The organism is Salmonella sp. SJTUF14076 (assembly GCF_015534835.1).
In the GTDB taxonomy this organism is placed as follows: domain Bacteria; phylum Pseudomonadota; class Gammaproteobacteria; order Enterobacterales; family Enterobacteriaceae; genus Salmonella; species Salmonella enterica.
Genome location: NZ_CP064674.1, coordinates 3,510,013 through 3,740,698 on the forward strand (window position 1 = coordinate 3,510,013; position 230,686 = coordinate 3,740,698).

Annotated in this window: 198 protein-coding genes, 5 tRNA genes, 3 rRNA genes and 9 pseudogenes (1 of these 215 cut by a window edge); 64 read left to right on the forward strand and 151 right to left on the reverse strand. The window is 52.2% G+C overall.

What is annotated here, in order from left to right:
• Positions 1 to 103: 103 nt before the first annotated feature.
• Positions 104 to 913: a pyrroline-5-carboxylate reductase gene (proC, locus tag HU143_RS17125; RefSeq protein WP_000412193.1), complete on the forward strand. Its 810-nt coding sequence runs from the start codon at positions 104 to 106 to the stop codon at positions 911 to 913.
• Between the two features lie 14 nt (positions 914 to 927).
• Here the strand turns inward: proC and adrA are convergent, their stop codons facing one another.
• The 5 genes from adrA to HU143_RS17150 form a co-directional block, all read right to left on the reverse strand.
• On the reverse strand, positions 928 to 2,040 hold the full coding sequence (gene adrA / locus HU143_RS17130) for a diguanylate cyclase AdrA (protein WP_000484083.1): 1,113 nt from the start codon (positions 2,038 to 2,040) through the stop codon (positions 928 to 930).
• A 91-nt stretch (positions 2,041 to 2,131) separates the two neighbouring features.
• Complete coding sequence (gene psiF / locus HU143_RS17135; RefSeq protein WP_000705166.1) at positions 2,132 to 2,452, reverse strand: phosphate starvation-inducible protein PsiF; 321 nt, start codon at positions 2,450 to 2,452, stop codon at positions 2,132 to 2,134.
• Between the two features lie 348 nt (positions 2,453 to 2,800).
• Positions 2,801 to 3,061: an anti-adapter protein IraP gene (gene iraP, locus HU143_RS17140; protein ID WP_001518423.1), complete on the reverse strand. Its 261-nt coding sequence runs from the start codon at positions 3,059 to 3,061 to the stop codon at positions 2,801 to 2,803.
• 296 nt (positions 3,062 to 3,357) lie between these two features.
• Positions 3,358 to 4,569: a multidrug efflux MFS transporter gene (locus HU143_RS17145; RefSeq protein ID WP_000446772.1), complete on the reverse strand. Its 1,212-nt coding sequence runs from the start codon at positions 4,567 to 4,569 to the stop codon at positions 3,358 to 3,360.
• 168 nt (positions 4,570 to 4,737) lie between these two features.
• Positions 4,738 to 5,451, reverse strand: coding sequence for an extensin family protein (locus HU143_RS17150; RefSeq protein WP_000480794.1), 714 nt, complete (start codon positions 5,449 to 5,451; stop codon positions 4,738 to 4,740).
• A 77-nt stretch (positions 5,452 to 5,528) separates the two neighbouring features.
• Here HU143_RS17150 and ddlA point away from each other — a divergent pair, with 77 nt between their 5' ends.
• Positions 5,529 to 6,623: a D-alanine--D-alanine ligase gene (gene ddlA, locus HU143_RS17155; protein ID WP_023227294.1), complete on the forward strand. Its 1,095-nt coding sequence runs from the start codon at positions 5,529 to 5,531 to the stop codon at positions 6,621 to 6,623.
• A gap of 25 nt (positions 6,624 to 6,648) precedes the next feature.
• Here ddlA and HU143_RS17160 read toward each other — a convergent pair whose 3' ends face one another.
• Positions 6,649 to 6,864, reverse strand: coding sequence for a DUF2754 family protein (locus HU143_RS17160; RefSeq protein WP_001239240.1), 216 nt, complete (start codon positions 6,862 to 6,864; stop codon positions 6,649 to 6,651).
• 267 nt (positions 6,865 to 7,131) lie between these two features.
• Between HU143_RS17160 and HU143_RS17165 the strand changes: the two genes are divergently transcribed.
• Positions 7,132 to 7,440 (forward strand): YaiY family protein, encoded by a 309-nt coding sequence (locus HU143_RS17165; protein WP_023227295.1) that lies wholly within the window; start codon positions 7,132 to 7,134, stop codon positions 7,438 to 7,440.
• A gap of 37 nt (positions 7,441 to 7,477) precedes the next feature.
• On the opposite strand, the gene yaiW is transcribed toward HU143_RS17165, so the two are convergent.
• Positions 7,478 to 8,572 carry a surface-exposed outer membrane lipoprotein YaiW gene (gene yaiW / locus HU143_RS17170; RefSeq protein WP_023227296.1) on the reverse strand — a complete coding sequence of 365 codons (1,095 nt, stop codon included), beginning with the start codon at positions 8,570 to 8,572 and terminating at the stop codon, positions 7,478 to 7,480.
• Between the two features lie 14 nt (positions 8,573 to 8,586).
• Positions 8,587 to 9,807 (reverse strand): peptide antibiotic transporter SbmA, encoded by a 1,221-nt coding sequence (sbmA, locus tag HU143_RS17175; protein WP_000477024.1) that lies wholly within the window; start codon positions 9,805 to 9,807, stop codon positions 8,587 to 8,589.
• A gap of 346 nt (positions 9,808 to 10,153) precedes the next feature.
• Between sbmA and ampH the strand changes: the two genes are divergently transcribed.
• Positions 10,154 to 11,311: a D-alanyl-D-alanine-carboxypeptidase/endopeptidase AmpH gene (ampH, locus tag HU143_RS17180; RefSeq protein ID WP_000830777.1), complete on the forward strand. Its 1,158-nt coding sequence runs from the start codon at positions 10,154 to 10,156 to the stop codon at positions 11,309 to 11,311.
• Between the two features lie 44 nt (positions 11,312 to 11,355).
• Here the strand turns inward: ampH and iprA are convergent, their stop codons facing one another.
• From iprA to HU143_RS17200, 4 genes and pseudogenes are all read right to left on the reverse strand, one after another.
• Positions 11,356 to 11,979 carry a hydrogen peroxide resistance inhibitor IprA gene (iprA, locus tag HU143_RS17185; RefSeq protein ID WP_000950242.1) on the reverse strand — a complete coding sequence of 208 codons (624 nt, stop codon included), beginning with the start codon at positions 11,977 to 11,979 and terminating at the stop codon, positions 11,356 to 11,358.
• Positions 11,980 to 12,064: 85 nt separating this feature from the next.
• Positions 12,065 to 13,435 (reverse strand): annotated as a pseudogene (locus HU143_RS17190) (autotransporter outer membrane beta-barrel domain-containing protein); the annotation flags it as partial.
• A gap of 7 nt (positions 13,436 to 13,442) precedes the next feature.
• Positions 13,443 to 14,671, reverse strand: a protein-coding gene (locus HU143_RS17195; RefSeq protein ID WP_089541817.1) for an IS3 family transposase whose coding sequence is annotated in 2 segments (ribosomal slippage) — positions 13,443 to 14,356 and positions 14,356 to 14,671 — 1,230 coding nt in all. Because the reading frame shifts where the segments join, the coding sequence is not laid out codon by codon here.
• A gap of 91 nt (positions 14,672 to 14,762) precedes the next feature.
• A pseudogene (locus HU143_RS17200) lies at positions 14,763 to 16,313 on the reverse strand (autotransporter outer membrane beta-barrel domain-containing protein); the annotation flags it as partial.
• A 512-nt stretch (positions 16,314 to 16,825) separates the two neighbouring features.
• Here HU143_RS17200 and hemB point away from each other — a divergent pair.
• Entirely contained in the window at positions 16,826 to 17,800 is a 975-nt protein-coding gene (gene hemB, locus HU143_RS17205; protein WP_000130724.1) for a porphobilinogen synthase, read from the forward strand.
• A 106-nt stretch (positions 17,801 to 17,906) separates the two neighbouring features.
• Here hemB and prpE read toward each other — a convergent pair whose 3' ends face one another.
• From prpE to prpB, 4 genes are all read right to left on the reverse strand, one after another.
• Complete coding sequence (gene prpE, locus HU143_RS17210) at positions 17,907 to 19,793, reverse strand: propionate--CoA ligase (RefSeq protein WP_023227298.1); 1,887 nt, start codon at positions 19,791 to 19,793, stop codon at positions 17,907 to 17,909.
• A 40-nt stretch (positions 19,794 to 19,833) separates the two neighbouring features.
• The gene (locus HU143_RS17215; protein ID WP_023227299.1) at positions 19,834 to 21,285 is read right to left on the reverse strand and encodes a bifunctional 2-methylcitrate dehydratase/aconitate hydratase; all 1,452 of its coding nucleotides are present in this window, start codon (positions 21,283 to 21,285) and stop codon (positions 19,834 to 19,836) included.
• 39 nt (positions 21,286 to 21,324) lie between these two features.
• Positions 21,325 to 22,494 carry a bifunctional 2-methylcitrate synthase/citrate synthase gene (prpC, locus tag HU143_RS17220; RefSeq protein ID WP_023227300.1) on the reverse strand — a complete coding sequence of 390 codons (1,170 nt, stop codon included), beginning with the start codon at positions 22,492 to 22,494 and terminating at the stop codon, positions 21,325 to 21,327.
• 122 nt (positions 22,495 to 22,616) lie between these two features.
• Positions 22,617 to 23,504: a methylisocitrate lyase gene (gene prpB / locus HU143_RS17225; protein WP_000052221.1), complete on the reverse strand. Its 888-nt coding sequence runs from the start codon at positions 23,502 to 23,504 to the stop codon at positions 22,617 to 22,619.
• A 265-nt stretch (positions 23,505 to 23,769) separates the two neighbouring features.
• Here prpB and prpR point away from each other — a divergent pair, with 265 nt between their 5' ends.
• Positions 23,770 to 25,395 carry a propionate catabolism operon regulatory protein PrpR gene (gene prpR, locus HU143_RS17230; RefSeq protein ID WP_023227301.1) on the forward strand — a complete coding sequence of 542 codons (1,626 nt, stop codon included), beginning with the start codon at positions 23,770 to 23,772 and terminating at the stop codon, positions 25,393 to 25,395.
• A gap of 135 nt (positions 25,396 to 25,530) precedes the next feature.
• Here prpR and yahO read toward each other — a convergent pair whose 3' ends face one another.
• A complete protein-coding gene (yahO, locus tag HU143_RS17235) occupies positions 25,531 to 25,806 on the reverse strand; it encodes a DUF1471 family periplasmic protein YahO (protein WP_000848026.1) in 276 nt (91 codons plus the stop codon).
• Between the two features lie 231 nt (positions 25,807 to 26,037).
• Between yahO and HU143_RS17240 the strand changes: the two genes are divergently transcribed.
• Positions 26,038 to 26,670 (forward strand): LysE family transporter, encoded by a 633-nt coding sequence (locus HU143_RS17240; protein WP_023227302.1) that lies wholly within the window; start codon positions 26,038 to 26,040, stop codon positions 26,668 to 26,670.
• A 40-nt stretch (positions 26,671 to 26,710) separates the two neighbouring features.
• Here the strand turns inward: HU143_RS17240 and foxA are convergent, their stop codons facing one another.
• The 13 genes from foxA to golT all read right to left on the reverse strand — a co-directional run bounded on the left by foxA (position 26,711) and on the right by golT (position 42,922).
• A complete protein-coding gene (gene foxA, locus HU143_RS17245) occupies positions 26,711 to 28,819 on the reverse strand; it encodes a ferrioxamine B receptor FoxA (protein ID WP_103398335.1) in 2,109 nt (702 codons plus the stop codon).
• A gap of 145 nt (positions 28,820 to 28,964) precedes the next feature.
• Entirely contained in the window at positions 28,965 to 29,969 is a 1,005-nt protein-coding gene (gene foxR, locus HU143_RS17250) for a ferrioxamine uptake transcriptional regulator FoxR (protein ID WP_023227304.1), read from the reverse strand.
• Between the two features lie 95 nt (positions 29,970 to 30,064).
• Positions 30,065 to 30,256 (reverse strand): hypothetical protein, encoded by a 192-nt coding sequence (locus HU143_RS24615; RefSeq protein WP_229023857.1) that lies wholly within the window; start codon positions 30,254 to 30,256, stop codon positions 30,065 to 30,067.
• Positions 30,175 to 30,360: a DUF2474 domain-containing protein gene (locus tag HU143_RS24770; RefSeq protein ID WP_305954967.1), complete on the reverse strand. Its 186-nt coding sequence runs from the start codon at positions 30,358 to 30,360 to the stop codon at positions 30,175 to 30,177. The genes HU143_RS24615 and HU143_RS24770 overlap by 82 nt, the downstream gene beginning before the upstream one ends.
• Entirely contained in the window at positions 30,306 to 31,316 is a 1,011-nt protein-coding gene (gene cydB, locus HU143_RS17260) for a cytochrome d ubiquinol oxidase subunit II (RefSeq protein WP_000151049.1), read from the reverse strand. The genes HU143_RS24770 and cydB overlap by 55 nt, the downstream gene beginning before the upstream one ends.
• Positions 31,313 to 32,716, reverse strand: a complete 1,404-nt coding sequence (locus HU143_RS17265) for a cytochrome ubiquinol oxidase subunit I (RefSeq protein ID WP_000393711.1) — start codon at positions 32,714 to 32,716, stop codon at positions 31,313 to 31,315. The genes cydB and HU143_RS17265 overlap by 4 nt, the downstream gene beginning before the upstream one ends.
• Positions 32,717 to 32,832: 116 nt before the next feature.
• Complete coding sequence (ssaA, locus tag HU143_RS17270) at positions 32,833 to 32,934, reverse strand: small effector SsaA (RefSeq protein ID WP_000934834.1); 102 nt, start codon at positions 32,932 to 32,934, stop codon at positions 32,833 to 32,835.
• A 276-nt stretch (positions 32,935 to 33,210) separates the two neighbouring features.
• Complete coding sequence (locus HU143_RS17275) at positions 33,211 to 36,183, reverse strand: type III restriction-modification system endonuclease (protein ID WP_077944226.1); 2,973 nt, start codon at positions 36,181 to 36,183, stop codon at positions 33,211 to 33,213.
• A 9-nt stretch (positions 36,184 to 36,192) separates the two neighbouring features.
• On the reverse strand, positions 36,193 to 38,151 hold the full coding sequence (locus tag HU143_RS17280) for a site-specific DNA-methyltransferase (protein ID WP_023227306.1): 1,959 nt from the start codon (positions 38,149 to 38,151) through the stop codon (positions 36,193 to 36,195).
• Positions 38,152 to 38,339: 188 nt separating this feature from the next.
• Positions 38,340 to 39,593, reverse strand: a complete 1,254-nt coding sequence (locus HU143_RS17285; RefSeq protein WP_000288504.1) for an MFS transporter — start codon at positions 39,591 to 39,593, stop codon at positions 38,340 to 38,342.
• A 292-nt stretch (positions 39,594 to 39,885) separates the two neighbouring features.
• Positions 39,886 to 40,080, reverse strand: a complete 195-nt coding sequence (gene golB, locus HU143_RS17290; protein WP_023227307.1) for a gold resistance metallochaperone GolB — start codon at positions 40,078 to 40,080, stop codon at positions 39,886 to 39,888.
• Between the two features lie 77 nt (positions 40,081 to 40,157).
• Positions 40,158 to 40,622: an Au(I) sensor transcriptional regulator GolS gene (gene golS, locus HU143_RS17295; RefSeq protein WP_001020583.1), complete on the reverse strand. Its 465-nt coding sequence runs from the start codon at positions 40,620 to 40,622 to the stop codon at positions 40,158 to 40,160.
• A gap of 11 nt (positions 40,623 to 40,633) precedes the next feature.
• Positions 40,634 to 42,922 (reverse strand): gold/copper-translocating P-type ATPase GolT, encoded by a 2,289-nt coding sequence (gene golT, locus HU143_RS17300; RefSeq protein ID WP_023227308.1) that lies wholly within the window; start codon positions 42,920 to 42,922, stop codon positions 40,634 to 40,636.
• A gap of 276 nt (positions 42,923 to 43,198) precedes the next feature.
• On the opposite strand from golT, the gene mdsA reads away from it, so the two are divergent.
• From mdsA to mdsC, 3 genes are read left to right on the forward strand one after another with little or no spacing between them, the layout of a single operon-like run.
• Complete coding sequence (gene mdsA / locus HU143_RS17305; RefSeq protein ID WP_023193432.1) at positions 43,199 to 44,425, forward strand: multidrug efflux RND transporter periplasmic adaptor subunit MdsA; 1,227 nt, start codon at positions 43,199 to 43,201, stop codon at positions 44,423 to 44,425.
• Positions 44,422 to 47,589: a multidrug efflux RND transporter permease subunit MdsB gene (gene mdsB, locus HU143_RS17310; RefSeq protein ID WP_023227309.1), complete on the forward strand. Its 3,168-nt coding sequence runs from the start codon at positions 44,422 to 44,424 to the stop codon at positions 47,587 to 47,589. Before mdsA ends, mdsB begins: the two co-directional genes overlap by 4 nt.
• A 16-nt stretch (positions 47,590 to 47,605) precedes the next feature.
• Complete coding sequence (gene mdsC / locus HU143_RS17315; protein WP_001577316.1) at positions 47,606 to 49,063, forward strand: multidrug efflux transporter outer membrane subunit MdsC; 1,458 nt, start codon at positions 47,606 to 47,608, stop codon at positions 49,061 to 49,063.
• Positions 49,064 to 49,112: 49 nt separating this feature from the next.
• On the opposite strand, the gene HU143_RS17320 is transcribed toward mdsC, so the two are convergent.
• The 9 genes and pseudogenes from HU143_RS17320 to HU143_RS17360 form a co-directional block, all read right to left on the reverse strand.
• The gene (locus HU143_RS17320; RefSeq protein WP_000722978.1) at positions 49,113 to 49,472 is read right to left on the reverse strand and encodes a DUF4156 domain-containing protein; all 360 of its coding nucleotides are present in this window, start codon (positions 49,470 to 49,472) and stop codon (positions 49,113 to 49,115) included.
• 57 nt (positions 49,473 to 49,529) lie between these two features.
• Positions 49,530 to 49,754: a membrane protein gene (locus tag HU143_RS17325; RefSeq protein ID WP_000737124.1), complete on the reverse strand. Its 225-nt coding sequence runs from the start codon at positions 49,752 to 49,754 to the stop codon at positions 49,530 to 49,532.
• A 10-nt stretch (positions 49,755 to 49,764) separates the two neighbouring features.
• Positions 49,765 to 50,406 carry a helix-turn-helix transcriptional regulator gene (locus HU143_RS17330; protein WP_000610822.1) on the reverse strand — a complete coding sequence of 214 codons (642 nt, stop codon included), beginning with the start codon at positions 50,404 to 50,406 and terminating at the stop codon, positions 49,765 to 49,767.
• Between the two features lie 143 nt (positions 50,407 to 50,549).
• Positions 50,550 to 51,074: an Ail/Lom family outer membrane beta-barrel protein gene (locus tag HU143_RS17335; RefSeq protein WP_000830237.1), complete on the reverse strand. Its 525-nt coding sequence runs from the start codon at positions 51,072 to 51,074 to the stop codon at positions 50,550 to 50,552.
• A 401-nt stretch (positions 51,075 to 51,475) separates the two neighbouring features.
• Positions 51,476 to 51,964: a hypothetical protein gene (locus tag HU143_RS17340; protein WP_000545421.1), complete on the reverse strand. Its 489-nt coding sequence runs from the start codon at positions 51,962 to 51,964 to the stop codon at positions 51,476 to 51,478.
• Positions 51,937 to 52,680 (reverse strand): winged helix-turn-helix domain-containing protein, encoded by a 744-nt coding sequence (locus HU143_RS17345; RefSeq protein ID WP_023227310.1) that lies wholly within the window; start codon positions 52,678 to 52,680, stop codon positions 51,937 to 51,939. Before HU143_RS17345 ends, HU143_RS17340 begins: the two co-directional genes overlap by 28 nt.
• Before the next feature lie 99 nt (positions 52,681 to 52,779).
• Positions 52,780 to 54,354 carry an EAL domain-containing protein gene (locus HU143_RS17350; protein WP_072162162.1) on the reverse strand — a complete coding sequence of 525 codons (1,575 nt, stop codon included), beginning with the start codon at positions 54,352 to 54,354 and terminating at the stop codon, positions 52,780 to 52,782.
• A 511-nt stretch (positions 54,355 to 54,865) separates the two neighbouring features.
• Positions 54,866 to 55,166, reverse strand: a pseudogene (locus HU143_RS17355) (hypothetical protein).
• Positions 55,139 to 55,873, reverse strand: a complete 735-nt coding sequence (locus tag HU143_RS17360) for a winged helix-turn-helix domain-containing protein (protein ID WP_001005859.1) — start codon at positions 55,871 to 55,873, stop codon at positions 55,139 to 55,141. Before HU143_RS17360 ends, HU143_RS17355 begins: the two are co-directional and overlap by 28 nt.
• A gap of 663 nt (positions 55,874 to 56,536) precedes the next feature.
• Between HU143_RS17360 and HU143_RS17365 the strand changes: the two genes are divergently transcribed.
• The 5 genes from HU143_RS17365 (at position 56,537) to stbE (ending at position 62,495) form a co-directional block, all read left to right on the forward strand.
• Positions 56,537 to 57,073 (forward strand): fimbrial protein, encoded by a 537-nt coding sequence (locus tag HU143_RS17365; protein ID WP_000062033.1) that lies wholly within the window; start codon positions 56,537 to 56,539, stop codon positions 57,071 to 57,073.
• 61 nt (positions 57,074 to 57,134) lie between these two features.
• Positions 57,135 to 57,896, forward strand: coding sequence for a fimbrial biogenesis chaperone StbB (gene stbB / locus HU143_RS17370; RefSeq protein ID WP_000781485.1), 762 nt, complete (start codon positions 57,135 to 57,137; stop codon positions 57,894 to 57,896).
• Complete coding sequence (locus HU143_RS17375; protein ID WP_064441706.1) at positions 57,880 to 60,441, forward strand: fimbrial outer membrane usher protein; 2,562 nt, start codon at positions 57,880 to 57,882, stop codon at positions 60,439 to 60,441. Before stbB ends, HU143_RS17375 begins: the two co-directional genes overlap by 17 nt.
• Positions 60,442 to 60,445: 4 nt before the next feature.
• Positions 60,446 to 61,771, forward strand: a complete 1,326-nt coding sequence (stbD, locus tag HU143_RS17380) for a fimbrial usher protein StbD (RefSeq protein WP_000899098.1) — start codon at positions 60,446 to 60,448, stop codon at positions 61,769 to 61,771.
• Positions 61,737 to 62,495 (forward strand): fimbrial biogenesis chaperone StbE, encoded by a 759-nt coding sequence (stbE, locus tag HU143_RS17385; RefSeq protein WP_023227313.1) that lies wholly within the window; start codon positions 61,737 to 61,739, stop codon positions 62,493 to 62,495. The genes stbD and stbE overlap by 35 nt, the downstream gene beginning before the upstream one ends.
• Before the next feature lie 47 nt (positions 62,496 to 62,542).
• On the opposite strand, the pseudogene HU143_RS24620 reads toward stbE, so the two are convergent.
• From HU143_RS24620 to proB, 4 genes and pseudogenes are all read right to left on the reverse strand, one after another.
• Positions 62,543 to 62,941: pseudogene (locus tag HU143_RS24620) on the reverse strand (hypothetical protein).
• Between the two features lie 190 nt (positions 62,942 to 63,131).
• A tRNA-Thr gene (locus HU143_RS17395) sits at positions 63,132 to 63,207 on the reverse strand.
• Between the two features lie 115 nt (positions 63,208 to 63,322).
• Positions 63,323 to 64,573, reverse strand: coding sequence for a glutamate-5-semialdehyde dehydrogenase (proA, locus tag HU143_RS17400; protein ID WP_000893225.1), 1,251 nt, complete (start codon positions 64,571 to 64,573; stop codon positions 63,323 to 63,325).
• An 11-nt stretch (positions 64,574 to 64,584) separates the two neighbouring features.
• The gene (gene proB, locus HU143_RS17405) at positions 64,585 to 65,688 is read right to left on the reverse strand and encodes a glutamate 5-kinase (RefSeq protein WP_001285275.1); all 1,104 of its coding nucleotides are present in this window, start codon (positions 65,686 to 65,688) and stop codon (positions 64,585 to 64,587) included.
• A 282-nt stretch (positions 65,689 to 65,970) separates the two neighbouring features.
• Here proB and phoE point away from each other — a divergent pair, with 282 nt between their 5' ends.
• A complete protein-coding gene (gene phoE / locus HU143_RS17410; protein WP_001043667.1) occupies positions 65,971 to 67,023 on the forward strand; it encodes a phosphoporin PhoE in 1,053 nt (350 codons plus the stop codon).
• Positions 67,024 to 67,073: 50 nt separating this feature from the next.
• Here the strand turns inward: phoE and crl are convergent, their stop codons facing one another.
• From crl to gpt, 3 genes are all read right to left on the reverse strand, one after another.
• Positions 67,074 to 67,475 carry a sigma factor-binding protein Crl gene (crl, locus tag HU143_RS17415; RefSeq protein WP_000174693.1) on the reverse strand — a complete coding sequence of 134 codons (402 nt, stop codon included), beginning with the start codon at positions 67,473 to 67,475 and terminating at the stop codon, positions 67,074 to 67,076.
• A gap of 57 nt (positions 67,476 to 67,532) precedes the next feature.
• Positions 67,533 to 68,777: an esterase FrsA gene (frsA, locus tag HU143_RS17420; RefSeq protein ID WP_051129355.1), complete on the reverse strand. Its 1,245-nt coding sequence runs from the start codon at positions 68,775 to 68,777 to the stop codon at positions 67,533 to 67,535.
• An 88-nt stretch (positions 68,778 to 68,865) separates the two neighbouring features.
• The gene (gpt, locus tag HU143_RS17425; RefSeq protein WP_001292018.1) at positions 68,866 to 69,324 is read right to left on the reverse strand and encodes a xanthine phosphoribosyltransferase; all 459 of its coding nucleotides are present in this window, start codon (positions 69,322 to 69,324) and stop codon (positions 68,866 to 68,868) included.
• 248 nt (positions 69,325 to 69,572) lie between these two features.
• Here gpt and pepD point away from each other — a divergent pair, with 248 nt between their 5' ends.
• Positions 69,573 to 71,030, forward strand: a complete 1,458-nt coding sequence (gene pepD / locus HU143_RS17430; protein ID WP_023227321.1) for a cytosol nonspecific dipeptidase — start codon at positions 69,573 to 69,575, stop codon at positions 71,028 to 71,030.
• Between the two features lie 154 nt (positions 71,031 to 71,184).
• On the opposite strand, the gene prfH is transcribed toward pepD, so the two are convergent.
• The 3 genes from prfH to dinB form a co-directional block, all read right to left on the reverse strand.
• Positions 71,185 to 71,799, reverse strand: a complete 615-nt coding sequence (gene prfH, locus HU143_RS17435; RefSeq protein WP_000602086.1) for a peptide chain release factor H — start codon at positions 71,797 to 71,799, stop codon at positions 71,185 to 71,187.
• Entirely contained in the window at positions 71,796 to 72,935 is a 1,140-nt protein-coding gene (locus HU143_RS17440; protein WP_023227322.1) for an RNA ligase RtcB family protein, read from the reverse strand. The genes prfH and HU143_RS17440 overlap by 4 nt, the downstream gene beginning before the upstream one ends.
• A gap of 218 nt (positions 72,936 to 73,153) precedes the next feature.
• The gene (dinB, locus tag HU143_RS17445; RefSeq protein ID WP_001226204.1) at positions 73,154 to 74,209 is read right to left on the reverse strand and encodes a DNA polymerase IV; all 1,056 of its coding nucleotides are present in this window, start codon (positions 74,207 to 74,209) and stop codon (positions 73,154 to 73,156) included.
• 249 nt (positions 74,210 to 74,458) lie between these two features.
• Here dinB and dpaA point away from each other — a divergent pair, with 249 nt between their 5' ends.
• Positions 74,459 to 75,199, forward strand: coding sequence for a peptidoglycan meso-diaminopimelic acid protein amidase (gene dpaA / locus HU143_RS17450; protein WP_023227323.1), 741 nt, complete (start codon positions 74,459 to 74,461; stop codon positions 75,197 to 75,199).
• Here the strand turns inward: dpaA and HU143_RS17455 are convergent.
• The 3 genes from HU143_RS17455 to lpcA all read right to left on the reverse strand — a co-directional run bounded on the left by HU143_RS17455 (position 75,170) and on the right by lpcA (position 77,890).
• A complete protein-coding gene (locus HU143_RS17455) occupies positions 75,170 to 75,937 on the reverse strand; it encodes a class II glutamine amidotransferase (RefSeq protein WP_000333387.1) in 768 nt (255 codons plus the stop codon). The two genes, dpaA and HU143_RS17455, sit on opposite strands and share 30 nt — an antisense overlap.
• A 74-nt stretch (positions 75,938 to 76,011) precedes the next feature.
• Positions 76,012 to 76,998, reverse strand: coding sequence for an IS110 family transposase (locus tag HU143_RS17460; RefSeq protein WP_023226548.1), 987 nt, complete (start codon positions 76,996 to 76,998; stop codon positions 76,012 to 76,014).
• Between the two features lie 313 nt (positions 76,999 to 77,311).
• Positions 77,312 to 77,890 carry a D-sedoheptulose 7-phosphate isomerase gene (gene lpcA, locus HU143_RS17465; protein ID WP_000284051.1) on the reverse strand — a complete coding sequence of 193 codons (579 nt, stop codon included), beginning with the start codon at positions 77,888 to 77,890 and terminating at the stop codon, positions 77,312 to 77,314.
• A gap of 239 nt (positions 77,891 to 78,129) precedes the next feature.
• On the opposite strand from lpcA, the gene fadE reads away from it, so the two are divergent.
• The 4 genes from fadE (at position 78,130) to pagN (ending at position 83,278) form a co-directional block, all read left to right on the forward strand.
• Positions 78,130 to 80,574 carry an acyl-CoA dehydrogenase FadE gene (fadE, locus tag HU143_RS17470; RefSeq protein WP_000973041.1) on the forward strand — a complete coding sequence of 815 codons (2,445 nt, stop codon included), beginning with the start codon at positions 78,130 to 78,132 and terminating at the stop codon, positions 80,572 to 80,574.
• Between the two features lie 108 nt (positions 80,575 to 80,682).
• The gene (locus HU143_RS17475) at positions 80,683 to 81,450 is read left to right on the forward strand and encodes an amidohydrolase (RefSeq protein WP_023226791.1); all 768 of its coding nucleotides are present in this window, start codon (positions 80,683 to 80,685) and stop codon (positions 81,448 to 81,450) included.
• Between the two features lie 370 nt (positions 81,451 to 81,820).
• Complete coding sequence (locus HU143_RS17480) at positions 81,821 to 82,228, forward strand: Spy/CpxP family protein refolding chaperone (RefSeq protein ID WP_000788200.1); 408 nt, start codon at positions 81,821 to 81,823, stop codon at positions 82,226 to 82,228.
• 330 nt (positions 82,229 to 82,558) lie between these two features.
• The gene (gene pagN / locus HU143_RS17485; protein ID WP_023226792.1) at positions 82,559 to 83,278 is read left to right on the forward strand and encodes an adhesin/invasin protein PagN; all 720 of its coding nucleotides are present in this window, start codon (positions 82,559 to 82,561) and stop codon (positions 83,276 to 83,278) included.
• 3 nt (positions 83,279 to 83,281) lie between these two features.
• Here the strand turns inward: pagN and HU143_RS17490 are convergent, their stop codons facing one another.
• Positions 83,282 to 83,470 (reverse strand): hypothetical protein, encoded by a 189-nt coding sequence (locus HU143_RS17490; protein WP_031603649.1) that lies wholly within the window; start codon positions 83,468 to 83,470, stop codon positions 83,282 to 83,284.
• Positions 83,471 to 83,526: 56 nt separating this feature from the next.
• On the opposite strand from HU143_RS17490, the pseudogene HU143_RS17495 reads away from it, so the two are divergent.
• A pseudogene (locus tag HU143_RS17495) lies at positions 83,527 to 83,639 on the forward strand (hypothetical protein); the annotation flags it as partial.
• A gap of 601 nt (positions 83,640 to 84,240) precedes the next feature.
• On the opposite strand, the gene tioA reads toward HU143_RS17495, so the two are convergent.
• The 6 genes from tioA to tcfA form a co-directional block, all read right to left on the reverse strand.
• Positions 84,241 to 84,858: a protein TioA gene (tioA, locus tag HU143_RS17500; RefSeq protein ID WP_023226793.1), complete on the reverse strand. Its 618-nt coding sequence runs from the start codon at positions 84,856 to 84,858 to the stop codon at positions 84,241 to 84,243.
• 139 nt (positions 84,859 to 84,997) lie between these two features.
• A complete protein-coding gene (gene tinR / locus HU143_RS17505) occupies positions 84,998 to 85,453 on the reverse strand; it encodes an Lrp/AsnC family transcriptional regulator TinR (RefSeq protein WP_000141547.1) in 456 nt (151 codons plus the stop codon).
• A 132-nt stretch (positions 85,454 to 85,585) separates the two neighbouring features.
• The gene (locus HU143_RS17510) at positions 85,586 to 86,644 is read right to left on the reverse strand and encodes a CfaE/CblD family pilus tip adhesin (RefSeq protein ID WP_023226794.1); all 1,059 of its coding nucleotides are present in this window, start codon (positions 86,642 to 86,644) and stop codon (positions 85,586 to 85,588) included.
• Between the two features lie 22 nt (positions 86,645 to 86,666).
• Positions 86,667 to 89,354 (reverse strand): fimbrial outer membrane usher protein TcfC, encoded by a 2,688-nt coding sequence (tcfC, locus tag HU143_RS17515; protein WP_023226795.1) that lies wholly within the window; start codon positions 89,352 to 89,354, stop codon positions 86,667 to 86,669.
• A gap of 108 nt (positions 89,355 to 89,462) precedes the next feature.
• Positions 89,463 to 89,981 carry a fimbrial protein TcfB gene (gene tcfB, locus HU143_RS17520; RefSeq protein ID WP_001056552.1) on the reverse strand — a complete coding sequence of 173 codons (519 nt, stop codon included), beginning with the start codon at positions 89,979 to 89,981 and terminating at the stop codon, positions 89,463 to 89,465.
• Between the two features lie 107 nt (positions 89,982 to 90,088).
• The gene (tcfA, locus tag HU143_RS17525) at positions 90,089 to 90,799 is read right to left on the reverse strand and encodes a fimbrial chaperone TcfA (protein ID WP_001009507.1); all 711 of its coding nucleotides are present in this window, start codon (positions 90,797 to 90,799) and stop codon (positions 90,089 to 90,091) included.
• A 125-nt stretch (positions 90,800 to 90,924) separates the two neighbouring features.
• Here tcfA and HU143_RS17530 point away from each other — a divergent pair.
• A protein-coding gene (locus HU143_RS17530; protein WP_095033700.1) for an IS1-like element IS1B family transposase occupies positions 90,925 to 91,622 on the forward strand; the annotation gives its coding sequence in 2 pieces (ribosomal slippage) (positions 90,925 to 91,174 and positions 91,174 to 91,622; 699 coding nt in all).
• 416 nt (positions 91,623 to 92,038) lie between these two features.
• Here HU143_RS17530 and afaD read toward each other — a convergent pair.
• The 7 genes and pseudogenes from afaD to HU143_RS24850 all read right to left on the reverse strand — a co-directional run bounded on the left by afaD (position 92,039) and on the right by HU143_RS24850 (position 98,473).
• Positions 92,039 to 92,509 carry an AfaD family invasin gene (gene afaD, locus HU143_RS17535; RefSeq protein WP_000266939.1) on the reverse strand — a complete coding sequence of 157 codons (471 nt, stop codon included), beginning with the start codon at positions 92,507 to 92,509 and terminating at the stop codon, positions 92,039 to 92,041.
• A 21-nt stretch (positions 92,510 to 92,530) separates the two neighbouring features.
• On the reverse strand, positions 92,531 to 95,041 hold the full coding sequence (locus tag HU143_RS17540; protein WP_053505593.1) for a fimbrial biogenesis outer membrane usher protein: 2,511 nt from the start codon (positions 95,039 to 95,041) through the stop codon (positions 92,531 to 92,533).
• Between the two features lie 23 nt (positions 95,042 to 95,064).
• Positions 95,065 to 95,781, reverse strand: a complete 717-nt coding sequence (safB, locus tag HU143_RS17545) for a pili assembly chaperone SafB (protein ID WP_135370062.1) — start codon at positions 95,779 to 95,781, stop codon at positions 95,065 to 95,067.
• 98 nt (positions 95,782 to 95,879) lie between these two features.
• Positions 95,880 to 96,377, reverse strand: coding sequence for a Saf-pilin pilus formation protein SafA (locus HU143_RS17550; RefSeq protein WP_051129374.1), 498 nt, complete (start codon positions 96,375 to 96,377; stop codon positions 95,880 to 95,882).
• 132 nt (positions 96,378 to 96,509) lie between these two features.
• On the reverse strand, positions 96,510 to 97,004 hold the full coding sequence (locus HU143_RS17555) for a hypothetical protein (protein ID WP_051129373.1): 495 nt from the start codon (positions 97,002 to 97,004) through the stop codon (positions 96,510 to 96,512).
• Positions 97,005 to 97,771: 767 nt separating this feature from the next.
• Positions 97,772 to 98,342: pseudogene (locus tag HU143_RS17560) on the reverse strand (integrase core domain-containing protein); the annotation flags it as partial.
• A complete protein-coding gene (locus HU143_RS24850; protein WP_001224072.1) occupies positions 98,276 to 98,473 on the reverse strand; it encodes a transposase in 198 nt (65 codons plus the stop codon). The pseudogene HU143_RS17560 and the gene HU143_RS24850, both read right to left, overlap by 67 nt.
• A gap of 63 nt (positions 98,474 to 98,536) precedes the next feature.
• Here HU143_RS24850 and HU143_RS17565 point away from each other — a divergent pair, with 63 nt between their 5' ends.
• Complete coding sequence (locus HU143_RS17565; RefSeq protein ID WP_131166435.1) at positions 98,537 to 98,788, forward strand: SymE family type I addiction module toxin; 252 nt, start codon at positions 98,537 to 98,539, stop codon at positions 98,786 to 98,788.
• A gap of 45 nt (positions 98,789 to 98,833) precedes the next feature.
• On the opposite strand, the gene HU143_RS17570 is transcribed toward HU143_RS17565, so the two are convergent.
• On the reverse strand, positions 98,834 to 99,298 hold the full coding sequence (locus HU143_RS17570; protein ID WP_127201574.1) for a hypothetical protein: 465 nt from the start codon (positions 99,296 to 99,298) through the stop codon (positions 98,834 to 98,836).
• Between the two features lie 379 nt (positions 99,299 to 99,677).
• Positions 99,678 to 100,524: pseudogene (locus HU143_RS17575) on the reverse strand (RHS repeat-associated core domain-containing protein); the annotation flags it as partial.
• 19 nt (positions 100,525 to 100,543) lie between these two features.
• On the opposite strand from HU143_RS17575, the gene HU143_RS17580 reads away from it, so the two are divergent.
• Positions 100,544 to 100,681: a hypothetical protein gene (locus HU143_RS17580; RefSeq protein WP_023227287.1), complete on the forward strand. Its 138-nt coding sequence runs from the start codon at positions 100,544 to 100,546 to the stop codon at positions 100,679 to 100,681.
• A 142-nt stretch (positions 100,682 to 100,823) separates the two neighbouring features.
• Here the strand turns inward: HU143_RS17580 and HU143_RS17585 are convergent, their stop codons facing one another.
• From HU143_RS17585 to tssH, 26 genes and pseudogenes are all read right to left on the reverse strand, one after another.
• Positions 100,824 to 101,432: a hypothetical protein gene (locus tag HU143_RS17585; RefSeq protein ID WP_053505599.1), complete on the reverse strand. Its 609-nt coding sequence runs from the start codon at positions 101,430 to 101,432 to the stop codon at positions 100,824 to 100,826.
• Complete coding sequence (locus tag HU143_RS17590; RefSeq protein ID WP_023227779.1) at positions 101,433 to 105,557, reverse strand: RHS repeat-associated core domain-containing protein; 4,125 nt, start codon at positions 105,555 to 105,557, stop codon at positions 101,433 to 101,435.
• Between the two features lie 18 nt (positions 105,558 to 105,575).
• Positions 105,576 to 106,022 (reverse strand): DcrB-related protein, encoded by a 447-nt coding sequence (locus tag HU143_RS17595; RefSeq protein WP_000375832.1) that lies wholly within the window; start codon positions 106,020 to 106,022, stop codon positions 105,576 to 105,578.
• Between the two features lie 23 nt (positions 106,023 to 106,045).
• The gene (locus tag HU143_RS17600; RefSeq protein ID WP_023227778.1) at positions 106,046 to 108,235 is read right to left on the reverse strand and encodes a type VI secretion system Vgr family protein; all 2,190 of its coding nucleotides are present in this window, start codon (positions 108,233 to 108,235) and stop codon (positions 106,046 to 106,048) included.
• Between the two features lie 396 nt (positions 108,236 to 108,631).
• Positions 108,632 to 109,153 carry a DUF2778 domain-containing protein gene (locus HU143_RS17605; RefSeq protein ID WP_000968384.1) on the reverse strand — a complete coding sequence of 174 codons (522 nt, stop codon included), beginning with the start codon at positions 109,151 to 109,153 and terminating at the stop codon, positions 108,632 to 108,634.
• A 23-nt stretch (positions 109,154 to 109,176) separates the two neighbouring features.
• On the reverse strand, positions 109,177 to 109,593 hold the full coding sequence (locus tag HU143_RS17610; RefSeq protein WP_023227777.1) for a DUF2195 family protein: 417 nt from the start codon (positions 109,591 to 109,593) through the stop codon (positions 109,177 to 109,179).
• A pseudogene (locus HU143_RS17615) lies at positions 109,590 to 109,711 on the reverse strand (cytoplasmic protein); the annotation flags it as partial. The pseudogene HU143_RS17615 and the gene HU143_RS17610, both read right to left, overlap by 4 nt.
• An 8-nt stretch (positions 109,712 to 109,719) precedes the next feature.
• On the reverse strand, positions 109,720 to 110,181 hold the full coding sequence (locus tag HU143_RS17620; protein WP_001668725.1) for a hypothetical protein: 462 nt from the start codon (positions 110,179 to 110,181) through the stop codon (positions 109,720 to 109,722).
• Positions 110,166 to 110,636, reverse strand: a complete 471-nt coding sequence (locus tag HU143_RS17625) for a glucosaminidase domain-containing protein (RefSeq protein WP_023227776.1) — start codon at positions 110,634 to 110,636, stop codon at positions 110,166 to 110,168. Before HU143_RS17625 ends, HU143_RS17620 begins: the two co-directional genes overlap by 16 nt.
• Positions 110,637 to 110,678: 42 nt before the next feature.
• On the reverse strand, positions 110,679 to 111,446 hold the full coding sequence (locus HU143_RS17630) for a TagF domain-containing protein (protein WP_001254127.1): 768 nt from the start codon (positions 111,444 to 111,446) through the stop codon (positions 110,679 to 110,681).
• On the reverse strand, positions 111,446 to 115,315 hold the full coding sequence (gene icmF, locus HU143_RS17635; RefSeq protein WP_023227775.1) for a Type VI secretion protein IcmF: 3,870 nt from the start codon (positions 115,313 to 115,315) through the stop codon (positions 111,446 to 111,448). The genes HU143_RS17630 and icmF overlap by 1 nt, the downstream gene beginning before the upstream one ends.
• A gap of 33 nt (positions 115,316 to 115,348) precedes the next feature.
• Positions 115,349 to 115,780 carry a Shiga-like toxin A subunit SciR gene (gene sciR, locus HU143_RS17640; RefSeq protein ID WP_023166851.1) on the reverse strand — a complete coding sequence of 144 codons (432 nt, stop codon included), beginning with the start codon at positions 115,778 to 115,780 and terminating at the stop codon, positions 115,349 to 115,351.
• 201 nt (positions 115,781 to 115,981) lie between these two features.
• Entirely contained in the window at positions 115,982 to 116,755 is a 774-nt protein-coding gene (locus HU143_RS17645; RefSeq protein WP_023227774.1) for a Rap1a/Tai family immunity protein, read from the reverse strand.
• A gap of 4 nt (positions 116,756 to 116,759) precedes the next feature.
• Positions 116,760 to 118,064: a type VI secretion system protein TssL, long form gene (tssL, locus tag HU143_RS17650; RefSeq protein ID WP_000132483.1), complete on the reverse strand. Its 1,305-nt coding sequence runs from the start codon at positions 118,062 to 118,064 to the stop codon at positions 116,760 to 116,762.
• A complete protein-coding gene (gene tssK / locus HU143_RS17655; protein ID WP_023227773.1) occupies positions 118,061 to 119,404 on the reverse strand; it encodes a type VI secretion system baseplate subunit TssK in 1,344 nt (447 codons plus the stop codon). The genes tssL and tssK overlap by 4 nt, the downstream gene beginning before the upstream one ends.
• A 3-nt stretch (positions 119,405 to 119,407) precedes the next feature.
• A complete protein-coding gene (tssJ, locus tag HU143_RS17660) occupies positions 119,408 to 119,944 on the reverse strand; it encodes a type VI secretion system lipoprotein TssJ (RefSeq protein WP_023227772.1) in 537 nt (178 codons plus the stop codon).
• Between the two features lie 66 nt (positions 119,945 to 120,010).
• Positions 120,011 to 120,496: an Hcp family type VI secretion system effector gene (locus tag HU143_RS17665; protein WP_000119443.1), complete on the reverse strand. Its 486-nt coding sequence runs from the start codon at positions 120,494 to 120,496 to the stop codon at positions 120,011 to 120,013.
• A 142-nt stretch (positions 120,497 to 120,638) separates the two neighbouring features.
• Positions 120,639 to 121,022 (reverse strand): type VI secretion system amidase immunity protein Tai4, encoded by a 384-nt coding sequence (locus tag HU143_RS17670; protein WP_000379146.1) that lies wholly within the window; start codon positions 121,020 to 121,022, stop codon positions 120,639 to 120,641.
• Positions 121,007 to 121,492, reverse strand: coding sequence for a type VI secretion system amidase effector protein Tae4 (locus tag HU143_RS17675; protein WP_001081544.1), 486 nt, complete (start codon positions 121,490 to 121,492; stop codon positions 121,007 to 121,009). The genes HU143_RS17670 and HU143_RS17675 overlap by 16 nt, the downstream gene beginning before the upstream one ends.
• A gap of 42 nt (positions 121,493 to 121,534) precedes the next feature.
• Positions 121,535 to 121,729 (reverse strand): annotated as a pseudogene (locus HU143_RS24625) (type VI secretion system lipoprotein TssJ); the annotation flags it as partial.
• Positions 121,730 to 121,796: 67 nt separating this feature from the next.
• Complete coding sequence (locus HU143_RS17685) at positions 121,797 to 122,282, reverse strand: Hcp family type VI secretion system effector (RefSeq protein ID WP_000312802.1); 486 nt, start codon at positions 122,280 to 122,282, stop codon at positions 121,797 to 121,799.
• A gap of 255 nt (positions 122,283 to 122,537) precedes the next feature.
• Positions 122,538 to 122,984 carry an STY0301 family protein gene (locus HU143_RS17690; protein WP_024148232.1) on the reverse strand — a complete coding sequence of 149 codons (447 nt, stop codon included), beginning with the start codon at positions 122,982 to 122,984 and terminating at the stop codon, positions 122,538 to 122,540.
• Between the two features lie 12 nt (positions 122,985 to 122,996).
• Positions 122,997 to 123,155: a BPSL0067 family protein gene (locus HU143_RS17695; RefSeq protein ID WP_001584850.1), complete on the reverse strand. Its 159-nt coding sequence runs from the start codon at positions 123,153 to 123,155 to the stop codon at positions 122,997 to 122,999.
• Positions 123,156 to 123,169: 14 nt separating this feature from the next.
• Entirely contained in the window at positions 123,170 to 124,678 is a 1,509-nt protein-coding gene (gene tssC, locus HU143_RS17700; protein ID WP_000013884.1) for a type VI secretion system contractile sheath large subunit, read from the reverse strand.
• 23 nt (positions 124,679 to 124,701) lie between these two features.
• Entirely contained in the window at positions 124,702 to 125,247 is a 546-nt protein-coding gene (gene tssB / locus HU143_RS17705; protein ID WP_023227770.1) for a type VI secretion system contractile sheath small subunit, read from the reverse strand.
• Between the two features lie 99 nt (positions 125,248 to 125,346).
• The gene (gene tssH / locus HU143_RS17710; RefSeq protein ID WP_023227769.1) at positions 125,347 to 127,986 is read right to left on the reverse strand and encodes a type VI secretion system ATPase TssH; all 2,640 of its coding nucleotides are present in this window, start codon (positions 127,984 to 127,986) and stop codon (positions 125,347 to 125,349) included.
• Between the two features lie 367 nt (positions 127,987 to 128,353).
• Between tssH and tagK the strand changes: the two genes are divergently transcribed.
• From tagK to HU143_RS17740, 6 genes are read left to right on the forward strand one after another with little or no spacing between them, the layout of a single operon-like run.
• Complete coding sequence (gene tagK, locus HU143_RS17715; RefSeq protein ID WP_023227768.1) at positions 128,354 to 129,256, forward strand: type VI secretion system-associated protein TagK; 903 nt, start codon at positions 128,354 to 128,356, stop codon at positions 129,254 to 129,256.
• Entirely contained in the window at positions 129,243 to 130,067 is an 825-nt protein-coding gene (locus HU143_RS17720) for a type VI secretion system accessory protein TagJ (RefSeq protein ID WP_000750543.1), read from the forward strand. Before tagK ends, HU143_RS17720 begins: the two co-directional genes overlap by 14 nt.
• Complete coding sequence (gene tssE, locus HU143_RS17725) at positions 130,064 to 130,558, forward strand: type VI secretion system baseplate subunit TssE (RefSeq protein WP_000108007.1); 495 nt, start codon at positions 130,064 to 130,066, stop codon at positions 130,556 to 130,558. The genes HU143_RS17720 and tssE overlap by 4 nt, the downstream gene beginning before the upstream one ends.
• A gap of 15 nt (positions 130,559 to 130,573) precedes the next feature.
• Positions 130,574 to 132,457 carry a type VI secretion system baseplate subunit TssF gene (tssF, locus tag HU143_RS17730; protein ID WP_023227767.1) on the forward strand — a complete coding sequence of 628 codons (1,884 nt, stop codon included), beginning with the start codon at positions 130,574 to 130,576 and terminating at the stop codon, positions 132,455 to 132,457.
• Complete coding sequence (gene tssG, locus HU143_RS17735) at positions 132,454 to 133,449, forward strand: type VI secretion system baseplate subunit TssG (RefSeq protein WP_000145239.1); 996 nt, start codon at positions 132,454 to 132,456, stop codon at positions 133,447 to 133,449. Before tssF ends, tssG begins: the two co-directional genes overlap by 4 nt.
• Positions 133,450 to 133,459: 10 nt before the next feature.
• The gene (locus tag HU143_RS17740; RefSeq protein ID WP_000367614.1) at positions 133,460 to 134,515 is read left to right on the forward strand and encodes an ImpA family type VI secretion system protein; all 1,056 of its coding nucleotides are present in this window, start codon (positions 133,460 to 133,462) and stop codon (positions 134,513 to 134,515) included.
• 321 nt (positions 134,516 to 134,836) lie between these two features.
• On the opposite strand, the gene HU143_RS17745 is transcribed toward HU143_RS17740, so the two are convergent.
• Positions 134,837 to 134,913: transfer RNA gene (locus tag HU143_RS17745), tRNA-Asp, on the reverse strand.
• A 133-nt stretch (positions 134,914 to 135,046) separates the two neighbouring features.
• Positions 135,047 to 135,778: a DNA polymerase III subunit epsilon gene (gene dnaQ, locus HU143_RS17750; protein WP_001670675.1), complete on the reverse strand. Its 732-nt coding sequence runs from the start codon at positions 135,776 to 135,778 to the stop codon at positions 135,047 to 135,049.
• A gap of 63 nt (positions 135,779 to 135,841) precedes the next feature.
• Between dnaQ and rnhA the strand changes: the two genes are divergently transcribed.
• On the forward strand, positions 135,842 to 136,309 hold the full coding sequence (gene rnhA / locus HU143_RS17755; RefSeq protein ID WP_000917872.1) for a ribonuclease HI: 468 nt from the start codon (positions 135,842 to 135,844) through the stop codon (positions 136,307 to 136,309).
• On the opposite strand, the gene HU143_RS17760 is transcribed toward rnhA, so the two are convergent.
• A complete protein-coding gene (locus HU143_RS17760) occupies positions 136,306 to 137,028 on the reverse strand; it encodes a class I SAM-dependent methyltransferase (RefSeq protein ID WP_000801238.1) in 723 nt (240 codons plus the stop codon). The two genes, rnhA and HU143_RS17760, sit on opposite strands and share 4 nt — an antisense overlap.
• Before the next feature lie 34 nt (positions 137,029 to 137,062).
• On the opposite strand from HU143_RS17760, the gene gloB reads away from it, so the two are divergent.
• Both gloB and mltD read left to right on the forward strand, forming a co-directional pair.
• Positions 137,063 to 137,818 carry a hydroxyacylglutathione hydrolase gene (gloB, locus tag HU143_RS17765; RefSeq protein WP_001052780.1) on the forward strand — a complete coding sequence of 252 codons (756 nt, stop codon included), beginning with the start codon at positions 137,063 to 137,065 and terminating at the stop codon, positions 137,816 to 137,818.
• Between the two features lie 71 nt (positions 137,819 to 137,889).
• Entirely contained in the window at positions 137,890 to 139,257 is a 1,368-nt protein-coding gene (gene mltD, locus HU143_RS17770; protein ID WP_000644706.1) for a murein transglycosylase D, read from the forward strand.
• A 55-nt stretch (positions 139,258 to 139,312) separates the two neighbouring features.
• Here the strand turns inward: mltD and HU143_RS17775 are convergent, their stop codons facing one another.
• The 3 genes from HU143_RS17775 to HU143_RS17785 all read right to left on the reverse strand — a co-directional run bounded on the left by HU143_RS17775 (position 139,313) and on the right by HU143_RS17785 (position 142,268).
• A complete protein-coding gene (locus HU143_RS17775; protein ID WP_000207222.1) occupies positions 139,313 to 140,083 on the reverse strand; it encodes a class I SAM-dependent methyltransferase in 771 nt (256 codons plus the stop codon).
• Positions 140,084 to 140,160: 77 nt separating this feature from the next.
• The gene (locus HU143_RS17780; protein WP_001230970.1) at positions 140,161 to 140,961 is read right to left on the reverse strand and encodes an endonuclease/exonuclease/phosphatase family protein; all 801 of its coding nucleotides are present in this window, start codon (positions 140,959 to 140,961) and stop codon (positions 140,161 to 140,163) included.
• 131 nt (positions 140,962 to 141,092) lie between these two features.
• Positions 141,093 to 142,268, reverse strand: coding sequence for an MFS transporter (locus HU143_RS17785; RefSeq protein ID WP_001127535.1), 1,176 nt, complete (start codon positions 142,266 to 142,268; stop codon positions 141,093 to 141,095).
• Between the two features lie 104 nt (positions 142,269 to 142,372).
• Here HU143_RS17785 and yafC point away from each other — a divergent pair, with 104 nt between their 5' ends.
• Positions 142,373 to 143,287 (forward strand): DNA-binding transcriptional regulator YafC, encoded by a 915-nt coding sequence (gene yafC, locus HU143_RS17790; protein ID WP_000648534.1) that lies wholly within the window; start codon positions 142,373 to 142,375, stop codon positions 143,285 to 143,287.
• Positions 143,288 to 143,307: 20 nt separating this feature from the next.
• On the opposite strand, the gene dkgB is transcribed toward yafC, so the two are convergent.
• From dkgB to gmhB, 8 genes are all read right to left on the reverse strand, one after another.
• A complete protein-coding gene (dkgB, locus tag HU143_RS17795; RefSeq protein WP_023227766.1) occupies positions 143,308 to 144,111 on the reverse strand; it encodes a 2,5-didehydrogluconate reductase DkgB in 804 nt (267 codons plus the stop codon).
• A 164-nt stretch (positions 144,112 to 144,275) separates the two neighbouring features.
• Positions 144,276 to 144,352 (reverse strand) — tRNA-Asp (locus HU143_RS17800).
• 191 nt (positions 144,353 to 144,543) lie between these two features.
• A 5S ribosomal RNA gene (rrf, locus tag HU143_RS17805) occupies positions 144,544 to 144,659 on the reverse strand.
• 94 nt (positions 144,660 to 144,753) lie between these two features.
• Positions 144,754 to 147,659: ribosomal RNA gene (locus HU143_RS17810) — 23S ribosomal RNA — on the reverse strand.
• Positions 147,660 to 147,841: 182 nt separating this feature from the next.
• Positions 147,842 to 147,917: transfer RNA gene (locus HU143_RS17815), tRNA-Ala, on the reverse strand.
• 111 nt (positions 147,918 to 148,028) lie between these two features.
• Positions 148,029 to 148,105, reverse strand: a tRNA-Ile gene (locus HU143_RS17820).
• A gap of 69 nt (positions 148,106 to 148,174) precedes the next feature.
• A 16S ribosomal RNA gene (locus HU143_RS17825) occupies positions 148,175 to 149,716 on the reverse strand.
• Together the 16S, 23S and 5S rRNA genes with 3 tRNA genes alongside form the textbook arrangement of a ribosomal RNA operon.
• A 369-nt stretch (positions 149,717 to 150,085) precedes the next feature.
• Positions 150,086 to 150,652, reverse strand: a complete 567-nt coding sequence (gmhB, locus tag HU143_RS17830) for a D-glycero-beta-D-manno-heptose 1,7-bisphosphate 7-phosphatase (protein WP_001140158.1) — start codon at positions 150,650 to 150,652, stop codon at positions 150,086 to 150,088.
• Between the two features lie 189 nt (positions 150,653 to 150,841).
• On the opposite strand from gmhB, the gene metN reads away from it, so the two are divergent.
• From metN to proS, 6 genes are all read left to right on the forward strand, one after another.
• Positions 150,842 to 151,873, forward strand: coding sequence for a methionine ABC transporter ATP-binding protein MetN (metN, locus tag HU143_RS17835; protein WP_000594021.1), 1,032 nt, complete (start codon positions 150,842 to 150,844; stop codon positions 151,871 to 151,873).
• A complete protein-coding gene (locus tag HU143_RS17840) occupies positions 151,866 to 152,519 on the forward strand; it encodes a methionine ABC transporter permease MetI (protein ID WP_001287486.1) in 654 nt (217 codons plus the stop codon). Before metN ends, HU143_RS17840 begins: the two co-directional genes overlap by 8 nt.
• A 38-nt stretch (positions 152,520 to 152,557) precedes the next feature.
• Positions 152,558 to 153,373: a methionine ABC transporter substrate-binding lipoprotein MetQ gene (gene metQ, locus HU143_RS17845; RefSeq protein WP_000874215.1), complete on the forward strand. Its 816-nt coding sequence runs from the start codon at positions 152,558 to 152,560 to the stop codon at positions 153,371 to 153,373.
• A gap of 118 nt (positions 153,374 to 153,491) precedes the next feature.
• Positions 153,492 to 153,896: an Rcs stress response system protein RcsF gene (rcsF, locus tag HU143_RS17850; RefSeq protein ID WP_001202315.1), complete on the forward strand. Its 405-nt coding sequence runs from the start codon at positions 153,492 to 153,494 to the stop codon at positions 153,894 to 153,896.
• Entirely contained in the window at positions 153,893 to 154,600 is a 708-nt protein-coding gene (gene tsaA, locus HU143_RS17855) for a tRNA (N6-threonylcarbamoyladenosine(37)-N6)-methyltransferase TrmO (protein ID WP_000093991.1), read from the forward strand. The genes rcsF and tsaA overlap by 4 nt, the downstream gene beginning before the upstream one ends.
• 110 nt (positions 154,601 to 154,710) lie before the next feature.
• Positions 154,711 to 156,429, forward strand: coding sequence for a proline--tRNA ligase (gene proS / locus HU143_RS17860; RefSeq protein WP_001260683.1), 1,719 nt, complete (start codon positions 154,711 to 154,713; stop codon positions 156,427 to 156,429).
• A gap of 73 nt (positions 156,430 to 156,502) precedes the next feature.
• On the opposite strand, the gene nlpE is transcribed toward proS, so the two are convergent.
• From nlpE to HU143_RS17875, 3 genes are read right to left on the reverse strand one after another with little or no spacing between them, the layout of a single operon-like run.
• Positions 156,503 to 157,204, reverse strand: coding sequence for an envelope stress response activation lipoprotein NlpE (gene nlpE / locus HU143_RS17865; protein WP_000252575.1), 702 nt, complete (start codon positions 157,202 to 157,204; stop codon positions 156,503 to 156,505).
• Between the two features lie 31 nt (positions 157,205 to 157,235).
• A complete protein-coding gene (gene arfB / locus HU143_RS17870; RefSeq protein ID WP_000560527.1) occupies positions 157,236 to 157,658 on the reverse strand; it encodes an alternative ribosome rescue aminoacyl-tRNA hydrolase ArfB in 423 nt (140 codons plus the stop codon).
• Positions 157,655 to 158,200, reverse strand: a complete 546-nt coding sequence (locus HU143_RS17875) for a YaeQ family protein (RefSeq protein ID WP_001185318.1) — start codon at positions 158,198 to 158,200, stop codon at positions 157,655 to 157,657. The genes arfB and HU143_RS17875 overlap by 4 nt, the downstream gene beginning before the upstream one ends.
• Before the next feature lie 197 nt (positions 158,201 to 158,397).
• Between HU143_RS17875 and HU143_RS17880 the strand changes: the two genes are divergently transcribed.
• Together HU143_RS17880 and rof are read left to right on the forward strand one after the other, a co-directional pair.
• On the forward strand, positions 158,398 to 158,598 hold the full coding sequence (locus HU143_RS17880; protein WP_001518678.1) for a YaeP family protein: 201 nt from the start codon (positions 158,398 to 158,400) through the stop codon (positions 158,596 to 158,598).
• Positions 158,585 to 158,845, forward strand: coding sequence for a Rho-binding antiterminator (rof, locus tag HU143_RS17885; protein ID WP_023226781.1), 261 nt, complete (start codon positions 158,585 to 158,587; stop codon positions 158,843 to 158,845). Before HU143_RS17880 ends, rof begins: the two co-directional genes overlap by 14 nt.
• 83 nt (positions 158,846 to 158,928) lie before the next feature.
• On the opposite strand, the gene tilS is transcribed toward rof, so the two are convergent.
• The 21 genes from tilS to rpsB form a co-directional block, all read right to left on the reverse strand.
• Positions 158,929 to 160,221, reverse strand: a complete 1,293-nt coding sequence (tilS, locus tag HU143_RS17890) for a tRNA lysidine(34) synthetase TilS (RefSeq protein ID WP_023226780.1) — start codon at positions 160,219 to 160,221, stop codon at positions 158,929 to 158,931.
• A gap of 62 nt (positions 160,222 to 160,283) precedes the next feature.
• Positions 160,284 to 160,673: a VOC family protein gene (locus HU143_RS17895; protein ID WP_000901088.1), complete on the reverse strand. Its 390-nt coding sequence runs from the start codon at positions 160,671 to 160,673 to the stop codon at positions 160,284 to 160,286.
• Positions 160,674 to 160,728: 55 nt separating this feature from the next.
• Positions 160,729 to 162,870, reverse strand: a complete 2,142-nt coding sequence (ldcC, locus tag HU143_RS17900; protein ID WP_001021045.1) for a lysine decarboxylase LdcC — start codon at positions 162,868 to 162,870, stop codon at positions 160,729 to 160,731.
• A 75-nt stretch (positions 162,871 to 162,945) separates the two neighbouring features.
• Complete coding sequence (locus HU143_RS17905) at positions 162,946 to 164,709, reverse strand: chitinase (RefSeq protein WP_000524169.1); 1,764 nt, start codon at positions 164,707 to 164,709, stop codon at positions 162,946 to 162,948.
• Positions 164,710 to 164,889: 180 nt separating this feature from the next.
• On the reverse strand, positions 164,890 to 165,849 hold the full coding sequence (accA, locus tag HU143_RS17910) for an acetyl-CoA carboxylase carboxyl transferase subunit alpha (protein WP_000055753.1): 960 nt from the start codon (positions 165,847 to 165,849) through the stop codon (positions 164,890 to 164,892).
• Between the two features lie 12 nt (positions 165,850 to 165,861).
• A complete protein-coding gene (dnaE, locus tag HU143_RS17915) occupies positions 165,862 to 169,344 on the reverse strand; it encodes a DNA polymerase III subunit alpha (RefSeq protein WP_023226779.1) in 3,483 nt (1,160 codons plus the stop codon).
• 23 nt (positions 169,345 to 169,367) lie between these two features.
• On the reverse strand, positions 169,368 to 169,964 hold the full coding sequence (rnhB, locus tag HU143_RS17920) for a ribonuclease HII (protein ID WP_000569412.1): 597 nt from the start codon (positions 169,962 to 169,964) through the stop codon (positions 169,368 to 169,370).
• Positions 169,961 to 171,109: a lipid-A-disaccharide synthase gene (gene lpxB / locus HU143_RS17925; protein ID WP_023226778.1), complete on the reverse strand. Its 1,149-nt coding sequence runs from the start codon at positions 171,107 to 171,109 to the stop codon at positions 169,961 to 169,963. The genes rnhB and lpxB overlap by 4 nt, the downstream gene beginning before the upstream one ends.
• Entirely contained in the window at positions 171,109 to 171,897 is a 789-nt protein-coding gene (gene lpxA / locus HU143_RS17930) for an acyl-ACP--UDP-N-acetylglucosamine O-acyltransferase (protein WP_000565950.1), read from the reverse strand. Before lpxA ends, lpxB begins: the two co-directional genes overlap by 1 nt.
• A 3-nt stretch (positions 171,898 to 171,900) precedes the next feature.
• Positions 171,901 to 172,356, reverse strand: a complete 456-nt coding sequence (fabZ, locus tag HU143_RS17935; protein WP_000210741.1) for a 3-hydroxyacyl-ACP dehydratase FabZ — start codon at positions 172,354 to 172,356, stop codon at positions 171,901 to 171,903.
• 105 nt (positions 172,357 to 172,461) lie between these two features.
• Positions 172,462 to 173,487 carry a UDP-3-O-(3-hydroxymyristoyl)glucosamine N-acyltransferase gene (gene lpxD, locus HU143_RS17940; RefSeq protein ID WP_001139265.1) on the reverse strand — a complete coding sequence of 342 codons (1,026 nt, stop codon included), beginning with the start codon at positions 173,485 to 173,487 and terminating at the stop codon, positions 172,462 to 172,464.
• Between the two features lie 3 nt (positions 173,488 to 173,490).
• Positions 173,491 to 173,976 (reverse strand): molecular chaperone Skp, encoded by a 486-nt coding sequence (gene skp / locus HU143_RS17945; RefSeq protein WP_000758966.1) that lies wholly within the window; start codon positions 173,974 to 173,976, stop codon positions 173,491 to 173,493.
• Positions 173,977 to 174,098: 122 nt separating this feature from the next.
• Positions 174,099 to 176,510, reverse strand: a complete 2,412-nt coding sequence (gene bamA, locus HU143_RS17950) for an outer membrane protein assembly factor BamA (protein WP_023226777.1) — start codon at positions 176,508 to 176,510, stop codon at positions 174,099 to 174,101.
• A 31-nt stretch (positions 176,511 to 176,541) separates the two neighbouring features.
• The gene (rseP, locus tag HU143_RS17955) at positions 176,542 to 177,894 is read right to left on the reverse strand and encodes a sigma E protease regulator RseP (RefSeq protein WP_000949017.1); all 1,353 of its coding nucleotides are present in this window, start codon (positions 177,892 to 177,894) and stop codon (positions 176,542 to 176,544) included.
• An 11-nt stretch (positions 177,895 to 177,905) separates the two neighbouring features.
• Positions 177,906 to 178,763, reverse strand: coding sequence for a phosphatidate cytidylyltransferase (gene cdsA / locus HU143_RS17960; RefSeq protein WP_000922422.1), 858 nt, complete (start codon positions 178,761 to 178,763; stop codon positions 177,906 to 177,908).
• Positions 178,764 to 178,775: 12 nt separating this feature from the next.
• Complete coding sequence (gene ispU, locus HU143_RS17965) at positions 178,776 to 179,534, reverse strand: (2E,6E)-farnesyl-diphosphate-specific ditrans,polycis-undecaprenyl-diphosphate synthase (protein WP_000947413.1); 759 nt, start codon at positions 179,532 to 179,534, stop codon at positions 178,776 to 178,778.
• A 312-nt stretch (positions 179,535 to 179,846) separates the two neighbouring features.
• Positions 179,847 to 181,043, reverse strand: coding sequence for a 1-deoxy-D-xylulose-5-phosphate reductoisomerase (gene ispC / locus HU143_RS17970; protein WP_000811905.1), 1,197 nt, complete (start codon positions 181,041 to 181,043; stop codon positions 179,847 to 179,849).
• Between the two features lie 141 nt (positions 181,044 to 181,184).
• Positions 181,185 to 181,742 carry a ribosome recycling factor gene (gene frr / locus HU143_RS17975; RefSeq protein WP_000622423.1) on the reverse strand — a complete coding sequence of 186 codons (558 nt, stop codon included), beginning with the start codon at positions 181,740 to 181,742 and terminating at the stop codon, positions 181,185 to 181,187.
• Positions 181,743 to 181,888: 146 nt separating this feature from the next.
• Positions 181,889 to 182,614, reverse strand: a complete 726-nt coding sequence (gene pyrH / locus HU143_RS17980) for a UMP kinase (RefSeq protein WP_000224567.1) — start codon at positions 182,612 to 182,614, stop codon at positions 181,889 to 181,891.
• Positions 182,615 to 182,758: 144 nt separating this feature from the next.
• A complete protein-coding gene (gene tsf / locus HU143_RS17985) occupies positions 182,759 to 183,610 on the reverse strand; it encodes a translation elongation factor Ts (RefSeq protein ID WP_000808106.1) in 852 nt (283 codons plus the stop codon).
• Positions 183,611 to 183,867: 257 nt separating this feature from the next.
• Entirely contained in the window at positions 183,868 to 184,593 is a 726-nt protein-coding gene (rpsB, locus tag HU143_RS17990; protein ID WP_000246886.1) for a 30S ribosomal protein S2, read from the reverse strand.
• A 450-nt stretch (positions 184,594 to 185,043) separates the two neighbouring features.
• On the opposite strand from rpsB, the gene map reads away from it, so the two are divergent.
• The 3 genes from map (at position 185,044) to dapD (ending at position 189,602) form a co-directional block, all read left to right on the forward strand.
• Positions 185,044 to 185,838, forward strand: coding sequence for a type I methionyl aminopeptidase (gene map / locus HU143_RS17995; RefSeq protein WP_001018214.1), 795 nt, complete (start codon positions 185,044 to 185,046; stop codon positions 185,836 to 185,838).
• Between the two features lie 237 nt (positions 185,839 to 186,075).
• The gene (gene glnD / locus HU143_RS18000) at positions 186,076 to 188,748 is read left to right on the forward strand and encodes a bifunctional uridylyltransferase/uridylyl-removing protein GlnD (protein ID WP_001094519.1); all 2,673 of its coding nucleotides are present in this window, start codon (positions 186,076 to 186,078) and stop codon (positions 188,746 to 188,748) included.
• Positions 188,749 to 188,777: 29 nt separating this feature from the next.
• A complete protein-coding gene (dapD, locus tag HU143_RS18005) occupies positions 188,778 to 189,602 on the forward strand; it encodes a 2,3,4,5-tetrahydropyridine-2,6-dicarboxylate N-succinyltransferase (protein WP_001186670.1) in 825 nt (274 codons plus the stop codon).
• 36 nt (positions 189,603 to 189,638) lie between these two features.
• Here dapD and HU143_RS18010 read toward each other — a convergent pair whose 3' ends face one another.
• Positions 189,639 to 190,940: an MFS transporter gene (locus HU143_RS18010; protein WP_023219285.1), complete on the reverse strand. Its 1,302-nt coding sequence runs from the start codon at positions 190,938 to 190,940 to the stop codon at positions 189,639 to 189,641.
• A 246-nt stretch (positions 190,941 to 191,186) separates the two neighbouring features.
• Between HU143_RS18010 and HU143_RS18015 the strand changes: the two genes are divergently transcribed.
• Positions 191,187 to 191,573 carry a DUF3461 family protein gene (locus tag HU143_RS18015; protein WP_000272193.1) on the forward strand — a complete coding sequence of 129 codons (387 nt, stop codon included), beginning with the start codon at positions 191,187 to 191,189 and terminating at the stop codon, positions 191,571 to 191,573.
• Positions 191,574 to 191,661: 88 nt separating this feature from the next.
• Here the strand turns inward: HU143_RS18015 and cdaR are convergent, their stop codons facing one another.
• The 3 genes from cdaR to dgt form a co-directional block, all read right to left on the reverse strand.
• Entirely contained in the window at positions 191,662 to 192,819 is a 1,158-nt protein-coding gene (gene cdaR / locus HU143_RS18020) for a DNA-binding transcriptional regulator CdaR (protein ID WP_000929458.1), read from the reverse strand.
• Between the two features lie 152 nt (positions 192,820 to 192,971).
• Positions 192,972 to 194,399, reverse strand: a complete 1,428-nt coding sequence (gene degP / locus HU143_RS18025; RefSeq protein ID WP_000753959.1) for a serine endoprotease DegP — start codon at positions 194,397 to 194,399, stop codon at positions 192,972 to 192,974.
• A 129-nt stretch (positions 194,400 to 194,528) separates the two neighbouring features.
• A complete protein-coding gene (gene dgt / locus HU143_RS18030) occupies positions 194,529 to 196,046 on the reverse strand; it encodes a dGTPase (protein WP_000146450.1) in 1,518 nt (505 codons plus the stop codon).
• Between the two features lie 84 nt (positions 196,047 to 196,130).
• Between dgt and mtnN the strand changes: the two genes are divergently transcribed.
• The 3 genes from mtnN to HU143_RS18045 are packed head-to-tail and all read left to right on the forward strand — an operon-like array spanning position 196,131 to position 198,282.
• The gene (mtnN, locus tag HU143_RS18035; RefSeq protein WP_001523143.1) at positions 196,131 to 196,829 is read left to right on the forward strand and encodes a 5'-methylthioadenosine/S-adenosylhomocysteine nucleosidase; all 699 of its coding nucleotides are present in this window, start codon (positions 196,131 to 196,133) and stop codon (positions 196,827 to 196,829) included.
• On the forward strand, positions 196,822 to 197,622 hold the full coding sequence (btuF, locus tag HU143_RS18040; RefSeq protein ID WP_051129113.1) for a vitamin B12 ABC transporter substrate-binding protein BtuF: 801 nt from the start codon (positions 196,822 to 196,824) through the stop codon (positions 197,620 to 197,622). Before mtnN ends, btuF begins: the two co-directional genes overlap by 8 nt.
• Positions 197,623 to 197,658: 36 nt before the next feature.
• On the forward strand, positions 197,659 to 198,282 hold the full coding sequence (locus tag HU143_RS18045; RefSeq protein WP_000964234.1) for a TRIC cation channel family protein: 624 nt from the start codon (positions 197,659 to 197,661) through the stop codon (positions 198,280 to 198,282).
• Positions 198,283 to 198,382: 100 nt separating this feature from the next.
• Here HU143_RS18045 and erpA read toward each other — a convergent pair whose 3' ends face one another.
• Together erpA and clcA are read right to left on the reverse strand one after the other, a co-directional pair.
• A complete protein-coding gene (gene erpA / locus HU143_RS18050; protein WP_001278668.1) occupies positions 198,383 to 198,727 on the reverse strand; it encodes an iron-sulfur cluster insertion protein ErpA in 345 nt (114 codons plus the stop codon).
• An 81-nt stretch (positions 198,728 to 198,808) separates the two neighbouring features.
• Positions 198,809 to 200,230 (reverse strand): H(+)/Cl(-) exchange transporter ClcA, encoded by a 1,422-nt coding sequence (gene clcA / locus HU143_RS18055; protein ID WP_000845429.1) that lies wholly within the window; start codon positions 200,228 to 200,230, stop codon positions 198,809 to 198,811.
• Positions 200,231 to 200,399: 169 nt separating this feature from the next.
• On the opposite strand from clcA, the gene hemL reads away from it, so the two are divergent.
• Positions 200,400 to 201,680 (forward strand): glutamate-1-semialdehyde 2,1-aminomutase, encoded by a 1,281-nt coding sequence (gene hemL, locus HU143_RS18060; protein WP_023226775.1) that lies wholly within the window; start codon positions 200,400 to 200,402, stop codon positions 201,678 to 201,680.
• Between the two features lie 107 nt (positions 201,681 to 201,787).
• Here the strand turns inward: hemL and stfH are convergent, their stop codons facing one another.
• The 13 genes from stfH to hrpB all read right to left on the reverse strand — a co-directional run bounded on the left by stfH (position 201,788) and on the right by hrpB (position 220,542).
• The gene (gene stfH, locus HU143_RS18065; protein ID WP_023226774.1) at positions 201,788 to 202,633 is read right to left on the reverse strand and encodes a fimbrial adhesin StfH; all 846 of its coding nucleotides are present in this window, start codon (positions 202,631 to 202,633) and stop codon (positions 201,788 to 201,790) included.
• On the reverse strand, positions 202,633 to 203,163 hold the full coding sequence (locus HU143_RS18070; RefSeq protein WP_023226773.1) for a fimbrial protein: 531 nt from the start codon (positions 203,161 to 203,163) through the stop codon (positions 202,633 to 202,635). The genes stfH and HU143_RS18070 overlap by 1 nt, the downstream gene beginning before the upstream one ends.
• Positions 203,163 to 203,639 (reverse strand): fimbrial minor subunit StfF, encoded by a 477-nt coding sequence (stfF, locus tag HU143_RS18075; protein ID WP_023210542.1) that lies wholly within the window; start codon positions 203,637 to 203,639, stop codon positions 203,163 to 203,165. The genes HU143_RS18070 and stfF overlap by 1 nt, the downstream gene beginning before the upstream one ends.
• The gene (locus tag HU143_RS18080; protein WP_023226772.1) at positions 203,636 to 204,148 is read right to left on the reverse strand and encodes a fimbrial protein; all 513 of its coding nucleotides are present in this window, start codon (positions 204,146 to 204,148) and stop codon (positions 203,636 to 203,638) included. Before HU143_RS18080 ends, stfF begins: the two co-directional genes overlap by 4 nt.
• 18 nt (positions 204,149 to 204,166) lie before the next feature.
• A complete protein-coding gene (gene stfD, locus HU143_RS18085; RefSeq protein ID WP_185191062.1) occupies positions 204,167 to 204,919 on the reverse strand; it encodes a fimbrial chaperone StfD in 753 nt (250 codons plus the stop codon).
• 17 nt (positions 204,920 to 204,936) lie between these two features.
• On the reverse strand, positions 204,937 to 207,594 hold the full coding sequence (locus HU143_RS18090; protein WP_023226770.1) for a fimbrial biogenesis outer membrane usher protein: 2,658 nt from the start codon (positions 207,592 to 207,594) through the stop codon (positions 204,937 to 204,939).
• An 85-nt stretch (positions 207,595 to 207,679) separates the two neighbouring features.
• Positions 207,680 to 208,240, reverse strand: a complete 561-nt coding sequence (gene stfA, locus HU143_RS18095) for a fimbrial major subunit StfA (protein WP_001090554.1) — start codon at positions 208,238 to 208,240, stop codon at positions 207,680 to 207,682.
• A 938-nt stretch (positions 208,241 to 209,178) separates the two neighbouring features.
• Positions 209,179 to 211,218: a Fe(3+)-hydroxamate ABC transporter permease FhuB gene (gene fhuB / locus HU143_RS18100; protein ID WP_089541814.1), complete on the reverse strand. Its 2,040-nt coding sequence runs from the start codon at positions 211,216 to 211,218 to the stop codon at positions 209,179 to 209,181.
• 14 nt (positions 211,219 to 211,232) lie between these two features.
• The gene (gene fhuD, locus HU143_RS18105; RefSeq protein ID WP_023227152.1) at positions 211,233 to 212,123 is read right to left on the reverse strand and encodes a Fe(3+)-hydroxamate ABC transporter substrate-binding protein FhuD; all 891 of its coding nucleotides are present in this window, start codon (positions 212,121 to 212,123) and stop codon (positions 211,233 to 211,235) included.
• Positions 212,123 to 212,920 (reverse strand): Fe3+-hydroxamate ABC transporter ATP-binding protein FhuC, encoded by a 798-nt coding sequence (gene fhuC, locus HU143_RS18110; RefSeq protein WP_001157197.1) that lies wholly within the window; start codon positions 212,918 to 212,920, stop codon positions 212,123 to 212,125. Before fhuC ends, fhuD begins: the two co-directional genes overlap by 1 nt.
• Before the next feature lie 47 nt (positions 212,921 to 212,967).
• Positions 212,968 to 215,157 (reverse strand): ferrichrome porin FhuA, encoded by a 2,190-nt coding sequence (gene fhuA / locus HU143_RS18115; RefSeq protein ID WP_000113226.1) that lies wholly within the window; start codon positions 215,155 to 215,157, stop codon positions 212,968 to 212,970.
• A gap of 292 nt (positions 215,158 to 215,449) precedes the next feature.
• Positions 215,450 to 217,972, reverse strand: a complete 2,523-nt coding sequence (gene mrcB / locus HU143_RS18120) for a bifunctional glycosyl transferase/transpeptidase (RefSeq protein ID WP_000918127.1) — start codon at positions 217,970 to 217,972, stop codon at positions 215,450 to 215,452.
• A 140-nt stretch (positions 217,973 to 218,112) separates the two neighbouring features.
• Positions 218,113 to 220,542 (reverse strand): ATP-dependent helicase HrpB, encoded by a 2,430-nt coding sequence (gene hrpB / locus HU143_RS18125; protein WP_023227151.1) that lies wholly within the window; start codon positions 220,540 to 220,542, stop codon positions 218,113 to 218,115.
• A gap of 72 nt (positions 220,543 to 220,614) precedes the next feature.
• Between hrpB and thpR the strand changes: the two genes are divergently transcribed.
• From thpR to HU143_RS18185, 12 genes are all read left to right on the forward strand, one after another.
• The gene (gene thpR, locus HU143_RS18130) at positions 220,615 to 221,145 is read left to right on the forward strand and encodes an RNA 2',3'-cyclic phosphodiesterase (protein WP_001748937.1); all 531 of its coding nucleotides are present in this window, start codon (positions 220,615 to 220,617) and stop codon (positions 221,143 to 221,145) included.
• 16 nt (positions 221,146 to 221,161) lie between these two features.
• Positions 221,162 to 221,866, forward strand: coding sequence for a DNA/RNA nuclease SfsA (sfsA, locus tag HU143_RS18135; RefSeq protein ID WP_000899412.1), 705 nt, complete (start codon positions 221,162 to 221,164; stop codon positions 221,864 to 221,866).
• A 176-nt stretch (positions 221,867 to 222,042) separates the two neighbouring features.
• Positions 222,043 to 222,498 (forward strand): RNA polymerase-binding protein DksA, encoded by a 456-nt coding sequence (gene dksA / locus HU143_RS18140; RefSeq protein WP_001155232.1) that lies wholly within the window; start codon positions 222,043 to 222,045, stop codon positions 222,496 to 222,498.
• Positions 222,499 to 222,566: 68 nt separating this feature from the next.
• Positions 222,567 to 223,463 carry a tRNA glutamyl-Q(34) synthetase GluQRS gene (gene gluQRS / locus HU143_RS18145; RefSeq protein ID WP_023227150.1) on the forward strand — a complete coding sequence of 299 codons (897 nt, stop codon included), beginning with the start codon at positions 222,567 to 222,569 and terminating at the stop codon, positions 223,461 to 223,463.
• A gap of 161 nt (positions 223,464 to 223,624) precedes the next feature.
• A complete protein-coding gene (gene pcnB, locus HU143_RS18150) occupies positions 223,625 to 225,022 on the forward strand; it encodes a polynucleotide adenylyltransferase PcnB (RefSeq protein ID WP_125540466.1) in 1,398 nt (465 codons plus the stop codon).
• Entirely contained in the window at positions 225,019 to 225,498 is a 480-nt protein-coding gene (gene folK, locus HU143_RS18155; protein WP_000150777.1) for a 2-amino-4-hydroxy-6-hydroxymethyldihydropteridine diphosphokinase, read from the forward strand. Before pcnB ends, folK begins: the two co-directional genes overlap by 4 nt.
• A gap of 120 nt (positions 225,499 to 225,618) precedes the next feature.
• Positions 225,619 to 226,410 carry a 3-methyl-2-oxobutanoate hydroxymethyltransferase gene (gene panB / locus HU143_RS18160; RefSeq protein WP_000805487.1) on the forward strand — a complete coding sequence of 264 codons (792 nt, stop codon included), beginning with the start codon at positions 225,619 to 225,621 and terminating at the stop codon, positions 226,408 to 226,410.
• Between the two features lie 125 nt (positions 226,411 to 226,535).
• The gene (gene panC / locus HU143_RS18165; protein ID WP_023227149.1) at positions 226,536 to 227,390 is read left to right on the forward strand and encodes a pantoate--beta-alanine ligase; all 855 of its coding nucleotides are present in this window, start codon (positions 226,536 to 226,538) and stop codon (positions 227,388 to 227,390) included.
• 94 nt (positions 227,391 to 227,484) lie between these two features.
• Complete coding sequence (gene panD, locus HU143_RS18170; protein WP_000621526.1) at positions 227,485 to 227,865, forward strand: aspartate 1-decarboxylase; 381 nt, start codon at positions 227,485 to 227,487, stop codon at positions 227,863 to 227,865.
• Between the two features lie 277 nt (positions 227,866 to 228,142).
• A complete protein-coding gene (locus HU143_RS18175; protein ID WP_000466117.1) occupies positions 228,143 to 228,748 on the forward strand; it encodes a fimbrial protein in 606 nt (201 codons plus the stop codon).
• A gap of 86 nt (positions 228,749 to 228,834) precedes the next feature.
• A complete protein-coding gene (locus tag HU143_RS18180; protein ID WP_023210168.1) occupies positions 228,835 to 229,587 on the forward strand; it encodes a fimbrial chaperone in 753 nt (250 codons plus the stop codon).
• A 67-nt stretch (positions 229,588 to 229,654) separates the two neighbouring features.
• Positions 229,655 to 230,686, forward strand: the start of a protein-coding gene (locus tag HU143_RS18185; protein ID WP_017465641.1) for an outer membrane usher protein. It continues 1,566 nt past the right edge of the window; the window shows 1,032 of its 2,598 coding nt (coding positions 1-1,032); it begins with the start codon at positions 229,655 to 229,657; its stop codon lies off the right edge, out of view.

The following is a 230,686-nucleotide window of genomic DNA, read 5'->3' on the forward strand; positions in this document are numbered from 1 at the left end:
CGCGCTTTTGTCTTTCATCAAAGTGCTGTTTCTCCTTCTGCCCGTTTTCAATCCGCGTTAAGCTAACCATTCCCCATAACACACAAACATAGGGAGTGACGAGATGGAGAAGAAAATCGGTTTTATTGGCTGCGGTAATATGGGCAAGGCTATTCTTGGCGGACTGATTGCCAGCGGTCAGGTACTTCCCGGCCAGATCTGGGTCTACACCCCCTCCCCCGATAAAGTTGCCGCCCTGCATGATCAGTACGGCATTAATGCGGCGCAAAGCGCGCAGGAGGTCGCTCAGGTCGCGGATATCGTTTTCGGCGCGGTAAAACCGGGCATTATGGTGAAAGTGCTCAGTGAAATCTCCTCCAGCCTGAACAAAGACTCACTGGTGGTCTCTATCGCCGCAGGCGTAACGCTTGATCAGCTTGCGCGCGCGCTGGGACACGACCGTAAAATCATTCGCGCTATGCCGAATACGCCGTCGCTGGTCAACGCAGGAATGACCTCCGTCACGCCCAACGCGCTGGTCACACCGGAAGATACGGCTGATGTCCTGAATATTTTCCGCTGCTTTGGCGAGGCGGAGGTGATTGCTGAGCCGATGATCCATCCGGTGGTTGGCGTGAGCGGATCTTCGCCGGCCTATGTCTTTATGTTTATCGAGGCGATGGCGGACGCTGCCGTTCTGGGCGGTATGCCTCGCGCTCAGGCTTATAAATTCGCCGCGCAGGCCGTCATGGGATCGGCGAAAATGGTACTCGAAACCGGAAAGCATCCCGGCGAACTGAAAGATATGGTGTGCTCGCCTGGCGGAACGACGATTGAAGCCGTACGCGTTCTGGAAGAACGTGGCTTCCGCGCTGCGGTAATAGAAGCGATGACGAAGTGTATGGAAAAATCAGAGGCGCTCAGTAAATCCTGAAGCCCGGCTGGACGTCATGCCGCCACTTCGGTGCGGTTACGTCCGGCATTCTTTGCTTTATAAAGCGCCATATCCGCAGACTTTAGCCATTCCCGATAATGACCGATTTGTGGCGTTAACGGCGCCACGCCCACGCTGATACGTAACATGACCTGCGGCGCGCCCGGCAAGCGTAAGGTATTTAGCCGTTCATGCACTCGCGACATGGCGGTAATCGCGCTGTCTGCCGGCGTTCCGCACATAATCACCGCAAATTCGTCGCCGCCAAAGCGCCCGATAATATCACTCCCGCGTAGCGTTATCTGTAATTGACGCGTCAGGGCGATAATAGCCTCATCCCCAACATCATGTCCCCAGGTGTCGTTAATGCTCTTAAAATGATCGATGTCGATAATCAACAATGTCGCCTCCCGATGGTGGCGTCGGCTGTGATCGAATTCATTACGTAATAAAATTTCCCAGTGGCGTCGGTTATAGACGCCGGTCATGCCATCCCGCGAACTCATCGCCTGCAAGCGTCGCTTATGTTCCGCTAATTTAATGGCCGTTTGATAACTTACCCAGGCGAACAGAAGCGGATACAACATAATGACGGGCAAAGAGAGCGTGACTTCCAGCGACGAGCTTCGCATCGCGACGGGTAGCCCGGTAAGCTGCAACGTCACCAGACATGACGCCAGCAAAAGGCCCATTCCGACAGTGAATAGCCGCCGCCCGCCAGCGCCCATCAGATTCATGCTCATCATCATAAACAGCGCGGCGGCAGGCAACATATTGACGCCCATCAACGCGATCCACATGCCGGAGAGGATCGCATCCACTTTCAGGTTGTAAATTTCCTGGCGTAGCGGATCAAGGGCTTTCGCCGCCCACTGCCACGCCAGATGCGGCCAGACAAAAGACCAGCCGACCAGCAATAACCACCAGCCGCCAAAGACAGGTTGCGACACTAACACGGCGGCCACCGGTAAAAACATCCCCCCTAACCCCACCGCGCGCGGTAGCCTGATGCGCCGGGCGAAGCGCAACCCGGAGCGCTGACGATCATCAGGAGGGTCAGGCGGCGCTACCGCCTGTTCAACCGCTTTTCGGTAAAAATTTTCATCATTCATTATTTTTGGGAACATTTAGAAACAATTTTCCCAAATTATAGAAACAGAGCGCATGGAGGAAGTATGAAATTTCGGGTGAGTGTTTTTCAGGGCTCACCCGATAGCACTACGCCGCTTTTTTCAGGCAGGCGCTCATAAACTTACTACGGTCATCGCCTTTCAGGGATTGTTCCGTCGCCTGAACATTGCATTCACGCATTTTCTGCTGTTGCGGCGTCAGGCTTTTCTCGCCAGGGCCTGACTGGCTGTTTTTTAGACAGTCGCTAAGGTAAGTTTTACGCGCATCGCCTTTCAACGCTTGCGCTGTCGCCTGCTGATTACAGGTCGTCATGCGCTGCTGTTGCGGTGTTAACGGTTTTTCGGTTGCGCCGACGGCGGTTAAAAAGACCAGGCCAAAAAGTAAAGTCACCAGTAATGTTATTTTCATAGCACCATCCTTTTGTCAGTGTACGCATTACACGTTGTCCCTTTGGGAAATATCCCAGGGACTTTATATAAGTCTGGCTGTTACTGGCAAAAATACCACCCGGCAGTAAAAGTATTACTTACCGTTAGCAATAGATGTTTTATTGATTGACAAACCGTAGGCTAATGTGCAACTCGATTATCCACAGTCACGCAGGATGCAGAAGAACAACGCATAACGTTACACTGTTATTACCATAGCCGCTTCGTTTTTATTTTCTTCTGGTTAATACAGAGCAAAATAAAAACGAAGCGGCCAGGGCTATTTTATAAAAGTAACGTTATAACAACTGTGTTGTTTTAAATACGATTAGTGCCGGGGGTGTCTCAGCAACTTTTTTACATATTGGCGCAGCAATTCCGTATCGTGATCAGGAACGCTGGCATCCGGCTTTACGCCTTCAAGTGCCCCCTCTACCTGACGTATCAACATCTCCTGCTCGTTTTGCGCCATGTTACGTAACATTGCTGTGACGATAATCTCTAACGCTTCTACCTGAGCAACCAGTTCTTTCGACTCTTCTTCTTTTTGGGCTAGCTTAAGCAACAACTCTGCTATGAGATTTTTCATGACCATATTTCCTTATTAGTTCCAGGGTGACGTTATCACTATGAAGAACCACTGCCTAGAGGCTGAAAGTACTATTTTTATGATACAGGAAGAACTTTACACAAATAATTATCACTGTCGCCGCAGCGAAACGTTTCTCAGGCCGTAAACGAGACGATAATAAACCATCAAAAAACAATAATCACGCTATATCATAATTTAAGGTTATGCCATCTATAGAAAAACTTCACGGATAAAGAATATATCTTTTAATTTAAACCATATCGTAACGGCAGAAGCGCCGTTACGATGCACCGCTATTGGCCTTTCGCTTTTTGCGCGTTACGCCGACGACGTAACGCCAGGGTCAGTTGCCCGATATTGATCAACACGATCGCCGCCGTAGCGATAAAAACCCAGCGGAAACCGGCCATCGCCGATACCGTCGCGCCCATCAACGGCCCAACCACGTTGCCCAGATACATAAATGACTGGTTGTAGCCAAAAATACGTCCGGTAATTTGGTCGCTGGAGTATTTCACCAATAACGTTTGTACGGCGGGTAACATCGCGCCATCGGCAAAGCCCAACAAGAAACGCAACAGCCCCAACTGGAACGGCGTGGTGACCCAGGACATCGCGAAGAAAAGCAGCACTGCGCAGATAAGCGTGGCCATCAGAATTCTTTCCGTGCCGATTCTGTCGCCAAGTTTTCCCAGGCGAGGCGCGGAGATAAGCGCAGAGATACCGGGCACCGAGGCAATTAACCCGCTAAGAAAGGCGATGTTATTACTGTCCGGCATCATTGATTTGATAAACAGCGCCAGGATTGGACTGATGGAACCATTACAGAGTTGAATGACCATCGTGGTAAAAAACAAACTGATCACCAGCGCAGGATAAGGTAACGACGCAAAAACGGCTTTACCGCTCAGGCGTTCGCTTTTCCTGATGACCGGACGCACGCCTTCTTTAATTAAAAATAGCGTGACCAGAAAGCTCACCACCAACAGCATGGCGGTAATCAGAAATACCGCCCGCAGCCCGATATGATCCGCGACAAAGCCGCCCATTAACGGCCCGCCGATAACGCCGCTGATCTGCGCGGTAGAAAGCGTACTGAGCGCCCAGCCGCTACGTTCGCGCGGTACCTGAGAGGCTACCAGCGCCATGGCATTGGGGATATAGCCTGACGTTAACCCCATGATTCCGCGCAGCAGGAAAAGTTGCCAGACATGGGTCGCAAATGCCTGCAGTAGAATAGCTATCGCCATCCCGAGCGACGCGCGCAATAGCATCAGTTTACGCCCTTTACGATCGGCGAGACTGCCCCACATCGGCGACACAATGGCGGAAATAAGAAACGTGATGCTAAACGTTAACCCGGACCACATTGATAACGCTTCATGGGAAGAGACGCCAAGCTGGGAAATATAAAGGGGTAAGAATGGCAGGATTTGGCTGATTGCCAGCCCGGTAAAAAAACATCCAAACCAAACGGAAATTAGATTAACTTTCCAGGATTCCATAAGACTCGTAACGGTAAGTAGCTGAAAATACGCGCTAGCTTAGCAAATTCTCTTTTTCCTGGTGGTTCCAGAGGTGCGATACGTCACACTTTGCTATTTTGTCTCCCCGTTCATCATTTTTGTGAAACATGTCACATTATATAGCCGCGCAAGGCAGACGTTTATGCTTTAACGACACACGCCGTAGCCCCGCATTCCAAGATGAAAATGGTTAGCATGCGCAGCGTTATAGTCAGGCCCGAGCCCATTGCCATAATAATGGCAACTGGCGTTTAACATAGCGCGTAACCAGGGCCCCGTCTCCTGACGCCCCCAGCCGCGCAGAACAGTGATTTTTCGGCCATCTGATAGCTGAAACCCGCTGACATCCAGCGCTTCTGCGCTGGCATGTTCACTGCGACGCGCATCCGGGCGGTGATAAATATTACGGCAGGCATAGCTGCCCAGATGTTCGATGCGGGTCAGGCGGCGCTTCATCCACGTTTCTGTTAAAGGTTTTGCCTGCTGTTCGACAAACAGCGCGGAGCGCAGCGCCAGCGGGCAGGAGGCTAAAAAACTGCTGCTCAGTTTAACCTGGCCAAAATCTCTGACGCGCACAACATGGGACAAGGGACATTCACCAGCGCTATCCGCAACAGGTTGTGATGAAATTAATCCCTGTTGATTGGCCGCCGTCAAAAGCTCCCGGCACTGCGACGGCGTCAGGCGCTGTAGTTTGAAGGTAGTGATCCAGCCTGGCGGATCGGCAAGTTGTAGCGGAGCAAAAGGATTATAATAAGAGGGAAGATAACGATATCCCAGCCCGCCAATGCCGCCCAACAGCACAATAATCAGAAAACCCTTACCTCTCACGCGGCCTCCGTTCTCACATCCCATAAACATTATGGCAGAACCCCGCGAAACCCGCGTTTTGTCGTGGTAATGTATACGCTTTGCATTCGATGGAATGGGTTTTTAAGATGGCGAAATTGCGGGTAGGAATAGTATTTGGCGGTAAGTCGGCGGAACATGAAGTGTCTTTGCAATCAGCGAAAAATATCGTTGATGCGATCGATAAAACCCGCTTCGACGTGGTGCTGTTAGGGATAGATAAGGCGGGACAATGGCATGTTAACGATGCGGAAAATTATTTGCAGAATGCAGACGATCCGGCACATATCGCGCTACGTCCTTCGGCAATCAGTCTGGCCCAGGTGCCTGGCAAACATCAACACCAATTGATTAACGCCCAGAATGGGCAGCCGCTGCCGACGGTAGATGTTATTTTTCCTATCGTCCACGGTACGCTGGGCGAAGACGGCTCATTGCAGGGGATGCTGCGCGTCGCAAACTTACCGTTTGTCGGTTCAGACGTGCTGAGCTCCGCAGCCTGCATGGATAAAGACATCGCCAAGCGACTACTACGCGATGCAGGACTGAATATCGCCCCGTTTATTACACTCACCCGAACGAATCGTCACGCGTTTAGTTTTGCCGAGGTTGAATCCCGTCTGGGACTGCCGCTGTTCGTTAAGCCCGCCAATCAGGGCTCTTCGGTCGGCGTCAGTAAAGTCGCTAACGAAGCGCAATATCAGCAGGCGGTCGCGCTGGCTTTCGAATTCGATCATAAAGTGGTGGTGGAGCAAGGGATCAAAGGGCGCGAGATCGAATGCGCCGTATTAGGTAACGATAACCCACAGGCCAGCACCTGCGGCGAAATCGTACTGAATAGCGAATTTTACGCCTACGATACTAAGTATATTGATGATAACGGCGCACAAGTTGTCGTACCTGCGCAGCTCCCTTCCGGGGTGAATGACAAGATTCGCGCGATTGCGATCCAGGCTTATCAGACGCTGGGGTGCGCGGGTATGGCGCGTGTCGATGTCTTTTTAACGGCAGACAATGAGGTCGTGATTAACGAGATCAATACGCTGCCAGGTTTTACCAATATCAGTATGTATCCAAAACTCTGGCAGGCGAGCGGATTGGGCTATACCGATTTGATCAGCCGCCTGATTGAGCTGGCGCTGGAACGCCATGCGGCGAATAACGCCTTAAAAACCACGATGTAATACCGCACGCCCGATAGCGCAACGTTTATCGGGCGTCTTTTACCTCGTCATCTTCGCGCCGGCGAATGATGAACCCCGCCAGCCAGAAGCTAATAATCCACGTTACCAGCCCAACGCCATAGGTTTGCCATCCTTTCGCCTCAAAACCCAGCAATCCTACGACGCCATTCAAAATAAAGATAAGGCCAATAGAGAAGGCATAGTAGTGCCAGTCACGACGAATTTTTACGGGCAAACGCATAACGACTCCGACGTATTAACAGCAACAAAAACGTATTTTTGCATACTTCTGGCGAGCGAGTCTGTGGGGGATACGGAATTTCTTAAATGTTAATTGATTTTGATAAAAGTGATCGTTTTGTGACAACTAACAAAAATTTACGCGATGGATACATTCCGTATGTGAAATTACCATGATTCTGATATTGACAAACACAATGACCTGTCAGACTTCACAGTAAGCCGATGGCATAACGCCAGATCGTAGCCGATCATCCTGGAGGTCTTTATGGCTGATTTCACTCTCTCAAAATCGCTGTTCAGCGGGAAGCATCGAGAAACCTCCTCTACGCCCGGAAATATTGCTTACGCCATATTTGTACTGTTTTGCTTCTGGGCCGGAGCGCAACTCTTAAACCTGCTGGTTCATGCGCCGGGTATCTATGAGCATCTGATGCAGGTACAGGATACAGGTCGACCACGGGTAGAGATTGGGCTGGGCGTCGGGACGATTTTTGGCCTGGTGCCCTTCCTCACGGGCTGCCTCATTTTCGCCGTTATCGCCTCGTTTTTACGCTGGCGTCACCGTCACCAATAAACCTTAGCGCGCTGGAGAAAATATCCCAGCGCGAAATTTATCCCCCCATACACCGCGCCCGTCGCTCATCAACTCGTTTAGCAAACCAGGCGGTCGTCAGCTTACGCGTGATCTTCGGGCTTTCCAGTTGAATACCGGGCAACATTTCCCGCGCAAGCGTCTTGCCCGTTTTGGCCTCGGCCAGTTTATAGACTTTCTTGTAGAGCGCCGTTTTTTCAAACGCCAGGCTATCGCCTTTCTCCAGTTGGCTGCGAATTTCACGCTCACTCATTCCCAACTGCCCTGCCAGTTTGCGCACCGCTAACTCTGTTTTGCCCGGTTCTTTGCTGTTATAACGAATCAGATCGCCATCCAGCGCCAGTTTTACCCCACTGGCTTTACTGACGGCATTCTGGAACGCAGCGTTACGGCTGGCGTACCATCCCGCGTTGAAGTCGGCGAAGCGGAAAACAGGCGCGCTGTAGTTCGCCGGGTAATTCAGCAAATGGTAAGTTCCAAACCACAACCCGCCACGGCGCGTAAAGACCTCCTGACGTACCGTACCCGCCATCTTCCACGGATAACCTTTCGCGTGCTGTTCGGCAAAGGCAATGCTGACCTGCATCGGGCCGCCCGTATGCACCGGGTTATATGAGCCAAATAGCGTCTGCCCCATAGGAACCATATTGATAAAATCGTCAAAAATAGCGCTAAGCTGTTTTTCGGTTTTTACCGTGTCCAGCCGTTCGCTATAGCTCTTGCCGTTGGGGGAGTTAATTTTCAGCGCGGTGTGCACCAGAAACAGCGGAATGTGTAGTCGTTCAGCGCGGCGATCAATCTCCTGCCAGGCGATTTTACTTAGCCCCGGCACGACAGGATCCGCCTGATAACCGGACTCCTGCTGGGCGACAGCCAGCACCGAACAGATATTTTCTACCGTCGGCGCCAGCCCCTGGCTCTTAAACGTTGTCGCGATATCTTTCGCCCAGGCCTCTCTGTCTTTGACACTGGCTGGCATTTTCTGACGTACTACGCTTGCCACGTCGACAGGCTTCTCGCCCTTGCTCACCGGCTGCCCGGATTGACTACTACAGCCAGCCAATATGGCAACCGCCAGAAAAGGCAGAGGATAAAGACGGGACGCCGCCGACATAACGTTTCCTTCTGTTAGCTAAAAGAGTGGGTCACTTCCTGAACTGGCTGACCATCCAACTGGCGTTCAAAGCTACGTAAACGTTTATAAATAGACATCAGCTCCACCAGCGTCGTCCAGGAGTTAATCAAATACTGGAACGAACCGCGCACCTGGCCAAACACGTTGGTGATTTGCGTCATCAGCCCCAGCGTAATCGTACCGGCAACAATGGAAGGAAACAGCAGGAACAAACCGAAAACGTTATCGACCTGCAAATAGAGAATGCGCGCGATGTTGAAATACATATAGTGAAAGTAGAGACGAAAGTAGTTATGGCGCACCGCGCTAAACAGTTCACGGACGGTGGGCGGCGTGGCGCGGCTGGCGTCATCTTCACCGTAGACCAGCTCCTTACGATAAGCGGCTTCCACTCGCTGATTTTTAAATTCCAGCCCCGGCAATTTGATCCCGACGACCGCCAGCAGGCCCGTCCCCATTAATGACCAGACTATGGCGGCAATGACCAGGCCGTAAGGGATATGCCCTACGATGGGTAAATTCGGCACATGCGCTGACAGGGTGACTAACACCGGCAGAAAGGCGATGAGCGTCATGATGGCATTGATAAAACTCACGCCCATATTCTCCAGTGTAGAGGCAAAACGCATGGTATCTTCCTGCACACGCTGGGCGGCCCCTTCGATATGGCGTAGGTACTGCCAGTGCGCCATATAGTGCTCATTCATTGCGGTACGCCAGCGAAATACATAGTGGCTGACAAAGAAGTTGTTCAGCACGCCGATCACCACGGCGATAAGCGCAATACCGAGAAACACCCCCACTTCATGATAAAATTGACCAAGAGTGACCTTGTGCGGCGAGCTGAGCGCCGTTTGAATCAAATCATAGAACGGCGCGTACCAGGCGTTAACCGCGACGCCAACCTCCACCAAAAACCAGGTGACAAAAATAATGAGCGAGGTGCCAAGTATCGACCAGTACTGCCAGCGGTGCGGGCTATAGATGAACCAGAACGTTGCAAATAATCCCACGCAAATCAGGTAATAAGCATAAAAAATCAGATAGTCCAGCGACCAAAAGCGCGCTGCGCTGATAGGCACTTCATCGGATGCCCCTACAAGTCGCGCCACCCAATCTCCTCCTCCCGCCTGCCAGAAAATGACGGCGATCAGCGCCCAAACAAACGCCGACATGAAAAACGGCCCTGGCTTTGGGAAAAAAGATTTAAACATCATGCTCTCCTGCTAACTTCTTATCTTTATTACGGCTGCTGTGACGGCGGCAATAGCACGCCATGCCCACGCAAATGAAAGGGCTAAACCAGGCATTGTGACCTACGTTGTGACGCTTAGTTCGCATTTCTGCTCAACAGAATTGTTTCGACGAGTTTCATACACAGCAGGCACGCTGACGCTATCAGGTTATCACAAGCGCTCTATCACAAAAGTAAACATTCTCCATCACGAAAACCCGCCGTTACGTTTTTTCACCCACTTTTTTCTCTTTAACGTTTTGCAATGTGCCGCCGGGTAGTATAAATACGCATAACCACCGTTATTTCACTTATGGACATCACCGTTGAAACGTAGTCTGCTTTTTACTGCCATGCTGTTTGCGGCATCACTTACTTCTGTCCAGGCGGCTCAGCCGATTGCCGATCCGGTTTTTGCCTCTGATATCGTTGATCGTTATGCCGAGCATATCTTTTATGGTAGCGGCGCCACGGGCATGGCGCTGGTGGTGATCGACGGCAATCAACGCGTGTTTCGTAGTTTCGGTGACACCAGACCGGGCAATAATGTTCGTCCACAGCTTGATTCGGTCATTCGTATCGCTTCTCTCACCAAGCTCATGACCAGTGAAATGTTGGTAAAATTGCTCGATCAGGGAACGGTAAAATTAAACGATCCTCTCAGCAAATATGCGCCTCCCGGCGCGCATGTCCCGACGTATCAAGGCACGCCGATTACGTTGGTCAACTTAGCGACCCATACCAGCGCGCTTCCGCGAGAACAGCCCGGCGGCGCGGCGCATCGTCCGGTATTTGTCTGGCCAACCCGCGAACAACGCTGGAACTGGCTCTCCACAGCAACGTTAAAAGTCGCGCCCGGTTCACAGGCGGCCTATTCCAATCTGGCGTTCGACCTGTTAGCCGACGCGCTGGCGACCGCCTCCGGCAAACCTTATACGCAACTGTTTGAAGAAAAGATTACCCGCCCGCTGGGAATGAAAGACACCACGTTTACCCCTTCTCCCGATCAGTGTAAGCGTCTGATGGTGGCAGAGAAAGGCGCAAGCCCCTGTAATAATACGCTGGCTGCCATTGGCAGCGGTGGGGTCTATTCTACGCCAGGAGATATGATGCGCTGGATGCAACAGTATCTGTCGTCAGATTTCTATCACCGTAGCCAACAGGCCGATCGTATGCAAACGTTGATTTATCAGCGCACACAGTTAAAGAAAATCATCGGGATGGACGTACCGGGTAAAGCCGACGCGCTCGGTCTGGGTTGGGTCTATATGGCGCCAAAAGACGGACGTCCTGGCATTATCCAGAAAACAGGAGGCGGCGGCGGTTTTATTACCTATATGGCGATGATCCCGCAATATAATATTGGCGCTTTTGTGGTGGTAACCCGTTCCCCCCTCACTCGTTTTACCAATATGAGCGACGGGATTAACGATTTGGTTACTGAGCTAAGCGGCAATAAACCGATTGCTATTCCTGCATCCTGAGTCGTCGCGCCTCGCGCTATATCAGACGAGGCGCAACATTTTTGTTAATATTCGGAGGGCAAACGGTTAATACTGATCAGTTTGCCTTTATTCATTTCAATGTAATTACCCTTACGCAGGGCCGCGAGAACTTCCGCCACCACCGATCGCGATACGCGCGTTCGTTGATGAATATAATTCATAACACCAATACGTGAGCGAAGTTCTTCATCCCACTCAATCATTGTCATTAACGTCGCACGAATTTGGTCGTAAGAATTATTACCAATGAGCTGCTTGTCACGAAGTTCCAGTACCTGACTTTTCCATACTATCCAACAGAAGGCTTCACGCCACAGTTGGTTCTGCTCAATGATGGCGAGAGTTTGTGATGATGAGAGGCGATAACCGATGCAACCGCTCTCCGCAATTAATTTATATTGTGCCTCTTTTTTCGCCACGCCATCGGCTAAGCCAAAAATAAAAGGGGCCTGCACAATACCAATAAGAACTTTATCACCCCGAACTAACGAAACAACCCCCTCTAAAATAACAAAGGTATGGGTATTACTTTCATCAGGTGAACAGATAATCTCTTTATCGTTAACAAACTCGAAACGCGTACCATGCTTAGAAAGGCATTTATCGAGTCTGTAGAATTCCTGTAGTGGCTTGCTTAAAGATAACATATGCATTCCTTGCAATAATGCCCGTCAAGTCCTTGACGGGCATTTTTCAGTTTAAATTACCTTTATTTCTCCTGAGAGAAAATGATTACCAGGTATATTTAACACCAACGTTTGCAGACCAGTCTTGATCAACATCACCGCCGCCGAGGTAGTTAGCATCGGTGTAGGCGCTGAAGTTCTTCGTGAAGCTGAACTGAGTACCCAGACCAACACGTACCGCAGAACCTTCTACGCCGTTGTCGATAGAGTCGCCGTTTACGTCAGCATCGTTGTTGGAGTCGTCGTAAACGTAAGCCAGTTTGAAGTACGGGGTCAGCGCCTGATCTTCGCTGTAAGTGAAGGTATAACCTGCATCTACACCGAGTTCATAACGCATGCTGTCGTAAGACTGACCGTCAACTTTCATGTCATTGCTCAGCTGGTAGTCGTCGCCAGACTGGAACAGACCGGATACGCTACCGTAAGGCGTTACGTAGCCTGCATCACCCAGCTTCAGATCATAACCCAGTTTCAAGCCGAAGCCCCAGGCGTCAGAAGAGGTGTTGCCGTCAACGTAAGTACCGTCGCTCATGTTAGCAGACAAATCGTTGTTGAAGTGAGAGTAGCTCAAGTTACCGTCAACAAAGATGTTGTTTGCGAAACGAGCGGAAGAGTAGATGTAGGCAGACTGGCTGTCCTGATCCACCTGACCGGTACGATCGCTCAGGTCGCCTTTCGCGAAGCCTGCTGCCGCACCAACGATCCACTTAGCGTTGTTACCGTCAACTTTGGTATCAACACCGACCATGATGCCATTAACATCCTGATCGTAGTTAATGGTGCCGTTGTCGCCGTTGAAGTTACCGCCGAAGTAGCTTACCCATGCGCCGCCGTTATCCGCCAGGCCATGACGAGCGTTGGTCAGACGAGTACCAACGGTGTCTTGTTCCAGGTTCCAGATATTGGTGTTCGCAGAAGGAATGCTCAGCGCCATGTTAGCGTAGTCGGTCAGTTCCATCTGTTCCAGCACGACAGTGTTGCCTTCCTGCTTAGCCTGATAGGTGTAAGCACCCAAGTCAGCTTTGTTTGCTGCAGAGAAGGTTGCGTCGGTGTTTACGTCATTGACACGAATCAGCTCGTTGCCTTTGTAATCCGCAACAGAACCGGCGCCAGTAGCGTTGTCGATGCGCACTTTATAGTTACCAGTTGCGGCTACAACGTTGTCAGTGTAGCTATTATCCGCTTCACCGTTAGCACTGTAAGTAGTATCGGCAGTGTTATCACCGTTGTAATAATCACCATTACCATTCACGGTCAAATGACCGTCAGAAGTCATAGCGATGACACCGTAACCATAGGTAGCGTTTGATGTATCGGTTGTGTTGGTGTGGCCGTTAACCAAATCTGCATCCAGCACATAGTCGCTGTTGTTGATGTTAAATACACCAGCGTTGGTCAGTTCCAGAGTATCCGTGGATTTGCCCCTATATTTCCAGACACCTGTTATCACTTAACCCATTACTGGCCTGCTGCCGCAGATATTCCCGTGGCGAGCGATAACCCAGTGCACTATGCGGATGCCATTCGTTATAATGCTCGAACGCCTCTGCAAGGTTCTTTGCTGCCGTTAACCCGTCTGGTTTAGGCATGATACTGATGTAGTCACGCTTTATCGTTTTCACGAAGCTCTCTGCTATGCCGTTACTCTCCGGACTCCGCACCGCCGTGTTCTTCGGTTCAAGCCCCAACATCCGGGCAAACTGCCGTGTTTCATTAGCCCGGTAGCATGAACCATTATCCGTCAGCCACTCTACTGGAGACGCCGGAAGCTCGTTGCCGAAGCGGCGTTCCACCGCTCCCAGCATGACGTCCTGTACTGTTTCACTGTCGAAGCCGCCCGTAGTGACTGCCCAGTGCAGTGCCTCACGGTCACAGCAGTCCAGCGCGAACGTGACTCGCAGTTTTTCTCCGTTATCACAGCGGAACTCGAACCCGTCAGAGCACCATCGTTGATTGCTTTCTTTCACGGCCACTTTGCCAGTATGTGCCCGTTTCGATGGCGGTACAGCGGTTTTTCGCTCAAGCAACAGCGCATTCTGGCGCATGATCCGGTAAACACGTTTGGCATTGATCGCAGGCATACCATCAAGTTCGGCCTGTCTGCGAAGCAGCGCCCATACCCGACGATAACCATACGTGGGCAGCTCTCCGATAACATGGTGTATACGGAGAAGCACATCCGTATCATCTGAGTGACGGCTGCGGCGACCATCTTTCCAGTCATCGGTTCGTCTGAGAATTACGTGCAACTGCGCACGCGACACCCGGAGACAACGGCTGACTAAGCTTACTCCCCATCCCCGGGCAATAAGGGCGCGTGCGCTATCCACTTTTTTGCACGCCCGTATTCAACGGCTTCTTTAAGGAGTTCATTTTCCATCGTTTTTTTGCCGAGCAGGCGCTGGAGTTCTTTAATCTGCTTCATGGCAGCAGCAAGTTCAGAGGCAGGAACGACCTGCTCTCCTGCGGCCACAGCAGTAAGACTTCCCTCCTGGTATTGCTTGCGCCAGAGAAATAACTGGCTGGCTGCCACACCGTGTTGCCGGGCAACAAGGGAGACCGTCATTCCCGGTTCAAAACTCTGCTGAACAATAGCGATCTTTTCCTGTGTAGTACGCCGTCTGCGTTTCTCCGGTCCTAAGACATCAATCATCTGCTCTCCAATGACTAGTCTAAAAACTAGTATTAAGACTATCACTTATTTAAGTGATATTGGTTGTCTGGAGATTCAGGGGGCCAGTCTAATCCGTACCGAAAGAATCGGCATCAAATTCACCAGCACCGATGCTGAATTCACCGCCGTTTGATACGGTAATAGTGTTAGCATACAGATAAGCAGTTTCGTTTGTCAGATCAACTTTACTGTAACTATCAACCGTCAGGTGATCGGTATCAACTTCACCATAGGAACTGAGGTTCATCGTTGAACCATTGGTCAATGTGATGGTATCAGCAAGTAAATAAGACCCATCTGCTACATTTACCTGAGAACCATTATTAACGGTTAGGGTGTCGATGTTAGAACCGTTTACCGTATCCCATTCAGAACCGTTATCCAGCGCTACAGTGAAGATACCGCTCTGGAAGGTCTTGTCATCAACAACGTTGCCCCATTTATCCACAGTAGAACTTGGTTCTAAGCTGTTAGTACCATCTTCAAGATCGTACATCTCAGCCGGTGCGATATACTCATAGCTAAAGTATGCGTCACCTACCCACTTACTACCGTTATCGAGTTTGAGGTTCAGTTCATCAACGTTATCGTTGTCGTGACTCCAACCGCCATTCGTATCTTCTACACCATCGTTGTTGGTGTCATAACCGATTGGGCTGAAACCATCGCTGGCGTTGATAACACCATCACCATTGGAATCAGCGTTTGCATCAGCGCCATTGTTAAAGTGACTATCAAAAACAACATCGCCCATCAAGGTAGAACCGTTAGTAAATGTAACGTTGTTCTTCATTGAATAGTATGAGTTAGAATCGTCGGAGAATGACAGGGCAATATCATTTGCTGTACCGCCATTACCATAATCGCTTGGCTCTGAAGAGTTACCAAACCAACCGTTATCCTCAAGCGGAGTCACAGCCCCTGATGTAACAGTGGAATTGTCAACGACAATAGTGTTGTCCCAAGTATGAACATAAGCGCTATCACCACCAGTAGCATATGTTGCGTCGTAAGTATCACCCTGGCTCAGAGTAATACCTGCAACACGAGAGTTATTGGTGATATTAATATTACTTTCGACATCCAACGTTACAGCAGTGCCTAAAGAAGCTAATTCGGAAGTACGCCAATCTTCCGTAGTAACTTTTCCATCAGCATTATTATAATCATCGGTGAAGTAGAAATATTCATAATCATCATCGATAGTGGAGTTAGCGATATTGAGGGTAAATGTATCGCCATCATCCCAGTCATGATCAACATATGCTGTGTCATCCCACATATGCTGGGAAGTAATCATGCCATGGATGGTAGAATTGGTGATATTCAGTGTATTCGTAGAATCTGTGGTGTAGTCATTGTTCAGATAATACGTAGAAATAACACCATTTACAGTATCGTTGTTAAAGGATTGATCGAAATCGGTAGTTGCAGGATTGTAATAAACATAACCACCGTAAGTTACATAATCGGTGTCAGTATTGATCCCAGCGTACTGGGTAGTTGCGTCGTCATGATACCCAAAAGTGTTATAAGTAGTAGCATTCGCCTGAGAAGTGATTGCCAGAGTGCAAGCCAATGCTAATTGTGAGACTACAAGTTTCTTTTTCCAGGAGTGCATTTGTCATCCCTCCTCAGGGACGTAATATAGTTGATCCATCAATTATCAATGCATAAAAACATATAGATGTTTAGCAAGGAGGATTATGCGGCGTCATTGCTAAAAGGTTCAATTATTCTTTATCCTCAGTCCGGATTCGGACATGAATTAAAAGGACGTAATAAAAGGAAAATTTATAATTGAAAAGCATTCTTTTTCATGGCCTTACAAGAAAATAAAAAAACAAAACACATATAAGATAAATATGGATTAAAGAAAAACAAAATAAACATGAATAATGTTGAAACCCACATTTACTTAAATGACGATGAAATAAAACTAAAAACAACGTAAAACTAATTCTTATTTAAAATGATATAGTGCCTGAGGTATTAATCTTCGGTATATAAAAGAAGCGCCATGTTCTGCCGCCGCCGGGGCTGCGCCTGCTACGTTAAGGACCGTTTTCGTAAAACATCTGCCTGCAGATTCAGGTATACTGGGCCTTCGATTCCACAAACATCAGGCAGACCATGACAGACCTTATCCATCGCCCTCGCCGCCTGCGCAAATCCGCTGCGCTGCGCGCTATGTTTGAAGAGACAACACTTAGCCTGAACGACCTGGTGTTGCCGATCTTTGTTGAAGAAGAACTCGACGATTACAAAGCTATTGATGCCATGCCCGGCGTAATGCGTATCCCGGAAAAGCAGCTGGCGCGAGAGATTGAACGTATCGCAAATGCTGGTATTCGTTCCGTTATGACCTTCGGCATTTCTCACCATACTGATGACACCGGCAGCGACACCTGGAAAGAAGACGGCCTGGTGGCAAGAATGTCCCGCATCTGTAAGCAAACCGTGCCGGAGATGATCGTTATGTCCGACACCTGCTTCTGCGAATACACCTCGCACGGCCACTGCGGCGTATTGTGCGAACACGGTGTGGATAACGATGCGACGCTGGCCAACCTCGGCAAGCAGGCCGTTATCGCGGCGGCGGCTGGAGCAGATTTTATTGCGCCCTCCGCGGCCATGGATGGACAAGTCCAGGCTATCCGCCAGGCGCTGGATGCCGCCGGTTTTACCGATACGGCAATAATGTCCTACTCCACCAAGTTCGCCTCTTCTTTCTACGGCCCCTTCCGTGAAGCAGCGGGTACCGCGTTAAAAGGCGACCGCAAGACGTATCAAATGAATCCGATGAACCGCCGTGAAGCGATTCGCGAATCACTGCTCGACGAAGCCCAGGGCGCGGATTGCTTAATGGTGAAACCGGCCGGCGCGTATCTGGACGTGCTGCGTGAAATTCGCGAACGCACAGAGTTGCCGCTTGGCGCTTACCAGGTGAGCGGTGAATACGCCATGATTAAATTTGCTGCTATGGCTGGCGCCATCGATGAAGAAAAGGTCGTGCTGGAAAGTCTGGGCTCGATTAAACGCGCCGGCGCCGATTTGATTTTCAGCTACTTCGCACTGGATCTGGCTGAGAAAAATATTCTGCGTTAATTCTGTTACAGGGCGGCGCGCTGCCGCCGCCCTTTCCCGACTTTACACCCCACTATTCAGTCGCTGAGTCTAACCCGTTGCCGGACGCGGCTTATCCGGCTTACGGCTATTCCTCGATCGCCTGGCGAATTTGCTGCAACGACGCGGGATCGTCAATGGTTGTCAGATCGCCCGGATCACGGCCTTCGCAGATCGCCTGGATCGTGCGGCGAAGCATCTTTCCGGAACGCGTTTTGGGGAGCTGCGAAACAAACCAGACATGCGCCGGACGACCAAAGTGACCGATCTGGTTATCCACCAGCGCCATAATCGCTTTTTCCTCGTCGCGCGCCGCCTTGCGATCCGCCAGCGTATCGCTCTGCTTCGGAATGACAAACGCCACCGCTACCTGCCCTTTCAGAGCGTCCTTTATCCCCACTACCGCCACTTCCGCTACGTTCGGGTAGCTGGAGATACTTTCTTCTATTTCTCGCGTCCCCAGCCGATGACCCGCAATATTAATCACATCATCGGTACGGCCCAGAATAAAGTAATACCCCTCGGCGTCGCGGATTCCCCAGTCGAAGGTGGCATAAACCTGACGGTTAAACAGCGACCAGTAAGTCTTCACAAAACGCGCATCGTCGCCCCAAATAGTCTGAATACAGCCCGGCGGCAGCGGCCCTTCAATCACCAGCATTCCCTTTTCATTTATGCCGCAGGGCTCGCCGGTGACTTCATTGAGTAGCTGGACGTTATAACCGTACATCGGCACGCCGGGACTTCCCAGACGCGACGGCCTGTCGTCCAGCGCGCGGGCCAGCGCCATGATCGGCCAGCCGGACTCCGTCTGCCAATAATTGTCGATAACCGGCACACCCAGCGTCTCCGTTACCCAACTGGCCGTCGGCTCGTCCAGCGGCTCACCGGCCAGATAAAGCGCCTCCAGCGAGGAGAGATCGTGATTGCGGATTTGCGCCGTCGGGAATTTTTTCAGCACGCGAATCGCGGTCGGGGCGGAAAACATCCGGTTAACCTGGTATTTCTCGACAATTTTCCACCAGACCCCACAGTCCGGGTACGTCGGCAGTCCTTCGTAAACAATAGTCGCCATGCCTGCCAGCAGCGGCGCGTAAACGATATAGGAGTGGCCGACGACCCAGCCGATATCCGATGCGCAAAAGAATACGCCGCCCGCCTTGCCGCCAAAAATGGTGTCCATCGAGGTTGCCAGCGCCACCGCATAGCCGCCGACGTCGCGCTGGACGCCTTTCGGTTTGCCGGTAGTGCCGGAGGTGTAAAGAATGCACGAGGTTTCATTGGATTCCAGCCACGCCACCGGCACGCTCGCGCCGAGATGCTGCTGGCGCAACGTGGCAAAATCCAGATCGCGCCCATCCACCCACGCCATTTTCGCCAGCCCTCTGTCCACCAGCAGAACGTGTTTCGGCTGATGCTGCGCCTGCGCAATAGCGTCATCAAGCAGCTTTTTATACGGCAGGATTTTACCGCCCCGCGCTCCGGCATCCGCCGACACAATCAGCGCCGGTCTGGCATCGTCAATGCGCGCCGCCACGCTGTGCGAGGCAAAACCGCCAAAGACCACCGAATGGATCGCGCCAATGCGCGCGCAGGCCAGCAGGGTTATCTGCGCTTCGGCAATCATCGGCATATAGACCAATACGCGATCGCCACGCTGCACGCCCAGCGACAGCAACATGGCGGCCACAATGTTGACTTCATCATGCAACTGGCTGAAGGTAAATGTGCGCTCTTCATCGGTCTCTGATGAGACGGCAATCAGCGCCAGCGCCTCCGGCTGTTTATCCCGCCAGCGGTCGACGGCGTTATGACATAAGTTAGTGGTACCGTCGCAAAACCAGCGGGCAAACGGTGGGCGGCTATGATCCAGCGTCTGCGTAAACGGCTGTCGCCAGTCGATACGCCGGGCCTGCTCGGCCCAGAACGCCTCCGGTTCGTTAATGGAACGCTGATAAAATTCGCTAAAAGACATCACGCTCTCCTGTTGAACTTACGCCTTACTGCTGGCTGGCTCAGATGACATATAAATCGAGGTATTCGTTAACCGGCATCTGCTCCAGGCGGGCTCTGTCCAGGGAGACATCCAGAATGCGTTGCTGCTGGCGAGTCGGGAACTGACGCGCCAGGTTAATTTTAAATTTTTCGATAAGCTTCGGAATACCGTCGGCGCGGCGACGCGCATGACCAATCGGATACTCCACGACAACCTCGCCAAAGCGTGAGCCATCAGTAAACTCTACGGAGATCGCATTGCCGATAGCACGTTTTTCCGGGTCGTGATAGTCGGCGGTAAAAGCCGGGTCCTCATAACACACGATTTTCTCGCGCAGGGCGTCAATACGCTTGTCCTGCGCCACCTCGTCTTCATAATCCGCCGCGGTTAACCGTCCGAACAGCAACGGCACGGCGACCATATACTGGATACAGTGATCGCGGTCCGCCGGGTTATTGAGCGGGCCTTTTTTATCGATAATGCGAAGACAGGCTTCGTGGGTGCGGATAGTCACTTTCTCGATATCCGCTGCCGTTTTACCCGCGGCCTGCATCTGCTCATACAGCGTCATCGCCGCTTCGACGGCGGTTTGCGAGTGGAATTCTGCCGGGAAAGAAATTTTGAACAGCACGTTTTCCATCACGTAGGAGCCGTAAGGGCGCTGGAAACGGAACGTTTCACCTTTGAATGAAACGTCGTAGAAGCCCCAGGTTTTGGCGGTGAGCGCCGAGGGATAGCCCATCTCGCCGGTTTTCGCCATCAGCGCCAGACGTACCGCGCGCGAAGTCGCATCGCCCGCCGCCCAGGATTTGCGCGTACCGGTATTCGGCGCATGACGATAAGTGCGCAACGACTGCCCATCCACCCACGCCAGCGATACCGCGTTGAGGATCTCATCGCGCGTCAGCCCCAGCATTTCAGCGACCACCGCAGTCGAGGCCACTTTCACCAGCAACACATGGTCAAGTCCGACACGGTTGAAGGCGTTTTCCAGCGCGATGCAGCCCTGAATTTCATGGGCTTTGATCATCCCGCTCAATACCTGTTTCATGGTCAGCGGCGCTTTGCCGGCGGCGACGGCGTTGCGTGACAGCCAGTCAGCCGTCGCCAGAATACCGCCGAGGTTATCAGAAGGATGGCCCCACTCGGCGGCAAGCCAGGTATCGTTAAAATCGAGCCAGCGGATCATCGCGCCAATGTTAAAGGCTGCCTGTACCGGATCGAGCTGAAACTGGGTGCCCGGCACGCGTGCGCCGTTGGGCACCACCGTGCCTGGCACGATCGGCCCAAGCAATTTTTTACAGGCCGGGTATTCCAGCGCTTCCAGACCACAGCCGAGCGTGTCGAGCAGGCAATAATGCGCGGTGTCGTACGCCACCTTTGAGGTGATCTCGTAATTCATCACGTAATCAACGATATCGACGATTTCGCGGTCAAATTCCGGGCGGATGTTCAGTTCTTGGGTAGACATAGGGTACGTTTCCTGCGTTTTATTTTTAATAAGAGTGAGTTAGCAACGATCGTCTATCGAGACAAACTGGCGATCGTCCGGGCCGGTATAATTGGCGGAAGGACGAATAATTTTGTTGTCCTGACGCTGTTCAATAATGTGCGCCGCCCAGCCGGTAACGCGGGCGATGACAAACAGCGGGGTGAACATTTCGGTAGGGACGCCCATCATGTTGTAGGAGACCGCCGAAAACCAGTCGAGATTCGGGAACATCTTTTTGGTCTCCCACATCACCGTTTCCAGACGGTCGGCGATGTGGTACATCTTCAGCGAGCCGCCTTCTTCTGAAAGCTGTTTCGCCACCCGTTTGATCACCTGGTGGCGCGGGTCGGCGATGGTGTAAACCGGATGTCCAAAGCCAATCACCACCTCTTTGTTTTCCACGCGTTTACGGATATCCGCCTCTGCCTCGTCCGGCGTTTCATAACGCTGTTGAATTTCCAGCGACACCTCATTCGCCCCGCCGTGTTTCGGGCCGCGCAGCGCGCCAATCGCGCCGATAATCGCGGAGTAGACATCCGAGCCGGTTCCGGCAATCACCCGGCTGGTAAACGTCGAGGCGTTGAACTCATGCTCGGCATACAGCACCAGCGAAATATGCATCGCCTTTTCCCAGCTTTGGGTTGGCTTTTCACCGTGCAGCAGATGCAGGAAATGGCCGCCGATGGAATCATCGTCGGTTTCCGGCTGAATACGTTCGCCGTTGTGGCTGTAGTGATACCAGTAAAGAAGGATAGAGCTGAGCGAGGCCAACAGCTTATCGGCAATATCGCGCGCGCCGGAGACGGTATGTCCCTCTTTTTCCGGCAGGGTGCAGCCCAGCGCGGAAACGCCGGTACGCATCACGTCCATCGGGTGCGAAGCCGCCGGTAACGCTTCCAGAACGGTACGGACATTGGCGGGTAATCCGCGCAGCGCTTTTAACTTGCTTTTATACGCGTTCAGCTCGTCGCGGGTCGGTAATTTTCCGTGGATCAGTAAATGCGCGACTTCTTCAAATTCGCAGTGCTCCGCCAGATCGAGAATGTCGTAACCGCGATAGTGCAGATCGTTACCGCTTTTTCCCACGGTACACAGAGCGGTGTTCCCGGCAGGTACGCCGGAAAGCGCGACCGATTTTTTGGGCTTAATGACATGGTTATTATTTTGCAGGATCGTGGTGTCGCTCATAGTGTCCTCGTCATTTTTTTAATGTGTAGGGTATTGAGGCATGTAGGCCGTACCGTAGGCCGGATAAACGTAGTGCCATCCGGCATTGCCTGATGGCGGCTTCGCCTTATCAGGCCTACAGGCTACGATTTTTTATTCCTGTACAGCGCGTCCAGCTTCTCTTCGAACTGGTAGTAATTGATGCTTTCGTACAGCTCGTTGCGGGTCTGCATGATGTCGATCACGTTCTTTTGCGTCCCTTCCTGGCGCAGCACGGTATAGACTTTTTCTGCGGCGCGGTTCATGGCGCGAAACGCCGACAGCGGATAGAGCGCCATCGCCACGTGTGCGCTACGCAACTCGTCGGTCGTAAACAGCGGCGTCGCGCCAAACTCAGTGATGTTGGCGAGGATCGGCACCTGCGCCACGTCGGCGAACTGGCGGTACATCGACAGTTCGGTGATCGCCTCCGGGAACAGCATGTCTGCCCCCGCGTCCACGTAAGCCTGCGCGCGATCGAGAGCCGCCTCCAGCCCTTCCACCGCCAGCGCATCGGTACGCGCCATGATCACAAAGTTCGGATCGGTGCGCGCATCCACTGCCGCCCGAATTCGGTCTACCATCTCCTCTTTCGAGACGATCGCTTTGTTTGGACGGTGTCCACAGCGCTTAGCGCCAACCTGGTCTTCAATATGCAGCGCGGCGGCACCCGCTTTGGCTATGGACTTTACCGTCCGCGCGACATTAAAGGCGGAGGAGCCAAAGCCAATATCCGCATCTACCAACAGCGGCAGCGGACAAACATCCGTGATGCGCCGGATATCGGTTAACACATCATCCAGCGTAGAAATCCCCAGATCCGGCAGTCCGAGCGAGCCCGCCGCTACGCCGCCGCCAGAAAGATAGATAGCCTGATACCCGGCCCGTTGGGCCAACAGAGCATGGTTGGCATTAATAGCGCCGACAATTTGTAATGGATTCTCTTTAGCGAGCGCGGCGCGAAATGCCTGCCCCGGCGAATGTAAAGACATATCTCGTCCTCATGTTAGTAAATTGTTACTCAGAATGTATTCACCAAAGCAAAGGCTATGCCAGGCAAAGAGGCTGCGAGAAAATTAAATACAATGAGATTTAAAAACAGGTAATTACAGTCATTCCTGTTATGAATAAGCGCGATTAAGGGAAAAGAAAAACGTGTCAGCTAACGTTTCATGAAACGAATCGCCCCGTTTCATTGCAACATTTATGAAACACGTTTAAAACAAAAAATCGCCCCTTAAAGATGAACCTACTGCGATGACGACTGCTCACAGCGCTCCGCGCGATAATAGCGATAAACCGGTGATCTGGACGGTCTCCGTAACGCGTCTGTTCGAACTGTTTCGGGATATCAGCCTGGAATTCGATCATCTGGCGACCATCACGCCTATTCAACTCGGCTTTGAAAAGGCGGTGACCTACATTCGCAAAAAACTGGCGACCGAGCGCTGCGACGCGATTATCGCGGCGGGTTCGAATGGGGCCTATTTAAAAAGCCGCCTGTCAATACCGGTGATCCTCATCAAGCCCAGCGGATTCGATGTATTACAGGCGCTGGCGAAAGCGGGAAAGCTCACCTCGTCTATCGGTATCGTGACCTATCAGGAGACCATTCCGGCTTTACTTGCCTTTCAGAAAACGTTTCACCTCTGTCTTGAACAGCGAAGCTATGTCACCGAAGAGGACGCGCGCGGGCAAATTAACGAACTTAAGGCCAACGGTATTGAGGCCGTCGTCGGCGCGGGATTAATTACCGATCTGGCGGAAGAAGCGGGAATGACCGCCATCTTTATTTATTCCGCGGCGACCGTTCGTCAGGCTTTCCATGATGCGCTGGATATGACCCGTCTGACACGGCGCCAGCGCGTGGATTACCCATCCGGCAAGGGATTACAAACCCGGTATGAACTGGGCGATATACGCGGCCAGTCGCCGCAAATGGAGCAGCTCCGCCAGACGATTACGCTCTATGCCCGCTCCCGTGCGGCAGTGCTGATTCAGGGGGAAACAGGGACCGGAAAAGAGCTGGCGGCGCAGGCGATTCACCAGACGTTCTTTCACCGCCAGCCTCACCGTCAGAATAAGCCATCCCTTCCCTTTGTCGCCGTCAATTGCGGCGCGATTACCGAGTCATTGCTGGAGGCGGAACTGTTTGGTTATGAAGAGGGCGCGTTTACCGGTTCACGACGAGGAGGCCGGGCGGGGCTGTTTGAAATCGCACACGGCGGCACGCTGTTTCTGGATGAAATCGGCGAAATGCCCTTGCCGTTACAAACTCGACTTTTGCGCGTACTGGAGGAAAAAGCCGTCACTCGCGTCGGCGGACACCAGCCGATCCCGGTGGATGTCCGGGTGATCAGCGCTACGCATTGCGATCTGGATCGGGAGATAATGCAAGGACGTTTTCGCCCCGATCTCTTTTATCGCCTGAGTATTCTGCGTCTGACGCTTCCTCCTTTGCGCGAGCGGCAGGCTGATATTTTGCCGCTGGCGGAAAGCTTTTTAAAACAGTCGCTGGCGGCAATGGAAATTCCGTTTACCGAATCGATACGTCATGGATTGACACAGTGTCAGCCGCTTTTGCTGGCCTGGCGCTGGCCCGGTAATATTCGCGAACTGCGTAATATGATGGAGCGCCTGGCGCTTTTTTTAAGCGTCGATCCCGCGCCAACGCTGGACAGGCAATTTATGCGGCAGTTATTACCTGAGCTTATGGTGAACACAGCAGAGCTGACGCCTTCAACCGTGGATGCGCACTCGTTACAGGATGTACTGGCGCGCTTTAAGGGCGATAAGAGCGCCGCGGCGCGTTATCTGGGGATTAGCCGCACCACTCTGTGGCGTCGTTTAAAAGCTGGTGCCAAAGACCAGTCGGATAATTAAGACAAACGACCGCGTCCTGAATGCCTGATGGCGCTACGTTTACTGCAGGCCGTCATCCGGCAAAACGGATGCCGGTTGCCAGGAATAAATATACCCGCCGGAAACCCAGGCGGGTATTTTTATGATGCAACGCTTTTATTTCTTTTTATAAATATCAGCCGTACCATGAATTTTATTTTCTGTCTGCCCGGACGTCAGCACCACCACATCCGCCCCTTTTTCATCCGCCTTTTTGATTAAATCTTCTCTGGCGTCCAGCGGCGACATTTCCCCGGTGGTGGAAATCGTGCCAATTTTCGTGTATTCGGAGGCGACTTTATCAAAGTCCGTTTTTTTCATGATTTCTGCGGCATAAACGTTTGTCACGACAAACGCTAATGCGCCAAGCATAACCTTGTAGCCAGTTTTCATAGCAAAACCCTCGTTTTATTATTACGCCATCATCGCTTTATCAGAACAAAAAGGCCGTTCGGACTGATTAAATAAGTAGTGTAGATTGCTGGAAAAATCCAGTCAGCCCCCGCTCAGTCGGCGTAACAACGCGGATTAAAACGCCCCTGCTTTGTGATCTCACTCGCAATCATCTGGTTTGACTATTAATAAGATGAACGTTATTTCTTGAGGCTATGGGAAGAGTTGTCTATGGAGCCGTTTCATGCCGTTGTGCTTACCGTCAGTCTGTTTGTGTTAACCTTTTTTAATCCCGGCGCGAATCTGTTTGTGGTGGTGCAAACCAGCCTCGCATCAGGACGCCGGGCGGGGGTCATCACCGGCCTGGGCGTCGCCACGGGAGACGCCTTTTATTCCGGGCTGGGGCTTTTCGGTCTGGCGACGCTCATTACGCAATGCGAAGCGGTATTTTCTCTTATCAAAATTGTCGGCGGCGCCTATTTATTATGGTTCGCCTGGAACAGTATTCGTCACCAGGCGACGCCGCAAATGAGCACGCTCCAGACGCCAATTGCCGCCCCGTGGACAATTTTCTTTCGCCGGGGATTAATGACCGATTTATCCAATCCGCAAACCGTACTGTTTTTTATCAGTATTTTTTCCGTAACGCTTAGCGCAGAAACGCCCACATGGGCAAGATTAATGGCCTGGGCCGGAATTGTGCTGTCATCCGTTATCTGGCGTATTTTTCTCAGCCAGGCCTTTTCGCTTCCCGCAGTCCGCCGCGCTTATAGGCGTATACAGCGCATTGCCAGCCGTGTTATCGGCGCCATTATCGGGATGTTTGCGCTCAGACTTCTCTATGAAGGCGTGACGCACCGCTAATGTTTGCCCGGTAGCCTTTGCTACCGGACGATAAGCGTTATCAAAACGCCCATGACACGCTGCCTACAATGCTACGCTCGGCGCCAAAATAACAATAAGAGAGCGAATTACAGGCAGCGACATAGCGTTTGTCCGTCAGGTTATTTACGTTGAGCTGGGCGCTCAAGCCATTTAACCCAATGCTGGATAAATCATACCCTACCACCATATCGACCAATGTATAGGACGGCAACGTGTGGGTATTCAGGCGATCGCTGGTCACGCCGTTGACGTACCGGATGCCGGAGCCCAAAGTCAGCCCCTCTAACAGACCGCTTTTCACATCGTAGCTTAGCCAGGTGCTGGCCTGGTTCCGTGGAGCATAAACCGCGCGCTTACCCTGTTCTTGCGGGCTACTTTTCTTATAACGGATATCAGTATAGGTATACGCCGCCTGCAAACGGACGCTATCCGACAAATGGCTAATGGCCTCCAGTTCCACCCCTTTAGACTCAATTTCACCAATCGAGCGGTACGGATCGGTAGGTTCTTCTTTGGTCGCGATATTGGTCTGGTTAATACGATACACGGCGGCGCTAAACTGGCTATTCCCCCCCAGCGGTTCGTATTTTACCCCCGCCTCCCACTGCTTGCCTTTCATCGGTTCCAGCACATTGCCGTTTTCGTCGGCGAAGCTGGTCGGCGTAAACGCGGTAGAATAACTGAGATAGGGGGCGACGCCATTGTCGAACAGATAAAGCAACGCAGCACGGGTGCTGACGTTGTTTTTATCGAGATCGCTGCGTGAATCATGAAGTTTGTCGATGTTAGACACGCTGACCCGATCGTAACGACCGCCCAACGTAAAGCGCCAGCGATCCCATGACATCTGATCCTGTAAATAGTATCCGGTCTGCCGCAGCTTATGTTTTTCACGGCTATACAACGTAATGTAATCCGGCTGAGCGCCATAAACAGGGTTGAAAGCGTCAATCGGCGGAAACGCGCCATAATAGCCAGTAGTATGATTACTGCGATCCTGATAATCGATCCCCACCAGCAGACGATGATTAATCGCCCCGGTATCCACGCTGCCGTCGAGCTGATTATCCAGCGCGATAGCCGACATTTTCTCCCCGGAGCCGGAATAGCCGCGATTCAGCGCCGTTTCATTCAACCAACCTGCGGCATAGACCTGATTCAACGTCACTTTGGTATGCAAATAGCGCAATTTTTGCCGTACCGACCAGCCGTTATCGAACAGATGCTCAATGTTATAACCCACCATATTTTCACGGCGATCGTATTTGTCGTAGTCATCTTCACCTTCAAAGAAAGTGTTAGAAATTTTTCCGCCGTTATAAGGTACAACCGTGCCTTGATAAGGCAGTCCGGAGTGGCTACCGCCCTGCGGATCACGGTGCAGATAGGCCATAAGATCAAGACGCGTCCGATCGGTAATTCGCCAGGTCAGGCTCGGCATCAGCGCATAACGTTCCTCTTTCAAGGGGGTAAACTGCGAATCGGCGTAACGTGTCATGCCGCTAAGACGCGCCGCCACACGTTCATTGTCATCCAGTGGGCCGGTCACATCAAAAGCCGCCCCGCGCTGGTTGTTATTGCCAGCAAACAGCTTCACTTCTCCTCCGGCATCAAACGCCGGTTTTCGCGACGTCAACGAGACAATGCCGCCTGGCGATGAACGTCCATACAGAACGGACGCCGGGCCGCGTACCACCTCGATATCTTCCAGAAACCAGGGGTCAACCACCAACGAACTGTGCGAATTGGTGTCGCCCATCATTTTTAACCCGTCGAGATAGACGTTATCCAGACTACCGTCCGAAAAACCACGCAATACGATGTAATCAAAGCGGTTAGAGGCGCCTATCTGATTACTGTATACGCCTGGGGTGTAGCTGACCGCCTGACGCACGCTGGTTGCGCCCTGCTCTTCAAACTGCTGGCGGGTAATAATGGATACCGACTGCGGCGTTTCAATATCTGGCGTCGCCAGCTTGGTCGCGCCACTCTGAACGGGCGAGGTGACAATGACGGTATCATTTTTTGTGGTTTCCTGGGCAAAAAGAGGAAAAGTCGCGCCGCCGATAGCTCCGCCTATCAATAGCGCCATACGCGTTGTCGCAAACATGAACATCTCCAAAGGCATCTTTATTGTAAATAAGAATTATTACCTTTTAGAGATAACGGACCACTATGCGTAACGCCAGATTGCCTATGCGCAATGATAAAAAATCACCCAAAGCGGCAGAAAACCGGGTTAGCGGCGGATATTACCGCTCTGGCGGAGCGCGTTACGCACAGTGTCGGGACGCCGTCAGAGACGCGTCACGCAGCTCACCGGGCGAGCAGCCATAACGCCGACGAAATGCCGTCGCAAAGTTTGTGGCATGTTGATAGCCTGACATCCAGGCGGCCTGCTGCACGCTGTATCCCTCCATCAGATAACGACGCGCGCGCGCCAGGCGGCAATCGCGCAGATAATCAAACACGGTACACCCATAGGCATGGCGAAACTTGCACCGCAGGCTACTTGGACTCATTGCCGCCCGACGCGCCAGTTCGTTCAGCGTGTAAGCTTTTTCCGGCGTCTGCTCCAGTAAACGCCGAATGAGCTCCAGCCGCTGGTATTCACCGGTGACGGGAAGCCCGCGTTTTTGCGTTGCGGGCTGACATAGATTTAGCGCATAGCCCAGCAATTGCAGCATGATGCCTTCCAGCATTAACTGGCGTGACGCCGTATGAGGTCCGGGCTGCTGCGCATAACGTAGCCCTGAAAGCAGAAACTCCGGCACCTGCCAGACCCTCGCCGAGGCCGCGCTACGTTCCCACTCGTCTGCCAGCGAGACAGGCAAACGCTCCCGCCACCCGCCGTCCGGGTACATTCCCAGCGACAAGGTGCGCAATTTACTGTCTGCGCCGTGATGGGCGCGTATCGTCTGCTGCTCACTCAGTTGCGAGCAAAACGCCATCCCCGCGCTCAGCAAAAAGGTCTGCTCATTGACAGCCAGCGCGACATTACCTTCCAACACCACCAGCATATACAGAGGACTACTATGGCGAGAGGTAGTTTCATAAGGTTGTAATACGTGAACATCCGAGCGTGTAATGCAAATCCCGCCGGGAAGCGCTATCTCTTCGATATCGCCATGAAGTACGGGACTACTCTGCGTATACTGCGGTAACGCAGGGAAGCGGTAATCAATGCCATAACGCTCGCCAAACGCGATGAAGTCGCTGACGGAAAAGATCTTTTTCATCGCCGGGGCGGCGGAAGAGTGACAGGAGATCGGAGACATTATCAATACCGTTTATCTGCATTATACCAGAGCGTTAGCCACTGTGTAACCATATCACTGCGGCCCGGGAACGACAATAAAGATGAGAATAATTATCAACCGCTATTGAGGGAAGAGATAAGGCGAGCAAAGGTGATCGATAAACGCCGATCTGTCGATAAAAACGCGCTTTCGCCAGCGACGAAAGCGCGTCCGGGGGTATCAGTCAGGAGCGAAATCCTGCGGAGGTCATGAGCAGTCTGAACAACATTCCGACGCCCGCCAGCAGAAGCACGCTGGCGCACCATATCGCGACCATCCATACGACTCGCCGCGACCATTTTTTCACTTTAACCATCAGTGATATCCCTCTCCATGTCGCACTTTTCCACGGAAGACGTAGTAGCTCCAGAAGGTATAAGCCAGAATAATCGGGATGATTATCAGCGCCCCAACCAGCATGAAGCTTTGACTTTGCGGCGGCGCGGCGGCGGCATACAGCGAAATATCCGGTGGAATAATATTCGGCCAAATACTGATGCCTAACCCGCTGAACCCCAGAAAAATCAACCCTAGCGTGAGAATAAATGGACGCGCATGGGATTCTGGTTTTTTCACGCTGCGCCATAGCCAGACGCTAAAAGCCAACACCAGCACAGGCACCGGCAGGAAGTAGTATAAATTGGGCAGCGTGAACCAGCGCCCGGCGATGTCGTCGTGGGTGAGCGGCGTCCACACGCTGACGCCTCCCATCACCAGCAACAAGACGATCAACAACGGGCGCGACAGCGCGCACATCCGGCTATGCAGCGGATCTTCGCTTTTCATAATCAGCCAGGTAGCGCCCAGCAGCGCATAGGTGACGACCAGACCGACGCCGCAGAACAGGTTAAACGGCGTCAGCCAGTCAAGCTGCGAACCGCTAAAGGTTCGCCCTTCCACCTGAAAACCGCTCACCACCGCGCCCACCACAACTCCCTGGGCAAAGGTCGCCAGGATTGACCCGACGATAAAGGATTTATCCCAGAACGCGCGATGCGACTCGGTGGCTTTAAAACGGAATTCAAAAGCGACGCCGCGAAAGATAAGACCAAGCAGCATAACCACCAGCGGGATAGTCAGCGCGTCGGTGATGACGGCATAAGCCAACGGGAACGCGCCAAAAAGCCCGGCCCCGCCCAGCACCAGCCAGGTTTCGTTCCCGTCCCATACCGGCGCGACTGAGTTCACCATAACATCGCGATCGTGTTTATCGCGAATAAACGGAAACAGGATACCGACGCCCAGATCGAACCCATCCATTACGATATACATCAGCGTGGCGAACACGATAATAGCAAACCAGATAACCGGAAGATCGATGGTCATTCGCGTTTCTCCTGCTCAAGCGATTCTCCCACGGCAGAGATAGGACGCGCGGGTCTGCCATCGGTTTCAGCGGTCGGTGTCTCCGCCGGCTGCGGCCCTTTCTGGATAAGGCGAATCATATAAATATAGCCAACCCCAAAGACCAGGGAATAGACCACAAAGAAGGCCAGCAAACTGATGCTCATCTGCAAGGTACTGTGCGCGGAAACCGCATCACGCGTTCGCAGCAGGCCATAGACCACCCATGGCTGACGTCCTACTTCAGTCGTCACCCATCCGGCAAGGATGGCGATAAGCCCGGACGGCCCCATCCACAGCGCAAAGTGCATAAAGGGCCGCGAATGATACAGGCGGCGTCGGTAGCGTAGCCACAGGCTGGCCAGCCCCAGGAAGATCATCAGTACGCCCATGCCCACCATCAGACGGAAAGACCAGAACACCACGGTAGAGTTGGGGCGATCCTCTTTGGGATAATCTTTTAGCGCAGGCACCTGTTTGTCCAGGCTATGCGTCAGGATCAGACTGCCCAACGCCGGGATCTCAAGCGCATAGCGGGTCCGTTCCGCCTCCATATCCGGCCAGCCTACCAGCGTAAGTGGCGTTGGCTCGCCGGGCGTATTTTCCCAGTGCCCCTCAATCGCGGCGATTTTGACCGGCTGATGCTTCAGGGTGTTAAGGCCATGCATATCGCCAATCAATGCCTGAACGGGCGCCACCACGACCGCCATCCATAACGCCATCGAGAACATACGGCGGATAGCCGGCGTATCGTTACCTTTCAGTAAATGCCAGGCAGCGGACGCGCCGACAAACATCGCGCTACTTAAAAACGCCGCAACGGACATATGCAACAGGCGATACGGGAACGACGGGTTGAAAATCACCGCGAACCAGTCCACCGGAACCACCTGACCGTTATGAATTTCAAATCCCTGCGGGGTATGCATCCAGCTGTTAGACGCCAGAATCCAGAACGTCGACATTAACGTGCCCAGCGCCACCATACAGGTAGACAAGAAATGCAGGCCCGGCCCGACTTTGTTCCAGCCAAAAAGCATCACGCCTAAGAATCCCGCTTCCAGGAAGAATGCGGTGAGCACTTCATAGGTTAATAAAGGCCCGGTGATACTGCCGGCGAACTGGGAAAAACCGCTCCAGTTCGTTCCGAACTGGTAAGCCATGACCAGACCGGAGACCACGCCCATCCCGAAGTTGACGGCAAAAATTTTGAGCCAGAACTGATAGAGCGAGCGCCAGACAGGATTACGCGTTTTTAGCCATAGACCTTCCAGTACCACCAGGTAACTGGCTAAGCCAATCGTAATCGCGGGGAAAATAATATGAAAAGAGACGGTAAAGGCAAACTGGAGTCTCGCTAAAAAGAAGGCATCAAACTCCATGTTCCCTCCCGTTTATATATAGTCACTTCGTGTAAAATATTCACTTTTCGCAACCAGGTTGAAACGAAACGGTTATTTTCCCCAAACGTAAAAACGTCGGGGAATATCCAGATAAATTACGATTTTTTTTGCGGCTGGCTGTCAGGCTTATCGCCCGACTCTGGCGCTTCGGAGGGGTCGTCTTTTTCGACAGCGAAACGGTAGTATCTATTTAGCATAACATGTCTCCCTTAGTTACATTCACTTGGCAATATCTACCTGGCCGTTATAAAAATAACGGCAAAACAAAAAAACAGCGTCCTCAAGACTATTTGCAATTTCAGCAAAATACGCTTAGCTGAAAGTTAAGAATAGACGTAAAACGATAACCTTCAAGTCAACGCGGTTTACGGGATGGGGGATTAGCACAGGGAGAATGACCGCAACGCTCGCTGCGCGGCGGCCATTTTATATGGTCTATCAAAAAGATAACCGTTAAGGTCCATTCAAACCCGTTAGTTTGCCTTCCCCTCAATCAAGCCATTGATCGTAGAAAATACCGCCGGCGCGCTGGTCGCTTCCGCAAACTCGACATTAATATTTTGCCGACGCAGCATATCGAAGAATTTACGTTGCGCATCAAGAATAACCTGATCACCTACGCGCATATTTTCTGCTTTAGTTTCAACCAGTAAATAAACGCTGTCGGCGTCCTGACGCTCAATACGGTACACAAAATCCGGCGTAGTAGAGCCCCCCGTATATTTGGGGATCTGAATGGCCCGCTTAGGCAGTTTGCCAAACACCGAAACCTGTTGCGGATAATCGTATTTTAATAGCGGCAATTCTGGATCGACGCTGTCATAACGCAACGGCGGTATTTGATAGAGAGAACGGGGATCGTCTATCGCATTCTCATCCACATTTTTCCCCACAATTTCAGCGCTAATCTCCTCTCTGAACTGCCGTGCCGTGGAATCAAATACCGACGTTGAAGCCTGAAAATCGAGAGGCAGATAATCGTGGCGCTGCGCAAAATGCGCATTAATCCGCGCCTGTAATGCGCGGGTCATATTGTCCAACGAGATCTCGCTTAAATAGCGTGAATCTCCGTGCAACACATCACGCAGCATCGCCATTAACACCGGGTGCAGGACGTTAACCGGCAGACTGGTGCGTAACGCCAGTTGCTTAAGAAAATGGCCATATTTCATGCCCGCCATAAATTCGCTGGCGGCTAATTCGCCTTCCCGCTGCGCCACTTCAAAACGGCCATTATCTTCATTCGATACCAGCCGTTGTTGCACCTGGCTTGGCTTCTGGCGTATATACAGCGCCGGATCGCGCAGCACCTCGGCGGCAATTTGTTCCAGAGAAGCGCCGCTACGCTCGAATTGCAGCATATAACGGCGGGAAAACTGCTCCCAGATACTGCTAAGTTGTTCCCAATTCTCTTTGCGTAGCCTGACTCGCAGCCGGGAGGCGGGCTTATTGTCACGAATGCGATCCGCTCGCACCCGCGCCTGCGTCAGCTCAGGGTAGAACTCCAGTAGCCACGCAAAACCACTTTTGGTTTCCCCGTTAAGCGTGACGCTGGGTTTAAACTCATTACTCCGGTTGATCAGTTTTTTATCATCCAGATCTTCCAGCAAACGAAGCTCCGTAAACGCAGGATCGACTTTTTGCCGCTCGGTGACGATGAGTGTGATCATCGCCTCATCCAGTTTCTGCTCGTTAAGCTGAACTTTGCTGTCGCGATTAATCTCATCAACCAGCATGCTGGCAAACGCTTTTTCATCATAACCAATCAGAAACGACAGTCGGGACGGCCACTCTTCCTGATGAACGCGATGGCCGTTTTCATCTACCGGTAGCCGCAGGCCGCGCCCCACTTCCTGAATTTTGCTCGACTCGCTACCGGAAGAACGTAATTTAGCAATGACAAAAACATTCGGGTTATCCCAGCCTTCGCGAAGCGTCCATTTTGAAAACAGAAAGCGGCGCGTTTCCCAGTTGCCGTGATGGTCTGAAAAACTGAGCAACTTCTCTTTATTTTTCAGAATATCATCGACCTCAGCCTGGATCGCCTCATCGCCGCTTCCGCGGTCTTCGCCAAAGTAACCAGCGTGGACGTTTTGGTTATCCGAGTGCAGGCTGGCGAGCGTGGCCTGCAGAAACGACAGATACTCCACTTCTCGCGGCAGGGTCTTGCGCTGATAATCGTCAATCAGTTGCGTCAGTTTCTTTTTCAGCAAACGCTCAAAAGTGACTTTCAACCAGCCTTCGTCATCACGATAGCTTTTAATACTGTCAATAAAGAAAAGGCTTAAAGTCTTAATACGCGGGGCATTATTTTCTGGCTCATTGCTGCGTAAGAAATTTGCCTGCTCGGTATCAAAATGCTTATCAATGGCGTCCTGAATAATCAGTTCCTGGTAGCTCGCGCCAAAGGTTCCTGGCACCAGCGCCATCCCTGCCTCCAGCTCCAGATCGTTCGATAACATTTTACTGCCGGCATATTCGATACTGCCCTCAAATCCTGTATCGACATCGGCAAGATTTTCGCCCACGCCAACCTCGGCAATTTTGCTCCCCCGCCGGAGGATTAATTTCTTTGCCGTGACGCTGTCAACGATATAACGATTGTTGGCCTGTTCTTCGGGGAGATTCGGGTAATAAATATCAATACCTTTCACCAAACCATCGTTAAAACTGTCCACCGCGTTGAGATCAAACTGCGGTTGCCGGCGATAGTAATCTTTACGTACACATTTATTTTTACCCTTACCTTCGACAATATTCGGGAAGGTAGCGCCAAAGCGGACGATCATTTGCGGCTGAATAGCCTGAATCGCTCGATAAAATTTGTTATCTCGCGCAAAACGATGCGGTTCATCAATAATGACCACCGGTCGCGTCATTTGCAGCCCTTTAACAGGCGACGTCAGCCCGCCCAGTAGCGTTTGATCGTAATCGTCTCGCGTCATACTGGCGGAATTGAGCATTTGCGCATTGATCAGCAAAACCTGAATCGTATGGCTATCACGACGGCTGGCATCAGTAAAACTTAATAGCTGGGCCGGAAAATTTTTACGCCCCGACTTTACTTTAAAATCACCGGCGTTAATGGTGCAAAGTTCCATCCGCGTATTTTCGTAGAACTGTGAAAAATGCTGTCTGGCGTAATCGCTGGTGATAAAGTTCCGCGCGCCTTCTTTAATGGCTGGCGTCGGCACCACCAGCACAAATTTGAAGAGCCCGTAGTTCTGATGCAGTTCATACATCAATCGGGTATAGACATAGGTTTTGCCCGTCCCGGTCTCCATTTTAACGTCAATATTGGCCTTATCGTCGTAACGTTCCTTAATCAGCGGATTAGCATAGTGATTATGATCGGCCTGCGCGTGATCGATACCGGTGAAACTCGCCAGAATCGCCGCTAACGCCTGTTCCTGATGGGGAAGTTCTTCCAGTAAAATATTCATCATCATCCCCTCTTAATAACGCTTCACCAGGTTCACTTTTTGATCAAGCTGTTTTAAGCCGATTTCCAGTTCACGAATGGATTCAAGGTCGAAAGAGTAGCCGTAAATGACAATAGTCTGAACCGGAAGCTGATGCGTACCAATGTGGTTGAGAAGATCGCGGGTCTGCTCTGTTCCCCATCGTTCATCAATCAGATACAGGCGCGTATTATCAACATACCTGGCGCAATAGCCGGAAAAATCAACGGTCTGTACGTCAATATCCATTTTATAACCATCGGCGACCAGCCATGTCGTTAATAAGGTCTCTTCGCCGCTTGCGCCGCCCGGCACGCCCAATCCTCTGGCGGAAAAAGGATTGATCATGTCGGTAAATCCTGACTCGGTGAAAGCGGCCAGTTGACCGCTGGTATTGATAAAATGGCCGGTAGCAATATCGAAGCTATCCAGATCGTCCAGCGTCTGCTGTGTCGGAGTGGCAAAACGATAATGTTTAAAACCGAGATCGCTATTGGTCGCGGGATTGTTGGCGCGGATCTTCGCCGCAACGCGTGTAATTCGCTCGCGGCTGATTTCATCAATAGTGTTATAACCTGCTTTTTTCGCGATAGTGTTATTGCTTAATGCCTGATCGATAGTACACAGAATAAACGTGCGCTGCCCCCCATCTTCTTCATTCAGCGCCATTACCGCATGGGCCGTGGTGCCGGAACCGGCAAAAAAGTCCAGGACGACGCCGTCTTTATCGATAGCGAGCTTGATGATTTTCTTCAATAATGCGGTCGGTTTCGGCGTATCAAAAACGTTGTCGCCGAAGAGATCCAGAATCTCCTTTTTCCCCTCTTTATTCGACGCTACGTTATCCCAGTAATTGGTCGTTGGCTGCCCTTTACTGTGATGCGCGTACATGACTCGCTGGGGAATACCGCCGTTATCTTTGCCAAAATAGACCAGATTATCGGCCACCAGTTTTTGGTAACTGGCTTCAGGATAAGCCCATAGTCTTTCGTGTACCGTACCGTTCGGCGTGGTAATTTTATAGGTATAGCCGCCGCCGCTCAGCCCTTTTGACACCGTTAACGGCACCGGCCGCCATTTCCCTTCTGGAAACTGTTCGGTCGGTTCTTTATAGGATTTCTGAATATACTCTTTAGAAAGCGGTTCTAAACGTAAAGCGCCCTGACCGGTTTTGGCGTAAACAAGAATGTATTCCCCCTGGATGGAAACGTTATCAGAGTCGTTAGAAATCTCTTTTTTGCGCTTCCACATCACATTGGTGACAAATCCGCCTTCGCCAAAAATCTCATCCATCATTAATTTAAGATTGGCGTACTCATTATCGTCGATAGAGATAAAAATAAATCCGGTATCTTTCAGGAGCTTCCTGGCCAGGAAAAGACGCGGATACATGAAAGATAACCACGCGGAGTGCGTCGATTTACCCTGAATGGATTTTAAACGTGCCAGTTCAGTATCATTAAGACCAAACATATCCTGCAACGCCCGATCGCTATATTCAAAATGATCGGGATAGACAAACCCGTCCGACCCGGTGTTATAAGGGGGATCGATATAGATCATATCGACGGTATCGGCGTAATTATTTTGCAGATGGCGTAACACATCCAGATTATCTCCGGTCAGAAAAAGATTATGGCTGTTTTTATTTTCTGCCAGAGTATTGTGTTCCACGTCAGGAACGATAACGGTAACGGATTTTTCACCCGCCTGTTTTTTTGCGTAATCTTTACCAATAAAATCAATCTGATAACCGCTAGTCAGCTCATCAATATTACGCGCTTTCAGCGCGCGCTCAAATTTGGCGAGATCAAATCCGCCTTTCGCGATCAGTTCGCCCTGCTCGTTATAGCGATCGGCGGTAAAAAATTCCGGTAATGCATGTTGTAACTCAGACAGAAAGGCGCTATTCGGGGCAACAGACTCGTTGTGTTTTTGGTTATCTTTCAACATGATATCTTCGCTCCGTTGATAATTTTAAGGTCCAACAATCAATTTCTTATAAAGAAAAAAGTAAGCGATGATTGTAATGGTCACGAAAGGCAGATGCCATCATTAACCTTTGTTGTTCGTTGAAAGGGCGTGAAAACTACGGGGGGAAGGCGTGCTCCCGGCGACAGTATGCGCCAGGAGCGTAGTGTTTACGTGCGATGACCGACGGCCGACTCCGGGAGGGCGTCGCTATCTGTACCGGAGATGACGACTCCCCGGGTCTCGCGACCAAATGCCACAAATACACAGATTAAAATAGCCACCGCGCCAGCCACGATCGCCATTGCCAACCCGTAATTTCCGCCATGCGTTTCCGCGATGCGGGCCTGTAACGTCGCATTAACCGACGCCAGTAAATTACCGAGTTGGTAAACAAACCCTGGCAGCACGGCGCGCGCATTCGCCGGAACCAGCTCGTTCAGCCAGGTCGGCACGACACCCCAGGCGCCCTGCACCATAAACTGCATCAGGAACGCGCCCAGGCCAATCGTGAATGATCCGCTGGAAAATGCCCATAGCGGGAGTACCGGAAGCGCAAGAAAGGCGGCGATCATGATCGCTTTTTTACGCCCAATACGTTCCGATAGCGTACCGTAGAAAATACCGCCGAGCATGGCGGCAATGTTATAAAAAATCGCAATGATACTGATCAGATGCGGATCAAAACCATGCTGCATCTTCAGGAAGGTAGGATAGAGATCCTGCGTGCCGTGACTGAAAAAGTTAAAGAACGCCATGACCAGCACCAGATACAGACACAACTTCCACTGTTTGCGCAGAACAGGAAGCAGCGCGGTATTCTCTTTACGCGCTCTGGCCGCCAGCCAGACGGGGGATTCCGGCACTTTAAACCAGATATAAGGCAGCAAGACAACAGGCAGGGCGCCAATCAGGAACATACCGCGCCAGCCTACCATACTGTAGAAGAGGCCAAAAATAACCGAGGCGAACAGATAGCCGCAGGGATAGCCCGCCTGAAAAATGCCCGACATCAGGCCACGCGAACGATCGGGAATGGTTTCCATCGCCAGTGATGACGCGACGCCCCATATCCCGCCCATCGCCACGCCGTACATGACCCGAAAAATCAGAAATGCCATGAAGGTGGGCGACCAGGCGGAAAGCAGTTCAAACACCGTAAAAAACAGAATATTGAGCATCAGTATCGGTCGACGTCCGTACTTTTCCGCCATTCGGCCAAATAGCAGCGCGCCAATGGGACGTACCGCCAGGGTCAGCATAATCGCAATGGAAACGTCCGATACGGAAGCGTGAAACCATTCGGCGAGATCGCTAAGTACAAAGACAAGGATAAAGAAATCAAACGCATCCAGCATCCAACTGGTAAAGCTGGCAAACGCCACATGTCGTTGTGTCGTCGTCCAGTTCAGGGGGGTGTACATAGGTAGTGTCCTGCATCAAAAAATAACATCAAGCTTTGAAGCGGGCGAAACGCTGGAGCGCTCCCGTCGTCAAAGCGACGTAACAAGGTAGCGTTGCGCTACTTATTTGTTATCTTTTTGTATATAGCAGGTAAAATGTTAGCAAAAATAGACAAATCATTACATATTATTAACAAAGCTTACTGACACATGATTTGTCACACTTTTTATGGGGATTATCTCATGCAAAGGAAAGCGAAGCGTGGCTAGCGTATCGCGACCGGCCTGTCGCCAGACCGATCGCCATTGACGATTACCTCTCGCGCGGCGGGAAACCGGCCTTTTGCAGGGCGGCGGCAATCTGCTCCGCGGATAGCGACGTTTCAACGTCAACCAGACGCGTCGCCGGGTCAGTTCTCACCGTCGCATTAACATCAAGAGTCAGAATCGTCTTTTTTACCGTACTGGCGCAGCCGCCGCAGGTCATGTCATCAATATGGAACTGCATAGTGAACTCCTTTTGTGTGGGAACTGTTGCCAGTCTGGGCCTTGCCAGTGTTGGAAGGTCAAGCGTAATCTCAGGACTTACAGACGCTTTGCCAGTCCGTGGCGACGAGGACGGCGCAATACCGCTCCGGTACGCGCCTCCGGCTCGCTATCGTCAGGTTGTCCAAGCGTATGCAGAATGGGGCAATCTGGCAGCGCGTCGCCGGCGCAGCAGTGAATCAGCGCTTTGAGGGTTTGCGCCATGTGCTGCATGTTCTGGATACGTCTGTCCAGTTCATCAATGTGCGTCTGCGCCAGGCGTTTGACGTCAGCGCTTTGCCGCGACTGGTTATTCCAAAGATTCAGTAAGTCGCTGATTTCAGCAACTGAAAAGCCGAGGTCGCGCGCGCGGCGTATAAAATGTAATTGGTTAACATCAGCCTGGGTATAGGCCCGATAGCCGGAATCCGTCCGACTTGCCGCGGGAATCAGACCAATCTGTTCATAGTAGCGAATCATTTTGGCCGAAACTTTCGATGCTTTAGCTGCTTTACCGATGTTCATGACGCTCCTCCTCATGTCGTGGATGTGTCGGATGGGGTTGCCATCGGCGCCCGGAAACGGCGCAGCCGCAAAGCGTTGCCCAGCACGAACACGCTCGACATCGCCATCGCCCCTGCGGCGAATACCGGTGACAATAATATGCCCCAGACCGGAAATAGCGCGCCTGCCGCGACAGGAATCAGCGCCGTATTGTAAGCAAAGGCCCAGAACAGATTCTGGTGGATATTGCGGATGGTCGCTTTAGACAGCGCGATAGCATTCGGCACGCCTTGCAGGTTGCCGGACATTAGTACGACGTCGGCGGATTCCACCGCCACATCGGTGCCGGTGCCAATCGCCAGCCCCACGTCGGACTCCGCCAGCGCTGGCGCATCGTTGATGCCATCGCCGACAAACGCCACCTGCCCATACGCCGCTTTCAGGCGCCGTATCGCCTCGACTTTCCCTTCTGGCAATACCTCGGCGACCACGTCATCAATCCCTAACTGTCTGGCGATAGCCTGTGCCGTGCGGGCATTATCGCCAGTGATCATGGCGACCTTAATGCCGAGCTGATGTAAAGCGTTAATTGCGGCGGGTGTACTGGGTTTGATCGGATCGGCCACGGCGATAATCGCCGCCAGTTGACCGTCAATAGCCGCATAGAGCGGCGATTTCCCTTCCTGTCCTAACCGTTCGGCGGTGGTGGCGAAGCCGCTAATATCCACGCCAATTTCGCGCATATAGCGATCGGCCCCCACGTCAACACGCGTACCGTCAACGGTAGCGTATACGCCCATCCCGGTCACCGATTCGAAGCCGCTCATGCCTGGTAGCGCGATCCCTTCCTCTTCTGCCGACACGACAATCGCACGGGCAATCGGATGCTCTGAACGCGATTCTACCGCCGCGACTTTCGCCAGCACCTCACGGCGTTCAAAGCCGCTGGCCACGTCGAGCTCGGTCAGTACCGGGCGGCCTTCGGTAAGCGTCCCGGTTTTGTCTACGGCCACCACCTTAGCGTCTTTGAGTAGCTGTAACGCCTCCCCCTTACGGAACAGCACGCCCATTTCAGCCCCACGACCGGTTCCCACCATAATGGAAGTCGGCGTCGCCAGGCCCATTGCGCAAGGACAGGCGATAATCAGCACCGCAACGCCATTGATCAGAGCGAAAGTCAGCGCTGGCGACGGCCCAAACGCCAGCCATACCACAAAGGTCAGCGCAGCAATAAGCATTACCATTGGGACAAACCACAGCGTCACTTTATCCACGACGGCCTGAATCGGCAGTTTTGAACCCTGCGCCTGTTCCACCAGACGAATGATTTGCGCCAGCATGGTCTGTCCGCCGACGGCGGTCGCCCGCAGCGTGAGCGCGCCTTTTTGGTTGACGGTACCGCCCACCACCGCGCTTCCTGCGGATTTCTCAACCGGTATCGGTTCGCCGGTAATCATCGACTCGTCAACGAAGCTGCGGCCTTCGGTCACTTCGCCGTCAACCGGGATCCGCTCGCCTGGCCGAACCTCCACACAGTCGCCCAGCACAACCTCGTCGACAGGGATATCCACGATGCGGCCCTCGCGTAACACATGCGCGACCCGCGCCTGTAGCCCCACCAGACGTTTAATCGCTTCGGAAGTCCGCCCCTTCGCCCTTGCCTCCAGAAAGCGCCCCAGCAGAATAAGCGCGACAATCACTGCGGCGGCCTCGTAATAGACGTTTACCGTCCCTTCAGGCAACAGGTCGGGCGTAAAGGTCGCCACCAGCGAGTAGCCGAATGCCGCTGCGGTTCCCACGGCGACCAGCGAGTTCATGTCCGGCGCCAGACGCGCCAGCGCCGGGAACCCTTTAAGGTAAAAACGGCGACCGGGGAGCGTCAGCACCAACAGGGTCAGTGCAAATTGCCAGTACCAGCTTTGTTGCAGGCCAATCGTTTTTATCACCCACTCGTGCATACCAGGAATAAGGTGCGAACCCATTTCAAGCACAAAAACGGGGAGCGCCAGCACGCTGGCGAGAATCAGATCGCGCTTCAGCCTGACGCGCTCGGCCTCTTTTTTCTCTTCAGAGTCGTCTTCGCCCTGCCCCGCCGTCTCTATCGGTCGCGCCTCATACCCCGTTTTTTCAATCGCCGCGATCACCGCCTCCGCCGATGCCGTCCCGCGGACGGTGGCGCGCTCCGTCGCCAGATTCACCGTAGCGTCCGTTACGCCAGGCACAGCCTTAATACCTTTTTCAACGCGAGCGACGCACGACGCGCAGGTCATACCTTCAACAAGCAAGCTTATCGTGTCGTGACGATTTTCTGACTGACTCATGACGACTTCCCCATCCTGACTATTCGGTATCAGAAAGCCTAAAGCTTGCCATTGTGGGAAGGTCAAGCGTATTCAGGCTGCACGGTTCGGCGAGAATGTGAGATGGCTCATAAAAGAGGATGATGCGAGACATTTACGCCACGATGCCGACCCACGCCCCGAAAAAACCCGTCAGGAGCGCTTGACCTTTCCTTCGTTGTAACGCCTAGCCTTTGCCAAAAATTCTGCGGCAGCGTTGCGGAATGGCCGACACGCTGCGGTAAAGAGGGAAACGACATGCGTAGAACATTCAAAATTATGTTGATAGCCGGCGTCATCGCCGCCATCGGGGGCGTGATTTACATGGCCGGCGAAGCACTATGGGATAAAGACAACGCCGTCGGACCACCGGCCAGCGCGCCGCCTCCACCGTCGGTACCGGTTGCTAAAGCCCTTAGCCGCACACTCGCGCCTACGGCGGAATTCACCGGTTTTCTGGCCGCGCCGGAGACCGTGGAGCTGCGTTCGCGCGTGGGAGGAACCCTTGACGCCGTCAGCGTTCCGGAAGGACGTCTGGTAAGCCGCGGACAACTGCTGTTCCAGATCGATCCGCGCCCGTTCGAGGTCGCCCTCGACACCGCCGTCGCGCAATTACGTCAGGCTGAAGTACTGGCCCGTCAGGCGCAGGCGGATTTCGATCGCATTCAACGACTGGTCGCCAGCGGCGCCGTATCACGTAAAAACGCTGACGATGTCACCGCCACGCGTAATGCGCGACAGGCGCAGATGCAATCGGCCAAAGCCGCCGTCGCCGCAGCGCGCCTTGAACTCTCCTGGACCCGTATTACCGCGCCTATTGCCGGACGCGTTGACCGCATACTGGTGACCCGGGGCAATCTGGTCAGCGGCGGCGTAGCGGGTAACGCCACGCTTCTGACGACTATCGTGTCTCACAATCCCATGTATGTGTATTTCGATATTGACGAAGCCACCTGGCTGAAGGCGTTACGACATACCCGCTCCGACAAAAATCCACCGGTAGTCAACATGGGGTTAACCACCGATAACGGGCTGCCTTATCAGGGCGTACTCGACTTTATGGGCAATCAGATGAACCGCAGCACCGGCACTATCCGGGCGCGCGCCGTGATTCCTGACCCCGACGGAATGCTTTCTCCCGGCCTGTTTGCCCGAATCAGTTTGCCCATCGGCGAGCCGCGGGAAACCGTGCTGATTGACGATCTGGCGGTGAGCGCCGATCAGGGCAAAAACTATGTGCTGATCGTCGGCAAGGAGAATCAGGTGGAGTATCGTCCGGTTGAGCTGGGACAAATGGTCGATGGACTCCGCGTCGTTACACAGGGAGTACAGCCGGGAGAAAAAATCATCCTCAAGGGGCTGGTGCGTCCTGGCATGACCGTTGCGCCACGTCTGGTGCCGATGCGGCAGAATGTGACCGATAAACAGACCGCGACATTGACTAAAGCGGACGGCGACAGTGCGCCGAAGGCGGTGCGCCAATGAAATTCACCCACTTTTTCATTGCACGCCCCATCTTCGCCATCGTCCTGTCGCTGTTAATGCTGCTGGCTGGCGCTATCGCCTTTTTAAAACTGCCGCTGAGTGAATATCCGGCCGTTACGCCGCCCACGGTACAGGTTAGCGCCAGCTACCCCGGCGCTAACCCGCAAGTGATTGCCGATACGGTAGCCGCGCCGCTGGAACAGGTGATCAACGGCGTTGACGGCATGTTGTATATGAATACCCAGATGGCCATTGATGGTCGCATGGTTATCTCTATCGCCTTCGAACAGGGAACCGATCCTGATATGGCGCAAATTCAGGTGCAAAACCGGGTATCCCGCGCGCTGCCTCGCCTGCCCGAAGAAGTCCAGCGAATTGGCGTTGTAACGGAGAAAACGTCCCCCGATATGTTGATGGTGGTCCATCTTGTCTCGCCGCAAAAACGCTATGACTCGCTTTACCTGTCTAACTTCGCCATCCGGCAGGTTCGCGACGAGCTGGCCCGTTTACCCGGCGTCGGTGATGTTCTCGTCTGGGGCGCGGGCGAGTACGCCATGCGCGTCTGGCTGGACCCGGCGAAAATCGCCAACCGCGGTCTTACCGCCAGTGATATCGTTACGGCGTTGCGGGAACAAAACGTACAGGTCGCCGCCGGTTCCGTCGGGCAGCAGCCGGAGGCCTCCGCCGCTTTTCAGATGACGGTAAACACGCTGGGCCGCCTGACCAGCGAAGAACAGTTCGGCGAGATTGTGGTAAAAATCGGCGCTGACGGCGAGGTGACGCGTCTGCGTGATGTCGCCCGCGTCACGCTGGGCGCAGATGCCTATACGCTGCGCAGTTTACTGAATGGCGAAGCGGCGCCAGCGTTACAGATTATTCAAAGTCCGGGTGCCAATGCGATTGACGTTTCTAACGCGATTCGCGGCAAAATGGATGAGTTGCAGCAAAACTTCCCGCAGGATATCGAATACCGGATTGCCTATGATCCTACGGTCTTCGTGCGCGCATCGCTACAATCGGTGGCGATTACGTTGCTGGAAGCCCTCGTGCTGGTCGTCCTTGTCGTGGTGCTGTTCCTGCAAACCTGGCGGGCGTCCATTATTCCTCTGGTGGCGGTTCCCGTTTCGCTGGTCGGCACCTTTGCCTTGATGCACCTGTTTGGCTTTTCGCTGAATACGCTTTCGCTGTTTGGTTTGGTCCTGTCGATAGGTATCGTTGTCGATGACGCCATCGTTGTGGTCGAAAACGTGGAACGGCATATCTCGCAGGGCAAAAGTCCCGGAGAGGCGGCAAAGAAGGCGATGGATGAAGTCACTGGTCCCATTCTTTCTATTACCTCGGTGCTGACGGCGGTCTTTATCCCTTCCGCATTCCTGGCGGGCCTGCAGGGTGAATTTTACCGTCAGTTCGCGTTGACCATCGCTATTTCGACCATCCTTTCGGCCATTAACTCGCTGACGCTCTCCCCTGCGCTGGCCGCCATTTTGCTAAGACCGCACCACGATACTGCGAAGGCTGACTGGCTAACGCGGTTGATGGGCACGGTCACTGGCGGTTTTTTCCATCGCTTTAACCGTTTCTTCGACAGCGCGTCGAACCGCTATGTTAGCGCCGTCCGTCGGGCCGTGCGCGGCAGCGTCATTGTGATGGTGCTCTATGCTGGCTTTGTGGGGCTGACCTGGCTTGGCTTCCATCAGGTGCCGAACGGGTTTGTGCCTGCGCAGGATAAATACTATCTCGTCGGCATCGCCCAGCTCCCAAGCGGCGCATCGTTGGATCGCACAGAGGCGGTCGTGAAACAGATGTCCGCTATCGCGCTGGCGGAACCCGGCGTCGAAAGCGTCGTCGTCTTCCCCGGTCTGTCGGTTAACGGCCCGGTAAATGTGCCAAATTCGGCGCTGATGTTCGCCATGCTGAAACCCTTTGACGAGCGTGAAGATCCTTCGCTTTCCGCTAACGCTATCGCCGGAAAGCTAATGCACAAATTTAGCCACATTCCCGACGGGTTTATTGGCATCTTCCCGCCGCCGCCGGTTCCTGGGCTTGGCGCGACGGGCGGCTTTAAATTGCAGATTGAAGATCGTGCGGAACTGGGATTTGAAGCGATGACAAAGGTGCAAAGCGAGATTATGTCTAAGGCGATGCAGACGCCCGAACTGGCCAATATGCTGGCCAGTTTCCAGACGAACGCCCCGCAATTACAGGTGGATATCGACCGGGTAAAGGCGAAATCAATGGGGGTATCGCTCACCGACATCTTTGAAACGTTGCAAATTAACCTCGGCTCGCTTTACGTCAACGATTTCAACCGATTTGGCCGTACCTGGCGGGTGATGGCGCAGGCCGATGCGCCATTCCGTATGCAACAAGAGGATATCGGCCTGCTTAAAGTCCGCAATGCGAAGGGCGAGATGATCCCGCTTAGCGCTTTCGTCACGATTATGCGCCAGTCGGGGCCGGACAGAATCATCCATTACAACGGCTTCCCCTCGGTAGATATTAGCGGTGGACCGGCTCTGGGCTTCTCCTCCGGACAGGCGACGGACGCAATTGAAAAGATCGTGCGTGAAACGTTGCCGGAAGGGATGGTCTTCGAATGGACCGATCTGGTTTATCAGGAAAAACAGGCCGGCAACTCTGCGCTTGCTATCTTTGCGCTGGCGGTGCTGTTGGCCTTCCTGATCCTGGCGGCGCAGTACAACAGTTGGTCGCTGCCCTTCGCCGTCCTGCTTATTGCGCCTATGTCATTACTCTCAGCCATTGTCGGCGTGTGGGTATCTGGCGGAGATAACAATATCTTTACGCAGATTGGTTTCGTGGTGCTAGTCGGCCTGGCGGCCAAGAACGCCATTTTGATTGTCGAGTTTGCCCGCGCCAAAGAACACGACGGCGCAGACCCGCTGACCGCCGTACTGGAAGCGTCCCGCCTGCGTCTGCGTCCTATCCTGATGACCTCATTCGCCTTTATCGCAGGTGTAGTACCGCTGGTACTCGCGACGGGTGCCGGCGCGGAAATGCGACATGCGATGGGCATCGCCGTGTTTGCCGGCATGTTGGGCGTCACGCTCTTCGGCCTGTTATTGACGCCTGTATTTTACGTGGTGGTTCGCAGGATGGCATTAAAGCGTGAGAACCGCGTTGATTCACATGATCAGCAAGCATAATGATGGGAATGGCATAATGAAGATCACTTTTACAGGCTATCGGCAGACCGCCACGCTGGCGACGCTTGCTTTCGTCACCACGCTTGCTGGCTGTACGATGGCGCCGAAGCACGAACGCCCCGCATCGCCGACTGCGATGGTCTATCCCTACGCAACGTCAACCGTTTCTGGCGCGCCGGATGCCGCTGACATTGGCTGGCGTGATTTCTTCCACGATCCGCTTCTACAGGAACTGATCGCGATCGCGTTACGCAATAATCGGGATTTACGCAAGGCAGGGCTCAATGTTGAAGCCGCCCGGGCGTTATACCGTATTCAGCGCGCGGAGATGCTGCCGACGCTCGGCATCGCCACCGCCATGGACGCCGGTCGCACTCCCGCCGATCTCAGCGTCACGGACGAGCCTGAGATTAACCGACGCTACGAGATGGCTGGGGCGACGACGGCCTGGGAACTGGATCTCTGGGGGCGAGTGCGAAGCCTTAGCGACCAGGCATTAGCCGCCTATATGGCGCTTGATGAGACGTACATTGCGGCGCGAATGAGCCTGGTTTCCGAAGTCGCCAGCGCCTGGCTGACGCTACGGGCTGACCGGGAGCTGCTGCGCTTAACCGAAGATACGCTGGCCGCGCAAAAAAGTTCATACACATTGACAACCCAGCTTGCCCGGACAGGCAACGCCACACAGCTCGATCTGCGTATGGCGGAGATCGCGCTGCGTTCTGCGGAAATCAATCGCGCGGCGTATACGCGACAGTTGGCGCGGGATCGTAACGCGCTGGAATTGCTGTTGGGCCAGCCGCTCACGCCTGAACTGTCGCGTCGACTAAACGAGGCGGTCACGCTTACGGAAGGCGCGATCCCGACCACACTGCCAGGCGGATTACCGTCAGAGCTGCTGGTACGCCGCCCGGATATTCGCGCCGCCGAGTACAGGCTGCGTGGCGCAAACGCCCGGATAGGCGCAGCGCGCGCCGCCTTCTTCCCGACCATCAGCCTGACAGGCGCGGCGGGAACGGCCAGCGCGTCTCTTAGCGGACTCTTTGAACCGGGATCGGGAAGCTGGCGTTTTCTACCGCAAATCACCTTGCCTCTCTTTCACGGCGGCGCATTACGCGCTGACCTGGATAGGGCGCATGTCCAAAAACAGATTGAAATCGCCAGGTATGAAAACGTTATTCAGCAAGCCTTTCGCGACGTGGCGGATGGTCTGGCGGGACAGCGTACGCTGAGTGACCAGGTGCAATCAGAACAACGCGCGGTTGAAGCCAGTCAAATCGCCTATGAGCTGGCCGGACTCCGTTTTCAGGAAGGCGTCGATGACTACCTTACGCTGCTTGATACCCATCGTATGCTTTATGGCGCGCAACAGCGCCTGGTACGCACACGTCTCATGCAACAGTTAAATATCATTAACCTGTATAAAGCATTAGGCGGCGGTTGGCGGGAATACAGCGAGAAAAAGCAAGGTTAGCCCAAATAGCGCGCGCGCTAAACAGGCATATATTGCCTGCAAAATAAGATTAACGAGGGCAACGATAAACGTTCCCGCTTAACGTGACATTCGTTTGTTTGCTTGAGCCCGAACCGTGCCATGAACTTCCTGTCTGGCCTGCACGCTGGGTTAACAGGACTACCGTATTGCCGCCCATTTTATAAGCTTTGTTTTTCAGATCGTTACGGGCACCCGTTTCCAGGTTACTGTTGGAAGTCCAGCCACCGGTAAAGAAATTCCCCTGGCTGCCCGTGATATCCCCTAAGTAGCTGCATTCCTTACCTGGCTCGCTGGTCATTACCCGTACCTGTTCAGCGCCATAATTCAACGAATTAGCACTACATGCGGTTAAAGCCAAGCCGACGAAACATACTAAGATCTTTTTCATACTAATACCTGGTCTATTAATCATTAAATAATAACGCGTTCTTGCTTCTGAACGCCGTCAAGGAACTATATTTAAGATGTAACGAATGTCTTTCATTTGCTGAAGAAAAGTCTCTGTCATGATGCTATCATGTATGCTTGAGGCTATTTCTTGTTCAGTTTTTTCAATATGCTCTCTGAGCCTTATTTTTGTTTTTTCGTCAAGCGCCGAGATAAGTATCTTAATGGCAAGCAGCAAAGTAGGATTGATGCTTTCACACTCTCTCATCGTTAACTTTTTCATCTTGTTTGCTTCAAGCCTGATCGGCGTTTTTGTCTACACGGCAAATTTTAGATGCGAAGATATGGCGACTTCTTTGGTAAATAAATAGCAAATGGAAAAAACGTTTGAAGCCATATTTACGACAGATACGCAATCTATGAATGTACAAAGTCTTACGACTAATGCCATAGCTACTGGCGATCTGACTCATCGACTTTTTATATAAAAAGTGCCATAACAACTCCTCCTCCTTTTTTGTCAACGGCGCAAGTTCACCGACCGCTACATCGTTTGCACAAGCGTATTTAATGAAATGCTCAATAAAAACAGGCTTTGCCAAATCGGGATCGATATCAGGATCTCTATCGCAGCCATGTGGATAAAGTTTTCCAATATCTCTGCGCGTGAGCCAGATTCGACGAGCATGTGGATAATGCTGCATGAGCGCCTTAAAACCTTTCCAGACCCCCTGAATCAAAACTCGTCCATCAATAATAATTATGATATCTTCGCTAGCTGATATCTGACACGAATTATATTCTCCATTGAGTGGGAACATAAAGCACTTCCCATCCTCAAAGAGTGAAGCGATGCCTAAATAAGTATAATAATCATCCGTTAAAACTATACCTATCGTTTTTAACGGAAGTTGTTCCGATAGTGAATTTATCATAATTTCATCAATAGAATAACGCTACGGTGAGTGTTTTATCTTCCTCTTAAGATTACCTGAGCGCTCATAACCATCCCTATTCTGTAGCAGCGCCATATTATTTTTAATTCCTTGCCATAAACGTAACGCTTATAATTTTAATGTCAGAAGCGATAACCTACGCTGACACCAAATGTATTGGTATCCACAGCGAAGAAACGACTGGCTTCCCATGATGCATCGATAGATATACTCTTAACTGGATTAAATATTACGCCAGCGCCGTAGGCAAAGGAGTCTTCTTTTGAGTGTTTATTAAATTTCATCGTCGCTATACCCGCATTGCCGTACAGGCTCACATAGTCATTAAAACGATATGTTGGTCCAAACATCAAAGAACCATAGTCTACAGAATCGGAACCATTTTTATGCAATTTCCCCTCTTTCCAGGTGTAGTTCTCCATTTCATTGCGCGTCGCGGTGAATGATCCTAACATCCCCCAGGTCTCATTGAACTCGTAACGATATTTAAAATTAAAGCCTCGCAGATCTTTGCTATCACTATTTTTCAATGAACTGAGATGAGTTTGTGCATAACCAAACGATACGGTGTGCTGATCGTTGGCCAAAGCTAAAGGTGACGCTAATAATAAACCTAAAAAAACAAGGAACGAAGACCGTCTTTTCATTAAAACCACTCCATTTTTGATATATAATTAAGGCGGTACCGGAACTTATGGCACACAAATAGCATTTAGATTAAGAGCACCTAATGCGCTTATTACCAGTCATGCCAACTGCGGAGGTAATATAACCTGATATATTCGATAATGGATATGAAATCAGTCTTACAGAGTTCTTACTTTTTTATTAATGGCGGATTCATAGTTGCTTCAGACCCGATCCTGGCATCGCATCCGTCGGGCGGACTGCGAGAGGTTATCAGCGAGTATCAGTTACCTCCCTGACGAGTCAAAAATTCATAACCCATTGTTTTATATGCATTTTAATTGATTATTGAGTTAACCTTTACCCTTGCGGAGGGCAATTTCGCAACTCGCTTTCTGACGCATTCAGACAACATTCAGATCTACTGCGCGGTACAAACGTTATAAAGCTGCCGATTAAGAGAATAGAAAAAGGTTTTCTCACCCACTTTAGATATTCGAATCTCATTAGCCGCTTCCGGATGCAAAACCCGTAAATGTGATAACAGCTCGCCAGCCGTATCCGTGGCAAAGACTTTTACCTGGGATACTTCGAACGTATAAACACCAGGCGCTGTTCGATGTAAATTTTTCATATACACGTCCCGGTATAATATTTTTACACCGTTATCTTTTGTTTTTATTTCATATTGAAGCGTAATTCTCTTCATCTTAAAATCAAGAACAAGACTGCCATCGGCATGGATATCTTTAGGCTGTATCGTCGTTACCGTTCTTGTCGTACATAAAAATTCATTAGTATTAATAGAACTATGGTTACTGTTTCGTACCCAAACTACCATCAGTACGACTGAAACAGCCAACATTCCAAGCGTCGCCACGCTTAATAACGTTCTTTTATGGAAATGCATTTCGGCTCCGCTATATCAAGTTGGTTAAGACACTGGACAAAAATATTTGTATTAGGAACGCGAATATAATAAATGATTTTCCCGTTTTGTTTATGTATTTCATTACTCATCTCAGAGTACGCTTCAACGATATCCGTCAGATGGGTTTTATCATGCCCTACACTATAAAAAGTGTATCCATCATACGAACCATTGAGGGTAAAATAATCAATATTTTCACCCTTAACTTTATACATCATAAAAAACATCAGAAGCGCGGCCAGGCAAAAGTAGAGCCAATCTTTTTTATTCACAGCGCCCGGTATTGGGGTAATAATAGTGTCATCGTGCCGCACTTCAACCGTCGATACTTCTGTTTCAGCAACAGCAGGCAACGGCGTATTTTGCGCCTCATCACTCAACGGTTCAATGGAAACGGAGAGTAAAACACCCACGCGAGGGCGAGTCACAACAGACGCCCCCTTAAGACCAATTTTATCAAATGATCCTCGTAGCTGGTTAATCAGTTTATAATAACTGGCATCAGAGACCACGACACCTTTGCGCCCCCAGACATAGTTAATTAAATCATCTTTTTTAAAAAGGCCTTCATAAAAAGCGATAAGCAAACTGCGTTCCGATTCAGATATCGTTATCGACTCTCCGGCGCAGGAAAGCGTCATTCGTTCACAATCAAGAATAACCCTTTTGTCAATCAGATAATTGTTCTGACTCATAAAAATATCCGCCCCAGTGCTATCACGTTTCTTCACGGCATAAACATATTACCAGGATATATCGTGCTATTGAATTTTTTTCCGTAGCGAGTTCCTGCATTATTCAGCCACCAGGCCACTCGCAGATTCGTTTTCCCCCTTGAGCAGACCATTTTGCCTCTGGGCTGACTTGCCAAGCCAGCTCATAAAGTCATTAGCCTCCATCGGCCTGGCATAAAGAAATCCCTGAACGAATCCTACCCCGTGGCTTAAGATATAACGCAATTGGTGCTGGGTACTGACCCCTTCGGCAACCACATTAAGCCCCAGTCGCTGACTCAGCGTGATGATAGTATCCAGGACAGGAACATCATCGCTGCTGGTATCAATGGTATCGATAAACGTTCTGTCTATTTTAAGAGAGTCTACAGGTAATTGCTGGAGATAGGAGAGGGAGCAATAGCCGGTCCCAAAATCATCAATCGCTATTAACACGCCTTTTTCACGGAGCGTTGAAAGTTTTTCTGCGACCTGTGAAGGTTCTACAATCAGGCTACGCTCGGTGAGCTCCAACATAAGCGTTATCGTTCCCAAACGAGTCCTGAGCGCCTCTATATCTTGTATAAAACCGTCATCCATAAGATGCGCAGGCGATATATTTACGCTGATATAGAAATCATCCGGTACAGTCCAGTTTATCACGTCATGAGCAATCAGTTCGAACAGATGACGAGAGAGAGGAATAATCATGCCTTCATTTTCTGCGGCGGTAATAAAAATATCGGGAGTTATAAAACGGCCATCCGGTTGCGGCCAGCGCATTAGCGCCTCCACGCCGCCGCAACTAGCGTGTTTAACGTTAAAAACAGGTTGATAATGTACCGTAAACTCATTGTGCGTTATCCCCCTGGCAATCTCCCGGGCCAGAGATAAACGTTTTAAATACCAGCGCCTGTAGAACAACATCATCCCTACAGAAAGACACAATGACAGCGGAACAAAAATAAAAAGGTTTTGTAACCAGTATGCCGATAACGTTGAGAAAGGGGTTCGCACCATCAGCTGGAGAGTGTGATCGGTTGAGGTGAAGCGCTGCGTTAAAAACGCCTTACCGCGCAACGTCGCAGCGCTGGTAATCGCCTCCCCTGCGCCGAATGTCAGGCTAAAGGCTGATGCTCTCTCTGCTGCCAATATCTCCATGAGCTCCTGGACATACTGCGAATCCACAATGACGAAAGCCGCTTTATTCGCTGCTACTTTTTTCACATACACCACAACAAGGCGATCGGGTCCTTCGGCCATACTACCGATAGATCGCAACCACCGTTCCGGATAAGAAGCAGGTAAGGAAAGCCCTGCCAGCCGGGAAAAATGATAGCGTTCGGTTCCTGTGACAAAGGAGCAAGTGATATCACCATTTTCCAGAAACCCAATGTCACGGACATAAGGAGTGAAGGCCCGCGTTCTGGACAGTTCTTTCAGCGTGTCAGTACAGGAACTCTCAGCCAGTCTGGCGGCTTTTCCGGCGACTTGCCAGGAGGCGGCGGATATATCCGCGCTAAACCGCAGCAGCGTATTGGCGCTGACGGCGATATCTCGTTTTAGCTGGAAGATACCCGCGAGTAACCCCACCAATATCATTACGATCAGTGGAACGGCAACAAACAACATCAGAAATAGCTTTCTTACTTTCAAAACATTGCCCTCTTATCGGCCTTCCTTTTGCCACTGTACGCTTTTATAGGTTAACTAAAGTAACATTAATAGAGAAAAGAAATATTGAGAGATAGGTTATACGTTCTTAATGATAGCAAGATGGCACTCCCTGTGCCGAAAACAGACAAGAGAATATCAATACTCAACAGGTGCAGGATACTATCGTTAAAATGAGCGATAGCAGATATCTAAATAAAGACGCATTCAATATGTTAGCCTGATGCCAGGTTCACTGCCTGATGAGACATAACCATCACGGAACGAATTCCCATCAATACAGGGATTATTGGCTACAACTCAACGTTACTACTGGTGGTACACACATTATACAAATGTCGATTAAGCGAAAACATGTAGGTATTTTTCCCAATTTTGACCATCTTTAACTCATTAATCGTACCAGGCTGTAACAGTCTCAACCAGGAAAACAAATCGCCAGCAGTATCAGACTCAAAAGTCTTAACTGAATTGACTTTAAAAGTAAATGTTTTCATACCCGTTCTGCGCAGTTTGCTGATGCAGATATCACGAAAAAAAAGCCGTTTCTCTTTCGTATCGGTAGTAACATCGTAGTGTAGGGTAATCCTGCCGGATTTAAGATCCAGCACAAGTCCACCATCCATGTACAATTTTCGTGGTTCAATATACGCTTCTGATTTTGTCGTGCATATAAGATTATTGGTTCTATAAGAGTCACGATTTACCCACTCAAGCGCTATTACCGATCCGATTGCGACAATGGCGATAAATATTACAAATATAATCAGTAACGTTCTTTTACTGTAATACATTTTGGCACCGCCATTTCAACAGGATTTAAGCATTGCAGAAAAATATTCATATTAGGCTCCCTGATATAATAAAGATGGCGTCCATTTTGCCGGTAAATTTTAATTTTCAGAGAGTTAAAAGCAAAAACTACTTCACTTAATGTGACCTTATCCTCTTTTGTTTTGTAGATTGCATAATCGTTATATTCGCCAAGATATGTAAAAAAACTATCAGGGCTGTTACGAACAGGCGCTTTATATATAGTAAATACACCATAGAGCAATGCCAAAAGAATGGCTCCTGTTAATACCACAAATACGCTGTGACGTTTAATTTTGTAAAATATGTTCTCCCGAGTCAGGGTGCCTTTAACGTTTTCATCACTCACCTTTAGGGAGGTGATTTTTTTTATAGGTTCAATGGCAACAGACAGCGACACCCCCACCCGAGGGCGAGTTACGATATCAGATGGCTGTAGACCGATGCTACTAAAATCATTTCTCATTTGATTAATGAGTTTATAGTAACTTGATTCTGAGACGCAGCCTCCACGATTTTCCCAAACAAAATGAATAATATCTTCTTTTTTGTAAAGACCATGCCAAAAAGCAAGAAGCAGATGGGTCTCAGCTTCTGATATTCTGATTATCTCATTACCATGCGATAAGGTCATCTTCGTACTATCAAATACAACACGCTTATCAAGTAAAAATATGCTTTCATTCATGACAATCCTAAAGGTAACTGCATCCATCATTCAGACGACATATTATCATGCTCAAAAAAGAATTCAGCCCCCTAATTAACCTGAGTTTAACTTATAAGTCTCACTTATAGTAAACAATAATTGACACAAGTATTACCTGCACATTACAAATCAAACAGTTATAGGTAAATCTGAACACTTTTCTTTACCTTAACGCAAACTCAGGAAACTTCTGAAAGGCCAAAAGTAAGAAAAAAGTAAGACTAATTATACTGTTTCAGAAGCACATTTCAGAAAATTTACCTTAATCTCACCATCGTATTATCCATCGGGAGGTTTAACTGATGCGGATTTTACATAGCAAAAATGTGCAGGTTTGTATTGCAACATAGTCTATCTATTCAGACGCGGAGAGAATTGTTATCGGATTACACTCAATCAAATGATAACACTATCAGTTGTACTAATGAGATGTATGGACGAAAGCGCTTATCGCTCTATTTCATGATAAGAGAAATAAGTCTGTTTGTTTTATATCGCATTATCAATAGTCAGGAGGGTATAGCTCACATCCAAAAATAGAGTTAATGATCGTTATTTTTACCACTCCTCCATAAGCACGAAACATTCGGGCGAATTGCACTCGTCCTGAAAAAGTAAAGATTAATACAGGAACATTATCATATGTCTATGAAAAAGTATTTAGCAATGATCACAGGCTCGCTTCTTGTCTCCAGCAGCGCGATGGCTGTTTCTGATAACACCATCACCTTTCAAGGGGAAGTCTCTGATGAAACGTGCTCTGTCGTGATTAATGGTAATCAGGCTAAACCCGTCGTGTTATTACCAACAGTAAGTACTAAAGATTTATCAGAACAAGGGAAAACTGCGGGGCCAATAACGTTTGATATTGGGCTGTCCGGGTGTACCGGCTCTAAGGACAAAACAACAAAAATTTCCACTGTCTTTGTCGGTAATCAGGTCACCAGTAACGGTAACCTGGGTAATACTGGCAGCGCGAAAAATGTTGAAGTCCAATTACTCGACACTTCAGGGGAGCCAATCAATCTGACCGGCGGCTTTACTGGCGACGGCGACCTACAGCTGGAACCAAATGCTTCTGAAGCGAGCGCGACTTATACCGCGCGGTATTACTCTACCGGGAAAGCAGAGGCTGGGACAGTCGCTGCCACCCTACAATACGCCGTTTCGTATAAATAATTGTCGCTACGGTCTGGCGTTGAAACGCCAGACCATTTTCAATCGCCAGGGAGTTGTTGAGATGAAAATGGATACCCGACATTCCGCATTATATTACTTAATAGTTTTTCTATTCCTGGCCCTACCCGCCACAGCATCGTGGGCGAGCGTTACTATTTTGGGTAGCCGAATAATTTACCCATCAACAGCCTCCTCCGTAGATGTGCAGTTAAAAAATAATGATGCAATACCTTATATCGTACAAACCTGGTTTGACGATGGCGATATGAATACCAGCCCGGAAAATAGCAGCGCGATGCCGTTTATTGCCACGCCGCCAGTATTTCGTATTCAACCCAAAGCAGGCCAGGTGGTACGTGTAATTTATAACAACACGAAAAAATTGCCGCAGGATCGTGAGTCAGTATTCTGGTTTAACGTATTACAGGTGCCACCAACGAATATTGGCAGCGACAGCGGGCAAAATAAAATGTTGGTGATGCTGCGCTCAAGAATAAAACTTTTCTATCGTCCTGACGGGCTAGGTAAACCTGATAATCTGGCGAAAAAACTACAGATTAAAACGGTGAATAAGGGTTCCGGAAAAAGCGGTATTGTTATTGTTAATCCGCAGCCCTGGTTTGCCTCTTTAAGTAACCTGAATGTAAAAGTGAACGGCGCTTCGTATAACCTGGATGCTGACATGATTGCCCCTTTCTCCAGTCAAACCTGGTGGCTGCCGGGCAAACGGTCACTCAAATCCTTCTCCGGTACAGTCACCGTTACTTTGGTTAACGACCTGGGCGCAAGGATAAGCGAGAGCTACGATGTCCCCCACCATTAATTTGAACCGCAAAAGCCTTGCGCTATTGATCGCCATAGTTTGCTCAGGCTCCGCGCAGGGTGAAGAGTATTATTTTGATCCTGCGCTACTTCAGGGGGCCACTTACGGACAAAATATTGCCCGTTTTAATGAACAGCAAACGCCTTCCGGAGACTATCTTGCCGACGTTTACGTTAATGGCACGCTGGTAGCCTCGAGCACTAATATTCGATTTAATGCTGTAAAAGAGGGTCAACAAGCTGAACCCTGCCTGCCCTTATCGGTGATGAAAGCGGCACAGATAAAATCACTCCCCGCGACCGACGCTGCGACCGAGTGTCGCCCGCTCAGGGAGTGGGTGCCTCATGCCGGTTGGCAATTTGATAGCGCCACGCTTCGCCTGTTGCTGACGATTCCAATGACCGAACTTACGCACAAACCGCGCGGTTATATCTCCCCTTCAGAGTGGGATAGCGGCGCGCTGGCGCTGTTTTTACGCCATAACACAAACTGGACCCACACCGAAAATACCGACAGCCATTATCGCTACCAATACTTATGGAGCGGTTTAAACATGGGCGTTAACCTCGGACTTTGGCAGGTCCGTCATCAAAGTAATCTGCGCTATGCCAATAGCAACCAGAGCGGAAGCGCCTGGCGCTATAATAGCGTTCGAACCTGGGTGCAAAGACCTGTCGCGTCTATTAACAGTATTCTGTCGCTGGGCGATAGCTATACGGACTCCAGCTTATTCGGCAGTCTGTCTTTTAACGGAGCTAAACTAGTCACCGACGAGCGGATGCGCCCGCAGGGCAAACGCGGTTATGCGCCGGAAGTTCGGGGCGTAGCGGCCAGTAGCGCGCACGTGGTAGTAAAACAACTGGGGAAAGTGATTTATGAAACCAACGTTCCGCCGGGCCCATTTTATATTGACGATCTGTACAACACCCGTTATCAAGGCGATCTGGAGGTAGAGGTTATCGAGGCCAGCGGTAAAACCTCACGTTTCACCGTGCCTTATTCTTCCGTGCCGGATTCGGTACGCCCCGGTAACTGGCACTATTCGCTGGCCTTCGGCAGGGTTCGTCAGTACTACGATATTGAAAATCGTTTCTTTGAGGGAACGTTCCAGCACGGCGTTAATAACACCATTACCCTCAACCTCGGTTCACGAATTGCGCAGCGTTACCAGGCATGGCTGGCGGGCGGCGTCTGGGCCACCGGTATGGGCGCGTTCGGCCTTAACGCCACCTGGTCGAACGCGCGCGCAGAGCATAACTATCGCCAGCAAGGCTGGCGCGCGGAACTCAGTTACAGCAAAACGTTTACCACCGGCACTAACCTGGTACTGGCGGCTTATCGTTATTCAACCAACGGCTTTCGCGATCTTCAGGACGTGCTCGGCGTACGCCGGGAAGCAAAAACGGGGATTGATTACTACTCCGACACGCTGCATCAGCGCAATCGCCTGTCCGCGACGGTAAGCCAGCCGTTAGGACGGCTTGGCACGCTTAACCTCAGCGCCAGCACCGCAGACTACTACAATAACCAATCGCGTATAACACAGCTACAAATGGGGTATAGCAACCAGTGGCGGAATATAAGCTACGGGGTGAATATCGCACGACAGCGCACCACCTGGGATTACGATCGCTCTTATCACGGCGTTAACGAACCACTGGACGTGAGTAGCCGACAAAAATATACCGAAACCACAATGTCGTTTAATGTCTCTATACCGCTGGATTGGGGCGAAAACAGAACGTCTGTCGCCATGAATTATAACCAGTCCAGTCAAAGCCGTTCCTCAACCGTATCTATGACCGGCAGTAGCGGTGAAAACAGCGACCTGTCATGGTCGGTTTATGGCGGCTACGAGCGTTATCGCAATAGTAATAGCGATAGCAGCGCGCCAACGACGTTTGGCGGTAATCTACAACAGAACACCCGGTTTGGCGCACTTCGCGCCAACTATGACCAGGGTGATAACTATCGTCAGGAAGGGCTGGGCGCGTCCGGCACCCTGGTTCTTCACCCTGGCGGTCTGACGGCTGGCCCCTATACCAGCGATACCTTTGCGCTTATTCATGCCGATGGCGCGCAGGGCGCGATCGTACAAAATGGCCAGGGCGCTGTGGTTGATCGCTTTGGTTACGCCATTCTGCCTTCGTTATCTCCTTACCGCGTCAATAACGTTACGCTCGATACCCGTAAGATGCGCAGCGATGCCGAACTGACGGGAGGAAGTCAGCAGATTGTGCCCTATGCCGGCGCCATCGCGCGTGTCAATTTCGCCACTATCAGCGGCAAAGCAGTGCTGATCTCCGTGAAGATGCCGGATGGCGGCATACCGCCAATGGGCGCTGATGTTTTCAACGGTGAAGGCACAAACATCGGCATGGTCGGCCAGAGTGGGCAGATTTATGCCCGTATCGCCCATCCGTCGGGTTCTCTACTGGTGCGCTGGGGAACAGGGGCAAACCAGCGTTGCCGGGTTGCCTACCAACTCGATCTTCACACCAAAGAACCGTTTCTCTATCTGAACAAAATCTGCGAGAAGGAATAGCACAATGCTTTTTAGTTTCCGAACGCTATTGTTTATCACCAGCCTGTTCGTCAGCGCCGGAACATGGTCGTCATGTATCAAAGTCACCGATAAGAGCGCGCTCTCTGACGCGGCGATAAAAGCGGGCTACACGGCGCAAAACTGGATCGGCGCAACTGACACGAATACCGGTAATATCGGTTTGCCAACGGTGATTAGCGTCAGTAATAGTGAAACTTTTCAACCCTCCGGCACACTATTGGCCAGTGGGATCGGTAACTTCCTGACGGCTGCCACCGGCACGCCCTATTCCAGTAAACAGGTACTTTACCGCTGCGATTCCGCCGATGCCGGGAAGCTCTATGAGATGTATTCGACAAATGGCGATAGCGCTTTTGCGGGGGCATTTTTTACTCCCGAAGTAGAAGGCGCTTATTATGATGTGGAGCGTAATGTTGCTGTCCGTATGACAAACCTCAGTACCGGCGAATATTACAGCCGTTTCTGGAAAGAACGCCAACTTACCGCAGACAGTTGGTTTCAGGATGACAAATATATTTATATTCCTGCCAGCGCGTTTAGCAACGTGCTATATGAGATGTTTAAAATTGACTCAAGAAAATATTTTGCCTACCAGAATCCAATGGACCGAGATACCTGGACGCAGCCTCGGGGTTATATCGCGTTTAAAGGCCCAGGCTTGATTACCGAGCGGATCAAAGCGGGACTGGATCATGCCAGCGATTATTATGGCTGGCCCAGCTATTGGCCCGGGGCATGGAGTACATATAATAGCGTCACCTATGTTCGCGGCGCGTTATGTAAAATCACAGATTATCCTGCGATCGTGAAAATTCCCCCTGTTGCCGTCGGCATATTAGCCGCCGGAGGTAATAGTCAGGCGCCTTTCCACGTCAGCCTGGAATGTGAGTCCGGTGCCGTGTCCAGTGCCCTCCCGTCCACCAGCGCCGCTAATGTCGCAATGGGGTTTGTCGTTAATCAACCCACCGCCGTGGCGGCGGCGCGTCGCCTGGGGCTAACCACATCCGCAGGCGGTCTGTCGTGGCTACTGGACACCCATTATGGCGAACCTGGCGTAGCTTCCGGAGTGGGTATCCGCATCTATAACGATGCCGGTACGCCAATTAACCTGTTACCCGATCGGATCAAGACAGGCACCGGCAACGCCCGAGGCTGGTATGGCTATAAAGATTTAACCACACGGGTATCATCCGGTTCAGTAGAAACCTACAGCGGTGATTTTACTGCCTCGCTTGAGGCGATCGGCGGACAAACAGTAACGGCAGGAAGCGTGAATGCGCAATTACAGGCAGTGGTTAGTTTTCAGTAAAGTCATATTAACGCTACTTGGGTTGACGGGATGGTATGGCCCGGCACAAGCTGCCGTTAATATTGACAGAACCCGAATTATTTTTGCTTCAGATGAGGTCGCTCAATCGTTGACATTATCCAACGATAATACAACGCCGATGCTGTTACAGGTATGGACCGACGCCGGAAACATTGACGCCTCTCCGGATAACAGCAAAACGCCGCTGGTGGCGCTGCCGCCGGTATTTAAAATGCAGCCAGGAGAACTGAGAACGCTTCGCCTGCTCCTGAGTTCCCGCCAGCAGCTGGCAACGGACCGGGAGAGTCTCTTCTGGCTAAACATTTATCAGATACCGCCACTCCCCCAGGATATTAAAAACCACCCGCGAAAACTGGTATTACCGCTTCGTTTGCGGCTAAAAATTTTAATTCGCCCGACCGGATTAAAAGCGCCAACGGAAGCGGAGGAGAAAAAATTACGCTTTATTGCTAAAGAGAATACTATACGGATAGTTAACCCCACCTCGTGGTATATGAGTTTAACACTAACGACGGATGACAAGAAAAGTATCGGCGATATCATGGTTGCGCCGAAAACAGCACGTGATGTGCCGCTAACACGCTCGCCAACGCCGGGAGCATCGATAAATTATGCAGTAATCAACGACTCCGGGAACTGGCGACAATATACCGCCATACTGGAAAAATATATTAGTAAGAGTGATTTTATTGCTGAGTTTTGATGGGAAATATTCAGGGATACGATCGTATCCCTGAGACAGGCCAGAATTCAGCATGTACCATTGTCAAAAATAGCATTAAGCTGATATTTTACTTTTTGCACGGCATCTTTGTTCTGTTGAGTTCCCTTCTCCTCAACAGACATATCCCATACGTTTTCATTATCTGATTCAATTAATGTGTAGAACGTATTATTATTACGCATCATATAACCACGAAAATTATTTCCGATACCCGTTGTCACAGGCTTAGCAGTCCCTTAAATAACAGACTCCGTCTCTTTATTGAAAATCTGATATTGAATATTTGCGCAGTTTAAATCACAGGGGGAACATTTAAGATTTAAAACAAGCAGTATCGTGTTATTTTCAAAAACAAGGGCATAATGATTGCTGGCAGATGAAAATAACGGGAATAACGCGAGAAGGAGAATTATTATCAATTTCATATTATTATATAGACTCCGTCAAAGAAAACTGTCATTTCACGCCCCTGAGAATAGCGAAAGGCATACCATGCAGAATGAATGCTTTCCGAACTGACGTCCTTACAGACATCCATACCATGCCAAACAAGTACGCGAGAAAGAAAATGAGAAGATTGTTATGAAAGAAAAGTTTGTAACCGCTTGATTGAGATGGTGCCGATAATAGGAGTCGAACCTACGACCTTCGCATTACGAATGCGCTGCTCTACCAACTGAGCTATATCGGCCCTGAGAAGGGTGTGTTCACATGGGTGAATCACGGGGTAGAAGGTTAAAACTAACCGGGCGGTGCGTCAATAGCCTTGCTACTCAACCGGCTATTTTTGCACCGCTCGTCATTAATTACGCACGAATCGTACCATCGCCAAAGCCTATCCACTTATAGGTGGTAAGCGCTTCAAGCCCCATCGGACCGCGGGCATGTAATTTCTGCGTGCTGACCGCCACTTCTGCGCCAAGCCCAAACTGCCCGCCATCGGTGAAACGGGTAGAGGCGTTGACATAAACCGCAGCGGAATCCACTTCGTTCACGAAACGCGCAGCATTATGCATATCGCACGTTAAAATTGCATCGGAGTGCTGAGTACCATGTTCGCGAATGTGGGCGATAGCGCCATCCATATTTTCGACCACCACAACGTTCAGATCCAGAGACAGAAACTCGTTATCCAGCTCTTCCGGTTTCAGCGGCACCAGTTTGGCAGGGCCATGCAGTACCTGCATGACGGTTTCATCCCCATGCAACGTCACGCCGCTCTCCGCCATCTGCTTGCTCAGAGCAGGCAAAAAGCGTTCTGCGATGTCCTGATGCACCAGCAAGGTTTCCACCGTGTTACAGGTGCTCGGGCGCTGGGTTTTGGCGTTAACAATAATCTTCAGCGCCGGGGCGATGTCTGCGCTGCTATCAACAAAAATATGGCACACGCCAATCCCGCCGGTAATCACCGGAATGGTGGATTGCTCGCGACACAGTTTATGCAAGCCTGCGCCGCCGCGCGGGATCAGCATATCGATGTACTTATCCATACGCAGCATTTCATTGACCAGCGAACGATCCGGATTATCAATCGCCTGAACCGCCGCCTCCGGTAAACCGCAAGCTTTCAGCGCCTTCTGAATGACACGAACGGTTGCGGCATTCGTGCGATGCGTCTCTTTCCCACCGCGTAGAATCACCGCATTACCGGTTTTCAGACACAAAGAAGCCACATCAACGGTAACATTCGGACGCGCCTCATAGATAACGCCAACCACGCCCAACGGCACGCGGCGGCGCTCCAGACGTAGCCCGCTATCCAGCAGACCGCCGTCGATCACCTGCCCGACCGGGTCGGCGAGATTACAGACCTGGCGCACATCGTCAGCAATCGCTTTCAGACGCGCAGGGGTCAGCGCCAGGCGGTCCAGCATCGCTTCGCTCAGGCCGTTGGCTCGCGCCTGCTCAACATCTTGTACGTTCGCGCTGAGGATACTTTCCATTTGCGCTTCCAGTTCATCGGCTATTTTTTCCAGCACGCGATTTTTTTCGCCGCTGGAGAGCAGCGCCAGCTTATACGACGCCGCTTTAGCAGCAATGCCCATTTGTTCCAGCATATGCCTGTTCCTTATCGAGTAATCATGTCATCACGATGAACAGCGACCGGGCCATATTCATAGCCCAGAATCGCATCGATTTGTTGAGAGTGGTGACCGGCTATCCGCCGCAGAGCATCACTGTTATAACGGCTGACGCCATGAGCGATATCACGCCCTTGCAGGTTACAAATTCTGATGACCTCCCCCCGCGAGAAATTGCCCGTCACGCTTTTGATGCCTTTTGGCAGAAGTGAACTGCCACGTTCCAGCATTGCCGCGGTCGCGCCTTCATCAACCGTAATTTCGCCTGCCGGCGGCGCGCCGAAGATCCAGCGTTTGCGGTTCTCCAGCGGCGAGGCTTGCGCATGAAAACGGGTGCCGACGGAAATCCCCTCCATCACATCGCCGATCACGCCCGGTTTACTGCCTGAGGCAATAATCGTATCAATACCCGCGCGACAGGCTACGTCTGCCGCCTGAAGCTTAGTGCTCATACCACCGGTTCCCAGCCCGGAAACGCTGTCTCCCGCGATAGAGCGCAGCGCATCGTCAACGCCATACACATCTTTGATAAGCTCCGCCTGCGGATTGCTACGCGGATCGGCGGTAAATAATCCTTGCTGATCGGTCAGCAGCAGCAGTTTATCCGCGCCTGCCAGGATCGCCGCCAGCGCGGAGAGGTTATCGTTATCGCCCACTTTAATTTCCGCTGTCGCAACGGCATCATTTTCATTGATAACCGGCACAATATGGTTATCCAGTAATGCACGTAGCGTATCGCGGGCGTTCAGAAAGCGCTCTCTGTCTTCCATATCCGCACGCGTCAACAGCATCTGCCCGATATGGATACCGTAAATTGAAAACAACTGCTCCCACAGTTGAATCAGGCGGCTTTGCCCTACCGCCGCCAGAAGCTGTTTAGAGGCGATCGTTGCCGGCAGTTCCGGGTAGCCGAGATGTTCACGCCCGGCGGCAATCGCGCCAGAGGTAACAATAACAATACGATGTCCTGCGGCGTGTAGCTGCGCGCACTGGCGGACAAGTTCTACGATATGGGCACGGTTCAGGCGGCGCGATCCGCCTGTTAGCACGCTGGTGCCGAGTTTTACGACCAGCGTCTGGCTGTCACTCATGATTCTCTGCCGTTCAAAATAAGAAATAAAGACCAAATGAACGTTTTAGCAGGACTGGCTCCGGTTGCCAACAACCTGTACGCGTAGCGTGAAATTTTGTTGCGCAGGATCAGCAAGCGTAGCGGCAGAATTTGACCATTTTATTACCGCAACAATTAAACATATTTTTTTAAAAAAATTCTCACTTTGTCATAAATCTTTCATTACCGAACGTTAAAAACCTTCCTGTTTTTTACCGGGTTTCCCGACAAATCATAGCGCGTAATTAAAACAGGAATGGAAATGAATAAGAGCACTCTGGCAATAGTGGTGAGTATCATCGCATCAGCCTCTGTTCACGCCGCCGAGGTTTACAATAAAAACGGTAATAAGCTTGATGTGTATGGAAAAGTTAAAGCCATGCACTATATGAGCGATTATGACAGCAAAGATGGCGATCAAAGCTACGTTCGTTTTGGTTTTAAAGGCGAAACGCAAATTAACGATCAATTGACCGGCTACGGGCGCTGGGAAGCTGAGTTTGCCGGTAATAAAGCCGAAAGTGATTCGTCCCAGCAAAAAACCCGCCTGGCCTTTGCAGGCCTGAAATTAAAAGATATCGGTTCTTTTGACTATGGACGTAACCTGGGCGCGCTGTACGATGTTGAGGCCTGGACGGATATGTTTCCCGAATTCGGCGGCGACTCTTCCGCCCAGACCGATAATTTTATGACTAAACGCGCCAGCGGGCTGGCGACTTACCGCAATACCGATTTCTTCGGCATCGTTGATGGACTGGATCTTACCTTACAGTATCAGGGGAAAAACGAAGATCGCGATGTGAAAAAGCAAAACGGCGACGGCTTCGGCACTTCCGTGAGCTATGATTTCGGCGGCAGCGATTTTGCCGTCAGCGGCGCTTATACTCTCTCCGATCGCACCAGGGAGCAAAATCTGCAGCGCCGCGGTACGGGCGATAAAGCCGAAGCCTGGGCTACGGGTGTAAAGTATGACGCGAATGATATTTATATTGCGACTTTCTATTCAGAAACCCGCAACATGACGCCAGTTTCCGGCGGATTTGCCAATAAAACCCAAAACTTCGAGGCAGTTATCCAGTATCAGTTTGATTTTGGTCTGCGTCCGTCATTAGGCTATGTGCTGTCAAAAGGCAAAGATATTGAGGGCGTCGGCAGTGAGGATTTGGTGAATTACATTGACGTTGGCGCAACCTATTACTTCAACAAAAATATGTCCGCGTTTGTAGATTACAAAATCAATCAGCTTGATAGCGATAACACGTTAGGCATTAATGACGATGATATTGTGGCAATAGGGTTGACCTACCAGTTCTGATAAGTCGCATTGTGCCTGATGGCGCTACGCCATCAGGCATGACAGCAGGGTTATGCCGACAGTTTTACCGGCTCGTCGTTGAAATCGTCAGACGGCTCCAGCGCCAGCTCCATAGAAATCAGCAGGTCGCGTAGCTTTTCATGAAACTCGCGTAGCGTGTATTCCAGTCGCTCCACCACTTCGGTTTCGTTAATCGGCACTGCGGTCCAGTTGCCCTCTTTATCAAACAAACCAAACTGATAACGATAAGTGAAGCGTTTCTCTTGTGCTTCCAGCTCCATCCACCAGCCCCAAAATTCACGCTTCTCTGGCGCGGGCTTCACGTTGACGCAAACTGCCAGGCAATCGAAAAAAAAACGATTGTCTTCGCACTGCCCTTCCCGGATATAGGGGCCAAGCGCGGTAAATTTCTTGATCAATCTACTTTTCGGGTGTCCACTCGGTAACGTCATTGCGATCTCCTTTAATGAAGCAACTGTTTTACCAAATCAATAGAATTTATCAATCTATTAACACAATCTATGATTAATCCAGTCGGTAATTTCTTGCAGCGCGCGGTCAAAATTGCGGTACACCGGGTTAAAAGGGATCTCTATCAGCTTACCGTCTGAAGATGATGTTGTAATTAAGCGAGACTCTTCTTCCGGGCTGAAAGGATCGTTTTTCCAGAAGCCGGAAAGCATTGGCGTAGGACAACGTCTGCCCAGTAGCCCCTGTACTTTCAACGAATAGCGATTGAGCTCCACACGCAGCGCCTCATCCGAAGCATCATGCATACCCAGACGGCTGGCCAGCACATCCAGATACATCTCCGGCACCGTGCTCTGTCGTTGCGGATCGCTAAGTAGCGCATGGACCACCGGCCCCAGGCAAGCCACCGCTTTCAAACGCGGCGCTTCCAGATAGGCCAGACGCACCGCAACATTGGCGCCAAAACGGAAACCAAACGCCGCAACACGGGTATGATCCACCCAGGGGACATTAGGAAGCGCTTTTAACACATGCTGGTGGAGCAAGCTAGAATCCTGGGTTAATTTCCACTTTGATGAAAATCCAACCGAAGGCATATCAAGCGTTAACATTGCAATACCGCGCGGCGCGAAATAGCGTTCATACAGGGTGTAATAGTCGGTTTGCATGGCGTCCAGGCCGCCGCACATGAGCACCATCGGAAACGGACCATCCCCTTTCGGCATATGTAAAAACGCGGTGACAGGCGAACCGCCAGGAACGGCAAATTCCATTTCACGTAACGAGCCTGGCAACCGCTGCGCGGCCTCTTCATAGGCGCGATTCGCCAGCGCCTGCGCCTGCTCCGCCAGCTCATCGCCCTTCAAATGCGGGTAGGCGGCAATGTTATAGAGCGTTGAGGCATGAAGCCAGTAGCGTCCGCTGCGCATGGCGTCCTGTTCCTGACAGGCTTTCTGCTGCCAGTCCATCGCCTGCTTTGCCCACTCATAAATCCAGTTGCCGCCGCGGTAACCGATGACCGTATCGTATAAATCATCATCCGTTCGCTCTGCGTCGCTCATCACAATACGCGCCTGCACATCAAGGATTTCTCGTGGATCAACGCCGCGCCAAATCCACATCAGGCGGTTTATCATGCGATACCAGTGCGGGACGTTCTTACCGTCCAGCGCGGATTGCATGGGCGGCTGCGACCCACGATTGAACCGACGGACAAGGGTAGACGTTTCAGTATGTTTAAAGCGGGGTTTGAACAGGGTTTCGCTGAGGTTAGCCTGTGTCATTCGTGCAGCCTCCTTGGATACTCATAGAGGCTTATTGTAACCAATAAAACAGCGCCCGGCATTGCCGGGCGCTCTGAAAAGCTGCTGATTAACGACCTGAAATCGGCGGTACAAATACCACACCCATATCCCAGGGCTGCTCAATCCAGGTGTTCTGAGGAATATCAATAACATAATCATCAACCAGCGGACGGCCCGCCGGTTTAGCGAAAATCGTGACGAAATGCGCTTTAGGGTACATTTCGCGAATCGCGACGGCGGTGCCGCCGGTATCGACCAGATCGTCGATGACGATAAAGCCTTCGCCGTCGCCTTCTGCACGTTTCAGCACTTTCAGTTCGCGCTGGTTATCGTGATCGTAGCTGGAGATGCATACGGTATCGACATGACGAATGCCCAATTCACGCGCCAGTAGTGCGCCCGGTACAAGGCCGCCACGACTTACGGCAATAATGCCTTTCCATTGTTCTGAAGGCATGAGGCGGCTCGCCAGTTTGCGTGCGTGAATCTGCAACATGTCCCAGGTGACGACGTATTTTTCGCTCATGTGAAGTGTCCCAGCCTGTTTATCTACGGCTTAAAAAGTGTTCGAGGGGGAAATAGTTGCGCGAGATTATAGAGACCTGACGCGCTAAAAACCAGTGTTTAGCGGAATCCACGCCTCTTTTTGTATGCTTTATACTACCCGCAGGCGGAGAAAGTGGTATTCTCAGTCGCATCTCGTAAGAGTTATCAATTCCGCTAACCCTGTGGCCTGTAAGAACGTTTTTCAGACCACCGCCAAGGAGACTTATCGTGTCTGAACTGTCTCAGTTATCACCACAACCTTTGTGGGATATTTTTGCCAAAATCTGTTCTATTCCTCACCCGTCCTATCACGAAGAGCAACTCGCGGAACATATTGTGAGTTGGGCCAAAGAGAAAGGCCTTTACGTGGATCGCGACCAGGTCGGTAATATTCTGATCCGTAAGCCCGCCACTGCAGGTATGGAAAATCGCAAGCCGGTCGTTTTACAGGCGCATCTGGATATGGTGCCGCAAAAAAATAGCGACACCGTTCACGACTTCACTACAGATCCTATCCAGCCTTATATTGATGGCGAATGGGTTAAAGCGCGCGGTACTACGCTCGGCGCCGACAATGGTATTGGAATGGCTTCTGCGTTAGCGGTACTGGCTGATGATAATGTCGTCCACGGCCCGCTGGAAGTGCTGCTGACCATGACCGAAGAAGCCGGCATGGATGGCGCGTTCGGCCTCCAGTCCGGCTGGTTGCAGGCCGACATCCTGATCAACACCGACTCTGAAGAAGAAGGTGAGATCTATATGGGCTGCGCAGGCGGCATCGATTTTACCTCTAATCTGCCGTTGACCCGTGAAGCTGTACCCGCAGGATTTGCATGCTTTAAGCTAACCCTGAAAGGCCTGAAAGGCGGCCACTCCGGTGGTGAAATTCACCTCGGCCTTGGCAATGCCAACAAATTGCTGGCGCGTTTTCTGGCCGGGCACGCAGAAGAACTGGATCTGCGTCTGATCGATTTCAACGGCGGCACGCTGCGTAACGCGATTCCGCGCGAAGCGTTCGCTACCCTCGCCGTTGCCGCAGACAACGTAGGCGCTCTGAAAACATTAGTGAACGCTTACCAGGATATTCTGAAAAACGAACTGGCGGAAAAAGAGAAAAACCTGACGCTGCAACTCAATGACGTTGCGAATGATAAAGCCGCATTGACCGCGCCGTCACGCGATACCTTTGTGCGCCTGCTGAACGCAACGCCGAACGGCGTGATCCGCAATTCAGACGTGGCGAAAGGCGTAGTGGAAACATCGCTGAACGTTGGTGTGGTCACAATGTCTGAGGCGAATGTCGAAATTCACTGCCTGATTCGCTCTCTTATCGACAGCGGTAAAGATTATGTGGTGAGTATGCTGGATTCGCTGGGCAAGCTGGCTGGCGCGAAAACCGAAGCAAAAGGCAGCTATCCTGGCTGGCAGCCCGATGCGAACTCGCCGGTGATGCACCTGGTGCGGGAAACCTATCAGCGTCTGTTCAACAAGACACCGAACATCCAGATTATCCACGCCGGCCTGGAATGCGGTCTGTTTAAGAAACCCTATCCGGATATGGACATGGTTTCTATTGGGCCTACCATTACCGGACCTCACTCTCCGGATGAGCAGGTACATATCGAAAGCGTCGGCCACTACTGGACTCTGCTGACCGAATTGCTGAAAGCGATTCCTGCGAAGTAAGAAAGCGCTAAAATGCCCGTCCCATTTCTGGACGGGCTATCAATATGGAATATCGGGTATCCATTGCCAGATAAGCTCTCCTGGATGCGCTGAATAGCGCTGCGGCTACACGCGAATAGCCAGACAGCCCTATAACAGCGCTGGTAGCACCGAATTATTGTGGCGTAAACGCCATTCCTTTAAATATCCGCAGCGGATTGCCGCGCTCAATCTGATGATGGAACAGACGCCTTTCAGACTTCAACGCCGCACACTCATTTTGCCGTTGCTGTTCCAGCCGCCAGGCAATCAGCAGCCGGGCCAGACGCTTATTCGCATGTTGACTGCGCTCCGACTGAACCTTCACACTAATCCCGCTCGCCAGGTGCGTGGCCCGCACTGCCGAGTCGGTTTTATTAACGTGCTGCCCACCCGGGCCGGAAGAGCGCAGAGTCTCGAAACGAATCTCATCAGACTGTATGTGCTCGTCGGCGGAAAAGCGCCCAATGCCGACGTACCAGTTTTTTCGCCCATGGTGCGGACGATACGGGCTGGTACAAATCCACAGTAACGTGCCGCACCAACGTTCACTGAAAGCCATAGCTTTTTCGCCGTCCAGCGAGACCAGCGCGGAACGCAGCGTGTCTGGTAATCGTCCCGGCTCTGTTTCAAGCCGTGTCAGCGATACCTTTTCTCTGGCGGCTTCTTTCGTCAGACAATCCAGCGCTTTTTTTACCGCCAGACAACACTCGTCCGGTCCCTGTGCGGAAGAAAGTTGCAGTAAGATCATGCGCTTTTCTCCCCTGAGGTTTTCAGCGTCAGCACCGGACGCAGGCAGGCAACCGGCGTAATCAGTCCGGCGTCTGCCAGACAATCCACAACGCTATCGATGGATTTATACGCCTGCGGCGCTTCTTCATAAATGAGCTGGCGATCGCGGCAAATCACCCGGCTACCCATCCCGGTACGGCAGAGCTGTCGCGGGGTAAATTTTGCCGATAACCGGTCTTTACACTCGGTACGCATCCATTTGCGCCCCGCGCCGTGCGCCAGGGAGAAGAGGCTCTCCTCGCTGACGACGGGTTTCACCAGCCAGCTATAATCGCCGCGCGAGCCGGGGATAATCACCAGTCCCTGCCCATCTGGCGTAGCGCCTTTACGGTGCAGCCACCCCGCCTCACCCGCGACAGTACAGGGTTCAACGAAGTTATGCGCCACATCCAGTCGTGGTTCGCCCTCAGCCTTGAGTTGTTGCAGTATCCGGCGGGCAATCAGCGCGCGATTACTGCGGGCAAATGCCAGCGCATGGTCATGTTCTGCAAGGTAGCGGCGCGCATCGTCGCTATCTTCCGGCAAACCGTTATGCGAAAACGCCTCCACATGACGACGCAGGATAGCTTGCCCCAGACCGCGTGAACCACTGTGTACCAGCAGTAATAACTGCGCTTTTTGCAACCCCGACAAAGCGAACGAATCAGCATCGACGATGCGATCGACCTGTTGCAGCTCGGCAAAATGATTGCCGCCGCCAATGGAACCCAGCGCAGAGCGCCACGAATGATGCTGCATTGCGGCGGGGACATTCTCCTCCAGCCACTGCGCGTCCGCCACGTCAGGCAGCGACGCCAGCCGCTTCTCCAGTTTATCGGCGTTATATTTACGCCCTAAAATATCCGTTTGCCATAACGCCATGCCGCAGCCGATATCGTTGCCGACCAGCGCCGGATAAAAGCGTCCACGCGAGAAAAAGGCTGCGCCAATAGGGTAGCCGCGCCCCGGATGCAGATCTGGCATCCCGATAACGCGTTTCATACCGGTTAACTTAGCCGTCGTATATAATTGTTGGATCGCGGAGTCTTCGATCCACAGGTTATCCGATGCGATAGAAAATACCACATCTGATAAAGGACGAATATAATTGCCCATATACCATTCCATATATGAATTAAAAAATCAGGAAATGGCAGACTAATCCTGGGCAATAAAAGAAAATTAATCCTAGAAAGGTCTGCAAAGTGCGTTCAGAGAATAAAGTGTCATGATGAACCTCCTTTGCAGTTATTGAGAATGAGAAAACGCGGGTATAGTAATACTGAAATTTAGATGGCGCAATCGTAATAGTGATAAAATATTAATGGCCTGACTTATAACCCTAACACCAACTGTCGTTCCAGTTGAGGGTCGAGCAGCGTTACGTGTAGCCCCACCAGCCGTACGCCGCGCTCGCCGCGACGCTCGTCCCAGGTTTTACGGGCGGTGGTAATTAAGTCTTCTTTATTTAATTGCGGCCAGACATGTTCCTGAGTGGTTTGCTGAAAATCATTAAATTTTAATTTAACGCCCTGTCGGGCAATCAGTAAATCGGGCTTTACTATAGCCAGACGACGCTCCAGTTCCGGATATAAATGTTCAATAATGGCCTCGCAGTCCGACCATTCATGAATATCCTCCGCCAGAGTACGCTCAACACCTACCGATTTACGCAGCCTTTCGCTGTTAACATCACGCTCGTCAATACCCTGACTACGCTCCCATAATACCCGGCCAAATTTACCAAAGCGTTTGAGAAGCATCGCCAGATCGCACTGTTGAATATCCCCGCAGGTTCTTAACCCCATATTTTCCAGTTTAGCGGCGGAAACTTTCCCCACGCCTGGAATTTTGGCTAACGGCAACGTTTTAAGAAAGCCGGGTACATCGGCTGGCGTAATAACATATTGTCCGTTCGGTTTATTGAGATCGGAGGCGATCTTCGCCAGAAATTTCACTGGCGCAACGCCGGCGGAGGCGGTGAGTTGCAGTTCATTGAAAATAGTCTGACGAATCTCCCTGGCGATCAGAGTTGCCGAACCATAACAGTGCGGGCTGTCAGTCACATCCAGCCAGGCTTCATCCAGCGAGAGCGGTTCAATCAGTGAAGTGTAGCGGGAAAAGATGTCACGTACATGCCGCGAAGCCTCTTTATAGGCGTCAAAGCGGCCAGGCAGTAAGGTGAGATGGGGGCACAGCTTTAGCGCCATGGCGGTCGGCATCGCGCTACGTACGCCAAACTGGCGCGCAGGATAGTTGGCGGTACTGATAACGCCTCTTCGCTCACGACTCCCGCCAATGGCAATGGGGATATCGCGTAACGCCGGATTATCACGCATCTCTACCGCGGCAAAAAAACAGTCCATATCAACATGTATGATTTTGCGCATCGCTCGCCCCCACAATACTGTTTAAGTGTACAGTATGTTTTATTGCGCGCAAAGAGACATTCGCGTTAAAAATGCGACATATTCGAAGGTATGACGACGAAAGCGGCGGGAAAATTGTAAACGTACACACGGGGACTTGCGAAAAACTGCCGTGGTGCTAATGTGAGCGCTCCAAATCCAGATTACTCCGATTTGGGGACTCTTTTGCCGTTCTGGCGTGTGTAACCGTTTTATCAAGGAACAAGCAGTATGCGTAAAATCGCATTTTTTCTTGCGATGCTTCTGATGCCGTGCGTCTCATTTGCCGGTTTGCTGAGCAGCAGCAGCCCCGTCACGCCGGTCAGTAAAGAGTATAAGCAGCAGTTAATGGGCTCACCGGTCTATATTCAGATTTTTAAAGAAGAGCGCACTCTTGATCTCTACGTCAAAATGGGTGAGCAATACCAGTTGCTTGATAGCTACAAAATTTGCAACTATTCCGGCGGGTTAGGCCCGAAACGCCGTCAGGGCGATTTTAAAAGTCCGGAAGGGTTTTACAACGTTCAGCGTAATCAACTCAAGCCAGACAGCCGTTTTTATAAGGCCATCAACATTGGTTTTCCCAATGCCTACGATCGCGCGCATGGCTATGATGGTAAATATCTGATGATTCACGGCGCCTGTGTTTCCGTCGGCTGCTATGCCATGACCGACAGCGGCATTGATGAGATTTTCCAGTTTGTCACCGCCGCGCTGGTCTTTGGTCAGCCGAGCGTACAGGTGAGTATTTATCCGTTCCGGATGACCGACGCCAATATGCAGCGTCATAAGTATTCTTATTACAAAGATTTCTGGGCGCAGCTAAAACCCGGCTACGATTATTTTGAACAGACGCATAAGCCGCCAACTGTTTCTATCGTTGATGGACGTTACGTCGTGAGCAAACCGTTGAGTCACGAAGTCGTTCAGCCACAGCTGGCCTCAAATTATACGCTCTCCGAGGCAAAATAACGCCCATTCGCCTGGCATAATCTTTTGCCAGGTTTCATTCCCCGTTAGCGGCTGGGTAGCAATCACGGTAACCACGTCATTTGGCGTGGTCTGTGAACTGAAATCAATTTCCATATCCTGATCCACCAGCGTGGCTACGCCAAACGGCGCCCGGCGAGTGATCCAGTGCAAATGGGTTGAGCAAAACGCCATCACATATCGCCCATCTGACAGCAGCATGTTAAAAACGCCTTTTTCACGTAATACCGTCGCCAGTGTCGCAATATATTTAAATACCGCCGTCATGTTGCCCGGCGTGCGGGGATAACGCTGCGTTAATTTATGCAATAGCCAGCAAAACGCTTTTTCGCTGTCGGTTTCCCCCACCGGACGAAAATTACCGGTTTCCAGCGACTTATAACCGTTGAGCTGACCGTTATGAGCATAAGTCCAGTTGCGTCCCCATAATTCCCGGGTAAAAGGGTGTGTATTTTCCAGCGCCACTTCACCGCGATTAGCCTGACGGATATGGGCGATAACCGAGCAGGACTTGATCGGGTAATTCTGTACCAGTTTCGCAATCGGCGAATGGTAGCTCGGTTGCGGATCTTTAAACGTGCGACAGCCCTTTCCTTCGTAAAAGGTAATTCCCCAGCCGTCTTTATGCGGCCCGGTTCCGCCGCCACGCTGCACCAGTCCGGTGAAGCTAAAGCAGATATCCGTCGGCACATTGGCGCTCATCCCAAGCAGTTCGCACATACATCACCTACCTTAAAACGGTTAATTGCCTGATAAGACCAGCAAAGCACAGCTCGTAGCTACCGTCTTGAACGTCAAGCGGTAGCTACATAATTTTCATCCCACGGAAGCCGCGTTTTCAACACGCCGAAGCATAAATGTACCAGTTTGCGCATCACAGCTCCCAGCGCGGCTTTCTTCGCCTTGCCCTTTGCGACCAGCCTTTCATAGATAGCCTTCGCCTGTTTGTTCCAGCGGCTCGCGGTCAGCGCTGCAACGTACAGCTTAGCCCGCACTCCTGACGGTCCTGTTTTTGACATATGTGGTCTGCCACGCACTGAGCTCCCCGACGTTTTCTCTACCGGTGTCAGTCCCAGATAGGCCGCCACCTGTGAGGCGCTTTTGAACGTCCCGTCTTTCAGCAACGCCAGCATCTCCCGCCCGACCTGATCTTTCACTCCCTTGATTGATTTCAGTAACTCGAGATCAGCCTTCAGCCCCGGATCGTTATCCGTATGATCGGTTATCAGCTTCTCTATCCGGGCCAGTTCCTCGTTCAGCCAGCTCTTTGTTCGCTCAAGTGAACGGATGACCTCCTGTGGTGTGGATGTGGAATTCGCTTTTTCCAGCCGGTTCACCGTACGCTGTACATCCTCTCTCAGCGCATCCCGCTGGCGCAGCAATGCCCTCAGCTTACGTACTTCAGGCGAAGGAGGAACCCAGACAGCCGGGGACTTCAGCTCGCCATAACAGGCCAGCACGAAGGCATCGACAGCATCATTCTTGTTGAGGATATCCATCCCGTGGGCAAATTCGCGGACACGACAGGGGTTGGCCATGCAGACGCTGACACCGGCCTCATGCAGGCCATACGCCAGATTTTCATGGTAAATACCCGTCGCTTCCAGTACGACAGTCACGCTTTCAGGAACACATTTTTGTGCGTTCAGCCAGTCGATAACTTTACGGGCAACGGCGGGTTCGTTAGTCAGAACCTTGTGCTTTTTTTTACCGCCGGGGCCGGCAGTAAGCAGACAAAGATCGATTTTATTTTTACTGACATCAATACCGAGAGTACACACAGAACACCTCCTTTCACCTGAGCCAACACGCCATTCCAGCCTTGTACATACGAAGTCAACGCTTCTGGTTACCGTTCGGATTTTGAGTGACGTGAAAGGTGAAACGGGAGGCTTAAGCTACATCGGAAGCTCAGAGTCTTCAGGCCGGATACAAGCTTCTCCCGTTTCAGATAGCTGACAGCTAATCAGCTATCTGTTCAGGATACAAGGCCGGATAAGACGCTTGCGTCGCCATCCGCCACAATGCCCGATGGCGCTTCGCTTATCGGGCCTACACGTTCCAGGCCCGATAAGACCGGCAAATATTATCGGCTTATTTAACCATCTCTTTTTCGATCAGTTGAATCAGGATATGAATTACTTTGATATGAATTTCCTGAATACGATCGGCATAACCGAAGTGCGGTACGCGAATTTCAATATCCGCCGTTCCCGCCATTTTGCCGCCGTCTTTGCCGGTCAACGTAATCACTTTCATGCCTTTTTCACGGGCCGCGGCAATCGCTTTAATCACGTTACCAGAGTTACCCGACGTCGAGATCCCTAACAGGACATCGCCTTCGCGCCCTACCGCCTCAACGTAACGAGAGAAAATATAGTCATAGCCAAAATCATTACTGACGCAGGATATATGGCTAACATCAGAAATCGCAATTGCCGGGTAGCCCGGACGATTTTCACGATAACGACCTGTCAGCTCTTCAGCAAAGTGCATCGCATCGCAATGGGAGCCGCCGTTACCGCAGGAAAGTACCTTACCACCCGCTTTAAAACTGTCAGCCAACAGGACCGCCGCGCGCTGAATGGCGTGAATATTGGCGTCATCTTTTAAAAAATTAGCCAGCGTTTCCGCCGCTTCGTTCAGTTCGTTACGAATAAGATCCTGGTACATGAGGATATCCTTCAGCATGAATGTAAATGACAGTATGCAGTGTACCGGATAGCAGTACAGGCGAGAAGCATAAGCCGAATTAACGCCTCACGCTTTTGATTTTTCGTGCCACCAAAAACGGCAACAATGTGAGCTTTGTTGTAATTATTTTGTAAACACATTGATAAAAAATTTTACATCCACTACAACCTAATCATCACAAGTGGTCAGACCTCCTACAAGCAAGGGAGCTTTTCGTTATGATGATTTTGAGTATTATCGCTACGGTTGTTCTGCTCGGCGCATTGTTCTATCACCGCGTGAGTTTATTTCTCAGCAGCCTGATTCTGCTCGCCTGGACCGCCGCACTTGGCGTTGCTGGCCTGTGGTCCATCTGGCTGTTGGTTCCTCTGGCCATTATCCTCGTGCCGTTTAACCTCACACCGATGCGAAAATCAATGATTTCCGCACCGGTGTTCCGCGGCTTCCGTAAGGTCATGCCGCCGATGTCGCGCACTGAGAAAGAAGCGATTGATGCCGGTACAACCTGGTGGGAAGGCGATCTGTTCCAGGGCAAGCCAGACTGGAAAAAACTGCACAACTATCCGCAACCGCAACTCACTGCCGAAGAGCAAGCGTTTCTCGACGGTCCGGTAGAAGAAGCGTGCCGGATGGCGAACGATTTCCAGATTACCCATGAACTGGCGGATCTGCCGCCGGAACTGTGGGCTTATCTGAAAGAGCATCGTTTTTTTGCGATGATCATTAAAAAAGAGTACGGTGGGCTGGAGTTCTCCGCTTATGCGCAGTCCCGTGTACTGCAAAAACTGTCCGGCGTCTCCGGGATTCTGGCTATCACCGTCGGCGTTCCAAACTCACTCGGCCCTGGCGAGTTGTTGCAGCACTATGGTACGGAAGAGCAGAAGAATCACTATCTGCCGCGACTGGCGCGCGGCCAGGAGATCCCCTGCTTTGCGCTGACCAGCCCGGAAGCAGGTTCTGATGCAGGCGCCATTCCGGATACCGGCGTGGTTTGCATGGGCGAATGGCAGGGCCAGCAGGTGCTGGGTATGCGCCTGACCTGGAACAAGCGTTACATTACGCTGGCGCCGATAGCTACCGTGTTGGGCCTGGCGTTTAAGCTTTCCGATCCGGATAGATTGTTAGGCGGAGAAGAAGAGCTGGGTATTACCTGCGCCCTGATCCCCACCTCAACGCCGGGTGTGGAAATTGGTCGTCGTCACTTCCCGCTTAACGTTCCGTTCCAGAATGGCCCAACCCGCGGTAACGATATTTTCGTGCCTATTGATTATATTATCGGCGGCCCCAAAATGGCCGGACAGGGCTGGCGTATGCTGGTGGAATGTTTGTCGGTAGGACGCGGTATTACCCTGCCGTCCAACTCCACTGGCGGGGTGAAATCCGTCGCGCTGGCAACCGGCGCCTATGCTCACATTCGTCGTCAGTTCAAAATATCTATCGGCAAGATGGAAGGTATTGAGGAACCGCTGGCGCGTATTGCAGGTAACGCTTATGTGATGGATGCCGCCGCATCGTTAATCACCTATGGCATTATGCTGGGTGAAAAACCGGCGGTACTGTCGGCTATCGTGAAGTACCACTGCACCCACCGCGGCCAGCAGTCCATTATTGACGCGATGGATATCACTGGGGGTAAAGGCATTATGCTGGGCGAGAGCAACTTCCTGGCGCGTGCTTACCAGGGCGCGCCTATCGCGATCACCGTGGAAGGCGCGAATATCCTGACCCGTAGCATGATGATCTTTGGTCAGGGCGCCATTCGCTGCCATCCTTATGTACTGGAAGAGATGGCCGCAGCGCAGAATAATGATGTGAATGCCTTTGATAAGCTGTTGTTTAAACATATCGGCCATGTCGGCAGCAATACCGTCCGCAGTTTCTGGCTTGGCCTGACCCGCGGATTAACGAGCCATACGCCAACCGGCGACGCCACGAAGCGTTATTACCAGCATCTGAACCGACTGAGCGCAAACCTGGCGCTGCTGTCTGACGTGTCAATGGCGGTACTGGGCGGCAGCCTGAAACGCCGCGAGCGTATCTCCGCGCGTCTGGGCGATGTGTTGAGTCAGCTTTATCTGGCCTCAGCCGTACTGAAGCGTTACGACGACGAAGGTCGCCACGAAGCCGACCTGCCGCTGGTACACTGGGGCGTACAGGATGCGCTGTATCGTGCTGAACAAGCGATGGACGATCTGCTGCAGAACTTCCCGAACCGCGTCGTGGCCGGATTGCTCACCGCGATGATCTTCCCGACTGGCCGTCATTATCTGGCGCCGTCTGATAAGCTGGATCACGCCGTGGCGAAGATCCTGCAAGTGCCGAACGCCACACGTTCACGCATTGGGCGCGGCCAGTATCTGACACCCGCCGAACATAATCCGGTCGGTTTACTGGAAGAAGCGCTGCGTGATGTCATCGCTGCCGACCCTATCCACCAGCGCATCTGCAAAGAACTGGGTAAAAATCTGCCGTTTACTCGTCTGGATGAACTGGCGCGCAATGCGCTGGCGAAAGGGCTTATAGATAAAGATGAAGCCGCCATCCTGGCGAAAGCGGAAGAGAGCCGCCTGCGCAGTATCAACGTTGATGATTTTGAACCTGAAGCGCTGGCGACCAAACCGGTAAAGCTGCCGGAGAAAGTGCGTAAAGTCGAAGCCGCATAATCAGTCTCGTGTCTTTCCTGCCCCGCTTTCGCGGGGCTTTTTCTTGCCGCTTTTTTATTATTGCTCATGCTACAGTGTAAAGACGCTGTTCAATGAGGAGCTCCGATCGTGTCTGGTTTGAAAATTACTCTGTTGCAACAACCTTTAGTCTGGATGGACGGCCCGGCAAACCTGCGTCATTTTGACAGACAGCTAGAGCTCGTATCTGGCCGGGATGTGATTGTTCTGCCTGAAATGTTTACCACCGGCTTCGCGATGGAGGCCGCTAATAACTCACTTTCGCAAGATAGCGTGATTACGTGGATGCAGGCCAAAGCCCGACAAACTGACGCTCTGATTGCCGGCAGCGCGGCGCTACAAACTGAGCGCGGCGCCGTAAATCGCTTCTTACTGGTTGAACCGGAAGGCAAAGTTCATCTCTATGATAAGCGCCATCTGTTTCGTATAGCGGATGAACATCAACATTATGTCGCAGGCGATAAACGCATCATCGTGCAGTGGCGCGGTTGGCGCATTCTGCCGCTGATCTGTTACGATCTGCGTTTTCCGATATGGTCGCGCAACCGCAATGATTACGATCTGGCGCTGTATGTAGCGAACTGGCCCGCGCCGCGCTCGCTACACTGGCAAACATTACTGACGGCGCGCGCTATTGAAAATCAGGCTTATGTCGCAGGCTGCAACCGGGTTGGCACCGATGGTAACGGGCTACATTATCGCGGCGATAGCCGGATCATTAATCCCCAGGGTGATATTATCGCCACCGCCGAACCACACCAGGCGACACGTATCGATGCCGATCTTTCTCTCGTCGCCTTGCAGGATTATCGCGAAAAATTTCCAGCCTGGCGCGATGCCGATCCATTCACCTTGTAAGCAACCTGCCGCTCACCGCGGCGGGATTGTTTCACTCCGTAACTCTCCGTAAAACAAATTCGCGTGGCGTAATGTGGCAGGCAACGTATTCTGACTAAGAGCCTATCCCACCAGGCGTTATTGGCGCAGCCAGTTTGGACACGGACAGCGCGCAAAAACCGGAGCGTACACGTAGTACGTGAGGTTTGACTCGCTACGCTCGCCCTTCGGGCCGCCGCTAGCGGCGTTCAAAACGCTAACGCGTTTTGGCGAGCACTGCCCAGGTCCAAAATGGCAAGTAAAATAGCCCTAATGGGATAGGCTCTAAGATAATTGCTCGCCATTCGTGGGTAATAAGAACGGTTAATCACTCCCTTATCAGGATATCTTCATGAAAAACTTTGTACGCACAACTTTACTGGCAGCGACTCTGGCGGGCGTTTCTTTTGGCGCTTTCGCCACCGCTGTCCCCAATCCTCCCCTGCCCGCCCAGGATCCTATTGTCCAGCATCTGAAGCTGACAAACGATCAGATTACCCGGATCAAAAAACTTCACCAACAACTGGAAACCGACGTCAGTCAGATTTCTATGAAGGGAATTAAAGACGGTGCGCTGATAGAGGTGATTAAATCCGGTAAATGGGATGACGCCGCCGTAAAACAGCAGCTTGCAGCCTTCAGTAACATAGAACAACAGGCTCGCTATTATCGGGTTAAATATTATTTTGATTTAAGCAAAGTCTTAACACCAGAACAGCGTCAACAGGTACAACAAGATCTCGCCCAGGCACTTGAGTAAATATTTTTGCCCGTTATTCCTGGATAACGGGCTTTATCCAGGTCGGGTACAAATTCATCTTCATCTTTTTGTTACAGCATCGCTCTATCTAACACTACCCGTTACATAACGTAGAAGTGAAACCGTACGTGGGGCAATTTGGCGAGGAGATGGATTTCCATACCGACGATTATCGTATTGTTATTTAAAATTTTCATCTCATTTTTTACCCGCTTACAGAAAACCCAGCGTTACAATAGACCGTTTTTTGGGCTTCGTTTATGTAATCGTTATATCACACCCTATACCGTGAAACTTGTCTTTTAGCCCAATATTAAGGCAGGTTCTGAAATGAAAAACTTTTTCGCAGTCTGCATCATTCCCCTTGTGGTAGCCTGGTCCGCTACTGCATCAGCAAAAGAAGGGATCTATATCACCGGGAAAGCGGGGACATCCGTAGTCAATGTCTATGGAATCAACTCAACCTTCAGCCAGGATGAGATAGTTAATGGTCATGCAACGTTACCTGACCGTACCAAAGGCGTTTTTGGCGGCGGGGTTGCTATCGGTTATGACTTTTATGATCCATTCCAGCTTCCAGTACGTTTAGAACTGGATACCACTTTCAGAGGTGAGACGGATGCTAAAGGCGGGCAGGATATTATTGCATTTGGTCAGCCAGTACACATAAATGTAAAAAATCAGGTCCGAATGACCACTTACATGGTTAATGGCTATTATGATTTTCACAATAGTACGGCGTTTACACCCTATATCAGCGCAGGCGTTGGCCTCGCTCATGTGAAGCTAAGTAATAACACCATTCCTGTTGGTTTTGGTATTAATGAAACTCTGTCTGCTTCAAAAAATAACTTTGCCTGGGGCGCAGGTATCGGTGCAAAATATGCTGTAACAGATAATATTATGATTGACGCCAGTTATAAATACATTAATGCAGGCAAAGTGAGCATTTCAAAAAATCACTATGCTGGTGATGAACATACCGCTTATGATACAGACACAAAGGCTGCCTCCAATGACTTCATGCTCGGCATTACTTACGCCTTTTAAACACTATCGGTAAAATAGCTGGTCCTGTGGGTTCCCGAAGGCGCAATGGAGGATATCAGTAATGAATACTCCTGCGCCTTCAGAAAATCGTTGAACAGGGGCAACCTGGCGCCATTTTTCAGTACACTGCAACGTTTCTGGTATGGGCTTAACTTCCGGCTGCCCAAAAACAGCCCCGTCCTGTTGTATGATCTCTAAATGTGAATGGCACGATTATGCGAGATACTTACAAGTGTCTGGTATGAAGATATACTGCGAACGCCGATGTAAACGGCGCGCGTAACATTTTAGAGCGGGACACGCCGTGCTTGCCTGTGGAAGGAGCGTGCAGTCAGGCAGCCCGTTGGAGCAGGAACCCACGCCCTTCAGGACGTGGAGGATGTCAATGCACAAGAATTGGGGAATCTTTAGCAGAATTTATTATCTCTACAGTAGCATCTCTCTTGTTCCCGTCATAAATAACCCAATGCCTCCAGAGCTGAAACCGCCTTCAGCATGAGCACTGGCTGCAAATAACACCAAATAAAATAATAATATAACAACTACCGAGACAAAAAACACCTCTCTAAAGTATTTAGAATTCATACAGTCAGCTCATTTAAATTTAACGTCACATGCAACCATGCATGCGTAAAACAAGAACCACACTCATATTAATAATGATTAGTAATGTGAGTGTGCGTATAACGAGATACAGATGCATATTCCTTAATGTAACGGAACATCATCAATGCAAATAGCAACCATCGATATATTAAACTAAAATAATACATCTAGTGCATATATAAACCATTCGTATGGTGGCTGTAATAAAATTGTTGATAAACGGTCATACCCTAAACTTCCAGCCTCCCCACCGCACGAACAATGATGTTCTTTATATTTAATCGTAATAAAAAACAAAACAATAATTAAACAAAAAATAAATAAGATATTTTTGATTCAAATTTTCACTCCTTCTGTTATATACACCAAGTTTCATTTTTTTTAGGATCCCGAAAGAAAAAACCGTCATATGACGATGGCCATTGCATTCCATACATGTAATCAACTTCGTTCTGGTACACGGCCCTCTGTTCTACATCATTTATATCCCCGACAAGAATCTTTTGGAACTTATGATAATGATAAACACTACTAATAAAATTAGGATCACGAGGCACTACGCAAGCCTGAAAAAAGAACCCAAGGTTTTTAATTTCACTGGAATAAGAATGTTTACCACAAAAATCAAACCAAACTTCCATACCATAATCTCTGCGACTCCTGATGTACTCGCTCAGAAATTTGTGGTTGTTATTAAAGTCAACAGAAACAGCAAATAACCCGACGCTATTTAATTTACTGATCCTTTCCATATGTATGAGCACAAATTCCCAGGGGATCCTGAGTATATATTTATTTAACCCATATTTATGGTTGAATAAATTAAATGACTTTTGTAACTCTTCAAAAAACATCAATGACTCAATTATGTGGTTTTCGCCTTCTTTCCAGAAGGGTTCAACGAAATAAATATCAGTAACATCATCTGTTTTAATGCGGTTTTTTGTTACATGCACGGGGTGATATTTAACCATGTGATATTCCGCTGTGTTATTCTGTGCCGCTTAATTTCACCACTGCTGATTAAAATCCTTGTTCAACAGCCGCAATCTGCCGTTGTTGTTCCGTAAGAAGGATAATAATGTATTAAATCAGTAAGTACACATCACACTTTCACACTGGCAGTTCGTTTGTTTCCTTTATTTGCTCAAGAACAAAGCTCGATGCAGATCCACTAATTGAAGAATTAGTTAATATTATTTTCTCATAAAAACTATAGTAATCGTTCATATCTGTAAATACTGTATGCATTAAATAATTAAATGATCCAGAAATTCGATAAAAGGCAATAACCTCAGGCATTGACTTTATTTTCTCAGAAATACTAGCGTATTGCTCCTCAGATATGTTAATCATAATAAAGACATTAAGTGAAAGACCTAGTTTTTCTTTATCCAATAAAGCGAACTGACCAATGATAACCCCCCTGTCTTTAAGTTTTTTTAAACGTTTGAAACATGGTGTGGGCGTAAGTCCCACTTTATATGCAAGTTGCCATAAAGTTTGTGCACAATCTTTTTGGATTTCTTTCAATAATTCTTTATCTTTATCATCTAAATACTCAGTCATAGGAAAGCAGAACCTCACGCATTGATTTTCATAAGTGAATAGATTCTCTTTATTAAATAAAACAAGTATATAAAGAGAACTCTGATTTAAAAAACCATATAAGAAAGATATCAATAAAATAAATAATTACTGTCAGGGGGTTTGTGTTCCCATCAGCATTGTCACTGTCAGCGTTCCCTGATACTCACCAGAACGCTTCTCTCTGATGTTAAAGGGTTGTGTTGTCAGGGTAAGGGGCACTGGCACACAACGTACCGCCTGCCGTTGCCCGGGAAGTACCACCGGACGCGTTGCTGCTTTATCCACGTTATCCAGACTGAACTCCACGCCACGGGTGACAGGAATATTTCGTCCCCCATAATTCATACTGACCGCATAATCAATCGTATCAGCAGAATCGCTCTTTATAACCTGAAATCCCGTACCTGACTTATTGCTTCCTTCTATCTTCATCTGTAATGAACGGGCTTTCATACCTCCGTCATACAGACACATATCCAGGTTAGCCCTGCCCGACATTTGTGAGGCATTCAGCCGGTGAAGATTCAGGTCAACACGAGGCGTTGCTGTACCAAACTGCGGAAAGTAAATAGCCGCATTTTCAGCAAAGTGGTCTGTTACATTCAGCGTGATATCTACAGTCCCGACACCAACTTTTCCGTCTAGCCATCTATGTACATCCAAGACCAACGTTGCTTTCCATATACCGGCTTTCGGTATTTTCGCTAGCTCTTCGGCGGAAATACCGGCCGTTACGTAGTTATATGGATATACACAAGTACAGGCTCCATTAATAGTAAAATATCCACATGCTCCTCCAGCACGAGCGTCCAGTATGAGCGTAGTTTCAGCATGACTGATTTGTTCTCTGAAACGCAGACGAATCTTTGTTACCCCCCGTTTATCCCATATCAGATTTGTATCGTCACACGCCCCCTCGTTTTCATTACTATTGGATCTACATACCCATCCTAGATAATTCGTATTTATATGCTGCTCAAACATGCGTTCAAAGCCTAGTACATTACTCCTGTCGTAATTCAGGTCGACGGTGCTGGTCCGGTCGTAGGTAGTCTCCGCATCGGCGACTTGTGGCAGTGTAGCGCCAGCCATCAGCAAGATTGCGCAGGCCGAACAAATTTTCGGATGTAAATAATGGTTTATCTTTGTCCACTTCATTTTATTCTTCATAGTAATCGCCTTTATCTCTACGTCAGGCGTCCTGAACGGCATGGCGCAGCAGACCAGCAACGTTCAGTAAACGGATGACCCGCGGCGATATTTGCAACGCCTGTGGCAGGGCATCCACGTCACTTAATTCACACCGCACATCACCCACTACCTGCATAACATCCCGACGTTTATGTACTGACATCGGACAACGCAGGATCCTGTTTTTTGACAGCAGCCACAGGCTGGATTCTTTATGCTCGCTCTGCAGGCTAAATCGCCCGGAAGGTCCCAACGACAAAAATGGATGGTTCAGTGGCTGTGCGTCCAGCAGCGGTCTGCCATCCTTGTCCAGTACGCGGCCAACGTACAGTCGGCTCATACTGGCGCTGATGTTGTGAACCAGCAGATGCCCGGGTGTCAGGAAGTAACGCCTGCTTCCCCCTCCCGCTTTTACGCCTGCCATACCCTGTGAACTAACCCCTGCATCCTCAATGGTCACCTCCGTGGCGTTATAGCCTTCCATCAGCAACAGCGACTGCTGACCAAAACCGAGACTGAACGGCTGGCTGCTGCCACGAACGCTGACTACTTTCCCGCTACTGCCCTCGTCCCCCTCTGACTCCACGTTCACCGCCATGCCAGAGGCCGGTTCACCGTCCTGACCACCTCCCCAGAACAGTCCATTACGGGATAACGCCAGAGACGAGCTGTAGCCAGCGGTGAGTGAACTGGCGCTGCCCGCATTACGTTGATGGGAGTTACTGATAGTGGCGCTCAGTTCACCCATACGGCCGCTCATGCGTCCGCCGAGACTCCCGCTCCAGCTGTCGTCGTTATAACCGGAGAAACCCACCGACAGTTCACGATACAGATCCTGCTGCCAGGATCTCACATGGTTCACATTCCAGGACGTCTGTGTTTTTTGATTCCGGCTACTGTGAATATCGGTCCCGGCTGAGGTATACCCATTACTGCCAGTCATTGTCGGTGGTTGAGAGGCATATGACACACTGACACTCATAAACAAGCCATCATCATTCACTCCGTCATTTCGGGTTCGCCATACTCCCCCATGGGTATTAATATTCATGCCAGCCATATTAAGGCTGTACGTTGCACTAGCCTGAGCAGATTCGCGGTGAAAGGCAGGGATGTATGCCTGTCGCCAGAACACATTTTCTTTGTCACTGTTATCATCATATCCCCGGTAAACCGGCCGACCTTCTGTCCTGCTGGTACTGTATCCCAGTAGGGCATACCAGTTCCCCACCGGAACCGACAGGGAGGCGTTCATCGAAGTCTGGCAGGTCATACTGGCATGCACTGACTGTGGATGACGACCACTACAGGCATCACTTTCCGTATGGTTACGCCACAGACTCGCGGAAAATCCGTCGTTGTATGTCACCTGCTCAGTGTTACCGCTCGTGCTGTCTGTCCCATGCAGTATCCCGGCAGAAAGGTCCAGCGTGCCATCCAGCACTGCATGCTGTGAATTCAGTCGGGTTTCACTGTACCAGGCCTCATGTGCCAGAGAGATACCTTCGGTCAGACTGATATTTTTCCGCAGCCCAGTTTGGAATCCGGCAGCCATGACAGTCTCACCGTCATAATGGCTGGCTTTATCCCCGGTATCTTCCAGCCCGCCCTGAATAAACCACTGGGTCTGTGCACTGAAGCTATTGCCCCCCTTACTGAAGGGCTGGGTCTCCGTTCGCCGCAGAATCCCATCCTCATACACCCGCAACGCCAGAGGATAGCTTCCCGGTGGAAGAGAATGAGTATCCAGGGTATGCATTCCCGGGGTCAGGAACTGACTCCCCAGCAACTCGCTGCCACGATAAATATCAATACGGGCATTTCGGGTAACCTGAACCATAACCGGAGTGGCATTCTGGTCCACCTCATGGTTAACATAAGCTTGGGTGGTCCCGGTTCGTAATCCATCAAACCGGCTCAGGGGAAGCAGACTGAACCCAAAATCCCCCCCCGTGGCGCTGGACAGATTCCGCTGATCCATCCGACCAGCCTGGAGATAATACTGATTGCCGAGATCCTGACGGACAAACAGATTGTCAAACCAGGCCTGACTGTTATTGTAATGTTCTGACTGATTCCAGATAGCCGCCCAGTTGCCTCCCAGATAACGACCGTCACCAAGCCCCAGGGCACCGCTACCATTCAGTGTCATATTACGACTGTGGAGATCATCACTCAGATACAGCGTCTGGCGGTGAATAAATGCGCTGACACCCTCCGGGGTCGGAGTCAGCCAGCGTTTATCACGTCGTTCTTCATCCGGCAACCAGTCCCGGTTAAGAAACAAAGATAACTGAGCGTTGTTCTCATCAAAAATAACCGCAACATCCTCTTTATCTGTTGCCACGTAACCACACTCGCTACTGTCTTTTGCTTCTGAGACACCACAGACCAGATTGCTGTTACGTAGCAACGGACGGCTGAGTGCAGCCAGCGCTTTTTGCCGTTCTGCGGCCGGCAACGCGGCAAGCCCACTGCTTTCAAGTACCATCAATGGGGACATGAACTGCACGGTGTCCGGTTTAACCACCACCGGAAATAATCCCAGTGAATGCCCTGGTAGCAACACTTCAATTTGCTCAATCTGTCCTTCCAGCAGAGATTCAAATCCAGGAGGGGGAATAAGAGTTGCCTGGCTGGTAAAACTGCACAATCCCAGTAAATAATACATCCAGAAATAACGACTCACGTAAAGAGACCTGAATTGCAATGAATAATAAGATCAATACCGGATCCGGTTCAGGTACGAACGGTGACACCCCAAAACCGGATCAGATGAAGAGCTAATAACCGGTTATTAGCCGGCAGTGACAGCCTGTGAAATCACCAGACTGACCAATCCGCTGTATTCACCGGCAGGCAGGTTTTGTAAGGCTGCTCCAGCCTTCTGACCAATATCCAGGTTCAGCAGAGCTGAAGCATCGCCAGTTTTTCCGTCCGGGAACAGGGTTTTAGCTTCCAGTACAGAATTGGTGGTGGTCAGTGACCGTCCTCCCAGAGTCACTTCCATATCAATGGTTTTGGTGGGATCCAGGACGTTGATAAGTTGTGGAGCATTCAACAGTTTTACATTAACCGACTTGGTCTGATCGTTGCTGTAAAGGCGGGTCTGGAGTGATTTATGGACCAGGCCCTTACCCGGCATGAAATCCAGCTTCATAGTCGACGGGAGGGATGAACCATCGGCCTGCAGCAGTTCAAGTGTACTGTCAATATTGGCAGTGACGGTAATATCCTTCTGAACCGCAGAAACAGAAAAAGAATAAACGGTGGCCAATGCCACAGCTGCGGCAATAAAAGATGTTTTCATGTTCATAAAAAATAACCTTGCTTTGTTGTTTATTACAGTGATATATGTACACTCGGTATACATCCGCTCCCCCTGAGAATAAATGTAGGGTATAGCGTACGCTCCGTGTGTTTTTACTTTCCGGCTGCTGTTAAATCAGCAGAGATTACCGGTGAATTTGCACCCGTACGATATTCCACACGAAATGCATTACTTTTTATTCCGGCCGGAATATCAGCACTCCCGCCGGGATAAATACTTTTGTCTATATTCTGCCAGTGGCATGTGGTGTCGCAGTTGCCGGCCCGAATAAGAGAAAGCCGGGTATTTCCCGTATTCAGCAGGTGGTGACCGTTCGTTACCAGCGCAGGCCTGGGGTCTGACGGAGAAACACGCAGCAACACCCCCCAGACAAGATTCACACTTACGGATGAATTTTGCTTTCCGCCTGCCTGTGGATCATCTTCCAGTTCAGGAACAGCCTCGAAGTATACCCGCCAGGCTTCCTCTCTTTCCGGTGCCTGAGTACTGATAACACGTATTGTTTTTTTTGTTCCCGGGGAAAGGGCAAATTTCTCCGGGGAGACAACAAGTCCTGTCTCTATATCATTCCCTGCTGGTACCTCCTTCTCCTGTGGCATACCAGGGTGTTCAATACGCATGATTCTTGTTCGAATATATTGCACATGATCTGATTTAGAATAGACGAACAGCGAGGTGGCCTCTTCGCGGCTACTATTAATTTCTGCCGCCATGGGATAAACGAGCATATTCGCCCTGGCATGACCACATGCAAACATAGCGACACAGAGAAACACCCCGGGAAGAGTATCTTTAAAATTCATACCAGATTTTACCGTATAAAAGTCATCTAAATTTTAGTATTAGCATAGACAGAAAGTTATCAGCATAAAGGGTGATGCTGCCAACTTACTGATTTAGTGTATGATGGTGTTTTTGAGGTGCTCCAGTGGCTTCTGTTTCTATCAGCTGTCCCTCCTGTTCAGCTACTGACGGGGTGGTGCGTAACGGCAAAAGCACCGCCGGACATCAGCGCTATCTCTGCTCTCACTGCCGTAAAACATGGCAACTGCAGTTCACTTACACCGCTTCTCAACCCGGTACGCACCAGAAAATCATTGATATGGCCATGAATGGCGTTGGATGCCGGGCAACCGCCCGCATTATGGGCGTTGGCCTCAACACGATTTTCCGCCATTTAAAAAACTCAGGCCGCAGTCGGTAACCTCGCGCATACAGCCGGGCAGTGACGTCATCGTCTGCGCGGAAATGGACGAACAGTGGGGATACGTCGGGGCTAAATCGCGCCAGCGCTGGCTGTTTTACGCGTATGACAGGCTCCGGAAGACGGTTGTTGCGCACGTATTCGGTGAACGCACTATGGCGACGCTGGGGCGTCTTATGAGCCTGCTGTCACCCTTTGACGTGGTGATATGGATGACGGATGGCTGGCCGCTGTATGAATCCCGCCTGAAGGGAAAGCTGCACGTAATCAGCAAGCGATATACGCAGCGAATTGAGCGGCATAACCTGAATCTGAGGCAGCACCTGGCACGGCTGGGACGGAAGTCGCTGTCGTTCTCAAAATCGGTGGAGCTGCATGACAAAGTCATCGGGCATTATCTGAACATAAAACACTATCAATAAGTTGGAGTCATTACCTATTCCTTTATGTAAAAAATAAATTATTTTTACGCCTGAGGGGACAAGAAAAAGCCCCCTAAACATAAAATCTTAAATATCACATATGAATACCTGACAGATAAACAAACCTTATACCAGGGGCTTATAAAGCCCCGCTCACAAAAGAGTGAATCAAACAAATCCACAAAACAGAAAATAATAAAGGCATCAGTGTCCGTTAAATTATTTTACGAAACATAATATTCCTCTCCCTACAAAAAAAGATGAATTTCAGATTTTAAAATAAATCAGCAATTGATTTTTCTGCAATGAAGATTGCTAACCATATTTGCCTTGAGTAAATTTTCAATACATCCTCGAACCTGATATACAGTATTCGCCTTATTCACTGATACAGGAAGTATGAGTGGAACAGACGGCTACGTATCCTCCTGCGCCAATGCACAGGCCTTAAAATCCAGCGTCCAGGTGTCCGCAGGCACTTCCTGATTGCCATCAACGACCACACTGAAACTGGCGTTATCTGCAGCGGTTCTTAAAATGGCGCCACGACCACTCACCGTATCTGGTTGCCACCCCTCGCCCTCCAGGCGAACCTGAATGTGATGGCGAGGATCCTGTTGCCCGCTCAGCAGCAATACGGTAGGCGTGTTACCCGCCTTTTGCTCATCGCTCCATACCCGAAACCCGCTGTGACTGCCGTGATAAGTCACCCAGCCTTGCGCAAGCACCATCCCATCTGGCACATGCCCGGCCCGAAAGTAAGTCCCTACACGTAGCGTTGTCTGAAGTTTTTCTGCGGCGTTCGCTATCGGCACCAAGCTACTGGCAGCGACCAGTAAGCTTACGCTATAGATAACCGTTTTCACTCGCTGTATTTTCATCCACATTATTCTCTCCTTCAGAATCGGCTATCTGCAGAGACCGCTCATTTGATACAAGCCCGCGATTCCCTTGTGGGCAGGTAGGTGGTAGTTAACCCGACATTGCTGTGCTCCCCATTTCACCGTCAGTTCGCCCTTATCCGCCAGACCAGTGAGATAAACCTGGCTATCAGTATCCACCAGAGCAGCACTGCCATCCTGTCCATTGACTGTAACCTGCGCCCCGAAAGGAATGGCGCTACCATCTTCCCGTTTCAGCGTCATCAGTGCCCTGGCCCCGATGCGAGTGTGAAACTTCGCTTCCACCACCGCCCCTTCGGTTGGCACCACGCGCACATCGGTTTGTGTGACCTCTGCGTCATCCGGTAGTCGCGACGGATCGAGGCTGACTGTATTCTCCTGATAGACGCTCAGGTTGCCCACTGTGGTGTCGCCACGAAAATCCGTCTTAACGCCAGGCCAGCCGCCAACTGGCACCCCCGAGGCCCCTGGCGCTTCAACCAGCGCCACTGAACCTTGCAAAGGTTGCCCCAGCGTCACACCATGATGGTGGATAACTATACCTCCCGCGATATTGACTCCCATCTGGCGCATCGCCCGGCTGTAGCTATAGTCACCACCTAACAGGCCGTAACCCCCATTCCATGCCAAGTGCAATGCGCTGTTATTACCACCACCTGGCGGGGCATCGGCACGGTAACTCTGACGCACCTCCCAATCCAGTTGCTGACTGAATGCCTCTCCGTTGACCCCCACTTGTTGCGTCTGACCACCGTGTGATGGTGAAGTCATCTGCCAACTGGCACTTACATTATTCCCCGTCCAGCGGCTTAATGGCATACTGAACCACAGGCTGGTTATGTTCTCTTTACGGTGCGCGCCATTGCGCCACAGCGTTCTGTTTTGATTCCAGTTCAATGACAGCGAGCCCCCTCCGATAGAGGTTCCCCAACTCAGTCCGTAGCTGTCATCATGACCGGGGCGATTACGCCAGTCGGTACGGGAACCGGTTAAACTCAGATTGCCCAAATGCCTCCCCCATGACTGACTCAACATCAGGGTGGTACGCGAGCTCGGCTGCAAATTTTCCCGCCACGACCATAGACGGTTGCCATCATGTCGATAACTGTCGAGCACATCGGATAGGGTGTTATAGCCCTGCGAGGCATACTGCCATCTCGTCAGAAAAAAATTTGTCCCCGTCGCAGTCAGCTGGTTGCTGTAACGCAGTCGCCAGGAGGCTCCTTGCTGTACCGCTTCCCCCTGACGCTGACTGTGTGTGTCGCTTCCATCGACAGATAAACTCCCCCACCGCCCGAGAGATCCCCCCAAACCAAGCAATGCAGCTTGATAGTGCGTTGCACTCTGTATACCGCCATATGCAGTGAGATTCCACGGCAGACCATACATCAACGTAGCCTGCGCGATCTGCGCCTTATCCGTTGCAGAGTCTGACGATCGGTATCGGCCCGCCAACAGGCTGTACTTCAAATATCCCTGGTGCAGTGCTATCGCCGGGGTCTGATACGGCACCACAAACATTTGTGTACTGCCATCGGCCTCCCACACGGTGACATGCAGATCACCACTACTGTCTGTTACCGACAGATCCCGCAGTGCAAACGGTCCGGGCGCCACAGTGGTGTTGTAAATGGTGTAACCATTCTGTTTGACCTCCACCCGAGCCTGCGTGCGGGCAATCCCACGCACTACCGGAGCAAACTGCCGCTCACTGTAGGGCACCATGTTGTCATCCGATGCCAACATCACACCGGTAAATGGCACACTATCAAATATCTCCCCCTGCGAAGTCTTTTGCCCCAGAGTCAGACGACTTTTTAGTGAGTACAGTCCACGCTCAGCATAGGTATATGCTGCCTGCCACTTCCCCGACAGTTGACCACTCCGCTGCCAGCTGGTCGCATTGCGGACACGCCACGCACCTATATTGATTCCCGGTTGCAGTTGTACCCAGGAAGAGTTGTCACGCCTCTCCATATCCATTTTGTAATCCGTCTGCGTTGTCCTCGCACTGTAGTTCATCAGAAACGCCGGAATACCATCATCCCAGAGATCTTCAGGAGCGATCCCCTTAAATTCCGGACGCAACGCCAACTGCGGAATACTCAGTTGCAGTTGCTGATTATTGATATCCAGTACCGCTTTAGCCTGTGGAATGGCGGTCAGATCCGCACACTCATCTGGGGTCTTTGCTGCTTTCCACAACTGAGGGTAATCTTCCGTTTTTACGCCGTAGCGTGAAAGCTGACTGACCGTCAAACAAGGAGCCAGAAAAGGCGTTCCTTGCCCATCCTTTTCCAATTTGAACACCACATCACGGGTGTCGACACGTTTACCATTCACCATCACGTCCACTCGATAAGTCCCTGGCTGTTGTACCCCCTGGTTAAAGAGCGACATATCAACCCCTTTCGCTGCATCGCCCAACATTGATGCATCGAATGTGTAAGCGTGCGCATTTGCGCAGTGAACCACTCCCGCGATAAACAGTAGCAAGGCAGGTTGTTTGAACTTCATATTCTGCCGCTAAGCCCCTGGATTTATTTAAGGACGTAGTGGAACGGATGACTTTCACCACCAAAGTCTGTAATAACTCTCCACTCGATATCACCATGGGCACTACCTGGCATATTTAGTGTTTTGTCAGCAAAAGGGGGGATATACTCAAGCCCTGTAATGGGCTTTCCCCCTACTGTGACGGAGGCTAAATTCATGTAAAACGGGGTGGGGTTCTCCACCTTAAGTTTGTTGCCCGTCTCCACCCATCTTAAATTTCCTGCAACATCTTCCGGCGTCCCCTTCACGGCATCCGGGCGGAAAATCAGCTTATCACAGACGTTAATGGACAAATTGAGGTCAAGGGTCGCGCCCTTAGCCTGTGTATCCGACGGTTCATTTTCGGGTGGTACCGCCTTTACACAGACCCACTGTAAAGTCTCACGATCCGTTGGCATGTCACCACCAGTACGGACAATACGCAGTTGACTCTGCTGGTTCGCTTCTAAACGAAATAGAGGCGGCATCACCAAAAAGGGAGCAGGCGAACTTTTGTCTGCTGCTTTGACTGAAGACTGAACCAAAATAGGGTAATTCTGCGGGTTGCTCACCGAGAGCGTGGCTCCAGCTGTACCAGCGTGATAAATCACCCGTGTAGCCCCCAGCTTCACGCTGAATGATTTAGTGTTTAAACTTAATTTCTGCTCAGTGGCATACACTGGAGGAGTTATAGAATTAGAGACGAATAAAACAGCCGCCATTACACCAAAACTAATAATTTTCATATTACAAGTTATAAAAAAATGTATGACTTGATATTTATTGCGCCTTAATAAGGCGCAATAAAAGTTGTTTACTATTAAGCTTGATACTCCGCTATGTGTAGCGTCACTGGATAAGTATCAGCCTTTACCGTTTGTGATCCAGACAATTTCACAGCGACTTTATCTGTCATGTTATATACCCACCACTTATGCGAAGCACCATCCACTAATGAACCTTTATTGGCACAGGCTACCCCCCCAAAGGCAACTTTAATGGTATTACCACTTTTACCAGTTACCGTCCACACATCGCTGTCGTTGCCCACTGTTTCAGGTTTAGAATAATCTCCCGTTACCGCGTATTGTTTGCTCGAACCGCTTACCGAAAGCACAGCAATAGCCTCATCACCCTTATGAGGCCCTGCCACCAAGCCAGACACTGGAGTAAGCTGTGCTTGTAGTTGTCCAGGATTGCTGAAGTTTACATCCGCCGACACGCCAGTGCTTGTATTCGGCACGAGCGAGCCAGCATAACAACTAGCAGCCATAATGCTCAATGCGCTTGCGATAATTAAATCTTTTACGTTTTTCATCGGAAATCCACCTTTTCAAAATCCCCCAGCACATCAAGAATGAATAATGTCATACCAAAATTCACCGTACAGAAAAGCCTGTGGCTGGGAATGCTTTAAGCCTTAATAATACTTAATAGAAGTTGCTTACTATTAAGCTTGATATGCCGCTATGTTTACAGTCATTGGGAAGACATCAGCTGGGATATTCTGATCTCCAGCTAGTTTAACACCAAGTTTGTCGTTAATATCATATATGATCCACTGATGCCCATTGTAATTTACATTCCCCTTTGGTGAGGTTGTCTCACCATAGAAGTACACTTTGATTCCTTTGCCAGTATTTTTACCATATAAAGTCCATGTATCGCCATTCATGACATTCTTTGCCTTAAAATCCGCTGCGATCGCGAATTGTTTAGCAGCAACAGAACTAACTGCAATAGTCGCAATCTCCGTATTAGACTTAATCACCCCAGCCTTTAAGCCCGCCACTGGAGCAAATGTTACGCTCAACTGCTGGGGAGAGACAAAGCCAATATCCACTGAACTTTGTTGCTCTGAGCCCACCACGATTGAACCAGCATAACAACTAGCAGTTATCATGCTCAACACGCTTGCGATAATTAATTTTTTTATGTTTTTCATTGAAAAAATACCTCTTTAAAACTAAGTTAAAATCGCACATCCAGAATGTTATGATGTCATAACAAATTTTACCATATGGGAAAATCCATGGCTGGTAATAACAACTTGTACTTATTGGTATTTGTTACCAATTCAAACAAGTAATGTCATAAAAATCTATATATCAGAGCACCTCTTAATCTGAAAAAAATTGCGTTATTGCCAATATAACCAGCATTGATGTTAACATCGTATTGTCAGGGTGGAATAGAATGCCAGTCAAAAAGCAATTATACCTTCCATTTACATTCAAGTGATAACATTACAATGAAACCCACCACACTGGGTGTGGGAAACTTATCTTCGAAGAGAGGATAATTATCAGGCATCGTTGCAACATTGTTTATATTTAAACATACATCTCCTACATCTCCTAACTCGGCGGTAAGATTATTAGTTAACTTTTCCTCGCAGGGAAGATCTTTAATGGAAAATCTTGTTTTCCGAAACGGAAAAGCAATTATAACGCTCCAACGAGAGTCTCAACACTAAGAGCTGACTGACACAGGCCAGACTGATTATACAGGCATGAAAAAGCTCTCCCCTTCCTTTCAGTTCTTGCTGGATTATGCAAACGTCGCACAACCTCCCCGTGAGCATGGCACATTAATTTGAAGCAGCTCTCATCCGGTATCGCTTTTCAGTGCAGCGAAATTCATCGCAGGTGCCCCTATAAATAGACCCGTTTTAGTTCCATGCATTTTTAAGATTCCGGCCAGATAATGTTGTTAGCGGTATTCCTCCGGAATCATATTGTTCCGCGATTCATATGGACGTTCGCAGTTATATTCTGATAACCCTTTATCCGTAATTTCCCGCACCTCATTCAGCGTTCTGAACAGATAAGAATTGAGTATTTCTGTACGGTATGTCCGGTTAAAACGCTCGATGAAAACGTTTTTCTTCGGCTTACCCGGCTGGATAAACGCCAGCTTTACTACATGTTTCTTTGCCCATTCAGCCAGTGCCAGCGAGATAAATTCCGGTCCCTTATCCATACGCAGCATGGCCGGATAACCGCGGTTGCTGTAATCCTGTCGAGTACACGGACCACTCGCAGAGCTGGCAGATTCAGATCGATTTCAATCGACAACGCTTCACGATTACAGTCATCAACAACATTGAACGTGCGAAAACGACGCCCATAAACCAGCTCTGGTTCAGCGCTTCCGGCGTGACCAGTGGCGAGGGATTGCGTACCGGCAGCCGTTGTTTACCCTTACGGCGAAAATTCAGCTTGAGCAGACAGTAAATACGGTGGAGCCTTTTGTGATTCCACGCGTATCCCTGCCGCCGTATCCAGACTTCCAGTTGTCCCTGGTGGCTTCAGAAATACCGGCCTCCCGGTAGACATCTTTAACAGTCCGTCCGGATTCGACTGATCTAATCACAGCGATGATCTGGTGCGCAGTAATACGGGCTTTACGCACAGCGATCTCCTGCGTTGGCAGATTGATTATGTCGGATGATCTCTAAATGTGAATGGCTCGATTATGCGGGATACTTACAAAACCCACATGACCACCTATTACTCGCGCATCCCCAGCCTGCACCTTAAGGGCGACTGGCTGGCAGAAGCGGGATTTGATACCGGGGCGAGCGTGACCGTGAAGATCTCCGAAGGGTGTTTGACTCTGATTGTGGAGACAGACGAAGTGAGGGATCTACGGAGGGAGCTTTATCAGGTGAAAAAGTCGATGAAGCACATTAAGGCGGGGGTATATGATGTGGTGAACGGGAATTAAATAACAAAAGAGCCGGGAAGATTTAAATATCCTCCCGGCTTTTTATTATTCCAGATTACCTACATATAATTCATTAAAAATAACATCATCATCCAGATCAGAAAAATGGTTAAAATCATCTATATCATCTGGCATTCCATAATAAATCAATTTATTATTGTCTATAACTAAATAGCCTTTTATTATGGATTGTTTTTTAGATATCTTCTTTAGCTCCCCAACAGTTATACCAGGGTACAGTCTTTTATTAAAACTTCCTAGGTAAGGAGGCTCACACCATAAAGAAATAATACTACCAGATTCATTGCAGGTAAAAGAAATAGCCCCATTGTTTATTTTATAACAAAAATACTTAACACCAAAGTTCTCAAAAGAAAAAACATCTATAGTAAATTCATCTCCAATACATTCAATAATATCAACAACATTATCGCCAAGCGAAATACCACCAATAGATTTCCCTGGAATTATATCTGAAACTAAATTAATCACAGTATTATCTTTCATCATTTCCCCCATGGGTTCATTAGTGTACCATCAACATAAACGGGAGAATTCTTTATCCTGTCGTAATGATCAAAACCACCGTGACCTATGCGGCCATATACAGTCTCTACTGGATCATTTGGTTTTATTACTTTCCAATAATCACTGCCATGGGTTTTACCCGCAGGATTATAGTCTAAATGATATACTTCTCCAGATTTTGTTGTTTTTACAAAAACTACATGTTGAGTTTTTGCAGGTGTAGCACTTTGTGGATATGTAGCAGTCCATCCTTTACTTTTTAAATAATTTTCAACATCTGCGGGTTTCTTACCAGTTAATAAATCGACAAAACGACTTGTTATATTATTCCTTTTATCAAACCGTTTTGATGAATTAAAACAACTTAATCCAAGTGGATCGATCCAACTTAATGGATTAGGTGCATACGCATATAAGTTTATTCCACCTCTCAGCGAGATTGGATCCTGACTGACGAACCGTCCACACTCCGGTGCATAATATCTGAACAGATTGTAATGCAGCCCCGTCTCGTCGTCAAAATACTGCCCCGGCAGCCGCAGCGGCTGGTGAAAGTACGCCCCGCTGTTGCTGATGTCCGCCGCATTCTCTCCAAACCCCCTGATATACCCCGCCCACACCAGCGTTCCGTCCGCCGCCGTCACCTCCTGCGGCGTGCCCGTCACGTCCGTGTGGTAATACCACACCTGCCTGCTTTCTCCCCGCCCCGTCACGCTCGCCACCGGCGTGTACGGCTGTTCCGCATCGTACAGATATGTCCGCCAGCCCTGCTGCTGCACGTTCTCCTGCAACAGCCTGAACCCCTCCCACACAAAGTCCGTCCGGCTCCGCGCCGTATGGCCCGTGTGCCGCCCGTACGTCGCCTTGCGGATTCGCCTCCCCAGCGCATCGTAGCCGTAGTGCGTCTCCGTGTTGCCGCTGATGACCCGCGTCAGCTGCCCCTGCGCGTTCCACTCCAGTTGCTGGTCGCGCCGCGTGGTCAGCTCGCCCCACTCGTTATAGCCGTAACGGTCACGACCACAGCCCGGCAGCCGGTTGTTCATCACCGCTCCCTGCCCTTCGTTATCCAGCAGGTTGCCCGCCTTATCGTAATAATAACGGTCATGGTCATACATCTGACCTGAGCGCCCGGTCAGGTAACCGCTTCTGTCATAGCTGTACACCACGCTGCCACGCAGGCCGTCGTCAATCGTGCCCACCTCGCCGTGGGTGATGAAAGACTGCATCGTGATCACGCTGCAAAATACCCGTGAACTGTGGGACTGTATTGAAGGGATGGGCGTGACCTATATCAACCAGCGAAACGTTAAAGCATGGCTGAAAGATTTTCCCGGTGCGCTGAATGATACCAGAATATTCCGGTGATCAAACGTGGCAGATAATTGAACGATCCCGGTGATGAATCGAGGTTTTCAGCAATTAATACAAATTATCGGTTTGTTTACAAAATGACAAGGAACCAAAATCGTAGCCATCAGATAGCCTTTTTAAATATAAAGTTTTCGTATCAATCTACGGATTGAAGTTGCGCTCTTAACATCATGAACTCTTCACCATACATATTATTATCACTAAACACCCCCAATAGATAAACTATTCTGGCTTTATATTCAAAGGGGATTTTCTCTCCTGACGCATTGATATTTTTAATGATTGAGTAAAAGTTTTTCTTTGATTTCTCTTTTGGTGCAATATCAGGGATAGATAAAATATAATCCCATCTAAAATCACATGACTCCGATTGTGGGAAATGGAGAATAAACAGTGAAATATAATAGTTAACTTTCTTTCTATTCCTCAAACTAAAAAAAAGTTCATACAAATCGTCTGATGGAGGTAAACCATATCGAACGACCATATTTCCTAGCGAAGATATTATTTCTATAAGTATTTTATCATTATTTATATAATACTTCGCCATGCTAATCAATTTTTCACAAAGATTTAAATCCCTAAAAAAAACGTTATAAAAAGAACTAACTTCTTTACGAGGAAACTTTTCAAAAGTGGAAACCAATTTTAATATCTTACCTTCATCTTCCTCAATAGCACATCGTTTTATTTCATCAGTAATTATTTTTATATTTTCTATATTTTTCTTTATTGTCCTATTCATTCAACAACCTCCAGATTTAAAGTGGCCTTTATTGTCAACATCAACGACAGTACCATTCTTAAGGATTTTATTAATCTCCTCCTGACTTAAATATTTGCGTCCTTCTGCAAGATTATTTGCATCATAGCTATGATAAAAACCACCATCTTTCCTGATAGCATTCTCAATATTGGGATCTCCTTTTGCATGATCTAATATTGAACCTTCTATATTTCTCGCATTAACTCGGCTACCAAGATCATCCACATACCGAACTTTACTAAAAACTCGGCCATCACCAGCATGCTCTATAACCCTTTCCTGAACAGTTCTATCGGTTATACCATGATAAATAACATCTCCTGATGAATTAATTAATTGATAAAAAGACCATAATCCTAGTGGATCGATCCAACTTAACGGATTCGGCGCATACGCATATAAGTTTATTCCGCCCCTCAGCCCGATCGGATCCTGACTGACAAACCGTCCACACTCCGGTGCATAATATCTGAACAGATTGTAATGCAGCCCCGTCTCGTCGTCAAAATACTGCCCCGGCAGCCGCAGCGGCTGGTGAAAGTACGCCCCGCTGTTGCTGATGTCCGCCGCATTCTCTCCAAACCCCCTGATATACCCCGCCCACACCAGCGTTCCGTCCGCTGCCGTCACCTCCTGCGGCGTGCCCGTCACATCCGTGTGGTAATACCACACCTGCCTGCTTTCTCCCTTTCCCGTCACGCTCGCCACCGGCGTGTACGGCTGTTCCGCATCGTACAGATATGTCCGCCAGCCCTGCTGCTGCACGTTCTCCTGCAACAGCCTGAACCCCTCCCACACAAAGTCCGTCCGGCTCCGCGCCGTATGGCCCGTGTGCCGCCCGTACGTCGCCTTGCGGATTCGCCTCCCCAGCGCATCGTAGCCGTAGTGCGTCTCCGTGTTGCCGCTGATGACCCGCGTCAGCTGCCCCTGCGCGTTCCACTCCAGTTGCTGGTCGCGCCGCGTGGTCAGCTCGCCCCACTCGTTATAGCCGTAACGGTCACGACCACAGCCCGGCAGCCGGTTGCTCATCACCGGACCCTGCCCTTCGTTATCCAGCAGGTTGCCCGCCTTATCGTAATAATAACGGTCATGGTCATACATCTGACCTGAGCGCCCGGTCAGGTAACCGCTTCTGTCATAGCTGTACACCACGCTGCCACGCAGGCCGTCGTCAATCGTGCCCACCTCGCCGTGGTTGTTCCAGTAATAGTCCCTCGACGTCACGCAGCCCTGCCGCGCCGGGCGCTGACCGGGAAGAACAGGGGCACTGCCGGACGCCAGACTGCGCTGCCAGCTCAGCAGCCCGTCGTCGTCATAGCCGCTGTACGTCGCAAGCTGCCCCTGCGTGCGCATTATCTGACGGTGCAGGCTGTCGCGCTCATACTCGCTCACCGTCAGGCCGTCCAGCGCCGTCTGTAACAGATGCCCGCTCCCGTAATACAGATGCGTCAGGTGCTGCCCGTCCGGCAGCGTGATGTCCGTCGGGTTGCCCAGCGCGTCGCGCTGATAACGTATGCTGCCGTTCCCCGCGTGCTCCGCCGTCAGCCAGCCGCTGCGGTCATACTCAAAACGCACCGTGTCGGCCTGCATCCGGTGCTGCTGTTGCCCCGCCTCCGTGGGCGTGAGCGTCACTGCCGTTATCTGGTCCAGCCGGTTGTAGCTGAACGTCCGCTGGCCGTGTTCATTCTCCGTCCGTAACAGACGGCCCAGCGCATCCCGCTGCTGCGTCTCCCGCCGCACGCCGCCCTGCGTACCCGTGGTCTGTATCGCCGTCAGATAACCGCTGTCGTCCAGGATAAAAGTACGGCTCAGTCCGTCCGGTCGCACCTCACGCACCAGCCTGCCGTCCGCATCGTGACTGAACCGGTACTGCGCCCCGTTGCCGTTGGTCAGCGCTGCCACCCGGCCTTCCGGCGTGTACTGCCAGCGCGTCTCGCGCTTCTCCTCATCCGTGTGCGCCGCCAGCAGACCGCGCGGCGTATACCGCCAGCTCTCCACGCTCCCCGTGATGCGCCGGTGGCTACTCATCAGCCCCAGCGCATTCCAGGTATACCTGTCCTGCTGTTTCCCCGGTGAGTTCACCGTCTCCGGCAACCCAAGTCGGTTGTAGCTGATGCGTACCACCTTCCCTTCCGCGTCCGTCACCCGCGTCAGGTTGCCGTCCTCATCGTGGTCATATCCTGTGCTACGCCCTGAACAGTCGGTGTACCGCGTCATCTGCCCCCGGCTGTCGAACGCCGTCACCACCGTGCCGCCCGCCGCATCCGTCCGGCTGCACATCTGCCCCTGTTCATCGTAAGCGTACTGCGTCACCCGCCCTTCCGGGTCCGTCTCCTGCACTGGCTGGCCGTGGGCGTTGTACTGCGTTTTCCAGACAGCGTCATCGTCCAGCGCCGTGCGCGTGATTTCGTCGAACTCGCCGTTCCACTGCGTCTGCGTCACCCGGCCTTCCGGATCTGTCGTCTTCACCACCCGGTTCTGGATGTCATATTCATACGCCACCGTGCGACCGCCGGGCAGCTCAATGTTGACAGGGAAGTGGTCTTCGTTGTACGTGAAGCGGTACATTCCACCGCCCGGCGTCCGGTGCGCGGTGATATACGTCTCCCTGTCGTACCACCACTGCCATGACTCCCCCTGCCTGCCGGTGACGGTGGTGGTGCCTGCGGCAAAATCATAGTCAAAGCGGTAATGTTCACCGTCACTGGTGTCGTGCTCCGTCACGCGCGGCGCGCCGTCGAGTTCCTGCCAGCGGTAGCGGCAGGTGAACCCCGCCGCATTGCTGTGCGCCGTCATCAGCCCGTTTTCATAAGCAAACTGCCGCACCTGCGTTCCCGCCCGGTTCACCACGCCGGTCAGTTGACCGTTATCGTCATACCGGTACTCCACCAGATTGCCACGGGTGCCGCCCTGCACCAGTTCAATTCGCGACAGCCGCTCCCCTGCCGGGGTCTGTGTGCGGTGCAGTAACAGGTGATGCCCGCTGCTGGAGGCTATCCGTACCAGTCTGCCTCCTTCGTGCCCGAAGACAATGCGCTGGCGGTGCGGCGTCTCCATAAACAGCAGGTATGCCATGCCGTCACTGTCAAAATCACCAAATACGTAATAGCTGCGATCGGTGTAATGCAGCACGTAACGCCCGTCATGCAGGCGGCTGAGGTATAACTGTTCTTCCGGGTCAAATATCTGGTGGCCGGGCGTCAGCATCGTTTTCGGGTAACGCAGTTCCCGCCCCTGTACGCCGGTCAGCGTGATGTGTTCATCGTCCTCGCGCAGGCTGGTTTCCCAGTTCAGCCGCCAGCCCCGTCCCAACAGTCCCACGGTTTCCAGGTGGCTGGCGTAAAAACGCGAGCAGGTGACCGGCAGGCGACCGGGCAGGGTGAAGTCCGTTTCCGGCAGCAGGATTTTCTGCCCGGTGGTCACATCCACCGGATTGCTGAACAGCCCGCTGATAGCCTCACTCACGGCCATCCCGGTAAGCTCCCCGCCGATAAACTTAGCGGCACATTTAGTGCCAAATTTCGTCCCCAGCTTTGCCGCCTGCCGCCACGCCCCGGCCAGCCCGCCGAGCAGACTCGCCACGACAAACAATACATCCACCACCTTGCGCAGCCAGTCCGGAATTTCAGAACTGATTTCCAGTACCGTCTGTGTGCCGCCGCCGAGAAACACATTCGGCGAACCGTCTTCAATCACCGCGTCGCATTCGGTGTGGTCATCCTTACGGGCGGCAGGCTGGCTGTTGATGTAAATATTGCCGGAACCCTGGGCGATGCGTTTTTCTGCGATATGGTTATCGCATTTCACCGTACTCAGTACCGCGCGCGCCGCCGGGCGACTGTTGGTGCTGACATTCTCCGAACCGGTGAGGATTTTTCCTGCCGTGTGGTGGATGGAGCGCCCGATGGCCTCGCCCAGTTGCAATACCCCGGAGGCTATTTGATCGGCCATAAAACCCAGAATCAGCCCGGCAAGAATACCGCAGCTAAATAAGGCAAAGGCGGCAAGCGCGATAATGGCGATGCCGATGATAGCGCCGATAAGAAACCCGGCGAGCGCACTGGTGTGGTAGATAGGGTCATCTACACGGGCTGCTTCATACATGGTCACACCTCCGTGTGATTATTCGTTTTTATCCGGCTGAAAGCCTGCCAGCCAGGTGTTCCAGAGCAGGTCTGCTTTATCATCAAAAGGACGGGGACTGGTCAGGGTGAAGACCAGTACCTTGCCAGGGGTTGCAATAAACCCGGCCTGACGCTGGTACACTTCCGTTTTCCCGGATTTATGGGTGGCGGCAATTTGTTCCCCCATCAGGGCATCATTGCCCGTTCCTGCCTGTGCAGGCGCTCGCGACAATACCCGGTGCTGACCGAGATTTTTTTTCATCAGCGCAATCTGGCGGTCAATATAGGCGGGCAGGTCTTCATCAGGTTTTAGCGTATCGCGGGAAATATTCAGGCTGGGCGATGTTCGTTCATTGCCCTCCAGGATAAAAATATTAACGCTGCGATCCGTAAATGTTTCAGGCAGGACAAAACACCCTTCCTGTATGCGGTATGGTCGATCCATGAGAACTCCAGGTTTAATTCAGATCACTCAGAGGTGGGAAGGGGGGCAATATCATCGGCGGTTACGGCTGTGCCGCCATCCGGGTTCATATCAATACCTTTACCAATCAGTTGCATGACATCGCTGGTATGTAACATCAGTTGCTTGCCACAAAACTCAATGGAGCCGTCCTTATGTAAAACAAGCGCCGCATTGCCGCAGCGAAGTGTGAATTGATCGCCAACATCTAAACGATAAGTGGTGCCGATATTGATCGTCTGCGCCAGTTTTACGGAAAGGCCGTCATTCTTCGTTACCGTGGTGTTTCTGTCTTCACCAATACTGTTGGTTTCATTTTTAATAATGGTTTTAGTGCGATCCACCATTACCGTATGTGTTTCATTATTCTTCACCGTGGTGTTGAGATCTTTTTCCGCGTGGAACTTCACTTCCTCCGCGCCGGTTTTGTCGTCAAAACGCAGCATGTTGCCGTTCGTTGGCCCGCCATACAGCGAGTGGCTGAAGATCCCGCTCTGCGACGCCATTCCCGGCAGTCCCCACGGCGGCATGGTGTCCTGGTTGTAGGTACGCCCCACGATGATCGGCAGATCCGGATCGCCGTTTTTGAAATCCACCAGCACTTCCTGGCCGATACGCGGGATCTGGATCATCCCGAAGCCTTTGCCCGCCCACGGGTAGCTGACGCGTATCCAGCAGGAGCTGTTTTCATCCATTTTGCCGTAGCGATCCCAGCCAAACTGTACCTTTACCCGCCCGTACTGATCCGTCCAGATTTCCTGGCCCGCCGGGCCGGTGACGATGGCGCTCTGCGGCCCTTTGGTGTGGGGTTTGCTGATGGTTCGCTGCGGGCGGTACACCTCGCGGGTGGGGTGCAGTTCAAAACGGGTGGAAAAGGTAAAGTGCTGGTCCTGCCCGCTGTGCTGCGCGTTGTCCTGCACAAACAGCAAGGTCTGCATCAGCAGGTATTCCTGATTGACTTCGGCAGTGGGATAGTTTTCCAGCGTGAAGGTATAACCAGTCATGAGTGTGCGGATATTCCCTCCCCCCAGCACCCGACTGCCGGGGCTGCGCTGCGCTTCCATACGAATGCGCGTCAGCATCTCGCCTTCACTCTTGTCGAAGTAGTCTCCCGGCCACTCATAATGCTCGTAGGTGGCATGACCGGTTTCACGCGGGTTTGCCACCGTGTTTGCCAGCAATGAACGTGGCTTCGTAAAATCGAAATCATCCAGCACCCACTGTCCAGTCCGCAGACTCTCGTTTGCCGTGATAGTGTGGATAAACTCCTTGTCCAGCTTCAGCCCTTCCTGGTGCCACTCGACCAGCGGCGAGTCCGGACATGCCTTGTGGGCGCTGATGGCATCCGCCAGCACCAGCGTGTGGCTGTCCTCGCTGTGTTCAAACCACCAGTAGATGCCCCACTCCTGCATCAGTCGCTGAAGAAAATCAAAATCAGTTTCACCGTACTGCACCTGCCAGGTACGTACCGGGTAGCTTTCCACCAGCCGCTTTTCCACCGGGTAGGGATATTCCGCCAGAACCTCATCCAGAATATCCACCACGGTTTTATTCTGGAATGCTTTGTAGTCGCTGGTATGGGTCAGCAGTTTCAGCCACGGCTCCATACGTAGCTCATAGGTAACCGAACGCCCTTCATGGCCCACCACCCGCGCCGCCGTGACCAGCCCGCTGATATGCCGTTTACCGCCACCATCCAGTTCGATGTTGACGCACAGATCTTTGCCCACCATCGGTTTGAGCGGCAGGTTGGCCGCCGGGGAGACATAGCCCAGATTCAGGGTGTCGGGCGTTTTTAGCTGTACCACATAGCTGAACAGTTCACTTAATGTTTCGCCGCCGTCCAGGCTGGCGAACAGTAATGCGCCCGGCGGTACGGCGCTGCCGCTGACCGTCACATTATGCGCCCCCGGCCCGCCTGCAACAGCAGAGACGATGGCCGATACCGCATCCTGCGCCATACCTGCGGCGGCGGCAGCCTGCGCCGCTGCTACCGCGGCTTTCACCAGTCCTGATGGCTCCGGCAATGCGCCAAACAGCGATCCCGCAGCCTGTTCCACAGCGGCTTCCGCCGCATCTGCCACGCTTCCGGCGACTGAATCTGCGGTGACACCGCCACTTTCTCCGGTTATCGGCGGCGTGGTTGTCGTCAGCCCTCCCATACCGGATTTATTATTTGTGGATACAAAACTCATGGTAGTGACTCCTTTAATACCGGATTAAAATAAATAGACTCACCGTCAGGAAACAGTGCCCCGCACTTTATAATGCAACCAGCCTGTTATATTTAAATATTTACCAGAAGAACAGGGTATATTGCTGACAAGAGCCATGAAAATAAAAACACAAAAATTAGCACATAACATAAATACTGAATTACATAAATAAGGAAATGAACATAACAATATTATGATTTTATTTTTATTACGCTTACCAGATTCACATTGCATTTTATAGAAATTTGATTAATAACCAGCACACCGCCAGTCATATACTTTATCATTGGTGCTCATTACTTATCTGGCCACCATTGTAATCATTGTCAACCACAGCACGTTCAGACACGATAATTTGATCCGGTTTTAACGGTATTATTGTTTTGTTCCACCATTCGTTTGCTGACCAGAAACATACTTAACATTAACCGTAAATGTCTTTTCACCATTTTCTTTTTCCGTCTCCTGTTTCAGAATACGGAAAAACACCGGTTCCACTTCAATACAACCATGGCTGTAACCTTTGGTGGAATCATGGATATAAAAACCACCCCGCTTGCCCCCACAGGCTTTTCGGGTCTTCTCATCCGCTGATTCCAGCCGGATACGGTTATATCCCCAGTTCGCCCAGTATATCTCACATGTTCCGGCAGCCTGGCCTCGCGGAATGGTACTCCAGCCCCATGATGGTCCCAGATCACAATCCGCAGCATTTCTTATCGGTGCCTCCCCCTGAAACTGAATAAACAATTTATAATTCCCTTCCGGTATCGCCGCATCCGGCACACACTGTTTATCTGGCCACTGTAAATCCGGTAACCCCGTGGTCGCCTTAAATATCCCGATACCAGGCCATGTCAGCTTTTGCCCGTCAAAAGTCAGTCTTACTGCCATCATCTTCTCCCTGACTATTCTGTGTATTACAGCGGTGGTGTACAACGTATCATTAGCGCCAGCTTCTGATCCCGTACAGACTGGTTATCCACCGATAATACAAAGCTGAAAGGATAACGTCCCTGCATCTTCGCCAGTGAGATATTCCCCTCCTGAAGGGAATATGCACTTCCGCGTCCGTAACCCTCAACATCCTGCGCCAGTAAGCTGGTATAGTTGATTAATGTTGAGAAACAGCCACATTCACCGGTGCTTTTTTTCAGTGTGACCGTTGTTTTCAGAATGGTAAGGTTATCCATTTCCTGACGATGAACGGGATGGATATCCACACACTCCGCCAGCGGGTTATCAATGTTTACATCTGTTCCGCCCCAGGCAAATACGGGCAGGAACATTCCTGCACAGGCAGACATAAACATAACCTCTACAGCGTACTTTTTCACAGCATCTGACCTCTATTTTTTCATCCACCAGCCGCAGTGCATCCACATACCGCCCTTCACTGTTCTGCTACCAGAACCAGCCTTGCCCTGGCAGGTAACGTATGCCCGGTAGATCCAACTATCCCACTATTCATCTGTACAGCCCAGCCCCCGGCGCTGTACCACTTCACTGGCAAATGTCGCGCCAGTTTTTTTCATTATTTCTTGTTGTATTTTTTGCAACTGCGGAAATATAATTCTCTCACATTTATTTATTTCCCATATATCACCAGTTTGAGAACTTACTGAAAACAGTCCCCAATAATCTATTGCTCCGGCAGTCGGTGTATCATAGCCAAGGCTAAAATCATAATATCCCGGATGGGGAGGATTTCCGTGTTTATCCTGCAAATCACCGTCAACAAAAACGCCATCCAGCGATAAATCATATTTTTGGTATTTAAGTGCAATAATGAGTAGTTTTTCTGCCTGTGCTTTCGTCATTCCACCGCGATTTATATCTGACAAATTAAATTCAGATACAACCACTTGGGCATAACAGACCTCAGATATAAAGAGAAAAAAAACAAGCATTATTTTACGTGGCATGCTATTCTCCGGCCGACCATAATAATTATTCCAGCAGTTATCCTGGCGTAATTATCCGTACCACCAGTAATATGAGATCCTGAATTAAACCCAGCTGCTACCAGAGCTTCAGAGAAGGCCAGAGCATCTTTTTTCCCCCGAACAGCGTCACCATACTTGACAGCAAAAGATCGCGCACAAACTGAAAACGAAGAAAAAATAGCCACCCAAGTTTTGTTACTATCCTTTGGATGAACCCGACCTGACTGAAATGATGCAGGAGCCTGGAGAGAAAAGTAATTATTATATTCCCTGGCAATACGACCTGTACCATATTGACTTTCGGCAGCAGCAAGACCCAGTATATTCTCTACCGGTACGTCAAGCTCTTTTGCAATTATCTCACAAACCTTCATGTGCTCCTGGACAAATCTTACCGCACCCACGTTATTACACGCTTTATCATAATTACCCATTTCTTCATTCCTTAGCAGGTGTTTTTAAAACCACCATGTTCATTATTTCTCCGCCAGTCGCAGCGCATCCACATACCGCCCTTCACTGTTCTGCTGCCAGAACCAGCCTTGCCCCGGTGTTGCCTGCCCCAGCGTCTTACCCGGCCAGCCCGGCCACGGCAGATAACGCACGCCCGGCAGTTCTACTACCGGTGCTTCATCCGGCAGCCCGGTCAATTCCCGGCTGCGCTGCGATGTACGTCGTAACCCGCGCAGCCACTGCGCCCACCACGGCCCCGGCTGCCACATCGCCCATAGCTGGTCCACCTGCTCCGTCAGCCGCCCGCGGCGCATCGTGTCCGGCGTGATATGCTGCGCCGCCAGCCTCGCCAGCCAGTACAGCCAGCCCTGCGTCTCCTGCAAACTCTCGTCCAGCCACTCCCGACCGCAGCGCTGGTAAATCACCAGCGGCCACGGGCGTCCCACGCTATCCCGTGACGCCATCAGCACTCCGGTCAGCCAGTCAGTCGTCCCACCCATCGGCAAAAATCCCGGCGACATCACAAAGCTCCACGGCAGCGGATGGTGTTCCGGCGCGGGCATATCATGTTCGCCACGCGGCGACAGGTGCATCCAGCCGTCACGCTCTTCATCGGTCGTCTGGCCTTCCGGCAACACGATATGCCGCCCGCTGCCCACCCATGTCTGGCGGTTCAGCCAGTCCTGCCATATTCGTCCCTCTTCAGCGCCAACCCGCCAGCGCACATAGTCGCGCTGGTCCGGCAGCCTGCCGAACATCGCCGGGGCTGATACCACCGCTGGCCGGCGCATTACAACGCCCTCGCCGGACAACTGAAGTTCTGCAACAGCTCCCGGCTGACCGGGTTAAAATCCCGCCCGGCAGTGATTTCCAGCACCACCCGGCGACCGTCAAAATCATATTCCACCAATTGGCGCCCCCGCACCGCCGTTTCCTGTACCATTCCGGCGTCCAGCAGATGAAACAGCGCCCACGGCCCGCCGGTCAGTAGCGTTGAGGTGTCCTGGCGAATACGCGGGCTGGCGGTGATTTCCGCCATCGAGCCGTTGCGCGGTCCCGGCCAGGTCACTTTCAGGGGCCGGTCCGGACCATGGGCGTAGCGCAGCACCTGACCGTCGATATCAATCACCAGTTCCGTGATGGCCGGGTCCATATCCACCACGCTAATCTGCATCGACCAGGAAAATTTTTTCCCGCCCTCGCTGTTAAAAAATACGCTGCGGATCTGCTTCGCCTGCTGAAACGGCGTTAAATCCGGCCCCTGCAACGTCATGTTGCCTTCGGTCGGTTTGTAGCGCCACGGGTCGCTGGCGGTGTCCGCCAGCGGAGCCAGTTGTTTGCTCCAGAAAGCATCCAGTACGCCGCCGCTGGCGAAGATGCGGTTAAAGTCCTCGGCGCTGACCTCCTGCGGGCTGTCGGCGAACGGATAACGCCCGTCGATGGCGTCACGGCAGTCGTCGCCCATCATCGCCTCCATCTGGGTGTTCAGCACGTCGCCGGTCCCGGCGTTGATTTTGCGCGTTCCCTGCTTCGTCAGATCCAGCAGGATGTTTTTCAGCGGCGCAGGCAGTTTCGCCGCCTCCAGTTGCAACTTGTCTGCGGCAGTAATGCGCGCTGGCAACGTCCCCGCCGCCAGCGCGCTATCAGCAATGGTCAGTTGGGTGTAATACTCGTTGAGCATGGTCAGCAGCGAAGCGATCTGCATCGTCCCACCGCCGCTCTGTCCGCCGTCCGTCCGCCCGGCAATGACCTCGCGCAGCGCGGCGAAACGGTCATCCACCAGCGTTTTTTCCAGCCGTTCTTCCGGGTGAATATCCTGGAACAGTTTTGCCGTCTGTACCACTTTCCCCGCGTTACCGGATGCGCGCTGCGCCAGCTGTTTCTGTCTGGCCTGCGGGTCCGGCGGCGGTACCAGCGTGGTCTGCTCCACCACCGCTTTTCCCAGCCGCATCAGCGGTGAGTCCGGCGATGCCAGGGTGCGCAGCACCTGTAAATCATACGCCAGGCCGGAACTGCCCTCTTCCCCGGCACTGTTGATACTATGGATACTGTCCAGAAAATCCTGCCAGCGGCGGGCATATTCCGTCAGGTACAAACGGCGGACTTCGCGGGCGACAGACTGCTCCTGCCCCGGTATCTGGCTGCGCAGGCTGTCAGTCAGCTTTTTTGGCGTACTCTCCCGGCCCATCACCCAGCCATCGTTCGCCGTCGCCGCCGCCACAAATTCCGGTAATCGTTTGTCGAACAGCTCCCGGTAACCTTCACGGGTAAAAATACCCGGCACGCCCCGATCCAGCGGCGCGCCGTTGCTACGCACAAACACCGTTCCCGCATCCGCGCCCACAGCGCGTACCAGCGTGAACTCCTGCGGCGCTTCGCTCTCCATTGCCGCCAGCGCCCGCGCATAGATACGCTCGGTACTGGTGTGACCGTCGAGGAATGCCCGCGCCTGGCGGATCAGTGCCTCATTTTTCTCATACGGTGAATGCACCACCCGGCTGCCGTCAAACAGCGCTTCGATATGCGTCAGCACGGCGGCGCGCCCGCCGAACCCGGCCACGCTGTCGCTGTTCCCCAGATCGTTAATCACCCACGACTGGATCTCCGCCGCGTTGTATTTATCTTCGTGATCTTTATCCAGATTCAGTAGCAGATAGATGCGCAGGGCATCGTAGGCCGCTTTACTGTCCTGACGGGCAATGGCGTCCGCCAGCACATACTCCATCCGTTTCACCAGCGGCGGCAGCAGCAGTTGATCCAGCAGGCGGTTGTACAGCGACGCCACGCTGTCGGTTACCGGCGGTACGCTGTACAGGCCGTAGCGCCAGGTCAGCGGCGGCGCGTCCGGGTCCAGTTCCGGCCAGGCGGACAGTTCCCTTGCGCTGTCCAGCAGTGCCGGGACGGGAGCCATCGCCGGTTTACCGGTGTAGGCTTTCACATCACCGTCCAGCCGGGTCGCGCGGGCGCTGATTTCATTCAGATAGTCGCCGTTGGTCTGCTGGCTGGTCTGCATCCCCTGCCACAACAGGAATGCCAGCACCAGTACCAGCAGGTGCCCGCCGAGGCGCAGCAGGCGGTAACGCCAGGCCCACTGGAGGTTTGGCTCCACCAGGTGCGCTTCACGGAAAATAAACTGTGTCAGCAGGTCATGCAGGAAGTAGCTGCGGTTGCCGTCCGGCAGAGCGTGTGGGAGAGAGGCGGAGGATTCGCCACGGGCGGTTTTTATCGCCCGGACAAAGCGCTGCCAGATACTCAACTGGTCGGCCACGGCGTCGGCCTGCGCCTGCGCGGCGCTGGTGAAAAACACCCCGCGCAGCGTGTTATTCAGTTGCGTGGCATCGAATTTTGAATCGAGGAAGATCTGTTCAATAGCCTCCAGCAACGGCTCGCCGAGGGCGGCGAACTCACGCGGGAAGGTATACAGCCGCTGGCGGCTTTTAAGGTCGTACTCTTCCTGTAACCGGGTATCCAGTCCCTGATCCAGCCGCAGCGTCAGGCGCGCCAGCTCCTGCGCGCAGGCGGCATGCAGCGCCTGCGGGTCGCCCGTTTTTCGCCTGCGGCTGTACGGCAACGTAAAGCCCCAGATTTGTGCGCGAAGATGGCTGGTCAGCGTGCGAAAATACTCGCTGAACCCCGGCAACAAATCCATTTTGGTGACCACCAGATAGACCGGAAAGCGAATCCCCAGGGTCTCGCGCAGTTCTGCCAGTCGCGCCCGCAGAGCGGCGCAGGCCGCCAGGCGTTCCGCCGGTGACTGTGCGGTTAAATCCGCCACGTTTAGCGTCAGGATCACGCCGTTAAGCGGCGCGCCGGGGCGATGTTTACGCAGCAGACCGAGAAACCCCTGCCACTCTCCGGCGTTACGCTGCGCGGCGCTCACTTCGCCGCCGTCATCGTGGCGGGCGTAGCGTCCGGCGGTGTCAATCAACACCGCTTCGTTGGTAAACCACCAGTCGCAGTGTAGCGTGCCGCCACCCGGCACTGTCAGGATGCGCGAAGTCTGCTCCATTTGCTCCGCCAGCGGGAACTGCAATCCGGTGTTCAGCAGGGCCGTGGTTTTTCCGTCACCGGGACTGCCGACCACCATGAACCACGGCAGCTCATACAGAAAGCGTTTCCCCTCGAAGATTTTACGCCAGCCGGGCATGTCCACCCGCAACTGCCGCAGTTGCCGGATGGCCTGCGTGACAATATGGTTGACGGTGCGCAGGTCGGCTTTTATCTCGCCAGCCACCGGTACCTCTTCCCCGCGCGGATGCAGGAAGCGACGCAGCAGTTGTTCATCCATACGCAGCGCACGCCACAGCCGGTACAGGCCGTACAGCGCATACACCAACAGGATGAAACCAATTAATGTCAGGCGGACCCACAGCGGCGCAAACGGATGGACATCGCCCAGGGCCAGCAGCGGTGTGACGAAGCCAATCGCCAGGCACAGGACACTGATGCCGATGATACTCATCGACCAGTTGACCAGCCACAGTACCAGCAGCATCAGTAACAGGGCAATGGTCACTACCCGGCTACCCACGGAGGCCAGCGGGCGCAGGGTATCAAATGACACCAGCGGCCCGACAAACCAGACCAGCAGCGCCAGAACCAGAACGCCCACAACCGCCAGCGCGCGCCGGGAAAAAAGCAGACTAAGAAATTTTTGCATTATATTTCGACTCGCCACCCAATAATCAATATTTTAAAATTCCCTGGATAAAGTAATATAACCATTAAATCTTACAGAACACTCATCAGCATTCATGAAGCTGGATGCAATGAAAATATCTTTTTCTTTATCTTTGTTAATATAGGTATATTTTGCCACGATAGATTTAACCTGATTTTCATAATAACTATCGAAATAGGATTTTTTATCTAATATTGCCACTTTATTTTTGGCCTTATCTTTTTCATAATCCATCCTGGCCAGAGATTCTGCATAGACCTTAGATACAGGCGAGATATCAAGAATCTCTACCTTTGTTTTATCCTTTATAATAGTAGCGACATCTATATTCAGGTCATTTTTTATGGCATCAAATAATGATGACTCCATTGATGCTCCAACCGTAGCACACCCATAATCGTGCGCATAAGAAATGGCAGGAATACCCACCAACAGACAGACCATTATCTTAAACATATCAATCCCTTACTACCAAGACTTTACCACCAATACTTATCTGAACTGGCAGCGATAACATTATCACAGGGTATACCTGTCATACTTCAGGCTGCATGTGCGTTGGCTTTCCTCGCTCACCCCAGTCACGAACTAATGTACGTTCCTGGGGATTCACTCCCTTGCCGCCTTGATGCAACTTGAATGATTTTATATATTACAGGGATACTCTATTAATTTATTTATGATAAGTTCAGCCGCGCGAGAATTCAGTTCCTCATTGGTTTTATTTTTAAGAGAAACATAGACTAATTCATTTAATGTTAGCGTCTTAAATAAAGCGTATCCACACCACAGTTTTTTCTCCGTTGCATCCTCCACGCCAAGCAGATAGATACCCGCCCTGAGTTTATCCAGTTGATTACCAGATACCCAAAATTTAAAAAAGTCATTACCTGAAAGATTAAGCGCATCCGGCGTCAGGGATAACACAGGAGATGACCGGGAAGCAATTTTTACGGAGGGTTCAGTCCCCTGACAGGGGAAATTTTTAACTAATGCTTCCTCTATCAGCACCGAAGCTCTTGCACCAGGCTTTTTCACAGAGTACCGATCAAGCCAGGCCAGCACAGTATGGTTTATTGTTATACTGTCAACCTGACCATATCCACACCACGTCTTACCTTCTGTAGCATCCGCTACCCCCAACACATACATCAGTGTATTATCTTTTTCCTGTAAGTTATCACTGGCATAAAACCCCAGAAAATCCCGTATACTGAGGTTGACATTATCGGGGGAAATTAATCCTGCGTTAATCAGGGACCCGGCAAAAACGCCACCGGGTAATAAACAACATAAAATGATCAAAAAAACACGGATAGATCGTTTTATGTGATATGTCGCTGAGATCCGATAATAATCCCCCGTCACGCCACATATTGCCGAATGATGAGACACATCATAGGTCGATTTTTTTATCATTCATTCACTCCACTACCAGAATTTCCACCCGACGGTTTTTCGCCCGCCCGGCTTTACTGCCGTTATCCGCCACCGGCACCGTATCGCCCTTGCCGACGATATGTACCCGTCCGGCAGGTACGCCGCCGGAGGTCAGCAACGCCGCAACTTCCGCCGCCCGTTTTTCCGACAGCACCAGGTTGGATGGGAATTCAGCCGAATGAATGGGCTGGCTGTCAGTGTGACCCGTTACAGTGACTGCGCCGCCCACGCGGGCGATTTCCCGCGCCGCTTTGTTAATCACTGGCCGGATTGCGTCACTCACCGTTTTTTGTCCCGGTACAAACATGGCGTCGCCACGGAAGACCACCCTACTGTGCTGGTCATCTTCGTCCACGGTCAGCAGGCCACGGGCGATTTCGTTTGCCAGCAGGATTTTCAGCCGCAGCTTATGAACCGGCACGGGCGGCGGCGGCAGTTTTATACCAATCGCATCAATATGCTGTTGTACGGTGACGGTCTGCACATCCATCCGGTGGCTGTAAAGGCCAAACAGCGTCAGCATCGCCAACAGGGCTATCCCGGCGCTCAGCCAGACCGGCACCCGGCGCATCCGCCGCAGTCGTCCGCTTATCGCCCCCTGAAAGTCAGGCGAGAGCGCGGGCATAACCGGATCGCGACGCTGTGAAAGCTGTGTCAGCAGTTGCTGGCGAATATTGTCCAGTTGCTTACGCCCGTCTGGCTGCACGCTGTAGCGGCCTTCAAATCCCAACCCCAGCAGGTGGTAGATAACCTCCAGTACGTTGCCATGCTCCTGGAAGCTGGCCGCCAGACGCCCGATGATCTGGAAAAGTTTTATCCCGCCTTCGCTTTCACCATGAAATGTTACCAGCAGGCTTTTTCCGGCCCAGACGCCGCGCCGTCCCCAGGTTGTGTTATTAGCGGCTTCATCAAGCGCCGTACACAGGCAGTAACGTACCGCCAGTACGTGCTCGCGCCGCAGGTTCGCCTGATCGCATAATGTCTGGTACAGATGCATCTCGCGTACCAACAGATTACGGTAAGGCTCTACCAGGGCCGCATCTAGTTTAGCGGGCATGGCTGCGAGAGCGCACAATAAAGGCCGTGCAGCGGCGAGCAACGGGTTAGCCGCCGCGCTGATTTCAGCCAGCCGAAGTTTGCTGTCCGGACCGTCTTCAACGATGACATTGAGTTCCGTGCGCTGGCTGGTGTGTACCGGCGTTTCATATTCACTGTCCTTATGCTCCGGCGTGGTGGACAAAAAGGACATCATGTCCGCCGCTGGCGGCGTCAGGGTACTGTCTGTCATTTATCGCGCACTCCCCACAGTTCTGTCTCCAGCCCCGGAAATTCCCCGGCGGTATGCATGGCCATCCCGCCGTAACGGGCAATGTGTTCCCACAATGCTCCCTCGCGGCGGATGTCGTAATAGATGTATCCGGCCTGAAACGGGATTTGGCGCGGTGGTACAGGCAGAACCTGCAAAGCCAGCCCCGGCAGATGCGAGCGGATCAGTTCCGGCAGGCGATCGGATGGCCCGATTTTGGTCTGGGCGGCAAAATGTTGCAGTAGCACATCGGTCGGCATTGAAGCCTTTATCGCCAGTACCAGCGTGCTGAAATCGGCAAGATCGGAAGGAGCCACCACCGCATTCAGGATGCCGTAAGTCCCCTCTTTCAGCTCGATGCGCTGCGCGCCCCGGATCAGTACCGCGTTCAGCAGGAACTGCACCTCATCAACCAGCGATTTCAACCCGGCATAGGGCGTCAGGTGTTTGTACTCTTTGTATTCAGCGGGCCGTCGCGTTTGTGGACGCACATAGGTGGAGAGTTCCCCGGCCAGTTCGGACAGGTAGCGATACAACACTTCCGGGGCCAGCGGGGTTTTCGCCAGGTGAGTCAGCAGCGGCTCAAAGCGATTGAGAATTTGCAGCAGCAGGTAATCGGAGACCTCCGCTGCTTCATGGCCGTGGTTGTCGCTGCCTGTCAGCCGTTCCGCCAGCGAATCGGCCCGCATCCGGATGAGATCGTTGATCCACGACAGCCAGGTACACATCAGTGAACTGGCCTGATAATTAATGATGGGCGGGATCAGGTCGTGGTCGATATCTATCCGCCCGTCAGGGTTCAGCCCGGTGATGCGGGTCAGCGGCAGGCCAATCCAGGTGCCCGTCACCGCCTTTTCCGGCAGCAGCCGCAGGCGCAGGTGACTGAGCTGTAATAACTGCGCGCCACGTCCCAGCGAGTTGGCGTCGCGGATGTCGTGTTCATGTACCGAGAAACGCGCCAATGATTCCGGGTTATTGTCAAACGTAGTTTCTTCGCTGTTCGGCGCGCGTACCGGTACCGCCAGACAAATCTGCTGGTTCAGGTGCTCCGGCAGGATGGTCAGCGGCGGCGGCAGCGGGGTGTGGTCCGGTGCGTTAAACGGCGTGCCGTCAGGAAAAATCCCTGATGCCTCTTTCAGTATCAGTTTACCGATGTTCAGCGCTTCGCCATCAATATTGTAGTGGCTGAATCCCCAGAAAAAGGGGGTCAGCGGCAGGCTGCGGTAATGCATGACATGTTCCAGATAACGCTCTTGCTGCTGAAACATCTGCGGCAGTAAAAATTGTCCTTCACTCCAGACTACGCGGTCATTCCAGCTCATAATTCATTTATCCCGTTCCGTAATTACAATGGCGCTTTGTTCCAGTTCCGCCTCCAACTGCACTTTTCCTTTCCCCGGTATGAAGCTGCTGTACCAGGCTTTTTCCGGGGCTTCCGGGATTTTGTAGGTTACCCGCCAGACCGATTTGGCCAGGTTACGGTATCCGGCCAGTACGCCGATTGCCGTGGTCTGCGCATTCAGCGGGCGACGCAGTTTTTTCTCTTCGCCGGGACGCAAAATAAAGCTGTCGCGACGCACTAAATCGTCGGTAAGGACGGATTTGTCGTTGTCATGGAGCGACCAGTAATCAGCTGTCGTGAAAGCGGCGTCATTTTTTAGTTCATACATACGTATCTCAATGGGCGCGGCCTTCTTCTGATTGTCAGGATTCACCTTATCGGAGGCTTTCACGCTCAGGTCGAGTCGCTGTGATTCGAGGTCAGGTAACGCATCGCTACTGCCGCATCCGGAAAGCAGGAGCAGTGCAAAAGGCATAGCTACCGCACATAACCACCGAGTGGGGTTACGCCATTCATTCACTGTAAATTCCTTTAAAATCAAAATAATAAATCCGGCCAGATATAAATCTGGCCGGAAAAACAGCCGTTAAATTTCTTTGTTGGCCTTGAAGTCGTAGCCTGCGGTGATGGTGCCGCCGCTGCCACCCTGCTGGTTCTGCACCACGTATTCCTGCTTCACGGTGCTGAAGGAGAGTTCAATTGATTCGCGAGACGCAATTTCCCCTCCCTGGCTTCCGCTGGGCGATACCATTGCAATAATCAGATCTGTGAAAGTGTACTTGAGGTACTCCAGCGGATTGCCGCCAGCCTTACGCATAACCAGAATGGCCTGCGGAATATGCTTACCGGAAGAGCAGTATTTGAACAGGTTCGGGCTGGCGCGATCGATGTAATGTTCAAATGAAAGATTAGTGACGGAGACCTTACCGGAACCGAGACCGCTACCGGCGTGCATGGTGGATTCCTGATGAATATTCCAGCGCCAGCTCAGTACTTCAATTTCATTTTTGTGTTTGTCATCCATTGACTCGCCGTCAATGCCGTCAATTTTCAGAAAAATGTCATAAGACATATCTACTATCCTTTTAACTACCTAAATTAAGCCCTGATTTATCTGCTTTATTAGGTGAACAGATTAACTATTCCTGTACAGCTCTTTCTTACCCATAAATTCATCAGAGCAAGAGAACGTATGCTTTTAATATCTTTGAATTTTACTTCTCGACACGCCTTTTAATTAATTCATTTAATTCCCTGTCATGGATAAAATCTATGCACTTCATGGTATTAAAATCTGATGATATCGAACCGTTATATTTCAACCCTGAATATTTTTTCGCAATCTCATCAATTTCATGGTAAATCTCCACAGATTGTTTACCATATTCAAGGTAAGCACTGGCCGTAGCTCTGGCATCGTTTTTAACGACATCATCTTTGTATACTAATGCCAGACAATGACTCAGCGCCCAGTTTTTTAAGAGTTCCGACTGTGAATATTGTGTGGTCAATGCTTCTTGTGCAAAGGATGGCTGCCATACCAGCATTCCACTTATGCTGAAAGTAACTAATATTAACCATTTCACGGCAGTATCCACAGAGTCCCAACTTCAGGAACAAATGGTCCATTATCTGGGTCATTTAATAAGTGGCACTGATCTGAACAGATACTGCCATTCCATAATGTAACGTGTCCTCTGGCATTGCTCCAGCCATGCCCTTTTACTACGATAATTCCTTTCTTCCCTATAAAGTCACTCTGTTTCGGATTATTAACAATAAGATCGGGCTTGCCCATAGTATGAGTAAGATGATCAATCATATCATTCACTCGATAAATATAGAATTTATTATCGGCACCACTAACCTTTGCATACGGAGAGTTACGGGCTATTGGGAATCCTGTCGCATTCAAAACATAGCCCATTCGAATAGGGCAGGCATTTTGAAAATAACCACCAGTTATATTTTTCCCAACGTTTCCACCAATAATGCTACCCACATCAGCGACGGAATGATTCACCTTCCTAAAAGCTAGCCACGCTGCATTGAATGAAGGTCTGTTCATTTTGCTTACCCTCTAAAAATTCTGTGTAGGTCATTAATTCTCAACACGTATCTTCATGGACGCCGCTTTCTTCTGATTGTCAGAATTCACCTTGTAAAACGCTTTCACGCTCAGGCCAGGCCGCTGCGATTAGGGGTCAGGTAACGCATCGCTACTGCCGCATCCGGAAAGCAGGAGCAGTGCAAAAGGCATAGCTACCGCACATAACCACCCAGTGGGGTTACGCCATTTATTCACTGTAAATTCCTTTAAAATCAAAACAATAAAACCAGCCAGACATAACATCTGGCCGGAAAAACAGCCGTTAAATTTCTTTGTTGGCCTTGAAGTCGTAGCCTGCGGTGATGGTGCCGCCGCTGCCACCCTGCTGGTTCTGCACCACGTATTCCTGCTTCACGGTGCTGAAAGAAAGCTCTACTGTTTCACGGGAGGCGATTTCACCATCGTGGCTGCCGCTCGGGGAAACCACGGCGACAATCAGGTCGGTGAAGGTATACTTGAGGTACTCCAGCGGATTGCCGCCAGCCTTACGCATAACCAGAATGGCCTGTGGAATGTGCTTGCCGGAGGCGCAGTATTTGAACAGGTTCGGGCTGGCGCGGTCGATATAGTGATCAAAATCCAGGTTGGTGACGGAGACCTTACCGGAGCCGAGGCCGCTACCGGCGTGCATGGTGGATTCCTGATGAATATTCCAGCGCCAGCTCAGTACTTCAATTTCATTTTTGTGTTTGTCATCCATTGACTCGCCATCAATGCCGTCAATTTTCAAAAAAATGTCATAAGCCATTTTTATATCCTTATTAAGTTTTACTTAAAATAAACCTGATTTTATCTATATCTTTTTGTTTATAGATAAATCATTGCCGTACAGAATCCTTCTCCAATAACTTCAGGAGAACAGAAGACTGTATATTTTTTTTCGGTACCGATAATGTATTTAGTTATTTTATGAATTTGCATTATTTAATGCTTATGAATAATGCTTCATAACTTCCGATAATAAAAACCATAACCTGTACTGAAATTTTCACGTCTCAAATCGCTAATTACAGATAAAAGATACAGACTGGTCTTCTGGCGATCCCTCAAAATTATGAGTCTTACAGCGAGTAGAAGAAGCAGGTATTGGTTGCGTCAACCATATCTGTTCATGACCATAAATACACGAAACCCAATAGCGATCGGTTTCTTTATCGCTAACACGTTCTGTTTCCCATACAGACCAATTTTCACCGTTTACTTTTTTAGTCTCTGGTTTGAGATCCATCAGGTTTTCAGGTTTACCCTGCGTTACCCCAATACTACTTAACCATAAACGCGACATATATCGAGGAGAAAGCTGCCACGGCGCTGGGACATCAGACTTCAGGCTCACAGCAGAAGACTGAGTATCAATAACAGCCGGACAACTGACTTCCCAGGCTACAGCATATTGTGAAAAGAGCAGAACAATACCAGGTAACAGATGAAAAGTTGGGCTTATGGTCATAATATGTATTTCCTACTCAATGATATAAAAAGCTTCGGCATTGTTACTGGCATTCGGATATGTGTCATCATTACGTACCCCACCTTTACGAGACCGTGGGCGAGACGAAATTCTTTTCTTCATATCCCTCTTTATATTCTCTATCTTCTCTGACTTCACTCGCTTAAACATTCACAAAATATATATCAGGCATTGCCCTGCTTCACTGACGGCAGTTTTGTCACCAGGCGCAGCGATCCCGTCAGCCCTTCAAGCTGGAAATGCGGACGCAGGAAGAATTTCGCGTCGTAATAACCTGGATTGCCTTCCACCTCTTCCACCACTACTTCAGCGGCAGCCAGCGGACGACGGGCTTTAGTTTCTTGCGAGGAGTTAACCGGATCGGCGTCGACGTAATTCATAATCCATTCATTTAGCCAGCGCTGCATATCCTCGCGCTCTTTAAAGGAACCGATTTTGTCGCGGACGATACATTTGAGGAAGTGAGCGAAGCGCGAGCAGGCGAACAGGTACGGCAGACGGGCGGACAGGTTGGCGTTGGCCGTCGCGTCCGGATCGTAGTATTCCTGTGGTTTTTGCAGCGATTGTGCGCCGATAAAGGCGGCATAGTCTGAGTTTTTACGGTGGATCAACGGGATAAAACCGTTTTTCGCCAGTTCAGCCTCGCGGCGGTCAGAGATGGCGATTTCGGTCGGGCATTTCATGTCCACGCCGCCATCGTCAGTCGGGAAGGTATGGCAGGGAAGATTTTCCACCGCACCGCCTGATTCCACACCGCGAATCAACGTACACCAGCCGTAGTGTTTGAAGGAACGGTTGATGTTTACGCCCATCGCGTAGGCCGCGTTGCTCCAGACGTATTTGGTATGGTCAGAACCATCCGCATCTTCTTCAAAATCAAACTCGTCCACCGGGTTGGTTTTTGCGCCATACGGCAGGCGGGCAAGAAAACGCGGCATCGTCAGGCCAATATAACGGGAGTCTTCGCTAGCCCGCAGCGAGTTCCACGGCGCATATTCCAGGTTCTGGGTGACGATTTTGGTCAGGTCGCGGGGATTCGCCAGCTCCTGCCAGGAGTCCATTTGCAGTACCGAGGGGGAAGCCCCGGCAATAAACGGCGCATGGGCCGACGCGGCGACTTTGGCGATAGAGCCGAGCAGATCCACATCGGGCGGTGTATGGTCGAAGTAGTAATCCGCAATGATACAGCCATAAGGTTCGCCACCTAACTGGCCGTATTCGGCTTCATACAGTTTCTTGAACATCGGGCTTTGATCCCAGGCGATGCCCTTGTAACGCTTCATGTTGCGCCGCAATTCATCTTTTGACAGATTCATGAAGCGGATTTTCAGCTTTTCGTCGGTCTCGGTGTTGTAAACCAAATGCTCCATACCGCGCCACGAGGATTCCAGCTTCTGCCAGTCGGGATGTTGCAGGATCAGTTTGATCTGTTCGGTCAGTTTAAAGTCGATCTGCGCAATAATAGCGCTGATGCTTTTATAAGCATCATCGCTGACTGTGATCGTGTTCGCCAGCGCCTGTTGCGCCAGCGTCTGCACCGCGGCTTCCACGGCTTTTGCCGCCTGGGTAGTCTTGGGTCGGAAGGCCTGATTCAGCAACGCATCAAATTCACCGGATGCGGAGACGGTATCCTGAGCAACCGCGTCGGTTGCCTGCATATTACTGTTTGCCATGAAAATTCCTTAAAAATTCGACATTATTCCGCTGATTCAGCGTCTCTCGCTGGCACACCTTCCTGCGCAGCGGCCGGTTTCGGCGCATTCGCCAGCGTTTTCAGCAGGGTCGGGTCCTGCAACAATTTATTGACCAGATTTTCCGCCCCCGCCTTGCCATCCATGTAGGTCTGGAGGTTCGCCAGTTGAGTGCGGGCTTCCAGTAACTGGTTCAGGGCGTCCACCTTGCGGGCAATCTGTGCCGGCGAAAAGTCGTCCATATTTTCCAGGGTGATATCGACCATCAACTGACCTTCACCCGTCAGCGTATTCGGCACAGCGAACGCCACGCGCGGCGCAATGGCTTTCATGCGCTCATTGAAGTTATCAATATCAATATCGAGGAATTTGCGATCCGTCACCGGCGGCAGTTCTTCACGCGGTTTCCCGGCCAGATCGGCCAGCACCGCCATCACGAACGGCAGCTCGATTTTTTTCTCGGAACCGTAAATCTCTACGTCATATTCAATCTGCACGCGCGGCGCGCGGTTGCGCGCGATGAATTTCTGCGCGCTATTGTTGATAGCCATAATCCTTCATTTCCTTTTTAGTCAACTGGTTGCCGCAAGGGGAGCGGTATACCGGTACAGTTTTTAAAATCGCACTACGGACACTTCGAACGGCCGGTTTCAGCAAACGATCTCAAAAACAATCTGCTCATCACCATTAACGCCGATATCAATCTGCCTGATCGCGGCTTTTTCCGTCATGGCCTGCAACCAGTAGCGCGACAGTCGTGGCAGAATGTGCTGTTCGATGTAGCCAATCAGCAACCGCGCGCCCGTTTCATGCATTGGACAGCACGCCACAATATGTGCGACCAGTTCCTCGCTATACGTCAGCGTCACGCCGTGCTGTTCACTCATCCGCGCCACCAGCCGGTCAAGGTGCAGACGGGCAATCACGCCACGCGACGTTTCGTCCAGCGGCAGGTAAGGGATCACCGTCACGCGGCCCAGAAATGCCGCCGGGAAATGCTTGCGTAATTCTGGCATTAGCGCCTCTTTAAGCCCCGTAGCGTCGGGCATTAAAGCCGGATCTTCACACATCTGGCTGATGAGGTCGGAACCCACGTTGGTGGTGAGTAATAGCGTGGTGTTTTTGAAATCGACATGTGTACCCTCGCCGTCCTCCATCCCACCCTTGTCAAACACCTGATAGAAGAGTTCGTGGACGTCATGGTGCGCTTTTTCGATCTCGTCGAGCAGCACTACACTCCAGGGGTGGCGACGCACCGCTTCCGTCAGCACACCACCCTCGCCATAGCCCACATAGCCGGGGGGCGCGCCTTTCAGCGTGGAAACGGTGTGAGCCTCCTGGAACTCGCTCATATTGATGGTTACCAGGTTCTGCTCACCGCCGTAGATAGCCTCCGCCAGCGCCAGCGCGGTTTCGGTTTTACCGACACCGGACGGCCCGGCCAGCATAAACACGCCCACCGGTTTGCGTGGATCGCCCAGTCCCGCCCTGGCGGTCTGAATACGTTCACCAATCTGCGCCAGCGCACCGTCTTGCCCGGTAACGCGTTGCGCCAGTCGGGCAGGCAGTTCCAGCACCTGACTGGCCTCATCTTTCACCATGCGCCCGGCAGGAATACCGGTCCAGTCGGCGACAATCGCCGCGACCACCGCCGCGCTGACTTCCGGGAACACCACCGGCGCGTCGCCCTGCCACTCCCTTAGCGCCGTTTCGGCCTGTTGCAGCGTGGTTTTGTCATCAGCATCAGACTCTGCGACACGCAGTTCCTGCAACGTATGTACCAGTTCCAGCTCCCGCTGCCAGCGGGATTCGGATGCAGTCAGTTCATTGTTGAGCGAGAAAATTCGCGCCGTCAGCGCATCGCGCCGCTCATCTGACTGAATCCCCATTTTTTCCTGCTTCTGCAACAGCGACCGTTCCATTTCCGCCGCTTTTAGCTGCTGGCGCAGGAACTGTACGCTGGCAGGCGGCGTGTGCAGCGTCAGCGCCACGCGGGCCGCGGCGGTATCCAGTAGGCTGATGGCCTTATCCGGCAACTGCCGGGCGGGAATGTAGCGGTGAGAAAGCTGTACCGCCGCACGTACCGCCTCATCCAGAATCAGTACGTTATGGTGTTTTTCCAGCGTATCCACCAGACCACGCACCATTTCCATTGCGGGGATCTCTTCCGGCTCGGCAATCTGCAACACCTGAAAACGACGGGTCAGCGCCGGATCTTTCTCAATATGGCGCTTGTATTCACTCCAGGTGGTGGCGCCGATAGTCCGCAGGGTGCCGCGCGCCAGCGCCGGTTTCAGCAGGTTAGCGGCATCGCCCGTGCCGGATGCGCCGCCCGCGCCCACCAGAGTGTGGACTTCATCGACAAACAGAATAACCGGCTGCGGCGAGCGCCCGGCCTCTTCCAGTAACCCTTTCAGACGCGATTCAAACTCGCCTTTCATGCTGGCTCCGGCCAACAGAGCGCCAACGTCCAGCGCCAGCAGCCGTACTTCCCGCAGCGCGGGCGGCACTTCCCCCTGCGCAATCGCGAGGGCAAAACCTTCGACGACCGCCGTTTTCCCGACGCCCGCCTCACCAGTCAGTAGGGGATTATTCTGGCGACGGCGCAGCAGAATATCCGTCATGGTGCGGATTTCATGCTCACGCCCCGTCACCGGGTCGATTTTGCCGTCGCGCGCCTGTGCCGTCATGTCCTGACAGTATTTCGCCAGCGCGGATTTACCGTCCTGCACACCGCCGGGAATCGCCTGGCTGCTTTCGCCGGGAATGGCTGACGCCAGGCCGGAGCCGTCGTAAGGGCGCTCCTGCGCTTCCGGCGATGTTTCGATCAACGAGGGCAGTATTTCCGTCAGTTCATCAACCGGAAGCGTGGCCAGCGGCGCGCAGATACTGCTCAGTACCCGACGCAGTTCTGGCGTGGTCAACAAGGCCAGCAGCAACCAGCCGCTGCGAATTTTGTTATCGCCGTAACGGACGCTCGCCAGCATCCAGGCCTTTTCAACGCTGAGATCGATATGGTGAGAAAAATCACTGATGGCGCTGGCCCCGGCGGGCAGCATATCCAGTTGCCGGAGTAACACTTTCTCCACATCAGAAAGAGGGATTTGGTAATGCCGAAGAACGTGGAGAATATCGTTATCGGGCTGCTGTGTTAACTGGTGCAGCCAGTGAGTCAGCTCAACCCAGGGATTAGAGCGTAGTTTGCAAAATGCCGTTGCCGATTCCAGCGACCGGAATAGTGGGCCGGCCAGTTTTCCATACAACGCACTGCGTGAAACAGGAGTTTCCATGTGTTATGCCTTGTGACATAAAAATTCATAAAAATAATGCATCAATGCATATAAATATATAAACAATTCTTTATTGATAGCCTCGAAAAAATATCGAAACAAAACAATGATACAGATCAGGGACTAATTAGCAACTAAGCCGTTAATATTAAATAATCAATTAACAGCAAGATAAAAATCGCAATTGCAGAATTAAAAGAAATAATATTTCAAAAAAGACATCTATGCATACAACAATGCATTCACGACGAAAATAATAAAAAGGGTGTCATCAATAATGACTCTCTATGAATTTAGTTAAAATTATTTATGAATTAAAACTCCCTAAACGTTTCCTCCAGAAAAATAAATACATTTAAGGGACATAATGAAACAAGACATGTGGGAATTACGGAAAATACAGTCGCAGGGTATAACGGATAACGCACAGTATCCCGCAGGGACATACATCGTATTTACTGCCGCCGCCCCCTACATTCCGCTTTTTGAGCAACATGGGAAAGACGATATCGCGCTCAGTCTTGTTCGCCACGAAGAGGCGTGGTGGATTGTTAATCACTCTGATGAACTGTGCTGTGCCGTCAATGAGCAGGTGATGGAACCTCATCACCGTATGCGGCTGAATGATGGAGATACGATTGAATGGGGTCTGTCATCCTGGTGCCTTGCCCGCACCAATGATGAGTCCCGTCCCGATGTTTCGTTTCCTCAGTTGGTTCAGTCAGCTGAATCCGTTGCTGAGTACCTGGATCTGGACTGGTTTAAACAACAACAGCTCAATCCGCAGAACCCGTTCGATATTATTCCCGTCCGGGAAACCGCATCCTCTTACACTGGCCATGAAGCGGATAGCACGCTACACCAGCTTTACCAGGAATATCAGCAGGCATTGCGGCCCTCCGGGCAGGAAAAGCCCCTCCGTGATAAACCGTTTCCCCGAAATGAAGACGCTGTCACCCAGGATTTGACGTCGTTATACGATAAAAAGGGCGACACCGACACGTTACAGGATATGGTGGCAGGCGCGCCCGGTATTGATGCCATTCTGGATACGCTGGACACGACCGGTGAGGGTGAAATGCACTGGCTGGCGATGGAATCAATGCCCGATATCCTACAACTGCTCTCGCCGGAACTGGGGGGGAAAACCGCACATAGCGAGATACTGCCCGATCTGACCCGCCGCGAGCATCGTATTATTGGCATCGATAGCCACTACCGAATCACTCCGACACAGAAAAATGGAAATACCGCCCATGAAAAAAACTGACACGCTTCCTGCTACCCTGTCCGCGCTGCTACAGGAATACTCTATTGCGGAGGGGATTCAGATGGCGGAGCAGCAGGTTCGGGAAAATCCGGCGAAGGCGCTCTGCCGCCACAGCCTGTTTCAGTTGCTGTGTGTGGCCGGAGACTGGTCGCGGGCGCTACACCAGCTTCAGCTATGTGCCAGGATGGAGGCCAATTATACCCAGGAGGCCCGGCTGTACCGGGAGCTGGTTCGCTGCGAAATGTTCCGCCACACCGTTTTTCAGGGTGAACAACGACCAGGTTTTCTTCTGCCGCAGCCCGTTTGGGTGGAGTCACTGCTGGCGGCACTCGCCTGTCATGACGATATCGGTGAGGTTGATAAACACCGTAATACCGCACTGGAAGCCATAACAGATACTGGCGGACAGTGGAACGGCGGCGCATTTGACTGGGCGAGCGACAGCGATTCCCGCCTTGGCCCGGTACTTGAGCTGGTCACCGGCGGCGTGTATATCTGGCTACCGTTTTCGCAAATACGCTCGCTGGAATCGCCGCAACCGACGCGCCTGACCGATCTGCTGTGGAAACCCGTTAATATCACCCTGATGAATGGCGATACGCACGGCGCCTGGCTCTTTACCCGTTACAGCGGTTCGGAAAGTGCATCTGACGCCCTGCGTCTGTGCCGGGAAACCGCCTGGCAGGACGGCCCCGGCGAAACCACCGTGCGAGCGCTGGGGCAGAAAGTGTGGCTGACCAGCCACGGCGATATCAGCCTGCTGGACATGGCCCATTGTACCTTTCATGCTCAGGAAAACGATGGCGCATGAGCACGTCTCGTTTTACACCCGCTAACCACCTGCTGCCTACGCTGTTTGATCGGCTGTGTGACAATGCTCCGTATCAGAAAATTGACCGGGATATCAGCGTCACGCCGGTACAACTGAAGGAGATCATTCGTCGGGATCTCTCCTTTTTGCTCAATACCATTAGCCACGAGGGTGACATCGACGCCCGGCGCTATCCGCAGGCGGCGGCGTCAGTGCTCAACTATGGCCTGCCGCCGCTGGCGGGCAGCTTTATGTATGAGCATAAGTGGGACGATATCAGCGAGGCGATCCGGCGCGCCATTATCCGTTTCGAACCCCGGCTGAACGCCGCCACACTCAGGGTCACGCCATTGCTCGATAAAACCCGGCAGGGTAGCTATAACACGCTACAGTTTGAAATTCGCGGACAAATTCTGACGCAGCCGTATCCCACGGAGTTTCTGGTACGCAGCGCGCTGGATATGGAGCTGAGCCGCATTACGTTCTTTTAATACAGGGCATTATTCATGGATCCACGGCTACTGGAGTATTACAACCGCGAACTGAGCTACCTGCGGGAGACCGGTGCTGAGTTCGCCACCCTCCATCCCAAAATTGCCGCCCGACTGGGGATGCAGGGAACCGATATTGCCGACCCGTATGTGGAACGCATGATCGAGGCGTTCAGCTTTCTGAGCGCCCGCACTCAGCTAAAAATTGACGCCGAATTTCCCCGCTTCACACAGCGGTTACTGGAAGTCGTCAGCCCCAATTACGTCACCCCCACGCCATCGATGGCAGTGGTAAAGCTGTATCCCGATACGCAGGAAGGCGACCTGGCGAAAGGGGTCACCGTGCCGCGCGATACCGCGTTCGTTTCCCCCATCCCGGAAGGCGAAAATACCGCCTGCCAGTTTCGCAGCAGCCAGGACGTCACGCTGTGGCCGCTGTCCATCGAGGAGGTACGCCTGACCGCCGCGCCGCCGGATATGCCCGCCCTGCACCGCTATCTGCCGCCTAATATTCATGTCGCCGGGGCATTGCGCATCACCCTGCGAACCTTCGGGGAACTGACTTTCAGCGAGCTGGCCGGTCCGGCACGGCTGCCCTTTTACCTCTGCGGCGAAGAACGCATTGCGTCACACCTGTTTGAGCTGCTACATACCAGCGCCGTCGCCACACTGGCCGGAGAACCCGGTCACTTTGACGGCGAACTGAATGTGAATCTTCAACACCCGGTGGCGCACGAAGGGCTGGAGCCAGGGCAGGGGCTGCTGCCGCTCGCCTGGAACGTGTTTCATGGGCATAATCTGCTGCATGAATTTTTCGCCTGTCCGGAACGGTTTTACTTCTTCACCCCGACCGAATTGTCTGCCGGGTTACAAAAGGTGCAGGGCAATGTGGCGGAAATTGTCATACTGCTTAACCGCCTGCCGCCGGACTGGCTGATTCATCAGACGGACGCTGCACAGTTCAGCCTGTTCTGTACGCCGGTGATCAACCTGTTTCCTCGCACCACCACCCGGATTGAAGTCACTCACAGCGTGACGGAACAGCATCTGGTGGTGGATCGTACCCGTCCGCTGGATTACGAGGTGTTTTCTGTTCAGGAAGTCGAAGGCCTGGAAGCGGAAACCACACGGAAGATGATTTTTCGTCCGCTGTATCACACCCGTAATAATGACGAAGGCAACCACGGGCGTTATTTTTCACTGCGTCGTGAACCGCGCCGCTCGTCAGAAAACGCCCGCCGCTATGGCACCCGAACCCTCTATACCGGCTCGGAAGTCTTCCTGTCGCTGGTTGATCAGCATGAAGCGCCCTACCCGGAAAATCTGCGCCATATCACCGTCACGGCAATGGTGACTAACCGCGATCTGCCCTGCCTTATTCCACGTAATGGCCGGGATGATCTGACCGTTGATGCGGCGATTCCGGTGGCGGGCGTGGGTCTTATCAGACCGCCGCGCCCGCCGCAGCCGCCGCTGGCTGAACGCGAAATGGCCTGGCGGCTGATCCGGCAGTTGTCGTTTAATTATCTGCCGCTGGCCGATCTGGATCACCGCACCGGCGGCCAGGCACTGCGCGATCTGCTGAATCTGTTTATCCCGGCTCACGACAGCCCGCAGTCGCGCCAGGTGCGCAGCCTGATTGGCTGCAAAACCACCCCGGTGACCCGCCGCCTGCCCGGCTCCGGCCTGTTGGTCTATGGCCGGGGCGTCAGTTGCGAACTGACCGTGGACGAAGAAGGATTTTCCGGTATCAGTCCTTACCTGTTCGGTCTGGTGCTGGAACACTATATTGCCCGCCATGTTTCCATTAATACCTTCTCGCAGATGACGCTGCACTCGATGCAACGCGGGCATGTCATGACCTGGCCGGTCAGAACCGGGCAACGGGGGAGCGTATGACCGGCGCTCTCGACCAGGCGCAGAAAACCCCCTGGCGTTACGGATTCCTGAACCTGATGCGGCGCGTGGATGCCCAGCTCTGTGATACTCCGGCAGGCAGTATCTGGCAGCCACGGATGGAAAAATTCCGTCTGGGGCAGACGCCGACGATGACCTTTGCGCCACGGGAAATCGCCCAGGTCAGCTGGCAGGATGGACGCCTGCACCTGAGCCTGTACAGCCTCGGACTATGGGGGCCAAACGGCCCGTTGCCGCTGCACTATACCGAGCTGGCGCTAAACCGCTCAGAGAGTCGTCACGATCCGACGCTGGTTCATTTTTCCAATATTTTTCACCACCGCTGGCTGACGCAGTTCTGGCAGGCATGGCGCAGCGCCCAGTCCGCTGGTGGCGGGCTGGACAAACCGGAACACGACCGTTTTGCGTTTTATATCGCCAGTCTCAGCGGGCAGGATCTACGGGAAAGCGCCGAAAGCCCGCTGTCAGATCATGTTCGCCTGGCAGCCTCCGCCCATCTGGTACGCGAATCGCGCAATCCTGACGGGCTGGCCGCCACGCTGGCACACTATTTCAGCGTACCTTTTGCGGTGAAAGAGTTCGCCCTGCACTGGATAACGGTGGCGAACGATGAAATCACCCGTCTGGGCACGCCCGCGCAGTCTTCGGTGCTGGGCAACGGGGCGCTTATCGGCCAGGCCGTACCGGATATGCAGTACAAATTCCGGCTCATTATCGGCCCGCTCACGCTGGAGGATTACCTGCGTTTTCTGCCCGGCGGCAACAATCTGCCCGTGCTGACAGAACTGGTGCGTACGTTCATCGGTTTTGAATATTGCTGGGAAATTGAGCTGCAGTTGAAGCCTCATGCCGCACCGCCTGCGGTGATCGGCGGCGCGCAGCGGCTTGGCTGGACGGCCTGGGCAGGTAAAGCCATGCATGACCGTCCGGTGACCGGCATGATTTTTGAACCTGAACACGGCTTAACCCACTGAGAGTAATGATATGGACATGTCCCTGACTAAACCGGTAAGCGCGGAACAACCCTGCGGCCCCGATCCGGAGTACGATCCGGAATACCTGCTGCTGTTCAGCCGCGCCGCCCCCCAGGCGGAGGCGCAATATGGTGATTTTGTCAGTACGCCGGAAGCCGTGAACTGGCCGGAAATTGAGCGTGATGCGCGCCGTCTGCTCACGCGCAGTAAGGATATCCGGGTGTTGATCCTGCTGCTGCGCAGTCGCATCCAGCAGGCTGGCGCACAGGGACTGGCGGAAATGCTCACACAACTGGCAGAACTGAGCGTAATCTGGTCTGATGCACTCCATCCACAGCTGCTTACCGGCGAAGGCGCACCCGCAGAATCTATTGAAGATGCGGCGCTGGCGCGCAGTAATGCCCTGGCGGCGCTGCTGGATCACGAAGGCGTGATGGCGGACATTCGCGGTATCACGCTGTCAAACAGTGCCGTCCTGCGCCTGCAGGTACGGGATGTCGAGCGCGCGTTATCCGCCCCTCGCCCGGCTGATGCGCTGGCCCCCGAATCCGTCCGCCAGCAACTGGCCGACCTCGAAGCCCGTGGGGCATTACCGCTGGCGGCGTTTCGCGAAGCGCAGGAAAGCGCAGAACGCCTGCAAGTGTGGGCGCGTGAGACATTAGGCGATCTGGCTCCAGATTTTTCACGCCTGCGGCAGTTGTTAGCGCTGCTGCCTGACGTGGTACAGACAACCACACCGGAAATCCCTCCGTCGCCAGCGCCAGTGCCAGACCCCGCAGGCACGGTTATGGATAATGCCGTTCCGGCACGGGCAGAGGATGTGCCGCCTGTCAACGCGCCACCCGGTATATCCCTCCCACATAATGCTGAACCGGGGCCAATTCGCGATCGTAATGATGCGCTGGAACGCCTGCGGTGCATTCGTCGCTGGTTTGAGAGCAGTGAACCCAGCAGCCCGACCATCCCACTGTTACGTCAGGCTGAAAGACTGGTGGGAAAACGGTTCTCGGAGGTGATCAATGAGATCCCGGTGGAGTTGCTGGAGAAGTGGGATGCCCTGGAGTGATGATGCGCATGTCTGGCGGTTCTCCGTGATTATCTGAGTGACATCAACATTACGCAGTCTGCTTCTGCGCTGAACATGTCCCGATCCCGGTTAAGCACCGCCATGAGGCCGCGCCTTAAATGTCAGTGGGATCAAAATAGCCATGACAGTGAAAGAAGTGGCGGTAATATCCTGTTCGTCATCCAGGCGTAGGCCCATTTGCGTCAGATTCCACGATAGACGGTGGAACTTCTTGAAGACGAAAAAAAACCGTATCCCTTTTACAGTGATACGGTTTTTTTTACTTCACAGGATGTAAAAAAACACCCTGAGATTTGTATCTGGCGGAACGGACGGGACTCGAACCCGCGACCCCCTGCGTGACAGGCAGGTATTCTAACCAACTGAACTACCGCTCCGTGATGTTCCCGCTGGGAACGAGGCGAATATTACGGTTTGCGGTGTCGCCCGTCAACGCTTTTTCTCACCTTTTGAATCAGTTGCTGCAAAAATCGCCCGAAGGATGATTTTTATAGCCTAAAAAGGAATAAATTACGCCCGCCAAAGGCAACTTCCGCCCTTTTTCTGCACCAGATCAAGCCGCGATTCATGCGCAGCCAGCTCTTCCTCAGAGGCAAAAACGACCCGTAACCGGCTGGCCTGACGAACGATTCGCTGAATGGTCGCTTCACCTTGCTGCCGTTGCGTCTCTCCTTCCATCGCAAACGTCATGGACGTTTGTCCGCCCGTCATCGCCAGATACACTTCGGCAAGGATCTGGGCATCGAGCAATGCGCCGTGCAAAGTACGTTTGCTATTATCTATCTCATAACGCGAACACAGCGCATCAAGGCTGTTACGCTTGCCGGGGAACATTTTCCGCGCCAACGCCAGGCTATCGGTAACTTTGCAGAAAGTATTGGTTTTAGGAATATCGCGTTTAAGCAGACCAAACTCATAATCCATAAAGCCGATATCGAACGATGCGTTATGGATGACCAGCTCCGCGCCGCGGATATAATCAAGAAACTCATCGACCACATCAGCAAAAACCGGCTTATCCAGCAGAAACTCATCGGCAATACCGTGTACGCCAAACGCCTCCGGATCCACCAGCCGATCCGGCTTCAGGTAAACATGAAAATTGTTGCCGGTCAGACGACGGTTTATCACCTCAACCGCACCGATCTCAATAATCTTGTGACCTTCATAGTGCGCGCCTATCTGGTTCATACCGGTGGTTTCGGTATCGAGGACAATCTGTCGTGTAATTGCAGTGCTCATATCGGTCATTTATGTCAGACTTGCGTTTTGTTATCGATTTCAATTACAGGAAGTCTACCAGAGATGCTTAAACAGGTAGAAATTTTCACCGATGGCTCTTGCCTGGGGAATCCAGGGCCTGGCGGTTATGGCGCTATCTTACGCTATCGCGGTCATGAAAAAACGTTTAGTGAAGGTTACACGCTGACCACCAATAACCGTATGGAACTGATGGCGGCGATCGTCGCGCTTGAAGCGTTAAAAGAACATTGCGAAGTAACATTGAGCACCGACAGCCAATATGTGCGGCAAGGAATTACCCAATGGATTCATAACTGGAAGAAACGCGGCTGGAAAACTGCGGAAAAGAAACCCGTAAAAAATGTCGATCTCTGGAAACGTCTCGATGCTGCGTTAGGTCAGCATCAAATCAAATGGGTATGGGTCAAAGGCCATGCAGGCCATCCCGAAAACGAGCGTTGTGATGAACTGGCGCGCGCCGCGGCAATGAATCCCACGCAGGAAGATAGTGGCTACCAGGCGGAAGCTTAGCCATCCGGTTTGCGATATTGCCGGGTGGCGCCAACGGTCTGGCGGATAGGGGTTTTACTTTTATTATGTCGCAGCGGATTAAGCGTAAGCGGGATGGTCCGCTTACGGGCCACAATAAGCTGTAAACAGCCCAGCGCCGGGATATGCGTATTTAAAAGCCGCCCCCCCTGCTTTTTCCAGGGTAAGACATGAAAACGGCTATAATGTAGCACTTCAAAATTGAGTAAAGACAGCCAGTCCAGTTGCCGCATAAGGGTAAACATCCGACTATTATAGGGCGGTGTTTTACGTAAAACGGGTACCAGTTTACGTAACCCCATCAAACTCAGCGGGTTAAATCCACTGATGACCAGCCAACCGTCATCAATCAATACGCGGTCGGCTTCCCGCAATAAACGGTGCGGGTCGGTACACCACGGCAAAGTATGCGCCAGCAGACAAACATCGACGGATTTATCTGCAAAAGGAAGGTGTAGCGGATCGGCCAGAACCTGCATCGGTGAGCCCTGCGATGAAACATTCACTTGATGGGAGACCGCGCACGCTTCGGAATTGATTTCTGCGCTTAAATTACCGATTTTAAGCAAATGGAAACCATACATTTTTGCAAACCACGGATTTAGCTGCTGTTCCAGCGCCTCACGGTAGTAATTGCCCCAGGGCAACTCACCCCAACATCCGGGCGCAACGACAGTTTGAGAGAGCCTTGCCGGTTTCATCGCAACCTTCCGCTAATTATTTGAGAGGTAATATATGAATCTTAACAGTATTCCCGCGTTTCAGGACAATTACATCTGGGTGCTGACCAATGATGAAAGCCGCTGTGTGATTGTTGATCCCGGCGAAGCGGCCCCCGTCTTAAAGGCCATTGCTGAACATAAGTGGATGCCGGAGGCGATTTTTCTGACGCATCACCATCACGACCATGTTGGCGGAGTCAAAGAGCTGTTGCAACACTTCCCGCAAATGACGGTTTATGGACCGGCGGAAACGCAAGACAAGGGAGCAACCCATCTTGTGGGCGATGGCGATACTATTCGCGTTTTAGGCGAGAAATTTACTCTTTTTGCCACGCCGGGTCACACGTTAGGACACGTCTGTTACTTTAGCCACCCTTACTTATTCTGCGGCGACACGCTGTTTTCCGGCGGCTGTGGTCGACTGTTTGAAGGCACGCCATCACAGATGTATCAGTCACTTATGAAAATTAACTCTCTGCCTGACGACACACTCATTTGCAGCGCTCACGAATACACTTTAGCTAACATTAAGTTCGCATTGAGCATACTTCCGCACGATTCGTTCATAAATGAATATTATCGTAAAGTTAAAGAGTTACGTGTAAAAAAACAAATGACACTACCCGTTATTCTTAAAAATGAGCGTAAGATTAATCTTTTTTTAAGAACAGAAGATATTGATTTAATTAATGAAATTAACAAAGAAACAATATTGCAACAACCAGAAGCGCGTTTTGCATGGTTAAGGTCAAAGAAAGACACGTTCTGATAATTCTTACTTGTCATTCGCTAACTTCGCCGTTATGATCGGTCGTCTTTTAAGCAACTATTGACACACACATGAAGGCAAAAGCGATATTACTCGCCTCTGTCCTGCTTGTGGGGTGCCAGACGTCTCAGAACACTGGCAACGTCCAACAGCACGCACAGAGCCTTTCTGCAGCTGGTCAAGGGGAAGCAGGAAAGTTTACGAGTCAGGCACGATGGATGGACGACGGAACGTCTATCGCGCCAGATCAGGACTTGTGGGCTTTCATTGGCGACGAGCTAAAGATGGGAATTCCGGAAAACAGCCGGATTCGCGAACAGAAACAGAAGTATTTACGCAATAAGAGCTATCTCCACGATGTAACTTTACGGGCAGAGCCGTATATGTACTGGATAGCGGGGCAGGTTAAGAAACGTAACATGCCTATGGAGCTGGTACTACTACCCATAGTGGAGAGCGCTTTTGATCCTCACGCAACGTCTGGCGCCAATGCCGCAGGCATCTGGCAGATCATACCGAGCACAGGGCGCAATTATGGTTTAAAGCAGACCCGTAATTATGACGCGCGTCGCGATGTTGTAGCCTCTACGACCGCCGCGTTAGACATGATGCAGCGTCTGAACAAAATGTTTGACGGCGACTGGCTGTTAACCGTTGCAGCGTATAACAGCGGCGAAGGCCGTGTTATGCGGGCAATTAAAGCAAACAAAGCGCGTGGAAAACCGACGGATTTCTGGTCGCTTTCTTTGCCCAGAGAAACAAAACTCTACGTACCTAAGATGCTGGCATTGAGTGAAATTCTCAAAAACAGCAAACGCTACGGCGTACGTCTGCCAACAACAGATGAAAGCCGAGCGCTGGCACGAGTTCGTTTAAACAGTCCAGTTGAAATGGCGCAGGTTGCGGATATGGCGGGCATGTCTATCAGCAAGCTGAAGACGTTTAATGCCGGTGTAAAAGGGTCTACCTTAGGCGTAAGCGGTCCGCAATATGTTATGGTGCCCAAAAAGCATGCCGAGCAGTTGCGTGAGTCGCTGGCTTCCGGTGAGATTGACGCCGTTCAGTCCCAACTGATCGCCGACAATACGCCGTTGAATAGCCGTAGCTATAAGGTGCGCTCTGGCGATACGCTTTCCGGTATTGCTTCGCGGCTTGGCGTAAGCACGAAGGACTTGCAGCAGTGGAACAACCTGCGTGGTTCGCGCCTGAAAATCGGGCAAAGCCTGACCGTGGGCGCTGGCAGCAGCGCGCAACGACTGGCTAACAATAGCGATAGCATTACCTATCGTGTCCGTAAAGGCGATTCGCTTTCCAGTATCGCCAGACGTCACGGGGTGAATATCAAAGATGTGATGCGCTGGAACCATGATACGGATAATCTACAACCGGGCGATCAGCTTACGTTGTTTGTGAAGGACAATAGCACGCCAGACTCCTGATATTGTCCGACGAAAAAGCCAAAAGGCGCCGCTTCCCCCGGCGCCTTTTAAATTGCTATACCGCTTTATGCGCTTCCAGCATGATAGTATCGCTGCTAAACGAGCCGTCATCCTGCAACTCAAAATAACGCTTCACCTCTACCGGGGCACTCGCCTGATATAATCGAATCGCCTCAACCAACGGCGCTGGCGTACGCATCCGCGTTACCCATGAGCGAAACTCCAGCGATAAACGATCGGTTATCACGGTATTCGTTACCAGCATCGCGTTATTGACCATCGTCAGCCATTCGCCACTGGAATAGTTACGGACATGCGACGTGTCGCGTAACGCCTCCACCGTTTGCAGCCAGATATCGCGTACAGGATGTCCAGGCGACATGACATCCATGATAATCAGCACGCCGCCGGGTTTTAATACACGATAAACCTCACGCAATGCCTGACCAACGTCGTGCCAGTGATGCGCGGAATAGCGGCTAATCACCACCTCAAACGATGCATCTTCAAAGGGCAGTTTTTCGGCATAGCCTTGGCGGAGAGTAATATTACTTAAATGTCTTTCTTCCGCCGCTCCAGCGACAACCTCAAGCATGCTGGCGGATAAATCGTATGCCACGACCGAGTTGGCATGTTGCGCAGCGACAAAACTCGCGTGTCCAGCCCCACATCCCATATCCAGTACGTTCGCGTGGGAAAAATCAGACAGCCTTTGCGCCAGCCGCGCTAAGTCACGACCCGCTGCGTGAACGGCGCTATGTAAATAGGCGTTCGCCTGTGAACCAAACTGCTTTTCAACATTGTCATGGTGGGAATGCGTTGTCATGGTAGTGCCCTTCTGTTATGAGAAAAATAGAGGGCAGCACCCGCAGAGGCCTGCCCCACGGCAGACCTGACGCACCTTTATTGCTCAGGTTTGCCGGGACTGAATTCAACGAGTAGCGGATTGTGATCGGAAGCGCGCGTCACCAGTACGGAGGCTTCATTCACGTTTAAACCACGATAAAAAACAAAATCCAGCGGTCGTCCAAACGCACGACGGCGCTGATCGTCAGTGAAACGCACCTGGCGCAGCGACATCTCACGTGCAAAGCGGTACAACGCATTCATACGTGGGCGGCTCCAGGCATTAAAATCCCCCGCCATAATGACAGGGCCGCTATGGTGCGCAATCTGGTCGCCGATCGGAAGTAACTGCTTACTGTACACGTCCACGCCCAGACTAAAATTTACCGCATGAACATTTACTACCATTAATAAACGGGTATCCGGCAACGGATATACCGTCACCAGGGCTGATTTCGCCAAACGTAAAATTGGTTCTCTTTCCCGTAAAGGGCAGCAGTAAACAGGATGGGCGGCAGAAAGCGTCATGACGCCAGACGGATGCTGAGGTAATACAAAAGCGGGAACCTGATCGGCGGCAAGATAGTTAGCGGTGGCAAACTGTACCAGTTCAGGCGTCGTCTGGGCCTCCTGCAACAGGACCAGATGCGCATCTTTGCCGTAGTTCTTCAGCACCGATAACCATTCGGCTCGCTGCTGCTTGAATATATTCCACACGAGGATACGGATCCGCTCTTCACTGCTTAGCGGTTCCCCGGCGGGCAATGCCTGGCCAATGCTCGCAAACGACCCTGGCGGCAAAATCCGCTCGGCGGGCTGTCCGGCAACATAGCGCATCGCATAGGTGTTTTTTCGCACTTTTGACTTTCAAACCTCTGTAACGTCAACCAGTCCTCAACCGGACTGGTTCTTCTGTTATAGGGATTTTAGCACTCACTTTCAACGAACAATTGCAGTTTGTTTTGTAAGTAGGCGCTTACATCAATAATTTACTCCAGAGCAATGCGTACAGGTTTATCAAGACGTCCGCTGACACCCATCAGCAGGAAAGCCACCAGAACAATGAGGGCGCCAATCCACGGCGTCTGCGCCAAACCGTAATGCGCCACCGTTTGTCCGCCAATCACGGAGCCCAGCGCAATACCAATGTTAAACGCCGCAATGTTCAGACCTGACGCCACATCTACCGCATTAGGCGTGAATTGTTCCGCTTTCTGTACCACGTAGACCTGCAACCCTGGTACGTTACCGAAAGCAAAGATCCCCATCACCAGAATGGTAGCCAGCGCGGCATACTGCGTGGAAGCCGTCACCTGGAAGACCATCAGCAGAACAAACAGCGCGGCGAAAATGAATTTCAGAGCCGGCACGGCACCATGCTTATCCGCCAGTTTACCGCCCCAGATATTGCCGATAGCCACAGATACGCCATAACCCAGTAGGATCCAGCTTACTGCTGCCGGGGAGAATCCCGCCAGATCCTGCATCATCGGCGCCAGGAAGGTGAATGCCGTGAATACCCCGCCGTAGCCAAGCGCCGTAACGGCGTAAATCAGCAACAGACGAGGATGAGTCAGTACTTTCACCTGGTCACGAATGCTGGCGGCCGCCCGACCGGGAATGTTGGCCGGGATCAGCAGTTGACTGCTCATCAGCGCAATCACGCCTAACAGTGATACCGCAAGGAAGGTCTCACGCCAGCCAAAATGCTGACCGATAAATGTTCCCAGCGGCACGCCCGTGACCAGAGCTACCGTTAAACCACCAAACATAATAGCGATCGCAGAAGCCGCTTTCTCTTTTGGCACCAGACTTGTCGCGATGGTAGATCCAATCGAGAAGAACACGCCGTGCGCCAGGCCCGTCAGCAGACGGGCGACGATTAATGTCATATAGCCCGGTGCCTGCCATGCCAGCAAATTCCCCGCCGTAAACAAGACCATCAGCGCGACCAGTAACTGTTTACGCGGCAGGCGTCCGGTCAGCGCGGTTAGCACCGGCGCGCCAATAGCCACACCCAGCGCATAGATTGAAACCAGCATTCCGGCGGAAGGTAACGAGATAGCCAGTTGTTGAGCAATGGTCGGCACCAGGCCGACAATCACAAACTCAGTCGTACCGATAGCGAAAGCACTTATAGTCAGTGCAAATAAAGCGAGAGGCATACATAACTCCATAACAGCAGTAATCAGATGACACGCAGTATGCCTGGATGTTTTAATGACAAAAATAGCCAAAATATCAATTTAATTTTGCTTCAGGAGCAAAAATGAAAGCCACCTCCGAAGAACTCGCAATTTTTGTCGCTGTCGTGGAAAGCGGCAGCTTCAGCCGGGCGGCAGAGCAGCTTGGACAGGCCAATTCCGCTGTCAGCCGGGCAGTTAAAAAGCTGGAGATGAAGCTCGGCGTCAGTCTGCTTAATCGTACGACCCGACAGCTGAGCCTGACTGAAGAAGGAGAGCGATACTTCAGGCGCGTGCAGCAGATACTGCAAGAAATGGCCGCCGCAGAAACGGAAATCATGGAGTCGCGTAATACCCCGCGCGGCTTACTGCGTATCGATGCGGCAACGCCGGTAATGCTGCATTTCCTGATGCCGCTGATTAAACCTTTTCGTGAACGGTATCCGGAAATAACGTTGTCTCTTGTCTCCTCAGAAACGTTCATCAATCTTATTGAACGAAAAGTGGATGTTGCGATACGCGCAGGCACGTTGACAGATTCAAGTCTGCGCGCGCGCCCGTTATTTACCAGCTATCGCAAGATTATCGCCTCGCCGGATTATATTGCCCGCTTTGGCAAGCCTGAGACCGTTGAAGAGTTGAAACGGCATCTGTGTCTGGGGTTCTCAGAACCTGTTTCGCTCAATACCTGGCCGATTGCCTGTAGCGACGGGCAGCTCCATGAGATCAAATGTGGGATTTCTTCCAATAGCGGGGAAACGTTAAAACAACTTTGCCTGAACGGTAACGGCATTGCATGTCTTTCAGATTATATGATTGATAAAGAGATCGCGCGGGGAGAACTGGTGGAACTGCTGGCCGATAAACGTCTGCCGGTAGAAATGCCTTTCAGCGCCGTTTACTACAGCGATCGCGCCGTCAGCACACGTATTCGGGCATTTATCGACTTTTTGAGCGAATATATAAGAACAGCTCCCGCAGGAGCTGTGAAAGAGGGGTAAAGGTACAAAGGATCGGGTAATTAATCCCAGGCAGGAGCCAGTCCTTCCGGGCTAACCAGACGATCGTTGCAGTCCAGTGCCGCGATCGCATTTTTATCTTCGGCATCCAGATGCAGATCCTGCGCCAGCAGGTTGCTTGCCAGATTTTCACGCCTGGTGGATGAAGGGATCACGGAGTAACCTTCACCCATTGCCCATGCCAGAATAACCTGCGCCGGGGTCGCATTATGTTTAGCCGCAATGCGCGCAATCACTTCATCTTTCAGCGCCTTACCGTATGCCAGCGTCATATAAGAGGTGATGTGGATACCGTGCGCTTTCGCCCAGTCAACCACCTTACGATTCTGCAGATACGGAGATAGCTCAATCTGGTTGGTGGCGATATGGTCTGCGCCCACCGCGGCAATAGCCTTTTCCATCAACGGAATGGTGAAGTTTGAAATGCCAATTTCGCGAGTCAGCCCTTGTTTTTTAGCTTCCAGCAATGCCTGCATAAATTCTTCGACAGACACGGCATCACCCGGAGATGGCCAGTGGATCAGCGTCAGATCGACATAATCGGTACGCAGTTTTTTCAGGCTCTCTTTCAGGCTTGGGATTAGCTTGTCTTTGCTAAGGTTTTCAATCCAGATCTTGGTGGTGATGTACAGCTCATTACGCGGTACGCCGCTCTCAGCAATCGCCTGTCCAACAGCCGCTTCATTATCATAGATTTGCGCAGTGTCGACAGCATGGTAGCCCAGTTCAAGCGCCGTTTTCACAGAAGCGATAACCACGTCGTCTTTCAGGCGAAAAGTACCTAAACCGAATGCAGGGATAGTCATAGAATTCCTCTTTTTAATCACTATGTTCGTTAACTGAGGGGATTATGACCTTCAGCGCTTTGCAGAAAAAGAGCGAGAAATGCAGAGGATTTTTGCGAATTGAGCAATAATTAAATGACATGCAAAGAAAAAGCCCTGAGCTAATGCTCAGGGCTCTTAATAAGTGGCGGAACGGACGGGACTCGAACCCGCGACCCCCTGCGTGACAGGCAGGTATTCTAACCAACTGAACTACCGCTCCACCGAATTTCTTTGTCACAATCCGGATTTTCATCCCGGTTTACTGCAATTTGATGCCTGGCAGTTTATGAATCACTTCGTGATTCACCCTTCGGGCCGTTGCTTCGCAACGTTCAAAAGCTTTCGCTTTTGTCCTACTCTCTGTCGAGTAGTGAACTGCCCCGAAAGTTAATGCCATACTTCTAATTTGATGCCTGGCAGTTCCCTACTCTCGCATGGGGAGACCCCACACTACCATCGGCGCTACGGCGTTTCACTTCTGAGTTCGGCATGGGGTCAGGTGGGACCACCGCGCTAGTGCCGCCAGGCAAATTCTGTTATCAGACCGTTTTTACGTTCTGATGTAATCTGAATCAGTGCTGAAAATCGTCTTCTCATCCGCCAAAACATCTTCGGCGTTGTAAGGTTAAGCCTCACGGTTCATTAGTACCGGTTAGCTCAACGCATCGCTGCGCTTACACACCCGGCCTATCAACGTCGTCGTCTTCAACGTTCCTTCAGGAGACTCTAAGTCTCAGGGAGAACTCATCTCGGGGCAAGTTTCGTGCTTAGATGCTTTCAGCACTTATCTCTTCCGCATTTAGCTACCGGGCAGTGCCATTGGCATGACAACCCGAACACCAGTGATGCGTCCACTCCGGTCCTCTCGTACTAGGAGCAGCCCCCCTCAGTTCTCCAGCGCCCACGGCAGATAGGGACCGAACTGTCTCACGACGTTCTAAACCCAGCTCGCGTACCACTTTAAATGGCGAACAGCCATACCCTTGGGACCTACTTCAGCCCCAGGATGTGATGAGCCGACATCGAGGTGCCAAACACCGCCGTCGATATGAACTCTTGGGCGGTATCAGCCTGTTATCCCCGGAGTACCTTTTATCCGTTGAGCGATGGCCCTTCCATTCAGAACCACCGGATCACTATGACCTGCTTTCGCACCTGCTCGCGCCGTCACGCTCGCAGTCAAGCTGGCTTATGCCATTGCACTAACCTCCTGATGTCCGACCAGGATTAGCCAACCTTCGTGCTCCTCCGTTACTCTTTAGGAGGAGACCGCCCCAGTCAAACTACCCACCAGACACTGTCCGCAACCCGGATTACGGGTCCACGTTAGAACATCAAACATTAAAGGGTGGTATTTCAAGGTCGGCTCCATGCAGACTGGCGTCCACACTTCAAAGCCTCCCACCTATCCTACACATCAAGGCTCAATGTTCAGTGTCAAGCTATAGTAAAGGTTCACGGGGTCTTTCCGTCTTGCCGCGGGTACACTGCATCTTCACAGCGAGTTCAATTTCACTGAGTCTCGGGTGGAGACAGCCTGGCCATCATTACGCCATTCGTGCAGGTCGGAACTTACCCGACAAGGAATTTCGCTACCTTAGGACCGTTATAGTTACGGCCGCCGTTTACCGGGGCTTCGATCAGGAGCTTCGCTTGCGCTGACCCCATCAATTAACCTTCCGGCACCGGGCAGGCGTCACACCGTATACGTCCACTTTCGTGTTTGCACAGTGCTGTGTTTTTAATAAACAGTTGCAGCCAGCTGGTATCTTCGACTGACTTCAGCTCCATGAGTAAATCACTTCACCTACATATCAGCGTGCCTTCTCCCGAAGTTACGGCACCATTTTGCCTAGTTCCTTCACCCGAGTTCTCTCAAGCGCCTTGGTATTCTCTACCTGACCACCTGTGTCGGTTTGGGGTACGATTTGATGTTACCTGATGCTTAGAGGCTTTTCCTGGAAGCAGGGCATTTGTTGCTTCAGCACCGTAGTGCCTCGTCGTCACGCCTCAGTGTTAAAGTGAACCGGATTTACCTGGAACACACACCTACACGCTTAAACCGGGACAACCGTCGCCCGGCCAACATAGCCTTCTCCGTCCCCCCTTCGCAGTAACACCAAGTACGGGAATATTAACCCGTTTCCCATCGACTACGCCTTTCGGCCTCGCCTTAGGGGTCGACTCACCCTGCCCCGATTAACGTTGGACAGGAACCCTTGGTCTTCCGGCGAGCGGGCTTTTCACCCGCTTTATCGTTACTTATGTCAGCATTCGCACTTCTGATACCTCCAGCAACCCTCACAGGCCACCTTCGCAGGCTTACAGAACGCTCCCCTACCCAACAACACACAGTGTCGCTGCCGCAGCTTCGGTGCATGGTTTAGCCCCGTTACATCTTCCGCGCAGGCCGACTCGACCAGTGAGCTATTACGCTTTCTTTAAATGATGGCTGCTTCTAAGCCAACATCCTGGCTGTCTGGGCCTTCCCACATCGTTTCCCACTTAACCATGACTTTGGGACCTTAGCTGGCGGTCTGGGTTGTTTCCCTCTTCACGACGGACGTTAGCACCCGCCGTGTGTCTCCCGTGATAACATTCTCCGGTATTCGCAGTTTGCATCGGGTTGGTAAGCCGGGATGGCCCCCTAGCCGAAACAGTGCTCTACCCCCGGAGATGAATTCACGAGGCGCTACCTAAATAGCTTTCGGGGAGAACCAGCTATCTCCCGGTTTGATTGGCCTTTCACCCCCAGCCACAGGTCATCCGCTAATTTTTCAACATTAGTCGGTTCGGTCCTCCAGTTAGTGTTACCCAACCTTCAACCTGCCCATGGCTAGATCACCGGGTTTCGGGTCTATACCCTGCAACTTAACGCCCAATTAAGACTCGGTTTCCCTCCGGCTCCCCTATTCGGTTAACCTTGCTACAGAATATAAGTCGCTGACCCATTATACAAAAGGTACGCAGTCACACCCACGAAGGGTGCTCCCACTGCTTGTACGTACACGGTTTCAGGTTCTTTTTCACTCCCCTCGCCGGGGTTCTTTTCGCCTTTCCCTCACGGTACTGGTTCACTATCGGTCAGTCAGGAGTATTTAGCCTTGGAGGATGGTCCCCCCATATTCAGACAGGATACCACGTGTCCCGCCCTACTCATCGAGCTCACAGCACATGCGCTTTTGTGTACGGGGCTGTCACCCTGTATCGCGCGCCTTTCCAGACGCTTCCACTAACACACATGCTGATTCAGGCTCTGGGCTCCTCCCCGTTCGCTCGCCGCTACTGGGGGAATCTCGGTTGATTTCTTTTCCTCGGGGTACTTAGATGTTTCAGTTCCCCCGGTTCGCCTCATTAACCTATGGATTCAGTTAATGATAGTGTGACGAGTCGCACTGGGTTTCCCCATTCGGAAATCGCCGGTTATAACGGTTCATATCACCTTACCGGCGCTTATCGCAGATTAGCACGTCCTTCATCGCCTCTGACTGCCAGGGCATCCACCGTGTACGCTTAGTCGCTTAACCTCACAACCCGAAGATGTTTCTTACGATTCATCATCGTGTTGCGAAAATTTGAGAGACTCACGAACAACTTTCGTTGTTCTGTGTTTCAATTTTCAGCTTGATCCAGATTTTTAAAGAGCAAAACTTCGCAGTGAACCCTTTCAGGTACACTCTGAAGTATTTTTTCGTAAACACTCACGAGATGGTGGAGCTATGCGGGATCGAACCGCAGACCTCCTGCGTGCAAAGCAGGCGCTCTCCCAGCTGAGCTATAGCCCCATCGTGTAGTCAGAACCTCTTTACCGATAATTTTTCCTGAGACAAGGCGTGGAATAACGAAGCATACATCAGTATGTGAGTTATTTCACAACGCAGTATTCAGGGAAAATTTGGTAGGCCTGAGTGGACTTGAACCACCGACCTCACCCTTATCAGGGGTGCGCTCTAACCACCTGAGCTACAAGCCTGTAGAGGTTTTACTGCTCGTTTTTCATCAGACAATCTGTGTGAGCACTTCAAAGTACGCTTCTTTAAGGTAAGGAGGTGATCCAACCGCAGGTTCCCCTACGGTTACCTTGTTACGACTTCACCCCAGTCATGAATCACAAAGTGGTAAGCGCCCTCCCGAAGGTTAAGCTACCTACTTCTTTTGCAACCCACTCCCATGGTGTGACGGGCGGTGTGTACAAGGCCCGGGAACGTATTCACCGTGGCATTCTGATCCACGATTACTAGCGATTCCGACTTCATGGAGTCGAGTTGCAGACTCCAATCCGGACTACGACGCACTTTATGAGGTCCGCTTGCTCTCGCGAGGTCGCTTCTCTTTGTATGCGCCATTGTAGCACGTGTGTAGCCCTGGTCGTAAGGGCCATGATGACTTGACGTCATCCCCACCTTCCTCCAGTTTATCACTGGCAGTCTCCTTTGAGTTCCCGGCCGGACCGCTGGCAACAAAGGATAAGGGTTGCGCTCGTTGCGGGACTTAACCCAACATTTCACAACACGAGCTGACGACAGCCATGCAGCACCTGTCTCACAGTTCCCGAAGGCACAAATCCATCTCTGGATTCTTCTGTGGATGTCAAGACCAGGTAAGGTTCTTCGCGTTGCATCGAATTAAACCACATGCTCCACCGCTTGTGCGGGCCCCCGTCAATTCATTTGAGTTTTAACCTTGCGGCCGTACTCCCCAGGCGGTCTACTTAACGCGTTAGCTCCGGAAGCCACGCCTCAAGGGCACAACCTCCAAGTAGACATCGTTTACGGCGTGGACTACCAGGGTATCTAATCCTGTTTGCTCCCCACGCTTTCGCACCTGAGCGTCAGTCTTTGTCCAGGGGGCCGCCTTCGCCACCGGTATTCCTCCAGATCTCTACGCATTTCACCGCTACACCTGGAATTCTACCCCCCTCTACAAGACTCAAGCCTGCCAGTTTCGAATGCAGTTCCCAGGTTGAGCCCGGGGATTTCACATCCGACTTGACAGACCGCCTGCGTGCGCTTTACGCCCAGTAATTCCGATTAACGCTTGCACCCTCCGTATTACCGCGGCTGCTGGCACGGAGTTAGCCGGTGCTTCTTCTGCGGGTAACGTCAATTGCTGCGGTTATTAACCACAACACCTTCCTCCCCGCTGAAAGTACTTTACAACCCGAAGGCCTTCTTCATACACGCGGCATGGCTGCATCAGGCTTGCGCCCATTGTGCAATATTCCCCACTGCTGCCTCCCGTAGGAGTCTGGACCGTGTCTCAGTTCCAGTGTGGCTGGTCATCCTCTCAGACCAGCTAGGGATCGTCGCCTTGGTGAGCCGTTACCTCACCAACAAGCTAATCCCATCTGGGCACATCTGATGGCAAGAGGCCCGAAGGTCCCCCTCTTTGGTCTTGCGACGTTATGCGGTATTAGCCACCGTTTCCAGTAGTTATCCCCCTCCATCAGGCAGTTTCCCAGACATTACTCACCCGTCCGCCACTCGTCAGCGAAGCAGCAAGCTGCTTCCTGTTACCGTTCGACTTGCATGTGTTAGGCCTGCCGCCAGCGTTCAATCTGAGCCATGATCAAACTCTTCAATTTAAAAGTTTGATGCTCGTGAATTAAACTTCGTAATGAATTACGTGTTCACTCTTGAGACTTGGTATTCATTTTTCGTCTTGCGACGTTAAGAATCCGTATCTTCGAGTGCCCACACAGATTGTCTGATAAATTGTTAAAGAGCAGGTGCGACGCGGCTTTCAGCTCACCGTCGCGAGGTGGCGTATATTACGCTTTCCTCTTTCAGAGTCAACCCTGAATTTCAGGATTTTTCTCTTCAACCGACCGGCTGTTTGTGTGAAGTGATTCACATCCGCCGTGTCGATGGAGGCGCATTATAGGGAGTCGGTTCAGGAAGACAAGCGGAAAAATGCATTTTTGTTTTAACCGCTCATCTTTTATCCATAACGCTTATTTTTGCTGCTTTTTTATCGCCGATGGCAGGTCGGCAAGGCTGTTTAACACCCAGTCCGCCGCGTTTTCTGCTTCTGCCGTGACCGGTTTGCCCGTACGCACCAGCACTTTTGTCCCGACATTTGCCGCCGCTGCCGCCTGCATATCTTCCAGCTTGTCTCCCACCATATAAGAAGCCGCCATATCGATATGCAGGAAATCACGCGCCGAGATAAGCATTCCTGGATGCGGCTTGCGGCAATCACATACCTGACGGAACTCTTCTATGCTGCCCTGCGGATGGTGAGGACAATAATAGATGCCGTCCAAATCAACATCGCGATCCGCCAACGACCAGTCCATCCATTCGGTTAACGTTTCAAACTGCGCCTCAGTGAATTTGCCGCGCGCGATTCCGGACTGGTTCGTCACCACCACCAACGCATAGCCCATTTTTTTTAGCTCGCGCATCGCGTCAATAACGCCGTCTATAAACTCAAATGCATCGATTTCATGTACGTAGCCGTGATCCACATTAATGGTGCCGTCACGGTCGAGAAAAATTGCGGGTACAGACTTTGCCACCTTTTATAGCTCCTGAGTAAAGCAAGTGGCGCTAGTATCGCATGTTTCAGCAGGCAAGAAAGTGCTCATCGTATAAAGCCTGATTGATTTAGACGTCTGGATGCCTTAACATCCATTCTGTTGACGGCGTTGACCGTATTAGACAGACGAAAATGCCACGGCTAACTTAATTACGATAATAAATAACCAATGATTAAACTTTCGAATATTACCAAAGTGTTCCAGCAGGGGACACGCACCATTCAGGCGCTAAATAATGTCAGCCTGCACGTGCCTGCCGGGCAGATTTATGGCGTCATTGGCGCCTCCGGCGCCGGTAAAAGTACGCTTATCCGCTGCGTTAACTTACTTGAACGCCCAACCGAAGGTAGCGTTCAGGTCGGCGGTCAGGAGCTAACAACGCTTTCAGAGTCTGAGTTGACCAAAGCTCGCCGTCAAATCGGCATGATTTTCCAACATTTTAACCTGCTCTCTTCCCGTACCGTGTTTGGCAATGTCGCGTTGCCGCTGGAACTGGATAACACACCAAAGGAAGAGATCAAACGCCGTGTCACAGAACTGCTGGATTTAGTCGGTCTTGGCGACAAGCACGACAGCTATCCGGCAAATCTTTCCGGCGGTCAGAAACAGCGTGTCGCGATTGCCCGCGCGTTAGCCAGCAATCCAAAAGTATTGCTGTGCGATGAAGCCACCAGCGCGCTTGATCCCGCGACGACCCGTTCGATTCTGGAATTGCTGAAAGATATCAACCGTCGTCTGGGGTTGACGATTCTGCTTATCACTCATGAAATGGATGTCGTGAAACGTATCTGCGACTGCGTTGCCGTTATCAGTAATGGCGAGCTTATTGAGCAGGATACGGTCAGCGAAGTCTTCTCGCATCCTAAAACGCCGCTGGCGCAGAAGTTTATTCAGTCCACTCTGCACCTGGACATTCCGGAAGATTACCAGGCGCGTTTGAAAGCGTCGCCGGAAACTGACAGCGTGCCGATGCTGCGCATGGAATTCACCGGACAGTCTGTGGATGCCCCGCTGCTTTCTGAAACCGCGCGTCGTTTCAACGTGAACAATAATATTATCAGCGCGCAGATGGATTACGCGGGCGGTGTGAAGTTCGGCATTATGCTAACGGAAATGCACGGCACACAAGAAGAGACGCAAGCCGCAATTGCCTGGCTGCAGGATCACCATGTGAAAGTAGAGGTACTGGGTTATGTCTGAGGCAATGATGTGGTTACTGGTTCGTGGCGTCTGGGAAACGCTGGCGATGACCTTTGTCTCCGGTTTCTTCGGTTTCGTGATTGGCCTGCCGGTCGGCGTATTGCTGTATGTTACGCGCCCGGGGCAGATTATGGAGAACGCCAGGCTGTATCGCTCCCTCTCTGCGGTGGTCAATATTTTCCGCTCAATTCCCTTTATCATCCTGCTGGTGTGGATGATTCCTTTTACCCGAATAATTGTCGGCACCTCCATTGGTTTGCAGGCCGCGATTGTACCGCTGACCGTCGGCGCCGCGCCTTTTATCGCCCGTATGGTGGAAAATGCGTTGTTAGAGATCCCTGCCGGGCTGATTGAAGCCTCGCGAGCGATGGGCGCCACGCCGCTGCAAATTGTACGTAAAATCCTTTTACCGGAAGCGCTGCCTGGTCTGGTGAATGCGGCAACCATTACACTGATCACCCTGGTCGGTTACTCCGCAATGGGCGGCGCCGTCGGCGCAGGCGGCCTCGGTCAAATCGGCTATCAGTACGGTTATATTGGATACAATGCTACCGTGATGAATACGGTGCTGGTATTACTCGTCGTTCTGGTTTATTTAATTCAGTTATCCGGCGATCGCATCGTCAGGGCTGTCACGCATAAGTAACGTTAAACACAACACAAATACTCATTAAGGAAATAAGCATGGCGTTCAAATTCAAAACCTTTGCGGCAGTGGGTGCTCTGATTGGTTCTCTGGCACTTGCGGGTTGCGGTCAGGATGAAAAAGATCCGAATCATATTAAAGTCGGCGTAATCGTTGGCGCAGAGCAGCAAGTTGCCGAAGTCGCGCAGAAAGTCGCGAAAGAAAAATACGGTCTGGACGTGGAATTGGTGACCTTTAATGATTATGTTCTGCCTAATGAAGCGCTGAGCAAAGGCGATATCGATGCCAATGCCTTCCAGCACAAACCGTATCTGGATCAGCAAATCAAAGATCGCGGTTACAAACTGGTTTCCGTTGGTAAGACTTTTGTCTATCCCATTGCAGGATATTCCAAAAAAATCAAATCTCTGGATGAGCTCAAGGACGGTTCCCAGGTCGCTGTGCCTAACGACCCGACCAACCTTGGTCGTTCCCTGCTGCTGCTGCAAAAAGTAGGGCTGATTAAACTGAAAGACGGCGTCGGTCTGCTTCCTACCTCGCTGGATATCGTGGAAAACCCGAAAAATCTGAAAATTGTTGAGCTGGAAGCGCCGCAGTTGCCGCGTTCGCTGGATGACGCGCAGATCGCGTTAGCGGTCATCAATACGACATACGCCAGCCAGATTGGCCTGACGCCAGCGAAAGACGGTATCTTTGTTGAAGATAAAGATTCTCCGTACGTTAACCTGATCGTGACGCGTGAAGATAACAAAGACGCCGAGAATGTGAAAAAATTCGTTCAGGCTTACCAGTCTGATGAAGTGTACGAAGCCGCAAATAAAGTTTTTAATGGCGGTGCGGTGAAAGGCTGGTAAGTTTTAGGCTGATTCCACAATCTGTAATATTATTCAGGACGGGCTATTGCCCGTCTTGTCATTTATGCAAGCTCCTGATTCAATATCTGGCAATTAGAACATTCATTGAGGAAATATTATGCGTGCTTTACCGATCTGTTTATTGGCACTCATGCTGGGCGGTTGTTCCATGCTAAGCAGATCCCCTGTTGAACCCGTTCAAAGCACCGCAACCCCGCCAAAAGCGGAGCCGGAGAAACCTAAAGCGCCGCGTGCCGCTCCCGTCAGGATTTACACCAATGCTGAAGACTTAGTCGGCAAACCTTTCCGCGATCTTGGCGAGGTTAGCGGCGAATCCTGTCAGGCGACAAATCAAGACTCTCCGCCTAACATTCCAACTGCGCGCAAGCGTATGCAGATTAATGCATCTAAAATGAAAGCCAACGCCGTCCTGCTGCACAGCTGTGAAATTACCAGCGGCACGCCAGGCTGCTACCGTCAGGCGGTTTGTATCGGGTCCGCCCTGAATATTTCGGCGAAATGAGCAGCTTTCAGTTTGAACAAATCGGCGTTATTCGCTCCCCCTATAAAGAAAAATTCGCCGTTCCGCGCCAGCCTGGTCTGGTCAAAAGCGCCTGCGGCGAACTGCATCTGATAGCGCCTTACAACCAGGCCGATGCCGTTCGCGGCCTGGAAGCGTTCAGCCATTTGTGGGTACTTTTCGTTTTTCATCAGACGATGGACGGCGGCTGGCGGCCAACAGTTCGTCCGCCCCGTCTTGGCGGTAACGCCAGAATGGGCGTTTTTGCCACGCGCTCCACGTTCCGCCCCAATCCGATTGGCATGTCGCTCGTTGCGCTAAAAAGTATCGAGTGCCGGAAAGAGAGCGTAATTCTGAAATTAGGCAGTCTGGATCTGGTGGATGGCACGCCGGTGGTGGATATCAAACCGTATTTACCGTTTGCCGAGGCCTTACCGGACGCCGCCGCCAGCTATGCGCAACAGGCGCCGATAGCTGAAATGCCCGTGAGTTTTACCGCTGAAGTGGCTCAACAGCTTACGACGCTGGAAAGGCGTTATCCGCAGCTACGGACATTTATTTGCGATGTGCTGGCGCAAGATCCTCGCCCGGCTTATCGTAAGGGTGAAGAGACGGGCAAAACCTATGCCGTCTGGCTGCATGATTTTAACGTGCGCTGGCGTGTGGTTAACACGGGATTTGAAGTGTTTGCGCTGGAACCACGGTAATTTCACGCCCTTCTCTTTTGACATCTCTTGCACGCTGGTAAACTAAATCACTTTTTTTGTATCAGGCTCACATTGAGCCTGTTCGATCGTTCAACTGGAACCGTAACAACATGCGTACTAGCCAATACCTGCTCTCCACTCTGAAGGAGACACCTGCCGACGCCGAGGTTATCAGCCACCAGCTGATGCTGCGCGCCGGGATGATCCGCAAGCTCGCCTCCGGGTTATATACCTGGCTGCCGACCGGCCTGCGCGTCCTGAAAAAAGTCGAAAACATCGTGCGTGAAGAGATGAACAACGCCGGTGCTATCGAGGTGTCGATGCCAGTCGTTCAGCCAGCCGACCTGTGGCAAGAGAGTGGTCGTTGGGAACAGTACGGTCCGGAACTGCTGCGTTTTGTCGACCGTGGCGAGCGTCCGTTCGTACTCGGCCCGACCCACGAAGAAGTTATCACCGACCTGGTGCGTAATGAACTCAGCTCTTATAAGCAGTTGCCGCTGAACTTCTTCCAAATCCAGACCAAATTCCGTGATGAAGTGCGTCCGCGCTTTGGCGTGATGCGTTCGCGCGAATTCCTGATGAAAGATGCTTACTCTTTCCACACCTCTCAGGAGTCGTTGCAGGAAACCTATGACGCCATGTACGCCGCGTATAGCCGTATCTTCAGCCGTATGGGGCTGGATTTCCGCGCGGTACAGGCCGATACCGGTTCTATCGGCGGCAACGCCTCGCATGAATTCCAGGTGCTGGCGCAAAGCGGCGAAGACGATATCGTTTTCTCTGATGTTTCTGATTACGCGGCTAACATTGAACTGGCAGAAGCTATCGCGCCGCAAACACCGCGCGCAGCGGCGACGCAGGAAATGACTCTGGTCGATACGCCAAATGCCAAAACCATCGCGGAGCTGGTGGAACAATTCAACCTGCCAATTGAAAAAACGGTAAAAACGCTGCTGGTGAAAGCGGTGAAAGACAGCAAGTCTCCGCTGGTGGCTCTGCTGGTTCGCGGCGATCATGAACTGAATGAAGTTAAAGCGGAAAAACTGCCGCACGTTGCCAGCCCGCTGACCTTCGCTACTGAAGAAGAGATTCGCGCCGTAATTAATGCCGGCCCTGGCTCCCTCGGCCCGGTCAATATGCCGATTCCGGTCATCATCGATCGTACCGTTGCCGCCATGAGCGATTTTGCCGCTGGCGCTAACATCGACGGTAAACACTACTTTGGTATTAACTGGGATCGCGATGTGGCGACGCCTGTTGTTGCCGACATCCGTAACGTAGTCGCCGGCGATCCGAGTCCGGATGGTCAGGGAACGTTGCTTATCAAACGCGGTATCGAAGTGGGTCACATCTTCCAGTTAGGTACCAAGTATTCAGAAGCGCTGAAAGCCTCCGTTCAGGGTGAAGATGGCCGTAACCAGATCCTGACAATGGGCTGCTACGGTATCGGCGTAACACGTGTCGTTGCCGCGGCTATCGAGCAGAACTTTGACGAGCGCGGCATTGTATGGCCTGACGCCATTGCGCCTTTCCAGGTCGCTATTCTGCCGATGAATATGCACAAATCCTTCCGTGTGCAGGAGCTGGCGGAAAAGCTGTACAGCGAATTGCGTGCACAGGGCATTGAAGTGCTGATGGACGACCGTAAAGAGCGCCCGGGCGTGATGTTTGCCGATATGGAGCTGATTGGTATTCCACATACTATCGTGATTGGCGATCGCAACCTGGATAACGACGATATTGAGTATAAATATCGTCGTAGCGGTGAAAAATCGCTGATTAAAACCGGCGATATCGTTGATTATCTGGTCAAGGCGATTAAAGGCTAAACGACATTTTGTTGGGATTGCCCGGCGCCATCCGGCAGATATGTAAAGGCCTCGCACCCTGCGAGGCCTTTTATTAGTGAGTGCAATCTTTACCCGGCGCAAACTTCACATTTTTATCAGCTATTAGCGTTTTTACCGGCTCGCCCGTGTCCGGATTCGCGGCTAACACAAAATGCCCTTCTACCGTCAGCAGCACCGGTTTTTCCGCTTCACCTTTCGCCGCCAGATAGCCGCGCTCAAGCTGGGCGTTACTGGCGACCGGCAGCCGTTTTCCGGTCGCACAATCGGTAAAGGTCGCCGCGTCGGCCCTGTATACATACATACCACGTAGCGGCATTGGCGTTACCGGCAGGCTGGCGGTAACAGGCACCAGCGTATAATTAAGCTGCGAAGCCACCGGATTGCCTTCTCTGTCGAGCATCTCCAGCGCATTGCCTTTCGCGCGATAATACGATTTCTCGCCATTGCTGTCGGTTAACACCAGTTTATCCGCCGTCCGCGCCCAGGTACCGTATGACGCAAAAGAGGAAGGTTCTTCGCGCACGCCCTGATAGCGCTCGTTCATCACCCATGTGCCGTCTTTTTCCAGAAACAGTGACGTTTCAATACCTTCACAATCCGCACAGGGCAGCACGCCGCGCCAGCTTTGCTGCATGGGTTTTAATTCCGCCGCCTGCGCAGGTTGCAGGGCGTCAACTTCCGCACGGTTATTACACCCTATCAATGCAAATAGCGTACAGGCTGCCGCTACTGACAATATTGCTGTTCTCACCATAAAATCCTTATGAAATTGCTATTCCTGCCCGTCAATCCAGTGGACGACGAACTTTGCCGCGAAGCGCCTTTACAGAAGATTTTTGCGCCTTTGAGGACAAGCGGCGCTCTTTCGAGGCACGCGTCGGACGGGTTGCGCGACGGCTTTTCTGCTCCGCGGTTAATTCTTTTATGACGGCAACCAGCCTGGCGATAGCCGCTTCCCGGTTGAGCTCCTGGCTCCGGAACTCCTGCGCCTTAATGATAATGACGCCATCATCGCTTATCAGATGGTGGCTGGCCGTCAGCAAACGCTGTTTATAATACTCTGGCAGGCCAGAGGCCCGAATGTCAAAGCGCAAATGAATCGCGCTAGAGGTCTTATTTACGTGCTGACCACCCGCGCCCTGCGCGCGAATGGCCGTAATTTCCAGCTCATTATCGGCTATGGAGACCGTCCGGGAGATGGCAATCATGAGGGCTGTTGCCAGGCGGCTAGCTGTATTTCCAGATTATTCCGAGCATCAGAAAGCCAGATTGCGCCGTCCTGAATCGTCGCCTGTAGCGTCATGGTACGATCGGCAAATTCACTGAGCTGCGCCAGTTGTCCGTCATCCAGATACCAGACGGACAGGTTAGCGAACTGCGCGCACTTGCTTTGATGCTGCTGCCACCAGATTTGCGCCGCCCGGGAGTTATAAGCAAAGAGCGCGACATCGCTCGCCTGAGTACAGGCTTTCTTAATACGGCGCTCATCCGGCAGCCCCAGCTCAATCCAGAGATCGATACCCAGATGATCGTTGCGCAGCCAGGCCTCCGGCTCATCTTCCGCGCTGAGCCCGCGTGTAAACTGCAACCGTTCATCAGCATATTTTATCCATGCCAACAGGCGCAGCATCATGCGCTCCTGCGTTTCAGAAGGGTGACGCGCCAGCGTCAATGCCGCATCCAGAAACCGGTTGCGATCAAGGTCAGCCACATTGACGACGGCTTTATAAATTGTCGCTTTAAGCGCCATGAGAAAACTCCTTTCGAATCAGGCGCCCATTGTAGCGAAAACCGCGCTAAAAGGCTGTTAACGAATCTTTTACCCACTCGCGTCAGGCGCTGATATTGCGCAAATGAGTATGGTATAGTCACCTTGCTAAACAAGATTTAACTTCGTAGGCTTAGACTTGCATCCACGGTTAAGTCAGAATGCTGACAGGAGGGCATGTGGAAAAATATTGTGAGTTAGTACGCAAGCGGTATGCGGAAATCGCCAGCGGAGACTTAGGGTATGTCCCGGATGCGCTGGGTTGTGTATTGAAAGTGCTTAATGAAGTGGCGGCAGATAGCGCCCTTTCAGAGTCGGTCAGGGAAAAGGCAGCTTATGCTGCCGCGAACTTACTGGTGAGCGATTATGTCAATGAATGAAACGTATCAACCCATTAATTGCGATGACTACGATAGTCTTGAGCTTGCCTGCATGCATCATTTAATACTGACGCTAACGTTAAAAGATGGCGAGGTTTTGCAGGCAAAAGCGAACGATTTAATCTTACGTAAAAGCGTAGAATATCTGCTTGCCGAAGTTTCCGGCGAGTCTTGTGAGCTTCGTCTCGATAAAATCGCCAGTTTCAGCCACCCGGAAATTGGTACCGTGGTAGTTAGCGAATCCTGAGTATTTTGTTGCCGGATGGCGGTGCAAGCACCTTATCCGGCCTACGTTCCATGCGATACGCAGGCCTGATAAGCGCAGCGCCATCAGGCATGCCAAACCAGACTCACCCCTTCTTTATCTTCTGCTGCTCCCTCACGCGTCACAAAAACACCCGCAGCCGCAATCAGCGTTTCGCCGTAAAACAACAACGGCGTGGTATCTCGTCGCCAGGGCGGGATCCCCTGCTCCTGCCAGATTTTCTTTAACTTACGTCCACCGTTACGCCCGACAATATGTAATACGCCTGGCGCTTTAAACCGAATGCTGATGGATTCTTCCTCTCGCGGTCGGCGCAGTTCGCCGCCAGGAACGAGCTGTACCGTCCCTAAGCCGGCAGGCAGCGCCAGCGGTGTTTGCCAGACGGGCCAGGCGACCGTCGTTTCGTGTTGTCCGGCCACGGATTTAATCCACCACAGTTGCGACTGATAACGGCGAATCTCGTGATCGCCAAAACGTAAACAGGGAGAGGCATCGTCGCGCGCCAGCGCCACCTCCTGCCAGATACGTTCCAGCGCGTCGCGAGAGGGCATCGGCGCATTACGCATCGCCAGCCAGCGACGCAAAATCGCTGCCCGCCGTACATCGCTCATCGACATTAATGGAGAGAGCCGCAATGTTCCCTCCGCCGTGATACAGTCCGTAAGATCGCTGGCCAGAAGCTCATCCAGCAGCCTTTCTTGCTCGGCGCAGAGCGTCGCGCTACGGGCTACCGCCGCAGGAAAATGCGGCCAGCGCTGCTGTAAGAGCGGAAGCGCGCGCAGGCGTAAAAAATTGCGATCGTAGGCGTCATCCTGATTGCTTTCATCTTCAATCCAGCATAAGCCATGACGCACAGCCCACTGTTCCAGCGTCTTCCGCGTTTCTCTCAACAGCGGACGAAGAAGCAGAGTTCCGGCAAAAGGCGAGCGTTCTCCCATCGCGGAAAGTCCGGCCGGACCGCTGCCGCGCTTTAACGCCAGCAGGAATGTTTCACACTGATCGTCAAGGTGCTGCGCGGTTGCCAGCACTTCGCCAGGCAATAGCGTCTGTGCGAACGCCCGGTAGCGCGCTTCACGCGCATGGGCCTCGATACCCAGGCCATTATCTGCCAGCGTCACCCGCTCCACTACCAGCGGAACCTGCCAGCGTTCGCATACGGTTTCGCAATGCCGCACCCAGCTATCAGCATGAGGGCTTAAACCGTGATGAATATGGATAGCACGCAGCGTGACGTCAGGATGGCGTTCTCGCCACAACACCAGTTGATGCAGAAGCACCGTAGAATCCAGGCCGCCGCTAAAGGCAGCCAGAATACGGCAAGAAGAGAGTAACGAGGTATTCAACGTGAGAGTGGTCATGATCCATGCTTATAGTGACTTAGCCCGGCAACGTTACCTGGCGAGCGTCTTAATGACAAGCCTTACTGCTCATACAGCTCAAGCGGTAAACCGTCCGGATCGTTGAAAAAAGTAAAGCGCTTCCCGGTATACGGATCGATGCGTATCGGTTCGCACTTAACCTGATGCTTTTCCAGATGCGCAACGGCGTTTTCCACATTTTCCACGCTGAAAGCCAGATGGCGCAGGCCACAGGCTTCAGGTCGGCTTGGACGCGCCGGAGGGAAGGGAAAAGAGAAAAGCTCAATCACATACTGCCCGTTTAGCGCCAAATCGCCCTTCCACGAGTCACGCTCTTCCCGCCAGACTTCGCTTAGCAGATCGAACCCCAGAATATCGCAATAAAACGCCTTGCTCACCGCATAGTCTGTCGCAATGATCGCGATGTGATGAACCTGTTTTAATCCCAGCATAGCGTCTCCTTTATTGATTATCAGTACGTTACTCGTCACATTCCCGTCAGGCAAGCTAGCAGGCGTGTTTTAAGACTCGTACCTGGTACACCCCGTCTTCATTCCGTTTCGCGCCGTGAATATCCGTTTCAAAACCGGGATAATGCTGGCCAATCGAGCAGAGCATCAGCAGAAAATCGAGCACGGCCCGACTCTGTTGCGTAATCCTCTCGCCGGGCATCAACAGCGGAACGCCTGGCGGATAAGGCAGGAGCATATTCGCGGAAACGCGCCCTGGCAGTTGATCGAGCGCCACGGTTTCCACCTCGCCTTTGATCTGACGCTGCCAGGCCTGGTGCGGGGTCATGATCATCTCCGGTAAAACCTCGAACGCCCGCAGCATCAACCCCGGAAGATCGTGCTGGCGGATCAGTTTATGGATCCCCTGCGCCAGATCCTGAATGCGCATATTGCGATAAAAATCCGGATCTTCCGCATACAGATCCGGCAACATATTTTTGACGCGCAGGTTAAGATCATAGGCCCGTTTAAATTCCGTCAGTCCGCGCAGCAGCCCCATCGCACGGGTCTTATCAATCCCTATGCTGAACAAAAACAGCAGATTATACGGCCCGGTTTTTTCCACCACCACGCCTCGCTCATCGAGGAACTTCGCCACCAGCGCGGCGGGTATCCCCTCTTCGCTCATGTTGCCCTGTTCATCCATCCCCGGCGTCAGGATTGTCACCTTAACCGGATCGAGGAACATATGATCGTCATCGGCATCGGTGAAGCCATGCCAGGTTTCTCCCGGCGTGACCGGCCAGCATTCGGCCTCATCAACCTCTTCCGGCTGCCAGATATCAAAGAACCAACTATCGGACTCTTCACGTAGCCGCTGTACCTCTTTACGAAAATGGAGCGCCCGTTCCACCGAACGATTAATCAATCTTTTCCCTGGATTGCCGCGCAGCATCGCCGCCGCGGTCTCGATAGAGGCGACAATGGGATAGCTCGGCGATGTGGAAGTGTGCATCATAAACGCTTCGTTAAACGTCTCTTCGTCATATTCCCCTTTGATATGAATAAGCGACGCCTGCGAAAAAGCCGCCAGCATTTTATGGGTGGATTGCGTTTCGAAAATCACTTTTCCGGGCACCCGATCGCCGCTCATCCCGCTTTTCCCCTGGTAGATCGGATGGAAATGGGTATAGGGTACCCAGGCGGAATCAAAATGGATCGAGGGAACGTCCAGCATCTGCTTGATCCAGTTAGTGTTATACAGCAGACCATCGTAAGTCGAATTGGTGATAACCGCATGAACCGGCCATTGCGCCTGCGCGGTTTCCGCCACCTTACGCGCAATGCTGTCGCGGGTAAATTCACGCTTAGGAATACCGCCGAGAATACCGAGCGCATTGCGCGTCGGCTTCAACCAGAGAGGCACCACATCGCTCATCATCAGCAAATGCGCCAGCGATTTATGGCAATTACGATCAATAAGTAGCGTACTTCCCGCAGGCGCGGCATACATACCGACAATTTTATTCGAGGTCGACGTACCGTTCGTCACCATATAACTCTGCTCGGCGCCAAAAGTACGGGCGATATACTCTTCCGCTTCCAGATGCGGCCCGGTGTGATCCAGCAGCGATCCCAGTTCAGTCACCGAAATCGACACATCGGCCTTTAAGGTATTGCCGCCAAAAAAGTCATAAAACAGACAGCCTGGCGGGCTTTTCTGATACGCCGTTCCCGCCATATGACCCGGTGTACAAAAGGTATATTTTCCTTCTTTGGCGTAGGTAAACAGCGCTTTGGTAAACGGCGGCGTAATATTATCGAGATATTCGTTTGTATATTGATGAATGCGCGTCGCGATATCTTCAGCCAGCCCCAACGCATACTCAAAAAACCACAGCGCCATGCGCATATCGTGAACGCTAACGTCCAGCGTGGAGTTGGTATTGATAAAGGCGTAGAGAGGAAGGTATTCATTTAGCTGGTTGATTTCGCTACAAAGGTCGAGACTGTATTCATCCCAGTCAAAAATAACGCCGCAGATGCGCGGGTTATGTTCAATAAACTTCAACAAGTCAACGCTATTTTGCGGCCAGATAATTTGAAATCCCAGGGATTGTAATGCACGCTCAAGCTCCTTGATGGGTTCATCTTTATAATAAACCCCGTGCGGCCCCATAATGGCGATGATGTTCATGCTTTCTCCTGAAAAAACCTGAGATAAGCATAGTAACAATCCTGCCGATGCAAAGCACCGACAGGATTTATCTTATTACAATGCGTTCCATGCATCGGCCCAGGCAATCCCTACGCCGGGCTCATAGTAGGCAGGCGCAACATTACACCATGAGCCTTCCGGGAACGGTTTGCACTGGTACAATGCGCCATTACTGTTGACGATGTCGCCCGGATTCCATTTCTGGCTGCTGCTCCAGGCAGGGTAGCTGGTGGTCTTATCTTCGTCATCCGCAGCGGCGGCCTTCGCTTTCACATTCAGCGTATAAACCGCTGTACTGGAGAGCGTACCGTCGCTAACGGTCAGATTCACCACATACTGGGTGTTCTGAGTGACATCCGGCGCGTTGAAAATCACAACGGCTTTATCCTGACCGCTCAGCGTTTTGCCATCCTGCGACATCCAGGTATAGGTGAGCTTGTCGCCATTCGCGTCGGTCGATCCTTCCGCGCTGAGTGAAACCTGGCTACCGGCTTCCACCGCCCCGACCGGCCCGGCAATGCGCGCGACTGGCGCCACGTTTTCATCCGTCACTGGCGCCGGAGTTGGCGTGACATCAGGTTCAGTCGTTCCGTTATCATCGACGACATTAACGTTGAAATAATGCTGTACACATTTCGTGTAGTCGCCCTCTTTAAAGGCGGTATACGGCGTCTGATATCCAACTAACTGGCAGGAATAGGTTTTACCGTCCGCAGTATCGGCGCTCCAGCCCCAGTCTTGTTCCCAATAGATCGGTAACGCGCCAGCGCCGCCTTCATCGAACTGCTTCATCTTTTTACAGCCCAACACTTCGTCAGCCGGCACCGGCACTTTCAGGTAGTTGGCAAACTCTTTGTAGTAGGCGATACGGTTAAGCGACTGCGCATTCTCATCTGCGCCGCCGCACTCCACGCCGCCATTGATGATCTGAATAGTGACGCCGAAACCTGATACCAGGCCGTTTGCTTTATCGCGATCGTTTGGCTGCCAGGTACCGTCAATCACATGTAGCATAGACGGCTTCGGCGGCTGCGGATACACAAAGAAGAAGACGGCGCTCGCCAGGTTCATCCAGGTATCCGCCACCAGCTCGGGTTTATCCAGCAGAGGGCGAACGTCGCCATACATCGCGTCAGAGAAAGGCCCATAGTTGTAGTTATAAGAAAGCTGTTTTGCCCCGCGACCAAAATAGCTGAGGAAATCGCCGTCCTTATCTTTACCGCACGGCCAGGTCTGGCCCTGCCATACATCCGGGTTACATTCGCCGTTGTAGCCGCCTTTCTGCCCTTCTGTCCAGCCGACTTCGCGCAGATAGACCAGCGCCTGACGCCATTCCGGAATGTCACGCCAGCTTTCGTGACCGCCCGTCTCCTGGGCAAAATGCGCAAACATAGTAGCCAGGGTTTTACGGCAGATAGCGTCGCTATCGCGTCCATCGGTGTAGGTACCACAAACCGCCGGGAATTTACCTATCGCTTTCAGGAAGTTAGAGTAAGTGTATTCCGGCGCGCGCATCGGGAACAGATAATCCCAGTCGGCCTCTTTCAGAATACTTTCAACGCGTTTTACGTTTGCCGGGTTAGCGGCGCGCCCCGGTTCGATTTGTTCGACCGCGCTGTTATCCAACGTCTGAATAGAGGATTTCACGGCCTCCATTAACGGAAAATCCGTTAGCGCTTTCTCTTTCGCCGCCAGATCGCTGGCGTTAATGGTCATTGGCTCACTACTGCTAAGCAGCGGCGCGGCCTGCGCACCGGATAAGCTCAACATGATCCCTGCCGCTACGGCGCTGAGCGCCAGTGTTTTTTGCAATCCCATAATTTTCTCCTTGAAGGGTAGTTCACTGCCTGCCCTGGCCACACGCCTGGCAGTTGATACAGTGTCAGGGAGAACATGCCGTTGCGTTTAATCACATCAACTCATCGGCGTCTCATTTTTCCTCGCCCAAAAAAAAGAGGCCGGATTATCCGGCCTCTTGGGGAAAAATGAGGTAAATGATTAGGCGTAACCGTAGCTCATCAAACGCTGGTAACGACGGTTTTTTAAATCATCGGTGCTTAACACATCGAGATCGGCTAAATCTTCCAGCAGCTGCGCTTTTAGCGACGCCGCCATCGCTTCCGGATTACGGTGCGCGCCGCCCAGCGGCTCCGGAATGATGGAATCGATTAGCTTCAGCTCTTTCAGACGCGGCGCGATGATGCCCATCGCTTCAGCAGCCAATGGCGCTTTGTCGGCGCTCTTCCACAAAATAGAGGCGCAACCTTCCGGGGAGATAACGGAATAGGTGCTGTATTGCAGCATATTCACTTTATCACCCACGCCAATCGCCAATGCGCCGCCGGAGCCGCCTTCGCCAATCACGGTGCAGATGACAGGTACGTTCAGACGAGACATCTCACGCAGGTTGCGGGCGATAGCTTCAGACTGACCACGCTCTTCCGCGCCCACGCCAGGGTAAGCGCCCGGGGTGTCGATGAAGGTGATAATCGGCATGTTGAAGCGTTCAGCCATTTCCATCAGGCGCAGCGCTTTGCGGTAGCCTTCCGGCGCTGGCATGCCAAAGTTACGACGAATTTTTTCTTTGGTTTCACGACCTTTCTGATGACCAATGATCATCACCGGCCGCCCTTCCAGACGCGCGATACCGCCGACGATGGCTTTGTCATCAGCATAGGCGCGATCGCCCGCCAGCTCATCAAACTCATCAAACGCCAGACGGACATAATCCAGGGTGTACGGACGCTGCGGATGGCGCGCCAGTTGGGCTACCTGCCATGCGCCGAGATCGGCGAAGATTTTGCGCGTCAGTTCTACGCTTTTTTCGCGCAGGCGATGGACTTCTTCATCGATATTAATATCCAGTTTCTCATCCTGGCGGCTTACCGCAGTCAGAGAATCGATTTTCGCTTCCAGCTCTGCTATCGGCTGTTCAAAATCAAGGAAATTCAGACTCATAGTATTCCTGTATTAGTCAAACTCCAGTTCCACCTGCTCCGAACCAATGAGGCCACGCAGATCGTTAAGTAAACGATCGCTCGGAGAGACACGCCACGTTGCGCCAAAACGCAGCCGCGCACGCGCATCCGCCCTCTGATAGTAGAGATGTACTGGAATGGTCCCCGAGCGGTGGGGTTCCAGAGACTGACGGAGTCGGTTTAAAAGCTGGTCATCAATTTGCCTGTCCGTCAGCGAGATAGCAAGCCCGCGAGCGTATTTTTCGCGAGCTTCGTCAATATCCATCACTTCGCGGGCGGTCATTTTAAGCCCCCCGCTGAAGTCATCAAAGCTGACCTGTCCGCTGACGATAAGTATGCGGTCTTTTTCCAGCAACTGCTGGTATTTATCCAGCGCGTCGGTAAATAACATCACTTCCAGACGCCCGGAACGGTCATCCAGCGTACAGATGCCGATACGATTGCCGCGCTTGGTGACCATAACCCTTGCGGCAATCACGAGCCCCGCAGCCGTGGTGACTTTACCACGTTCTGTCGGATGCATGTCTTTGAGCCTTACCCCGCCGACATAGCGCTCAATTTCTTTTAAATACTGATTGATGGGGTGGCCCGTCAGGTACAGCCCCAACGTTTCACGTTCCCCATCTAACACCACCTGCTCCGGCCACGGCTGGCAGCTGGCATAGGATTGCTCAATTTGCTCCGGCTCTTCCGCCAGTACGCCGAACATATCCGCCTGACCGATAGCTTCCGCTTTGGCGTGCTGGTCGGCAGCTTTCAGCGCATCGCCCAATGAGTTCATCAGCGCGGCGCGGTGCGGCCCCAGGCGGTCGAACGCCCCGGACATGATCAGCTTTTCCAGCACCCGGCGGTTGAGCTTTTTCGTGTCGGTACGCGCGCACAGATCAAACAGTTCGCGGAAATAGCCGCCCTGATTACGCGCGTCGATGATCGCTTCGATCGGCCCTTCGCCGACGCCTTTGATCGCGCCGATGCCGTAGACGATCTCGCCCTCATCGTTAACGTGGAAATGGTACAATCCGGAGTTAATATCCGGCGGCAGAATTTTCAGTCCCATCCGCCAGCACTCGTCCACCAGGCCGACGACCTTCTCAGTGTTATCCATATCGGCAGTCATCACCGCCGCCATAAACTCTGCCGGATAGTGCGCCTTTAGCCATAGCGTCTGGTAAGAAACCAGCGCATAAGCGGCGGAGTGCGATTTGTTAAACCCGTAACCGGCGAATTTCTCCACCAGATCAAAGATTTTCATCGCCAGTTCGCCGTCGATACCGTTCTTTTTCGCGCCCTCTTCAAAAACGGAACGCTGTTTGGCCATCTCCTCCGGCTTTTTCTTACCCATCGCACGACGCAGCATATCCGCGCCGCCGAGAGTATACCCGGAAAGTACCTGGGCAATCTGCATCACCTGTTCCTGATACAGAATGATGCCGTAGGTCGGCTCCAGTACCGGCTTCAGGCTTTCATGCTGCCACTGAACGTCCGGGTAAGAGAGTTCTTCACGACCGTGCTTACGGTCGATGAAGTTATCTACCATCCCTGACTGCAACGGGCCGGGACGGAACAGGGCCACCAGCGCGATCATATCTTCGAAGCAGTCAGGTTGCAGACGCTTGATCAGGTCTTTCATACCGCGCGATTCAAGCTGGAAGACCGCCGTGGTTTCCGAGCGCTGCAGCATGTCGAAGCTTTTTTTATCGTCCAGCGGAATGGCGGCGATATCCAGCGGCGGCTCGCCGTTTTTCTCGCGCCGCTTGTTGATCATCTCCAGCGCCCAGTTGATGATGGTCAGCGTACGCAAACCGAGGAAGTCGAACTTCACCAGCCCGGCATATTCCACGTCGCTTTTATCAAACTGGGTAACCGGATGCTTGCCCTCTTCATCGCAGTACAGCGGCGCAAAGTCGGTAATTTTGGTCGGCGCGATGACCACGCCGCCAGCGTGCTTACCGGCGTTACGCGTGACGCCTTCAAGCTTACGCGCCATATCGATCAGCGCTCTGACCTCTTCGTCCGCCTCGTAAATTTCCGGCAGTTGCGGTTCCGCTTCAAAGGCTTTTGCCAGCGTCATGCCCGGATCGGGCGGCACCAGCTTCGAGATACGATCGACAAAACCGTACGGATGCCCCAGCACGCGGCCCACATCGCGGATAACGGCTTTCGCCGCCATCGTACCGAAGGTGATAATCTGCGATACCGCATCGCGCCCGTACATGTCTGCGACGTGCTCAATCACCTGGTCGCGTTTCTCCATACAGAAGTCAACGTCGAAGTCAGGCATAGAGACACGTTCCGGGTTCAGGAAACGTTCGAACAGCAGGTCAAATTCCAGCGGATCAAGGTCGGTAATTTTCAGCGCGTAGGCCACCAGCGAACCAGCCCCGGAACCACGTCCCGGCCCTACCGGCACGCCGTTATCTTTTGACCACTGGATAAACTCCATCACGATGAGGAAGTAGCCAGGGAACCCCATCTGGTTGATAACCTGTAGTTCAATATCCAGACGCTCGTCATATTCCGGGCGACGCTTTTTGCGCTCTTCTTCGTCCGGAAACAGGAAAGCCAGACGCTCTTCCAGCCCCTCTTTCGATTTTTTGACCAGATAATCTTCGGTGGTCATATCGCCGGTCGGGAACTGCGGCAGGAAATATTCACCCAGACGCACCGTTACGTTGCAGCGTTTGGCAATCTCCACCGTATTTTCCAGCGCCTCCGGAATATCGGAGAACAGCTCGCACATTTCTTCTTCACTGCGCATATACTGCTGCGGTGAATAATTGCGTGGACGTTTAGGATCGTCGAGCGTGAAACCGTCGTGGATCGCGACACGAATCTCATGGGCGTCAAAATCATCGCTTTCAAGGAAACGGACATCGTTTGTCGCGACAACCGGCAAACCACGTGCCTCAGCCAGTTCAACCGCAGCATGGAGATAGGTCTCTTCGTCCTGTCTGCCGGTACGGATCAGTTCCAGAAAGTAGCGATCGGGAAAATGCGTTTCATAGAAAGCAACGCACTCCTCCACCAGCGCCTGGTTGCCGCGTAGCAGACAGCGGCCTACGTCGCCCATGCGCCCGCCGGAAAGCAGGATCAAACCTTCTTTAAGCTCTACCAGCCAGTCGCGCTCGATAATCGGGCCTGCCGCGCCGTAGCCGCGCTGATACGCTTTCGAGATCAGCAACGTCAAGTTCTGGTATCCCATATTATTCGCCGCCAGTACCGTCAGATGAGTCAGCTCATCTCCCAGCAGTTCGTTGTGAACGTTAAAGTCCGCCCCGACGATGGGTTTAATGCCCGCGCCATGACCCGCTCCGTAGAACTTCACCAGACCGCAGAGGTTGGTAAAATCGGTGATCGCCAGCGCAGGCATACCTAATGAGGCCGCCTTTTTCACCAGCGGCCCAGTCTTCGCCAGCCCATCGATCATAGAGTAGTCGCTGTGCACCCGCAGGTGAACGAAACGTGGTTCAGACATCTTCAGATTTCTCGATACAAGAGTCAGGACACAAGTCCCAGAGCGCGTTTAACAGGCGCAAAACTGCGTCGGTGGTGCGCCGTCGCGCCATACTGTGCCAACTTTTCCAGATGAAAAGCGGTTGGATAGCCTTTGTGCTGCGCAAAGCCATACTGAGGAAAAACGATATCCAGCGCCGCCATTTCTGCGTCGCGGGTGACTTTCGCCAGAATAGACGCCGCGCTAATCTCCGCCACGCGGCTGTCGCCTTTCACCACGGCCATTGACGGCACAGGCAGCTCCGGACAGCGATTGCCGTCGATCAGCACATATTCTGGCGCAATATGCAGACCAGCGACAGCGCGCTGCATGGCGAGCATGGTGGCGTGCAAAATATTCAGCTCATCAATTTCATGCGCTTCCGCGCGTCCCAGACTCCAGCTTAACGCCTTTTCTTTAATCTCGTCATACAATGACAGACGACGCTTTTCAGACAATTTTTTGGAATCATTCAGACCGACGATCGGACGAGCCGGATCGAGGATCACGGCGGCGGTCACTACGGCGCCCACCAGCGGGCCACGGCCCACTTCATCCACACCCGCCACTAAATGGGTGTGTGGATAAACAAATTCGATCATTGTGCTAACTCCAGGACGGCATCTGCCGCCTGCTCATCGGCATTACAGCGGATCTGCTGATGCAATTCACGGAAGGTGTCGTGCATCGCATGGCTGGTTTTACCGTTCGCCAGTAGCGGCAACAGCGCTTCGGCGAGTTTTTGCGGTTCGCACTCTTCCTGCAACAGCTCTTTGACTAATTCTCTTCCCGCCAGCAGGTTAGGCAAAGACACATACTCCGTTTTCACCAGACGTTTCGCCAGCCAGAAAGTGAAGGGCTTCATACGATACCCCACTACCATCGGGCATTTTGCCAGCATACACTCCAGTGCCGCCGTGCCTGAGGCCAGCAACGCCGCGTCGCTGGCGATCATCGCCTCGCGCGCCATGCCGTCCAGCAAATGAACGGCGAGATCCGGCGCAACCTCCGATTTAATTTTTTCAAACTGCTCGCGGCGTTTCGCGTTCACCAGCGGCACGACCACTTCCAGATCGGGATAGCGCTGTCGCAGCAATTGTGCGGTTTTCAGGAAGTCGGCGCTGAGCATTTCCACTTCCGCGCCACGGCTGCCTGGCAGTAGCGCCAGACAATGGGCGTCATGCGGGATACCCAGCACGTCGCGCGCCGCATTTTTATCCGGGTCCAGCGGCATGGCATCCGCCATGGTGTGACCGATAAAGCGGCACGGGACGTTAAATTTATCGTAAAACGCTTTTTCGAAAGGCAGAAAAGCCAGCACCATATGGGTGGATCTGCCTATTTTGAAAACGCGTTTCTGTCGCCAGGCCCAAACGGACGGGCTGACATAATGAATAGTCTTAATCCCTTGCTTTTTCAGATTACCTTCGAGGGTAATATTGAAATCAGGGGCATCAATCCCGACAAAGACATCGGGCTTGAGTTCGGTAAAACGGCGGGTCAGATCGGCGCGGATATGCAACAAACGGCGTAAACGTCCGAGCACTTCAACAATGCCCATGACCGCCAGCTCTTCCATTTCGTACCAGGCTTCACACCCTTCGGCCTGCATACGCGGCCCCGCAACGCCCACAAAACGGGCGTTGGGTACGCGCGCTTTCAGCGCACGAATTAAGCCTGCGCCAAGAATATCGCCGGACGTTTCACCGGCGACCAGGGCAATCGTTAAAGGACGCTGTGCCGCCATTAACGAATCGGACCGCGCGTTGAACGCTCAAAGAACTCGGTAAACGCCTTCACTTCCGGATGCTTTTCAGCAAGTTCAGCGATTTCCAGCTTCGCTTCGTCGAGCGTTTTACCACTGCGGTACAACAGTTTGTAGGCATTACGAATCGCCACCAGCCCTTCACGGCTAAAGCCGCGACGCTTCAGCCCTTCGATATTTACCCCGAACGGCGTCGCATGGTTACCCTGCGCAATCACATACGGAGGGACATCCTGCGCCACGCCGGAGCAGCCGCCGACCATCACATGCGCACCGATAATGCAGAATTGATGAACTGCCGTCATACCGCCGATAATCGCAAAATCATCGACTGATACGTGCCCCGCCAGCGTGGCGTTGTTGGCGAGGATGCAGCGATTACCTACCGTACAATCATGTGCGACATGCGCATTGATCATCAGCAGGTTATCGCTACCCACCTTCGTCAACCCACCGCCCTGCACTGTGCCACGATGAATGGTGACGCTTTCGCGGATGCGGTTACGATCGCCAATTTCCACACGGGTTGGCTCACCCGCATATTTCAGATCCTGGTTCACTTCACCGATGGAGGCAAACTGATAAATCTCGTTGTCGCGGCCGATTTTGGTTTGACCATTTACGACCACATGAGACTTCAGTACGGTTCCCTCACCAATTTCGACCTGCGGCCCAACAATACAAAAGGGACCAATGTGGGCATTAGCGCCAATTACAGCGCCGTCTTCCACAATGGCGGTAGGATGAATAAAGGCGGATTTATCAATCACGAATCAGGCCTCCCGGCTACGAGCACACATCATGGTTGCTTCGCACACAACTTTACCGTCGACCAGCGCAACCCCTTTAAAGCGGGTCAGGCCACGGCGCGTTTTCTCGAAAGTGACTTCCATGATCATCTGATCGCCTGGCACCACCGGACGCTTAAAGCGCGCTTCATCAATACCCGCGAAATAATACAGTTCGCCAGGTTCCAGTTTACCAACGCTTTTAAACGCCAGAATACCGGTTGCCTGCGCCATCGCTTCCAGAATCAGCACGCCTGGCAAAATCGGTTTGCCCGGGAAATGCCCCTGGAAAAACGGCTCGTTGACGGAGACATTTTTCACCGCACGCAGAAAACGACCTTCTTCAAAGTCCAGCACGCGATCGACCAGTAAAAACGGAAAACGGTGCGGCAGAAGCTCTAAAATCTCTTCAATCTGCAGAGTATGAGTGTTAGTAGTCAAAATACTCTTCCTGTCCAAATATACAAAAAGGCAATAATAACACGGCCTGCCGCAATCGTATGAATGTGACAGGCCGGAAAAGAATGGCAACTACAAGGCGGAACGTTAGTCTTGTTGATTAACCTTGCGCTCAATCGCTTTGAGACGCTTGCTCATATCATCAATGTTCATCACCAGTGCAGCAGTTTTACGCCATACTTTGTTGGGTTGCAGCGGAATGCCTGAGGAGTAGACGCCCGGTTCCGTGATGGGACGCATCACCATACCCATGCCAGTTACCGTGACTTTGTCGCATATTTCCATATGCCCATTGATAACGCTGGCGCCGCCAATCATGCAGTAACGGCCAATCTTCAGGCTACCCGCCATAATGACGCCACCGGCAACTGCCGTATTGTCGCCAATCACGACGTTATGTGCAATCTGGCACTGATTATCAATAATCACGCCATTGCCAATAACAGTATCATCCAACGCACCACGGTCAATGGTGGTACAAGCGCCAATCTCGACACGATCGCCAATAATGACCCGGCCCAGTTGTGGGATCTTCACCCAGTTGCCACGATCGTTAGCGTAGCCAAAACCGTCCGCGCCGATCACCGTACTGGACTGGATCAGGCAATTCTCACCGATCTGAATGTCGTGGTAAATCGTTACGTTCGCCCACAAGCGTGAACCCGCCCCGATTTTGCTATTTTTCCCGACGAAACAGCCTGCGCCGATAACCACGTTATCGCCCAGTTGTACGCCAGATTCAATCACCGCATTCGCGCCGACTGAAACATTGCTACCCAGCGTTGCCGTCGCATCAATCACGGCGCTTGGCGCGATATTCTGCGCGGGCTGCGGCGTAGTATCTAAAATTTGCGCCATGCGCGCGTAGGTCAGGTAGGGATTTTTAACTACCAGCGCCGCGCTCTTAGCAAAAGGAAGATCGTCCTGCGTCATGACAACCGCAGAAGCCTGGCATAAACCTAAGTGTTCACGGTACTTAGGATTTACCATAAACGTAATGTGGCCTGTTGTTGCAGATTGCATGGACGCAACGCCGGTGATGACGATATCGCCATCACCGTGTAATTCTGCATCCAACTGTTCTGCTAAGTCAGCCAGTCGAATTGAAGGCATTACTTATTTAACCTGTTTCAGTACGTCAGCGGTGATGTCTTTCACATCGCTGCTGTTGTAAGCAACGGTGTTTGCGTCTACCACCAGATCGATACTCTGGTCGTTAGCCACTTTTTTCACCGCAGTCTGGATTCGAGTCACCAGTTTGTTGCGTTCTTCGTTGGAACGACGAGCGCGATCTTTCTCAAAAGCCTGCGCCTTTTGCGCGAAAGTCTGGCGCTGAGACATCACGTCTTTTTCCAGCTTAGTACGATCGCTACCTGCTTTCATGGATTGCAGACGCTGCATTTTAGATTGCAGATCGGTTTCCATTTTTTGCAGTTCAGCCGCACGGCCTTTAAATTCGTTTTCCAGTGTATTGGATACACCCGTCTTCTGCGCAACCTGTTGGAACAGATTGCCCATGTTGACGATTGCAATTTTGTCAGCAGCCTGTGCGGACGTTACCATCGCCAAACCAAGACCTGCAGCTAATAACCACTTTTTCACAATAAACTCCTTACCATCCCATTTGCACCCGAAGGTACAGCTCTTTGCGTGGCCTGGCGATCCCTGGGGGCATCGCCAAAAGTCATCGCTACACTACCAATGCATTCCTTTGCAGTGAACAATTACCAGGTTTTACCAATGTTAAACTGGAACTGCTCGGCTTTGTCTCCATCGTACTTTTTAAACGGCTGGGCGTAGGAGAAGACCAACGGCCCCAATGGGGACATCCATTGTAATGCGATACCCGCGGACATACGGATGTTGCCTGGATCGCTGTAGTCCGGTACATCTGACGGCGCAGATGACGGATCCCAGTTCGTATCCCAAACGGTACCCATATCCCAGAAGAAGGAGGTACGAACCGAGTTGGCATACTTTTCGCTGATGAACGGCGTCGGGGTAATAAATTCCAGGCTGGCGACAGCCATGGCATTACCACCTACCGCATCATCTGATTTACAGCCTGATTCCTGAGTACAGTCTTCGTAATCATCATTATCGTCCCCACTAGTGTGGGCGCCATTTTTATAGACCGCTTTCGGGCCGATAGTATTCGACTGGAAACCACGCACGGTACTGGAACCACCGGCATAGAAGTTCTCATAGAACGGCATTTCCTTGCCGCCTAAACCATCGCCATAACCCCAACGAGTACGCCCCAGAACCACCCACTTGTGATCGTTATCGATAGGCACATAGGTCGCGGTATCCAGCGACACTTTGTAGTATTCGTTGTCGGAACCTGGGATCGTCACCTTACCCGTCAGGTTGACTCGCGAGCCGTCCGTCGGGAAATAACCACGGTCAAGCTTGTTATAGGTCCAGCCGTAGTTAAAGGTGAAGTCGTCGGCAGCAAAATCGCTGGCATCAGGGTCGCCCATCGACTCAAGATAACGATCCATCGCAATCTGCGGCTGCATGTTGGACAGTTTGTTATGGACATAACCCAGACCAGCACGCAACGTGTTGTACTCGTTGATGGGGAAGCCAAGCGTCACGTCCGTACCGTAACTCTTGTTGGTATAGTCGGACAGGTCGGCATCATCCGCTTCAAAGTCGTTATAGAAGATACGACCACCGAGGCTCACGCCGTCAACGGTAAAGTATGGGTTAGTAACGGACAGTTCGCTGTAGGTCTGGTAGTCGTTTTTGGTGCCGTTAATCCCCACGGAATAACCGGTACCTAACCAGTTGTCCTGCTGAACGCCGGCCTGGAAGCTAACGCCGCTTTCTGTACCGTAACCGATACCGAAGTTAAAGCTACCGGTGTTGCGCTCTTTCACCTTGTACACCACATCAACCTGATCCGGGCTACCCGGAACGCGCTGCGTGTCGGTGTCGACGGTTTCAAAGAAGCCGAGACGGTTCAGACGCTCTTTCCCCTGGTCAACCAGGTCGCTGCCCAGCCACGCCCCTTCCATCTGGCGCATTTCACGGCGCAGAACGGAATCTTTTGAGGTGTCGTTGCCTTCAAAGCGGATCTTACGCACGTAGAAACGGTTGCCCGCATCGACGTTTACGCGCAGTTTTACGGTTTTGTCAGCATCGTTAATTTCAGGCTGTGACTGCACGCGCGGATAGGCGTAACCATAGCGACCCAGAAGCTTTTTGATGTCATCTTCCATTTTGGTCACTTTGGTGCCGTTATAGAGCTCGCCCGGTTCAATTTTCGTCAGGTTCTCAATTTCAGCGGAATGTCCGGCCAGGTTACCGCTCACCTGAACCCCGGAAAGCTTGTACTGATCGCCTTCGGTGATATTGACGGTGATGTAGATCCCTTTCTTATCCGGCGTCAGACTCACTTGCGTGGAGTCAATATTGAAACGCGCGTAGCCGCGATCCAGATAGTAACTGCGCAAGGTTTCAAGGTCGCCCGCCAGCTTCTGTTTCTGGTATTTACGATCGCCGACGACGTTCCACCACGGCACTTCGTCACGCAACTGGAAATGAGAAATGAGTTCTTCGGTGCTAAAGGCATGGTTACCGACGATGTTGATCTGTTGGATCTTCGCCGATACGCCCTCCTGGAACACCAGTTTAAGATCAACACGGTTGCGCGGCAGCGGCGTGACGACCGCCTTAACGCTGGCGCTGTATTTACCTACGCTATAGTAAAAGTCTTCCAGACCTTTTTCGATATCAGACAGCGTGGTGCGATCCAGAGACTCGCCAACACGTACGCCAGACGCTTCGAGGTTTTGCTTGAGCATGTCATCTTTCACCGACTTGTTCCCGGAGAAAGTGATGCTGGCAATGGTCGGACGTTCTTTTACCTGAACCAGAAGGGTATTACCATCGCGCAGGACGCGGACGTCCTCAAAGTTGCCGGTGGCGAACAGAGCGCGAATGGTGTTACTGATATCTTCATCATTAACCGTGTCGCCTGTGCGCACCGGCATACTGAGGAGAGCCGCACCAACGGCGACTCGCTGCAGGCCTTCGAAATGAATGTCCTTCACTACGAACCCTTCAGCACCGTATACGGTGGCGCTGCTGAACAGCAGCGACGCTATGAGCAACTTTTTCATCGCCATCGTTATTATGCGTTCTTCCTAACTAACTCTCTTACAACCGAGAGAAATCATTGAAAAGTGCAAGCCCCATTAACAACACCAGCAAAATCGAGCCAATGCGATAACTAAAGTCTTGAACCCGCTCGGATACCGGCCCGCCCTTAAGCTTTTCAATCGCCAGGAACAGCAGATGACCCCCGTCAAGAACGGGCAGCGGAAACAGGTTGATTATCCCTAAGTTCACGCTGATTAGCGCAAGGAACATCAGGTAATAAATCACCCCGAACTCCGCTGACATCCCAGCCCCCTGAGCGATAGAAATCGGCCCACTGAGGTTGTTCAGTTTCACATCACCGGTTATCAATTTACCCAGCATACTGACCGTCAGCTTCATCAACTGCCACGTCTTATCCGTGGCTTCGAGGATGGCGCTAAAAGGCCCATACTGGCGTATAGTCTTGTACTCTTCCGGCAGAGGAATAATTTTAGGCACCACGCCTGCAAACCCTTCCGCCTTTCCGTTAACCGATTTCGTATCCGGCGTTAACGTCAACGACAAGGCGCTCCCCTGCCTTTCAATCTCTAACGCTAACGGCTTACCGGGATTATCGCGTACAAACGTCACGAATTTCATCCACTGCGTTAACGGCTGACCATCGACTTTAACGATCCTGTCGCCCGCTTGCAAACCCGCTTTACTGGCTGCGGAATTCGCCTGCACTTCTGACAGTACCGGTTCAATCTGTGGCCCGCGGGGCCGAATCCCTAAAGAAGATACAGGATCTTGCTTATCAGGCTCAAATGCCCAGTGACGTAAATCAAGCGTTTTGTCCTGCCGCTGGTCGCTGCCAAACGGCGCGACGCTCACCGTCGTCTGCTGATCGCCAATTTTGGACACCAGTTGTAAACGCACGGCATCCCAATCAGGGGTTTCGATACCATCAACGGCTTTAAGTTCCGTACCAGGCGCAATTTGCGCCTGCGCAGCAATCGAGTTGGGCGTTATTTCGCCAATGACCGGACGAACGCCAGGGACGCCGATGATAAAGACCAGCCAGTAAGCAAAGATAGCAAAAATGAAGTTCGCAACCGGACCTGCGGCAATAATTGCGGCGCGCTGGCCCACCGTTTTGTTATTGAAGGCGTGACGACGCAATTCCGGCGCTACCGGTTCGGCGCGCTCATCCAGCATTTTGACGTAGCCGCCCAGCGGGATCAGGGCGATGACATACTCGGTGCCGTACCGATCGGTACGACGCCAGAGCGCTTTGCCAAAACCGATGGAAAAGCGCTCAACTCGCACACCGCAGCGCCGGGCAACCCAGAAATGACCAAATTCATGCACAGTGATCAGCACGCCCAGTGCGATGATGAATGCAGCCAGATTCCAGAGAATACTCAGCATAAAACCTTCCGTTAGAGCGTCCTGAACACCAGTAACAACAGGCAAGCAAAGACCGGTACGGCAGCCGTCAGGCTGTCAATTCGGTCCAGAATGCCGCCATGGCCTGGAATCAAGTGGCCGCTATCCTTAATTCCTGCTTCGCGCTTAAACATACTCTCGGTGAGATCGCCCAGTACAGAAGCCAGAGCCGCCACCACAGAGCAAATCAGCAAGATAACAGGCGCAACATTCAGATTCGCCCACATACCGTAACCCCATGAGATCACGGCAGCCGTAGCAAGCCCGCCGATAAACCCTTGCCAGGTTTTACCCGGGGAAACCTTCGGCGCCAGCTTATGTTTGCCAAATAATTTACCAAACATATACGCGCCAGAGTCCGCTCCCCAGACCAGGATCATGACATAGAGTAGCCATATTGCGCCACTGTAATGATTCTCGTCATAGTGCCAGGCGCGCAGCGCCAGCATTCCCCAGAAAAATGGCACAATAGTTAACAAACCGAAAATGAGACGCAATGTTTTTGAGTTGCGCCAGATTGCCGCCGAACCGGGATAAAATAGCACCAGCAGTAGCGCGACAACCCACCATCCTAACGATGCCCAAAGCGACATCTCAACCAGCGGTTGACGAATGTTGTGATGATACTCAGGCAACAAAAATAGCATCAGCGCCAATAACAGACCACACAGCACCGCCAGCCAAACCCGCTGTGAACGCGCGGCGAAACCGCTTAACTGTCCCCATTCCCACGCGGCCAGCATACAGACAACCAGCGTAATAATGGCGAACCCCACCGGCGGCAATAAAAAAAGCGCAGCGATGACCGCGGGTATTAACACAAAAGCAGAAATCAGGCGATACTTCAGCAAAAGCAACCCCCATCAGGCTTTGTCATCACCAGGCTCGGTACCGCCGAAACGACGCTCTCGATTAGCAAAGGCATGCAGCGCACCTTCAAAGTCTTGTTCATCGAAATCGGGCCAAAGAACATCCGTAAAGTAAAGTTCGGCATAGGCAATTTGCCAAAGCAAAAAGTTACTAATGCGATGCTCTCCCCCAGTCCTAATTACTAAATCCACAGGCGCCAGCTCATGCATACAGATTTGCTGGCCTAGTCTCTCTTCATCAATCTGATCGGGGCGCAGCACTCCAGCCTGCACCTGTTCCGCCAGTTGTCGGACTCCCTGGACAATATCCCAACGTCCGCCGTAATTCGCAGCGATATTCAGCGTTAGACCCGTATTATGGGCGGTAAGCGCTTCTGATTTGCGAATACGTTCTTGTAAACGTGAGTTGAATCGACTGATATCGCCGATAATACGCAGGCGAACGTTATGGCGGTGCAGGCTTTTGACTTCGCTATCCAGCGCCCACACAAACAGCTCCATTAACGCGCTCACTTCCTGCGCCGGTCGGTTCCAGTTTTCACTACTAAAGGCATACAGCGTTAACGCATCAATACCGTTATTGGCAGCAAAAGAGACCGCTCGCCGGACGGACTTCGCCCCGGCTTTATGCCCAAAGGCCCGGATCTTCCCTTGCTTTTTCGCCCAGCGACCATTGCCATCCATAATTATGGCAACATGACGGCAGCCATGTGCTGGCAAATTTTCGCTTACTGGTTGAGTTGCAGACAACATAACGCGTTTTTTGTCCCTGAAAGGATTTAGCGGTACTCAGGAATACTGAAGCCTTTATACACATTCTCTTCGGTTCGCTTCGCGAATGACTGCGCCTCATCGCCCCTGTCGTGCGCTGTCTGCGCACGCCGGGAACGTATCCGCCTGCCGTCCCGATGCGTCCTGAATGATTTTGTGTATCCACAAAAAAGCCGTGTAAAACCACGGCTAACCTGACCGAAAAAAGCCAAAAACCTGCGATCAGGTGGCGCAGACTATATCACCGAAGCCCAACGCTAACAAATAGCACGATCTTCTGTCGCGGGATAATCGTCAGCGTGAGAGCCGTATCACTTGTTTTCTGGCTACTTCACGCGCGATGGCGTCAACCTGCAATACGTCCTCAACGCTTGCCGGTTCCTGTAAATCCATCCTCTCCAGCACCGCTAAATTGAGCCCGGCGATATCGGTAAAACGAATCTGTTGCGCCAGAAACGCGGCAACGGTGATTTCGTTTGCCGCATTGAGCGCCGTCGTTGCCGCCTGACCTTGCTCAAACGCCTCCATCGCCAGCTTCAGGCAAGGATAACGCTGATAATCTGGCGCGCTAAACGTCAGCGCGCTGAGTTTGCAAAAATCGAGCGGCTGCGCGCCGGACGTGACGCGATTCGGCCATGCCATCGTATGCGCAATAGGCGTACGCATGTCAGGCTCTCCAAGCTGCGCCAGGACGCTGCCGTCCTGATAACGCACCATCGAATGAATGACCGATTGCGGATGGATCAACACTTCCATCTGACGTGCGCTGGCATTAAATAACCAACGCGCTTCAATGTATTCCAGACCTTTATTCATCATGGTAGCGGAATCGACGGAGATTTTTCGCCCCATCGACCAGTTCGGATGACGACATGCCTGATCCGGCGTCATCGCTGCCAGATCGCACATTGGCGTTTCACGAAACGGGCCACCAGACCCGGTAAGCAAAATCGACGTTACGCCATTTTGCTCAAGGTCAGCGTATCCCAGATTATGCTGAATAGATTGCGGCAAACTCTGAAAAATCGCGTTATGTTCACTATCGACAGGTAAAAGCCGGGCGTTGCTGCGTTTTACTTCGTCCATAAACAGCCGCCCGCAGGTCACCAGCGATTCTTTATTCGCCAGCAGAATCGTCTTCCCTGCGCGAATCGCCGCCAGGGTCGGCAGTAAACCAGCCGCGCCCACAATGGCCGCCATCACATGCCCGACCTCATCAAGCGCCGCCATCTCACAGGCAGCCTGCTGACCGCTCAGAACCTCGGTGCGGCTGCCATGCTGCTGAAGCATTATTTTGAGCTGTTCTGCGCTCGACGTATCGTCCATCACGGCATAACGCGGCGAGAATTCCAGGCACTGCTCCGCCATGCGGGCGACATTTTTACCCGCCACCAGCGCGATAACGCGGAAGCTATCAGGATTATGGCGCACCACGTCCAGTGTGCTGCAACCAATAGAGCCGGTCGAGCCCAGAATGGTTAATTGCTTCATGAAACGTCCAGAAGTGTTGAAACGGAATAAAAAGCAAAACGCCGCACAGGAGACCTGATAATGTCTTCTGCGCGGCGCTTTGTACACCACTCATCCGCCAGGTTTAGCGGTGGAATGAGTTTATATCTGCGTACAGATCAATCAGAACTGCATCAGTTCTGCTTCTTTATCTGCCAACGCCGCATCCACTTTCTTAATTGCCGCGTCGGTCATTTTCTGTACTTCTTCCTGAGAGCGACGATCGTCATCTTCACTGATCGCTTTATCTTTCAGCAGAGCTTTTACTTTATCGTTCGCATCACGGCGGACGTTACGAACGGCGACACGCGCCTGCTCCGCTTCGCCACGGACAATTTTCGTCAGATCTTTACGACGTTCTTCGGTCAGCGGCGGCAGCGGAACGCGAATGTCGGTGCCCGCAGAGCTTGGATTCAAACCGAGGTCTGACGCCATGATCGCTTTTTCAACGGCTGGCCCCATAGAACGGTCAAACACGTTAATTTTTAAGGTACGGGAGTCTTCTACCGTTACGCTTGCCAACTGACGCAGCGGGGTCGGAGTGCCATAGTATTCTACGACAATACCATCCAGCAGGCTGGGAGAAGCACGACCCGTGCGCACTTTGCTGATTTGGGTTTTGAACGCTTCAACGCATTTTTCCATGCGTACTTCAGCATCTTTTCTGATATCGCTAATCACGTTACGAATCCTTGAAAACTAGTCTCAGTCAGACCAGACGGTCACACAATACAAAGATGTGCTAAGTATAGTCTCGTTTAATTTCTGCCAGGTAATAAGACCCGTCAATAGAACAGAATCTTACCCGTATTTGGCGCTCACGGGAATTATTCCGTGATTAACGTCCCTTCTTTTTCGCCCATCACCACACGACGCAGCGCGCCTGGTTTGTTCATGTTGAAAACACGAATCGGCAGTTTGTGGTCACGAGCCAGCGTGAACGCCGCCAGATCCATCACTTTCAGCTCTTTATCCAGCACTTCGCTGTAGGTCAGCTGATCGTACATGGTCGCGGAAGGATCTTTTGCCGGATCGGCAGTGAATACGCCATCCACTTTGGTCGCTTTCAGTACGACATCCGCTTCAATTTCGATCCCGCGCAGACAGGCCGCAGAGTCGGTAGTGAAGAACGGGTTACCCGTACCTGCAGACAGAATCACAACACGGTTATTACGCAGCAGGCTAATAGCCTCGGCCCAACTGTAGTTGTCGCACACGCCGTTTAAAGGAATTGCCGACATCAGGCGGGCGTTCACATAGGCGCGGTGAAGCGCATCACGCATTGCCAGGCCGTTCATGACGGTGGCCAACATGCCCATGTGGTCGCCCACAACGCGGTTCATCCCCGCTTTTGCCAGACCCGCGCCACGGAACAGGTTACCACCGCCAATCACCACACCAACCTGAATACCCAGTTCAACCAGTTCTTTGATCTCCTGAGCCATACGATCCAGTATGCTTGCATCAATACCGAAGCCTTCCGTACCCTGCAGAGCTTCGCCGCTTAATTTAAGCAGAATGCGTTTATAGACGGGTTTTGCATTGGTAGCCATGTTTCTTTCCTGAGACTGTCAACGATTGATATGAGTTAATTCCGGCGACATTGTACGTCGCATTTCAGCGCAGACGCCAGGCGTCGGCTGATTTTACAAGAGAGGCGCAAAAAGAAGCCGCCCTCAGGCGGCTCCTCAGGAAAATCAGGACTGCTTAGACATCGCAGCAACTTCTGCTGCAAAGTCAGTCTCGACTTTCTCAATGCCTTCGCCCACTTCAAAGCGGATGAAGCCAGTCACGTCAGCGTTGTGCTCTTTCAGCAGTTGGCCAACAGATTTGCTCGGTTCCATGACGAAAGGCTGACCAGTCAGAGAAACTTCGCCGGTGAATTTCTTCATGCGGCCTTCAACCATTTTCTCTGCGATTTCTTTCGGCTTACCGGACTGCATCGCGATGTCCAGCTGTACCTGGTACTCTTTCTCTACCACGTCAGCAGACACGTCTTCCGGCTTAACGAATTCCGGCTTGCTTGCCGCAACGTGCATCGCCAGCTGTTTAACCAGCTCTTCGTCAGCGCCTTTAGCGGCAACCAGAACGCCGATGCGCGCACCGTGCTGGTAAGAACCCAGAACGTCGCCTTCCAGGGAAGCGACGCGACGAATGTTGATGTTCTCGCCGATTTTCGCAACCAGAGCAACGCGCTCTTCTTCGAACTGTGCTTTCAGAACTTCTACGTCAGTGATTTTGCCAGCAACAGCGGCGTCCAGCACTTTGTCAGCAAATGCCTGGAAGCCAGCATCTTTAGCCACGAAGTCAGTCTGGCAGTTAACTTCCAGAATGAAAGCGACGTTGCCGTCGATTTTGGTTTTGATTACGCCGTCAGCAGCCACGTTGCCTGCTTTTTTCGCCGCTTTGATAGCGCCGGACTTACGCATGTTTTCGATTGCCAGCTCAATGTCGCCATTCGCTTCAGTCAGCGCTTTTTTGCAATCCATCATGCCTGCGCCGGTACGCTCACGCAGCTCTTTTACCAGGGATGCGGTAATTTCAGCCATTCTAAAATCCTCGAAAGATTTGATCTGCCCGGCATCAAACCGCACAGATATAAAAGTGAAAAAGGGGGCCATATACAGGCCCCCTAACCAAACGTGATACTACCTGGTCTATAAGGGCTCTCCCCTTCATATTTCGAGCCGCAGGCGCGTTGCCTTCACTCGCTCATCCCGGTCACTTACTGATGTAAGCTCCCGGGAATTCTCGAGCTTGCCGCCTTCCTGCAACTCGAACTATTTTAGGGAGTTATCAAGCCTTATTACTCGGCTTCTACGAAGCTTTCTTCCGCCTGGGAAGCCAGATCCTGAGAACGGCCTTCACGAACGGTTGCAGCGACAGCGCCCAGGTACAGGCTAACAGCACGGATTGCGTCATCGTTACCCGGGATAACGAAGTCAACGCCGTCCGGATCAGAGTTGGTATCAACGATAGCAAATACCGGGATACCCAGGTTGTTCGCTTCTTTGATAGCAATGTGCTCGTGGTCAGCATCGATAACGAACAGAGCGTCCGGCAGACCGCCCATGTCTTTGATACCGCCCAGGCTGTTTTCCAGTTTCTCAAGCTCACGAGTACGCATCAGCGCTTCTTTCTTGGTCAGCTTTTCGAAAGTACCGTCCTGAGACTGAGTTTCCAGGTCTTTCAGACGTTTGATGGACTGACGAACTGTTTTCCAGTTAGTCAGCATACCGCCCAGCCAGCGATGGTTCACGAAGAACTGGTCGCAGCTGTTAGCAGCTTCTTTCACCGCTTCGCTTGCAGCGCGTTTAGTACCAACGAAAAGGATTTTACCTTTACGAGCAGAGATCTTGTTCAGTTCAGCCAGAGCTTCGTTGAACATCGGTACAGTTTTCTCAAGGTTGATGATGTGAACTTTGTTACGCGCGCCGAAGATGAAAGGCTTCATTTTCGGGTTCCAGTAACGGGTCTGGTGACCAAAGTGAACACCAGCCTTGAGCATGTCGCGCATGGAAACAGTTGCCATGATTTAAAACCTCTATAGATTAAGTTGGGGTTATGCCTCCACGTATCCCATATTACCGACCCCAAAGGGCACCCCGGAATATGTGCCGATACGTGTGTGTTGTTACACAAAGTGAGATTTGTCGCTCCCGTCCATCGTGTGTAGTCTTCGAATGGATCGGAAGTCCGGCGCGCTTTATACCACAAATACGCCACCGACACCAATAATTGTTGGCACTCAGTGCTGAATTGAACGATGAATTTCGTGTTACAGGCAGGCGGCAAACTTTTGCATCCCCGGGAGCTTACGGCCAGTAAGTGACTGGGGTGAAAAAATGTCGCCAACGCACCTGTGGCACGAAAGGCGAAGTTCAGAATGATTCTCAATTTGGCAGGGTACACCCCTGACTGATACCATTGTCAGCACTTACACAATTATTGCCGAAATCATCGGCACTGATGGACAGAATTCATGGCTATCTCTATCAAGACATCTGAAGACATCGAAAAAATGCGCGTCGCGGGCCGTCTGGCAGCCGAAGTGCTGGAAATGATCGAACCGTATATCAAACCGGGCGTCACCACCGGCGAACTGGACCGTATCTGTAACGATTACATCGTTAACGAACAACACGCGATCTCCGCCTGCCTCGGCTACCACGGCTATCCGAAATCCGTCTGTATCTCTATTAATGAAGTGGTGTGCCACGGCATTCCGGATGACGCTAAACATCTGAAAGATGGTGATATCGTCAACATCGACGTGACCGTGATTAAAGATGAATTCCACGGCGATACCTCGAAGATGTTTATCGTCGGCAAACCGACCATTCTGGGCGAGCGTCTGTGCCGCGTCACGCAAGAGAGCCTATATCTGGGCATCAAAATGGTGAAACCGGGCATCCGCCTGCGCACCATTGGCGCCGCCATCCAGAAGTATGCCGAAGGCGAAGGTTTCTCCGTGGTACGTGAATACTGCGGACACGGTATTGGTCGCGGCTTCCATGAAGAACCGCAGGTGCTGCATTATGATGCAGACGATGGCGGCGTCGTATTGCAGCCTGGCATGACCTTTACCATTGAACCGATGCTGAACGCCGGGGATTACCGTATCCGCACCATGAAAGACGGCTGGACGGTAAAAACCAAAGACCGCAGCTTGTCTGCTCAGTACGAGCATACTATTGTGGTAACGGAAAACGGCTGTGAAATTCTGACGCTGCGTAAAGATGACACCATCCCGGCGATCATCACACACGACGAATAATGTTTTGCCTGATGGCGATGCATTCGCATCTTATCAGGCCTACAAATTACACCTTTACTCAAAATCATTCGAGTTGCCTCAAGGCGGCAAGAGAGTGAATCTTCAGGAGCGTACATAAGTACGTGACTGGAGTGAACGAGCGCAGCCAACGTAGAAGCAACTTGAAGGATGAAGAGTAAATACGTAGGCCGGATAAGGCGTTCACGCCATTATCCGGCTTTTTAATGGGTGGCGCATATGAATACTCTTCCTGAACAGCACGCGAATACCGCACTCCCCACCCTCCCTGACCAGCCGCAAAACCCTGGCGTCTGGCCGCGCGCTGAACTGACCGTCGCCGGTATCAAAGCCCGCATCGACATCTTTCAACACTGGCTGGGAGAGGCATTTGACAGCGGCATTTGTGCTGAACAGCTTATTGAAGCCCGAACCGAATTTATCGACCAGTTATTGCAACGCCTGTGGATTGAGGCCGGTTTCGGTCAGATTGCCGATCTGGCGCTGGTCGCCGTCGGCGGCTATGGACGCGGCGAACTGCATCCGCTTTCCGATATTGATCTGCTCATTTTAAGCCGCAAAAAGCTGCCCGATGAACAGGCGCAAAAGGTCGGCGAGCTGCTGACTTTACTATGGGACGTCAAGCTGGATGTCGGGCATAGCGTACGTACGCTGGAAGAGTGTCTGCTGGAAGGTCTGTCTGATTTAACCGTTGCGACAAACCTCATCGAAACGCGCCTGCTGATCGGTGATGTCGCTCTGTTTCTGGCACTGCAAAAACATATTTTCAGCGAAGGTTTTTGGCCGTCCGACAAATTTTACGCCGCCAAAGTAGAAGAGCAGAACCAGCGCCACCAGCGCTATCACGGCACCAGCTATAATCTGGAGCCGGATATTAAAAGCAGCCCCGGCGGCCTGCGCGATATCCATACGTTGCAGTGGGTCGCCCGACGTCACTTCGGCGCTACCTCGCTCGATGAGATGGTAGGATTCGGCTTTTTAACCCCCGCTGAGCGCGCGGAGCTCAACGAGTGCCTGCATATCCTGTGGCGCATTCGCTTTGCGCTACATCTGGTGGTCAGTCGCTACGATAACCGCCTGCTGTTCGACCGCCAGTTAAGCGTCGCTCAACGCCTTAACTACAGCGGCGAGGGCAACGATCCGGTTGAGCGGATGATGAAAGACTACTTCCGGGTTACGCGTCGGGTGAGCGAACTTAATCAGATGCTGCTTCAGCTATTTGACGAGGCGATTCTGGCGCTGCCTGCGGATGAAAAACCGCGTCCTGTTGACGATGAGTTTCAACTGCGCGGCACGCTCATTGATCTGCGTGACGACACGCTGTTTATCCGCGAACCGCAAGCGATCCTGCGCATGTTTTATATGATGGTGCGCAATAGCGCGATCACCGGCATTTACTCTACGACATTACGCCACTTGCGCCACGCCCGCCGCCACCTGAGCCAACCGCTGTGTTACATCCCGGAGGCGCGCACTCTGTTTCTTAGTATGCTGCGCCATCCCGGCGCGGTCAGCCGCGGCCTGCTGCCCATGCATCGCCACAGCGTACTGTGGGCTTATATGCCGCAGTGGTCGCACATCGTCGGACAAATGCAGTTTGACCTGTTCCACGCATACACGGTGGATGAACACACCATCCGCGTAATGCTCAAACTGGAGAGCTTTGCGAAAGAAGAGACGCGCCAGCGCCATCCGCTATGCGTCGATCTCTGGCCGCGGCTTCCCCATCCGGAACTGATCCTGATCGCCGCGCTGTTCCACGATATTGCGAAAGGACGCGGCGGCGACCATTCCGTACTGGGCGCGCAGGATGTACTCACCTTCGCCGAACTGCACGGTTTGAACTCACGCGAAACGCAACTGGTCGCCTGGCTGGTGCGCCAACACCTGCTGATGTCGGTCACCGCTCAGCGCCGCGACATCCAGGATCCGGAAGTCATCAAGCAGTTTGCCGAAGAGGTGCAAACCGAAACACGGCTGCGTTTTCTGGTCTGCCTGACCGTCGCGGACATCTGCGCGACCAACGAAACCTTGTGGAATAGCTGGAAACAGAGCCTGCTGCGCGAGCTGTACTTCGCCACGGAGAAACAGCTCAGGCGTGGAATGCAAAATACGCCGGATATGCGTGAGCGCGTGCGTCACCATCAGCTTCAGGCGCTGGCGCTGCTGCGAATGGACAATATTGATGAAGCCGCGCTGCACAAAATCTGGACCCGCTGTCGCGCTAACTATTTTGTTCGTCATAGTCCAAATCAGCTCGCCTGGCACGCACGCCATTTATTGCAGCACGATCTGCGCCAACCGTTAGTGTTGCTCAGTCCGCAGGCCACGCGCGGCGGAACCGAAATTTTTATCTGGAGTCCGGACAGACCCTATCTGTTTGCCGCCGTCTGCGCCGAGCTGGACAGGCGTAATTTAAGCGTCCATGACGCGCAGATCTTTACCACTCGCGACGGCATGGCAATGGATACGTTTATCGTTCTGGAACCAGACGGCAGCCCGCTGGCGGCGGATCGCCATGACGTTATTCGCACCGGTCTTGAACAGACCATTACGCAGCGTAGCTGGCAGCCGCCGCAGCCGCGTCGGCAACCGGCAAAGTTACGGCACTTTACGGTCGAAACGGAAGTCAATTTTTTGCCCACCCATACCGACAGAAAATCATTCATGGAATTGATCGCGCTCGATCAGCCTGGTCTGCTGGCCAGGGTCGGACAAATTTTTGCCGATCTGGGAATTTCGCTTCATGGCGCCCGAATTACAACCATTGGTGAACGAGTAGAAGATTTATTCATAATCGCCACAGCGGATCGGCGCGCACTTAATAATGTGCTGCAACTTGAGGTGCAACAACGGTTGACAGCGGCCCTCAATCCAAACGATAAAGGGTAGTGTGTTTATTTATATGAAAGAGTTTAACAATGCAGCAGTTACAGAACGTTATTGAGACCGCTTTTGAGCGCCGCGCCGATATTACGCCGGCTAATGTAGATACCGTGACCCGAGAGGCGGTAAAACAGGTCATTTCTCTACTTGATTCCGGCGCGCTGCGTGTCGCAGAAAAAATCGACGGTCAGTGGGTCACTCACCAGTGGTTGAAGAAAGCGGTTCTGCTCTCTTTCCGTATTAACGATAACCAGGTTATCGACGGTGCGGAAAGCCGCTACTTCGATAAAGTCCCGATGAAATTCGCTGATTACGACGAAGCGCGTTTTCAGAAAGAAGGCTTCCGCGTCGTTCCGCCTGCGGCCGTTCGTCAGGGCGCATTTATCGCCCGCAACACCGTGTTGATGCCGTCTTACGTTAACATCGGCGCCTACGTTGACGAAGGCACCATGGTTGACACCTGGGCGACGGTGGGTTCCTGTGCGCAGATTGGTAAAAATGTTCACCTTTCCGGCGGCGTGGGTATCGGCGGCGTACTGGAGCCGCTGCAGGCTAACCCGACCATCATTGAAGACAACTGCTTTATTGGCGCGCGTTCTGAAGTCGTGGAAGGCGTCATTGTCGAAGAAGGTTCCGTCATTTCCATGGGGGTATACCTCGGCCAGAGCACCAAAATATACGATCGCGAAACCGGTGAAGTTCACTATGGCCGCGTACCGGCGGGCTCCGTGGTCGTTTCCGGCAACCTGCCGTCAAAAGACGGTAAGTACAGTTTGTACTGCGCGGTGATCGTGAAAAAAGTCGACGCCAAAACGCGTGGTAAAGTGGGCATTAACGAATTATTGCGCACTATTGATTAAGCGAGTGAAAAGCGGGGGCGACAGCCCCCCTTTGCATTACGGCGAATGCGGTAACACGGTTTCCGGCGCAATCTTTGCCGCAAACGCCGAAGCCAGCGCAGTCAAAACGACATAACCGGCAACCAACGCCCAACTGTTATCATAGACTGCGCTTAACGCCTTAGCGATAAACGGCGTGAATCCCCCTGCCACAACCGCCCCCAACTGAGCGCCAATTGATGAACCGCTGTAGCGTACAGGCGGATGAAACAGTCCGGCGAAAAAAGAAGGTTGCACGGCATTCAGTGAATTATGACCAATGTTAATAAGCAGAACGTAGCCCATTGTCATCAGTATGAGCGAACGGCTTTCCAGCAGCCAGAAAAAGGGAAAAGCCATTGCCGCGACAAAAAGCGCGCCGAAAATATACACCTGACGGCAGCCACGCCGATCCGACATGATGCCAAATAGCACGTGCATGGGATACGCCAGCAGACAGGTGAACATTACAATGTACAGAATAGTCAGGCTGGCAATCCCAAGCTGCGTTGTCGCCCAGGAAACCGCGAAGACGGTAGCAAGAAAAAAGGGAACGCTTTCCGCAAAACGCAGAATTATAATCAGCAAAATGCTGCGCCATTGTTCTCGTACTACTTTGACCACCGGCCTTTCTTCTCTTTGCTGCCTATGATTAATGGCCTGCTGCTTTTTAAACGCACGGAAGACAGGTGTCTCATCCAGACGATGACGCATATATAATCCAGGCAACACCAAAAGCGCACTGAGCAGAAAAGGAATACGCCATCCCCACGATAACAACGCCTCCTGCGGTAATTGGGTCACGACTATAAATACGCCTGTCGCCAATAATTGTCCCGTGAGTCCTCCTGTTTGCGATAGCGCGCTTAACCGCCCCCGGTGCTTTCCAGCAGCATATTCCACGACCATCAACATGGCGCCTCCCCATTCGCCTCCAACCATAAATCCCTGTAGAAAACGCAGAATAACCAGTAAAGCAGGCGCCAGCGCGCCGATACTGGCGTAAGAAGGCAGGCAACCGATGAGAAACGTGACCGCGCCCATCCCCCCTAACGTGATTAATAACGTGTTTTTACGCCCAAGCGTATCCCCCCTGTTGCCAAAAAATAGCGCGCCCAGCGGTCGGGAAATAAATCCCACGCCGAAACTGGCAAAAGAAGATAACGTTGCAGTCAATGGGCTGGCGCCAGGGAAAAAAAGCGGGCCAAATACCAGCGCGCTTGCCAGGCCATATAATAGAAAATCATAATATTCAATGGAGTTTCCTATCCAGGCGGAAATCACCACCCGGCGAATAGTGGCATTATACGTTCCGGACATAGATTCCGCCTCTCAAGGTTATCGACCACTGCCTCCGGTCAATTTCCCACACTGACCTCAAACGCTTTCTCTATAAACGGAATATCGCGTTGAATTACTTAAGCTATCAATAACCGCCGCCCTTTTGCTCATGACGTTGCCGAGACGTCTTCTGCGATCAACCGCGCTTTTTTTGTATACATTGGTGGCGAAAAACCAATTTTTCGTTAATTATTCAAAAGTTATAGTGTGATGAAGGATACCGCTATGTATGACAATCTAAAAAGTCTGGGCATTACCAATCCTGAGGAAATCGATCGTTACAGCCTGCGGCAAGAAGCCAATAACGATATCCTGAAAATCTATTTTCAAAAGGATAGAGGTGAATTCTTTGCTAAAAGCGTGAAGTTTAAGTATCCACGCCAGCGTAAAACGGTGGTGGCCGATGGCATCGGTCAGGGTTATAAAGAAGTACAGGAGATTAGCCCTAACCTACGCTATGTGATTGACGAGCTGGACCAAATCTGCCAGCGCGACCGCTCAGAACTCGATCTCAAACGTAAGATCCTCGACGACTTGCGCCACCTGGAAAGCGTCGTCGCGAATAAGATCAGTGAAATCGAAGCCGATCTGGACAAGCTTACCCGTAAGTAAGCTGTGTGTTGCCGGATGGCGACGTGTTACGCCTTATCCGGCCTACAGGTATATCCCCGTAGGCCTGGTAAGCGAAGCGCCGCCGGGCTTAACGCTGTTCATCCAATTGTAGCGCCACATACAGCAACAGCCGATCGTCAAAATTTCCCAAATCCAGCCCGGTCAGTTCCGAAATACGATTTAGCCGATATTCCAGCGTGTTACGATGAATAAACAGCGCCTTAGAGGTCGCCAGCGGCTGGACATTATGGCGAAACCACGCCGTCAGCGTCCGACGTAATAACCCGTTGTTATCCATCGCTTTGAGTTTTACCAGCGGGCGCGCCAGCTCATTGGCCTGCCAGCCGCCACGCAGGCTATCTAACAGAACCGGCAGCATCAAATCCTGATAAAAATAGCTGCGGCTTTCTGGCATCCGCTGTTTGCCGACCATCATCGTGGTGCGCGCCGTGCGGTATGAGCGTGCAATACTGCCCGGCCCGGTAAAGTAATTGCCCAGCGCCACGCGAAAACGTAGCTGACCATTCTCTTTCATGCGCGAGATAAGCTGCTCTACGCGCTTACGATGATCTTCAGCATCCCAACGACCAAACGAGTTTAAGGCGGGTTTGAGCACCACCATCTCGGTGAGAGAAACAATGGCTATCAGGTTGTTACGCTCCGGCGTGGTAAGCGCATTCTGCAACTGCTGAAGTTCCGCCATTGCGCTATCGACGCCAAGCTGGCCGCTGTCGACTTCCACCACCGCCGCCACACGCGGCTGGTTCAAATCGATCCCCAAACGCTGCGCCCATTCCACCAGCGCCGGCGTATTTTCTTCGGCCTGAATCAGGTTCATCACCAGCTCTTCACGCAAACGGCTATCCTGCGCCAAAAGGTGCATTAACCGCGACTGCTCCAGCATCATTTCGGCAGTCATACACACCAGTTCGCCATATTTACGCAGATGCTCTGGTTCGCCGGTGAGGCCGATCACGCCGACAATTTCGCCCTCAAGGCGTAAGGGAAGATTAATCCCCTGACGCACCCCGTGCAGGTGTCGCGCCACGGCGTTGTCGATATCCACAACCCGGCCCTGCGACAGCACTAACAGCGCGCCTTCGTGCAATTCACCAATACGTTCCCGATCGCCGCTGCCGATAATGCGCCCGCGGGCATCCATTACGTTGATATTGGTATCGATGATGCGCATAGTGCGCGCCACGATATCCTGCGCCATTTTGGTATCAAGATGCCAGCCAGCCATAAATCCCTCCTGTGAGCAGAGCACAAGCATAAGGAAGATGACAGGCCTCGACATTGTGCAAATGCACAAAACGGTGCAAAGAAGTATGGAGTTGTGGGGGGTTTCACAGAAAAGTGTTGCCCCCTTCCATGATGGAAGGGGGACAAAGGTGATTACTGCATCAGCAAATAAATAGAACTATCACCACGCTGAATATTCAGCGCCAGCACCGACGGTTTGCTGTCGAGAATCTTACGCAGCTCGGCGATATTTTTCACCGGCTGCTGGTTAGCGCCGATAATCACATCACCTTTTTTGAGGCCAATTTGCGCGGCGGGCGAGTTCGCTTTCACGCTGCTCACCACAACGCCTTTATCCTGGCCTTTATTGCTCATTTCAGCGCCTTCAATCCCGCTGAAGATGGTGCTGGAATCAACCTGACTCTGGCTGCTCTGCTGCAGTTCCAGATTAACCGTAATCGCTTTACCTTCACGCAGCAGACCGAGGCTGATTTTGCTGCCGACCGGCATAGTGCCAACCTGAGCGCGCAGCGCCGCAAAGCTGCTGATCGGTTTACCGTTCAGCGAGGTAATGACATCCCCGGCTTTGATACCCGCTTTCGCCGCGGACGAATTCGGCATCACCTGGCTGACGAACGCGCCACGCTGGGCATCGACTTTCATCGCTTTCGCCAGCTCAGAGCTCAGCTCAGTCCCCATGATCCCCAGTTCGCCGCGTTTCACCTGGCCGTATTCCACCATCTGCGACGTCAGGTTTTTCACCATGTTACTGGGGATAGCGAAGCCGATACCGATGTTGCCGCCGTCCGGCGCCAGAATCGCGGTGTTAATACCGATCAGCTCACCGTTCAGGTTCACCAGCGCGCCGCCGGAGTTACCACGGTTAATCGCGGCGTCGGTCTGAATAAAGTTCTCGTAATTTTCTACGTTCAGGCCGCTACGCCCCAGCGCCGAAACGATACCTGACGTCACCGTTTCGCCCAGACCAAACGGGTTACCAATAGCGACGGTATAATCCCCCACGCGCAGCGCGTCGGAGTCCGCCAGCTTAATCGCCGTCAGGTTCTTCGGATTCTGAATTTGAATCAGCGCGATATCAGAACGCGGATCTTTGCCCACTACTTTAGCATCGAATTTACGCCCATCGCTAAGCTGTACTTTAATCACGCTGGCGTTATCAACCACGTGGTTGTTGGTGACGACGTAGCCCTTCGCGGCGTCAATAATTACGCCGGAGCCCAGCGCCATGAATTTCTGTTGTTGACCGCCGTTGCCGCCGTTACCGCCGCCCTGGCAGAACGGAGAATTCTGGAACGGAGAACCGTCCTGGCAGAACGGGGAGTCATCGCCAAAGAATTGCTGGAAATTACGCGGCATACGCGGCGTATTCACCGTGGTGCTACCTTCTACATTAATACTGACCACCGATGGCATCACTTTTTCGAGCATCGGTGCCAGGCTTGGCATCTGCTGGGCAGTCATTGCTGAAGAGGACGTTTCAGCCGCCGTGGCAGACAGAGGCGACAATGCCAAACCTAAACTCAGAGCCAGTGCACTCATTGCTAATGTGGTTTTTTTCATGTGTTTCAATCTCGATTAACAGGTAACGCAAAATTGCTGTGTACGTCAGATTCATTTTATAACGCGAAGTTCCGGAATAAAGTTTCTGGAAAAAGTAAAAATTTATTGTCCATCTTTACAAAAGTCCATTTACTGTTCGACCGCCATCAAACGCCGATATTCATCCCATGCGTAAAGGTCAGTCATCCCGCTGATATAATCCTGAATCAACCGACAGCGATAATAATATTCCAGTACCGGGTACTCCGCCGAATCCGTGGGTAATTTACTGACGACTTCCACGTAGGCCAAACGATGGCGCGTAGAAAGTTTCTGAAATAAGCGCGATTCTATAGGGAAGCGTTTCAACCGTTCTTTTTCCACCAGCTCGCGAAAGTCGTTAAGCGACAAGCTTAATAGCGGCTGATAGATATCTAATAACCCGCTGATCACCCGGTATCCCTGTAGTTCAAGCTGTTCTACATCCGGATGGCTAAACACATGTTCAACCGCCACATTCTTATAGAGTTCAAGCAGGCGGCTAAAACCGCTGGCATCTTCCAGTAACGCCTGATTGAAGGTACCGGCAAAAATCTGCGGCAAATTATCAATAAAACGCTGAGCGGCATAGGGCACCAGTTTATTTAATGTATTTACCCGTAAATACATAAAAAACTGATCTTCGGTACTGCGGCTTAATGTATTGGCGCGTGATTTTTCCCACGCATTTCCTACCACCAGCTCAAACAGCGAATCCTTCTCATGGTGGCCCCACGCGTGATATAAATGGTGATAAAGCTGCTCAACGCTAAAGATTCTTTTCTCTACCGCGTCTTCAAGATCGGCGACACAATAAGAAATATCATCTGCGGCTTCCATAATCCACGTTAATGGAAAGCGACTGTAAGGCGCTAACTGCAGTTCTTTACGTAACCTCGCAATATACTTCTCTTCAGAAAGATAATAGCCCGGTTTCTTCATTAAATAGCGATGGGAATCCGGCACCGGCCCTCGCCACCATGCCGGACGGGTATATTTTAAAATTCCGCCGACCTGCGCCCAGGTAAGATTCATCCGCATGAGCGTATGCACCAGACGAATTCCCTGTGCATTGCCTTCAAAATGGCAGATATCCTGACGTACTTTGCGGCGAATATCGTTCAGATTTTCTTCGCCTTCCTGTAACCGTAGCGAGGAAACCACACAGCGATCATGCGTGAGCGGCTGGCTTTCCGCATCTTCCGGATGCAGCCGCTGACGAAACCAGTCATTGATCGCCGCTTCGCCAAAATGACCGAACGGCGGATTACCGATGTCGTGCATCAGGCAGGCCATTTCTACAATACTTTCAAAGGGACCGGTCAGCGCATCCAGACCGTACTCCTCTAGCCGGTTTTGCTCTTTCAGGCGGCTTAAAATCTCTTTCGCGATATAACGCCCCACCTGCTGCACCTCCATCGAATGCGTCAGACGAGTACGCACCGCGGCATTGCGCTCCAGCGGGAAAACCTGCGTTTTTTGCTGCAAACGGCGTATAGCCGGAGAGTTGATAATCCGCCCGCGATCGCTTTCAAAAATCCGCAGGATCTCATGCTCCGTCTTTACACCCTGCGGTGAACGATAACGACGATGCCAGTTAATTTTATTTCGGAAATCGATCGATGCCATATCCTCTCCCCGCCTGAGAAATGCGCTTCCCCATAAGCGCATGATAAACTATGCCCCCAAAACTGACTTATCGCGAGTAAATCTATGAAAATCGGCATCATTGGCGCAATGGAAGAAGAAGTTACGCTGCTGCGTGACAAAATTGACAACCGTCAGACGATTACGCTGGGCGGCTGCGAAATTTACACTGGCCAGTTGAACGGCACCGAAGTGGCGTTGCTGAAATCCGGTATCGGTAAAGTCGCGGCGGCGCTGGGCGCAACGTTGCTTCTGGAGCACTGCAAGCCGGACGTGATCATCAATACCGGTTCCGCAGGCGGTCTGGCGTCCACGCTGAAGGTCGGCGATATCGTCGTCTCTGACGAAGCACGTTACCACGACGCTGATGTGACCGCTTTCGGCTATGAATACGGGCAATTACCGGGCTGTCCGGCCGGATTTAAGGCCGATGATAAGCTGATCGCCGCCGCGGAATCCTGCATCAGGGATCTGAATCTGAACGCGGTACGCGGCCTTATTGTTAGCGGCGACGCGTTTATTAACGGTTCCGTCGGGCTGGCGAAAATCCGGCATAACTTCCCCGACGCGGTCGCCGTAGAGATGGAAGCCACCGCTATCGCCCACGTCTGCCATAACTTCAACGTGCCGTTCGTGGTGGTACGCGCTATCTCTGACGTGGCCGATCAGCAATCGCACCTCAGCTTTGACGAATTCCTCGCGGTGGCGGCGAAACAGTCGACTCTGATGGTCGAAACGCTGGTACAGAAACTGGCGCATGGCTAAGCAAATGTTCAGGGCGCTGGGCGCCCTGCTGCTTACGCTCCCGGTGTGGCTTTACGCTGCGCCGCGCGTAATTACGCTCTCTCCCGCCAATACGGAGCTTGCTTTTGCCGCCGGGATTACGCCCGTTGGCGTCAGCAGCTATTCCGACTACCCGCCCGAAGCGCAAAAAATAGAACAGGTCTCTACCTGGCAGGGAATGAATCTGGAGCGCATTGTGTCGCTGAAGCCGGATCTGGTCGTCGCCTGGCGCGGCGGTAATGCGGAACGCCAGGTAAACCAACTGACGTCATTAGGTATTAAGGTCATGTGGGTGGACGCGGTAACCATCGAACAGATCGCCGACGCGCTCCGCCAACTGGCCGCCTGGAGCCCGCAGCCGGAAAAGGCTCAGCAGGCAGCGCAGACATTGCTAAAAGAGTACGCCGCGCTCAAAGTCGAGTATGCCGGTAAAGCTAAAAAGCGCGTCTTTCTTCAGTTTGGCATGAATCCTCTGTTTACCAGTGGTAAAGGGTCTATTCAACATCAGGTTTTGACGACCTGCGGCGGAGAAAACGTCTTTGCTGACAGCCGCGTGCCGTGGCCGCAAGTCAGCCGTGAACAGGTGCTGGCAAGGCATCCCCAGGCCATTATCGTGGCCGGAAAAGCGGGCGAAATTCTCAAAATTGAACAATACTGGGGAAACCTGTTAAAAATTCCGGTTATTCCGCTTAACAGCGACTGGTTTGAACGCGCAAGCCCGCGTATTATCCTCGCCGCAAAACAACTCTGTAATGCGCTTTCACAGGTGAATTAGAGCCTGTCTTACCAGGCTCCCAGTGGGGATTCGACAATGCTCGTCTATTGGCTGGATATTGTAGGCACGGCTGTATTTGCTATCTCTGGCGTGTTGCTGGCCGGGAAATTACGTATGGACCCGTTCGGCGTCCTGGTGCTCGGCGTCGTTACTGCCGTTGGCGGCGGGACAATCCGCGATATGGCGCTGGATAACGGCCCGGTATTCTGGGTTAAAGATCCTACCGACCTGGTCGTCGCCATGGTCACCAGTATGCTGACCATCCTGCTGGTTCGCCAGCCAAGACGTCTGCCGAAATGGATGTTGCCGGTGCTGGATGCGGTCGGGCTGGCGGTGTTTGTCGGCATTGGGGTGAATAAAGCCTTCCTCGCTGAAACGGGGCCATTAGTGGCCGTCTGTATGGGCGTGATTACCGGCGTCGGCGGCGGGATTATTCGCGATGTTCTGGCACGCGAGATTCCCATGATCCTACGCACCGAAATCTATGCCACGGCCTGTATTATCGGCGGGATTGTTCACGCCACCGCGTTTTATACGTTTTCAGTACCGCTGGAAAGCGCCAGCATGATGGGTATGGTCGTCACGCTGTTTATTCGGCTGGCGGCCATTCGCTGGCATTTGAAATTGCCGACGTTTGCCCTGGATGAAAACGGACGTTGATATTGTTTTGCCCGATGGCGCTACGCTTATCGGGCCTAGAACATCTTTCCTGTAGGCCGGATAAGACGCTCGCGTCGCCATCCGGCACAACGAACAGCGATCAAATGCTGAAGGAAGAGCCACACCCGCAGGTACTTTTCGCATTCGGGTTGGTTACAATGAAGCGGGAACCTTCCAGACCTTCGGTATAATCTACCGAACCACCCACCAGATACTGCAAACTCATCGGGTCAACCACCAGGCCAACGCCCTGTTTTTCGATGGTCATATCCCCTTCGTTAACCTGATCGTCAAAGGTAAAACCATACTGGAAGCCGCTGCAACCACCGCCGGTGATATACACGCGCAGTTTCAGATTCGGGTTATCTTCGTCAGCGATAAGACTTTTTACTTTATTCGCTGCTGCGTCGGTAAACTGCAGCGGCAGCGCTACGTCATCACTCATATTTTGCTCCAAACGACATCGGTAATTGGATAAATTTTCACCCAATATTGGCAGTCATTATCTAATACCCTGGTAATTCGTTCAAGTATTCTCGCCCGCAGGCGCATTCTGGCTTTTCGCCGCCTGTTCCGCATCCTGCTTCGCCAGAGTGCGCGCCAGGATGGTTGAGTATAACGGTTTCCCGCCCAAAAACTGGGCTAATAGTGTCGCGCCAAGACAGGTGATAATCATTGGCAAAATGAGCTGGTAGTTATCGGTCATCTCCAGCACCAGCACAATCCCCGTCAGCGGGGCGCGCACCGACGCCGCCATCAGCGCCCCCATCCCGGCAATCGCAAAGGTACCGGCCTCCAGGTGATACTGCGGGAAAAGCACTGCCGCCGCCATACCGAAGGCCGTACCAAGCAGCGTTCCCAGCGCCAGCATCGGGGCGAAAATGCCCCCCGGCGCGCCGGAAGAAAAGCAAAGCAGCGTCGTGACAACCCGGGCAATAAAGATGAACAGCAGTAGCCCGACGCTAAAATTACCTGCCGCGGCGATGGGAATAAGGTTAAATCCGCCGCCTGCCGCTTCCGGCTCAATCAACCCCAGAATACCGCACAGGCCGCCGATCGCGCCGCCCATAAGCACCCATTTTTTAATTTCGCCGCCATGAAAGCGCTGAAACATATCCTGGGTACGCAGCACCAACGAATTAAATACCGGCCCGACGCAGCCAAAAATAATACCGAGGATAAGGTATAACCACAGCGTGTTAACCGGCGCATCAGACAGTTTGCCGACTTCAATAATCGGCGCTTCGCCGTTAAATATGCGGAACACAATGCTCGACATGATGACGCCGGTAAACACCGCTTTAATCGAAATCAGGTTGTAGCGAAACTGCGGGCGCATCTCTTCAATAATAAACAGGATACCCGCCAGCGGCGCGTTAAACGCCGCAGAGAGCCCCGCCGCCGCGCCGGTCGCCAGCAACGTATGCCGCGCTTCGGCGCTGCGCATACGAAAAACATCCAGCACCATGCGCCCCAGGTTGCCCCCGATTTGCACCGTTGGCCCTTCGCGCCCTAATACCATTCCTGCGCCCAACGTTCCCATCCCACCGATAAATTTCACCGGCAACACGCGCCACCAGCGCACCGGACGTAGCTCCTCCAGCGCGCCTTCAATTTCCGGGATACCCGAGCCGCCGGCTTCCGGCGCAAATTTTCGCACCAAAAAGTAGCCGACCATCGCCAGTAACGCCGAAAGGATAAAGGCCAGCGGCCAAAGCAAAAACGCATGGTCCGCGACCTGAACCAGCGCGCCAATGCGCATGTTTTGTACCCAGGAAACCGCCTTTTCAAAGGCGACGCCAACCAGTCCGGTAAGCGTGCCGACAACGGCCGCCATGAACAGGATGGCCAGCGGTGTTTTATCCCGCTGCATTAACCGGCGAATCTGATCTCTGCGCCGTAAACGCACAATTTGCTGAGCTAAAAAGGTGGAAGTGTCTGTTTTCATCAGAAGATCATTAATTGGTAATACAAATCTAAAGTCGGCATTCTACTCGCCAACGCCGCGAAAATCCCCTGCAAATCGTATTGTTTCAAATGCGTAAAACTTTCATAACCTTCTCTGAATAACTTAGAATAGCGGGTATTCACTTTTTCTACGAACCAGGAATCTTTCCATGAGTAAGTCTGAAAATCTCTATAGCGCGGCCCGCGAGCTGATCCCCGGCGGCGTGAACTCCCCTGTTCGCGCCTTCACTGGCGTAGGCGGTACCCCACTGTTTATCGAAAAAGCGGACGGCGCTTATCTTTATGATGTCGATGGCAAAGCGTATATCGACTATGTCGGTTCCTGGGGGCCAATGGTACTGGGGCATAACCATCCGGCTATCCGCAATGCGGTGATCGAAGCTGCGGAGCGCGGTTTAAGTTTCGGCGCGCCAACCGAAATGGAAGTAAAAATGGCGGAACTGGTGACCAACCTGGTGCCGACCATGGACATGGTGCGCATGGTGAACTCCGGCACCGAAGCGACGATGAGCGCTATTCGCCTGGCGCGTGGTTTTACTGGCCGCGATAAGATTATCAAATTCGAAGGCTGCTACCACGGCCACGCAGACTGTCTGCTGGTCAAAGCCGGTTCTGGCGCGCTGACGCTTGGTCAGCCGAACTCGCCGGGCGTGCCGGCAGATTTCGCGAAACATACGCTGACCTGCACTTATAACGATCTGGCGTCAGTGCGCGCGGCATTTGAACAATATCCGCAGGAAATCGCCAGTATCATCGTCGAACCCGTGGCGGGCAATATGAACTGCGTCCCGCCGCTGCCGGAATTTCTGCCAGGTCTGCGCGCCTTGTGCGATGAGTTCGGCGCGCTGCTGATTATCGACGAAGTGATGACCGGTTTTCGCGTAGCGCTGGCCGGAGCCCAGGATTACTACGGCGTCGTGCCTGACCTGACCTGTCTGGGTAAAATCATCGGCGGCGGGATGCCGGTAGGCGCGTTTGGCGGTCGTCGCGATGTAATGGATGCGCTGGCGCCGACGGGCCCGGTTTACCAGGCGGGCACCCTTTCCGGCAACCCGATTGCGATGGCGGCCGGTTTCGCCTGCCTGAATGAAGTCGCCCAGCCCGGCATTCATGAAACGCTGGATGAGCTCACCACCCGCCTGGCGGAAGGGCTGTGCGAAGCGGCGCAGGAGGTGGGGATCCCACTGGTCGTCAACCATGTCGGCGGCATGTTCGGGATTTTCTTCACCGATGCAGAAACCGTAACCTGCTATCAGGATGTGATGGCATGTGACGTTGAACGCTTTAAGCGTTTCTTCCACCTGATGCTGGAGGAAGGCGTATATCTGGCGCCGTCCGCGTTCGAAGCAGGCTTTATGTCCGTGGCGCACAGTGAAGAAGATATCAATAACACCATCGACGCCGCGCGTCGGGTGTTTGCGAAACTGTAAAAGAGAACGTCCAGAAACAACGTAGGCCGGGTAAGGCGAAGCCGCCACCCGGCTTTTTTTTGGTTCATACCAGGTTAGCGTGAATCTTCGCCAAACACCCAGCCCCCCTAAAGCTCATCAATAATATACTGGAAGCTACAGGTCGACGTGAACTGCCCGGAGCCAATGTTGCGGGTGTTCACCGCTACATTAATGTCATGAAGCTCAACATCGGTTATCGGATGATCAACGGCGCTGGTCGTGACGCTCGACTGGTCGCAGCCCAGCACATTGAGCGTAATACCCGATGAGACAAAACGGCAATAAGCGCCACGGTTGTCAAATTTGCTGCCATCGCACAGTTTCCCCCCCTCCATCAAATAGGTATGTAACGTGCGATTCACCGTGCCACCGGTGGCATCAAACATGAGCGTTGTTTTCTGTTTCGAAACGTTCGCATCCCAGGAGATATCAAAAGTTTCGACTGGCACCTTCGGACAAGCCGAGCTACGCGTGTCCGGCGCGCTATAGGTTTCCCCAGAAACCAGATCCTCAGCGGTGCTATGAGTGGCGGCCAGCCACGGGCAACCATAATTGTCGCTTTGTACGGTAATATCAACGGTATAATAACCGCAGCCATTCCAACTTGAGGGGAGGTTTTTACAGTTGGATTTCGAAATGCTGTTATCAAAATCCCGCAGAACAATAGTCGGTGCGGGGTCAGGCCCGGTCCAGGAGAGTAAGGTCGCAGTAGCTCCTTTTCTTGCCATTCCTGAGAATTTCCAGGAACCATAGTACACGCCATCAGGCGTGGTTACTGTAGAGTTCAGTATAACCGCTCTATCCGCATAACTAGGGCCAATACCATAATATAGCGTGGTGCTCCCAAACGTCGCTTTCAGCATGGGTCTGGCCGATACCGAACCACCATAAACGGCAATCAGCAGCAAAAATAAAGTCCGTATTATTTTCATTATAAATACTCAAATGTGGCTAGCGCACTTGCAGAGAACCTTCCCGGAATCAGGTCCTCGCCGGGAAGACGTTGTACCCAGGCATTCAGGCTTAGCGTATTTTTCCCCGTCACCAGCGTAAATACCGCACCGCTTTCGTTATTAATGCCCACGGGAACGCCGGATAGCGTTTCAATGCCAATCCCGATCCCGGAAGCGCCTGAATAGCTATCGATGGCCAGGATACCGCGCATTCCGGTCGCTTCGGTTCCAGTGAAAATTACCTGCACTCCGTTACTCAGCGCCGAATCGCAATCCGTTAGTTCAAACACCAAAGGTTTGCGGGCAGACTGGCCGCCGGGAATAAAGTCAGAAGCATCAAGCGATGAAAAATCGACTTCATCAATATCGGCTCCCTGCATTGTTAAGGTACACGGACTGGCGACCAGACTACCGGAAAAATGCAGATTATCTGCCGCTGAGACCGGCAATATCAGCGTCCCCCAGAGGATGAAGGCCACGCCGTGTAATAACGTCTGTTTTTTAACCATTACTGATAATCCACCTGTAATGTTGCCGTCGCATCGAAGTCGCCTTCTGTCAGCGAGGCTCCGCTCTTTTTAACCGGTATGGCTTTCAGAACAGGTGCCGACTGCTCATTTACAGTAATGGTGGACCCCAACGTAAACGGTTGGTCGTTCTGCCTGAGTTCAATCCCCAGCCCCGCCACGCTGGTGTTTATCGCCGCCTGATTAAAATCAGTCACAGAGCCGCTTAGTGTCAGGGTCATTGTCATCGTATCGTCGCGCACCGCTGAATCACAGGTGATCTCATACGGAACATTCTGTGCGTAACGCGCACCATCTATTTTACTAATCAGCATGTTACCGAACTTAACTTCGATCGTCTGATTATGGCTAATCGTGCAATTCGGCGGTGATATTAACGTACCGTGAAACTTAAGATTCTCAGCCGACTGCGCGGCAAAACTGCTGCTTATTAACACCATCAAAGCCATTTTTTTCATTGGTAATCCACCACCAGCGTAGCACCTGCGTTAAACGCGCCACCTGTTAACGTTACGCCATTATCTTTGACAGGAATCGCCTCGATGGCCGGACCGCTGCCACCGCTGTATTGAAATGACAACCATTGCGTATTGCCGGGTGAAATCAGCTCGCCATCCGTGGCGGTTTGCAGACGGATACCCAATCCATCGACATCGGTTTGCAATACCGACTCACCATTGATAGTCACCGCATTCCCCTGAATCTGTAACTTCAGGTAATCGCTCACTCTGCCGTTACAGCTCAGGCGATAGCCCACCGCCTGCCGGTAATTCACCCCATCCACTTTCGTCGTCAACACATTGCCAAATTCCACCTCACCACCAGTCACAGTACAGGGCGGCGCGGCATTAACGACTATCGTCAGCGTCATGTTGACCGTCTTACTTCCCGCTGCCAGCGGCATACTGACCGCACTCAGCATGGCCGCACACGTTACCGTGCCCAGCCGTAACCGCCATTGCCTCATCTTGCGTCTCCTTGTCGGTTACGACTTTCTGCTTTTTGCTTCATCTACCGCACAACTGTTGTCAGTACAGTTAAAAATCAGCGGTAACCGCGCGCCATAATCGTTGACGTAAGTCAGCACAGGCGAGTGACCTAATTCACTGGCGTCCCCTCCCAGCGTCACGTTGCTTTTTGGTGCAATCACTAAAGAGCTAAAGCCTCTGGCTGGTGTGCCGTCCATGCGGTTGCTGGCGTTGCTTAACACCACGTAGTAACCGGTCGGATTGCTCACCTGATAGCCATTGCCCTGACGCTGAAGGGTGATTTTGTATTGCCAGGGATGCTGCATATCGATTTTCGACAGCGCCTGCGGACGGTAAAAAACTTTGATGCGCGTTTGCAGGGCGATTTGCAGCGTATTGGGCTTGTCGCTTTGCGGCGGAATTTCGCGCACGTTGTAATAAAAAAGGGTTTCTCGATCCTGGGGTAGCGATGCCAGCGCTGGCATTCCCTGAATTTTGACCTGTCCCGTTCCCGATGGCTCAATGCGCTGGACCGGCGGGACGACGATTAAAGGCGAGGTGATTTTGGTGCCCTTCTCATCTTCCACCCAGGACTGCGCCAGATAGGGCAGTTTGCCGTTGGCATTTTTCAGATCGACGCTTATCGATTTATCTTCGCCGCGAAACACCAGGCGAGTACGATCGGGCGCAATGGCGGCCTGAGCGCTGCTGTAGCCGCCCAGCAGAAGCAGCAAAACGGCGGCCAGGTTATAACGTTTAAATGACATCATGAATGCGATTTCCTGAATCAATGTGTTGGATAACGAGAAGAGAGCGCTTCGGGTTGCGTTGAAGGCGCCAGCCGCTGCGTATGAAGCTGGAGTAACGATTTCTCTTCAGGCTGCGTTGTCTTAGGTGATGAAGCGTCGCCGATGCACGGCAGCAACAGGCCGCTAAACAGATCGCCCGGCAGCGGATCGGGCAACGCCGCTTCACACTGCGTTTTACCTTCCCATGTCACCTGCAACCGCTCGCCGGGGTTAATGCCTATCAGATAAACGCTGCCGCCTTCGCCGACGATCCCTAACTGTTGCTGGCGGCTGTTGTAAACTTCCGCACCGAAGGGGGGTGTGCCGCCATCGCGCAGGCGGATACTGGCCATGGCTTTTTTACCGCTGAGCACCTCCATGCGGCGATAACCGATTGCCCCTTCCGTCAGGGTCGCCTGAGCAACGGAGAGGATTGCTTCCGCGTCTTCCGGCAACTGGGTAATGTCGATTTTCACCTGGTTGCGGTAGTAGTCGTTGACGTCGACAATGACGGCTTTACCAAACGCGTTGGTATATACCGGCGTGCTGTAGCCGGAGATGGGTACGTTCGCTTCATCGCCGACATCCACCATCAGCCGCGAGCCGCCGTTGACGCTGGTGCGGTGCAGCGCCCCGCCTTTAGCAGTCAGCGTCGCGCCGCCCTGGATGTTCAGCCCGCCGGAGGTATAGTCGCCTTCCTGATAGTTCGCACTGACGTCAATGTCGGCATAGCTCGCTTGATGACGGTAATAGCCGTCGAGAGTCGCGCCGTTATCCGCGCGGCCAGCGTTGATCTGGTAGTTATTGCGATCGTCAATGCGCTCGTAATAGCCGACCTGATTGCTGTTGTTGTCATCGCTAAAGGAGCCGTTGTAGCTCAGCGTGCGGTTGTTGCCCCACGGAATACTGAGCGAGACGTACACGCCGTCATCACGCTCATTGTCATATTCGTTGCGAAAACCGTTCACCGACAGACTGATCCCGCGCACCTCACCGACATCGAAATAGTGCGACAGCGTCAGGTTATAGCTGTCCTGGTTAGGTTGATTCCAGTAGGTGCGATGGGTGTAGTTGATATAGGCGTTGACGTTTATTGCCGAAAAGTTCTGGCTGTACGTCAGGGTATACATCTCTTTATCGTGGCCGGTGCGCTGACGATCGTTATCGTCATTATGCGTATCGATAAACTCGTCCATCGTCATGTAGTTTTCTTCGGAAAAGCGATAACCAGCAAACGTCAGACGGCTGTCTATATCATCAAAATCTTTAGCGTAGCTGGCACGGAACGAGTTACCCTGAATGGTGCCGTCGCCGTAGGCGCTACCCTCTGGCAGCGTCGCACGGGAATGGGTGACATCGACGGAAAACGCGCCCAGCAGCGCCAGATCGCGCCCCAGTCCTAACGCCAGCGCCTGATAATCCTGCTCACCGATGGCACCGCCGTACAGCGACCAGCCGTTAGCGATCCCCCAGGAGGCTTCGGCTGAGGTGAAAAAGCCGCCTTCCATATTGTGATCCCAGTCCTGCGGTCGCCCGGCTGCCAACTTGTAGCGCACCTGGCCAGGACGGGTCAGAAACGGAATGGAGGCGGTGCTGACGTCATATTCCTGCACCTGACCGCTTTGTTCTTCAATTTTGACGTGTAGATCGCCGGATACCGTTTCATTAATATCCTGAATGCGAAACGGCCCTGCCGGGACCTGCGACTCATAAATCACCCGCCCGCGCTGGGTCACGGTGACTTTGGCGTTGGTGCGCGCCACGCCTGATATATCCGGGGCGTAGCCGCGCAGATTAGGCGGTAACATCTGATCGTCGGTGATAAGGCTGCCGCCAACATAGTTAAAGCCGTCGAAAATATCGGATTCCAGCGATCCTTCGCCCAGCGTTAGCTGCGCCCGGAGCTGTGGGATCGCCCGCCAGGCGTAATAGCGGTTCCAGTCCCAGTTCTGTTCGGAACTGGAGCCAAAGTTGTCTTTATCTTCGCTGTCATTTTCGTGACGATAGTTAGCCTGCCAGTCCGCGCGCAAACGCCACGCGCCGAGGTTGGCACCCACCGTGCCGTTGCCGCTGATGTCATACTCATCGCCGTCATCATGTTCAGCATGTCGCCACTGGCTGTTAACGTTGTAGTCAAATAATACGCCGGGAATCCCTTCATCCCAGCGGGAAGGTGGATCCCACTCTTCATCGCTGTATTCCAGATAGGCCTGCGGAATAATCACCGTCAGCGTTGACTGGCTTAAATCCGTTTGGGTTTCCATCCCTTCCAGTTGATCTGGTTGCAGACACTGACCGGCATTTATCCAGATCATTTTATCTGCTATTTCAGGTTTTAACCCCAGCAGCGATACCAGTTCAGGCGATAAACAGGGATAGGTGTTATCAGGATCGTTATTATCAACGGAATACGTAATAACATTATCCTGGGCAATTTGACTCTGATTGACCAGCACCTGGAGATGATAGCTCCCCGGCATAATGTAGCCTTTACGGGAAAAACGGGAGAGATCCAGGCTGGCATCATCTTTAACATCAAGAAATCGGGTATTAAATTGAATGGGCGCTTCCGCATAGCTATTTTCCGGACCGACAGCCAGAACAATACCCACCACGGCCGCAAGCGTGCTCAGACGAAATTTTTTATAGTGAGCCATCAGACAATCTATCCCTGAAATATATAATCTATTTTTTTACTTTAAGCATTATCCTGCGGCAGACTGCCGCAGGATGATATTTTACTTACAGATAGCTGATCGTGAAGTTTACGGTGCTGCTGAATTCGCCGGTATCGATAGTGGTGGCAGCGGAATCGCCTTTCACCCAGGCTTTGAAGTTAAGAGTCTGTTTCGCCGCCGCAACGCTGCCGTTCATCGTCAGGTTTTCGCTGTAAGCGTCGCCCAATTTGATCGCGGAACCCAGGTGGTTGCCGATAACAATGCTGGAACCCGCCATTTCGCCGCCGCCGATACGCATCAGCGCAACGCTGCCCGGATTAGCGCTGGATTCGTTACCGATGGCAGAGAAAACGGTAGACGCTTCTTTCTCAGTGGTGAATGCGCAGTTTTCCAGACCGATATGGAAATCGACTTTTGAAGATTCTTTACCGCCCATCAGAGAACCGGTACCGATATGGCCCAGGTTAACGGTCTGGTGTTCGTCGCCAACCACGATTGAACACGGTGAATCTTCAATAGTACCGGTAAAAGTCACCGTACCAGTATTACTGCCCGCAGCATTGGCAAAGCTGGAAACACCCATAACCAGTGCGGCAGCAACCGCAGCTTTTACTGCTGTATTCATTTTTCATCCTTATTAAAAGTTGGTGAGTATTTTTACGCTATTCACACAGAGTTATACTCAATACCCCATGTTTATATTAGTAGATATATATTATATGACGAGTTATGAAATTGCCGATGCAACATTCAAAAGAAGCAAACAACACGTTAATAAATAACATCCCTTAGGCGCGGTGAAGTATTTTCCATTAAAAACCCAAAGACAAGCGTTTTTTATTTAAAGGATTATCAGAATTAAATAATAAATATTTTTACCGTTCAAAAAACAAACAAAGCAAGCAAGACGGGAGAGCCAAAAAAACAATAAACATGTCAAAATGAATAAAAAAAGATCAGAATTACAGTACTGAATATATAGCAATGACGCGTAACATTTATTTTTGGTATAAATTTCATTAAAAAAACAAAAAATGCTAAATTACATTTTTTTTGTTTACTCGTGGCAATTAATTTATTTTAATAGAGTTGTTTTTTATTACTTCGATAAAAAAATAATATTTTATTATCGAAGTTTTATAATAAAAATTTATTATTAAATTAAAATTGATTTACGAGATGCATTAAAGATGCGGCATCCGCATCTTAATATTTAAAAAGGCTTAATACCGAAACCGGTAATTCTTATTATTGGATAGATCATGCCGCAATTTATCATCAACGTTTCGGGCCTGGATATGTTGAAATTAGTCACCCTGTTCAGGAGACAGCGGCGCGCCACTGAAATAGCACATGACTTATCGATACAGAAATAACACCTGCTTCTTGCTGAAAATAAAAGCAGAATTCCCTCGATAAAACGTGACAGGACAGCTCTCGCACCTGATAGCGTTCAGCTATTTTTAGGTCTACAAAATATTGCCACAACATATTGATATTGTGTAATTTGTAGGTCGGGTTGAGCATGGCTGCCACCCGACATAAATGTGGCATAGCCTTTTTTTACCGGCTCTGTTTACGTAGCAAATAGATAAAATACGGCGCGCCAATAAAGCTTGAAAGCAGTCCCGCCGGGATCTGATACGGAAATAGCGCCATCCTGCCGCACCAGTCGGCAAAGACCAGTAAAACGCCCCCTGCCAGCGCCGAGATGACCATATGCGGCATCGTCCGGCGAAAACCGAGCATCCGCGCAATATGCGGCGCCATCAGTCCAACGAAACTCAGCGGCCCAATGGTCATCGTCGCGGTTGCCGTCAAACACGCCGCCAGCGCCAGCAGCGCGATACGCGACGGCGTAAGCGCCATGCCCACCGCGCGCGCGGCATCGCCGCCCAGTGGCAAAATCGTTAACCAGCGGCGACACAACGGCACAATGGCCAGCAAAATCACCATCACGATCGCGGTTCGCGTAACCTGCCCGCCAGTGGCGTTATAGGTAGATCCTGAGATCCAGGTCAACACATCCGCCATCCGCGGATCGCCGCTCGCCTGGAGCATCATTAGCAGCATGGTAAACGCAGTGCTGAGCGCCATCCCCGCCAGCAACATCCGTTGCGGCGAGAAACCGCCGCGCCCGGCGGCTAACATAATAATCAGCAGTGTCGCCGCCGCGCCCAGGCTTCCGGCAGGCAGTAGCCAACCGAAAGCATTCCCCGGCACCAAAAACAGCATCAACACCACGCCAAACGCGGCTCCGGAACTGATCCCCAGCACTTCCGGACTGGCCATTGGATTACCGGTCAGACGCTGAATAATGCAGCCCGCCACCGCCAGCATGACGCCCGCCATTAACGCCGCCAGTATCCGCGGCCAGCGCCACGGCATCAGTTCTTCAAGCGGCGTTCCGCTCGCCCACGTCCAGCCGTGCGCGTCGCGACCAAAAGAGAGCGCGCCCCATGTTGCCAGCAGCAGGAGCGCGCCACCGGCAACGGCAAAAGCAAGAACGTGCCGACGTTCCGCCGCCACACGATCGCTGGCGTTCATATCCGGCGCGCTCATGCTTTTAAGCCGCGGCAGCAGCCACAGGAGCAGCGGCGCGCCGATTAACGCCGTCACTGACCCGGTGGAAACCTCCATCCATACGCGGGTGAGCCAAAGGATAATCTGATCGGATAGCCACAAAATAAGCGCCCCAATGAGCGGCGCCAGCATCAGGCGCGCCAGCAGACGTCTTGCGCCAAGCATTTTCGCCAGCAGCGGCGCAAACAGGCCGATAAAACCGATAATGCCCACCGCGTTGACCAGCAGAGCGCTCAACACAATCGCCAGCGACAGCGCCGCCAGACGCGCTAACGACAGCGCCAGACCCAGATTACGCGCAACGCCGTCATCCAGCCCCATCAGCGTCATCGGGCGTAACAACAATAACGTGAGCATCACACCGCCCAGCAACTGCGGCCACAGACGCTGCACGCCGCTCCAGTCGGTTTGCGTTAGCGTTCCGGTGCTCCATAAAAACATGCTTTGCAACTGATCGTGGTGGAAAATCACCAGTAACTGGTTGATTGCGCCACAATAGAGGCTGACCACCAGCCCGGCGAGGATCAGGGTCACTGGCGACAGGCGTTTGCCCCACGCCACACCGAACACCAGCGCGCCGACAATGCAGGCTCCCGTCAGGGCGGCAAACTGCGTGGCCAGCGCGCCGGGAATCGTCCAAAGCGTAGTCACCGTGATCCCCAATTGCGCGCCGGTCGCCACACCCAGCGTGGTCGGTTCCGCCAGCGGGTTACGTAATACTTGCTGGAACAGGACGCCTACCAGCCCAAGCCCCGCGCCCACCAGCAGCGAAATCGCCAGTCTTGGCAGCAGGCTGTAATGAAAAATCATCTGCTCAATGATGTCGATATCCGGTGACCAGATAGCCTGTTGCCACTGACTGCGCGGTAGCGCAACGGAGAAGTTAACCCATGTCAGCCAGCAGGCGGCAACCAACAGCGCCAATAACAGCAACGCCGGATGGCGGCTTCGCCTTATCCGGCCTACAAAGCGCCCAAACCGTAGGTCGGATAAGGCGCTTTTCGCGCCGCCATCCGGCATTTCACGTTTTCTGCTCACGCTTTGCCTCCCAACACGTTATTCAGGATGTGGACAAAGTGCATCGTGGAGAGGGTCGCGCCATAGAACCAAACGGCGGGCACCCGGTGAAAGCGCCCGGCGCGGACAAACGGCATGGCCTGCCACAGCGGCGTTGCCATCAGCGCGTTCATATCGGTGTTATTCCCGTGATCGAAGCAGATCACATCCGCTTCTTTATACATCGCCAGCCGATCGATGCTAACCGCCGTACTGCCCCAAAAGTTGGTTTCACCCTGCCAGGCATTGACAATGCCATACTCGTCCAGCACCTCCTGGAACAGGCAATTCGGGCCGAGCACCAGCATATGCCGCGGATCGATAAGCGTCGTCATCAGTAACGGACGCCCCCCGCGGCGGATAAAATGCGGCTTCTGGCTGGCGATGAAGCGATCGTATTGCGCCAGATGTTTTTCTGCCGCAGCTTCCAGATTCAGCGTCTGCGCCAGTTCAACCAGCGAGCGTCGGGCCACCGCCAGCGGCTTTTTGCCGTCGCTAAAATCGAACCCGCGCCCCGGCGCGATCCGCGCCAGTTTCTCCGGCGAGGGTCCGTAGCCTGCCGACCAGACCATAAACGACGGCTTCATCTCCGTCAGCAGTTCGAGATTGGGTTCAGTGCGAAGACCCACATCAATCACCGAATCCGGCAACGGCGGTTCGCTAACCCACAGCTTATAATTTGGCACGTCCGCCACGCCATACGGCGTAATACCGAGCGCCAGCAGCAGCTCAACCGGCAGCCACTCCAGCGCCACAATCCGGCGGGGATCGATAGCGGCAGCCTGCGCCGTATTCATTTGCCACAGCAGCGGCGAGAGCGCCATCGCCGTTAATAAACGGCGGCGAGTAAGAGGATATAAATCACGCATTAATACACAAAACTCACAGGTGCCGCGCCCGCCGGATGCGGAAGGATACCCATCGGGATACCGTAAATCTGTTCCAGCGTGTCACTGCGCATCAGTTCCGCAGGCGTTCCTTGCGCAATCATTTCACCGCCGCGTAGCGCGACTAAATAATCACAGTAGCGGGCCGCCATGTTGATATCGTGCAGCACCGCAACCACCGTCAGCCCGCGCTGCTGGCTTAAACGATGCACCAGCGCCAGCACGTCCACCTGATGGGCGATATCCAGCGCTGACGTCGGCTCATCCAGCAGCAGACAACGGCTATCCTGCGCGACCAGCATGGCAATCCACGCGCGCTGGCGTTCACCGCCGGAAAGACTGTCTACCAGACGATGCGCCAGCGGTTTTAAGCCGACCAGCGTAATCGCCTCGTCTACTTTTTCCCGGTCCGCGACGCCAAAGCGTCCCAGCGCGCCGTGCCACGGATAGCGGCCAATCGCCACCAGTTCGCGCACCGTCATTCCTTCCGCCTGTGGCAATTGTTGAGGCAGATAGGCAACTTTGCGGGCAAACGCCTTGCTGCTCCAGCTCGCCAGCGGCTGATTGTCGAGCAGAATATCCCCTTCGGAAGGCAGCTGATGGCGGCCCAGCATTTTTAACAGCGTGGATTTACCGGAACCATTATGGCCAATAAGTCCGGTGACGCGACCTGCGGGAAACGTTAACGAGAGAGGGTGTAAAAGCGTGCGGCCCGGCACACGAAAGGCGACGCTTCGCAGCGCAAAGGTGGTATCGGAATGAATGTGGTTTTCCTGCATCGCAGCCAACTTGTAAAACGGGCACGGCAAGCCGTGCCCAAAAGAAATTAGAAACGGAAGGTTGCCGTTGCAACGACCTGACGTTCTGCGCCCCAGAAACAGCCGTACGTCTGGAAGCAGCTGGCGACGTATTCGCGGTCAAGCAGATTATTAACGTTAACCGCAATGCTGGAGCCCGCCATACCAAAACGCGCCAGATCGTACTTGACGACCGCATCCATCACCGCTGCGCTGCCTACCTTGAAGCTATTGGCCGGATCGCCGTAACTGGAGCCAATAAAACGACCGCCTGTTCCCAGCGTTAAACCTGACAACGGACCATCGTTGAAGGTGTAATCGCCCCACAACGACGCCATGTGTTCAGGCACCTGCTCTGGCGTATTCCCTTTCAGGTTAGTGTCTTTCGTGTATTCAGCATCAGTATAAGTGTAAGACGCCGTCATATTGATGTTAGCCGTCAATGCTGCTTTGGCTTCCAGCTCTACACCTCGCGCACGAATTTCGCCTGCCGGCACCTGCGCTAATGGGTTGGTTGGATCGGCGGTCAGGTTATTGGTTTTGGTCAGCTGATAAACGGCACCCGTAACAACAACCGGCATGTCTTTCGGTACGTATTTCACCCCGGCTTCATATTGCTCGCCTTTTGACGGCTTGTAAGAAACGCGTGGGGTGCTCCACAAATCGAAGGCGCTTGGCTCGAAAGATTGGCTATAGCTAAAGTAAGGTGAAATTCCATTATCGAATACGTAGTTTACGCCACCGCGCCAGGTGAACTGGTGGTCATTACGTTCAATATATCCTTCTGTCGGCGTAGTGGAATTCTGACGCACCGTTGTCGCTTGTTTAGACCAGTCATAGCGGCCGCCGAGAGTAAATACCCACTTATTCCATTCCGCCTGATCCTGAACATAGAGGCCTGTTTGTTTACTTTCGTTCATCTGGTACGGCTCAGCGCCGCCGAAAGCAAAGTATTCAGGATGGTAATTGTTATAGAGATCGATTGACGGCGCGCTACCAAACGTCGCGTTAATATCATTACGCATACGCATGAAATCGACACCCGTCAGCAACGTATGATCAATATCGCCGGTCGCGAATTTACTTTCCAGTTGTGTATCTACGCTGAAATTCTGTAAACGCTCGTTGTCAACGATAGTACCGCGGTTAAGCGTATGGCCGTCCGCCGCAATCCCCGTGCCATAGACGCTTTTTTGCGCGGTTTTCATTTCGACAAAACGTAAATTCTGGCGCACGGTAAAAGTGTCGTTGAAGCCATGCTCGAAACTGTATCCCACCATTTTCTCGTTACGAGAATAGGTGTTGTTTGACGCCCCTTCATTGAAATCTGTTGGCAAGCGTTTACCATTCGGTAACGGTTCAACCGTTCCCTCTTTCGGCAGCCAGCCGTAGTAGCCGGTCTCTGGTTCGTTCTGGAAATAAGAAAGGAACGTAAAATTCGTTTTCTCATCAGGACGCCAGGTAAAAGAGGGCGCAATCGCATAGCGCTGCGACTCAGAACTCTTTTGCTGCTCATTTGTCGAACGCGCCAGTCCCGTCAGACGATATGAGAACTCACCGTTGTCATCCAGGGAATCACTAAAATCAAAACCGGTCTGGAACAAATTGTCCGTCCCCATTTTGAATTGAATTTCTTTCAGCGGCTCAGTAGTCGGCCGCTTGCTAACCATCGAAATAATACCGCCCGGGTTGCTCTTACCGTAGAGAACGGACGTTGGGCCACGCATCAACTCAACACGCTCAAGCATGTAGGGATCAATAACCGCATCGTTGTAGAAGTTACCCTGCAATTTCAGGCCATCCAGATAGTTATTCTGGCTCAGACCGACGGAAGAGAAGCCACGGATAATCACGAAGTCATAGGTATTGGAAGCGCCGCGACTGCTTACCGTTACGCCCGGCGTGTAACCCAACGCTTCTTTTACTGACTGGAATTGATGCATCTGCATCTCTTCGTTAGTGACCACCGAAACCGACTGTGGCGTTTTTTCGATAGGTGTATCAGTTTTGGTGGTAGTGGCGGAACGCTTCGCGGCGATGGTCGGAGCCGGTCCCCAGGCACTTTCCTGCGGCGCAGGCGCTGCGGTTACGGTAATGGTTTCTTCTTTCGGTTGAACCGCCGCCTGTGCATAGACAGACATGCCGCTAACCGCTGTGGCTACTACAACTGCGATTTTACGCAGTGAGGAGTTTGGCTGAGCAGTTTTAAGACGCGCCATTGGTATATCTCTGATGAAAGTGAATGATAACGTAAACGATAATTATTATTATAACCGCAGCATGATAGGCGAAATATCGTCGCAATGGCAAGCGATACGCGGCCCTACGAAAACTAAGGGGTTAAGAAACAACCAGATGAAAAGGAAGGGTTAATAAATTAGACTGAAATGTTATTTATGGAAGATTTGCCGGATGGCGACGTAAGCGTCTTATTCGGCCTACGTCGCACATAATGGGGTCGTAACGGTGTAGACCGGGTAAGCACAGCGCCACCCGGCACTATTACCGTGATTAATTGCCGCCAAACATCTCCTTAATCCAGCCGGCAACGCCGTCGCTCTTCTCTTCTTTCGGCGGCTGTTGCTGCGCAGGCTGCTGCGGCTGAGACGACTGATCGAACGGATTGCCTGACGGCTGCTGTTGCTGCTGCATCATCTCGCCCTGCTGGCACAGCGTATTTGGATCGTCCGTCCAGACCGGCAGAGTGCGCATACCGCCGCTACAGACAAAATTACCGTCGTAATCAACGCCCATATCCACCACATCTTCCGGCGGCGTCAGAACTAAAGGCGTCGGCGTCTGGTTCGCCAGATAGCGCTGGTAAATCGCCATCGCGCCGCTGGCGCCGTACAATTTCGTCGGCTGGTTGTTATCACGGCCTACCCAGGTGATAGTCACCTGGCTGCCGTCGATACCGGCAAACCAGGTATCGACATTGTTGTTTGTCGTCCCGGTTTTACCCGCCAGATGCAGACCCGGATATTTCGCGCCAAGCTGACGCCCCGTACCACGCTGGACGACCTGCTGCATTGTCCAGAGCGTCAGGTAAGCCGCCTGTGCCGGTACAGCGCGTTCAGCTTGTGGATAACTTTGATACAGCACCTTACCATCTTCCGCAATAACCGAACGCAGCGCTGATAACGGCGCGCGATTTCCGCCGCTGGCGATAGTCTGGAACGCTTGCGCCACTTCGATCGGCGTCAGGTTCAGCGCCCCTAGCAGCATCGCCGGAACCGGATTGAGCTGATCTTTCGGCACGCCGAGCTTCGTCCAGGTATCGGTTACCGCCGGTAAACCTAACGCCATCCCCAGATTGACCGTCGGTACGTTCATTGAGCGAGTTAACGCATCCACCAGCATCACTTTCCCGCTTTCGCTGTAGCGACGATCGTCGTTCTGCGGCGACCAGACCTGACCATTCGGCTGGCGCAGAGAAATCGGCGCATCGGCAATCCAGGTGTTCAGACGGTATAAGTTCGGCTGACTTAACGCGGTCAGATAGGTCGCCGGTTTCGCCAGCGACCCGATGGAACGGCGCGCCTGCATGGCACGGTTATAGCCGGCATACTGCGGCTCCGCCCCGCCAACCATCGCGCGTACCTCGCCGCTAAAGCGATCCACTACCACCATCGCAGTTTCAAGATCGCTCAATTTACGCTGCTTCTTCAACGCCGGAATGCCTTCGACAACGGCTTTTTCTGCGGCATCCTGCGCCACGGAGTCAAAGGTGGTGAAGATCTTCACGCCGGAGAGATCTTTAATTTTATCCCCCAGCTTCGCCTGCAGTTCCTGACGAACCATCTGCATAAACGCTGGCTGCGGTGAAATAACGCCGCCGCGCGGCTGTACGCCAAGCGGACGCGCGCTCAGCATGTCATAGAGTTCCTGATCGATGATTTTCTGCTGCTGTAACAGGCGTAACACCAGGTTACGACGCTCCAGCGCCAGTTTCGGATTGCGCCACGGGTTATAAATCGACGCCCCTTTTACCATCCCCACCAGTAACGCCTGCTGATCGAGGCTCAGTTCCTCTACCGGACGACCAAAGTAATACAGGCTCGCCAGCGGAAAACCGCGAATTTCATTATCCCCGCTTTGACCGAGGTAGACCTCGTTCATGTACAGCTCAAGAATACGATCTTTACTGTAACGGGCATCCATGATCAGCGCCATGTAGGCTTCATTCGCTTTACGCCAGTATGATCTTTCGCTGGAGAGGAACAGGTTCTTCACCAGCTGCTGGGTCAGCGTACTGGCCCCCTGCACCGTGCGTCCTGCCGTCAGGTTGGCCAACACCGCACGCCCGATAGAGTAAAGACTAATGCCATCATGCTCATAGAAATGACGGTCTTCCGTCGCCAACAGCGTATCGACCAGCAGATCCGGGAAGCCGCTGCGCGGGACGAATAAACGCTGCTCGCCATTTGGCGAAGAAAGCATGGTGATAAGCCGCGGATCGAGACGGAAGAAGCCAAACTGGCGGTTGTTATCCAGATTGACGATGGTTTCCAGACGCCCGTCACTGAACGTCAGCCGCGCGCGCACCTGCCCTTCTTTGCTGTCCGGGAAGTCAAACGGACGACGGATCATCTCAATGCTATTGGCCTGCACGGTAAATTCGCCGGGACGGGTCATCTTCGTCACCAGACGATACTGCGTCGCTTCCAGCAATTTCACCATCTCGTTTTTGCTGACAGGCATGTCTGGCTCAAGGTTCACCATCCGGCCATATACCGCCGCCGGAAGCTGCCAGACCTTGCCATCGATACGGCTGCGGATTTTTTGATCCAGATAGACGCCGTAAATGGCGAACAGCACCACAAAAACGATAAACAGTTTTAGCAATAGCCACAGCCAGCCACGCTTGCCACGAGGCTTACGCCCTTTGCCCTTACCTTTACGCGGCATCGGTTCTTCATCCTCATAGTCATCATCATAATCGTCGTCATGCTGCCGACGACGGCTCACCTTTTGTTTCACAGGACGTGACGGTTTCCCCTTACGTCCAATCGGCTCGCGGTCATTCCCCGCCATGCTTTTTCTCCGCAACATACAGGCGCAAAGGCCCGATTCTCTATTCTTCCGCCAGACGACAGAAGAAGAAATCTCTCAATTTACCCTTTTGCCGGATGGCGATTAACGCCTTATCTGGCCTGGAGGCAACGTATAACACGTCACGAATACTTCTTCGTGCGCCGCGTTGGGGCCGTATTCGCCGGATCGTCCGGCCAGACATGTTTGGGGTAACGGCCCTTCATCTCTTTTTGCACTTCGCGATACGCCCCCTGCCAGAAAGCGCTTAAATCGCGCGTAATCTGTAGCGGTCGCTGCGCTGGCGAAAGCAGTTCCAGCACCAGCGGCACGCGGCCCTGAGCGATGGTTGGGGTCTTCGCTTCGCCAAACATTTCCTGCATTCTGACCGCCAGCGCGGGCGGGTTATCTTCATGATAACGAATCGTTATTCGGCTTCCCGTCGGCACAGTGTAATGCCCAGGCAGTTCACTATCCAGACGTTGCAGCATGGCATAGTCAAGCAGTCCCCGTAACGCCTGAGTCACATTCAGAGATTTCAGACTCCGTAACGACTGTACGCCTGTCATGTGCGGCAGCAACCAATTTTCCAGAGTCGCCAGCAGCGACGCCTCATCCACGGCAGGCCAGTCATATTCCGGCAGCCATTTCGCCGCACAGTGCAGACGCAGACGGAACTGCTCCGCTTCCGGCGTCCAGTTAAGGACGGACAGACCTCTATCGCGGATGCCGTTCAGCATCGCCTGATGAAGCTCCTCTTCAGACGGCTTCGCCAGTGGCTGAACGTTAACCGTCAACTGTCCAATACGCATTCTGCGCCACGCTTTCAACGTTCCCTGCGCCTCGTCCCATTCAACCGTGTCAGACTGGCGCAGTAAATCAGGACACGCCTGAATCAGCGAGGCAATATCCAGCGGCTGCGCCAACAATATTCGGGCGTCCGGCGAGGCGCTACCTTGCAGCAACAGCGGCGCGATCAGCCATTCATGACGTCCCAACGCGTCATCCACATCTAACATCGCGCCCATACCATTGGCTAACTGATAGCGCCCTTCCTGACCGCGACGCCGCGCGATGCGGTCGCTAAACGCTCTGGCCAACAGCGGCATAATAAGCGCGCTATCCGGCTCGCCATTACGCACCTGCAGCCGTTTTAAAAGCTGCTGGCTACGCTGCTGCCAGCCCGGCTGTCGCCGCGAAAATAGCACGCTTAAATCCGTACCGCCGCCTCGCGGCGGGTCCTCAAGGATGGCCGCGAGCATGGCGGCAGTGGCGGCGCTATCGCCCTCGCCGGCGTTGACTAACATCGCCGCCAGGCGCGGATCGTTACCTGTTGCCGCCATTTTCCGCCCCCGCGCGCTTAATCGCTCGCCCTCCAGCGCGCCTAACATCAATAATAAACGGCGGGCGGCCTGAAGATTCACCTCCGGCGGCCTGTCCAGCCAGAAAAGCGAGGCCGGATCGTGACATCCCCACTGCAACACCTCCATCAACAAACCGGAGAGGTCGCTGTGTAAGATTTCCGGATCGCTTTGCGCCGCCGCCCGCTCCGCCTGTTCTTTTGCCAGCAGATGTAAACAGATACCCGGCGCCAGTCGTCCGGCGCGCCCCGCGCGCTGCGTCATTGACGCCTGACTGATACGCTGCGTAACCAGCCGCGTCAGTCCCGTTCGCGCGTCGAATCGCGCCACGCGCTCCTGAGCGCTATCGACGACCAGACGAATCCCTTCAATCGTCAAACTGGTTTCGGCAATGTTAGTCGCCAATACCACTTTACGCATCCCGGCGGGTGCCGGAACAATCGCTTTGCGTTGCGCCTCCAGAGACAATGCGCCATACAGCGGACAAAGCAGGACATCGCTGCCTACCCGCGACGCCAGATGTTCATGAACGCGCTGTATTTCGCCTACGCCGGGTAAAAATAGCAGCAGCGAACCGTTTTCATTGCGCAACAGTTCCGCTGTCGCCATCGCGACGGCTTCATCAAAACGCAAATGCGTCGCGAGCGGCTGATAACGTCGCTCCACCGGGAACGCGCGCCCCTCCGAGACGATCGTCGGCGCATCAGGCAGTCGCTGACAAAGCCTGTCGTTATCCAGCGTCGCAGACATGATTAACAGCCTGAGATCGTCACGGAGCCCTTGCTGGATATCCAGCAACAGCGCCAACGCTAAATCCGCCTGTAAACTGCGCTCATGAAATTCATCCAGTATCACCAGCCCCACGCCGCGTAATTCGGGATCGCGCTGAATCATTCTGGTCAATACGCCTTCTGTCACCACTTCCAGCCGGGTACGCGGCCCCACGCAGCTTTGCGCGCGCATCCGGTAACCTACCGTTTCGCCAGGCTTTTCATTCAACGCTTCCGCCAGACGCTGCGCGACATTACGCGCCGCCAGACGACGCGGTTCAAGCAGAAGGATTTTTCCAGCAACCGGCCCCTGTTGCAGGAGTTGCAACGGCAGCCAGGTGGATTTCCCCGCCCCGGTAGGCGCGGACAACAAAACCTGCGGCGCGGTTTTTAGGGCTGTCAACAATTCAGGCAATACGGCGGCAACGGGCAATGACGTCACAAACGGCTCCACGGGGTTAACTTTCTTTGCGCCGCATTGTAGCATCGTGTTAATCCATAACCGAGTATCCCTATGTCTGAGCCAAAACGGCTGTTTTTTGCGATTGACTTACCCGACGACGCGCGCGCACAAATTATCGCCTGGCGCGCCGCCCATTTTGCGTCTGAAGACGGACGCCCCGTCGCAGCGGCGAACCTACACCTGACGCTGGCCTTTTTAGGCGACGTCAGTAGCGATAAGCAGCGCGCGCTTGCGCAACTGGCCGGACGAATTCGCCAGCCGGGCTTTACGCTACATCTGGATGACGCCGGTCAGTGGCTGCGTTCGCGCGTGGTGTGGCTGGGGATGCGCCAGCCGCCGCGCGGGTTGTTGCAGTTGGCTAATATGCTGCGCGCGCAGGCCGCCCGCAGCGGTTGTTACCAAAGCCCGCAGCCTTTTCACCCGCATATTACGCTGCTGCGCGACGCCAGCCATACGGTGGCTATCCCGCCGCCGGGCTTTTGCTGGTCATTTCCGGTCACGTCGTTTGCGCTTTACGCCTCTTCGTATGGGCAAGGCCGTACCCGCTATGCCGAGCTGCAGCGCTGGACGCTGAGCGAATAATAATGAAGGAATGTCGATGCTATTCTCCCCCCCTTTACAACGCGCTACGCTGATTCAGCGCTATAAACGTTTTTTAGCCGATGTGATCACCCCTGACGGTACAACGCTTACGCTGCACTGTCCTAATACCGGCGCGATGACCGGCTGCGCCACGCCTGGCGATACCGTCTGGTATTCGACATCAGAAAATACTAAACGCAAATATCCGCATACCTGGGAATTGACTGAAACGCAATCCGGCGCATTCATTTGCGTGAATACGCTGCGGGCGAACCAGCTAACGAAAGAAGCGATTCAGGAGAATCGCCTGCCGGCGCTGGCGGGGTACAATATTCTGAAAAGTGAAGTCAAATATGGCGCCGAGCGCAGCCGTATAGATTTTATGTTACAGGCAGATTTCCGCCCGGACTGCTATATTGAAGTGAAATCGGTCACGTTAGCGGAAAAAGAAAACGGTTATTTTCCCGACGCCATCACCGAACGAGGGCAAAAACATCTTCGGGAGTTGATGGGCGTTGCGGCGGCAGGTCATCGCGCAGTGGTGGTGTTCGCGGTGCTGCACTCCGCCATTACACGTTTTTCACCCGCACGTCATATCGATATAAAATACGCGCAGCTATTGAGCGAGGCTCAGAATAAAGGCGTGGAAGTTTTAGCTTATAAAGCAGAACTTTCAGCCCAAAAAATGGAACTGAACGAACCAGTACCCATAACGTTGTAGTGGAATAACAGCCTGATTATTAAGTATTCTGGCCGCGTGCGTAAATACGCTTTTCCTCACAGGGTTGTCAAGTGTTACGTTTAGATAATTGCTATCCGGAAAAGCATCTGCTATTTATAGCGACCTGATTTTCCCCCGAACATGGGGATCGATAGTGCGTGTTAAGGAGAAGCAACATGCAAGAAGGGCAAAACCGTAAAACATCGTCCCTGAGTATTCTCGCCATCGCTGGGGTGGAGCCGTACCAGGAGAAACCGGGCGAAGAGTATATGAACGAAGCCCAGCTATCGCACTTCAAGCGTATTCTTGAAGCATGGCGTAATCAACTCCGGGATGAAGTCGATCGCACTGTGACGCACATGCAGGACGAAGCCGCCAACTTCCCCGATCCGGTCGATCGCGCCGCGCAGGAAGAGGAGTTTAGCCTGGAGTTACGTAATCGTGACCGTGAGCGCAAACTGATCAAAAAGATCGAGAAAACGCTGAAGAAAGTGGAAGATGAAGACTTCGGTTATTGCGAGTCCTGCGGGGTGGAGATTGGTATCCGCCGCCTGGAAGCGCGTCCAACAGCCGATCTGTGCATCGACTGCAAAACGCTGGCTGAAATTCGCGAAAAACAGATGGCGGGTTAATCCCGTACGTTTCTACCCTATTTATGACAGGCGGGAGTTTTCCCGCCTTATTCTTTATTGCCCGCAGCATGACTGACTCACTCTATATTGGCCGTTTCGCGCCGTCGCCATCCGGCGAACTGCATTTCGGCTCGTTAATCGCCGCCCTCGGCAGCTATCTACAGGCCCGTGCGCAACGCGGAATTTGGCGCGTTCGCATCGAGGATATCGATCCCCCACGTGAAGTTCCCGGTGCCGCAGCGACCATTCTGCGCCAGCTGGAACATTACGGCCTGCACTGGGATGGCGAGGTCTTATGGCAATCACAGCGTCATGAGGCTTATCGCGAGGCGCTGGCCTGGCTTCACGATCAGGGACTGAGCTACTACTGCACTTGCCCCCGCTCGCGCATTCAACGTCTGGGTGGTATTTACGACGGCCATTGCCGGACGTTATGCCATGGGCCGGAGAATGCCGCCGTCAGAATTAAACAGCAGCATCCGGTGATGCATTTCCATGATGCCTTGCGCGGCGACATCCAGGCTGACCCGCAGCTGGCGAGCGAAGATTTTATTATCCACCGCCGCGACGGACTGTTTGCTTATAATCTGGCCGTGGTGGTCGACGATCATTTTCAGGGGGTGACGGAGATCGTCCGCGGCGCAGATTTAATCGAACCCACTGTCCGACAACTTTCGCTGTATAAACAGTTTGGCTGGCGTGCGCCAGGCTACGTGCACCTTCCGCTGGCGCTCAACGAACAAGGCGCTAAACTTTCCAAGCAAAATCATGCCCCTGCGCTTGCGACAGGCGATCCGCGCCCGGTACTGGTCCAGGCATTGCGCTTTTTAGGCCAACGCGCCGTCGTAGCGTGGCAGGAGATGTCTGTTGAGGAGTTGCTGCGCTTTGCGGTGGCGCACTGGAGGCTTACAGCCGTACCCACATCGGCTAATGTAAATCCGGCATTCTCAAATGCGTCTCGCTGAGCTATGATTAGCCGCTATTTTTGCTCATCGTCTTTCGCATTGCTGCGGCGTTAATGATGCTTACAGCCCAGGTCGCGTTGCTCTCTTACGCCCGTCTGCCGTAATGCGAAAGACATAGAGTAAGTTGATCTTATTAATGTATGACACTACCGAGGTGCGCTATTTTTACCCGAGTCGCTAATTTTTGCCGTAAGGTGTTAAGCCGCGAGGAGAGCGAGGCAGAACAAGCCGTCGCCCGTCCACATATGACGATTATCCCGCGTGAACAGCACGCTATCTCCCGCAAAGATATCAGTGAAAATGCCCTCAAGGTACTGTACAGGCTGAACAAAGCGGGCTATGAAGCCTACCTGGTCGGCGGCGGCGTCCGCGATCTCCTGCTCGGCAAAAAGCCGAAGGATTTCGACGTGACTACCAACGCAACACCGGATCAGGTACGGAAATTATTCCGCAATTGCCGTCTGGTGGGACGTCGTTTCCGCCTGGCTCACGTGATGTTTGGCCCGGAAATTATCGAAGTGGCAACGTTTCGTGGTCATCATGAAGGCAGTGAAAGCGACCGTACGACCTCCCAGCGTGGGCAAAACGGTATGCTGCTGCGCGACAACATCTTCGGTTCTATCGAAGAAGATGCCCAGCGCCGCGATTTCACCATCAACAGCCTTTACTACAGCGTAGCGGATTTTACCGTGCGCGATTACGTCGGCGGGATGCAGGATCTGCAAGAAGGCGTGATTCGCCTGATCGGCAATCCGGAAACGCGCTACCGCGAAGATCCGGTTCGAATGCTGCGCGCCGTGCGTTTCGCTGCGAAGCTCAATATGCGTATCAGCCCTGAAACGGCTGAGCCAATCCCGCGTCTGGCAACCTTGCTAAACGACATTCCTCCCGCGCGCCTGTTCGAAGAGTCGCTGAAGCTGTTGCAGGCGGGGAACGGTTACGAAACCTATCAACAACTGCGGGAATACCACCTCTTCCAGCCGTTGTTTCCTACCATTACGCGTTATTTCACCGAAAACGGCGACAGCGCAATGGAACGCATCATTGCGCAGGTGTTGAAGAATACGGATAACCGCATCCGTAACGAGATGCGCGTTAATCCGGCATTTTTGTTTGCCGCCATGTTCTGGTATCCGCTGCTGGAGATGGCGCAAAAAATCGCTCAGGAGAGCGGTCTGGCCTATTACGACGCTTTCGCGCTGGCCATGAATGATGTGCTGGATGAGGCCTGCCGTTCACTGGCGATCCCGAAACGCCTTACCACGCTTACCCGTGATATTTGGCAGCTTCAGTTACGCATGTCGCGACGCCAGGGCAAACGCGCCTGGAAACTGATGGAACATCCCAAATTCCGCGCCGCGTTTGATTTACTGGAGCTGCGCGCTCAGGTGGAAAATAATACTGAACTGCAACGTCTGGCGCAGTGGTGGGCCGAGTTTCAAGCTTCCGCGCCGCCGGAACAAAAAGGGATGCTCAACGAGCTGGACGACGATCCTGCTCCACGCCGCCGCCGTTCACGTCCGCGCAAACGCGCGCCGCGCCGCGAGGGCACCGTATGACGATCGCGTATATCGCGCTTGGCAGTAATCTGGCCTCTCCGCTGGAGCAGGTCAATGCCGCCCTGAAGGCTATCGCCGACATTCCCGATAGCCGTATCGTCACGGTTTCTTCGTTTTACCGCACGCCGCCGCTTGGCCCACAGGATCAGCCCGATTACCTGAACGCTGCGGTGGCGCTGGATACCGCTCTCGCCCCCGAAGAATTGCTTAACCATACCCAGCGCATTGAGCTGCAACAGGGCCGGGTGCGCAAGGCCGAACGCTGGGGGCCGCGCACGCTGGATCTCGACATTATGCTGTTTGGCGATGAAGTCATTAACACCGACCGTCTGACCGTGCCGCACTACGACATGAAAAACCGCGGTTTTATGCTGTGGCCGTTATTCGAAATCGCTCCTGATCTGATCTTTCCGGATGGTATCAGCCTGCATCAGCATCTCACCCATCTTGGTGCTGCAAAACCCGCCCACTGGTAAAACATCGCCTCCCCTTTAGCGTTTACTGCTTTAGCGCCAAACGATTGCTTAAATCAATTGCCCCCCTGAATATGACTGTTAGAATGCCGGGAAATATAACTTTTACCATCAGGAAACGTTATGAAACCCACCACCATTTCACTGCTGCAGAAATGCAAGCAAGAGAAAAAACGCTTCGCGACAATTACCGCCTACGACTACAGCTTCGCTAAGTTATTTGCCGACGAAGGTATCAATGTGATGCTGGTTGGCGACTCTCTGGGCATGACAATTCAGGGGCACGACTCCACCCTGCCGGTCACCGTGGAAGATATCGCCTACCACACCCGCGCGGTACGCCGCGGCGCGCCCAACTGTCTATTGCTCTCCGACCTGCCGTTTATGGCTTACGCCACCCCGGAACAGGCATGTGAAAACGCGGCTATCGTGATGCGTGCGGGGGCCAATATGGTCAAAATTGAAGGCGGCGCCTGGCTGGTTGATACGGTGAAAATGCTCACCGAACGCGCCGTGCCGGTTTGTGGTCATCTGGGGCTAACGCCACAGTCGGTGAATATCTTCGGCGGCTATAAAATTCAGGGCCGCGGCGACGCCGGGCAGGTACTGCTGGATGATGCGCTGGCTTTAGAAGCCGCTGGCGCTCAACTGCTGGTGCTGGAATGCGTGCCGGTTGAGTTGGCGAAGCGCGTCACGGAAGCGCTGTCGATTCCGGTGATCGGCATCGGCGCGGGCAACGTCACCGACGGTCAGATCCTGGTGATGCACGATGCGTTTGGCATCACCGGCGGTCATATTCCAAAATTCGCGAAAAATTTCCTTGCCGAAGCGGGCGACATGCGCGCCGCCGTACAGCAGTATATGGCTGAAGTGGAGTCCGGCGTTTATCCGGGCGAAGAACACAGCTTTCACTAATTTTTCTGACCGTGCCGGATGGCGACGCGACGCGTCTTATCCGGCCTACAGATCCTCAACGGATGTAGGCCTGATAAGCGCAGCGCCATCGGGCAGGATCATCAAGCAACTCAAGGAGTTTTGTTGTGCTAATCATTGAAACCCTGCCGCTGCTGCGCCAGCATATTCGTCGTCTGCGTCAGGAAGGTAAACGCGTCGCACTGGTTCCCACCATGGGCAACCTGCACGACGGCCATATGAAGCTGGTCGATGAGGCAAAAGCCCGGGCTGATGTGGTGATCGTCAGCATTTTCGTCAATCCGATGCAGTTTGATCGGCCGGACGATCTGGTGCGTTATCCGCGCACGCTGCAGGAAGATTGTGAAAAGCTGAACAAACGCAAAGTCGATTATGTCTTTGCGCCAGCCGTTGAGGAAATCTACCCACAGGGGCTGGAAGGACAGACATACGTTGACGTTCCCGGCCTCTCTACCATGCTGGAAGGCGCCAGCCGTCCGGGCCACTTCCGCGGCGTCTCGACCATCGTCAGCAAGCTGTTCAACCTTATCCAGCCGGATATCGCCTGCTTTGGCGAGAAAGATTTCCAGCAGCTGGCGCTGATCCGCAAAATGGTGGCGGATATGGGTTATGACATTGAGATCGTCGGTGTGCCGATTATTCGCGCTAAAGACGGTCTGGCGCTCAGCTCACGTAACGCTTATCTGACCGCAGAGCAGCGCAAAATTGCGCCGGGTCTATACAACGTGATGAATAGCATCGCTGAAAAACTGATTGCGGGTGAGCGTGAGCTGCAAGAGATTATTGCCATTGCCGAACAGGAACTGAATGAAAAAGGCTTCCGTGCCGACGACATTCAAATCCGTGATGCCGACACGCTGCAGGAGCTGACGGAAACCAGCAAACGCGCAGTGATTCTGGCCGCCGCCTGGCTGGGTCAGGCGCGTCTGATCGATAATCAAAGCGTTACATTAGCCCAGTAGACAGGGGTTAAAAATCGGGCAATACTGCCTGAGAATTTCCAAAGCAGGCCACAAGCGCCTGCTTAGCCAAGGTAAACGACAGGGTAAAGAAGTTATGATTCGCACCATGCTGCAAGGCAAGCTCCACCGCGTAAAAGTCACGCAGGCGGACCTGCACTACGAAGGTTCTTGTGCCATTGACCAGGATTTCCTTGATGCCTCCGGTATTCTGGAAAACGAAGCGATTGATATCTGGAACGTGACCAATGGGAAACGTTTCTCAACCTATGCGATTGCGGCTGAACGCGGCTCCAGAATCATCTCGGTGAACGGTGCGGCGGCGCACTGCGCTGAAGTTGGCGACATTGTGATTATCGCCAGCTTCGTCACCATGTCTGATGAAGAAGCGCGTACATGGCGTCCGAAAGTGGCCTATTTTGAAGGCGACAACGAAATGAAGCGCACCGCGAAAGCTATTCCGGTACAGGTTGCCTGATTTTCAATAATAGGACAACCCTTCCAGAAAAACGTATTTTGGGACGGGTTGTCTTTTTTTTAAATCACCAATAAATAATATTATTTATTATTTATCTTATTGCTTAAATAATAAAGCATTAGTTTTACTTAAAAAAACATAAAGTATTTCTAATGGATGGCTTTATTCCCTTTCATCGCCACTCTCTATAAAATCCGTCTCGAAATTTAATATTTCAACAAATAAGATATATAAATATATTTTATTTATATTTATCACTAAAATATGGATATTCTAAATGTTTTTCAGAAAATATGGCGTAGCCGCTTTTATTGCAATGACTTTGAGTGCCGGGTCTGCAATGGCAGCAGATCCAGATACGGGTACTATTACTTTCCACGGTCTGGTTTCTAACAATACCTGTAAAATCTCTCTTGATAATAAAATAGATCAAGACGGTAATGATTTTGACATTACGCTGGATACCGTTTTTGTTAAAAACTTCGCTACCGCACTGGGTGATAACAGTACTCTGGGCGAAAAACAGTTCACTCTGAATCTGAGCGAATGTGATAACGCAACGGTAAAAGATGCCTCCGCGCAGTTTAATTCCTGGGGCGGTTCCAGCTCAACGTCAGGTGGTCTGTTAGTACCACCGGCTAATCTGCAAGGAGCAGCAGAAAACGTTAACCTGGTGCTGGCTAACAACGGTAACGGCGCTACCGATCTGATCAAAATTGACCAGACTAACAACACGCAGAAAGCCACTATTTCCGCTGATGGCACTGGTGACCTGTTCTACCGCGTAGCCTACACCCAAGGCCAGAAGTGGAATGCAGACACCAGCCCGGTAACGGCAGGAACCGTACAGGCACAAGTTGCCTTCACCGTTATTTATAACTAATCCTTTGTATTTAAAAAGATTAGCCAATCCCTCAGCGGCTGTGCTGGGGGATTTTAATTTTAAAGTATACCTACAGGGAGGGTAAAATGGTCAATACGGTTATTACAAAGGGATTTAAAACCACCTGCTTCGCTGCCGCGGCCTTCACGGCATTTACCACATTCCAGGTAAACGCGGATATCGTCATTTCCGGAACACGTATTGTGTACCCAGCGTCATCAAAAGACGTGATTGTGAACCTGGATAACCGGGGCAATAAACCTCTACTGGTGCAAACCTGGCTGGATGACGGGCGTGACGGTGTTGACCCGCAGGAGCTAAAACTGCCGTTTGTCATTACGCCTCCGGTATCTCGTATCGATCCACAAAAAGGGCAATCCTTGCGTATTACGTATATGGGTAGCGCATTACCTCAGGATCGGGAATCGCTGTTTTGGTTTAACGTGCTGGAAATTCCGCCAAAATCAAAAGCGAAAGAAGGCGAGAGTTTAAATCAACTTCAACTCGCCTTTCGCACGCGGATCAAATTATTTTTCCGCCCGGATGGCCTGAAAGGCACGCCTGGCGATGCGGCTGCAAACCTGAAATGGTCGCAGAAAAAAGAAGACAATACGCTTTCACTATTTGCCCAAAATGACAGCGCGTACAACGTTTCTATTTCCAACGTAAAATTAAAAGTGGGCGGTAAAGAATATACTGTCGACAGCAAATCCGTTTTACCCTTTAGCGGGGTCAGCATGCCCGTAAAAGGCCTTTCGAATAATATTAACGGTACCGTTATCTATAGCACCATTAATGACAATGGTGGCACAAATAAACGAGAAGCCAAAATAGACTAATCAATTATAACAATTACGTACCAATGTAGTGGGCCATTCTGGTCCACGTTAATTATTCGGAAAAACAATGCTATTTCAACGCTCATTATTATGTCTTACTATTGGCGCTGCACTCCCTTTTTCCGTTTCTGCTGCAAATTCAGCAGCAGAAAAAACCGTTGTTGAGTCGGACGAAGCCGTAGAATTTAACGAGCAATTTTTACTTAATAGCAGCGCTAATATCGATATTAGTCGCTATGCGTATGGCAACCCGGTGCTTGCCGGAACCTATCGTGTGAAAGTGAATCTTAACAATGCGTTGAAATCTACCTCTGAAATTACCTTTAATGAAAACGGTACGCCACGCGCCAGTGCATGTCTGACGCCGCTTTTACTCACCCAGGCAGGTGTTGATCCCGCCGCAATGCGCGATGACGTCGAGGTCGACGACAACACCACGTGTCTGGATATAAAAAAATACTACCCCGGTGCGACGGCGAATTACGATTCCGGCAAACAGGCGATGGATCTCAACTTCCCGCAGATTTATATCCTGAAACGTCCTGCCGGGTATGTTGACCCCTCACTGTGGGAAGATGGCGTTCCGGCGGCCATCGTCTCTTATGATATGAACGCCTGGCACAGTGAAGGCAATGGCACAACGTCCGATACCGCTTACGTGGGGCTACGTTACGGTTTAAATATGGGACCGTGGCGTTTGCGTTCCCGAGGTAGCCTTAACTGGAACAAAGATACCGGTAGCGAATACAACAATCAGGACGTTTATTTACAGCGAGATATCACCGCGCTGAAAGCGCAAATGGTGATAGGCGACTCCTACACCCGTGGCGATGCGTTTGACTCCTTCAGCCTGAGCGGGATACGGATGTATAACGATGACCGCATGTTACCGATGGGCTCCAGCAACTACGCGCCTGTTATCCGCGGCGTCGCCAACAGCAATGCCAAAGTCACGGTGATGCAAAGCGGCAATAAAATCTACGAAACCACCGTACCGCCGGGGGCGTTCGAGATTAACGACCTTAGCACCACAGGTTATGGTAACGATCTGCTGGTCACCGTAGAAGAAGCGGACGGCAGCAAACGCAGCTTTACCGTT

Bases quoted from the DNA above. Each gene is read 5' to 3' on its own strand.
- degP (WP_000753959.1), bottom strand. From the start codon at position 194,399: ATGAAAAAAACCACATTAGCAATGAGTGCACTGGCTCTGAGTTTAGGT.
- fhuD (WP_023227152.1), bottom strand. From the start codon at position 212,123: ATGCGTGATTTATATCCTCTTACTCGCCGCCGTTTATTAACGGCGATG.
- mltD (WP_000644706.1), top strand. From the start codon at position 137,890: ATGAAGGCAAAAGCGATATTACTCGCCTCTGTCCTGCTTGTGGGGTGC.
- proB (WP_001285275.1), bottom strand. From the start codon at position 65,688: ATGAGTGACAGCCAGACGCTGGTCGTAAAACTCGGCACCAGCGTGCTA.
- rpsB (WP_000246886.1), bottom strand. From the start codon at position 184,593: ATGGCAACTGTTTCCATGCGCGACATGCTCAAGGCTGGTGTTCACTTT.
- yaiW (WP_023227296.1), bottom strand. From the start codon at position 8,572: ATGTCGGCGGCGTCCCGTCTTTATCCTCTGCCTTTTCTGGCGGTTGCC.
- HU143_RS17285 (WP_000288504.1), bottom strand. From the start codon at position 39,593: ATGTACACCCCCCTGAACTGGACGACGACACAACGACATGTGGCGTTT.
- dgt (WP_000146450.1), bottom strand. From the start codon at position 196,046: ATGGCATCGATCGATTTCCGAAATAAAATTAACTGGCATCGTCGTTAT.
- mdsB (WP_023227309.1), top strand. From the start codon at position 44,422: ATGAAATTCACCCACTTTTTCATTGCACGCCCCATCTTCGCCATCGTC.
- gpt (WP_001292018.1), bottom strand. From the start codon at position 69,324: ATGAGCGAAAAATACGTCGTCACCTGGGACATGTTGCAGATTCACGCA.
- proC (WP_000412193.1), top strand. From the start codon at position 104: ATGGAGAAGAAAATCGGTTTTATTGGCTGCGGTAATATGGGCAAGGCT.
- HU143_RS17905 (WP_000524169.1), bottom strand. From the start codon at position 164,709: ATGGGATTGCAAAAAACACTGGCGCTCAGCGCCGTAGCGGCAGGGATC.
- crl (WP_000174693.1), bottom strand. From the start codon at position 67,475: ATGACGTTACCGAGTGGACACCCGAAAAGTAGATTGATCAAGAAATTT.
- tsaA (WP_000093991.1), top strand. From the start codon at position 153,893: ATGAGCAGCTTTCAGTTTGAACAAATCGGCGTTATTCGCTCCCCCTAT.
- dapD (WP_001186670.1), top strand. From the start codon at position 188,778: ATGCAGCAGTTACAGAACGTTATTGAGACCGCTTTTGAGCGCCGCGCC.
- psiF (WP_000705166.1), bottom strand. From the start codon at position 2,452: ATGAAAATAACATTACTGGTGACTTTACTTTTTGGCCTGGTCTTTTTA.
- tcfB (WP_001056552.1), bottom strand. From the start codon at position 89,981: ATGAACATGAAAACATCTTTTATTGCCGCAGCTGTGGCATTGGCCACC.
- HU143_RS17695 (WP_001584850.1), bottom strand. From the start codon at position 123,155: ATGTTTAAGCGAGTGAAGTCAGAGAAGATAGAGAATATAAAGAGGGAT.
- HU143_RS17740 (WP_000367614.1), top strand. From the start codon at position 133,460: ATGGACATGTCCCTGACTAAACCGGTAAGCGCGGAACAACCCTGCGGC.
- fhuA (WP_000113226.1), bottom strand. From the start codon at position 215,157: ATGGCGCGTCTTAAAACTGCTCAGCCAAACTCCTCACTGCGTAAAATC.
- tsf (WP_000808106.1), bottom strand. From the start codon at position 183,610: ATGGCTGAAATTACCGCATCCCTGGTAAAAGAGCTGCGTGAGCGTACC.
- mtnN (WP_001523143.1), top strand. From the start codon at position 196,131: ATGAAAATCGGCATCATTGGCGCAATGGAAGAAGAAGTTACGCTGCTG.
- HU143_RS18080 (WP_023226772.1), bottom strand. From the start codon at position 204,148: ATGAGGCAATGGCGGTTACGGCTGGGCACGGTAACGTGTGCGGCCATG.
- ispC (WP_000811905.1), bottom strand. From the start codon at position 181,043: ATGAAGCAATTAACCATTCTGGGCTCGACCGGCTCTATTGGTTGCAGC.
- dksA (WP_001155232.1), top strand. From the start codon at position 222,043: ATGCAAGAAGGGCAAAACCGTAAAACATCGTCCCTGAGTATTCTCGCC.
- tssH (WP_023227769.1), bottom strand. From the start codon at position 127,986: ATGGAAACTCCTGTTTCACGCAGTGCGTTGTATGGAAAACTGGCCGGC.
- stfA (WP_001090554.1), bottom strand. From the start codon at position 208,240: ATGAATACAGCAGTAAAAGCTGCGGTTGCTGCCGCACTGGTTATGGGT.
- tssE (WP_000108007.1), top strand. From the start codon at position 130,064: ATGAGCACGTCTCGTTTTACACCCGCTAACCACCTGCTGCCTACGCTG.
- HU143_RS17630 (WP_001254127.1), bottom strand. From the start codon at position 111,446: ATGCGCCGGCCAGCGGTGGTATCAGCCCCGGCGATGTTCGGCAGGCTG.
- HU143_RS17775 (WP_000207222.1), bottom strand. From the start codon at position 140,083: ATGACAACGCATTCCCACCATGACAATGTTGAAAAGCAGTTTGGTTCA.
- HU143_RS18015 (WP_000272193.1), top strand. From the start codon at position 191,187: ATGTATGACAATCTAAAAAGTCTGGGCATTACCAATCCTGAGGAAATC.
- panD (WP_000621526.1), top strand. From the start codon at position 227,485: ATGATTCGCACCATGCTGCAAGGCAAGCTCCACCGCGTAAAAGTCACG.
- HU143_RS17565 (WP_131166435.1), top strand. From the start codon at position 98,537: ATGCGGGATACTTACAAAACCCACATGACCACCTATTACTCGCGCATC.
- tilS (WP_023226780.1), bottom strand. From the start codon at position 160,221: ATGACCACTCTCACGTTGAATACCTCGTTACTCTCTTCTTGCCGTATT.
- sfsA (WP_000899412.1), top strand. From the start codon at position 221,162: ATGCTATTCTCCCCCCCTTTACAACGCGCTACGCTGATTCAGCGCTAT.
- golB (WP_023227307.1), bottom strand. From the start codon at position 40,080: ATGCAGTTCCATATTGATGACATGACCTGCGGCGGCTGCGCCAGTACG.
- HU143_RS17330 (WP_000610822.1), bottom strand. From the start codon at position 50,406: ATGATAAATTCACTATCGGAACAACTTCCGTTAAAAACGATAGGTATA.
- sbmA (WP_000477024.1), bottom strand. From the start codon at position 9,807: ATGTTTAAATCTTTTTTCCCAAAGCCAGGGCCGTTTTTCATGTCGGCG.
- prpR (WP_023227301.1), top strand. From the start codon at position 23,770: ATGACGACTGCTCACAGCGCTCCGCGCGATAATAGCGATAAACCGGTG.
- HU143_RS17335 (WP_000830237.1), bottom strand. From the start codon at position 51,074: ATGAAAAGACGGTCTTCGTTCCTTGTTTTTTTAGGTTTATTATTAGCG.
- HU143_RS24615 (WP_229023857.1), bottom strand. From the start codon at position 30,256: ATGGTGCGCCAGCGTGCTTCTGCTGGCGGGCGTCGGAATGTTGTTCAG.
- pagN (WP_023226792.1), top strand. From the start codon at position 82,559: ATGAAAAACTTTTTCGCAGTCTGCATCATTCCCCTTGTGGTAGCCTGG.
- HU143_RS18070 (WP_023226773.1), bottom strand. From the start codon at position 203,163: ATGGTTAAAAAACAGACGTTATTACACGGCGTGGCCTTCATCCTCTGG.
- HU143_RS17375 (WP_064441706.1), top strand. From the start codon at position 57,880: ATGTCCCCCACCATTAATTTGAACCGCAAAAGCCTTGCGCTATTGATC.
- sciR (WP_023166851.1), bottom strand. From the start codon at position 115,780: ATGGTCTGTCTGTTGGTGGGTATTCCTGCCATTTCTTATGCGCACGAT.
- HU143_RS18180 (WP_023210168.1), top strand. From the start codon at position 228,835: ATGGTCAATACGGTTATTACAAAGGGATTTAAAACCACCTGCTTCGCT.
- tioA (WP_023226793.1), bottom strand. From the start codon at position 84,858: ATGGTTAAATATCACCCCGTGCATGTAACAAAAAACCGCATTAAAACA.
- HU143_RS18090 (WP_023226770.1), bottom strand. From the start codon at position 207,594: ATGGCTCACTATAAAAAATTTCGTCTGAGCACGCTTGCGGCCGTGGTG.
- yahO (WP_000848026.1), bottom strand. From the start codon at position 25,806: ATGAAAACTGGCTACAAGGTTATGCTTGGCGCATTAGCGTTTGTCGTG.
- HU143_RS17675 (WP_001081544.1), bottom strand. From the start codon at position 121,492: ATGAACAGACCTTCATTCAATGCAGCGTGGCTAGCTTTTAGGAAGGTG.
- HU143_RS17240 (WP_023227302.1), top strand. From the start codon at position 26,038: ATGGAGCCGTTTCATGCCGTTGTGCTTACCGTCAGTCTGTTTGTGTTA.
- metQ (WP_000874215.1), top strand. From the start codon at position 152,558: ATGGCGTTCAAATTCAAAACCTTTGCGGCAGTGGGTGCTCTGATTGGT.
- HU143_RS17645 (WP_023227774.1), bottom strand. From the start codon at position 116,755: ATGATAAAAAAATCGACCTATGATGTGTCTCATCATTCGGCAATATGT.
- bamA (WP_023226777.1), bottom strand. From the start codon at position 176,510: ATGGCGATGAAAAAGTTGCTCATAGCGTCGCTGCTGTTCAGCAGCGCC.
- lpxD (WP_001139265.1), bottom strand. From the start codon at position 173,487: ATGCCTTCAATTCGACTGGCTGACTTAGCAGAACAGTTGGATGCAGAA.
- lpxB (WP_023226778.1), bottom strand. From the start codon at position 171,109: ATGGCGGCACAGCGTCCTTTAACGATTGCCCTGGTCGCCGGTGAAACG.
- golS (WP_001020583.1), bottom strand. From the start codon at position 40,622: ATGAACATCGGTAAAGCAGCTAAAGCATCGAAAGTTTCGGCCAAAATG.
- stbD (WP_000899098.1), top strand. From the start codon at position 60,446: ATGCTTTTTAGTTTCCGAACGCTATTGTTTATCACCAGCCTGTTCGTC.
- btuF (WP_051129113.1), top strand. From the start codon at position 196,822: ATGGCTAAGCAAATGTTCAGGGCGCTGGGCGCCCTGCTGCTTACGCTC.
- HU143_RS17365 (WP_000062033.1), top strand. From the start codon at position 56,537: ATGTCTATGAAAAAGTATTTAGCAATGATCACAGGCTCGCTTCTTGTC.
- rseP (WP_000949017.1), bottom strand. From the start codon at position 177,894: ATGCTGAGTATTCTCTGGAATCTGGCTGCATTCATCATCGCACTGGGC.
- tssL (WP_000132483.1), bottom strand. From the start codon at position 118,064: ATGACAGACAGTACCCTGACGCCGCCAGCGGCGGACATGATGTCCTTT.
- dinB (WP_001226204.1), bottom strand. From the start codon at position 74,209: ATGCGCAAAATCATACATGTTGATATGGACTGTTTTTTTGCCGCGGTA.
- fhuB (WP_089541814.1), bottom strand. From the start codon at position 211,218: ATGCCGGATGGCGGCGCGAAAAGCGCCTTATCCGACCTACGGTTTGGG.
- tssB (WP_023227770.1), bottom strand. From the start codon at position 125,247: ATGGCTATCAACAATAGCGCGCAGAAATTCATCGCGCGCAACCGCGCG.
- glnD (WP_001094519.1), top strand. From the start codon at position 186,076: ATGAATACTCTTCCTGAACAGCACGCGAATACCGCACTCCCCACCCTC.
- hemB (WP_000130724.1), top strand. From the start codon at position 16,826: ATGACAGACCTTATCCATCGCCCTCGCCGCCTGCGCAAATCCGCTGCG.
- panB (WP_000805487.1), top strand. From the start codon at position 225,619: ATGAAACCCACCACCATTTCACTGCTGCAGAAATGCAAGCAAGAGAAA.
- HU143_RS18045 (WP_000964234.1), top strand. From the start codon at position 197,659: ATGCTCGTCTATTGGCTGGATATTGTAGGCACGGCTGTATTTGCTATC.
- HU143_RS18010 (WP_023219285.1), bottom strand. From the start codon at position 190,940: ATGTCCGGAACGTATAATGCCACTATTCGCCGGGTGGTGATTTCCGCC.
- iraP (WP_001518423.1), bottom strand. From the start codon at position 3,061: ATGAAAAATCTCATAGCAGAGTTGTTGCTTAAGCTAGCCCAAAAAGAA.
- icmF (WP_023227775.1), bottom strand. From the start codon at position 115,315: ATGCAAAAATTTCTTAGTCTGCTTTTTTCCCGGCGCGCGCTGGCGGTT.
- tssC (WP_000013884.1), bottom strand. From the start codon at position 124,678: ATGGCAAACAGTAATATGCAGGCAACCGACGCGGTTGCTCAGGATACC.
- stfF (WP_023210542.1), bottom strand. From the start codon at position 203,639: ATGAAAAAAATGGCTTTGATGGTGTTAATAAGCAGCAGTTTTGCCGCG.
- HU143_RS17590 (WP_023227779.1), bottom strand. From the start codon at position 105,557: ATGTATGAAGCAGCCCGTGTAGATGACCCTATCTACCACACCAGTGCG.
- rof (WP_023226781.1), top strand. From the start codon at position 158,585: ATGTCAATGAATGAAACGTATCAACCCATTAATTGCGATGACTACGAT.
- proS (WP_001260683.1), top strand. From the start codon at position 154,711: ATGCGTACTAGCCAATACCTGCTCTCCACTCTGAAGGAGACACCTGCC.
- map (WP_001018214.1), top strand. From the start codon at position 185,044: ATGGCTATCTCTATCAAGACATCTGAAGACATCGAAAAAATGCGCGTC.
- foxA (WP_103398335.1), bottom strand. From the start codon at position 28,819: ATGCCTTTGGAGATGTTCATGTTTGCGACAACGCGTATGGCGCTATTG.
- mrcB (WP_000918127.1), bottom strand. From the start codon at position 217,972: ATGGCGGGGAATGACCGCGAGCCGATTGGACGTAAGGGGAAACCGTCA.
- HU143_RS17345 (WP_023227310.1), bottom strand. From the start codon at position 52,680: ATGAGTCAGAACAATTATCTGATTGACAAAAGGGTTATTCTTGATTGT.
- HU143_RS17600 (WP_023227778.1), bottom strand. From the start codon at position 108,235: ATGAGTTTTGTATCCACAAATAATAAATCCGGTATGGGAGGGCTGACG.
- erpA (WP_001278668.1), bottom strand. From the start codon at position 198,727: ATGAGTGATGACGTAGCGCTGCCGCTGCAGTTTACCGACGCAGCAGCG.
- phoE (WP_001043667.1), top strand. From the start codon at position 65,971: ATGAATAAGAGCACTCTGGCAATAGTGGTGAGTATCATCGCATCAGCC.
- fadE (WP_000973041.1), top strand. From the start codon at position 78,130: ATGATGATTTTGAGTATTATCGCTACGGTTGTTCTGCTCGGCGCATTG.
- HU143_RS18175 (WP_000466117.1), top strand. From the start codon at position 228,143: ATGTTTTTCAGAAAATATGGCGTAGCCGCTTTTATTGCAATGACTTTG.
- HU143_RS17620 (WP_001668725.1), bottom strand. From the start codon at position 110,181: ATGCCACGTAAAATAATGCTTGTTTTTTTTCTCTTTATATCTGAGGTC.
- HU143_RS17455 (WP_000333387.1), bottom strand. From the start codon at position 75,937: ATGTGCGAACTGCTTGGGATGAGCGCCAATGTGCCGACGGATATCTGC.
- tssG (WP_000145239.1), top strand. From the start codon at position 132,454: ATGACCGGCGCTCTCGACCAGGCGCAGAAAACCCCCTGGCGTTACGGA.
- HU143_RS17265 (WP_000393711.1), bottom strand. From the start codon at position 32,716: ATGGAGTTTGATGCCTTCTTTTTAGCGAGACTCCAGTTTGCCTTTACC.
- gloB (WP_001052780.1), top strand. From the start codon at position 137,063: ATGAATCTTAACAGTATTCCCGCGTTTCAGGACAATTACATCTGGGTG.
- rnhB (WP_000569412.1), bottom strand. From the start codon at position 169,964: ATGATCGAATTTGTTTATCCACACACCCATTTAGTGGCGGGTGTGGAT.
- HU143_RS17145 (WP_000446772.1), bottom strand. From the start codon at position 4,569: ATGGAATCCTGGAAAGTTAATCTAATTTCCGTTTGGTTTGGATGTTTT.
- HU143_RS17480 (WP_000788200.1), top strand. From the start codon at position 81,821: ATGAAAAACTTTGTACGCACAACTTTACTGGCAGCGACTCTGGCGGGC.
- dkgB (WP_023227766.1), bottom strand. From the start codon at position 144,111: ATGACTATCCCTGCATTCGGTTTAGGTACTTTTCGCCTGAAAGACGAC.
- tcfA (WP_001009507.1), bottom strand. From the start codon at position 90,799: ATGAATTTTAAAGATACTCTTCCCGGGGTGTTTCTCTGTGTCGCTATG.
- golT (WP_023227308.1), bottom strand. From the start codon at position 42,922: ATGAGTCAGTCAGAAAATCGTCACGACACGATAAGCTTGCTTGTTGAA.
- stbB (WP_000781485.1), top strand. From the start codon at position 57,135: ATGAAAATGGATACCCGACATTCCGCATTATATTACTTAATAGTTTTT.
- safB (WP_135370062.1), bottom strand. From the start codon at position 95,781: ATGGCGGCTGTTTTATTCGTCTCTAATTCTATAACTCCTCCAGTGTAT.
- HU143_RS17325 (WP_000737124.1), bottom strand. From the start codon at position 49,754: ATGAAAAAGTTAACGATGAGAGAGTGTGAAAGCATCAATCCTACTTTG.
- pyrH (WP_000224567.1), bottom strand. From the start codon at position 182,614: ATGGCTACCAATGCAAAACCCGTCTATAAACGCATTCTGCTTAAATTA.
- ssaA (WP_000934834.1), bottom strand. From the start codon at position 32,934: ATGCTAAATAGATACTACCGTTTCGCTGTCGAAAAAGACGACCCCTCC.
- HU143_RS17685 (WP_000312802.1), bottom strand. From the start codon at position 122,282: ATGGCTTATGACATTTTTTTGAAAATTGACGGCATTGATGGCGAGTCA.
- HU143_RS17785 (WP_001127535.1), bottom strand. From the start codon at position 142,268: ATGCCTCTCGCTTTATTTGCACTGACTATAAGTGCTTTCGCTATCGGT.
- nlpE (WP_000252575.1), bottom strand. From the start codon at position 157,204: ATGGTGAGAACAGCAATATTGTCAGTAGCGGCAGCCTGTACGCTATTT.
- HU143_RS17875 (WP_001185318.1), bottom strand. From the start codon at position 158,200: ATGGCGCTTAAAGCGACAATTTATAAAGCCGTCGTCAATGTGGCTGAC.
- HU143_RS17160 (WP_001239240.1), bottom strand. From the start codon at position 6,864: ATGCGTTTGCCCGTAAAAATTCGTCGTGACTGGCACTACTATGCCTTC.
- dnaE (WP_023226779.1), bottom strand. From the start codon at position 169,344: ATGTCTGAACCACGTTTCGTTCACCTGCGGGTGCACAGCGACTACTCT.
- HU143_RS17605 (WP_000968384.1), bottom strand. From the start codon at position 109,153: ATGATGGCAGTAAGACTGACTTTTGACGGGCAAAAGCTGACATGGCCT.
- gluQRS (WP_023227150.1), top strand. From the start codon at position 222,567: ATGACTGACTCACTCTATATTGGCCGTTTCGCGCCGTCGCCATCCGGC.
- HU143_RS17280 (WP_023227306.1), bottom strand. From the start codon at position 38,151: ATGTTGAAAGATAACCAAAAACACAACGAGTCTGTTGCCCCGAATAGC.
- rcsF (WP_001202315.1), top strand. From the start codon at position 153,492: ATGCGTGCTTTACCGATCTGTTTATTGGCACTCATGCTGGGCGGTTGT.
- HU143_RS17720 (WP_000750543.1), top strand. From the start codon at position 129,243: ATGAAAAAAACTGACACGCTTCCTGCTACCCTGTCCGCGCTGCTACAG.
- HU143_RS17165 (WP_023227295.1), top strand. From the start codon at position 7,132: ATGGCTGATTTCACTCTCTCAAAATCGCTGTTCAGCGGGAAGCATCGA.
- prpC (WP_023227300.1), bottom strand. From the start codon at position 22,494: ATGAGCGACACCACGATCCTGCAAAATAATAACCATGTCATTAAGCCC.
- clcA (WP_000845429.1), bottom strand. From the start codon at position 200,230: ATGAAAACAGACACTTCCACCTTTTTAGCTCAGCAAATTGTGCGTTTA.
- accA (WP_000055753.1), bottom strand. From the start codon at position 165,849: ATGAGTCTGAATTTCCTTGATTTTGAACAGCCGATAGCAGAGCTGGAA.
- HU143_RS17150 (WP_000480794.1), bottom strand. From the start codon at position 5,451: ATGTTTATGGGATGTGAGAACGGAGGCCGCGTGAGAGGTAAGGGTTTT.
- HU143_RS17540 (WP_053505593.1), bottom strand. From the start codon at position 95,041: ATGAAGTTCAAACAACCTGCCTTGCTACTGTTTATCGCGGGAGTGGTT.
- HU143_RS17555 (WP_051129373.1), bottom strand. From the start codon at position 97,004: ATGAAAAACATAAAAAAATTAATTATCGCAAGCGTGTTGAGCATGATA.
- HU143_RS17550 (WP_051129374.1), bottom strand. From the start codon at position 96,377: ATGAAAAACGTAAAAGATTTAATTATCGCAAGCGCATTGAGCATTATG.
- tssF (WP_023227767.1), top strand. From the start codon at position 130,574: ATGGATCCACGGCTACTGGAGTATTACAACCGCGAACTGAGCTACCTG.
- arfB (WP_000560527.1), bottom strand. From the start codon at position 157,658: ATGATTGCCATCTCCCGGACGGTCTCCATAGCCGATAATGAGCTGGAA.
- frsA (WP_051129355.1), bottom strand. From the start codon at position 68,777: ATGACACAGGCTAACCTCAGCGAAACCCTGTTCAAACCCCGCTTTAAA.
- HU143_RS17340 (WP_000545421.1), bottom strand. From the start codon at position 51,964: ATGCATTTCCATAAAAGAACGTTATTAAGCGTGGCGACGCTTGGAATG.
- lpcA (WP_000284051.1), bottom strand. From the start codon at position 77,890: ATGTACCAGGATCTTATTCGTAACGAACTGAACGAAGCGGCGGAAACG.
- cydB (WP_000151049.1), bottom strand. From the start codon at position 31,316: ATGACCATCGATCTTCCGGTTATCTGGTTTGCTATTATCGTGTTCGCC.
- HU143_RS17585 (WP_053505599.1), bottom strand. From the start codon at position 101,432: ATGAATAGGACAATAAAGAAAAATATAGAAAATATAAAAATAATTACT.
- stbE (WP_023227313.1), top strand. From the start codon at position 61,737: ATGCGCAATTACAGGCAGTGGTTAGTTTTCAGTAAAGTCATATTAACG.
- prpB (WP_000052221.1), bottom strand. From the start codon at position 23,504: ATGTCTTTACATTCGCCGGGGCAGGCATTTCGCGCCGCGCTCGCTAAA.
- mdsC (WP_001577316.1), top strand. From the start codon at position 47,606: ATGAAGATCACTTTTACAGGCTATCGGCAGACCGCCACGCTGGCGACG.
- afaD (WP_000266939.1), bottom strand. From the start codon at position 92,509: ATGTGGATGAAAATACAGCGAGTGAAAACGGTTATCTATAGCGTAAGC.
- tagK (WP_023227768.1), top strand. From the start codon at position 128,354: ATGAAACAAGACATGTGGGAATTACGGAAAATACAGTCGCAGGGTATA.
- HU143_RS17595 (WP_000375832.1), bottom strand. From the start codon at position 106,022: ATGGATCGACCATACCGCATACAGGAAGGGTGTTTTGTCCTGCCTGAA.
- HU143_RS17840 (WP_001287486.1), top strand. From the start codon at position 151,866: ATGTCTGAGGCAATGATGTGGTTACTGGTTCGTGGCGTCTGGGAAACG.
- HU143_RS17275 (WP_077944226.1), bottom strand. From the start codon at position 36,183: ATGATGAATATTTTACTGGAAGAACTTCCCCATCAGGAACAGGCGTTA.
- ddlA (WP_023227294.1), top strand. From the start codon at position 5,529: ATGGCGAAATTGCGGGTAGGAATAGTATTTGGCGGTAAGTCGGCGGAA.
- stfD (WP_185191062.1), bottom strand. From the start codon at position 204,919: ATGATGTCATTTAAACGTTATAACCTGGCCGCCGTTTTGCTGCTTCTG.
- proA (WP_000893225.1), bottom strand. From the start codon at position 64,573: ATGCTGGAACAAATGGGCATTGCTGCTAAAGCGGCGTCGTATAAGCTG.
- HU143_RS17440 (WP_023227322.1), bottom strand. From the start codon at position 72,935: ATGGGCAATTATATTCGTCCTTTATCAGATGTGGTATTTTCTATCGCA.
- cdaR (WP_000929458.1), bottom strand. From the start codon at position 192,819: ATGGCTGGCTGGCATCTTGATACCAAAATGGCGCAGGATATCGTGGCG.
- ldcC (WP_001021045.1), bottom strand. From the start codon at position 162,870: ATGAACATCATCGCCATTATGGGGCCGCACGGGGTTTATTATAAAGAT.
- tssK (WP_023227773.1), bottom strand. From the start codon at position 119,404: ATGAGCTGGAATGACCGCGTAGTCTGGAGTGAAGGACAATTTTTACTG.
- dnaQ (WP_001670675.1), bottom strand. From the start codon at position 135,778: ATGAGCACTGCAATTACACGACAGATTGTCCTCGATACCGAAACCACC.
- prfH (WP_000602086.1), bottom strand. From the start codon at position 71,799: ATGATCTTACTGCAACTTTCTTCCGCACAGGGACCGGACGAGTGTTGT.
- prpE (WP_023227298.1), bottom strand. From the start codon at position 19,793: ATGTCTTTTAGCGAATTTTATCAGCGTTCCATTAACGAACCGGAGGCG.
- mdsA (WP_023193432.1), top strand. From the start codon at position 43,199: ATGCGTAGAACATTCAAAATTATGTTGATAGCCGGCGTCATCGCCGCC.
- ispU (WP_000947413.1), bottom strand. From the start codon at position 179,534: ATGTTGTCTGCAACTCAACCAGTAAGCGAAAATTTGCCAGCACATGGC.
- folK (WP_000150777.1), top strand. From the start codon at position 225,019: ATGACGATCGCGTATATCGCGCTTGGCAGTAATCTGGCCTCTCCGCTG.
- HU143_RS17215 (WP_023227299.1), bottom strand. From the start codon at position 21,285: ATGTCTACCCAAGAACTGAACATCCGCCCGGAATTTGACCGCGAAATC.
- HU143_RS17665 (WP_000119443.1), bottom strand. From the start codon at position 120,496: ATGTCTTATGACATTTTTCTGAAAATTGACGGCATTGACGGCGAGTCA.
- hemL (WP_023226775.1), top strand. From the start codon at position 200,400: ATGAGTAAGTCTGAAAATCTCTATAGCGCGGCCCGCGAGCTGATCCCC.
- HU143_RS17360 (WP_001005859.1), bottom strand. From the start codon at position 55,873: ATGAATGAAAGCATATTTTTACTTGATAAGCGTGTTGTATTTGATAGT.
- dpaA (WP_023227323.1), top strand. From the start codon at position 74,459: ATGCGTAAAATCGCATTTTTTCTTGCGATGCTTCTGATGCCGTGCGTC.
- HU143_RS17760 (WP_000801238.1), bottom strand. From the start codon at position 137,028: ATGAAACCGGCAAGGCTCTCTCAAACTGTCGTTGCGCCCGGATGTTGG.
- tinR (WP_000141547.1), bottom strand. From the start codon at position 85,453: ATGACTGAGTATTTAGATGATAAAGATAAAGAATTATTGAAAGAAATC.
- foxR (WP_023227304.1), bottom strand. From the start codon at position 29,969: ATGTCTCCGATCTCCTGTCACTCTTCCGCCGCCCCGGCGATGAAAAAG.
- thpR (WP_001748937.1), top strand. From the start codon at position 220,615: ATGTCTGAGCCAAAACGGCTGTTTTTTGCGATTGACTTACCCGACGAC.
- HU143_RS17625 (WP_023227776.1), bottom strand. From the start codon at position 110,636: ATGGGTAATTATGATAAAGCGTGTAATAACGTGGGTGCGGTAAGATTT.
- rnhA (WP_000917872.1), top strand. From the start codon at position 135,842: ATGCTTAAACAGGTAGAAATTTTCACCGATGGCTCTTGCCTGGGGAAT.
- yafC (WP_000648534.1), top strand. From the start codon at position 142,373: ATGAAAGCCACCTCCGAAGAACTCGCAATTTTTGTCGCTGTCGTGGAA.
- adrA (WP_000484083.1), bottom strand. From the start codon at position 2,040: ATGTTCCCAAAAATAATGAATGATGAAAATTTTTACCGAAAAGCGGTT.
- HU143_RS17690 (WP_024148232.1), bottom strand. From the start codon at position 122,984: ATGACCATAAGCCCAACTTTTCATCTGTTACCTGGTATTGTTCTGCTC.
- HU143_RS17570 (WP_127201574.1), bottom strand. From the start codon at position 99,298: ATGATGAAAGATAATACTGTGATTAATTTAGTTTCAGATATAATTCCA.
- iprA (WP_000950242.1), bottom strand. From the start codon at position 11,979: ATGTTATCTTTAAGCAAGCCACTACAGGAATTCTACAGACTCGATAAA.
- stfH (WP_023226774.1), bottom strand. From the start codon at position 202,633: ATGAAAATAATACGGACTTTATTTTTGCTGCTGATTGCCGTTTATGGT.
- metN (WP_000594021.1), top strand. From the start codon at position 150,842: ATGATTAAACTTTCGAATATTACCAAAGTGTTCCAGCAGGGGACACGC.
- HU143_RS17895 (WP_000901088.1), bottom strand. From the start codon at position 160,673: ATGCTGGGATTAAAACAGGTTCATCACATCGCGATCATTGCGACAGAC.
- fhuC (WP_001157197.1), bottom strand. From the start codon at position 212,920: ATGCAGGAAAACCACATTCATTCCGATACCACCTTTGCGCTGCGAAGC.
- HU143_RS17320 (WP_000722978.1), bottom strand. From the start codon at position 49,472: ATGAAAAAGATCTTAGTATGTTTCGTCGGCTTGGCTTTAACCGCATGT.
- HU143_RS17510 (WP_023226794.1), bottom strand. From the start codon at position 86,644: ATGAAGAATAAAATGAAGTGGACAAAGATAAACCATTATTTACATCCG.